Origin of the sequence: Saccharopolyspora phatthalungensis (genome assembly GCF_014203395.1) — a bacterium.
Lineage (GTDB): Bacteria > Actinomycetota > Actinomycetes > Mycobacteriales > Pseudonocardiaceae > Saccharopolyspora > Saccharopolyspora phatthalungensis.
This window is the reverse complement of sequence record NZ_JACHIW010000002.1, coordinates 1,950,855-2,131,380: the sequence shown is the minus strand read 5'-3', so window position 1 is coordinate 2,131,380 and position 180,526 is coordinate 1,950,855. Positions and strand designations below refer to the sequence as shown.

Here is a 180,526-nt window from a genome sequence, read left to right as displayed (position 1 = left end):
GGGCCCTCCATGGCTAATGATGCCGCGCGTGAACTGGCGGAATTGGACAGTGCGGCGACCGAGGCATTGACGCACGGGCGCCGTCTGTATGGGGATGCGGTTATCGACGGTTTGCTGGCGGAGGCGAAGGACCGCCTTGGCATTGTCCTTGGGGAATATCCCGCATATCAGCGTGTGATGGCGCATCAACTGTTGTGGGATCGGGACGATGTGGCGGCTATCGATGCCTTGCTCAACAAACTTTACGGGTTGATGACCGCGAACCTGAGTGTGCGTGCGGGTGCGGGGCGTGCTCTGGAGGAGGATGGGTTCCTGCCGGGGCCCGGCGATGCGGGTTCGGCGCGGCCGGATGGCGTGCGCGGCACGGCGGGTGAAGCCGAGCGGGCCGATGTCGATGGCGCCGTGTCGGAGGATGAGTGGGATCAGTTGCGGACGCGGCTCGATCGGTTGCGGGTGTCGGGCGACGACGATGCGGTCGGCGGTGCAAGTGCCCACTCCGACTCGGCCGAATCGCCGAGACTGGGCGCGAGACCGGCAGGTAGCGACTCCCGGCGCCGTCTGTCCTGGCCTAGTGCTACCCGCGCGAGGCAGAGCGGTTCTCCTACGGATGGTGGTGTCGCGAGCGGCGAGGTCCGGCGTCCGGCTCATATGCCCGTCGACGGCGATATCGATGACGTGGCTTCATCGGGTGGTCCATCCGGTGCCGCGACTCCGAACTCCGCTCAGTCTCGTCGCTCCGACGCGTCTGCGGCGCTCGCCGAATCCGTCCACTCGGCCGAGGGCGTAGCGCTGTCGTCGGCGGGTTCGGAGGGACCCGAATCGGGAAGTTCCGCAGTGGGGGATGAGACCAGCGATGGCGACGATCCGGCGGATGACGGCTCTGATGGCGCATCATCCTGGTTCAGTTCGGACGGACCGGCCCCGGAGGAGTACCCCGCGGAGCTCACCGACGGCGGTGCGGACGCCGAGGGCAGCGACGTGGCATCGGGCGCGGCTGATGACGACCGCGCGGCACACGCGCGTCGGTTGGTGGATTGGTACGCTTCCTTGGCCGGAGGTTCGTCGCGGCTGGCGGATCTCATCGGTGTGCACCACCAGGAGCGAGGCTCCCGGCGATTCGGATCGCGCTGGGTGCGTGACTACGAGCAGCGACTGGAGGGCGTCGCCCGGTTGGCCTTGGAATTGGCCGACCCGGGCACGCGGCCCATTCTCGGCGATCTGCGTAATGCTCGTCGGCTGGCTGACGCGCTTCGACGGCAGTATCCGGATATCGGCAACAACGTGACGGTGGACGACTTGCGGCGGATGCTGCGGGACTTCGCGCCAGACGACGAACGCCCGGTATCTGACGAAGACGTGCGGCACCTGGCGGATCTCGCCGAACGCGTGAAAACCTCTCGGCGTCCGGTTACCTTTGACGCCTTGCGCAGCGGTTGGCGCGCTGATGCGGCGGAGCTGCAACGTCGGGGGATCGTAGCGGCGCGCAGACTCGGGGTTTGCTTTGACCGAGTGGTCGCACACAGTGTGTGGCTTCGAGCGCGGCGTCCGGATTTTCTGGGCCGAGAAGGCGCGTTGCGCGCCGTCGTCACGGCGGAGCTCACGAATCCTTGGCGTCCGTCCGATCACCGCCGGGCGGAGCGGTTGGAAGATCTCGCCATCGATGGCCAGTGGTTGCTGGAGGAGATGAGGGACGCCCGGAATGAGACCGGTGGGCCGGGTCACGACGCGCTTCGGGCGTTGCTGCGGGAGCACGGCGGCGGGCGTGCCGTAGCCCGAGCGGTGGGGGTGGATTCGGGGGACGTGCATGCCGATTGGGCGCGGTTGACGAGCCTTGCGCCGTTGGCGGCGGCCATGTTCGGTGATCGGCCGACGCTGGATCAGTTGCGACAGGCTGCCAGCGACTCCGATCGGCGTTGGCCGGGACTGAGCCGATTGCGTGCGGACTTGGAAGACTCGCTTGATCTGGACATGCGTGGCATGGACGAAGCGGGGCTAGCCGAGGTTCTGCGTGCGTTGCTTCGTCGGTGGGCGGACCAGTTCGAGCCACCCGGCCAACATCCGGTGACCGAGGGCGATTTGCACCATTTTGCGCGGTTGGTGATGTCGGAGACGCACACGGGACAGGAGGTGACGTGGGAAGGACTGCGGCACGCATGGAACCTGGAGCGCTACGCGGTGGCTCGTCGCGCTTTGAGCGCGCTGGCGGAGTTGCGGGAAGCCGATGAACACGTGACGGCGGACCTCGCGCCGTTGCCGGACTGGTACCGGCAGGATCTTCGGGCACGGGCCGCCGACATCGCGAGGGTGGTCGAGGCACCCACCAGACCCTGGCGTCCGGCGGATGCGCCGCTGGCGGATCAGCTGGAACAACTCCGCGCGCCGGCTCGAACGCTGACAGAGGAGGTCCGGGCGGCGCACGTGACCTTCGAGGCCGTCGGTCCGCTGCTGCTGGCCGATGAGCTGGTGGAGCGGTTCGGGCGTGAGGCGGTCGGGGTGGATCGGCAGGGCGAGCTCAGCAACGCTGACCGACGTCGTGTCGTCCGTCTCAGTGCGCTGGCGGCGGTACTCGCAAACGTCTTGAGTCCCGCCGATCTGCAGGCGGAACACCTGCACTACGCCCGGCAGGTGACGGGTGCGTTGGCGGAGGCTGTTTCGGAATCGGGTGATACCAGCGGGGTGGCACTGGCGCAGTTGCGCGGCGTAGTGTGGGAGGCCCTTGACCTGAGGGAAGCCGCGAGCGTGTCCAATGAGGATGTTCGATCCCTTGCGGCATGGCTGGTCACGTTGCCGCACAGGTTTGTGACGTTGCGGGATCTTGGTCCGGAGTGGATGGCGGATCGGGTCAATTCGACGCTTACCGGGTTGTGGCACAGCTACGATCGAATCGCGGCACATTTGGCCGCTCAGCCGGACGCTTACCGACCTGAACTGCGGGTGGCGATGGGTGAGGCCACGCCCTATCGGGACTTCACCGGTATTCCTTGGGCCGTGCAGGACGGTCCGCTGGTGCGGCGGTTGGAAGAGATACGGGTGCGGCTGGATTCCCTCGCGGCCGAGGTGGCATCGGAGACGACTGACCACCGGCCGCGTCTGCGGAGTACGCGGGCTGGCCGCACCCGAATGTCAGAGCTTTTCGACGGCGTCCCCAGAGTGCCGAACAACTCTCCCGTGCGGGATATCGCCGATGATCTGGCGGACCGGACCGGTGCTGGGGGCGGTTCCGGCGTCGCTGCGCAAGATGATGCGGTCGATCTACACGGTCTCGCCGGCGCTTTCCTGAGCGTGGTGCGGCAGGAGCCGCGTGCGATCCCCGCGGGGTTGTTCGTGCGGTCGGGGCTTTCTGATGACGATCTCCTCTATGCCGCCGCGCGGCGAATTCCGCACCGGAGCGGGCGGCTCGTGGTGGTGGCGCGTGGCGATCACCGTGGTGGTGTGGTGTCCGATGGCAGGTCGGTGAACCCGCGGGTCTTGGCCGGCCTGATTCGACGGTCCCCAGGCTGGAAGGCGGATCGCGGGGCGTCGATCTGGTTGTTCAGTTGCGCGGTGTCGGCGGATTTCGCCCAAGAATTGGGGGAATTGCTGCGGGTTCGGGTGCGTCACGGGGAGAACGGGCTGACCTGGATCGGCCCGGGTACCGGCGGTGCCGCGGCGTTGGTGACCGCTGCCGCCGTCGTGGATGGCCGCTTGGTGCCGGTGATGCCGCCGACCGGGCGTTGGGTGGAGCGATTGCCCGGCGCGGATCAACCGGTGGTGCATGAGGCGTATGCGTTCGCGCTCCGGCAGGCAACGCCAGCTGGTTTGGGGCTGGCGACTCCGATGCATTTGCGCGCGCCGCGGCCGGAACCATCGTTGCCCGCAGGCGATTTCGACGATGATCGTCCGGTGCAGGAACGGGTTTTGGACGAGGTGGCGTTGACCACCCGGAGGGGAGCGGAGACCCTGCGTCACCTGGCTGATCCGCTCCTCGGCGATGGACTGGTGGAACGGCTTGCGCGAGGCTTCGCCCAGGACGGCGGTGACGGCTGGGAGGAATTGGCGCGGGCGGTCGGGTTGGGCGGCGATGACGGTTTACCGGACGATTTCCGGCAGACCCTGGTGAACGTGGCGGAACTGGCGCTGCTGACAACGGATGTGGGCGCCGACGGCCGGCGGTCGACGCCGGATGTGCCGCAGTTGCAACGGGTGCGGACCCTGATCGAGGCTGGATTCACCGGCGATCGCGACGGTGCTGACTTCTACCGGCGGACGGTCGGTGACGTTCGGCGTCTGCTTGCCGACCTGCCGGACCCGGGATTCAACACCCGGACGGGGCCACGGTCCTACGAAGAGGTGTCAGACGGCGAGGTTCGAGGCATCGTGCGGCTGATGGACTCGGTCATCGCCTTGGGCGGTTACCGTTCCGTCGTTGCTGAGATCGGCGCGGAATGGGTGGGCGGCGGCCGACTGCTCCCGGTCATGCGGCTGGCGCAGCAGTTGCATCCGGAAGGGCCTGACCTGGGGCAGGTGCGGGATTTGGCGTGGCTGGCTCACCAAATCGACAACCAGCATTCCCGCGTTGGGATGACGCAGCTGCGCCGCGTGATCCGGGACATCAACGGCTCGACCATCGTGTCTGCGGACAGTGTGGGTTACCTGGTGCGGTTGGTGGGGGAGACTCGGCGGTCGCGTGGTCTGGACTCCCTGACGCTGCACGATTTACGCGGCATTTGGGCGGTTGCGAGGCGTTGGGACGTGGCGGCTCACTGCCTGGAGGACATCACCGCGGACTCGAACCTCCAACAATTCAGCAGCCGCGCTCAGCGACTGCGGAGTGCGCTGCTGGAAACCAGATCCGCCGTGATCGGGGGGTCGGGCCCGGAAGCATCGCAACCGCTCGCGCGAATCGAAGCCGAGGTGTCGCGGCTGCAAGCGGAGATCGAGGAGCACGAGTGGGACGACCACCAGGACCTGGACGGCTGGTGGGAGCAAGGCTTGGAACAGGACCGGTGGTCCGACGAAGAGACGCGCGACGACGCGTTGCTGACCCAAGAAGAAGCGGATTCCGCTTCGCTAGGCTCATCACCGCTTCTCGGCCGCCAACGGCACGGCCGCGGCTGACGACCCGGGCGCTCCTCGGACCCGCAAGGCGCTCAGGCGCCGCGATGCCCCAATCTTAGGCAAAAAAGCCAAGCCAAAACGTTCTCAACCCCCGACACAATGGTCAGCGGTCGAAGCGGCCAGCCTGCACGGCGCCGATGAACGCGACCACGTCCACTTTCAGCGTCGGGCCATCCGGGTCTTTAGAGTCCCGAAGCTGATCTAACGTACTGGTCAGTTCGACGCAGTCTCCGTTAGGATTGCTGTAACTGCTTTTACGCCAACGTCGCCTGATCACCTGGTTTACTCCATTCATCTTCAATAATTTGTGTGATAAACCGTTTCGAATGGGCAGGACTTAGAGCATGCCGATTGATCATTTCGACTGTGGTTCGATACGCCTCGATGTCGTCGGAGTTTGTAACGAATGCGCCGGAACTGTAAGGGTGCCCCCGGTATGCCGTACGGGGGGCACCCTTGCGTCACTGATCGAAACGACCAGTCTTCACGGCACGAACGAAAGTGGCGACGTCTCCCCTCAGTGCTGGACCGTGCGGATCTTTGGAGTCCCGGATATGGTCAAGGGTGACTGCTAATTCGATACAATTACCGTTTACGTTGCTGTATGTGCTCTTAATCCAATATTTCCGGTCCATCTTTCTGATGCTCCTTAACTATAGCTTCCGCTATCAGCTCAATTGACTCATTCGGACTCAGTGCGTATTCGCCAATCATGTCAAGTGCCTTGCGGTACGCGCCGATATCGTCGGAATCAGTAACGAACGCGGCCGAACTATAGTGTTCGAAGTGCACGAAAGGCGGCGCGTCTGAGTACGGGCAGCATCACCCGTTTAGAGCAGTTGCGATGTCATTTCAACATCACCCAATCTTTTGCTTGGACTGATCAACCGTTACTGCAAAAGCGTACTTGGCGGGTCAACGCTCACCTGGGAGGCATCATGTTTTGCCACGACATCGTTGCTGGCGCACCGAAGGGACCGCCCAAACGGGCGCACGAGAGTAGCGACGTCCGATGCTTCCGGTACAAGGCGGGCGTCGTCGGAGAGTCGCTGCGTGTTCTGCACTACCAGCTATCGGCCGATGAGCACACGATCACGTCGCTGTGCCAACAGACCTTCAGGCGCAGTCAGATGGACGAGTGCTCGGAGGGCACCGGGGCCCCGTGCGAGGCATGCGTGTTGCGTGCCATCCGAAACGTCGATCAGGTCGCAGACATAGGCGCTTCCAAAGTGGACAATCAAGCCGAGTTGGTGCCGTGTCACCCATCAGCGGCCATCCGGCCTACTCGGCTCAGTCACACCTGACGTTCGTGCTCCAAAAGGCTGAGCAAGCGATCAGGTCAGTCCGCAACAAACTCGACCACAGTCCTTGCGCGGTAACAGAGCTGCACGAACTTGCCGCAGGTCTTGATGAAGTCGTGCGCGGTATCAGGGGCTACCTGGACCTCATGAAGTCCACGGGAGGCACGCAGTGAACGAAGCAGGTTCAAGGCTGGACCTCACTCCAGGCGAACGAGACGAACGCGACGGGAGGTTTCCCCATGAACATTGGGTCGTGCCTCTCCGCCGCAGAGATCACCGACATGTTCGAGCCCATTCCGTGTGCTGACTGCTTGAAGGGTCTCCACCGTTGGTCGGCCGTGCAAGCCGAGACGTATGCCGCAGTTCTCACACGGTGGCATTGCGCCTGCTCTGACTGCTACTGCGATGTCAGGAAAGTCAAGGTGGGCCTGAAAGAGCGTTCTCGTCGATGGCGGCTCCTCCGCCGTGTCCAACGCGGATTGGAGCGGCTCTAGACGCGGGCCGGTGCCGGGCACTCAGTTACCGGTGCCCCCCGACCTGGCACCGGCCCGTTCGCAACACCTCTCGCGTGGCCGATTGATCAGACCTGCGCTCTCGTAAGCCTCTGGATCGGCCAGGGTGCAGGTTTCAGCCCTGGCAATCACGTGCGGTGAGGGGAGGTGTTCAACTTCCGTGCCGACCCGAGGAGTAACATTCATGTTTCCTCCGCCACCCGGTGTCATGATCTGCCCCTGAGAAAAACCGTTGTACCAGCGCGTTCCGAGAACCGGCGGAGCCCCTACCGCAGCTGCGGGGCATCGGCAGGCAGATCGAACCAGCACAGATCTCCCATTTCAGGCTCGGTGCCGTTGGCGATCAGGTCGGCCACTTCTTGTTCAATGCGCTTGGCCGATTCGTCGGGACCGGTCGGCCAGGGTGTGAAGCCCTCCGCTTCCGTGAGGGTTCCTGGGAACACGGCGCGGTCCTTGACGAGTTGGGCCGCGGCTTCTCCGGCTTTTCTTAGCAGGTCGTCTGCCGAGCCTGTGATGTCGCGAATCATGGTCTTGAGTTCGGAGAAATAAACCCAGTCATCTTCGATCGCGTCGATAAGTTCTTTTCGTAGTTCCTCGATCACTGCGAAGTCCATTCTTCCCTGTTGATATGCACTTTAACTTTGTTTTCGTCTGGCGTCTTTATCTCGATTGTGGTTCGGTCGAGGTTCTTGATTTTAGTGGTGGTGAGTATCCGGCAGTTGGATTGCTGGGCTGGCTCGTGGGCCACTCCGCGGCTCTGACCTGCGGAGGGTTTCTCGGCTTGAAGGCGGGCGCGGGCGGGCACATCGTGGGGCGTATCCAGGCAAGCCGCTTTCACTCTTGGCGGCTGGGTCTCATACTAGTGTGGGCGATGGTGTCGTGAGAGTTGGGCGGTGGACGGGGCGTGATCGACCTCTTCGAGAGGGCTCACGCTTGGTTTCGTAACACCGACGGGGACCGTGTGATGCGCAGGGATGAGAACCCTGTTCTCGTGATCGAGCGATCGGTGTGTTGCGGTTGTCTGCTGCTCGCAGGGTGATTCCGGCTGCGCGTCCCGACTGTCGTGGGAAATCGCTGCTGACGAACTTGCGTGGAAGTTTGCCTGGTCAGGTGGTCAGCCGATGGCGGTCCGAGTCCACCACCCGGTGTGCTGAGGTGTGTAGGACACGTGGTTTTGTCATGGGCTCGTTGATGACGCTGGTGTGCGGGTTGGCTGGAGTCGTTCGGCCGCTGATCTTGGGTGTGTCACCGCGTTGGTGGGGTGCGGCGCGGGCGGCAGTGCGTGGGGTGGTTGGGTGGTTCATAAGTTTGCTGGGTTCCGACGTTTTCTGAGTGGGTGGTGTGGGTGTCGATTGTGGTGCCGGAGGAGGTGAGGCGGCTTTTTCAGGTGTTGACGGGTGAGGATATGACGGATGCGGATGAGGATGCGTTGTTCGTGGTGGCGGAGCGGTTGGAGTCGGGTGCGGCGACGGTGGAGACGTTAGGAGCTGTCGTGGGGGATGTGAAGGGTCGGGTGCGGGGTGGGTTTTCGGGGAAGGCGGCGGATCGGTTTGCGGAGCGGTTGGCGGGGTTTGTTCCGGTTTTGGAGGCGGGTGGTGTGGGGTTGCGGGAGTTGGCGGGGTTTGTTCGGAATTTGGCGTTGCAGGTGCAGTATTTGAAGTTTGTGACGGTGGGTGGGTTGTTGTTGCTGTTGGGGGAGGTGGCGTGGGCGGTGTCGATGGCGGGGTTGACGGCGGGGGCGAGTATGGCGTGGCTGGCGGCGCGGTTTGCGGTGATGCGGTTCCTGTTATCGCGGTGGTGGGGGCAGTTGTTCGTGCGGTTGGCGGTGGCTCAGGTGGTGGGGATCGGGTTGCAGGTGGCGGTGGAGATGGGGGCGCAGGGTGCGCAGTTCGCGTTGGGAACGCGGAAGAAGTGGGATGGGCAGTTGACGACGATGGCGGTGGGGGTGGGCTCGTTCAGTGCGTTGCTGGCGGTGCCGCTGTCGGCCTTGGGCAATGTGGTGGCCAACGCGATCACCAAGGTTCTAGTGCGTGGTTTGGGTGATGAGATCGATGCTGAGGTGTTGGCGGCGGCGGCGAAAAATGCTGTGGAGGAGCATGCGGATCAGTATCCGTTGTCGTCGATGGCGCGCTTTGCTGATGTGGTGTCGAAGAGCTTGGACGATTTCACGGGGATGTCGGTGCGGGCGATGTGGGCGGCCCGATTCGGTCACTGGCTAGGGGAGTCGCTGGAAGAGGGCTTGACCGAGATGTTCGGCGAGGCGGGGTATGGGGCGCTGAGTGGTCAGGGGGCGCAGTGGAATCCCTTCTCTTTCACCGCAGGGGTGTCGGAGTCGGTGGCCTCTGGCGCGGGGAGATTAACGGGTCTGGTGTTGCGGGGCCAGCTGATACCGCCGGGCACCCGCTATCGCGACCAGTCCGCCAGTGATGAAATGACTCTTTTGGTGGATGAGGATTCCGAGCTGAAAACCGTTGACGGGAACGGGTTCTCGGCTGCCGATGGTGTGTCTGGTGTGGGCTCTGTTCTCTCTGGTCCGGATTCGGTGGTTTCTCGTGTGGTTCAGGGCGGTTGGTCCGGTGGTTCTCGTGTTCGCGCGGTTGGGATGGCGGGTGGTAAGACCGGGGCGGCTGGAGACGTGGGCGGGGTGCCGGATGGCGAAAACGGGTCAGTCGAAGGCAAAAGCGAGAGGGCTGGAGGCGAGGGTGTGGTGCTGGGTGGGGAAGGCGAGGCTGCTGCGGGCAAGAATCTGGTGCGGGGTGGGGCAGGCGGAACGGCTGCGGGCAAGGATGGGGTGCCGGCCGCGGCAATGTCGCGTCCGGGTGTTGAGCTGGCAGATGGTTCGGGGAGCGAGCACCGGGACGGCTCCGGGGTGACGGGTGTCTCCATCGCGGCTATTGCCGGTCATCCGGCGCAGGGGGGCGTGGCGTCGGATTCTGGGGAACCGTCGCATGGTGCGGACGTGACTGGTCACCGGGACGTCCAGGACGAGTCGACGGCCGCCGATGCAACGGTGCACGGTGGTCTTCGAGTGGCCGAGGAAGACAAGACCGCGATCAGGGAGACATCCAAGGACTTCCTGCTGGCACGAAGGTTTGGGACCGTTGGCGCGGGGGTGATGCCGGGTGAAGACTTGCACGGTACACCGCCGCCGGCGTACTCGACCGCAACGCCTTATGCCGAGCTAGTCCGACCGGCTACACCACCACCGGCGTATTCGCCTGCGATGGCAGACGTTGAGCAGGTCGGGCACAGTACACCGCCACCGGCGTACGCGACCGAGAGTACGGATGGGCAGATCGGTGAGGGTACACCGCCGGTGGTCACTGCGGCTTCTCGCGACAGTCAAGGCGTCGCTCAATTGTCTGGTGTGGACAGTCTTGGTGCGTTCGTGGACCGCGCGCAACGAAATGAGCTTGCGCCAGCTGTGCGGGGCACCTTTGCCAGCACATCTCCCGCTGCTGGTGCATCGCCGGACCTCGCGTCCTCCGCGCCCAGCCATCCGCGCGGTCAGGTGAATCCGGACGGCATTCCGTTTGTGGGGAGGGAGCCGTGGGGCGCTCAAACGAGCGACCAATACGTGCCTCCTGGTGAGGCTTCCAGGCCGCAGGTGAGTGCGCCGGTTGTTGATTCGTCGGCGAGCGAGCCATCGGCGGCGTCTTCTGCGGCTTCTGGCGTGACCTCGGATTCCGCCTTGCCGACGAGCGGTCCCTCGACGACCATTGAGATTCCGCACCCTGTGGAAACAGACGGCCAGCCGCCTCTGGGGCGGGAGTCGTCGCGAGGCGAAACGATCGGCCACAGTGGATCTTCCGGTGTTGATGTGGCGGCCGGGTACGGGGATTCGCCTCGGCCGGGCGGTGCCGTGGCGGAGGCGTTGGATTCGTTGAAGTTGCCCTCGGATGCGGTGCGGGTGCAGGTTCCTCCGGGGGTGATTTCCGGTGGCGGGGTCGCGGATTTCCTGCGAAGTCGGGTGGCGGAATCGGCTGGGGGTCCGGTGGTTGTGGCGTCCGGAGATGGGTCGGGCTCTGGTGTGGTGGTGTTGTCGGGGCAGGCGTCTGGTGTGGCGCGGGATTTGGGTCGCGACGTTGTTGCGTTGGTGCCGGTGCGTGGTCGTGGTCTTCGGTGGATGCGGTTCGCTGCGGATGGGTCGCGTCCTCGGCCGGTGGACAGGTGGGGGCGGATCGAGGCACCGGAGCGTGTTGTCGAGGGGGGCGCGGGCCCAGGTGGCCCGGTCTCGGCGGAAGTGGCGGCGCGGGAGCTGCCGGATGCGGAGCCGGTGTCGGTGGTGGACACGGCTGTGGCCGAGGGAGGTGCGGCGGGGACGACCGTGCCGGTGAGTGTGGCGCAGTGGTCGGTGCGGGATTTGCGGCGGGAGGTCGACCGGGCGCGGGCGGTTGCTGGGCCGCGTGACCCGGCGTCGTTGCTGGTGCAGCACACGCATGATGTCACGAAACTGGCCGGTCACAAGATTGTTTCGGTTGCCGAGGTGGTCGAGCTGGTGGCGGCGAGGCGGCTGGCACACGGCTCTGTTCAGGCATACCAGTTCTCCCGGGAATTGGCGGCCTGGCTTGGTACGGAGGGCGACTCGCTGGCCGTGCACGCCGCGGCGGGGTCGGATTCACCGGATGGTGCCGAGAATTCCTATGCGGGCATAACTGATTCGCTGGCGCCTGGCGAGATGATGCATGGCTTGGTGAAGTTTGATCCGTTGGCGTCTGAGCCGGGCCGCGCTTTGCTGGAGTGGGCTGAATCGGCCGACGATCTCGGCTCGTGGTGGGCCGATCAGCCCGGGGTTGGGCAGACGTTTGGCTTTGGGGGACATGAGCTTCCGGACGGTCAACCCGATGATCTGCCCGAAGCGGACGTGCCGACCGGGGGTGCGGCGGGCGCGGGCGCGGATGGCGTTGCGGCTGAGTGGTTTGCGGATGATTCGGATGGGTTGTCGTCGTCTGCTGGGGATGTGAGTGGGTCGGCTGCGGTGGTCGAAAGTAGTGGGCGCAAGCGGAGTCGGGTTGCTGACTCGGGTGATGACGATGCGGAGTCCGGTACGCCCCGGGCTGATGTGATGAAGCGCAGGCGGAGGGTGGATTTGGAGCCGGTGTGGGCGGAGGTGCGTCGTGCTGGCGAGGAGGGTGAGCCCCACACCGCCGCGACGTTGGCGGAGGTGTTCGGGAAGAGTAAGTCGTGGGGTCACTGGCGGCTCAAGGAATTCAGGAAGCGGGAAGGGGGAGAGCGCCGGGTGGATGTGGCGAAGCGGAAGCGGGAGGTGGAGCTGGAGCCGGTGTGGGCGGAGGTGCGTCGTGCTGGCGAGGCGGGTGAGCCGCACACAGGTCGGTCGTTGGCGGCAGCGTTCGGCAAGAGCGCGGGATGGGGCACCAAGTCGCTTGGGGTGTTCAGGGAGCAGGAAGGGGGAGAGGGCCGGGCGACTGCGGCGAAGCGGAAACGGGAGGTGGAGCTGGAGCCGGTGTGGGCGGAGCTGCGTCGCGCCGAAGACGCGGGTGAGCCGCACACCGCCGCGACGTTGGCGGAAGTGTTCGAGAGGAACAAGGCGTGGGGTTATGCGCGGCTTGCGGAGTTCAGGAGGACGGTGGGCGTTATGACCCGGGCGCGGGATGTGGAGTTGGAGAAGGTGTGGGCCGAGGTGCGTCGCGCTGAGGAGGCGGGTGAGCCCCAGACCGGCCAGTCATTGGGGAAGAAGTTCGGAAAGGCTAAGTCGTGGGGCTGTATGCGGCTCGCGGAGTTCAGGAGGATGGAGAGTGCTGGTTCAGCCCTAGAGACGGCGGGGTCTGGGGAGGAGGTGCCGGCGGAGGGTGTGGATGTGGTTGAGGCTGAGCGGTTGGGGTTGGTTTCGGAGTTGGTGGGGTTGGTGGGTTCGTTGCGGGGGTTGTTGGTTGGTGCGCCGGAGGGGTATCGGCCTGGGTTGCGTGCGCGGGTTGAGGATTGGTGGGCGCGGTTGGAACGGGGTGAGTTGGAGGGTGTGGATGTGGTGGGCTTGCGTAGTCGGGTGGCGCAGGCTGCGGTGTTGGTGGAGCGGGTGCGGGCCGAGCGGCCGGGGCGGCATGTGGGTGGGAGTGCGGTCGGGGGTGAGCCGAGCGCAGGGGTGGATGCGGTTGAGTGGTCCGGGGCGGCTTCCGAGCTGTCCTCGGCGGATGTGGCTGTGGCTGGGTCGAGTGTCCAGGGGGAGCCTGCGAGGGGGGCGTTGGGTTGGCGTGATGTTGCGGTGGGGATTGTGGGGGGGACGCATGATGTGGTGCGGCTGGCGCGTGCGGGGTCTTTGGATGGGGTGGTGGACCGGGTTGCGGAGCGGGTTCGTGATTTCGGTCGTGTTGAGGCGTTGCGGTTTTCGCGGGAGTTGGCGGTCACGTTGGGTTCGCAGGGTTCGGGGTTGGCTATTCGCGCCGGAGCGGGGCCGGAGTCACCGGAAGGTGCCGAGAATTCCCCTGCTGGCATTGTTGATTCGCAGGAAGCTGCCGATGAGCAGGTGGGCGGTCTGGTGGAGGTTGATCCGTTGGAGTCTTGGCTGGAGCGTGCCTTGCTGGAATGGGCTGAGTCGGCGGTCGGTATGGGGTCGTGGTTGGGGGAATCGTCGAATGTTGGGCAGCCGTCGGGTTTTGGGTGGGATGAGTTTCCGGCTGGTCGAACGGATGATGTGCTGGCGGCGGACCTTCCGGTGACGGGCGCGGATGTGGTTGCGGCTGAATGGTTTGGGGATGATTCGGGTGGGTTGTCTTCGGTTGGGGGTGTGGGTGGTTCTGGGGTGGATGGCCGTAGTGGGGGCAAGCGGGCTCATGTTGATGGCTCGGGTGATGAGGGTGCCGAGTCGGGGAGGCCGTCCCGTCGTCGTGCGCGTCGGGCGGATGTGGCGAGGCGGGAGGCGGTGTTGGAGGAGGTGTGGGCGGAGTTGCGTCGTGCTGATGAGGAGAGTGAGTCGCACACCGGTGTGTCGTTGGGGACGGCGTTCGGGAAGGGCGCGGCCTCGGGTAGGCAACGGCTTGCGGAGTTCAGGGAGCGGGAGGGGGATGTGAGTCCGGCGGATCCGGCGAAGCGGCAGCGGGAGGCGGCCTGGGCGGAGGTGCGCCGCGCCGACGAGGCGGGTGAGCCCCACACCGGTGAGTCGCTGGCGAAAGCGTTCAGGAAGAGCGGGTCTTGGGGTTCGCGGCGGCTTGCGGAGCTTAGGGAACGGGAGCGGGTTATGAGTCGACCGGAGTTGGCGAGGCGGGAGCGGGAGGCGGAGTTGGAGCGGGTGTGGGCGGAGTTGCGTCGTGCTGATGAGGCGGGTGAGTCGCACACCGGTGTGTCGTTGGGGACGGCGTTCGGGAAGGGCGCGGCGTGGGGTAGGCAGCGGCTTTCGGTGTTCAGGGAGCAGGAGGGGGGTGTGAGTCGGGCGGATGTGGCGAGGCGGGAGCGGGAGGCGGCGTTGGCGGAGGTGCGCCGTGCTGATGAGGCCGGCGAGCCCCACACCGGTGAGTCGCTGGGGAAGAAGTTCGGGAAGGGGGTGAGGTGGGGTTGCGCGCGGCTTAAGGAGTTCAGCGTGAACGAGGGGATGACGAGCCGGGGTGATGTGCTGAGGCGGGAGCGGAAGGCGGCGTTGGCGGAGTTGCGTCGTGCTGATGAGGCCGGCGAGCCTCACAGCGCTGCGTCATTGGGGAAGAAGTTCGGGAAGAGTGCGTCGTGGGGTTATGAGCGGCTTGCGGAGTTGGGGAAGAGTGAGGGGGTTGTGAGTCCGGCGGATACGGCCAAGCCGCAACGGGCGCGGGTGCAGGCGGAGGTGGTGTGGGAGGAGGTGCGTCGTGCTCGTGACGCAGGTCAGCCCCACACCGACGTGTCGTTGGCGGAGAAGTTCGGAAAGAGTAAGTCGTGGGGCTATACGCGGCTTGCGGCGTTCAGAGCGGCCGAGGAGGACCTGAGTCGTACGGATGCGACGAAGCGGGAAGTGGGGTTGGAGGCGGTGTGGGCGGAGGTGCGTCGTGCTCGTGATGCGGGTGAGCCCCACACGGGCGTGTCGTTGGCGGAGAAGTTCGGCAAGAGTGGGACGTGGGGCAGTAGGCAGCTTCTGAGCTTCCAGGTGAGCGAAGGGGATGTGAATCGCACGAACGCGGCGGAGCGGGTGGTGGAGTCGGAGGAGGTGTGGGCGGAGGTGCGTCGTGCTGACGAGGCGGGTGAGCCCCACTCCGGTGCGTCGTTGGGGAAGAAGTTCGGAAAGGGTAAGTGGTGGGGTCATGCGCGGCTTAAGGAGTTCAGGGCGATGGAGGGGGGCGCGAGTCGGGCCGAGGTGGCGCAGCGGGAGGTCGAGGAAGTGTGGGCGGAACTGCGCCGTGCTCGTGATGCGGGTGAGTCCCACTCCGGTGCGTCGTTGGGGAGGGTGTTCGGAAAGAGCAGGTCTTGGGGTACGCAGCGGCTTGCGGAGTTCAGGTCGCATGAGGGCGGTGGTTCAACTCCGGAGGCGTTGGGGTTTGGGAGTGGTATGCAGGCCGGAGGCGTGTTGGCAGCGGATGTGGTTGCGGATGAGCGGTCTGGGATGCCTTCTGAGTTGTCCGGGGCAGATCCAGCCGTGGCTGAGTCGAGTGCTCAGGGGGAGGTCGGGAGGGGGGCGTTGGGTTGGCGTGACGTTGCGGTGGGGATTGTGCGGGGAACGCATGATGTAGTGCGGCTGGCGCGTGAGGGTGCGTTGGATGGGGTGGTGGAGCGGGTTGGGGAGAGGGTTCGCGAGTTCGGTCGTGCTGAGGCGTTGCGGTTTTCGCGGGAGTTGGCGGTCACGTTGGGTTCGAAGGGTTCGGGGTTGGCTATTCGCGCCGGAGCGGGGTCGCCGGATGGTGTCGAGAATTCTCCGTCGGGCGTTGCGGATTCGCGGTCGGCTGTTGATTCGGTGGGCGGTCTGGTGGAGGTTGATCCGTTCGAGTCTGGACTGGAGCGTGCCTTGCTGGAATGGGCTGAGTCGGCGGTCGGTATGGGGTCGTGGTTGGGGGAATCGTCGAATGTTGGGCAGCCGTCGGGTTTTGGGTGGGAGGAGTTTCCGGCTGGTCGAACGGATGATGTGCTGGCGGCGGGCCTTCCGGTGACGGGCGCGGATGTGGCTGCGGCTGAAGGGTTTGCGGACGATCTGGGTGGCTTGTCTTTCGTTGGCGATCCGGAGGCGTGGTCTTTTGACTCGTTGAGCGCCGGGCAGTCGTTGGGTCTTGGGTGGGATGAGGTTCGGGACGGTCGCGGGGATGATGTGCTAGCGGGGGGTTTGTCGGGGGCGGATGCGGATGTGGTTGTGGCTGAAGGATTTGGGGATGATTCGGGTGGGTTGTCTTCGGTTGGGGGTGTGGGTGGTTCTGGGGTGGATGGCCGTAGTGGGGGCAAGCGGGCGCGTGTTGATGGCTCGGGTGATGAGGGCGCTGAGTCTGGGAGGCCGTCCCGTCGTCGTGGTCGGGTGGATGTGGCGAGGCAGGAGGCGGTGTTGGAGCAGGTGCCGGCGGAGCTGCGTCGTGCTGATGAGGCCGGTGAGCCACACACCGGTGAGTCGTTGGGGGCCAAGTTCGGTATGAGCGCGGCCTGGGGTGCGCTGCGGCTTGCGGAGTTCAGGGAGAGCGAGGGGGGTGTGAGTCGGTCGGAGTCGGCGAGGCTGGAGTGGGAGGCGGCTTGGGCGGAGGTGCGCCGTGCTGATGAGGCCGGTGAGCCCCACAGCGGTGTGTCGTTGGCGGAGGCGTTCGGGAAGAGCTGGTCTTGGGGTTTGCGCCGGCTTGCGGAGTTCAGGGAGCGGGAGGGGGGTGTGGGTCGGGCGGAGTTGGCGAGGCGGGAGCGGGAGGCGGAGTTGGAGCGGGTGTGGGCGGAGTTGCGTCGTGCTGATGAGGCCGGTGAGCCCCACAGCGGTGTGTCGTTGGCGGAGGCGTTCGGGAAGAGCTGGTCTTGGGGTTTGCGCCGGCTTGCGGAGTTCAGGGAGCGGGAGGGGGGTGTGGGTCGGGCGGAGTTGGCGAGGCGGGAGCGGGAGGCGGAGTTGGAGCGGGTGTGGGCGGAGTTGCGTCGTGCTGATGAGGCCGGTGAGCCACACACCGGTGAGTCGTTGGGGAAGAAGTTCGGGAAGAGTCTGGCGTGGGGTTGCGTGCGGCTTAAGGAGTTCAGGGAGCGGGAGGGGGGTGTGAGTCGGGCGGAGTCGGCGAGGCGGGAGCGGGAGGAGGCTTGGGAGGAGGTGCGCCGTGCTGATGAGGCCGGTGAGCCACACACCGGTGTGTCGTTGGCGGAGGTGTTCGGGAAGGGCGCGTCGTGGGGTGTTGCGCGGCTTGCGGAGTTCAGGGAGCGGGAGGGGGGTGTGAGTCGGGCGGAGTCGGCGAGGCAGGAGCGGGAGGAGGCATGGGTAGAGGTGCGCCGTGCTGATGAGGCCGGTGAGCCACACACAGGTGAGTCGTTGGGGAAGAAGTTCGGGAAGAGTGCGTCGTGGGGTCAGGAACTGCTTGCGGAGTTGGGGAAGAACGAGGGGGTTGTGAGTCGGGCAGATGCGGCCAAGCCGAAACGCGAGCGGGCGCGGGCAGAGGTGGTGTGGGAGGAGATGCGTCGTGCTCGTGATGCGGGTGAACCTCACACCGACTTGTCGTTGGGGGCGAAGTTCGGAAAAAGTAGGTCGTGGGGCTATATGCAGCTTTTGGCGTTCAGGGCGGCTGAGGGGGATGTGAGTCGGGCGGATGCGGCGGGGCGGGATGAGGTGTGGGCGGAGGTGCGTCGCGCTGACGAGGCGGGTGAGCCCCACACCAGTCTGTCGTTGGGGAAGAAGTTCGGAAAAAGTAGGTCGTGGGGTCTTGCGCGGCTTAAGGAGTTCAGCGCGATGGATGGGGGCGCGAGTCGGGCCGAGGGGGCGCAGCGGGAGGTGGAGTTGGAGGAGGTGTGGGCGGAGGTGCGTCGCGCTGACGAGGCCGGTGAGCCCCACACCGGTGCGTCGTTGGGGAAGAAGTTCGCAAAGGGTAAGACGTGGGGTCGTATGCGGCTTAAGGAGTTCAGGGCGATGGATGGGGGCGTGAGTCGGGCCGAGGTGGCGCAGCGGGAGGTGGAGGAAGTGTGGGCGGAACTGCGCCGTGCTCGTGATGCGGGTGAGTCCCATTCTGGTGCGTCGTTGGGGAAGAAGTTCGGAAAGGGTAAGTCGTGGGGTGGTGCGCGGCTTAGGGAGTTCAGGTCGCGTGAGGGCGGTGGTTCAACTCCGGAGGCGTCGGCGTTTGAGAGCGCAGCTGGCTTTCGCTGATCTTGGCGATGAGCGCGTTCTTGGTGTCGCGGATTGCCTTGCAGTTCCTACGGTGCGGCGCTTCCCCACATCGCGGTGGCTTGGGGAAGCGCCGCAGCTCCTTGTTGGACGGCCGTGGTGGTCACGTCAGGCGTTGTCCGGTTCTTCGATGCGGGGGAAGAGTGGCGTCGGCTTGGCCAGTTCGTTGCTGCCGTTGCCGAGCTGGGCTGCGACTCGTTGTGCTGCTTCGGGCAGGAACGGGGTTAGCTCGTCCGCTACGACTCGCCCGGCGTGCACGAGGGTCGCGAGGACTTCGTCTAGGCGTGTGGTGGCGTCGGGGTCGTTGTGCTTTTCGGCTTTGGCCAGGTGCCAAGGGGCGTTTTCGACCACGTAGCGGTTGGCCTCGTCGACGATTTCCCAGATGGCTGCGGTAGCGCTGCGGAAGTCGAAGCGGTCCATCGCGGTATCGACCTTGTCTGCGACGTTGGCGCATGCCTTGGTCAGTGTGTTGTCCGGGACAGTGTCCACAGTGGGCACCGTGCTGCCCCGGTACTTCTGGATCATGCTGACGGTGCGGTTAACGAGGTTGCCGAGGCCGTTGGCGAGGTCTTCGTGGTAGCCCTTGATCATCCGTTCGAGGGTGAAGTCCGCATCGCCGACGCGGGGCACGTCGCGGATCAGCCACCAGCGCAGGGCATCGGCACCGTAGGTGTTGACCAGTGCCACGGGGTCTACGGCGTTGCCGAGACTCTTGCCGAGCTTCTTGCCGTCCACCGTGAGGTAGTCGTGCACGAAGATTGTGCGCGGCACGGGCTGTCCTGCCGACAGCAGCATGGCGGGCCAGTACACGGCGTGGAATCGCACGATGCCCTTGCCGATGACGTGGATGACCTCGTCCCCGTCGACCCACCATTGCCGGTAGTCGGCCGACTCCGGGTCGCCGAAGCCGAGGGCGGTGATGTAGTTGATCAGAGCGTCGAACCAGACGTAAATGACCTGCGTGGGGTCGTCGGGGACCGAGATGCCCCAGCCGCGTGCCCGTTCGACGGACCGGGATACGGAGAAGTCCTGGAGTCCCTGCCGGATGAAGCTCAGTACCTCGTTGCGGCGGGATTCCGGCTCGATCCGCAGGTTGCCGGACTCGATCAATTCCCGGAGTTGGTCTTCGTACCGGGAGAGTCTGAAGAACCAGTTTTCCTCGCTGACCAGTTGCGGCGGCTTCAGGTGCTCGGGGCAGTTGCCGTCGACCAGTTCCGCTTCGGTGTAGAACTGTTCGCAGCCGACGCAGTACAGGCCCTCGTAGTGTTGGCGGTACAGGTCTCCGTTGGCGTTGGCGGCCCGCCACAGGCGTGCCACGCCAGGCCGATGCCTGGGGTCTGAGCTGGTGCGGATGAAGTCGTCAAAGCTGATCTGCAAGGGGCCGCGCAGGTCGTGGAAAGCCTGTGAGTTGCGATCGACCAGCGCTTGTGTACTCACACCTTCGGCTTCGGCGGCCTGGACGTTCTTCAGCGAGTTGTCATCGGTGCCGGACAAGAACCGGACCTCGTTGCCCCGGTGGTGCCGGTGGCGGGCCATCACGTCCGTCTCCACCAGTTCCATCGCGAACCCCAGGTGTGGCTTGGAGTTGACGTACGGGATGGCGGTGGTGATGAACGTGCGCATAACGTTCGCTCTCCGTATCAGTTGACGTATGGGGCAGTAACAGGGTAGCGGCAACTACCGAGACGTCAGTGACGGCCAGCACCTTCATCGGTACTGACCGTCACACTGACCGCTTCAACACCCACCGTCCACATCGGAGCCCCGGCCAACACCCACCGCAACACGATCGCACCACGATGCCGCCGAATGACGCTCCTATCCGACGCCACGTCCGACGAGCCGGCTGGCGTACTTGGAAAGCGAGTAACGAGCTTCCTCGTGCGTCTTGACCCAATTGGGTGATGTATAAGGAAACCAGTCCGGGGTTGGCCGCCGGTGTTTAGTCTGTGGGGCGGTCGGATTGAACGAATCCAGGGAGGATCGGATGCTGTGGCAGACGGATTCCGCGTTGATCTTACGGCGCTGAAAGACGCGGCGGACGGGGTGTCCGGGACGTTGGAGCAGGTGAGCCGCCGAAAGGTCAGTGACATCGACTGCGACAAGGCGGCGATGGGCCACGGCCGGCTTGCTGACACGGTTGAGGACTTCCGTAATCGTTGGTCTCTGGGGGTCGAGAACCTTGCCAAAGACGCCCAGGAGATTTCTGGGCGTCTCACCGAGTGCGTCAAGTCGTACGAGGCGTTAGATCAAGGCGCGCGAGACCGCTTTGACGAGATCCTCCAGGGCAGCGGCGACGATCCGGCGGTCAGATGATGGCCGAGCTCGGTGAGACCAGTGACCCGAAGGCCTCGTACCGGGCAACACAGACAGCATCCATAAGACCGCCTGGTCGATGACGATCTACGGTGATCTTCTGCATGAGGCCGGGGCGGGACTTCAGCGCATCGACACAGCGGAGGGTTGGAGCAACCCTCGGAAATTGCATCAGATGGGCGACAAATCACTGGTCGCCTGGTGAGCGTGCTGACCTGAGGCTACCGCATCTCGCTGGGCGAGAGTGCTGTGACCTGCCAGTTTGCCTCGACGATCCCGTTTGATGCATGATCCGCTCATTAAGTGGGCGGATCGGAGGCTTGGTTTTGGGGCCGTCGAATCTCGCGGGTGCTGCGCATTTGGAGCTGGTTTCCGGCGTGGTGCACTTGCGACCGGAGGATGCGATGGTCGAGGCGATGCTGCGCGGGTTTCGGGCCCAGCAGGCCTCTCGCGGGCTGCGGGAAGAGACGATCGCTGCTCGTGAGTGGCTGGTTCGCCGTTTTCTGATCTATACCAATGAGTTCCCGTGGCGTTGGACGCCATCTCATGTGGATGAATGGTCGTCAACGCTGACCAGCGAACACCATCTGGCTCCCTCTACGATCCGCGGCTACCAATGTGACCTGCGCTTGTTCACCGAGTTCATCACCGACAACGCACGGTATGGCTGGGGCGATGCGTGCGAGAAGGCGTTCGGGCCGGGGGTGCATCCGATGCCGATCGTGCACGAGTGGAACTCGATCGCACACCTTAACGGCTACGAAGGCAACCCGGAGGCGCGTCCGTTTACGCGGGAGGAGTTGCAGAGGTTTCTGGATTACGCCGACGACCAGGTCGATCGGGCTGTTCGCGCGAGACGCAAGGGCGCGCTGGTGGCGTACCGGGACGCCACGCTGTTCAAGGTCATTTACGCCTGGGGCCTGCGGCGGACGGAGGCGTCGAAACTGGATGTGGTGGACTGGGGTCGCAATCCGGCAGCGCCGGAGTTCGGCCGGTTCGGGATGCTGCATGTCCGCTATGGCAAGGCCAAGCGCGGTCAGCCGCCGCGGCGGCGCAACGTGGCCTCAGTGATGAGTTGGGCGGTGGAGGCGGTGGCCGACTATGTGGAGAACATCCGGCCCCGCTTCGGCTGCGCCGATCACCCGGCGCTGTGGGTGACAGAGCGCGGTGGGCGGATCAAGCCAGCGGAGATCAACGCACGATTCGAATCTTATCGGGACGCGTTGAAACTGCCGAAAATCCTTACACCCCATAGTCTTCGCCACTCGTATGTAACGCATCTGACCGAGGAGGGGGTGGACCGCAGGTTCATCCAAGTCCAAGTAGGACACGAGTGTGACAGCTCGACGGCGATCTACACACACGTCAGCGATGACTTCATGAACACCGCACTGCGTAACGCTATCGCGCCAGCGCTGGAGCCAACCGCACCGTATGGGAAGGGGCGTTGATGGAGCAGAAATTGGACTACCGATGGCACCTGCGCCGGGTCATGGCAGATCGAGGCATGTTTTCCACCACCGATCTGATCCCGCTGCTGGCCGAATGCGGGATCACCCTGTCGTCGAGCCAGGTCTACCGGTTGGTCACCGAACGGCCCGAACGCCTGAGCCTGAAAGTTCTGATGGCCTTGCTGGACATCCTGGACTGCTCAATGGAGGACCTCATCGAGCCCGCCGCCACGGGCGAAACCGCAAGGAAACCTAGAAAGGCCGCTGCAGGCGGCACCTCGGCTGGTGAAGGTGTCGGCTTGTTGAGGCCGAAGAGGGCCCGGATCACTGCGGTGGACCAGTGACCAACACCGACCACGAGGTGCTGCCCGACCCCATCGGGCTGATCGTCGAGCTGATCAACACCATCGAACCCCGCATGGATGCGGCGGCTATCCGGCAAGCTGTGTGCTCCGTTGTTCGCGAGCGAACGAGTCAACGACGCCTGGCCCGGGCTCTCCGTGACGATCCATCGGTGTTGCGCACAGGCCGGCCACCGGCGCCCTACTGCGTGGCCAGGATGCTGGTAGCACTGCACGACGCTGGCGCCCAGGAGATTTCCCTTCCTCACTGCGGTGTATGCGGACAGACTCGTCGTCGAGTCAGCGGTCGGCAATGGAGATGTTCGTCCTGTTCGGACACACGCACCACCTGCGCAGGTTGCGGCCAGCGACGCCCCGTCGCCGGCCGGGATCGTCACGGCAGGCCTCGCTGCTCCCGCTGCCCTGACACTGCAGAGGACTCGCTGGCAGATCTCACCGAACTTGTCACCGAACTGGATCCAGCACTCGAGGCGGACATCGTTCGCGCGGCGCTCAGCGCCGCCGCGAAGCGCCCAGCCGAGCAACGACGAGTGGTCTGGGCCGTGCTCGCCCAGCCGACCCTGCTGACCGGGGCCGGTCACAACGCGCCCACTCCAGGGGTACTGCGGTTCGTCGACGAGCTCGTTCAAGCAGGCGCTACGAACGTGATCAAGCCAGCCTGTCCGCAATGCCAGCAGATCAAGCCACTCGTCAAGGTGCGCAACGGCCAGCGGCTCTGTCGCAGCTGCTTCGCCCGAACCACAGCACTGCCCTGCGCCCGCTGCGGCGCCGTGCGAACGCCTGCCGCCCGCGACGATCAAAACGCACCCCTGTGTCACACCTGCTGGGTCAAAGACCGTACCACCTGGGAAAATTGCGTCGAGTGCGGACGCCACAAGCCCGTCTCCGTCCGCCAACCCGACGGCCCGCGTTGCAGTGTCTGCCGGCCCAGGTCCGCAACCACGTGCGCGCTCTGCGGGCGCACAGCACCATGTGACATCTCCCGGGCCACCGGGCAACCATGGTGCCTGCGCTGCAAACAACGCTGGGCGACCTGCACCGGCTGCGGCAACACCGCGCCGGTGCGCGGAGGCACCATGCAGCAGCCGTTGTGCGCCCAATGCACCAACCCCGACCCCGAGTTCTGGGACCGCTGCCCGGTCTGCCGCACCACATGGCAGCTCAGCCAGCAACCCTGCCAACGATGCATCCTCGACCAGCGCCTACGCCATTTGCTCAGCAACGAAACCGGCACGATCCGTTCCGAGCTGACATCACTGCACAAGGCAATTGACCGGCGTTACACGCCCCGACAGCACCCTGACCTGGCTCTCCCGATCGAAAGTCCGCGAACTCCTCGCGCAGATCGCCGGGAACACCGGCCCGCTCACTCACGAGATCCTTGACCAACTACCCGACGGCAAGACACTCGCGCACCTCCGCAGCATCCTGGTCGCAACCAACGTCCTGCCCCCACGCGACGAACGCCTCACCGCGCTGGAACGCTGGATCACCACGACCGTCCAAAACCGCACCGACCCTGCCGAGCGCCGGATCCTGCACAACTACGCCGTCTGGCACCACCTACGCCGACTGCGGCAACGCCTCGGCGAAAACCACACCACCCGCCTCCAGGACCTGAACGTGCGCTGCCATGTCACCGCCGCGACGAACTTTCTCAACTGGCTCGGCGACAACGCACTGACACTCGACACCTGCACCCAGGCCGACCTCGACCGCTGGATCACCGCGTCCACCTCCAGCCACCGGGACGAAACCAGCCATTTCCTCCGCTGGGCCGTCAAATACCGGCACGCCCACGGACTGACCTACACCACTCCCTATTGGACAGCACCCCAAGGGACCCCGGACACCGAGAAACGCTGGACCGACGCTCGCCGACTGCTCCACGACGACACCCTCGCCACCTCCGACCGCGTCGCCGGGCTCTTACTTCTTCTTTACGCCCAACGCATCGCCACCATCACCCACCTCACCATCGACCACGTCCGCTTTCACGAAGACCGGGTCGAGATCACGCTGGGCACCTCCCCGATCCACCTCCCGGAACCACTGGGAGCAATGGTGCGCAGGCTGGTCAGCACCCGCCGCGGCCATGCCATGACCGGCGCCCCCGATCACGCCCCGTGGCTGTTCCCCGGCGGGCACCCTGGCCGGCCGATCAGCGACGAACGGCTCGGCCAACGTCTGCAGGACATCGGCCTCAATCCTCAACAAGACCGCTCCACCGCGCTGTTCACCCTCGCCGGCGAACTCCCGGCCGCGATGCTGGCCCGTATGCTCGGAATCAGCGTCAAAGTCGCCGTCGCATGGCAACGCGCCTCCAGCGGAGACTGGACCAACTACGCCGCCGACGTCGCCAGCCGCAAGCACCCGTGAGCCTCGCCTCATGCATTTGACCCGAGACCGCCATTGCTCTGGAGAAGCTGGCCGTTGATCCATCCGCCCTCCGCCGAGCAAAGGAACGTGACCAGATTCGCGCAGTCCTGCGGCACACCGAGACGTCCCAGGGGTGTGGAGCGAGTCATGTCTGCCTTTTGCTCTTCGGTCATCCACCCGGTATCGGTCGGCCCGGGATTGATCGCATTACAGGTCACTCCCAGATGAGCGAGCTCACGGGCAGAGGCCAGCGTGATCCGGTCCATCGCCCCCTTACTCGCCCCATAGGGCAAGTTGCCTGCGGTGTGGTCGCTGGTCAGACTGACGATACGCCCGCTTCCGTACTGCCCGCGGAATCGCAACCCGTACTCCCGGATCAGCAGCCACGTTGCCCGTGCATTGACTGCAAAGTGCAGATCGAAGCTCTCCACCGTGGTATCCAACAGACCAGAGTCGACCGACTCGCAGTGGCAGAGCACCAACGCGTTGACGTTTCCCAACTCGCGCTCAACACTGTCGAAGAGCCGAGCCGGCGCATCCGAGTCGCTCAGATCCGCCTCAACCGCAACTGTTCTCGCTCCGAGGGAAGCCACCTTCCTCTGCAACTCTCCAGGTGCGCCCGGCTCCATGCCCCACTGCATCCGCGCGTCATAAGGCGTCCAGTACGTGAAGGCCACGTCCCAGCCAGCCTGCGCCAGATTCAGTACTACGGACGCCGCGATCCCGGCCGAACGTCCCGCCCCCGTGACCAAGGCGAGCGGACGCCCCGCCTTCTCCACGTCCTGCTAACTCCCCACGCGCGTCCCGCCACTCATGATCCTCATACTGACGGGCCGCCCCTCACAAAGCACCCGATTTCTCAGACACGCCCACGTGTCAACTTTGAGGCGGCAACGGCCGAGCCACCACCACGCGGCACCGAGGGCTCGAATCAGGCAGGTATTCGGACCGTTCCAATAACCGACTCCACCATTAGGGGAAGCCGCCGAGCAGTTCCGTGACGCTTTCGACGGCGAGCCGACCAAGTGGCTGGAGGCCGGTGACTGTTTCCACGCAGCGAGCAAAGCGCTGGAGACTTACCCCGAGTCTTGGGACGAGGACCAGATCATCAACGCCGTTGAAGATGTTGCGAAAAACCCGGACCGCCCGCCCACTTTGGAGAAAAGTGGGAACTACAGGTTCACCGGAACCAGAGACGGCGTGGAGATCGAGGGCCTCGTGACGCCGGAGGGTCAGGTCAAAACCGGCTACCCGTTGCGCGGCGAAGGCGTCATGATGAACGACGAGTTCGGCAATCCGCACCCGGTACCCTGACGTAAGTGAGTGGAGACCACACGACGATGGATACAGCCCATGTGAACGAGGCGCTGCGCCGGTTGCTGGAGCGGTTGGCCGACCGGCTGCCCAAGCGTCGGCTGGCCGCGTACCGCGCCCTGGGCGAAGCAGGCGAGTCGGCATCTTTGCTCAACGAAATCTGCAAGATGCTAGTCAACCGCCGCACCGAAGTGACACCGGCGGAAAAGGAAACGCTGACCCGGCTGCTCGATGTGGTCCCCGCCGGCCACTACGACTACATCAACAATCGTGCGCAGACACTTGCCGCCATCCAGGTCGCCGATCAACCGCGAGTGGTGACCAACGCCGACCTGAACTGGCTCAACACGAAATCCCAGGAGCTGCTTGAGCGATTCGCCGGACGGCTGTCGCCACACGATCTCGACAGCAACCGCTCCCTAAGCTTCGCCGGGGAACAAGCGATCATGCTCGACAATCTGTGCGCCTGCCTAGTCAAGGATGAAATCCGAGTGACGTCGCATGAGCAGCAGGCTCTTGCCGAGCTGCTGAACTGGTTCCGCCCGGCCACGGTTACCGACCTCGTGTACATCCATGACCGGGAGAACACGCTCGCCTCGCTGAACGTCACCGAGCAGCCTTGACAAACGCAGCACGCACAAGTCCCCTGCCCGTCTCCGCTGTGGCACGACCACCCGCCGACGGCACGTAATCTGACGAATCCCTCCGCCTCAGGTCCGCAGGTTGGGCGGGCGCCGAAATGCCTCGAATTTGGGTAAGAAAGCCAAGTCGGCACATTCTCAACCGCTCGGCACAATGGTGCCCCGGTACGACGTACCGGGGCACCATCATGTTAGCGGTCGAAGCGTCCCTGCTTCACCGCATGAACGAAACTCGCCGCGTTTACGCGCAGCGTGGGGCCATTCGGATCTTTGGAATCGCGGATCCGGTCTAACGTTGTTGTCAGCTCGACACATTCGCCATTAACGTTACTATACGTGCTCTTGCGCCATTTGATCTCGGATGTCATTTTCTTGATACTCCTCTACGATAACCTGCGCGATGAAATTTGTTGAATCGGCAGGACTGTATGCGTATTGACCAATCGCGGCTACGGCTTTGCGGTACGCTTCGATGTCGTCAGAGTTCGTAACGAAAGCGCCCGAGCTGTAGTGCTCGAAATGGACAAACGGTGGCGAGTCCGGAAACTCGTAGAGCGCGAACGACCCAGCCGTTCCAGGGTGCCATCCCACACGCGTAGGTACCACACGGAGATTGACGTTAGGATATTCGACACTAGCTTTAATCAAGTACCGCAACTGTTCGATCATCATGTCTGGTGTTCCGATCGGCTGCCGTAGCGCAACCTCGCCGACAAGTACGTCGAACTTTGCTGGTTCACGGCGGGTAAGGACTTCACGCCTAGCGAGGCGAACCATCACACGTGATTCAACGTCGTGTTTCGGCTGTCCATCCGCTATAGCGATAGTCCGAACGTAATCAGCCGTCTGTAGCAAACCCGGCATAATCATGGGCGACCAATAAACGATGGCTGATGCTTCGCGTTCACTCTCGACAGCACCCGCTAGCTGTTGTGGTATTCCGGGCATGCCAACGGTGAGCCAGTTTGGCTCGCTTGCATTCTTTGCGAGGTCGAGAATCCGTTCGCGCTCGCTAGGTCCGGTACCCAGGACCGCCAAGATCATCGCGGTAGTTTCGACGCTAGGCACTCGCTTGCCAGTCTCTATCTTGGATAGATGAGACTGATCAAGTGACAGCTTCTTTGCCAGCTCGCGAAGGCTTATCCCGCGTACGTTCCGAGCGTCACGCAAAGCAGCCGACAGTGCCCTAGCTCGCGGTGACCCATTGGTAGCCATGCGATACATCCTTACGTGTCATCCGGGCGACATCACCCATTTAGAGCAATTGTGTGGTCATAGCCGCCTCACCCAATCTCTAGTCACCACGGATCAACCTTTGCATCAACAGCGTACTTGGCGAGTCAAACATTCAACCTGGGAGGCAGCATGGCGGGCATCGCTCCACAACCTGGCCATTCCGGAAAGACGCTCACGATTAGCGACGTGCAGTGTTTCCGGTACAAGGCGGGTGTCGTCGGAGAGTCGCTGCGTGTTCTGCACTACCAGGTATCGGCCGATGAGCACACGATCACATCGCTGTGCCAACAGACGTTCAGACGCAGTCAGATGGACGAGTGCTCGGAGGGCACCGGGGCCCCGTGCGAGGACTGCGTGTTGCGTGCCATCCGTAACGTCGATCGGGTCGCAGACACATGCGCGCCCAATGTGGACGATCAAGACCGGTCCTACTCGGCTCAGTCACATCTGACGTTCGTACTCCAAAAGGCTGAGCAAGCGATCAGGTCAGTCTGCAACAAACTCAACCACAGTCCCTGCGCGGCAACAGAACTGCACGAACTTGCCGCAGGTCTTGAGGAAGTCGTACGCGGTATCAGGGGCTACCTGGACCTCATGAAGTCCACGGGAGGCACGCAGTGAACGAAGCAGGTTCAAAGCTGGACCTTGCCGCAGGCGAACGAGACGAATGCGGCGGGAGGTGTCGTAATGAGCACCGAGTCACGCCTTGCCGCCGCAGAGATCACCACCACGTTCAAGCCCATTCCGTGTGCTGACTGTCTGAGGGGTCTCCACCGTTGGTCGGCCGTGCAAGCCGAGACGTACGCCGCAGTTCTCACACGGTGGCATTGCTCCTGCTCTCACTGCTACTGCGATGCCAGGAAAGTCAAGGTGGGCCGGAAAGAGCGTTCCCGTCGATGGCGGCTCCTTCGTCGTGTCCAACGCGGATTGGAGCTGATCTAGACGCGGGCCGGTGCCGGGCACTCAGTTACTGGTGCCCCCCGACCCGGCATCGGCCCGTTCGCGGCCGGTTGGCGTCCTTCCTCCTCGCCACGCCAACCGGCCGCAATCCATCGCAACACCCCTCACATGGCCGATTGATCAGACATGCGGCTCTCGGAAGCCTCTAGATCGGCCAGGGTGCAGGTTTCAGCCCTGGCAATCACGTAAGGTGAGGGGAGGTGTTCAACTGCCGTGCCGACCCGAGGAGTAAACCGATATGGCGCAAGTCCGCGTGCACCCGATCCAGCTTGAGTACAGCGTTGCGAAGGACGACAAGCAGACCTGCAACCTGTGCGGAGCTGAAGAGCGTTGGACGTCGAAGCAGCAGCCTACGGTGTTCGGAGACGCCTTGAAGCGGTCATTGCATCTGGTGCACCTGGTGAGGAACCACCTGCCGGACATTCAAGCCACCTTCAGCGCCGCTGAGCGGAAGAAGGAGAAGTGGGTTGATGCGGGCGACACGACTGCCACACGGCAAGCCTAAGGACGAGTTCGATCGGGACGTCGATCACTGGTCGCAGGGTGACGACAAGGTAGAAGACCTGGTGAACACCGACACCGACGACTGAGCCAACCCGATCACGACCGATGCTCCGCACCTATGGTGCGGGGCATCGTCGCATCAACACCCGTCCTCGCACCGGCCGCTAAGCGGTTATTGTCCGTACAGACGGATCCGGCGTTAATTTTGATCACGGCTATCGGGTGGCTGGTCCCGCGTGAAGGGCCACTGCGATAACCCCAACGTTCCTGGACGCTTGGGGTGTGGCGCACCTGGTCACCACACTTCCTACCGCTGTTCGGGCTTGTTGATTGGAACGCGAGGAGGCGCCACGAGCCTGCTTCGAGGACGTGCGCTTCGAGTGTCTGCGTATTCAGCCGAATGGTGTTGCCCGACACGGTTACCAGCGCGCTCATCTCGCCGACGACGACGGCGGTTGCGCCGTTGACGTGAATGGATGCCGGGCGGTGCTCAAGGGATGCGTAGCGCAGCTGGCCTTCGCTGATCTTGGCGATGAGCGCCTTCTTGGTGTCGCGGATTGCCGTGCAGTTCCTACGGTGCGGCGCTCCCCCACCTCGCGGTGTCTTGGGGAAGCGCCGCAGCTCCTTGTGTCGGTTATTGCCCTGGCGAGTCCGGGCCGCCCGAGGAAGGAAACTCGGTACCCCAGCGCTTTGCTTCCTCGACCAAGTCGAATACCACTGCTTCTACGGCCGCTTCGCCGATCAAACGCCAGTAATCGTCCGAGTCGCCGGAGAGGTCTTGTCCTCGCCGTGCGACATCTTCCCGGATCGCGGTGGCTACCGCTTCCTCATTGATATGCCCGGCAGCCCAGACAATGGTCTCAAAGGCTGGTCGCCAAGAGGGGTCCAGCGACATGACAACCACCTCGATCCGCTCCGAGTGACGCTCTTCAGGGCGTTGAAATAAACACTCGCAGGCTTCTTTGGGAGTTCATGTTTCCTCCGCCACCCGGTGTCACGATCTGCCCCTGAGAAAAACCGTCGTACCAGCCCGTTCCGAGAATCGGCGGAGCCCCTACTGTTTTTGCCGGTGTTTTCTGGACCCGTTGGTCCGGGTTGTTCAGGCTCCGGTGCCGGGTGTGTCCGGCGGGCTGGGCCGCCGGGGGCTGACGGTGTCCGGCGAGTTTTGGCCCCGCCCCTGGATGGGTGAAACTTCGCGGGTGCCGAGTGGTGTGCGCTCCGGTGAACGGGGTGGAGAGCTAGCGTTCTGCTCGCCGGGTGTTCATGGCTCCGCCTCCGACAAGGCTGGATCCGTGAGCAGTCGGCCCTTTTTCGTTTAGGGCCTTGGCTGAGCGGCGGCGGTGAGGGCCAGCTGGTCGAGGAACGCGGGCAGCCCGGCGATGGCGTGATCTCCGCGGGCGATGAGGAACACGCGCAGCTCGTGGTGCACCGCGGGGCTGGCGGTGCCGAGGAAGTCCGCGCAGACGCCGAGGAGCTCGAGCAGGTGCGACCGGCTCGGCCCCTCGGCCGGGTCAGCGACGGACAGGTCGTCGGGTGGTTCGTCGCCGATCCAGAGTTGCGGCATCAGCGGGTCAGCCGCGCGGGCGTTGCTGGGTGGCGCGCAGCCGGTAGGACTCGGCGCCGGTCTCGATGATGTTGCCGTTGAAGGTGAGCCGATCGACGATCGCGGAGCAGAGCCGTTTGTCGGTGAAGGTCTGGTCCCATTCGGAGAACGGGGCGTTGGAGGCGATGGCGATCGCGCTGCGTTCCTCTCGGTCGGTGAAGACCTGGAACAGCAGCTTCGCGCCGGCCTTGTCCAGGTCGAGGTAGCCGAATTCGTCCAAGCAGAGCAGGTCGACCTTGCTGTAGCGGTTGAGCACGCGGGTCAGCTGCCGGTCGTCGGCGGCCTCGGCGAGCTCGTTGACCAGGTTCGCTGTCGTGGTGTAGCGGACTTTCAGCCCGGATTCGGCGATCGCGGTGCCGATGCCGATCAGCAGATGCGACTTGCCGGTGCCGGACTGGCCGATCAGGCAGAGCGGCTGCCCGGCGTTGACCCAGCCTGGGGTGGTGAGGGTGTTGATGACCTCGGGAACGACGTTCGGGTTGGCGGCGAAGTCGAAGTCGTCGAGCCGCTTCGAGCGGGGGAAGTTCGCCTCGCGGACGCGGCGGATCTTGCGGCGTTCGTCGCGGTGCTCGCATTCGGCGTCGAGCAGGGTGAGCAGGAACGCCTTGTAGGACGCCTGTTCCCGCAATGCCGCGGCGGCGAGTTCCTCGAACCGGGAGCCGATGGTGGGCAACCGCAGCGTGCGGCAGGCCTGGTCGATCAGGGCGTCCATGCTGTCGACGCCGGGCGCGACGGCCGGAACGGTCGCCGCGGTGGCAGAGGTGGTGGGCGCGGGCAGGGTGGCGGTCATGCGGAGGTGCCTTTCGTGCGGCGAAGCAGCTGGTCGTAGATCGCCACCGAGGGCAGCGGGGTCGAGGTCGCGGGCAGTTCCCGGCGCGAACGCAGGGAGATCACCGGTGCAGCGGTGCTCACCGGCGTGGGTGGGGCGTGCTCGCGGGGATCAGGGGTGTCGTCGATGATCTTCGGGATCACCGTGGTGTCGATGCCGAGGTCGGACAGGTCGGCATCGTCGAGCAGCGGCTGGTCGCGGGCGGTGCTGGCGGCGGCCTTGCGGGCTTCGATCGCGACCAGCTCCGGGCTGGTCGACCCGGCGTCCAGCGCGGTGGTGATGCCGGTGATCACCGCCTCGGCGGGCAGGCGGCGGTGCAGCAGCAGGACCTCGATCAGCGCACGGGTCCCGTCGCCGTTGCCGTGCGCGGCGCGAGCGGCCGACCAGAACGCCTCGTGCGCCGAGGTGAAGGTGCCCTCGGCGCGGGCGGTGGCCAGCGCGGTGGACCCCGCCAGCGCGCCGGGCTTGCCGAGCAGGATCTCCAGGTAGTGATCCAGCTCGTCATGCGACTCGCCGCGGCGGGTGAGCCGGACGTGCCGGGCGATGATCGTGGTGCGGTCGAACACCAGCACCTCGTTGGCGCGCAACGAGACTCGCACTTTCCGGCCGATGAACCGCGCCGGCACCGAGTACTGCGACTGCCGCACGGTGATCCGCGAATCCCGGCCGACCTTCGGGGTCAGCGTGCTGCCGGTGTCGAACTCCTCGAACGGGACCGGCGCGAGCAGCTCGGCCTCGTGGGCGAAGTTGAACCCGATGCTGACCCGTTGTCCGTGCAGGATCCGCTCGTCCTCGGCCAGGTCGATCGCGGCGATCTTCTCATTCAGCTCGGTCAGGCTGGCGACCTCCGGGACCGGGACCAGATGCGTGCGGCGGAACCGGCCGCCTTCCTGCTCGACGCCGCCTTTTTCGTGCGCGCCGTCTTTGCCCGGGATGCAGTAGAAGGCATCGAAACCGAAGTGTGAACGGAATTTGACCCAGTTCTGGGACTCGACGCGAGAGCGGCCGAAGCAGACCCGCTGGACCGCGGGTCGCAGGTTGTCGTAGCGGATGTGGCGGGTCGGGATCCCGCCCAGCGCCCGGAACGCCTCGACGTGGCCTTCCATGAACGCCTCCTGCCCTTCGGACAGGAACACGCGGTGCACCGCGCGACCGCTGAAACTGAGCCGCAGCGTGAACAGGTGACACTTCAGCACCGTGCCCGCGACGCGGACCCACACGTCGGCGAAGTCGACCTCGGCTTCCTCGCCGGGCTGATGCTGCTGGGGCACCATGCCCTGCAGGTGCCGCTGTTCCTCGCGCAGCTCGGCCACCAGCTCCGGCCGCCGCCGGGCGACGTACTCGTAGACCACGGTCCGGCCCGCTGCGGTGAACCCATGCTCTGTGATCAGCCGCTGGTAGATCCGCGCGGTCGTGTGCTTCTGCTTGCGCGGCGCCGACAGATCCGCGCGCAGCATCTCGTCGATCAACCCATAAGCCGGCTCCAGCACCGAGCGGCGCGGCGGCGGCTTCTTCCGTTCCTTGGGCACCGCAGACTCCAGCGCTTCCCGCACCGTCCGGCGGTGCACCCCATACCGCTCGGCCAACGCCCGGACCGACAGGTCCGGCTCCAACCGCCGATCACGGCGTATGCGTGCGAACAACTCAACGCGCGACAACGACAACTCCGGCCTCCGACACGACCGCTTGGATTCAAGGCGCACATCGTTGCCCGTACCAACGGGGGAAGACCGGTCCTTCACACCATCGTGGGCGTGTCCACATCGGACACGGTGGGGCCAAAACCCACCGGACGAACTCAGCCGGGGCCAGAACTCACCGGACAACCGGGGCCGGAACTACCCGGCATAAACACCCCTACCACAGGCGTATAGAAGGGAACGTCTTTGTTGTTCGTCGGGACTCGGTGGGTCTGGTCGGAGCCCCCCACAACGACCGCAGGCAGGGCCTGGTCCGCGCCCAACCGCAGGTCGGTTTCGAAGTCACGCCGATCTCCGTCGAGGACCTGCTGCACGACCCGGCTGGTGCTCCAGGCCCAGGGCGCGGCGGAGAGGATGACGCTGCCAGCCACCGGAACCTGACCGCCGCCCCCGGACCTGTTTTGTAAGCGGCGTAAGCCGTTTGCGGGCACCGGCATACCGAAGGGATCTGGTTCTCGACCCTGATCCCATCACTCGGGCACCCAACCTCGCAGGCACGCTGACTAACACGCACGTCAGTGCCCCTGCGCGTGTCCCGTTCATCTGCCTGCTGGCCCCAGAACCCGGTAGATGTGGAGTCCGCGGCGTGAGGGACTTTTCGCGCGCCTTTTGAGCGGGTTGGGGCTGTGGGAGGTTCCGTGTTGGATGGGCCATCCCCGCGATCGGCACAGCCCCGGTTTGGCTTTGTATCGCGGGGATGGCCCCGGAGTGGGCTGGCACATCGGGCAGGTCGCGTTGCGGGGCGGCGGATTCGGCCGTGGCTGGGACTGATGCAGATCGGCTTGTGGTTGTTTCGTAAGGGGTTTTGATCGGTCGTGATGAGGGGCGCCTTCGGCGTGTGGTGGGGGTTTTTGTTGCGGGGTGGGGGTTTCGTGGTTTTTTTTGGGGGGGGGTGCCTCTATGTCTTTTGTCAAGCGGCGCGTGGGGCTCTGGGTTGGTAGTAGGCGCCGTCGCGGAGCATGGCGAACAGGACGCTGATGCGGTGGCGGGCGAGGCGGAGGAGGGCTTGGGTATGCGTCTTTCCGCGGGCCCGGCATTTGTCGTAGTAAGCGCGGGAGGCGGGATCGTGCAGGGCGGCGAAGGCGGAGAGGAACATCGCGCGTTTGAGCTGCCGGTTTCCGCTGCGGGGCGCGTGTTCGCCGTGGATGGAGGTCCCCGACGACTTGGTTGTCGGGGCGAGTCCGGCGTAGGAGGCGAGGTTTGCGGCGGTGGGGAAGCTTGTGCCGTCGCCGACGGTGACCAGCAGCACTGCGGCGGTCCTGACCGCGACCCCCGGCATCGAGGTCAGGACCGGGGAAAGAGGGTGCTGCTCCAGCAGGGTCTCGATCTGTGCTTCCAGGGCCCTGCGCTGTTCGTGGACGGCCGCCAGCGAGCGGGCCAGGGAGGGAATGACGATGTCGAGGGTGCCGGTGCCGGGGACGACGACGGTCTGTTCATCGAGTGCGGCGAAGATGTCGTCGATCAGGCGCTGGGCCATGCGCGGGGCCCTGGACCGGATCGCCTCAACAAGCTTGCTGCGTCCGGCTTTCCGCAGAGCGGCAGGGGAACCGTGGCGTTCCAGAAGCCAGGTGACGGCCCGATGGTCCAGGCGGGGCCCGAGGACGCGCTCCAGGCTGGGGTGAAACTGGGTGAGCAGGCCGCGTATCCGGTTGCTGGTGCGGGTGGCCTCAGCAGCGAGGTCCTGGTCGAAGCCGACGAGTACGCTCAGTTCAGCGGTGATCTCGTCGGTGAGATCCAGCGAGCGCAGGGTATGCGGCATAGTGCGGGCGGCATCGGCGATCACCGCGGCGTCTTTGGCGTCGGTCTTGGCCTCGCCTGGGTAGAGATCGGCGATCCGGCGCATCGCGAGCCCGGGCAGGTAGGCGACCTTGCAGCCGGTGTCACGGGCCACGGTCAGCGGCAGCGCGCCGATGGAAGCCGGCTGATCCACGATCACCAGCACGGTCCCGAACTTCGCGCGCAACTTGTCGAAAACGGCCCGCAGTTTCGGCTCGCTGTTGGGCAGCGGCTTGTCGAACACCTTCTTTCCTGCCGGGGTCAGCCCGTGCCCGTGATGGGCGGTCTTTCCGACGTCCAGGCCGAGGAAAACGCCCACGTCGTCGATGTCGTACAACCGGCCCTCCCGAATGGGGCTCTCGTCGGTGCCGGCCCGGTTCGGTGCCGTGTGCGCGCATCCACGTTATGCAGACCTGCCGCCCGCAAATCGGCCGGGCATTGCGCCTGGTCTGGGCGGTGGCCGGACCTCTCATCAGCGTCTCCAACGGCACCCCCGGGCCCGGCGACACCACCCCCCAGGTCATGCATACGACAGGGGGAAACAGTCATACCGGGCCCGCAGGCCAGCGGCCCTGTTGCAGGACCACGAAGAACATAACGGGGGGGTCACCTGATCAAGCGATGCTTGAATGCGTGCGAATGAGTGTTCGAATCTGGGAGAATTAGGGTATGGCACCGTTGATGGACACCCCGGATGCGAGCGTGGAGATGATGTCTTCGCGCTCGGCGGTGTCGTGCTCCGATGCCGAGCTCATCGCCCGGATTCAGCGCCTTGAGCAGAGCATGCGGGTGGTGATGATGGAGCAGTTGCAGGTTATCGCCGAGGCCGACCGGCGGGGGCTGCATGCCGAGCGTGGTGCGAGGTCGATGCAGGTGTGGTTGCGGGAGTTGCTCAACATCGACCACCGCGACGCCACAACGCGGGTGACGGTCGCCCGCAACGTCGAGGACCGGGCTTCGCTGTATGGCGAGACGATGCCCGCCGAGCTTCCCCAGACCGCCGCCGCCTTGTCGGAAGGCGCGATCAGTGTTGAGCATGGGCGGGTGATCGTGGCGGGCGTGCGCCGGCTGCCGGAGTACGCCCGTTGTCACCGGGTGGGTGAGGTCGAGGCGACCCTGGCCGGCTACGCCCGCCAGGTGCCGCCGCGTGAACTGGAGACAATCGCCGAACGGATCAGGTACCTGCTCGACCAGGACGGGGCCTACCAGGACGAAGCCGACCAGCACGAGGCTCGGGAGCTGCACTACGGGACCGCTCGGGACGGGATGACGGTCATCAAGGCCCGGCTGGACCGTGAGACCGGGGCGACATTCGTTGCGCTCATCGAGCCGCTGGCCGCGCCTCGTCCGGAAACCGGCGGGGAGAAGGATCCTCGCAGCGTCGGGCAGCGCAATGCCGACGGCTTCGCCGCGTTGCTCGATCTGGCCATCGACTCCGACGGGGTACCGCGTGCCGGTGGGCAACGGCCGCACCTGACGATCACCATCGACTTCGAAGATCTCAAGCGCGGGCTGGGCTTGCTCGATGAGCAGGGCATGCCCGGCACGCTGAACACCGGGCGTGCCATCACCGCCGAGAACGCGCGGCGGATCGCCTGCGACAGCGAGGTACTGCCCATGGTCCTCGACGGCGAGAGCCTGCCCCTGGACGTCGGCCGGGCCAAGCGGACCGCCCCGGCGCACATCCGTGCCGCGCTACTCCAGCGCGACGGCGTCTGTTCGTTCCCCGGCTGCGACCGGCCGCCGGGAACCCCCGACGCGCATCATCTCGTGAGCTGGATCGATGGTGGCCCCACCGAACTGGCCAACATGACGATGTTGTGTGGCCACCACCATCGCGCCGTGCACAGTCAGCGGTGGGAAATCGAGATGCGCGACGGGAGACCCGTCTTCATCCCACCACCCACAGTGGACATCGACCGAAGACCGCGACCAGGCGGCAAGGCGTTGCCTGCCCGGCATCGCGAACACCTCCGGGACCTCATCCCCTCGCAGCGGGACCCGGCGGGCGAAACGTGCTGCGCGCGTCCCGAAGCGGCAGTCAGCTGACCGGCGCGCTCGTCATACTGGGCATGGGCCGTGCGTGCCGCGCGGCACCAGTGAGACGGGAATCCTCCGCTCGGTCGTCATTGGGGCCGGCGTGTCCATCACCTGTTGCAGCAGCTCCACGGACGTGTGCGAACCCGCCGCATTGTCCACCGAGCACGCTCTGTGCGCCCCGATGCTGCGGCTTTACTGGTGCGCCGCAGGGCGCCAGATGCAGCGAGAAGCAATGCGGGGTCAGTTCATGCGATCGGCGCACCAGCGGCTCACGGAGCACGAGTGGCACGCGGTCGAAGGGCGGGTGGTGAAGGCCGTGTCGCGGCTCCATTCGCTTGCGGCTTGGGCCACCAGGGCACGCGCGTGGTCGACCAAGTGCGGGTCGGTGACGTCGTAGCTGTAGGTGCGGCTGTCGTCGTGGCCGAGAACTTCCAGTTCGACCGAGGGATTCGCAGGAGCTGTGATCGAGTGTCGTGCGGCGAGGGCGGCGAGAAGCACAATATGGACCGCCGCTGGAAGGAACCGCGAGAGCGCGTCGTCCTCGCTTGTCGGCAGGGGCCGCTGTGTCGTTTTGGTTTCGCGCCAGATCGGTGCTTGGCGGTGACCGTAGGTGAGGTCGGGAGTAGTGGCCAGCAGGACGTCGCAGGCGGAGTCGTGGGCGTAGTACGACGGTTCGACCTGGACTCGCCGGTCCCGATCCGCTTGGTGCAGTGGGCAATGGTGGAGGTGCTGGCGGAGGAACGGCCATGCTTCCCGGTATTCGTCCTCGGTGAGCACGTCCGCGCAGGCGGGTGGGGCTGTGCCGGGTTCGGGAAGGTCCGCGGGGGTGCAGGCCGGGTGAGCCGGCCTGCTGTGTGCCGCGGCCAACCAGGAATGGACCGCGAGACCGCGGGTTTGGGCGCTGGTTTGGTCGTTCTCGCCGGGGAGGTGGAGGACGCGGGTCGCGAAGTACTGGGCGGGGCAGACCGCGTAGCGATCGAGGTCCGAGGCGCTAACCGTGCGGGTGTGCGTGCCGGTTTCGGACAGCCCGAGCAGGCCCGGTGTGTCGGGGACACTGGGACAGATCGACAACCAACGGCATTGCCCGCAGTCCCAGCATGGTCGCAGGTCTGTTCCGGCGATGAGACGGCGGATTCGGGGCAGCGCCGCGTTCGCGTAGAGGTCCCGGGCTCCGGCGGCGTTGAGGTCGGCGAGGACGGTGCTGCCGGCGTCGGCGAGTCCGATCTCGGTGATGACGACCCGGTCGGGTTCTTGGTCCCCGTTCGTGCCGCCGTCACGGGTACCGTCGGCGGCGAGTTTCGCGGCGACCGCCGCCCAGGCGAGGTCGTCTTCGTGTGCACCGCGGACTTGGCCGAGCCGGAGCCGGCGCACTTCGCGAATGGCACCGTCGGGGCTTTGGTAGTACATCCCCCAGGCGGCCAATTCCTTGCCTGGGTGCTGGATGAGGCGTTCATTGCTCAACCCCAACGGGCCGAGATCGGCTTGCCGGTCCTCGTGCGCCTCCAGGTAGTTCCACACGGCGGAGGCGAGGTATTCCCGGGCGAGGGGGTGCAAGGAGATTCCCTGCCGCGACACCGTGGCGTTGGCCTTGCGGATGGCATCGGTCTCGTCGGCGCCGCGATGGACCGCGGTGACGGCCTGGATGACGGCACCCAGCAGGAACGGCCACGGGTCGCGGCGCAAGGACCATCCGGTGGGTGGGGCGATGCCGGGGCGGGCTTCCATGTTGGACCGGGCCGGACACGCCTGACTTTGTTGTCCCAGCAACGTCGCCTTGATCTTGATCGAGTTGGGGCGGCCGCGGTAGGGCAGCTGGGGCGGCAGGGTGTCGTTCACGGGCAGCTCCTGGCGGGCGGGTACGACGAGACGCTCCACCTGTGAACCAAGATAACCCGGACGGGGCGAAAGATCATCGAAGGGGTCACCACAGCCGGCTCGGGTGGTCGTCGACGATCTGCCGGGGGCCGTTCAGCCTCCTTGAGACCCGTCGCGGCTTCGTGGCCGCTGGTCACGCACGACGACCACCGGGCATGGCGCGTGGCTCACGCAGTACTGGCTGATAGAGCCCAGCAGGGCGGGCGAGAAACCGCCTTGACCACGGCGACCGACGACCAGGAGATCGGCGGATTCGGCGGCGCGCAGCAGGGCCTTGGCGGGGTGGCCGCGGGCGACCTGCGTGTGGATTCTGGCGAGGTCGTCTTCGTCGACGCTCTCCCGGACGACCTTCCGAAGCGTTTCGTCGGTGACGCGGTCGAGTTGTTCCGCGGTCTGCAAGGGCCAGTCGTAAAGAGCGGGTGTATCCCAGACCATCACCGCGGTGATTTCGCCGTCTGTGCGCCGGGCTTGGCCGACGGCCCAGCGCAGGGCGTCCTGGGAGGAAGGCGAGCCGTCGATCCCGACGATGATCGCGTATCTCTGCTGCTCGTTCATGCGGCCCTCCACGACGGAATGGGCGTCCTCCACCCGGGCGCAGCGGGCCGAGGCAAGCGCCCTAGTTCGGCGATTTGTGGCGGCGCAGTCGGTTGGCGTTGCCCACGACTGACAGCGAGGACAGGGCCATCGCGACGGCGGCGATCATCGGGGACAGCCGGATGCCCAGCAGCGGGTAGAGCGCTCCGGCGGCGACGGGGATGCCGATGGCGTTGTAGATCAGTGCGAAGAACAGGTTCTGCCGGATGTTGCGCATGGTGGCGCGGGAAAGCCGGATCGCGGTGACCACACCGGTCAGCGAACCGGAGATCAGGGTGATGTCGGCGGATTCGATGGCCACGTCGGTGCCGGTGCCGATGGCCAGGCCGACATCGGCCTGCGCCAGGGCGGGGGCGTCGTTGATGCCGTCGCCGACCATGCCGACCCGGCGGCCCGCGTCCTGCAGGCGACGGATTTCACCGGCCTTGTGCTCGGGTAGCACCTCGGCGCGCACCACATGCACGCCAACCTGCCTGGCGATGGCGGCGGCGGTGCGGGCGTTGTCGCCAGTGATCATCACGACCTCGGTGCCCAGCCGGCGCAGCGCGGCGATCGCCGCGGTGGAGTCGTCCTTGACGGTGTCGGCGACTGCCAGCACTCCGGCGGCTTTGTCGTCCACGGCAACCAGGACCGGGGTTTTGCCATCGGCGGAAAGTCGCTCGCTGATCGGGTCGAGCGGGCGCGTGTCGATCCCGGAGCTGGCGAGCAGCGAACCGGTACCGACAACCACCGCATGACCGTCCACAGTAGCGTGTACGCCTTTCCCCGTGATGGAATCGAAGTCGCTCGCTTTCGATAGGACGAGGCCGCGATCCCGGGCCCCAGCCACGATCGCCGCCGCCAAGGGATGCTCGCTGTCGGCCTCGGTCGCGGCGACCAGGGTCAGCAACTCGGCCTCGCAGACAGCTCCGGCCACCACGACGTCGGTGAGCACGGGCTTGCCCTCGGTGATGGTGCCGGTCTTGTCCAGCACGATCATGTCGAGCTTGTGTGCGGTCTCCAACGCTTCCGCGGAGCGGATGAGGATGCCGGCCTTGGCGCCCTTTCCGGTACCGACCATGATGGACAGTGGCGTGGCGAGGCCGAGCGCGCAGGGACACGCGATGATCAGCACCGCGACCGAGGACACCAGCGCGAGGGTCAGCGCGGGCGGCGGTCCGGCCACGAACCACACTGCGAACGTGATGATGGCGACGGCGATCACGGCCGGCACGAAATAGGCGGAAGTGGCGTCGGCCAGGCGTTGGATCGGGGCCTTGGATGCTTGCGCCTGCCGCACCAGCCGAATGATCTGGGCGAGCATCGTGTCCGCGCCGACCTTGGCCGCGCGGACCCGCAGCGCGCCGGTGCCGTTGATCGTCGCTCCGATCACGGTGTCGCCGGCCCGTTTGGTCACCGGCATCGGCTCGCCGGTGACCATCGATTCGTCCACGGCCGAGGATCCGGCCAGCACGGTCGCGTCGACGGGGATCTTCTCCCCGGGACGAATCACCACCTCATCACCCACGACGACGTCCTCGACGGGGATTTCGGTCTCGACGCCATCGCGAACGACGCGCGCGGCGCGCGCCTGCAGGCCGAGCAAGGCCTGGATCGCCTCACCGGTACCGGCTTTCGCGCGTGCCTCGAATAGCCGGCCGAGCATGATCAGCGTGAGAATCACCCCGACGGCCTCGAAGTAGACCTCCCGCACCTCTTCGGGCAACGCGCTCGGGAATACCGTGACCAGCACGCTGTAGCCGTAGGCGGCGGACGTGCCCAGGGTGATGAGGCTGTTCATGTCGGCGCTGCGGTGGACCAGCGTCATCCAGCCGGTGCGGTGGATCGGCCAGCCCGTGTAGCACATCACGGGCGTGATCAGGGCTAACTGCACCCAGTGGTTGAGCAGCACGGCCGGTATCCAGGCCACGCCGAACAACGGCTGAGCCATCACCGCGAACAGCACCGGCGCGGTGAGCACCACTCCCACCAGCACGCGACGGGTCAGATCGACGATCTCGGCACGGCGCTCTTCGGTTTCCACATCGCCGCTTGCCGGTTCGGGGGCGGTCGGCTCGGCTTGGCCGCTCGCCACCGGAGCGGTCTGCGAGGTCACATCACCGGGCGCGGCACCATCCCCTGGGTCGACCACCCCTGGGTCGACCACCCCTGGGTCGACCACCCCGGGATCGACCACCCCGGCATCGACCACCCCGGCATCGACCACCAGCGTGCCGTGGACCATGTTCATCCCGCACGCGAACCCGAACGAGCCGGGCTCGGCGGGCATCAGCCGGAGCGTGGTCCGCCGGTACGAGGGCAGTTCCGCGCTGAGCCGCAGATCGGGAAACACCACCCGGGCGGTGCAGTCTCCCGACTCCCGGCGGTCGAACACCATCTCCACCGGCACGCCCCGACGTACCCGGATGACATCTGGCCGGTACCCGCCGCGCACGATCACCTGCACTCGCTGCACCCCGTCGACGAGGCGAGCGGTGCTGGCCCGGCGCGGCCCGAAGAAGAACCAGCCCAGCATGGCGATGGCCACGCAGGCGACGACCACGACGACGATGTCAACCGCGCTCATGCCGGGCTCCGCGGAAGCGGTGGGCCGAGCCGACGGCCACGCGCCGAGTCGCGCATGCTCACGGAAAAGCAAATACGCACGGTCACCACGCCTAACGGCAACGCAGGTGAATCCCTGCCGATCGTGGCTTCAGGATTCGCACTGGATACCAGGTGGGGTAGAGACTTTGGGCGCTCATTGCGCGCTCATCGGGGCGCTTGTGGCGGACGAGTCAGAAGCGACGCGTGAGTTTCCGGCGGTATCGCCAATCGCCTCCGCAGGCCATGACGAAATGCCCTAATGTCCCCCCGGGGCATCGCCCAGCCTGGAAGTGACAACGCGCCCAGGAGCAGGTGATGAACCGCGGTTGTGTCCCAGCCGGCGCAGGCTGGCTCATTCACGCGTTGGGGCTGACGGCGAATCCGTTGCGGCGGCGGCTTGATCGGGTCGCGGCGGCGGCGGTGCTAGGCGTGCTCATCATGGCGTTGACCGCGGTCCCTTTGGTGGCGATCGCATGGGGCAACGCCGCATATCAAGCGGGCCAGCGCGCGGCCGCGGTTGCCGCCGCCACGCGGCACACCGTGGATGCCGTCGTGACCGGTCAACCCACCACCCAAGTGCTGGCGGTCAGCCCGGATGCCCAGGTCACCAGCCATCGGGCCGAGGTGCGGTGGACCGGTGCCGACGGGGCCCCGAGGGTGGAAACGGTCGAGGTTCCGCCGGGCAGTGTGGTGGGGAGCAAGATGCCGTTGTGGGTCGACACCAGTGAGCGAATTGTGGCGGCACCGCCGGGCGAGAGCCAGGCGCGCGGATCGGCCTTCGGCGTCGCTTTCGGGGCCATTCTCGCGGGTGAGGCGCTGTGCGTAGTGCTGATCGCAGGCGTCCTGGCGATCGCGAACGGGTGTGCGGAACGCGCGTGGCACCGGGAATGGGAAATCATCGAACCAAAGTGGACCCGGCAGGGTTGAGCACCCCGAGGGCGTTCAGCGGGAACTTATGCGGTATGGCCCGAGCGCCGAACTGACTTTGCCGGACGCCCAAGGCGATGGTGTTGTGCCGTAGCGCGGTTCATTCACCGCCCTTTTGGATGTACGAGCGCACGAACTCGGCGGCGTTTTCCTCCAGCACGTCGTCGATCTCGTCCAGAATGGCCTCGGTGGTGTCGTCGAGCTCGTCACGGCGATCCGCCCCCGATGGAGCAGGTTCGGCCAGTTCTTCCTCATGACGGGTGTGTCGGCGGGTCTTCTCCTGGCGCATTCGGCACCTCCTGCGGTCGATGCGTGCCCAGAGCATGCGCATTACCGGCGTCAGTGGTCGCGAGTCGCGCCCGCAACAGCAAGGGTCGCGAACGATGGCCGACCGGCGCTAGGGGACCTCGGTCCCATTCACCATGCGGAAAGGCGGCAGTCCGGACGTGAAGCAGCGCCCGCCCGGTGTTTTCCGGGCGGGCGCTGATGTGGTCGGTGGATGCTGTCAGGACGTACGGGAAGTCACGTTCTCCTCGATGCGCTCGAAGATGTCGGAGTCCGTGTTGCGCTGCCATTCGGGCATGGCTTCCCAGTCGGCCACGTATGCGGGTTTGGGGTCCTCGAAGTGCCGGAAGATCTGGCCGATCCAGCACAGCGCGACGAAACGTCCCTTCTGCTCGCGGGTGAGCTTGGCCGTGCTGCCCTCGGTCGCCACGATGAAGTCGTGTACCTGCCGGTATACGGCTGTCGCGCTGGCGCGCTCCCAATCGGGTGTGTCTTCCCACGGGGCGATGTAGCCGGGCTTCGGCTCGCCCGGGTAGTACTTGTTCACCCCGGCGATCCACGCCTCGCGGAAAATCCGTCCTTGCTCGTCCGACACTGGAACTCTCCTCACTGCCTCGGGGCGGATGTCGTCACAACGTCTCTGATCTGTGAGTCCAGGTAGCGCACGTGCCGGTCGCCGAGGTACGGCACCAGGTGTTCTCGCAGATCCCCAAGCTTGCGCCCAAGGTAACCTACCGACGCCGTCTGCCGGGCGCTGTCCATTGCTGCGGCGCCGTTCATAAGCAGCTGGTCGACATCGCCGCGCTGCGCGCCGACGGTGGCGAGGTCGGTGAGCACGCTCCCTCGGCGGCGGGCGGAAGTGGCTTGCAGCAATGCCTTGTTCAGCGCGGGCTCGGCCAGGTCCGGGCGGCGCAGCGTCACGTAGCACGCGCCGCGTTCCTCATCCAGCCGTGAGCCTTCGAATCGAAGCCAGCCGGTCGCGGGCGCTTTCGCGTCGAGGTCGGCGACTTGCTCGGCCTTGTCCAAGGCCCGTTGGCAGGCGGAGAGGTTCCCGAATCCCGCCTGGGTCTGTGCCTGGACGGCGGCAACCCAAAATCGAGTAGTCCGACTGGGGTTGCCGCGCACCGCGAGCTGCGTAGCCCCGTCGAGCAGCGAGGAGGCTTGTTTGTACTGCCGTTCGTAGATGCCGATGAACGAGTGCCGGGTCATCGCGCACGCCCAGAGATCGAACTCGCGCGCTTCCTTGCTGACGTGTGCGGCTTCCGCGTAGCAGCGCGCGGCATCCTCGTAGCTGTCGCCGTCGAAGAAAATTTCCCCGCAGAGCTGGAAAAGGTCACCGGTCAGTGCGCAAAGCCTGCGTCGCACGTCTGCCCCCTGGGGCTCGTGCAGGCTGGCGTGGAGGGTGGCGAGCTGCTCCCGTGCGGCCGGAAGGACATCGCGCTTGGATCGCGACTGGGCGAACTTCGTCCACAGCTCAGCGTTCAGACGCTCGTAGGTGTCCACGGTCACGGGGGCGAGGCGGCGGGGGTGCTCGGCGGCGTGCCGGATCCGGTCGATGTCAAGAGCGGGGATCGCGAGCAGACTGCCCGTGACCGTTACCAAGCGGAGTAGTTCACGGCGATTCACGTCGTCACGTTGCCAATCGTCGTCGTGCGGCGCGCCGGGGAACCGCGGTTGTGTTGCTGGGCCATTCCTTCCTACCCGGGCGCCTTGCAGTTCGGCAATCTTGACCCGCTTCGCTTCCGCGACGACACGGTCGAAGTGGGCGAGAAGCTCGCCGTTGGCTTCTAGCGCCTGATCGGCGGTTTGCCAGAAGACACGGCCTGGGAACTGGCGGCCGGCCTCGATGTGGGAGATCGACGTTCGCGAGTAGGCGGTGATCTTCCCGATGGCGGTTTGGTCAAGCGGTGAAGCCTCCCGGTATCTGCGGAGCGCGGCTCCCAGGGCACGACGAAGTTCTGTGATCGCTTCAGGAGCACGGGCCATGAACGTCTCCAGTCGTGTCCGCAGCACATGTCCGGTACGTGCATGGGCGTAGCTAGCTGCACGAACAGGAGGACAAGGCCAGCTAGGTGTGGGAGTTTCGCCCACATTATCCCCCACGTCAGTTCCACACGGTTACGTGGTGGATACGTAGAGCGACGGTTTCGCTACGGCGACTGGAACCGCAGGAGGGGTGACGATGAGCGGATTTACCACGGTGCTCGTCGTGATGGCCGTCTTTGCCTTCGGTTCGGCTGTGATCAGCGGGTTAGCCATCTTCGTCGATGAGATGTGGTTGCGGCGAGCAAGCGCGCCGCAACGCCGACCAGGACGACACAGAAGACGAGTTGCGGGAGGCGGCGGATCATGTGTTCATCCGAGATTGACCTCTTGCTGACCGAGCTGCGCCGCACTGTGTGGGGACTCTGGGTGTTCGGCCCGAAGCATGGCCCCGACGTCGTAGCTGCGGTGCACAGATGGCAGACGTGCGCAGACGTGGTGATCCTTCGCGGCGAGGACGATGCGACGGCCTACCGTACGCCGACCATGCTGGGCTCGGACGTGTTCGTACCCGATCTGGTGTCGTGGCAGTACCACTCATCGGCGGTATGGACCCTCCGGGCGGCGCTCGCACTGCCGCCCCCAGGGCATGCGCAAGCGCCGATCGCGGTGCTGAAACCCGACCTGCTGTGCTTCCTGCCCGCTGATCTCGGCCAACCGGTCACCATTCGCCCGCCGCAGCTCACCGGCCCCGCCGATTGGAAAGTCGGGAGGTGAGTCGGTGAATGAGGCTCGGGACAAGGTCATCGCCGTGAACCTGGCGTTGGCGGGCGTCCTTCAGCACGCCGAGCAACTGCACCGGATCTATGAGTGGCGCGTCTGGAGATAGCCACAGTGATGTGCGACGAGCCCGCCGCGAACACCGGGGCAGGCCATGTCCTGCTGGCACACCTCGATGCGGGTAGCCGCGCCGGACTGGAACTGTCGCGACTACGCTTCATGGCGTCTGCAACGCGCATTCGTCGCCGCATGGTGAGCCCGCGGAGTCCACTGTGGTGAACTTGTCGTCGTACCCTTACCGGTGGGGATACTGTTGGAATTGCTGGGGATTTCGACGAATGTGCGTACGTCGAGGCTGGAGGTGAGCGGGCATGTCCGGTGGCGGGGAGGGCGACGGGGTCGGGCTGCGGAAGCGGCTGCCGCGTCCGGTTTACGAACGTGAGCTGTTCCGGCTGCAGGGGGAGTTGGTCAAGCTCCAGGAGTGGGTTCGGGTCGCGGGTGCCCGCCTCGTAGTGGTGTTCGAGGGGCGCGATGCGGCCGGGAAGGGCAGCACGATCAAGCGGGTGGCCGAGTACCTCAACCCCAGGCAGGCGCGGATCGCGGCTCTCCCGGCGCCGTCGGAGCGGGAGCGTTCGCAATGGTACTTTCAGCGCTACGTCGAGCAGTTGCCGACGGCGGGCGAGATCGTGCTTTTCGACCGCAGCTGGTACAACCGCGCGGGAGTCGAGTGGGTGATGGGGTTCTGCACCGAGCAGGAGCACCGGCGGTTCCTGCGGCAGTGCCCGGTTTTTGAGCGCCTGCTCGTCGAGGACGGCTTGCTGCTGCGGAAGTACTGGTTCTCGATCAGCCAGGCGGAGCAGGAGCGGCGCCTGCGCAAGCGCGTCGATGATCCGATGCGTCGCTGGAAGCTCTCCGCCGTCGATCTGGAATCGGTGTCCCATTGGCAGCAGTACTCGCGGGCCCGCGATGAGATGCTTGCCGCGACCGACACCGCGGCGGCGCCTTGGTATCTCGTGGAATGCGAGGACAAGCGCCGGGGACGGATCAACATGATCGCGCACCTGCTGTCCAGCGTCCCGTACTACGAGGTGCCGGTCCCCAGGGCGGAGCTGCCGGTTCGGCCACCGCCCGGCGACTACGAGCGGCCGCCTCGGGAAAACTACACCTACGTGCCCGACCACGCTGCTTCGCTGTGACGAGGGCGAACCCGTGTCGTCGTGCTCAAGGTGGAAAGGCCGTGGGATCGCCGCCCCGGGGTGGGTGTTCCAGCGAGAACCGTGCGGTCTCGCCCGGCCCGAGGTGGACGGTTCGGGGGCCGCAGGCGCAGGTCACCCGGCGGTGGGCCGGTCCGAGTGCGCTTCGCACGGTGATGGTGCGTCCGGTGACCTTGATGGTGAGCGGCAGGCCGCGGTAGCGCAGGGATAGCTCCAGCGGGCCGAGCTCGGTCGGCCACAGCGGGTTGAACCGCAGCATGCCGTCGCGGACTTCGATGCCGGCGAAGCAGCGTTGCAGTAGGTCGACGCCGCCGGTCATGGCGGCGAGGTGGATGCCTTCGTTGGTGGTGCCGTGCTGGGTGTCGTGAATGTCGCTGGCCAGCACTTCGTCGAAGAACTCCAGCGCCCGGTGCCGGTGGCCGCGGGCGAGAACCCAGGCGTGCACCACCGCGCTGAGGGTGGATCCGTGGCTGGTGCGCCTGAGGTAGTAGTCGATGTTGTCGGGGATCGTCTCGGCGGGCATGGGGTAGCCGAGCCTGGTGAGGATGTCCTCCAGTTCTTCGGCCGACAGCAGGTAGAACAGCATCAGCACGTCGGCTTGCTTGGATGCCTGGTAGCGGTTCGGGTCGTCGTTTTCGGCTTCCAGGATGCGGTCCAGGCGTTGGATGTCCCCGTAACGGCCGCGGTAGGCGTCCCAGTCGAGTTCGGCGAGCCGGTCGTAGCCTTCGAACTGGCTGATGATGCCGTCGGCGTGGAACGGCACGAACATCCGTTGTGCGATGCGGTTCCACCGGTCGGTTTCGTGATGGCGGATGTCGAGGGCATCGGTGAGCTCATCGCGGCGCTCGGCGGGCAGTTCGTGCAGGAGGCGCACCGCGGTGCGGCACAGCCAGGCGGTCATGATGTTGGTGTAGGCGTTGTTGTCGATTCCCGGTCGGTCTCGGCCGGGGTAGGCGGTGTGATACTCATCCGGGCCGACGACGCCGCGGATGACGTAGCGGTCGCGGCTGTGGTCGTACTGGGCGAGCGAGGAGAAGAACCGCGCGATGTCGAGGATCATTTCCGCGCCGTAGTCGCTGAGGAACTCGTCGTCCCCGGTGGCCTGGTAGTAGTGCCAAATGTTGTGGGCCACGGCGATGCCGATGTGCCGTTGCAGGTGCGTGTGATCGGGCAGCCAGCGGCCGGAGCGGGGGTTGAGGTGCAGCAGCTGGCTTTCCTCCCGGCCGTTACTGCCGCTCTGCCACGGGAACATCGCCCCGGCGAATCCGGCATCGCGGGCGGCGTTGCGCGCTTGCCGCAGCCGGCGGTAGCGGTAGTGCAGCAGCAGGCGGGCCAACTGCGGCATGCGCAGGCTGAGGGTGGGCAGGATGAACAGCTCGTCCCAGAACACGTGGCCGCGATATGCCTCGCCGTGCAGGCCACGGGCGGGTAGGCCGACGTCGAGATCGGTGCTGTTGGGCGAAATGGTCTGCAGCAGGTGGAACAGGTGCAGGTGCACCGCTTGCCGAGCGGCCTCGCTCATTGACAGTCCATAGTGGAACGTTCTGTGCAGGCGTGCCCAGGCGAGGCTGTGCGATCGGCACAGGCCGTCGAAGCCGGCGGCGTCGCGCACCTGTTCCACGGACTCCGCAACGGGTTCGGTGGTGGCGAAGTCCCGCGAGGTGTGCAGGGAGACGATCTTCTCCACCCGCACCTCGGTGCCCCGTTGGACCTCGACGGTGAGATCGTGGGCGATGACGTTCGCGTGCCGCAGGAGTGACCGCTTCGCGTCGATCGGCTCGTCACCCAGGTAGATTCGGGCGCGCTCGGCCTCGGCTATGCGGATGTGCGACTGGGATGTTCGTGCCTGTAGCACAACGATATTCGGGGAGATTTCGGCGGTGTGGTAATCGACGAGGTGCCGGTCGCCCAGCGCGCGATAGCGGGCGACCCCGGTGTTGGCCACGTTCCCGTCGATTCCGCAGCGCAACGTCAGCGTGCCCGACCAGTCCTCCGCGACGAGCGTGGTTTCCAGCCCGGCGAGGTGCGGTGAGGCCATGTGCACGAAGCGGTGCTGCACGACCCTGGTGGTGCGGGCTTGCCGGTCGCGGAAACGCAGCCGGCGGACCAGAATGCCGCGTTCGAGGTCCAGTTCTTGCTCGTGGTCGAGCAGGTCGACCTGCGTCAGGTCGAACCAGGGGCCGTCGTTGAGGCGGAAGGTCAGCAGCAGCCAGTTCGGCATGTTGACCAGCGATTCGGTTTCCACCTCGTGGTCGGCCACCGTCGTGGTGAGCCGGTTGTAGCAGCCGGCGACGTAGGTGCCGGGGTAGTGCACGCCGTCGGCGCGGGACTCCGGTGCCGCTCCGCGCGTGGCGAAGTAGCCGTTGCCCAGCGTGCACAAGGCTTCCCGGCGGCCTTCGTCGTCCGGGTCGAAGTCGTGGAAGCCGAATTGCCAGGCGGTCATCGGAGGTCGTCGCGGAAGATGACGACTGCGGTCGCGTATTGGCGTTGGTTGCTCATGGCGGCCTCCCCGACATTGCCCGCACTCAGGATGTGACGGGGACGAACGGCTCGCACCGCGAGCCGGAACTTCGAACATTCGGACATCGAGCGCCAGATCGGTCGCGCGGGGCTGCGCAGGGACGATCGGCGGTTCAGGGGAACTGGCCCAGGCGCCGCAACAAATCCGTGCAAGCGGACAGTTGCCGGATCTCCGCGGCGGAGAAACCGGCTTCGAGGGCCCTGGCCAGCCAGTCCTCCTTGGCGCGCCGCCCGGTGCGGAACTGCTCGCGAGCGGCTTCGGTGAGACTCAGCAGCGTCTTGCGTCCATCGTTCGGGTCGGGCGATCCGGTGACCAAGCCCGCGTCCTGGAGAACCTGGATGATCTTGGCCATCGACTGTGGCCGCACACCCTCGGCGCGAGCCAGGGCCGTGGCCGTGGCCGCCCCGTCGCGTTCCAGGCGAAGCAGGACCGACGACTGCGATTTGGTCAGGTCGCTGCCCTCCGCCTGCTCGCGGAGCCTGCGCACGAGCTGGCCGAGGACGACTCGGATTTCGCCCGCCAGCAGGGAGGTGTCCACCGGTGACTCGGATCGCTGGTCGCTCACGCCCCGAGGCTAGCATTTATACAGTTAACTGCACAGATAGCTGTCGAATTTCTGAACATCACTACCCCATCCTCTTCGATATTTGATACAAATAAGGCCTGTCGAAGGCTAAGTCGGCCTGGCCGGGATGCCCAGGATGGGCCCGCAAGTCGGCGAAATAGCTGGCAAGGACCCGGTTTTTGGAAAGAGGAGGGTTGCGTGATCATATATCAAACTCGTACGGTCCTGATGTCCACCGAAGACCGCCGGAGGTTCTGATGCCCGCCGTTGCCGCGGCCCGCCCGTTCCGGGAGGGGCTGTTGAAGCTGACGCCACCGCGTCTGCTCGGTTCTCGCTGTGGCCGCTGCGCCACGGTCACCTTCCCGCCCCGGGAATTCTGCCCGGGTTGCCGAGCCGTCGAGCCGATCACCGAGACCGAGCTGTCGCCCGAAGGCACCGTGTACAGCTTCACGGTCGTCCGGCAGGCACCGCCCGGGATCGAGGTGCCCTACGTGCTGGCCTATATCGACCTCCCGGAGGGGGTCCGCGTGCTGGGTCAGGTCGTCGGGGTGGCTCCCGAAGCCGTCACCATCGGAGTGGGCGTGCGACTCGAACCAACGGCCTTCGGCCGGGACGGGGACGGCACGGAGCTCGTCGGCTACCGGTTCCGCGCCGCGAGCGAGGTGACGGCATGACACTCGCTCCTGCTCACGTGGCCGGCGCCGGGATGATCCGCTTCGGCAAGTACCCGGCCGACGTCACGCTCGAACGGATGGCGGTCGGCGCCGCCCGTGCGGCACTCCTCGACGCCGGCGCCGATCTCACCCAGATCGACGCGTGCTACGTCGGCCATGTATTCGGCGGACCCGTTGCCGGGCAACGAATCGCCGCGCAGCTCGGACTTGACGGGCTGCCGGTGTCCAACCACGAAAACTACTGCGCCAGCGGCGCGACCGCGCTGCGCGAAGCCTGGGTGGCGCTAGCCGCCGGACTGCACGATGTCGTGCTGATCGTGGGCGTGGAGAAAATGACCGACCGGGTCGCCGGTGGCGTCCGGCCCGACCCGGGCGATCTGGACGCGGCGGTCGGCTACGTCATGGCCGCCGGCCATGGCCTCAGCGCCCGGCGCTACATGGCCGATCACGGTGCGACGCGCGAACAGATCGCGGCGGTCGCGGTGAAGAACCACGCCCACTCGGTCCACAACCCCTTCGCGCAGTACCAGCGGCCGGTCAGCATCGAGGAAGTCCTCAACGCGCGCCCGATCGCCGAACCGCTGGGCCTGCTGGACTGCAGCCCGATCTCCGACGGAGCCGCCGCGATGGTGCTGTGCACCCCGGCCGGTCTGCGGCGTCTCGGCCTCGTCGCGCCGGGGCCCCGGATGCTGGGCTGCGCCCTGGTCAGCGGCAGCGTGCGGCCCGGCACCGGCGACGTCAACGAAGAGGACGTTTCCCGGCGGGCCGCCGAGGAAGCGTGGAAACTCACCGGGATCGGCCCGGAGGACATCGACCTGGTGGAGATGCACGACTGCTTCACCATCGCCGAAATCGTGCGGATGGAAGGGCTCGGCCTGATCCCGCGCGGTGCCGGGGCGGCCTGGACCGCGGCGGGCGAAACCTCGCTCGGCGGGCGCCTGCCGGTCAACCCCAGTGGCGGTCTGCTCTCTCGCGGGCATCCGGTCGGTGCCACCGGAGTCGCCCAAGCCTGTGAGCTGACCTGGCAGCTGCGAGGCACTGCCGGCGGCCGTCAGGTCGAGGGCGCTCGCGTCGGGCTGAGCTACTGCAAGGGCGGCACGGTCAACGGAACGGACGGAGGTTCGGTGACGACGCTGGTGATGTCGAAATGACCGCCGGGGTGAGCGCCGGACTGACCGTCTGGGGCGGCCGAACCGCACTCGTGGACGCTCTGTCCAAAGTGGATAGCGGCGTGCCGGCGGCCTGTCTGATCCCGGACCTGCCCGGTGACCGGGACCTCGAAGCGCTCTCCGACGAACTGCTCGACGCCGAGATCGGCGACGTGCTCGGGGACGTGCTGGCCGAGGTGCAACAGGTGCTGCCCGAGTTGAGCAGCCGGGGAGGACGTCTGGTTTTCCTACTGCCGCACGATGTCGCGCTGGGGAGACCGCACAGCACGGCGGCGAGTGCGGTCGCCGGCGGGGTGCTGTCCATGTCCAGAACCTTGGCGATCGAGCTTGGCCGCGACGGCGTGACGGTCAACACGCTGCTCTACGCCGACGGCAGCGAGCCCGCCGTCGCCCGGCAGGTCGCGGCGCTGGTAGCGCCCGAATCGGCGGCCATCACCGGTCAGGAGATCTATGTCACCGCGGGCAGCGGTCTGGGGAGGTTGCGGCCATGAGAACCGCACTCGTCACCGGCGGAGCCGGGGGCATCGGGCATGGCGTCTGCGAGCGGCTGGCCCGGGACGTGGACGTCGTGGTCGTCGCCGACCTCGATCCCCATGCGGCGGCGGCCGGCCTCGGGCCCAAGGCCCGGCCGATGGTTCTCGACGTCACCTCGCCGGCCTCACGCGAGGCCGTCGCGGCGGCCTGCGTCGAGGAGTTCGGGGCGATCGACGTCCTGGTGAATTGCGCCGGCGTGCTGGAAGACGCCCGCGTTGGCACCCTCGACCCCGCCCTGTTCCGCCGCCTGCTCGCGATCAATCTGCTCGGGCCGCTCGCCCTCACCCGGCTGCTGCTCGGGCCGATGGCGCAGCGCAATGGGGGAGCGGTGATCAACGTCGCCTCGCGCGCGTGGCTGGGCACCTTCGGTTCCACCGCCTACTCGACCGCCAAGGGCGGGCTTGTCGGCGCCACCCGGTCGCTTGCCCTCGAAGTCGCGCGCCAGGGCATCACCGTCAATTGCGTGGCGCCGGGATTCGTGGCGACGCGGATGACCGAAGGCCTGCCGGAGCGCATCCGGCAGCGCACCCTCGACGCCATCCCGGTCGGCCGCGCCGGGCGGCCCAGCGACGTCGCGGACGCGGTGGCCTATCTCAGCGGCGCTTCCTACGTCACCGGCCAGGTGCTCGTGGTCTGCGGCGGCCGCAGCATCGGCGATCCCTACCGGCCCCCGGCGTGAGAGGACAGAAGATCATGGGTCCCTTGCATGGACTGCGCGTCGTGGAGTTCGCCGGACTCGGCCCGGCCCCGTTCGCCGCGATGATGCTCGCCGACTGCGGCGCCGACATCGTGCGGATCGACCGGCCCGGGTCCGAATCCGACGGCGGCATCCTCGAACGCGGACGCCCCACCACCCGCCTCGATCTCAAGTCGGAGTCCGGGCGCGCCCGCGCGCACGAGCTCATTGCGGCGGCCGACGTGCTGCTCGAAGGCTTCCGTCCGGGGGTCATGGAGCGGCTCGGGCTGGGGCCCGACGCATGCCTGGAGATCAATCCGCGACTGATCTACGGGCGCATGACGGGTTGGGGACAGACCGGGCCGATGTCCGCCAAGGCCGGGCACGACATCAACTACCTCGCCCTTACCGGCGCGCTGCGTTCCATCGCCCGGAGGGGCGAAGCGCCGGTGCCGCCGCTGAACCTGGTCGGCGACTACGGCGGCGGTGGGATGCTGCTCGCCTTCGGTGTCCTGGCCGCCTTGCACGACCGCCACATCAACGGACGGGGCCAGGTCGTCGATGCCGCGATGGTCGATGGGATCAGCCTGCTGATGTCGGGAATCTGGAACCGGGTCGCGGCAGGGCGCTGGCAACCTGAGCCGGGAACCAACGACATCGACACCGGGGCCCCGTTCTACGACGTCTACCAGACCGCCGACGGCGGGTACCTGGCCGTGGGCAGCATGGAGCCCCAGTTCTACGACCGGCTGGTAGGTGCCCTCGGGCTGGATCCCGCGCAACTGCCCGAGCAATGGGACCGGGCTTCCTGGCCGGCCACCAAGAAACTGTTCGCCGAGGTCTTCGCCACCCGCACCCGGGCCGAGTGGACCGCCGTCTTCGAGCCACTCGACGCCTGCGTCACGCCGGTGCTGAGCATGGCCGAGGCGGCGGCCGACCCACACGTGGTGACACGCGGCACCCTGCGGGTCAACAAGGGCCGGGTGGAACCCGCCCCCGCGCCTCGCTTCGGCCGGATCACACCGGAGTAGACATTGTCCAACCGCAACCTGGCCGACCACGGCAAACGACAGTTCCGGTAGGACGACCTAGCCCCTGTCCTGCAACAGCCGAACAAGGGTGAGGTACGCCAGGGACATGAAGGCCGCCACCGCCAGCGCCCAGGCCAGGGTTTGGGTCGCGCGGGCCCGCCGCCGACCGACCACCGAGGGCGGGAATCCTCGCCGCAGAAGCCGACGCAGCAAGGGATGCCGGTGGAGTCCCACGCTGTAGCCGGTCAGGATCAGCGCCGCCAGCCCGAAGACCGCGGAGGCGACGGAGGCCAGTTTGTCGGCAACGTCAAGCACATGATCAGATTGCCAGCCGCCGGAGCTCCGGGCGTCGGCCACTGCCGCTTCAGGCCAGAAATCGCCATGCGAGGGGGACAAGTTGGGCCACGTTGACGCGGTTCCACCGCGCGTTGAACGGGCAAAATCGGCGTTATGAGCGCCGTGGAGAGCACTGAGCTGGCGAAGTTCCTGCGAACCTGCCGGGCCCGGGTGAGTCCGGAGGAGCTGGCGCTGGGCCGCGAATCCTCCCGCCGTCGGGTCCCCGGACTGAGGCGCGAAGAGCTCGCGCAGCTCGCTGGGGTGAGCGTGGACTACTACACGCGGCTGGAACAGGGCCGCAGCCGCAGCGCCTCGGCCGACGTGCTGGACGCGCTGGCCACCGCTCTGAGGCTCAACGAGGCCGAGCGCCAGCACCTGATGGACCTGGGTCGGCCGGAGCCGGCCCGGCGCAAGCGCCGCGCACGCCCCCAGCGCGTGGAACCCGCGACCCTGCGACTGATCGAAATGCTCGACGAGCTGCACTCCCCGGCGTTCGTCCTCGGACGGCGGCTCGATGTCTTGGCGCACAACCGGCTCGCCGGTGCGCTGATCACCGAGTTCCGGGCGCTGCCGGCGGCCGAGCGAAACCAGGCGCGGTTCGTGTTCTTCGATCCGCATGCTCGCGAGCTCTACCAGGACTGGGCGGCGGTCGCCGCCGACACGGTGGCGATGCTGCGACTCGACGCCGGCCGCTACCCGGACGATCCGCAGCTGTCGGCGCTGATCGGCGACCTGTTCATCCACTCGGCGGAGTTCCGGAAGTGGTGGTCCGACCACAAGGTGCACCGGCGCACCACCGGGTCGAAGGGCTACCACCATCCCCTCGTCGGCGACCTGACCGTGCAGTACCAGGCATTGCATCCGGCCGGGGATCCCGACCAGATCTTGTTCGTCTACACCACGGAACCCGGTTCGCCCTCGGACACCTCGATGCGCCTGCTGGCGAACTGGAACAGCACCGAAAACCAGGAACGCGAACCGAACGTGCGCTGATCTCATCACGCCGCTACGGCCCCCGGCCCGAGGCCGTAGCGTTCCGCAACGATTGAGGCGAACCGATTTGCGTCCGCGTTGGCGTAGCCCGCAACCTTCAGCTTGTACTGCTGTTCGCGCAAGGCCTCGGCGTCCTCGTCGCAGATGGCGACCAGTTCGACCGCGTCGGAATCGAGCAGCCCGGGCCCTGATGACCGTGTAGGGGTGAGCTGGTGAACGTCGATCAGGCGAAGCAGGCAATTCGTGAGCGGGTGTGGGCGCTGCTGGAGTCTGGTCTGGCCGCCCCCGCTGGCGTCCACGGCCGCATCCCGTCGTTCTTCGGAGCCGATCGAGCCGCCGAGCGGCTGGCCGAACTGCCCGAGTGGCAGGCCGCCAAGGTGGTGAAGGCCGTACCGGACAAGGCCCAGCAACCCGTCCGTGCCCGTGCTCTCCGAGAGGGCAAGCTCGTATACATGGCGGTGCCGAAGCTGGCCGAGCCGAAACCTTTCTCGCTGCTCGCCCCGGCTGAGCTGTCAGTGCCCGCCGACGAGGCCGCCAGTAAGAACGTCGCTGCGAAGATCGGCCGTAAAGTGGATGTGGACGAGATGAAACCGGTCGACCTGATTGTCTGCGGCAGCGTGGCCGTTAACCGGCGCGGGGTCCGGCTGGGCAAAGGCGCGGGTTACTCGGACATCGAGGTGGCCTTGCTTCAGGAGGCGGGGCTGATCGGGCCGGAGACGACGATCGTGACTACTGTGCACCCCCTTCAGGTCATTGAGGACGAGCTTCCCGAGACCGACCACGACTTCAGCGTGGATGTGATCGTGACGCCCGACTTCGTCATCCGCTGCCCGGATCCGAGGCGACCGCAGGGACTTCTGTGGGACGACCTGCCGCCCGAGAAGATCGCGAGAATCCCGGTGCTGGAAGCTCGCCACAAGAACATCAGATAGACGCTGCCTCTCCCGTGGTGATGGTGGTCCTTTTCGTCCCTGGATAAGGGTGACCATCTTCGGCGCTCTTTTCGTTGCTCCGGGCTGTTTCAGTGGGGGGTACGGAAAGCCATGCGGAAAGGGAGAAAAGTAGATGGCTACCTGGTTGATCACCGGCGCTTCTCGGGGCGCCGGTCGCGAACGGAAACTGCCTTGGAAGGGCTTATCCCGTTCGCGACCGCATGCCCCAGCCGGGCGGCCGGGTGGTCGGAGTGGGGGAGCGCGGGGTACGGCTTATGAGGTTTTCGCCAGTGGCGTCGGCATTCGGGGGGCCGACGCCACTGGCGTGCAGAGCCCAGGTCGGGGGTTGTCGGGGCTGGGCTCCTCAGCCAACGTGGCTTCTCAGCCGACTCCGTCGAGGAGAGGTTCGACTGTGTCTTCCGTGTTGGCTGCGGTGGTGGCTTGTCGCTGCGCGCCCGGGGGCGGCGGCCCGTCGGAGGCGAAGCGGTCGAGCACGTTCTTGGTGAGCTTGGAGATGTTGTTGTCGTAGTTGTTGTGGGAGAGCGAACCGCAGTAGGCGATCGAGCTCGCCGACCACACCGCGCCGCCGTTGGCGGTGGGGAAGTAGACGATGTCGCCGCGAACGCGACCGTTCTGCGTTCCGCCCGAGCCGGGGACGTTGAAGAAGAGCTCTTCGAGCACTTCGAGGTAGATGTCGGTGTGACCTTCCGAGTTCGCCGCGATCAGCGCCTCCGGCGGTGATCCGAGCGCCGCGTCATAGATGTCGAGTTCGAGTCCTGCCGCGCCGTCGCCGACGAGGCCGAAGTCTCCTAACTTTTCGTCGGGTGCGATCCCGTCGAACATCCAGTTCAGTTGGTCGCTGCGGCCATCTTCGGTGCGGCGGTAGTAGGACGAGACGTCAAAGCCTTCGGCACCGAAGCCGACCCCTGCCAGCCGTTGCGGCGCGCGGCCGCGATGGCGCCAAAGTGTGCCGTATTCCCCGGTGAAGGAGAGGTGGAATTCACCGGGGCGGCAGCGCCATGCGTTGGAGCCGTGGCCCTTGCGCACCTCAATGACGTTCTTGTTCTCCGGGTCGAAGTTGATGACCCAGTAGAAACCGTTGGCGCCCAGGTACATGAGCCGCCCGCCGCCTTCGGTGTAGGCGTGCAGGTGGTCGAGCATCTGCTCGGAGTAGTACTCGGGGTGCGAGCCGGTGAGCACCACGCGGTACGGCCGCAGCACGTCGACGCCCTCGTGGTGCAGGTCCTGGTCGGTGATCACGTCGAACTCGTAGCCCAGGGTCGTGAGCCAATCGATCAGGTGGAGGTCGGCGTTGAACTGCCACAGCGACGGCGACAGCCAGTGCCGGAAGCCCGGGCGCATGTTCAGAATCGGCCGCAGCCGCGAGGAGTACGCCACCCCGGATCCGTCGCTGTGCACGTCATAGGTGGAAAGGCCGAACTCGCGATGCTCGGACAGGACGATGTTGCCTTCTTGCAGCGCCGGTGCCCGCGCCACGAAAAGTTGTGCCAGCGGCGCCGTCAACGTCACATGATCATTGGCGTAGGCCAGGTAGCTGGCGGTCGGCACGAGGAAGCAGATGCGTTTTTCCCGCCCGGGGAGCGGGCGAACGTAGAACGGCACGTAGTCGGTGTCGGCGTCGGCGCGCAGCCGCGCGGCATACAGACCGGAGGGGAGATCGTCGGGGACCTTCAGCGTGAAGTCGACCGCCCAGCGCGCGTCGTCGAGATCGTCATCATGAAAGTGGATCGCGCCGTACTGGTCCGTGGCATGGATGAAGTTCTGCTCCTTGGCCCGCCAGTTGTAGCCGGTCACCGCCCGGGTCGGCACGTTGACCGTGCGGCCGTGCAGCTGGTTCGCCGACACATCGGTGATCCGGCGGGTCTCGCGGATGCCCTGCCGGGTGATCTCCTCCTGGAAGTTCCACGCGGCGACCAGCGCCGGACCGTGCGGATTGTCGATCTGTGAAACGATTTGCTCGCGCGGCAGCGCCGCCGCATGCACCCGCGGCCGGTCGAGCTTGCCGTTGTAGCCACCGGCTACCGCCACTCCGATCGGCTCGTCGGTCAACTGCTCGACATAACCGGCCATCACCAACGGCACGTCGACGTCGTTCGGCACGCGCACGGTGCTGTGCTCCATCACGAGCGCGGTAGTCGACTGCAAGGAGCTCGCCAGCGCGAAGCGCCCGTTCGTCGGCGTGACGATCGGCTCCTGGTTGAGCGTGACGGTGCCATTTTCCACGGACATCGAGGCGAGGTACCAACATCCGGCCAGCAACGGTTTTCCGGAGGAAATGCGGTGGACGTTTCCCGGCCCATCGCCCAGCCAGGCTTCGAGGCACCCGTCCTCCCCGATGAACAGGCCGTACCCCGCTTCCCTGGAAGCGTCCCACTTCGTCAGCAGCCCTTGCGGGCCCGGCCGCCAGTAGCCCTCGGTCTTCGTCGGCATCGTCGGGCAGATCAGCACCTGCAGCGTGAAAACGGGGAGACGCAGGCGCGGATGATCGTCGACGATCACATGGGAACCGGAGTAGACGCGCTGCACCCGGCCCTCGTAGTCGGTGTCGATGTCGGTGCGGACCGGTTCGACCTTGAAGCCCGGGCCGTCGGGGTTCGTGTCGCCGTGAATAAGCTTCACGATGTCGGCGTGATAGCTCTCCGCGTCACAGCTGACGAAGAAGTTCACGAGCTCGCCGGGGAACACGCTCAGCTCGTCGCTGTAGCCGATGACCTTCATGATCCTGACCTCCTCAGTACGCCGGCAACAGGTCGGCGTCCGCGAGCCGCTTCAGGAAGAGGCCGTGCTCGGCCTCGTATCGGTCGGGAAAGCTGTCGGGCAGGAGCTCGGGCGGGCGCCCGGGCGTGCCGATGATCGTCGCAATGCGCCATTCCTCGTGCGGTTTCGTGCACACGAGGATGTACTTGCCCGGCATTTTCAGGTGATGCTTTCGCAGGTAGATGAGCACCCGCTCCAGCTCGTCACTGTGCTTGCCGATCGGTCGCGTGCGGTGCTCGTCGATGATCGCCTGGGTAATGCGCGGTTTGACCTCGGTTTCCAGGATGTGCTGCTCGACCTGGAGATACGCGGCGTGCTCGCGCGCGAACTGCTCTTCCTGAGAGGGAAGCTCCACTGCCATCCCTGATCAACCTCCTTTGCCGGCCGAACCATCGGAACTCCGGGACTCCGGAACACCCGCGCTATTCAACGTAGCCCGCTGCCGACGCCGGTTCGATAAGTCAACTTGCGCATTTTTCGCCGGCACCGCTCTTGCCCGCTCCCCGGACCTCGCCCACAATTGCTGGACATAATGGTTGGCATAGGTCAAGGGCGAGGTCCGGGTCGCCGTAGCACTCACCGGAGTCCTGCCGGGGTTCTTCGCACCCACGGCCAGCACATCGCGCCGCGCGACATTGAGTGTTTGCTCGATATCGGACAAATCGCCGCGGCTACCACCGACCTGAGGGCCGGCGCCGCCGAGATCCTGGACCGTTTCCGGTCGATCGTGCCGTACGCGGCGGCCAGCATCAGCGCGTGGAATCCAATTACCGATCGACACGAAACGATCGCCAACGCGTCCTACCCGCCCGAGGTGGTGCGGCACCTCGACACCTGGTTCGTGCACCACGACGAGGTCTACGAACTCATGCGCAACGTCGACCCGGAGCCGCTGCGCTGGCGCGACATGCCGTTCGACTACCGCCGGCTGTACTCCGCGCGCGAGGTGTTCATGCCGGCGGGCTTCGACGAAGGCGTGACGACCTGCCTTTACACGCCGGACGGCCGCTACACCGGCAGCATGCACGTCAGCACCGACTCGCGGCGCCACCCCTCGGACTCCGCGGCGCATGCGCTGGTCATCATGCAGCAGATGCTGGCCGGCGTGACCGACATCCTTCGCCCGCCCACGTGGCTGGCTTCCTCGCTCGGCACCGAGGAAGGAGGGGCCATCGTGACCCCTGAGGCGAGGGTGGTCACGCTCGCGGGCCCCGCTCCCGGGCCCCACCTCATCTCCGACGGCGCGCTGCCCCGCGCCGTGGCCCAGACGCTGTGCTCCGGGCAGGTGGTCACCCGTTTCCTGTGGCAGGACGACGCCGGACATTGGCACGAGGTGCGGCTAGCACCCATCCCGGAGGGCGCCGTGGTCACCGTGGCTGCGAGCCGCCTCCCGCACGAGCTGACGCCTCGCGAGCTTGACGTGCTCACGCTCGTGACGGCCGGGTGCTCGAACCCGCAGATCGCTGCCACGTTGTTCCTCTCGACCAAGACCGTCGCCAAGCACGTCGAGCACCTGCTTGCCAAGCTCTGCTGCACGACGCGGGCCGAGGCCGCCTCCCGTGCCATCAACGAGGGGCTGCTTCGGCGCCCCGTGCCCTCCGCCCGCGCCTGACGCGCGGACTTCTCGACGCCTAAAGAATCGTTTCAAAAGTGGCGAAATCGGCATTTCCCCAGAAGCGTCGCCGGAAAACCGAGAATCTGAAATCACCTCACCGATAACGGAAGTCGCCGCACGCCGCAGTCGTCCCACGCCGCGCGAATAGAGCATCGCGAATAAAGCAGACAGCGGGGGCTGTTGCACCGATCGGACCGAAATTCCCATTCCGCCCAGCGGACATTAGGACGTTTCAATGCCGGAGCGCGTCGATCCATCGCGAAATCGCCTCGGCCGTCGTCGCGGCCCCCTCGCTCATCATCGTGAAGTGGTTCCCGCCAACATCCGCCGAATGGTGGGGCAGCGGCCACCCGGCCCGCCAGGCGACTTCTCGATGGTGTTCGCGAAGCGGGTCGCCCGGCCGCACGAACAGCTTCGGCGCGGAAACCGGATTCGGGTTCCAGTCGCCGAACATCCGGAAATACCGTCCCATCGCGGTGAGCCGGAGCTGTTCGAGGTGGGCGATTCCGTCTGGCGGCTCGAACATGTCCCCGATGAGCTCGGGCAGGATCGCCGCGATCTCGTCGCTGGTGGGCAGGTAGGTGTCGAGCAGGACGATTCCGGTCGGCGCCATCCTCGCCCGCTCCAGCCGCTCGGCGCCTCGACGAGGTCGCCGACCCGGGTGCCGGTGCCGTGGGCCTCGACCATGTCCACGTCCGCCGGCCCAGCCGAGCTGCCGAAAGCGCTTGGCGGAACATGCGTTCCCGCGCCGAACCATTGGGCACGGTAAGTCCGTTGCTCGCGCCGTCCTGATTGACCGCCGAGGAACGAATCACGGCCATGACGCGGTGCCCACCGCGCACCGCATCGGAGAGCCGCTCCAAACGAGGACACCGGCGCCCTCGGCCCAGGCTGTCCCGTCTGCGGTCGCGGAGAACGCCTTGCAGCGCCCATCCGGCGCCGGCGCCCGCTGCCTGCTGAATTCCACGAACACACCGGGGGTGGACAGCACCGAGACACCCCCGGCCAACGCCACCGTGCATTCGCGTGCTCGCAACGACCGGCAGGCCAGATGCAGTGCCACCAATGAGGATGACTGGGCCGTGTCGACCGTGATCGCCGGGCCTTCCGAACCGTAGAAGTAGGCGAGCCTGCCCGACGCGACGGCGGCGGAGGTACCGGTCAGCAGATGTCGGAAGCATCGAGGGGGAGACCTGCTACTTTCGTCCTCCAGCGGGCCTTTGGGTTCGTTGGTTCACGGAATGCTGCGGATGCCGCAGCCGATCAACGCCTGCGAAAACAAGGCGCCGATTACCCGAGCAATTGACGAGGATTACCGACCGGCACGATAGACAAGATTCAATTTCGGTCCGGGCCGTCACGCCGCGAGAGGCAGGTGTGGCGGACAATGGGCAGGGGGCGGTCTCAAGGTGATCCCCAGCGGGGCTGAAAGCAGCAATGAATCCATCCGCATGGGCGCAGCGTAGGAGCGTCATCGCGAGAGCCATGGAAGGTAGTCAGTTCGAGCATCGAAGCTGGCCCTTTAGTGCAAGTGCCAAGGAGGCGGACGCGCGGCGAACACCCGGTGCAGCGCCAAGTAGGCCCGTACGGTGCCAAAACTCGGTGCACGGTCGTGCCGGCGGGTGGTCGAGGCTCTGTTGTGGACGGTGGCGACGGGCAGACGGCGAAAGCCGCAATGTGGATGTTCTCGGGTCAATCGGATGGTCAGGCGGCGGATGACGGCGCGCGGGGTGACGGGACGTGTCGGAATGAACTCGGACCGAATACGTTGCCGGGCGCGAGTTTTCGGCGACCTGGGAAAATCGGGGTCGCGTCCGCCCTGAGGTCGGCGTCCTGGGTGCGTTCGGTCTCGGGGAGCGAGAGGTCCGTGTGTTGCCCGAATTTCCCGCTTTTGGCGGCTGAACGCGCATGATCGCTGTCGGGGCGGGGTGAACGGTTCGGTGCACGGGCTCGGCTGCCTCATAATACCTGCACGATGGCCGTTTAGGCCAAGTCCGAAGCGTGATCTGATTGGGTGTTTTTTCGTGTCCTTACTGGTGCCGGAGGAGGTGAGGCGGCTTTTTCAGGTATTGACCGGCGAGGACATGACGGATGCGGATGAGGATGCGTTGTTCGCGGTGGCGGAGCGGTTGGAGTCGGATGCGGCGACGGTGGAGACGTTGGGTCCGGTGGTGGGGGATGTGGTGGGGCGGGTGCGGGGTGAGTTTTCGGGGAAGGCGGCGGACCGGTTCGCGCAGCGGTTGGAGGCGTTTGGTCCAATGCTGGAATCCGGTGGCGCGGGGTTGCGGGAATTGGCGCAGTTTGTGCGGAATCTGGCGTTGCAGGTGCAGTATTTGAAGTTTGTGACAGTGGGGGGCCTGCTGCTGCTTTTGGCGGAGATCGCTTGGGCGGTGGCGATGGCGGGCCCTACTGCTGGGGCGAGTATGGCGTGGCTGGCGGCGCGGTTTGCGGTAATGCGGTTTTTGTTGTCGCGGTGGTGGGGTCAGTTGTTCATGCATTTGGCGATGGGTCAGATCGTGGGCGTCGGGCTGCAAGTGGTCATGGATGCTGGGGCACAGGGTTTGCAGTTCGCGCTGGGAACGCGCGATAAGTGGGATGCCGCGATGTCGGAAATGGCGGTGGGGGTCGGCTCGTTCAGCGGGCTGCTGGCGGCGCCCTTGTCGGCGCTGGGCAATGTGGTCGGCAACGCGATCACCAAGGTTTTGGTGCGGGGTCTGGGTGATGAGGTCGATGCCAAGCTGCTGGAGACGGCGGCGCGGCAGGTGGCCGAGGAGCATGCGGAGCAGTACCCGGTGGCCTCGATGGCGAAATTCGCCGATGTGGTCTCCAAGAACCTAGAGGATTACACGGGTATGTCGGTGCGGGCGATGTGGGTGGCCCGCTTCGGCCATGGCCTGGGCGAATCCCTGGAAGAGGGCCTGACCGAAATGCTCGGCGAGGCCGGGTACGGCGCGATCAGCGGCCAGGGAGCGCAGTGGAACCCGTTCTCCTTCACCGCCGGGCTGTCCGAAGCGGTGGGTTCAGGCGTCGGGAACCTGGCGGGCCTGGCGGTGCGGGGCGAGCTGACCCCGGCGGGCCGCGCCCGGGAGGCCGCCAACGAGGAAAAGAATTCCGGCAGCACCGACACCGGCACCGACACGTCGGAGGAGTTGACGACCGATTCCGGGTCGGAGAAGGGCGAGGGATCGCAGACGAGCGAGAAGCCAGGCTTCTCGTATACCCACAGCGAAAAGCCCGGCTCCCCGAATGGCCTGCCCGATGTGGAATCCGGGGTGCGTGCGCCTGGTGCCGGCGCAATCGCCACCGGCCAAGCACCGGGTTCGGCGGGGTCGGGCGTTACGGTGCCGTCGACTCTCCCGCCTGCTGGCTCCGGCACCGAAAAGGCGCCGCTTGGCGACGCGTCTGGTGCACCGGAACGCGGAGATGGTGCGGTGGCCAAGGAAAATGCCGCCGGCATGTCTCCGTCCTCGGGTGCTGCGACGCCGAGCCGCTCAGCTCATAACTCGGTACCGCATACCGGTATTGCTTCGCCCGCTGGCGGCGTGGCCACGCCGGGTGGTGGGCCCAGGGATGCGGATGCCGGTGCCGCATTGGGGCAGGACGCCAATGCCGGTGTATTTGAGACGCCGAGCGGGGTGGCGTCGTGGCGCGAGGCTGATGGAGCGGTGCCCGGTGCGCTGGCGGGTCAGGGCAGGCCGGGCACGCCGCCGCCACCCTACAGCCCACCCCAGGGGCACGACCTGGTCAGCAGCCATTCGCCGGGCTTGGAGGATGCGGCCGGGGTGGGCGGCTCCCACGCCGCCTCGCCGCCACCGGCCTTCAGCCCGAATGCCGATACCCACCACGGCGTTCCAGAATCGTCTGGTGTGGACAGTCGTGGCGATGCGGTCGGGCATTCGTCCGATTCGGTGGGGCATTCGGCGCCGGTGCCGGGGACGGGTTCGCCCGGCCGGGATGGTTCGCCGGTCGCTGACGATGGTGTGACGGCAGGTCATTCCCAAGGCGATTCGACGCAGCGTGGCGAGCTGGCCACTCGCGGCTCGTCGTCTATGGACAGTCCTGGCGGCTATCGGGATGGTTCGTCGGTTTCTGATGGTGGTGTGACGGCCGAGGGCTCTCGGGTGGGTGAATCGCCGGCGTATGGCGGAGCTGTTGGCAGTGATCACGCGGGTGTTGGCTCGTCGGGTGCGGATGGTGCGGCTGCGGCGACCGGGAATCCGGCGGTGGGGTCGGGTTCGTCGGGTCCGGGTGGTGCGGTGGGCTCTGCTGGTGGTGTGACGGTTGGCGATTCCCGTGTCGACTCGCCGAACGACCACACGGGCACTGGTCCCTCTGGTGTGGACAACCCGAATGCCCCGCTGGAGGGTGCGCAGGCGGCGGGGCCCGCCACTCAGGTGCCTGGCTCGGTGGTGGACAAGCCGTCGACGGGCGCCACTGATGTGCCTGGTGCGTCTTCGGATGCCGTGATGTCGGGGACGACGTCCACGGCGCCTGGTGCGGCCCCGAGTTCGGACAGCGGGGCCACGTTGCCGGGGCATGGGTCTGTGTGGGGTGGAACCGCCGTTCCGGCTGCGTCTGCGGGGCCGGGTTCTGGTGCGGGTTCGGTGGCGGGGAATGCGGATTCGGCTCGTGTGGGTGATGGTGGGCCGCAGTCGACGGTCTCGCCGGGCTCGTCGGTGTTGCCGGAGTCGTCTGGGGCTGTGGCGTCGGGTGGTGCGGTGTCGGGTGCGGGTGCGGGTGCGGGTGCGGGTGCGGGTGCGGTGCGGGTGTCGGTGCCGGTGGATGTGGCCTCCGGCGGTGGGGTTGTGGAATTCGTGCGTGGTCGTGTTGGCGATGCTGGCGCGGGTCCGGTGGTGTTGGAGTCGGGGGACGGTTCGAGTCCCGGTGTGATGTCGTCGGGCCAGGCGTCGGAGGTGGCGCGGGAATTGGGTCGTGATGTTGTTGTGTTGATGCCGGGGCGTGGCCGGCGTGGTCCGCGGTGGATGCGGTTCGCTGCCGATGGGTCTCGTCCCCGCCCGGTCGGCGGGCCGGGCCGGATTGAGGCGCCGGCCGGGCTGGATGCTTTGGCGAGTTCGTCGGCTGCTGTTCCGGACGGCGCGCAGGTCGAGGAACAACCGACTTCGACCGGCGTGGCGGAGTGGACGGACGCGGATCTGCGTCGGGAGGTCGAGCGGGCTCAGTCGGTCGGCGGGCCGCGTGATGTGGCGGAGCGGATCGTGCAGGGCACGCATGATGTAGTGGCTCTGGCGCGGGGCGATGCGGATGTGTCGCTGGACGACGTGGTGGCTTTGGTCGCGGCCAGGGCCGGCGACGTCAGCGTTGCCGATGCCGTGCGGTTCGCCCGGGAATTGGCGACCCGCCTCGGTAGCGGGGGAACAGGGTTCGGCATTCACGCCGGAGCAGGACCAGATCCGTTTGCGGGTATTCCCGGGTTTGGGGAATTTTCGGACGGCGGTCAGTTCGGTGGCATGAGCGGTGAGGCTGCGGATGAATCGATGACGTGGGGGCTTGATCCGGGCGTCGCTAACTGGGCGGATGACGGGGCGTGGTGGTTTGACCCGTCGGCCATTGAGCAATCGCACGGTGCCGGGTTGGACGTAGGAATGGCGGGGCTGTCGGTGTCTGCTGCGGACAGCGGCCGTGGTGTTGGCGAAACGGTTTCGGGTGGTGGCCGTAAGCGGCGGCGTGATGATGACGGTGCGGTCGATGAAGGTGCCGCGCGCCAGCCTGCGGGGCGCGATGGCACGGCCGAGGAGTCCCACGAAGCGGAGCAGTTGAGAGAGGCTGCCCGGGTCGAGGCGCGTCGTGCTCGGGATGAGGGTCGGCCCTACAACGGCAAGGCTTTGGGACGAAAGTTCGGGATGAGTGAAAGGTGGGGTCGAGGGCGGCTGGCGGAGATCAAGGAGGGCGGTGCTAGTCAGCGGCCGGTGGAAGACCCGGTGCAGGTGCGGGAGGCGGCGCGAGTGGAGGCGCGTCGTGCTCGTGATGCGGGTGAGCCCTACAGCAGCACGGAGTTGGCGGCGAAGTTCGGGAAGAGCGGAAGTTGGGCTAGGGACCGGCTTGCGGAGGTCAGAAAGGAAGACGGTGCGAGCCGTCAGATCAACGATGAGGTCGGCGCGGGTGATCTGGAGCAGGCGCGGGAGGCGGCGCGAGTGGAGGTGCGCCGTGCTCGCGATGCGGGTGAGCCCTACAGCACCACGGAGTTGGCGGCGAAGTTCGGGAAGGGCGGAAGTTGGGCTAGGGACCGGCTTGCGGAGGTGACGGCTGACGATGCTGCGAGCGGCCAGGCATCGAACGAGCCCAGGCAGCAATACGAGGCGGCGTGGGCGGAGGCGCGTCGTGCTCACGAGGCGGGAGAGCCTTACACCGGCGCGAAACTTGGAGAGGCGTTCGGGAAGAGCGAAAGCTGGGGGTTGCAGCGGCTTCGGGAGATCAGGGACGAGAGTGGCGGGATTGACGCCCACGAGCAGTTGAGGGAGGCGGGGCGTGCGGAGGCGCGTCGTGCTCGCGACGCGGGAGAGCCCTACTCCGTTGGGGCGTTGGCGCAGGAGTTCGGGAAGAGCCAAACGTGGGCCTTGACGCGCCTGGCGGAGATCGGGGATGGGAGCGGTCCGACCCGTCAGGAATTGGGCGAGCAGTTGCGGGAGACGGGGCGGGAGGCGGCGCGTCGTGCTCGTGATGCGGGCAAGCCGTACACCGGCAGGGCGTTGGGGGAGAAGTTCGGGAAGGGCGAATGGTGGGGTCGGCAGCGTCTTGCGGAGATCAGTGATGAGGGCGGTGCGAGCCGTCGGGAATTGGAGGAGCAGTTGCGGGAGGCGGGGCGTGCGGAGGCGCGTCGTGCACGTGATGCGGGTGAGCCCTACGAGTCCGGTATCGCGTTGGCCCAGCAGTTTGAGAAGAACGAAAGGTGGGGTCGGCAGCGACTTGCGGAGATCAGGGACGAGGGCGAGACGGTCAACGAGGGCTGGACATCGGGCGCGGCGGGGCGTGCGGAAATCGGGAGAGCCGACGATCCGTCGGATGCTCCGGACGGTGATGTGGCGGATGTGGCGTTGTCGGAGGCCGTGTCACCTGTAGATGTGATTGCGGCTGAGCGGTCGCGGTTGGTTTCTGAGTTGGCGGCGTCGGTGGATGCGTTGCGGGGGCTTTTGGTGGGTGCGCCGGAGAGCTTTATGCCTGGGTTGCGGGAGCGGGTTGCGGTGTGGTCGGGGATGTTGGGGAGGGGTGGGTTTGATGGTGCTGCGGTGGAGGATTTGCGCAAGCGGGCGGGAGATGCCCGGGCGTTGGTCGAGCGGGTGCAGAGCGCGGCGCAACAGTTCGTGGCTGTGTCTGAGGCGGGGGTGCGGGGCGGTAATGCCGACGAGTCCGCGGCCCGTCTAGGTACGGAGGGCAGGGGCCTGGGCGTTCGCGCCGGAGCGGGCCCGGATCCATTGGCGGAGATTCCGGGGTTTGGGGAAGTCCCGGAAAGCGGTCAGTTCGGTGGTATGAGCGCTGAGGCGACGGATATTCCGATGGCATGGGGGCTTGATCCGGGCGCTTCCGAGCTCGCGGGTGATCTGGGGACGTGGTCGTTTGATCCGGTGGCTTTGGAGCGGGAGTGGGGTGTGGGTGGGTCGGACCCATCGGTGTCTGGTGCGGACGGTGACGGCGGTGCTGGCGAAACGCTTTCCGCTGATGCTGGCCGCGAGCCGGGACATGTTGATGACGATTCGGTCGATGAAGATGCCGCGCGCCAGTCCGCAGGGCGCGATGGCACGCCCGATAGGCCCGATGATGCGGCGCAGCTGCAGGAGGCGGCGCGAGCGGAGGCGCGCCGTGCTCGTGATGCGGAGAAGCCGTACACCGGCAAGGAGTTGGGAAAGAAGTTCGGGAAGAGCCAAACCTGGGGTTTGAGAAGGCTTCAGGAGATCACGAACGAGCGTGATGCGAGCGGGAAGCGGTTAAAGGCTTCGGAGGTGGTGCGGGAGGAGGCGCGGGAGGAGGCGCGTCGTGCTCGTGATGCGGGTGAGCCGTACACCGGCGCGGCGCTGGGGGCGAAGTTCGGGAAGAGCGATTGGTGGGGTCTGGAGCGGCTTCGGGAGATCAAGGGTAACGAAGGCGAGAGCGTCGCGGCGGATCCGGATGAGTTGCGGGAGGAGGCGCGGGAGGAGGCGCGTCGTGCTCGTGATGCGGGTGAGCCGTACACCGGCGCGGCGCTGGGGGCGAAGTTCGGGAAGGGCGAATGGTGGGGCCATACCCGGCTCGGGGAGATCAAGGATGAGGCCGGCGCGAGTCGGCAGGATTTGGATGAGCAGGTGCGGGAGGCAGGGCGCGAGGAGTTCCGTCGTGCGCACGACGCGGGTAAGCCCTACACGGCCGAGACATTGGCGAAAAAGTTCGGACGGGGAGTGAAATGGGGCAAGGCGCGGCTTGCGGAGATCAGGGCCGAGGACGGTGTGAGTCGGCAGGATTTGGAGGAGCAGTTGCGGGAGGCGGGCCGGGCGGAGGCGCGTCGTGCGCGCGATGCGGGAAAGCCTTACACCGCCGTGAAATTGGGGGAGAATTTCGGGAAGAGCGAAACGTGGGGACGCGCGCGGCTTGCGGATATCAAGAATGAGGACGGTGCGAGTCGGCAGGAATTGGATGAGCAGCTGCGGGAGGCAGGGCGGGCCGAGGCGCGTCGTGCGCGCGATGCGGGTAAGCCCTACAAGACCAGGGAGTTGGGGGCGAAGTTTGGGAAGGGCGAAAGGTGGGGACGCGCGCGGCTTGCCGAGATCGCGAATGAGAATGATGTGCGCCAGCGGGAATTGCCCGAGCCGCATCGTGCTGTTGATGCGGGTGAGCCCTCCGCATCCGGCCACGCGTCGGGTTCTCGGGGCGGCCATGTGGCGGGCGTGGTGGCGCCGGAGGCCGCGTCGTCTGCGGATGTGATCACGGCTGAGCGGTCGCGGTTGGTTTCCGAGTTGACGGTGTCGGTGGATGCGTTGCAGGGGCTTTTGGCGGGTGCGCCGGAGAGTTTCATGCCTGGGTTGCGGGAGCGGGTCGATGTGTGGTCGGGGACGTTGCGGTGGGGTGGGTTTGATGGTGCTGCGGTAGAGGATTTCCGCAAACGGGTGGCGGATGCTCAGGCGCTGGTCGAGCGCGTGAGCGATGGGGTGCGGTCTCTGTTCGTGCCAGCGGCAGACGTGCCTGTGCCCGAGGCGGGAGTGCGGGGCGGTGATGAGGGTGAGTCCGCATCGGCCGGTGCGGCGGTCGCGGACAGCGGTGAGTTCGGTGGTATGACCGCTAACTCGGCGGATATTCAGATGACGTGGGGATTTGATCCGGATGCTGCCGAATTGATGGAAGGGCTGGAGACGTGGTCGTTTGATACGGGCGCTTTTGAGCGGGAGTGGGGTTCCGGGCCGAGCATGGATGCCGCGGAAGCGGTTGTGGGCTCGGTGGGTGAGTCGGCGGCGGATGCGTCTGAGCGGTCGCGGTTGGTCGCTGAGCTGGCGGCGTCGGTGGATGCGTTGCAGGGGCTTTTGGTGGGTGCGCCGGAGAGTTTCATGCCTGGGTTGCGGAATCGGGTTGAGGTGTGGTCGGCGACTTTGGAGCGGCGCGGGTTTGACGATGTGGAGTTGGGGGATTTGGGCAAGCGGGTGGCCGATGCCCGGGCGTTGGTGGAGCGGGTGCGCGGTGAGGCGGGGTCTTATCGTGTTGGCGGGCAGTTCCAGGGCGGCGGCCTCGACTCTGTGACGAGCGACGGAGAACATTCCGACTCGGATGCGGTGGGATTGGCGCTGTCTGATGAGGACAGTGACAGTGACAGTGGTAATGGAGTTGGTGAAACGGCTCCGATTGGTGGGAGTGCGGGCCGTAAGCGGGGGCGTGCCGATGAATCGGTCGATGAAGGTGCTGAACGTAGGCCGGCGGGGCCCGATGGCACGGCTGAGTCGTCTGATGCGCAGCGGGTGCGGGAGGCGGCGCGCGTGGAGGCGCGTCGTGGTCGTGATGCGCAGGAGCCTTACACGGGCAAGGCATTGGGAGGGAAGTTCGGGAAGAGCGCGGACTGGGGCTTGGCGCGGCTTGCGGAGATCAGGGATGCGGAGGATGTGCGCCGAAAGGTTGCTGACCAGCAAGAAAAGGCAGAGGCGCGGGCTGTGGCGCGTCGTGCACTGGAAGCGGGTACGCCCTACTCCGCCAAGGAATTGGGGGAGACGTTCGGAAGGGGCGTGAAGTGGGGTGCGTCGCGGCTTGTGGAGATCAGGAGCGAGGGCGCTTTGCGCCAGCACGATTCGGTTGAGCAGGAGGTGCAGGAGGCGGCGCGGGCGGAGGCACAGCGCGCACTGGGCGCGGGGAGGCCCTACTCCGCCGAGCAGCTGGGGAAGAAGTTCGGAAGGGGCGTGAAGTGGGGTTCGTCGCGGCTTACGGAGATCGGGAGCGAGGATAGTGCGAGTCGGCGGGATCTGGTCGAGCAGGAACTGGCGCAGGTACGGGAGCAGGCGCGGGCGGAGGCGCGTCGTGCTCGGGAAGCGGGTCAGCCCTACAGCGGAACGGAGCTGGGGAAAAAGTTCGGAAGGAGCCGTACCTGGGGTAAGGACCGGCTTGCGGAGATCAAGAAGGATGCTGGTGCGAGTCAGCAGGCACTGCGGGGCGCGGCGCCGGGTGGTGTGCCGGCGGCGGTGACCGGGGGCGCGTTGCCGGTTTCGGACTCGTCGGGTGTGGCGGGGTGGACTGGGTCGGATCTGCGTAGGGCGGTGGGGTTGGCTCATGCGGTGGGTGGGCCGCGTGATGTGGGGGCGCGGATTGTGCAGGGCACGCATGATGTGGTGGCGTTGGCGCGTGGTGATTTGGGTGTGTCGTTGGATGATGTGGTGGCTTTGGTGGCGGCGCGGGTTGGTGAGTTCGGTCGCGATGAGGCGGTGCGGTTCTCTCGGGAGTTGGCAGCGCGTCTTGGTTCCGGGGGGACCGGGTTCGGTGTCAGTGCTGGGGCGGGTCCGGATCCGTTGGCGGATCTTCCGGGTTTTGCGGAAGGTGCGGACGGTAGCCAGACCGGTGGAATGGCCGCGGAGTCGGCGGATGTTCCGATGACGTGGGGGCTTGATCCGGGGGCCGTTGAATGGGGGGGTGGCCGCCCGCTGTGGTCGACCGATCCGGCGAGCATTGAGCAGTCGCAGGCCGCCGGCTGGGATGCGGCGGGGTTGTTGGAGTTTGGTGCGGACAGTGACCGTGGTGTGGGCGAAACGGCTGCGGTTGGTGATTCCCGTAAGCGGGGACATGTCGAGGACGATGCGGTCGATGAAGGTGCCGCGCGTCGGCCTGCGAAGCCCGGTGGCAGGCGCACGCTGGTTGGCCCTGCGGAACAGCGAGAGTCGGGACGGGCGGAGGCGCGTCGTGCTCGTGATGCGGGTGAGCCGTACAACGGTAAGACTTTGGGGGAGAAGTTCGGGAAGAGTGAAAGGTGGGGTTGGTCGCGGCTAGCGGAGATCAAGGATGAGAGCGATGTGCTCCAGCAGGCATTGGACGAGCACGAACTGGAAGCGGCGCGGGAGGAGGCGCGTCGTGCTCGTGATGCGGGGATGCCTTACACCGGCGAGGAGTTGGGGACGAAGTTCGGGAAGAGCGGAGTGTGGGGCCGGAGGCGGCTAGCGGAGATCCGGGCTGAGGGTGGTGCGAGCCGACAAGATTTGGACGAGCAGCTGCGGGAGTCGGCGCGGGTTGAGGCGCGTCGTGCGCGGGACGCGGGTGAGCCTTACAGCGGCGGCACGTTGGGGGCCAAATTCGGGAAGAGCGAAAAGTGGGGTTCGACAAGGCTCCGGGAGATCAGGAATGAGCCCGGCGCGAGCGTGGCGGAGCCGGAGGCCCCGGGGCAGTTGCTGCGGGAGTCGGCGCGGGCGGAGGCGCGTCGTGCTCGTGATGCGGGTGAGCCGTACACCGGCGGTGCGTTGGGGAGGAAGTTCGGGAGGAACGAACGGTGGGGTTCTACAAGGCTCCGGGAGATCAGGAACGAGCCCGGCGCGAGCGTGGCGGAGCCGGATGACGTGGAGCAGATGCGTGCGGCGGCGCGGGTGGAGGCGCGTCGTGCTCGTGATGCGGGTGAGCCGTACACCGGCGGTGCGTTGGGGGCCAAATTTGGGAAGGGCGAATGGTGGGGTTTGTCGCGGCTTAGGGAGATCAGGGAAGAGGACGCTGAGAGTCAGCGGGAGGTAGCGGACTCCGAGCAGTTGCGCGAGGCGGCGCGGGTGGAGGTGCGTCGTGCTCGTGATACGGGGATGCCGAACACCGCCGAGACATTGGCGAACAAGTTCGGACGGGGTTTGCGGTGGGGCAATAAGCGGCTTGCGGAGATCAGGGATGAGGGCGATGTGCGCTCGCCGGATTCGAAGGAGCAGGAGCGGGAGGCGGCGCGCGTGGAGGCGCGTCGTGCGCGCGATGAGGGAAAGCCTTATACCGCCTTGGTGTTGGCGAGCAAGTACGGCAGGCACGAATCGTGGGGTCGTGCGCGGCTTGATGAAATCAAGGTTGAGGGCGGGGCGAGCCGGAAGGACTTGGAAGAGCAGTTGCGGGAGGCGGCGCGGGAGGAGGCGCGCCGTGCACGTGTGCGGCGTGAGCCTTACAGCGGTGTCGAGTTGGGTGCGAAATTCGGGAAGAGCGAGAGGTGGGGACGCCTTCGGCTGGCGGAGATCAGGGGAGTCGGCGATGCGTCGGGGTCGCAGCAAGGTGATGGGGCAGGCGCGGTGGCATCGGAGGCCATGTCTGCGATAAATGTGGTTGCGGCTGAGCGGTCGCGGTTGGTTTCCGAGTTGGCGGTGTCGGTGGAGGCGTTGCGGGGGCTTTTGGCGGGTGCGCCGGAGGGGTACATGCCTGGGTTGCGGGAACGGGTTGACGTGTGGTCGGAGATGGTGCCGCGGGGTGGGTTCGACCATGTGGCATTGGAGGATTTGCGCAAGCGCGTGAATGATGCTCGGGCGTTGGTGGAGCGGGTACGCGGTGAGTTGCCGTCCCAGGTCATGCCTGTGTCCGAGGTTCCTGCCGATCCGGATCCATTGGCAGGTCTTCCGGAGTTTGCGGAGGTCGCGGAGATCGCGGACCGCGGTGAGCTCGGCGATGCGACCGATGAGCTGGCGGATATTCCGATGACGTGGGGCTTCGACCCCACGGCCGTCGAGCTTGCGGAGGAAGGGTTGTCGACGGGGTCGTTCGATCCGGCGGATGTGGCGCGAGAGCGGGGTTCTAGCTCGGGTGTGGAGGAGGATGCGGCTGACGCTGCTGTGGAGTCTGCGGATGTGGATGCGGCCGAGCGGGAGCGGTTGGTTTCTGAGTTGGCGCTGTCGGTGGATGAATTGGGGAGGCTCTTGCCAGGTGCGCCGACGGGCTACCTGCCCGGGTTACGGGAGCGGGTTGAGATGTGGTCGGGGACATTGGCGCGGGGTGAGCTCAACGCTGTGGCATTGGGGGATTTGCGCAAGCGGATGGACGACGCTCGGGCATTGGTCGAGCGGGTGCGCGGCGAGGTGGGTTCTTACCGCGTTCCGGAGGTTTTCCAGGGCTCCGGTCCCGACTCTGCGACGTCCCGGCTTGCGGAGATCAATGATGAGGACGCTCCGGACTGGCAGGAACTGCGCGAGCAGGCGCGGGCGGAGGCGCGTCGAGCTCGGGACGCGAGGGAGCCCTACACAGGCTTGGCATTGGGGGAGAAATTCGGAAGGGGCGTGAAGTGGGGTGCGTCGCGGCTTGCCGAGATCAGGGATGAGGACGCTCTGACCTGGCGGGATGAGCGCGAGCAGGTGCGGGAGGCGGCGCGGGCGGAGGCGCGCCGAGCTCGGGACGCGGGTCAGTCCTACAGCGGCAAGGAGCTGGGGAAGAAGTTCGGAAAGGGCCATAGCTGGGGTAAGGACCGGCTTGCGGAGATCAAGAACGATGCTGGTGCGAGTCAGCAGGTGCTGGAGGGCCCGGCGCCGGGTGGTGTGCCGGCGGCGGTGACCGGGGGCGAGCTGCCGGTTTCGGGCTTGTCGGGTGTGGCGGCGTGGTCTGGGTCGGATCTGCGTAATGCGATGGAGCACGCTCATGCGGTCGGTGGGCCGCATGATGTGGGGGCGCGGATTGTGCAGGGCACGCATGATGTGGTGGCGTTGGCGCGTGGTGATTTGGGTGTGTCGTTGGATGATGTGGTGGCTTTGGTGGCGGCGCGGGTTGGTGAGTTCGGTCGCGATGAGGCGGTGCGGTTCTCTCGGGAGTTGGCAGCGCGTCTTGGTTCCGGGGGGACCGGGCTCGGTGTCAGTGCTGGGGCGGGGCCGGACCCGTTGGCGGATCTTCCTGGCTCTGCGGAAGTTGCTGACGGCGGCCAGACCGCCGGTATGACCGCCGAATCGGCCGATTTTGCGGATATTCCCATGACGTGGGGCTTTGATCCGGACGCTGACGAGCTGGCGATGGATCTGGGGACGTGGTCGATTGAGCCGATGGTTTTGCCGGAGTGGAATTTTGGGTCGGACGTGGGTGAGTCGAGGGCCGATGCGGCTGACCCGGCTGCGTCGTCTGCGGATGTGGATGCCGCCGAGCGGTCGCAGTTGGTTTCTGAGTTGACGGTATCGGTGGATACATTGCGGGAGCTTTTGGCCGGGGCGCCGGATGGCTTGATGCCTGGGTTGCGTGGGCGGATTGAGGTGTGGTCGGGGACGTTGGGGCGGAGCGGGTTTGATGGTGCTGCGGTGGAGGATCTGCGGAAGCGGGTAAACGATGCGCGGGCGTTGGTCGAGCGGGTGAGCCGCGAGTTGGAGCCGCACCGCCTTCCGCACCAGGACAGTGACGGTGGTGTGGGCGAGACGGCTCTGGTTGGCGGGAGCAGTGGCCGCAAGCGGCGGCGTGCCAATGATTCTGTCGATGAAGGCGCCGCACACAGGTCGGCCGGGCCTGGTGGCACGGGCGAGCAGTCCGAGGCGCAGCGGGTGCAGGAGGAGGCCCGCGAGGAGGCCCGTCGTGCCCGGGATGCGGGCAAGCCCTACAGCGGTAAGGAGTTGGCGAAGAAGTTCGGGAAGTCCGAAACGTGGGCCTTTGCGCGGCTTCGGGAGATCAAGGAGGAGGGCGGTGCGGACCGGCAGGATTTGGAGGAGCAGTTGCGGGAGGCGGCGCGGGTGGAGGCGCGTCGCGCTCGGGATGCGGGCGAGCCCTACCACAGCAAGGCATTGGGGGAGAAGTTCGGAAAGAGCCAATCGTGGGGTTGGATGCGGCTTTCGGAGATCACGGAGGAGGGTGAGGCGACCGGGCCGGTATGGGACGCGCGGGAACGGGAACGGGAGGCGGCGCGCCAGGAAGCGCGTCGCGCTCGGGATGCGGGTAACCCCGACAGCGGCGCGACGTTGGGAGCGAAGTTCGGGAAGAGCGGCGCGTGGGGTTTGGATCGGCTTCGGGAGATCAGGGATGAGGGCGGTGCGAGCCGGCAGGACTTGGACGAGCAGGAACGAGAGGCGGCGCGTGCGGAGGCGCGTCGTGCTTGGGACGCGGGCGAGCCCGTCACCGGCCCGCAGTTGGCCAACAGGTTCGACAAGAGCGTGAAATGGGCTGAGGCGCGGCTTCGGGAGGTCAGGAGCGAGGGCCGTGTGGGTGAGCCGAAGTCGCAGGCCCCGACGCAGCTGCGGTCACAGGCGCGCGTAGAGGCGCGTCGTGCCCAAGAGGCGGGTACGCCCTACAGCAGCACGACGTTGGCGCAGAAGTTCGGGAGGAGCCAGGCGTGGGGTTGGGCGCGGCTTGCGGAGATCAGGGATGACGATGCGGCGAACCGGCAGGGGGTTATCGAAGCGGCGCGGCAGGAGGCGCGTCGTGCTCGGGATGCGGGCAAGCCCCACACTGGACTGGAGTTGGCCGAGCAGTTCGGGATGAGCGAAAGGTGGGGTCATACGCGGCTTACCGAGATCAGGGATGCGGATGGTCTGAACCGGCAGGATGTGGACGAGCAGGAAAAGGAGGAGGCGCGTGCGGAGGCGCGTCGTGCTCGGGACGCGGGGCAGCCCTACACCGCCACGACTTTGGGGGAGAAGTACCAAAGGGGAGTGAAGTGGGGCAAGGCGCGGCTTGCGGAGGTCAAGGACGTCGACGGTGCTCAACCGGCAGCGGGCGAGCAGGAGCGCGAGGCGGCGCGGGTGGAGGCTCGTCGTGCGCTGGATGCGGGTGAGCGCTACACCGGCAAGGCGTTGGGGCAGAAGTTCGGGATGAGCGAACGGTGGGGGCAGGCGCGGCTTGCGGAGATCAAGGATGACAGTGGTGCGACTCGGCAGTATTCGCGCGAGCAGGAGCGCGAGGCGGCGCGGGCGGAGGCGCGTCGTGCCCGGGATGCCGGTGAGCCCTACAGCGGAGCGACGTTGGGGGTGAAGTTCGGCAAGAGCCACGGGTGGGGTCAGGCACGGCTTGCGGAGATCAAGGATGACGGCGTTGTGAGCCGGCAGGACTTGGACGAGCAGGAACGGGAGGAGGCGCGTGCGGAGGCGCGTCGTGCGCGGGATGCGGGCAAGCCCTACAGCAGCGGGGCGTTGGGGGAGAAGTTCGGGAGGAGCGATTCGTGGGGTTGGGCGCGGTTGGCGGAGATCAAGGATGAAGGTGAGTCGAGTCGGAAGGAATTGGACGCGCGGGATCGGGAGGAGGCGCGTGCGGAGGCGCGTCGCGCACGGGATGCCGGTGATCCCTACAACGCCCGAGCATTGGGGGAGAGGTTCCAAAGGGGCTGGAAATGGGGCGCGACACGGCTTGCGGAGATCGGGAATGTCGGTGATGCGGCGGGTTCTGGCAGCGGTTCTACGGCGGCGGGCGACCTGACGGTGGATGTGTCTGGGGGTGCGGCGACGGCTGAGCGGTCGCGGTTGGTTTCCGACTTGGCGGAATCGGTGGATGCCCTGCGCGGGATGTTGTCTGGTGCGCCGCAGGGGTATATGCCTCAGTTGCGCGGGCGGGTTGAGTTGTGGACGGAGACGTTGAGGCGAGGTGGGTTTGATGGTGCGGCGTTGGGGGATTTGCGCAAGCGGGTGGACGGTGCTCGGGCGTTGGTCGAGCGGGTGCGCGGCGAGGTGGGCTCTCAATTCGTGCCCCCGGCCGAGGCGGGGGTGCGGGGCAGTGCAGACGGTGCGTCCGTCGGTGTGACGGGGTGGACGGAGTCGGATCTGCGTCGGGAGATTGAGCGGGCTCGGTCGGTGGGTGCGCCGCATGCCGTGGCGATGCGGATTGTGCAGGGTACGCATGATGTCGTGGCGCTGGCGCGTGGCGATGCGGGCGTGTCATTGAACGATGTGGTGGCTTTGGTGGCGGCGAAGGCCGGTGGGGTTGGCCATGAGGATCCGGTGCGGTTTTCCCGGGAGTTGGCGGCCCGCCTTGGTACGGGAGGCACGGGGCTGGCCGTCCAGGCCGGGGCGGGGCCGGATCCGTTGGCGGATCTTCCCGGCTTCGATGACGGTGCGGACAGCGGTCAGGCCGCCAGCGCGGCTGCCGAAACGCCAGATATTCCGATGACGTGGGGGCTTGACCCGGGCGAAGCCGAGTACGCGGCGGATTGGTCGAATTGGACGATTGATTCGGCGTCGCTTGATCCGGCCGCCATTCTGGCGGATGACATCGCGACGTGGTCGTTTAATCCGATGAGTCCTGTATGGGATGCGGCCCCGGCAGGCAACGCTGCCGACGTGGTAATGGCGTCGACTGCCCCAGCGGCGTTCCAGGTCTCCGATGCCTCCGAGTCCAGTGGCGTCGACAGCTCGGGCCGGGATGCCGCGGTGGTGGAGGTGTCCGATGAGGACAGTAATCGGGATTTTTCCGAGGAGGACAATGACCAGGCCGTGTCGTCCGATGAGGACAGTGATCGAGATGTCGCCGAGACGGCTCCGATCGGTGAAAGCAGTGGCCGCAAGCGGGGGCGTGTTGCCGATTCGCCAGATGACGACACCGAACGTAGGCCGGCGAGGCGCCGTAGCACGGCCACGAGGCTTGCGGATGTAGATCGGTTGCGGGAGGAGGCGCGTGCGGAGGCGCGTCGCGCTGATGACGTGGATGAGCCCTACACGGGTGAGACGTTGGGGAGGAAGTTCGGAAAGGGTTCGACGTGGGGTAGACACCGGCTTGCCGAAGTCCGCGGAGACCGTGAGGTGACCCGGTCGGCTTGGCGGGACAAGGAGCTGCTGCGTGCGGAGGCGCGTGCGGAGGCGCGTCGTGCGCAGGATGCGGGTCGGCCGTACACGGGTGAGATCTTGGGATGGAAGTTCGGAAAGAGCTCGACGTGGGGTAAAGACCGGCTTGCGGAGCTCAATGAACAAATCGGCGCGACTCGTGCGACGTCGCGTGACCAGGAGCCGCGGGAGGAGGCGCGTGGGGAGACCAGGGACGAGGACGGCTTCTTGAGCCGCCCGGCGTTGCTGGAGATGCAGCGGGAGGAGGCGCGTGCGGAGGCGCGTCGTGCTTGGGATGCGGGTGAACCCTACGACGGCAAGGCGTTGGGGGAGAAGTTCGGGAGGGGCGAACAGTGGGGTTCGGCGCGGCTTCGGGAGATCAGGGACGAGGGCAGCTTGAGCCGCTCGGCGTTGCTGGAACAGGAGCGGGAGCGGGAGCGGGAGGAGGCGCGTGCGGAGGCGCGTCGTGCTTGGGATGCGGGTGAGCCCTACAACGGCAAGGCGTTGGGGGAGAAGTTCGGGAGGAGTGAAAAGTGGGGTTCGGCGCGGCTTCGGGAGATCAGGGAAGAGGGTGTGACTGTTTCGGCGTTGCAAAAGCGGGTGCAGGAGGAGGCGCGTGCGGAGGCGCGTCGTGCACGGGACGAGGGCAGGCCTTACTCCTCTGCGCGACTGGGGAAGGAGTTCGGAAAGAGCAAGGACTGGGCCGCGAAGCGTCTTAGGGAGATCCAGGACGAGGGTGCTTCTTTTTCGGCGTTGCGGGAGCGGGAGCGGGAGGAGGCGCGTGCGGAGGCGCGTCGTGCACGGGACGAGGGCAGGCCTTACAGCGGCGTGGAGTTGGGGAAGAAGTTCGGAAAAGGCCAGAGCTGGGGTTTGGAACGCCTTGGGGAAATCAGGAACGAGAGTGCTGCGGCCCGGCCGGAATCGGGTGCGGAGCGGGAGGAGCATACGCGCGCCGTGGGAACGGTTGTCCAGGCTGGAGCGGGATCGTCGTTGGGTGCTGCTGATTCGCCGGGCGTTGGGTCCTCGGAGGGCGTCGCGGCGAGGGGTGTCGATGGGGGCGAGCGGACACGGTTGGTTGCCGAGTTGTGGGAGTCGGTCGCATCGTTGCGACGGTCTTTGGTTGGTGCACCGGACGGTTACCTGCCTGGGTTGCGAGAGCGGGTTGAGTACTGGTGGGCGACGTTGGGTCGGCACGGGCTCGATGGTGTGGATGTGCCCGCATTGCGGAAGCGGGTGAGTGACGCCAGGGCGCTGGTGGAGCGGCTGCGCCGCGACGGGGTGGTTGATGTTTCGGGGCCGCGTGAGCGTGTTCCTGACGTGGGTGTGCAGGCGGACGACTCCGACGTCGAGCCGCGAGCGGATGCCGGGCATTCGGTTTCGGATGAGGATTCGGGGTCCTCGGATGAGGATTCGGCATCGTCGGATGATGAGTCGGCATCGTCGGATGAGGAGTCGGGTTCGTCGGATGATGAGTCGTCTGAGGACTCGTCGTCTGATGATGGTGCGGGAGAGAGTGATTCGGTTGGTGAGGGCCCGTCGCAGAGGTTTGCGGGGCTTGGCGGCGGCGCGGAACGATTTGGTGATAGGGGGTTGTCGGATGTTGAGGAAGAGTCGTCTGACGATGGTGCGGGAGACGGTGATTCGGTCAGTGAGGGGCCGTCGCAGACGTTTGCTGGGCCCGGCGGGCTTGATGACGCAGGGCCGGGAATGCCATTTCGGGAGTGGGCGGATGCGCGTGCTGAGGCGCTTCGTGCCCGTGAGGCGGGTCGGCCCTATACCGCTACGGACTTGGGGAAGAAGTTCGGGAAGGGCCGGAGCTGGGGTCGGATGCGGCTGGCGGAGATCGAGGGCGAGGGTGGTGCGACGACCCGGAAGCATCTGGACGACCGGTTGTCCGCGCAGGCGCGTGCGGAGGCGCGTCGTGCCGGTGACGCGGGTCGGCCTTATACCGCTACGGACTTGGGCAAGAGGTTCGGGAAGAGCCGGAACTGGGGTCGGGCGCGGCTGACGGAGATCGGCGAGCGTGGTGCGACGACCCGGCAGGATCTGGATGAGCAGGAGCGGGAGGCCGCGCGTGCGGAGGCGCGTCGTGCCGGTGACGCGGGTCGGCCTTATACCGCTACGGACTTGGGCAAGAGGTTCGGGAAGAGCCGGAACTGGGGTCGGGCGCGGCTGGCGGAGATCGAGGGCGAGGGCGGTGCGGCGACCTGGCAGGGTCTCGACGACCGGTTGCGTGCGGATGCGCGTGCGGAGGCGCGTCGTGCCCGTGACGAGGGCATGCCCTATACGGGTATGGAGTTGGGGAGGAAGTTCGGCAAGAGCCGCACCTGGGGCCTGAACCGGCTGACGGAGATTGAGAACGAGGCTGATGTTGCAGTAGCCGAGCCATCGGGTTTTGGGGATGGTGTGCGCTCGGTCGGTGGGCCGGAGCTTGCCGTTTCGAGGGCGTATAGGCAGGACCCGGGCGCGGCCGTGGAGTCAGACGATGCCGGGTATTCGGATCCGGAACAAGCGGCGCTGTCGGATTTTGCTGGGGGCATGTCTGATGATGGTGCGGGAGAAGGCGATTCGGTCGGTGAAGGTGCCGAGCAGGAGCGGGCGACGGTGCGTGCGGAGGCGCGTCGTCCTCTTGCCGAGGGCAGGCCCTACGCAGCAGCGGCGCCGGGAACCGAGCGCGGTAGGGGTGAGGATCGGGGACAGGCGAATCCGCGCGAGCAGTTGCGGGAGGCGGGGCGTGCGGAGGCGCGTCGTGCCCGAGATGCGGGTCGGCCCTATACCGGTACGGACTTGGGGAAGAAGTTCGGGAAGGGCCGGGACTGGGGTCGGGATCGGCTGGCGGAGATCGCGGGCGATGGTGGCGCGGCGACCTGGCAAGAGTTGGACGACCGGTTGCGGGAGGCGGGGCGTGCGGAGGCGCTTCGTGCCCGTGAGGCGGGTCGGCCCTATACCGCTACGGACTTGGGGAAGAAGTTCGGGAAGAGCCGGTTTTGGGGTCGGGATCGGCTGGCGGAGATCGGCGAGGATGGTTCGACTGCGCGGCAGGATCTGGACGAGCAGGTGCGGGCCGAAGCGCGTGCGGAGGCGCGTCGTGCCAGCGAAGCGGGTCGGCCCTACACCGGTGCGGTCTTGGGGGAGCGGTTCGGAAGAACGGGGGACTGGGGTCGGGCGCGGCTGGCGGAGATCGAGGACGAGGGTGGTGCGCCGACCCGGCACGATCTGGACGAGCAGGAGCGGGAGGCGGCGCGTGCGGAGGTGCGTCGTGCCCGCGAGGCCGGTAGGGACCACACCGGTGAGTCGTTGGCGGAGATGTTCGGGAAGGGCAAGAAATGGGGTTGGACTCGGCTGGCGGAGGTCAGGCGCGAGGGTGGTACGACGGTCCGGCAGGATCAGGGCGAGCAGGAGCGGGAGGCGGCGCGTGCGGAGGTGCGTCGTGCCCGCGACGCCGGTGAGCGCCTCAGCGGTGAGTCGTTGGCGGAGATGTTCGGGAAGGGCAAGAAATGGGGCCAGGCGCGGGTGGCGGAGGTCAACCGCGAGCCTCGTGGTCCGGCTGCCGGGCCATCGCGTTCGGGTGGCGGTGTGCCGACGGTTGCCGGGCCATCGCGTTCGGGTGGCGGTGTGCCGACGGTGGGTGCGGGTGAGCGGCAGCGGTTGGTTTCTGAGTTGACGGCATCGGTGGGCTCTCTGCGGCGGCTGCTGGTTGATGCTTCGGCGTCTTATGACCCCGAGTTGCGTGCGCGGGCGGAGTGGTGGTCGGACATCGCGCGGCAGGGGATGTCGGGTGAGGTGGATGTGCGGGCGTTGCGGAACGAGGCGCAGGCTGCGGCGGCTGCTATCGCGAGGGTGCGGCAGGTGCGGCATGACGCAGCGGTGCGGGAGATGCACGGGTTGATCGAGGCGGCTGATTTGGCGTTGCGGGAGTTGACGAATCGGCAGGGTGCCGGCGCGGTGGCGGGGTTGTTCGCTGCTGCCGATGCGGCGTTGGGTGGTCCGGCACCGGAGCCGGTGCGGTTGGTGATGGCGCATCAGGTGTTGCGTGCTCCGGGTGATCGGGCGGCTGCGGAGGCAATGCGGCAACACTTGCGGGCGTTGGGGGCTGCGAGCGCGAACGTGAGTGCGGGTGCCGACGCGGGTGGCGGTGGTGGTGGGTTCCTTCCGCGACCCAGTGATGAGTTGTCGGTCGTGGACCCGGTGCGGGAGGCGGCCAGTTTCGAAGCTGATGATGCGATGGAGCGCGAGCGACGTGATTTGCTGGCGCGGTTGTACCGGTTGGCTAGCTCGCGTAATGACGACCGGTCAAGCCCTGGTGCTCGGCGCAAGACCGCACCATCCAGGTTGGAACAGACTCCGGAGGACGGTTCGGCGGAGGATGCGCGCACGCCCACTGGCGGGGGCGGCACACAACGCCGCCTGTTCTGGCCTGGCGGCACGGAAAATCAGGCCGACTCGTCCGACTCGGCCCAGTCCGAGGAGTCGGCCGCGTGGTCTGAGCCGGCCGGACGGTCCGAGCCGGAGCGGTGGTCGGAGCCATCGGATATTCCCGACCGCGACGTCGGCGACGGTCGTGGCGATGCGTTGGCCGGAGCGGTTGGGGGCAAGGCTGGCGGCGGTGAACCCCGCGACGTTGCTCGGCCTCGGTTGCGGTTGCCGGGATATTTGCGGCGGGGTGCGTCGTTGGGTCCGGCGCGGCAAGTCAGCGCGACGGTGGGCGCGGACCGTGTGGTGGCGGCGGCCAAGGACCTGGTGCCGGCGGGCGAGGGCATGGACGCGGTGGAGCATGCGGTGCGCAACGAGGTCGGTTCTTTGCTGGGGGACGGCCGGGAGTTCCGGGTGGGGCATGCGGTGATCCGGGTGCGGGCGGAGTTCGACTGGGTGGGGCGGGCTGTCGTGCGGGGGCAGGGTGGTGCGCCCTCGGCTGCCGCGGGTCGTGACTTCGCGTCGGGGGAGGGGACTGCTTCGAGCTTCAAACCGCATTACCAGCAGGTGTTTTTCGTCCCTGCGGTGCCGGGTCTTTTCGGTTTGGGGATGGTGGATGTGCCGACGGGGACGGCGGTGAGCCGGGGCACGGATCGTGCCGAGACGCTGCGGGAGTCGGTGAATATCGCGTTGCCGGCGAAGCCGGCTCCCGGCGGTGATAGCGAGTACGCCGGTGCGACCGTGGTGCAGGTGCGGGTGACGTTCCACATGTCCCTAGTGGACAATAACGGAGACGCCGTCGGTCGCACTGCCATTGTGGGTGGGCATGATCATCCCGGCGCCGGCCCGGTCGGCGTCGAGTTGAGTGTGCCCACCGGGTTGCGGCCGGTGAAGCATGGTCGTGCGGTGCCGGTGCCGTCGGAGTTGCCTTCGTCGGTGCTGGAGGGGGCGCGTGTCCGCGAGACGGTGCGCGGTCACTACCAGGGCAAGCCCGTCCGGATGAAGATGAGGCCGGGCCGGTTGCCGAGCATCTATGACCAGGTGATCGCGCAGTTCGGTTCGCTGGGCGGCCATGCGCGCGCCGGTCTGCGGAGTTTCCTGAGCCAGCGGGGCATTGAGCACCATGTGCCGAGGATGGCGGTGAGCCCGCAGGAGGCGGCGGCGGGCCGGGGTTGGGTGTCCTCGGAGGCGTTGTTGCCGTTGGGTACTCCGCTGACCCGGTTGCTGCCGACCCGTATCCGCCGCGTGCAGATGCGCGCGGTGGCGCGGGAAGTGGCGTATCTGGAGACGATCGAGGGTGCGTCGGTGGTGTCCGCCGGTACGGAGGGCACGACGGTGACGAGTCATTTCGGTGCGTCCCGGCACGTCAGTGGCTCGGTGTCGGCGGGCCCGGGTGTGGATGTGGGCATGCTGACCGTCGCCGCCGGCCCATATGTCGCCGGCGGCGGCGGGAGTAGCCATGACCAGCAGTTCACCCACGCCTCGGGGCACCACGAGGCCGCGGCGGGCAACGCCACGGTGGTGCGGTACCGCACCGTTTACGATCTGCAGGTCCGGGCGCCCGGCCGGTCGCCGATCACGTTCCCCGAGGCCATCGATGCCGCTCATTGGACGCCGGCGGAGTTGGCGGGCAGGGCTGGTCTGGTCGATGGCGATAGCCAGCCGCATTCGGATCGGGCTGCCGGGATCACGGGGGCGGCGTTGGCCTCCAGTGGTGCGGGGGCGAAGCTGGCGCGGATTTTGCGGGATTCGGCGCGGACGATTCCGGGGCATCATCGGTGGGCGTGGCGGGATGCCGCGCTGGTGACCGATTTCGGTGATCCGAAGCTGGCCGGCGGCATCTCGGGTAGCGCGGGGCGGCAGTTGGCGCGGGGCGAGCGGATCGACGCGGCGACTTCGGATGACCGGTTGTCTTCGCCGCGGGTGGCCGAGGAGATGTTCACTGATCAGGCCACGATGGTGGAGTTGGTCGAGCATGGGCGGGGGCATGATTATCACGCCTCGCTGAAGGTGGCCGCGCAGGTGTTGGAGGTCGAGGATCTGGGGCCGGCCGCGTCGGTGGCGGCTACGCAGACCAGCACCGAGTCCGACAGTGTGCAGCACAGCCGGGCGGTGACCTGGACGGCCGGGACAGGGTTCGTGGCCCGGGTGTATTCGGTGCTGGCGGGCAAGACGTCGCTGTGCACCAGTTATCACAAGCTTGGGTTCACCCGGACCAAGTCCTCGGCCACGGGTGAGAACACCGAGGTGTCCTTCGGTGGGGCTCGCAGCACCGAGTTGACCGATGGGGGTGCGGTGGGGCAGGAGCCGCATAAGCGGCTGGCCTTCCGAGTGCGCTATACCGCGTCGGGGTCGCATTGGCAGGAGTGGAACACCTTGGTCAAGGGGGTGACTGTCGGCAAGCCGGGGGTGCATACCCCGGCGGTGCGGGATCTGCCGATCGTGGATGCCACGGCCGAGGCCGAGGGTCGCCGGCCCGGTGTGGTGGAGACCGATGTGGTGGTGGAGTTGCCCGCGTGGCAGGCCGATCAGCTCAAGACCGAGTTGGAGCTGCTGAAGAATTCGGCGGTGGAGCCGGTTGGGCGCTCGCAGGTTCCGGCGACCGATGGGTCGTTGCGGGCGGGGTTGTCGCGGGCGCTGGATGGGGTGCCGGTGGTGTCGTTGCATGGGTTGAAGCATCTGCGGGATTCGGCGTTCGCCCAGCTTAAGGCGCTTTCGGGGCATTCCAGTTGGGAGTTGGGCGATAACGGCCGCATGGTGGAGCGGGGTATGTCGTTGGGTGCGCTGCGGGGTAATCCGCGGAGTCTGAGCCGCAAGTTCCGGTTGGATGGGTTGTTCTCGCCGCGGCGTCGCCGGGACCAGCATGGCGCGGTGGAGTACTCGTTGATGCTGCGTGATCCGGAGCCGGTGCTCGGTGCCGATGGGAACCCGGTCAAGGTGTGGCAGCAGCCGACCCGGTCGGCGACCGGGGGTGCCAGCACCTACAGCGGCACCTCCAGCACCGTGACCTTCGGCAACGCCATCGAACCGGCGATGATCCTCACCAGCGACTTCGCCACGCACCAGGGTGAGCACACCATCAAATTGGGTGGGTTGGCCCTGGAGGAACTGACGGTGTGGGCGGGTAGTTCCTCGCGCAAGCAGGGCCACACGGTCAGTAGCAGCCAGACGCGGTCGGTCACGGGTGCGCCGCGCCAGTTGCATCTGGTGGAGGTGGACGTGGAGGCCACGGTCGCCGCCGAGGTCCGCACGGTGGGCAACCTCGACCGGTTCGGGATGTTCGGGTCGAAACCCGCCACTCGCTCGGCGGAGCGGTTCACGCTGCCTCGGGCCGGAACGGTCCTGGTCACCGACGAGCAGCTACAAGAGATCAGGACCAAACAGGCCGAGGTCGACGCCCAGCGTGCCCGCGAGGCGGAGAAATCCGACGAGCACACGTCGCCGCAGAACGGGGAATCGTCGTCGGAGGCCGCGCGCACATCGCCCAGCCAGGACGGGGACGTGGTGCCGGTCCCGGCCGGGCATAAGCTGGGGGTGCCGTCCTGGCGCGGTGGGGTGACCGAGACGGTGGATCTGACCGACCGGATTCCCATGCTGCACCAACAGCTTTCGCAGCGGCTGGGCGCCGAGCAGGCCGACCGGTTGCTGCCGCTTTCGGCGGGGGAAACCGCGCATGAGAATTACCGTGAGGCGGAGCGTTTCCTGTCCTCGGTGCAGGCCAAACTCGGCGACGCCGGCAATGGCGGGGTCAGCACGCCGCTGCGGCTGGAGGACAGGCTCAGCGGCCATACCTACGAGCTTCACGTGGGGGCGGAGCTGCTGGGGGAGCCGGTGGCCGAGGGGGTCACGCATGGCGAGGTGGCCACGGCGAGTTCGGCGTCCGTGGTGGCCAGCACGATGCGTCAGGCCAGCCGGGTCTTCATGGAAGCCTTCAGCGTGCTGATCCCCACGCTCTATGTGCTCGGTCCAAAGCCCACGGCGCCCTCGGACGGTGAGTCGGCGCCGCGCCATGGTTCTTCTTACAGCCACACGGGTGTTGGTCTCGTGCATATCGCGGAGTGGTTGAAGCAGGTCCGTACCCGGACGCGTGCTTCGTCGGAGAACCACACGAACTCGGAGCAGGTGTCGGGTGCATTGGCCGCTCATCGTGCCGAGGTGTTGTTCGACGTGCGTATCGAGCGGCATGGGCAGCGGATCGCGGCGGCCCCCGACGCGCGCAGTATCGGGGTGCGCACGGCGGTGGAAGACACGCTGCCGGCCGATGTCGCCGAGCGACCTCGCACGGCCACGATCACCGACCGCCCGGTGTCGGAGGCGGCGGACGAAAAGGTGCGGTACTGGCGGTCCGAGGACACGGAAACACTGCCGGATCCCGGGAATTTCCGGGCGGTCGAGTTCTCCGGCAGGGTTGAGGATCTGGTCACCGCGTCTGAGCGCGCCATCACGGCGGCCGGCGGCACGGTGAGCGCGGAAGCGCGGCGGGCGTTGCGGGCGTGGTTCTCCCCGCACCGGTTGGAGGCGTTGCTGGGCAGGCTGGCCGATCCGAACGCGCGGGCGTTGCTGGTCGATCTGCCGCCCGGGCTGGGGCTGGATGTGGCGGTGCACCTGCGGCTTCCCGACCCGGGCTCGCTCACCTCGGCCAGCGGGCGCATCACTATCGACGGGTCGACGGCACACCCGCGCACCGAGCATGAGGAATTCGGTTCGGGTAGCGGGCATGCCGTTTTCACCGCGCCGGTGGTCTCCGAAGGTGTCGGCCAGCCGCCCGGTTCGGAGACCTACCAGGCCGGGCGCAACGAGTTCGGCACCGCCGGTGGATGGAACATTGCGCTGTTCGCTCAGGGCGCGCGCGAATCCGAGATCGAGCAGGGCACCGGAAACGAGAGCGGCGGCAAAGCCCTTCGCGCCACGACCACCGATACCGCGCGCGAGGGTGTCACCAGCACCTGGATGCACCAGGCGGAGTTCCGCATCATCGCCAGCCCGGGCAAGTTCAGCATCGGCAAGCAGAAGGCCGTCGTCGACGCCGCCTTCGACGCCGGTTACGTCATCCGCCGCAACGACCGCGGCACCGAGCTGCCCGCGGCGCTGGTGACCGCCACGAAGGACTTCGCCGAGCGCGACACCGAGTGGACCACCGCGCTCGACCAGGAACGCGCCGCCCGCGCCACCCTCACCCAGGCCACCCAAGCCGCACAGGAGCGCCGTGCGGCAGCCGCGCAGAAGCAGGAAGCGGAACAGGTCTGGCGCGCGGCGGTTGCCCAGGAGCAGGCCGCGCAGCGGGCCTGGTGGCAGGCCAAGCAGACCTACGAGCTAGAACTCGCGCGCGCCCGCACCGAACCTGAATGCGCCGCCGGCCCCGCCGACGCCAGCATCACCATCAGCGACGACGCGCCAACCAGGATGCGTGCGCGCTACGCCCTCTACCCGCTGGTGAGTAAGGTCCTCGAAGCCAAACGGCAGGGTTACGAGCCCCGCGTCCGCTACGTCGTCCAGGGTGATCTCGACGCGGACGGAAAGATGGAATCACCGGCGAAACGAGACTTCTCCTACCTCGCAGGCGAACTCAAGGACAAGCTCCGCATCGCCCAGTGGCACATCCCCGAGCGCTTCCGCTTCACCCCCAGCGATGTGGGACTGCTCGCCACCCCGCAGTTCCTGCCCGCCACCGGACCCACCCGGATCGACATCTGGATCGACGTGCCCGAGGCACCAACCGACACGTCGACGGAAGATGAGACCTCGCCGGAAGACCCCGAAGGCCCGAAATGGGAAGCCAAAGCGGACGCATCCGAATGATCCGCGCCCGATACCCGCCATTGGCGTCGCGACGTGATCTTGCGAATATGGGTGCGCTCCCCGCCTGTGTCGTGCAGGCCCGTTCGTCGTCTCGCTAGCCTTTCCGACGTGGGCTTGCTTACCGAAACGGTTGTGTGGGCAGCGGTGCTCACCGGGATCGCCCTCAACGCTGGCTAACGATTGCCCCCGATGTGGAAGTCGATGATGGTGCCATCGGAGGCGAGGCGGAGCTGGCGGGCGAGCGGCCCGCGAATGCGCATGGCTTCGGCGGCATCGACCGAGCGCAGGTTGGCAAGCTCATAGGGCCCGCCGAGGACGAATAGTTGCACCGGCAGGAGTCGGTTCGAGTGGTCGAGGGCGCCGTGAATGTCCTGCCAGGCGGTGGCCAGAGGTCCCGCGGTGCGCACCTGCGGGTCGTCGAGCAACCACTGTGCCCACTCCTCCATTGACTCCCCCAGAGGTGTTCGCTGTGCGGTTTCGGGGTCGAAGGCTACGACCTGCTTGTTGTCGATGATGGCGAACTGCACCCCGAAGAGGTCCTGGGCGAAACAGAAAACCCCTTCCGCCTGCTTGCCGTAAGTTTCCTTCCAGGTATCGGGATGGTTCCATCTGGCCAGTTCGGGCCCCAGCCCCTCGTCGCCGGCACGGAAGACCTGGAGACCCGCGTTGAACAGGTAAAACCCGTTGCAGACGGCCAAGATTTGCCCCAGTTCTCGCAACGGTCCGATCTCGGTGCCCAGATCGACCCGAACCGGAGGACCCAGCGGGCCCCGAGCCGTTTCGAGAAGTCGTCCGAGCGCCCGCCCCGTCATAGCGCCGGCTCGCGGAAGGGGTCCCTGATCCCGGTTAGGTAGACAGCACGGACTTCGTCCGTCAATGCCCGACGCAGGTCGGGATCGGTCGGTGGCTCCGTCGGCAGCAACGACCACCAGGCATAGGAAAAGTAGGTTTGCGGTCCTGCGCGAAGGACTTCTGCGGCACGGTCGACCTGATTGTCATGGACCAGCCACTTCGCGAACCAGACCACGCAGGGCCACCTTGTTGGTGCTGCCTGCAGCGTTTCGGCGATGCGCTCGGCCAGCCCGAAGTCGTTGCTTCGCTGGGCAACGTCCCACAGCGCATCGCGGTCAAGGCCCGTAAGCGTGGTCCAATCTCGTTCGAGCAATTTACGGTCCTGGCGGCCGGGTGGACGTCCACTCTCATTCCAGGGCCGGGGCCACGACAAAAGCTCCAGCACAGAGGACGCACGTATTTCATCAGTCACTTGCCCGAAGTGAGCTCCTAGTTCGGTGTGGGACGGCAAGGAAGCCTTGGCCGCTTGCAAACGGGGCAGAGCCGGTTCCCCGGCATAGGCCTCTGCCGCTAGGAAAACCGTAGTGAACGGCATCAGCTGGAGATCGAGATCGGTGCCTTCCTGCCCGAGGTCGCGAAGAAGCTGTTCAGTCAGAGCTGCGGCACGGGAGAACTCATCACACCACAGCAAAATTTCCAGTGCACCAGTCGCGGCCTGCCACGCGGCCTCTAGATCGTCGCGCTGCTGCGCGCGGTGTTCCAGACTGGCAAGCACTGTCTTAGTGTGCTCGTCCACGTGTTCTTCTCACCTCACATTGATCGTCACTTCGGTCCCGTTGCTCAGCTCTGTCATCTGATGTCGCATCGACGATCCCGCCCCCTGATTGTCGGAAGCCGGGATGTATTTCACACTGGAACCAGCACCGCCTTCCTCAAATACCGCTGGTGGGTACTCGTCGCGATCAATCCCTTGCGCACGAGGAATGGCAGGGACGACCTTGACCGCTTGACGTCGCCGGCTTTCGGCGTTCTCCCGGTCGATCGTGACCTCGCTTGGGTGCTGGTGGCGTTTGCCGGGTACCAGCCGATCGCCACGCCAGGTTTTTCCGTTCTGCGCTTCTTCAGCGTGTTCCGCGGTCTTAGGGTAGCGCTCACGGCTGATCACCACGTGATGCCGAGGTTTCACCTTGCGCATCTTCTGAAACTCGTAAACCAGTTGGTACGGCAAAGTCACCCATCCCGCCGTCCGCAGTGCCGACTTTTCAGCCACCCGAGCGGGATTGCGAAGATCGATCAGATCGTCCTCGGACGCGTTCGCAGCCGCTTGCTCCACAGCCGCAGGAAGATTCTGAAAATCATCGAGAACTTCCCCGGGTTCGGCCCACAGCCGCGCAGGGTCGAGCTTCCACGCTACGTCCCCGAACTCGGCGAACTCATCGATGACGCCCTCACCAAAGTCGGTCACGCCATGCCACAACTGCCCCAGCCAACTCCGTGCCTCCACCAAGTCAGCCTTCGCATCAACGACCTTCACCCGCGCATCCTCACCCGCGGAGTACAACTGCTCGCGGGCCAAACGCAGCATCGACTCCGCATGCTCCCGCCCCTCGGCGCCCGGATCAACAAACGGCTCCAACGGGGAGCCGCCCGACGTCGCCCGGCCCGTTGCCTTCCGCTCGTACTCGGCTGCGGCTTTCGCCGTGGCGGCCTGAGCCTCCTCCCACACACGGATCGCCTCGGCGGCCTTCTTCTGTGCCCACTCCAGCACCTCCCGATGCACATCCAGCGCTTCGGCGGCGGCGGTGAAGGCATCGCCGGTGCGAATCCACTCCACGGGATAACCATCGAAAAAGTCGTGGAAGGCATCTGCGGCCTTGCCAACCCAGCCGCCATCGTCGATCCGACGCAAACCGTCGCCAGCCTCGACCAAGACCTGGCCATAACGGCGCAGCTGCTCGACGGTTCCTGCGACCGCACCCGAATCCCCCGGCACCAGTGCATGCGGGTCCCTGGTCTGACCCAACTCGGACATGCGCTACTCCCTTTGCGATGCTTCCTCAACCGCCACATCCCCCAGATGCGCTACACCGTTCTCATCCGCGGTCGCGTACTCGCCAGCAGAGTCAATCAGAAGCCGTGCCAGCAGCATCCCGTCCTCGGTCAGATACCCCGCAGCCTGCGCCGCCCGATCACAGAAATCGGCTATCTCGGTCGCCAAACCGGAATGGCCATAGACCTCCGGCGGGCCGTCGGCGCGCTCGATCTTGCCCGTCCTCACCTCATCAACGATCTCGGCAACTCCCAGACCAGCGTCCATCAAGGCGTCCAAATCCACCCGATAGCCCTGGCCACTGACAATGTCATCGGCCATGCAAACCCCCAGTTTCATCCCCTAATTGGCTCGCCAGGCTAGAACCATTCACGGCGTACACGGACCCGATCTAGATACGAACCCCCATTCGGAGTCCGTGCACCGACCGCAAGGGGCGCCCCTACCGGCGCACATTCCGGGGGAAGGCGAAGCGATGACGTTCACGATGGAACTCGACGACTCGACGCCGCTCGACGCGACTGACGTGCGGGCGGCGCTGACCTCCCAACAGGCCGATGATCGGGTGATCGTGGACCTCACCCACGACAACGGCGCCGAACGCCGCCCGGTCGCCGTCCGGAACCGGGGTGGTTAGCAACCCGGATCGGGGATGAACGGAGGTGATCCGTTCGACTACGGTAGGAAGCCACTCGATCACCAAGGAGAAGGCGATGAGTCGGACACTGAGCGATCGTTGGGCGGAGCTGGGGACCGCGTGGCACTGTACCGTCAACGGTGATCCGGTCGCTGTGCTCCACAGCCCCGCTGACGTGTTGACTTGGATGCGGACCCAGGCCATCAAGAACGGCCTTGATCGGTCACTGCTTTCTGATCCAACCCTGACCGGTGGTCGGCGTACCGCAATCAAGATCGTGGCTTCCCACGGTGAAACCGTTCAGATCAGCGGCAACGGCACAACCATTCGAGCGGAAGCGAGGCACGAGAATGGGGAGTCCGGCGAGCGACTGTCCGGCTAGCGCACAAGGTCACAACTACCAGCGGAATGACAAGGGCGAATGGCGCTGCGTCAACTGCGGCGCGGCGATGTGAGAGCGGAACCGCCCTCCACCTAACCGACCCGACACGGGCGCATCCGGGCGCTTGGCGCGACGGGCGTGTGTCACCTGGACGACCTATCACGACGCGATTTCCATGGAAATCGCACCGGATTTGATGGTGGCGACGTCGGTGAGGGGAAGGGCGTGTTCGGCGGCGAAGTCGGCTAGTTCCGACGCGGACGCGAGTGTTGTCGGGTCGCAGCGGCTGACCACGTGTGCATACGCGGCGACGGGTGTGGCCCCGGTACGTCGCACCAGCTCGCATGCCGCCTCGGGAATTGCCGCGCGGGCCAAGACCCCACCTTCCCTGGCGCGTACGGAGACGACATGTCCAGGCCGGGCAAGGTCATCAGGGCGGGTGGCGGGGCTTGCGAGCAGGCGGAGCACCCGAGCGCGATCAGCGGCGGAGATTCCCGTAGTGATGCCCGTCGCGGCATCGAATGAGACGCCGTAGTCATCGGCTGCGGGCGGCTGTCCCGGTGGTGCCAGGGACGGCACCCGCAGCCGTTCGTAGACCGCTGCGGGGGCCGCAGCGCAAATGAACCCCGAGGTGTGCTCGATGAGGAAGGCGACGTTGTGTGTCGTGCAGGCGGCGGCCGGCAGTACGAGCACACCCAGGTCGGCAGTCGCGTCGACCAGGACCGTCACACCATCGCTCATGCCAGCCACTCCTTTCGCACCTCGTCGTTGTGCTCGCCCAGGAGCGGCGAGGTTCGTACTTCGACTTCATGACCGCTGATCGAAACCGGGAAGGCGATCGTTTGGGTGGTCGCGCCGTTGGGCAGGTTCAGCGGGCGCACCAGACCCATCGCCTCGACGTGCGGATCGGCGAGGATCTCGGAAAAGGTGTTGATCGGCGCGCAGGGCACACCGGCCGCCTCGAACGCGGCCAGCCACGCGCCCGCGTCCTTCATGGCGAAAATGGGGCCGAGTAAGTCCGCGAGTTCATGCTGGTTTCGGGCACGCAGTTCTTGGCTTCGGAAGCGCGGATCGGCCGTCAGGTGCGATTGGCCGACGACTTCGCAGAAACGACGCCAGAGCTCGTTGTTGCCCGCGGCGACCACGAAGCTCTTGTCCGCCGCCCGGAAGGCGCGATACGGGGCGTTGCGCGGGTGCGCGGAGCCGAGACGCTTCGGGTCCCGCCCGGTGCCGAAGTACTCGCTGGTCTGGAGGGCGGAAATGCCCAGCAGTGTCCCCAGCATCGAGCAGTCGATCCGACCGCCCCGGCCGGTGTGTTTCGCCCGGTACACGGCGGCCGTCACCGTGTAGGCCGCATAAAGACCGGCGACGAAATCGCCTACCGGGACTCCGCACTTGACCGGTTCACGGTCTTCGTCTCCGGTGACGCTCATCAGCCCGCTGACCGCCTGGACGGTCACATCGAAGGCACCTCGCGTCGCATAGGGTCCAACCTGGCCGTAACCGGAGATCGAGCAATAGACCAGGCGAGGATTGAGCTCGCTGACCGCGCTATAGCCGAAGCCCAACCGTTCGAGTGTTCCCGGGCGGAAGTTCTCGATCAGCACGTCCGCGTTGCGGATGAGGTCGAGCACTATCTCCTTGTCCTCGCGGGATTTCAGGTCGACGGCGATGCTGCGCTTGCCGCGGTTGACCGAGGCGAAGTTACCGCTGTAGCGGTCTTCGCCGACCCCGTCCAGCAGCGGCGGCCACTGGCGCATGCCGTCGCCCTCGCCCGTGCGCTCGACCTTGACGACGTCGGCGCCGAGGTCGGCGAGAAGCGAGCCGGCGAACGGCCCGGCGGCGATCTGCCCGAATTCCAGGACGCGCAGGCCGGTCAGCGGTGCGCCGCTGGTCGAGCTGTCGGCGCGCATACCCATCAGCGGTTCCCCTTCCGCAGTCCGGCCTCGTGCATCAGCGGCACCACCTGCTCGCCGAAGAGTTGCAGGTCGGGCAAGTAGTCGAAGAAGTTGACCTGCATGCCGTCGCAGCCGGCATCGTGCAGCTTCGCGAACCACTCGACGATCTGCTCGGGGGTGCCGACGAGGTGGACGTTGCCGCCCACTACCCACTGCTCCCGGCTGTGGCCCCGCCAAGACTTGTTGTCTCCGCCGGTAAAGCCGGCGACGAAGTTGTCGGCGGCAACGGTGTCTTCGTTGTCCAGGATGCGGTGGTAGGCGGCCCAAGCCTCCTTCTCGCTCTCCCGGCAGATCACGTGCGGATTGATGACGGTGCGGACCTCGCGGCCGCGTGCGCGGGCCAGGTCCTTGATCTTCTTGTTGTGCGCCGGAAGCGTCTCGACCGCCTGGTGGGGATCGGCGCCACCGGGGCTGGTGATGAAGATCAGGTCGGAATAGGCGGCCGCGTACTCCAGTCCGGCCGGCGAAGACGCGGCGTTGACGAGCACCGGTCGGCCGCGCACCGGCTTGGGCAGGACGTGGGCGTCGCGCATCGACCAATGCTTTCCGTGCATGGTCACGTTTTCCTCGCTCGCCCACAAGACCTGCATCATCTCGGTGAATTCGGCGGCCATCGAGTAGCGCAGATCGTGCTCGATCGGCTCCAGCCCGAACATCCGGTATTCGCTGGGCTTGTAGCCGGTGACGACGTTGAGCCCCCACCGGCCGCCGCTGATGTGATCGATGCAAGCGCCGTATTTCGCCAGATGCACCGGATGCCACCCGTAGAGCACGTGGACGGTGCTGATCAGCAGCAGCTTTTCGGTTTGCGCCGCCAGGGCGGCCGAGCTGATCAGCGGGTCGAGCTCGTGCTCCCGGAAGTTCGTTTCTCCGCCGTAGCCGCCCTTGCCGAGCCATTGGCCGAGACCGAACGCGAGGTCAAAGCCGTATTTCTCGGCCTCTAGGGCGCACCGCGCGTTGTAGTCGTAGGTCCACGAAGTCCCCCGTGGTGCCGAAGACGGGCTCCACGCCCCCTCTTGCAGCGGAAGGAAAAGCCCGAGAATCAGCTTGTTCTGCAAGGCTTTTTCGAGCGGAGACACCTGGTCCGGTGCGAGAGTTTCCGACATTTCGATCCCTTCCTACGCGTGGGGCCGCCTATTTCTTCGCGGGAACAGCGGCGGATTTGGATTCGGCGCCCACCTTGCCGGGGTCATCGACGCTGGGCAGCAGCAGCAGCGCGACGAACGCGACAGCGCACATCACCATGAGGTAGATCGCAATGGGGACGGTGGAGTTGAAGGTGGCCATGAAGGCGGTCGCGACCAGCGCGGCGGGGCCGCCGGCCGTCACCGACGAAAGCTGGTACCCGAGCGAGGAACCGCTGTAGCGCACGTCCGGGGGGAAACTTTCCGCGATGAAGGAACTCTGCGGGCCGTATTGCATGTCGTGCACCACCAGCGAGAGGACGATGGCGATGACGATGAGCGGGAGACTGCCGGTCGTGAGCAGGCCGTAGTAGGGGATCGCGAAACAGAACATCACCACGAGCCCGATCTGCAGCATGCGCTTACGGCCGATTCGGTCCGAAACGGAGCCCCAGAACAACGTGGTTCCGAGCGAGATCGCGGCGGCCAGCATCACCGAAAGAAGCATTGTCGAACGCGGCTGGTGCAGGCTCGTGACCCCGAAGCTGAGCACGAACGTGGTGAACAGATAGAAACTCGCGTGCTGCCCGGCTCGCATCAGCGTCGTGCCCAGCACAGTCCGCCAGTGGTAGCGAAGGAGATGAGCCAGCGGTGCCTTCCGCAGGGCGCCGCTGTTCTTCGCCTGTTCGAACGAAGCCGTTTCCACCACCCGCAACCGCAGGTATAGCCCTATCGCGGTGAGGACGAGGCTGGCCAGGAACGGCAGGCGCCAACCCCAGGACTCGAATGCGTCGTTGGAGAGAAACCTGCTGCTTCCTTCGGTGACGATGGTGGCGATGATCAGCCCCAGTGGACTGCCGAATTGCGGGAGGCTGCCCATGAATCCGCGTTTGCCCTTGGCCGACTTCCATTCCGTGGCCAGCAGCACGGAACCACCCCAGTCGCCGCCAACACCGATGCCCTGGACTACCCGCAGAACCACGAGGATGACCGCGCCCCAGATGCCGATCACGGCGTGCGTGGGCGTGAGCCCCACGAAGAACGTGCCGGCGCCCATGAGAGTCATGGTCGCGATCAGCACTTTGCGCCTGCCCAGTCGGTCGCCGAAGTGTCCGAAGATCAGCGCGCCGATCGGCCGCACGGCGAACCCGGCGAAAAAGGTCGACAGCGCGAGCAGCGTCCCGGAGTAGGGGTTGTTGCCGGGGAAGAACAACTTGTTGAAGATCAGCGCGGCGGACAAGCCGTAAACGTAGAAGTCGTACCACTCGATGGCGCTGCCGACCGTCGATGCGAACGCGGCCTTACGCGCCTGGGACACATCGGAGTGCCGTGGGCCGTCGGTGGGGGAGCGGGTGTCGTCGTCGTGCATCCGAGACCTCCTTGTTTCGGAACGTGCACGCCTAACTTCAGCGCTTACGGGTGAGGCGGCGCTTCTCGCCTCGGAAAAACACAAGCGGCTCGCCCTCGGCGTGACCTGCCGCGATCACGCGGCCGACGAACAGCGTGTGATCACCGGCGGGGAAGGCGGAGTGGACAGCGCATTCGAACCAGCCCAACGCGTCCCGCAGCACCGGAGCGCCCAACGTGCCGGGATGGTGCGCGGCCTGCGCGAACTTGTCGTCGGAACGGCTGGCGAATTCGGCGCACAGCGCCGTGCCCTCGGGGTTGTCCGGAAGGACGTTGATGGCGAAGGTGCCCGAGCTTTCGATCGCTGCCCTTGTCCGGGACGACTCGGCCAGCGAGACGAGCATCAGCGGTGGGTCGAGGCTGACGCTGAGCACCGCGTTCGCGGCGCAGCCTTGGGGACGGTGTTCGGTGGTGCAAGTGATGATGGTGATGCCGGTGGCGAAGGTTCCGGCTACGGCCCGCAGCGTGGCGGCGTCGACCCCGGAGTGGGTGTTCTGCCGGTCCAGCAACATTGCTATCTCCTCGCGGTAGGCGAGTGACTGACTGCGTTCCGGGCGTCGTTCGCGCCCGTGAAAGCGTGTTAACCAGGATCGCAGCCTTCCCGGCGAGCGTCTTCGGGGACATTCACGATGGCGGCGGGCTTGTCTTGTGACGACGTGGCAAGTGCGGGCCTGAGTACTCAGGCTGCGGGAGCGGCGGAACCTGGCCTCAGTCCGCGAGGATCCCAGCGATACCTGACTTGTCGCCGAGCCAGCTGGTCTGCGTGCAGATCGGGAGGAGGCGGACGGCGAGCTGGAAGCGGAACGACTCCTCGGGCGAGGTCAGCGAAACGCCGGAGGCCCGCGTCGCTTGCTGGAGCCGGTAGTCGAGCGTGTTCGGATGGATGCCGAGGCGGTTCGCCGCGGCTTTCCGGTTCATGCCGAGGGTGAAATAGACGTAGAGCGTGCGGACCAGGTCGACCCGCCCCGTGCGGTCGGCGCCCAGGTGCTCCCCGAGCACGGTTTCGATGAACGTGTCGACCGGTTCGCCTTGCCGGAACAGATCGTAGAAAACGAGCGACTCGTAGGAGTGCACCCGCTGGCGGGGGAAAAGGATTTCACCGAGGGCACGGGCCCGCTCCGCCTCCCGCACCGCGTCAGCGAGGCCGGCCGCCGATGGCGTGGGCCGGCCAACGCCCGCGCTGATGACGCGGGTGTCGCCGAAGGAGCGGCCGACCGCGCCGCAGAGCAGGGCCTCCAGGCCGCCGGTCGCGGCAGTCGGCACGAGGATCACCGCGCCGCGCCGTAGCAGCCCCGCCGTGGCGGTGGGGATCAGGCGCCGGATCTCCTGCACGATTTCGAGCAGCGGGCCGTCGAGTGTGGACTCCGCGCGGCCGGTCGGCCCGACGACGGCGGCGACGTGGGGGATCGCGGGGTCGATACCCAGCGCGCGCAATGCCGCGTCTCGCTCGTCGGATGTCGCGAAATCGCCTTCGACGACCCGGGCGAGCAGTAGCTTCGTCGTTTCGAGGTGAGAGTTCAACATGCTGTCGCGTTCGGCCAGATACGCTTCCGCCGCTTCGCTGCTTACCCAGTCGATGTAGCGCAGCGTCCAGTCGGTGAGGACTCGGTGGTCCAGGTCGGGGCGGCTCTCGCTGAGCTTCTCCCACATCGCGCGTGCACCGATCCGGTAGGCCCGAAGCATGGCATCCAGCGCGATGCCCTGGTGCACCCGTCGGCGCGCGGCGTCGGCGAGCGATGCCAGGTCCCCGCTGCTGGGACGCCGCTGATGGACTACGGCGTGCACGTAGATCCGCGCGTTGGCCACGTTGGTCTGCACCACGTCGGCGAGCACGGCTTCGTCAAGATCCGCGTAGTCGGGGTTGGCGGCTCGGATCGCGTCGGTCACGTAGTGGCCGATCTCGCCGAAATCTTCTAACCGGGGTTGCGGCGTCGTCACGGCGGCGGCCCTCCAAGTAGTGCGATGTCTACGTTGACGCACCAGGCGGCAGACCTGAGGGCACACGCTAACACAGCGCCCGAACGCCGCCGCGAACTTGACCTTTTGGCGAGAGAGCCTGCCAGAGATCTTGGACCGCGAGGTCGCGGCGGCGTAGCGGGGGACGGACGAATCCCAGATCGATGACGTCTTCGTCGAGCGCGCGCAGCTGGTCATTGGATTCCATCTCGTGGACCGAAAGCCGCACCTGCGGTGCTTGTTCGCGTAACCGGCGGACTACCGCGGGTAGCACTCCGTACAACGCGGGAGCCGACGAAGGCGATCCGCACGTGCCCGGCCTCGCCGGAGCGGATTCGTTCCGCCGTCAGCCGAACCCGGTCCGGCTGCGCGATGGCCCGGCGGGTTTCGGCGAGCAGGGTGCGGCCGGCCTTGGTCAGCGCCACCTTGCGCCGGTTCCGTTCGAACAGGGCGAACCCGACCTGGTGTTCCAGGTGTCCGGATTCGCCGATGTGCGCTCCTACCGGGTGTGGGTGGAGCTGCGCGACGCCGAAGATCTGCGCGAGTCGGCCCAGCGCGGCGCGCACGCCCCGCGGCCCTCCCAGTACGACCGCCAGGAGCAGGACACGTTGCTGCGCTCGATTCTTGGCGATCGCGGCCTTCTCGATGGCCGCATCGGCACCGACCTGCGGTACGTGCTGCACGACACCGTCAGCAGGGTCGCGTCGTTCGCACCGGACCTGTCCTGGGCGGATATGACCGATGACCTGTACGAGCTTCGAAGCGTCAAGTACGACTTCGAAGTGGAACGGCTCCGCCGGGCAACCGAACTCTCCGAAGCGGGTACGTTGCACGCCGTATCCGGGTATGTACCCGGGATGACCGCTTTGGACATGCGGCACCGGTATGTGCAAGGCGTGCTCGACAAGGCGATGTCCTCGCCGCGTTACGCGGATTACACGGACCAGTGGGTGCTGCCCGCAGTCGGATCCGGAACCAAGATCGGAGTCGATTCCGAACAGGGGCACGGTCTCACCGACGGCGATCTGATCAAATTCGACTGCGGAGTCACGGTCGGCGGATATCGCGGCGACGGCGGCCGGACCTTCGCCTACCGCACGGCCCGCCCCGCGGCGCGCAAGCTTTACGACGTGCTGGCCGAAGCGCATGAAGGAACTGGCCCGCGACGCGGTTCGGCCGGGCGTGCCGGTGCACGAGATCTTCACCGCCGCACAGCAACACATTCGCAATCACGGCTACCCGCGGTTCAATCGTGGTCACTACGGCCACTCCGTGGGCATCGACACCTTCCACGAAGAGCCGCCGTACCTCTCGGCCACCGAGGAACGACTGCTCGTGCCCGGCATGGTGCTGGCCTTGGAGACACCCGCCTACTCGGCCGACACCGGCGCGATCAAGATCGAGGACCTGGTGCTGGTGACCACCGGTGGGCACGAACTCCTGCACGACCTGCCGCACCAGTTGACCGTGGTGGGCTGGCCGATGACCGACGCCATCGCTTTGGAGCGCCAGCACAGCGCCCACAACTACGATCCGCTTCCCGTCGTGGTCGCCGAGGCGGACGCCGCCTGGGTCACCGACGTTCTGCTCATCGCCAGCGAGATCCATAGTGGACTGCCGGTATCGACATCGACCCGAGCCTTGGTAGCGCGCGGCGTAGCTTAGTCGGCACGTCGATCGAGTGGTACGACTTTTTCCTTTACGGGTCCGCCGCCTTGGTGTTCAACAAAGTCTTCTTCCCGAACACCGATCCCCTGACTGGCACGCTGCTCGCGTTCGCGACCTACGTCGTCGCCTTCGTCGCCCGCCCGCTCGGCGGAATCCTATTCGGACATCTCGGCGACCGGTACGGACGCAAGTCCACATTGGTCGCCACCGTGCTGCTCATGGGAATTCGACCTTCCTGATGGGCGTCCTGCCCGGCTATCAGACGTTCGGCACCCTGGCTCCGGTCCTGCTGGTGCTGCTGCGGTTCTGCCAGGGGCTCGGTCTGGGCGGCGGGTGGGGAGGGGCAGTCGCGATGGTCGCGGAGCACGGCGAGGCAGCGGGCGGCGCCGGCCGCCGAGGCTTCTTCACCAGCTGGCCCGAGATCGGCGTGCCGGCAGGCAACCTGCTCGCCGTGGGTGCCCCTCGCGGTCAGCAGCGGTCTGCTTCCCGAGGATGCCTTCAACGCCTGGGGTTGGCGCCTGCCCTTCTTGTTCAGCGCCGTGCTGATCCTGGTAAGCATCTGAATCCGCAAGACGGTCAGCGAATCACCGATGTTCGAGCAGGCCGAGAGCCAGGAGGACAAGCGTCGGCCGCTGCGGGAGGTCTTCCGGCACCACCGTCGTCCACTGCTGATCAGATCGGGATTCGCATCGGCTCAGACGTCTCTTACTACACCTTTGCTCTCTTCTCCATCACGTATGTGACCCAGCGGCTCGGCCTGAGCAAGTCCTTGGTGCTCAACGGCGTCATGGTCGCGTCGGTCGTGCAACTGGTGGCGATCCCGTACTTCGGCGCGCTGTCGGACCGGGTCGGGCGCAGGCCGATCTACCTTGCGGGCGCGATCGGCGTGGCGGTCTGGGGCTTCGCCTTCTTCCCGCTGCTCGACACCGGTTCCGAGATCCTGGCCATCACCGCGGTGACCGTCGGCCTGCTGTTCCAGGCGGCCATGTTCGGGCCGATGGGCGCCTACATCTCCGAGCTCTTTCCCACCTCGGTCCGCTACAGCGGCTCCTCCATCGGCTACCAGCTCGCCGGGGTCGTCGGCGGCAGCGTCGCCCCGCTGATTGGCGTCGCACTGCTCACCGCTTTCGGCAGCGGGCAAGCCGTCGCGTACACCGCGATTGCGGCCACGATCACCATCGTGGTGGTCGACGAAACCTCCCGCAACTCGCTCGCCAACGGACCCGACGAGACCACGACGACACCACTTGCCGCCCCGCCGAATCCGAGCAGCCGGTGACACCGCAAGGTCTCTAGCGGTACTTCACCGCCCAGGGCCGACGCCGCTACTCACGCCCCGGTAGCTGAGTGACGGGTACCAGTCGTTCCGGCCCATCGGGGTCAGGTCGAGGACGTGCCAGACCGGGCTGAGCAGGTCGATACCGCGTTCGCCGATGTCGTCGGCCATCCGCGGGTGCGTCGTGTAGACGTGGCGCACCGAGCCGCTGTCGTCGCGCCGGAAGACCGACACCGTCGAATCCTGGTTACCTTCGGCGTCCTCGCTGGCGAGGTCGTATTTGAAGGCGTTCGAAGCCGCGCTGAGCAGCCGCAGGTTCGTCCACCGCCGGTTCCTGGCGTGTTGCCGCAGGGTGGGTAGGTCGGCCGCGGCGACGATGGCGAAGTCGATGTTCTGCGCGAGGTGCGGGGCGACTCCGTTGAACCCGTCGATCCACATGGTGCACATCGGGCACGGTTGGGTTTGTTGTTTCCCGTACATGAAGTGGTAGATGACGAGGTCCCGGCCGGGCTCGGTGAACAGTTCGCTCAGCCGTACCGTCCGCGTCGGAGTGTCACCGGCATCGAGATCCGCGGGCCCCTCCTCGAAGGTGTAGTCCTCAAGGAGGGGCCCGGACGGTAGCTCACGTCGCAGTTCGGCAACCCGTTCGCGATGCCGCATTAGGTCGATCTCGGCCTGACGCAAATCTTCGCGAGCTTCGTGGTACTCGGAGGACTCCGTGGTGAGATTGGTTTGACGCATTGCTTACCTCCGTGGGTGCTGTAGCCATCGTCTTCCCGCGCGCGGCAGCTCGCCAGTGCGGCCTCCTCGGCCGCGAGGACGCCAGTTTCGGCAACATGGTCGAATAACCGCTGAGTCGCGTGATCAACCTGTGCACCGAGTGACGTGTGGGACTGTCGTGAGCGGCGTCTCGGTCACCGCCGCTGCTTGCGGCGGCGCGACCGGCATCCCGCTTGTGCCGTGCCGGGGCGCCGGGCTCGACGGCGGGCGTGAACCAGTCGCCGGGTTGTTTGGAAAGATCTCGCCCGTCCACAAGACTCCGGCGGCGATGATTCCGGTGCGGCGGTGTCTGCCTGCCATGCCTAGGATTCCCCTTTCTTCGTGTTCGCGATCGCGTGGCATTCCTCGCACGACTCCCACCCTTCCGGCGGGTGCTCGTCGGGTCCCCAACCGATCTGGCCACAGAACCCGAGCACGACCTTTCTGCCCTCGTAATCTGCTTGCGTCGCATCGGAATACGCGAGGTGAACGACGCACTCCCGCCACGAAGGCGCGAACCGGATCGATCGTCGCGCCGCCGTGACCCCGAGGTCCTGCGCCGCCGGTTTCGCGAGCGACTGCGGTGCCGGAGGCATACCTTCGGCCTCCGCGCGGCTCTTCGACGGCACGTCGCTGGCGAGTACGGCGCTCATGAAGCACGTCATGCACGGAGCACCCGTGAACCGGCCGACGATTTCCGTGTCATCCCGAGTGATCCGGTCGCCACACACGGCGACCCACACGACCGGATCACCGCTGCCTGAGACTCGGTTTACTTCGCCGGGCGCATCCCCGCTGGCATCCACGGTCCGGGTCGTGGCCGAGGAAGTCTCGTCGGGCACACGGTAGGCATGGACCTGCGGCGGGCCGCCGAGCGCCGACGTGGCGTCCCGGCGGCGCGCCAGAACGACCCTGCGCCGCGCCAGCTTGCCGATACGAAGGCACGGTTGGAGGTCGCCCAGGGCGAGCGAGATCAGCTCGCTGCGGTCCTGCGCTCGGTCGCCGACCGGGCTAAACGCGGCGTTGAAGGCGCCATGCTCCGCCGGCAAGCTCAGTACCTTGTCGCAGAGCATGCCAAGTCGGCGGACTGGGTTTCACAGATGCGTGCAGCCGACGTGCGCGCAGCGCGAGACATCCGCGAGTGGTCGCCTGAGTGGGCAGTCACGAGATCGCGCGCCATCAGCGCCGCGGCTGCAGGCGACTTGGAGCCGCTGTCGCGGTTCATAGAGCAGGGCCTTGGAACCGAGGACGCGGTGAAGGCAAACCTTGCGTATTGGGCTTACTGGGTCGGCGAGATCCCGGAGCGGTGGATCAGCGATGCCGCCATGCTGACTAATGGTCAGCCCTGGTCCGGCGAGCTGCTTCTCGGCTCACTCCTAGACGGACTGGAGCACGCTCCATACCGCGACCTCTGCGCTCACGCGTTGAACGCACTAATTCCCTTCCGGCGTGGGCTGGACCGGCCAGATCTCCGTCGTCGCGTGCTCGACACAGTCGATCGGGCCACTGCCTCGAACGAGTTCGCCCGCAGTTCCCTTCGTAAACTTGACCAGCTCTCCTACGCACTGAGGAGCCCCCATGCCTGACCAGCGTTTCGCCGAGATCATCGCGTTCGCGTACGAAACTGGCCACCTGAAGCACACGCCCCGAACCGGCTGGCTCCTGGGAGGTGTGCGCAACGGGGAAAGCGTGGCTGAGCACTCCTACCGCGTCGGCGTGCTCGCCTACGTCATCGCCGCTTGCGAGGGCGCGAACGCGGAACGGGCAGCCACGCTTGGGCTCTTCCACGACCTGCCCGAGACCCGAATCGGTGACATCCCGAGCGTTGGCAAGAAGTACGTGACCACTGCCTCTGCCCACGAGCTCATCTCGGAGCAGACTTCGGGGCTACCCGAAAACCTCCGGGATCGGATCATTGCCGCCATAGATGAACACGAGTCGGCAAAGACGGGCGACGCCACGCTTGAGGCTCAGTGCAGCCGCGACGCCGACAAGCTGGAATGTCTGCTTCAAGCACGTGAGTACCAGCGCGAGGGCTACACCCAGCTCGATGAGTGGGTGCGCTCCAGCGCGGAAGCGATGACTACGATTACCGGTAAGGCGCTCGCCTCAGCTGCGATGGAGGTCTCCCCTGGAGAGTGGTGGGGCTCGTTTGCGAGCGCTGTTGGACGACCCTGAGGCGTCAACGAAGCCGAACACCTCGAAACAGAGATCAGGAAAGCCGGAAGGAAGTTCGGCAGGAGTCGCACGGCTGACCGCCTTCGGTAGTGGGCAAGCGGTCGCCTTGTACACCGCGACGCCTCGTCACCGGTGACTAGATCAGGCGGCTGGTGAAGCCCGCGTCGACCAGGCGCTGGTAGGCGGCATGGACGTGCTCGGGCACGTCTTGCTCGATGGCGAAGCCGCGGCGGGCGTACTCGGTGATCCGCTGGGTGTCGCCAACCAGCATGTTGATCACGCGGTTGACGTCGCCGATGCTGGCGATGTACTCGTCGAGCGACAACGGCCGGGCGGAGCACACGACGTCGACCTCGGGCCAGACCTTGCGGCAGGTCGCGTAGGCACGTCGCTGTTGGTAGGGCCGGGAGATCAGCATGACCGACGCGGGCTGGATACCCGCGTCGGCGAGGACCTGACGGCTGTTGGTGAGGTTCTGGCTGGTGTTGGTCGCCTCGGTCTCGATCAGGATCGCCTCGGCGGGCACGCCGAGGCTGATGGCGTGTTCGCGGTAGTGGACGGCCTCGCCGCGGGGGAACCGCTCGATCGTGGTCGGTGCGTTCGCGCCGGTGAACGCGATGTGCGGAAACATGCCCTGCTGGTACAGCTCGGCGGCGTGGATCGCGACGCCAAGGTCGTGGGAGCCGAGGCCAATGCCGACGTCGCAGCGGCGCGGCCGGTGGCCCATGTCGTGGTAGGCCCACAGGGTCTCGACGTCGGCGCGCAGGTCCTGGGCAAGCTCGCTGGTTTCCATGCCGAGGCACTTTACGGTCGGCGCGGGTCGGTGCCGTGCACGCCCATGCGGTAGGCGAGCTCGATGGCGTGGCCCGCGGGCCGCGGGAGTCTGATCATCTCCCGCACGAGGATGCGGGAGAGTCGGTGGTAGCGGACCTGTTCGGGGGCGTACTGCTCGGCGTCGAGCAGTAGCGTGAGGGCGTCGTTGGCACGGTTCCACCGGACGTAGGCGCGGGCGGTCTCGATGGCGTGGCGGACCCGGCGCTCGACAGGCAGAGCATGGGTGTCGATGCGGGGGCCGAGGTCGACGGCGACCTGGACGTCGCCCAGTTCCATCGCGGCGGTGACGCGGTGGACGTTGACGTTGGTGGGGCCGAATGCGGTCCACATGTGGTTGGCGTCGTGGCCGAGCCGGGTCGCGGCCTTGTCGGCTTCGGTGAGGAAAGTGGTGGTGTCGGCGCGATCCTCGCGGCGGGACGAGGCGACCGCGCCGACCAGGTGCAGCATCCCGTACACCGATAGGTACTCCGGAGTCGCGTCGCCGAGGCCAGGTTCGAGATGGTCGGCGGCGGCGCGGGCGAGCGCGACCGCCTGCTCGAACTCGCCGATCGACAGCAGGGCATGCGCCACCGACCGGTACAGCGACCCGATCATGAGGTCGTCGCCGCTGGTGTGGGCGGCGGCCAGGCCGCGGCTGGCCGAGATCGCCGCCAGGTCAGCCTCGCCGAGCTTGGTCAGGAACGCGGTGGCCAGCTGGTGGGCGCTGGCGGCCAGCGCATGCGCGCGCAGCCCGTCGTCACTGCCCCGCCCATGGTGCTGGCAGGCGGCCTGAGCGTCGGTGATCAGCAGCGGGAGGCGCTGGGTCAGGCGGGCGTAGCGGGAGTTCTGGTAGTCGCCCCACTGCGCGGCGATCTCGGCCGCCAGCGCGTCCAAACGGGGCGGTTCGCCTGGCTGCGGGCCGGAGAGGAACTGGCGGTGGTCCATCAGCGCCACCCGCAGCGCGGGCACGGTGCGGCGACCGGACTCGTCGGCCCAGGCCATCAGCACCGGCTCGCCGATCAGGTCCCCGAGGGAGATGTCCAAGGCGAACGCCAATCTGCGCAGCACGGACAGCCGGTCCAGTGGGAGCACCTCGTGCTCGACCTTGCGCAACCAGTCCTCGCTGCGGCCGACCAGTCCGGCCAGCACGGTCTGGGTCAGACCGCGCCGCTGCCGGTAGAACGCCACGCGCTCACCGATCGTCATGTCGTCGGTCATCCCTCGCACGGGGTTAACCTCCCAGCTCCGACGGCAACGGCCCCAGAGAATTCCTCCCGGTTCGCCACATCGGTCGCACCTAACGTGCGGAAATGACCACTCCGCGTGATCCCGGCTGTGACGCGGAGAGATCGTTCCAGCCCGCCAGCGAACGGGAGCGGCCATGACCGTGATCACGGACGCGCAAGAAGCGCGACCGGACCATCCGCGCGCGCCACGCACGCTGGCCATGTCGGAACGAGTCCAAGCCCCTGCCGTGCCGATCGTGCCCCGACCGGTCGGCACGGCATGCTCCAGCCTGCGCTTCCGAACGCCGGAGCGGGCGGCCAGAAGCAGTGCCTGGTGGGGTGAGCCTGATCGGAATGCAGCTGCTCAGTGCTGGCCATGTCCGGGCCTGTTCCACGCGTCCCACGTCGACGCGCCTCACCACCCCGGCAGCTCCCGCCACGAACTCGCGCGCACTACCCGCAGCCCGACATGAGACCGGTGCAGGGCGGCCTCGCCCAGGAGTTGATCAGCTCTTAGCCCGTCCCCAGCAACAACATCAGCGGAGGATCCGATGCGCGATCTGCGCCTGTCCCCACGTGATCGGCTCGTCCACGCCGTCGCGCACGTCACCGACACCATGCCCGCGGTCGACAGCCCCCTGTGGTCAGCGCCGCTGGCGCAATCGGACCGCGTCCAGGCCGCGCTCCGCGACTGTGTGAACGGGCGAATGGTGGTAGTGACCGGAACCCTGGATCGGCGGCTGGTGCTGATCGAACACGAGTTTGGCGGCGGCTTGGCCGGCGGCTGGACCGTTGCCGACCTTTCCGGGCAGCCGCACCGTACCCGCGAATGGCCGACCTGGGTGGGCGACTACATCACGATCAGCGACCCGGACAGCTGGCTCTCGGCTGCGGAGATCACCCTAGAAGGTCGACATCGGCTGCTGCGGCCACGGCTGCTGCTGGCCTCGCTGTACCACCCGGAGAACTTCCCGCTGCCGCGCTTTCCGTTGGCTATCTCCGATCTCGCACGGGCAGCCCGCGCCACGCTGCTTGGCCACGTCGAGCTGATGGACATGCAGCTCGGCGTATCCCTGGAGGACATCCTCGCCCGCATCGGAACCGGCGAGACCGACATCGTGGGGATCTCGGCGACCTTCGGCCAGCACGACCTGATGACCCGCCTGCTGGACGAGATCACCAGTGCGGAGCGACCGCCTCTGGTGGTGGCGGGCGGCAGCCTCACCGTCCGCAACGAGCGCATCCTGCTGGAGCGCTACCCGAACCTGATCATCGGCCGCGGTGCGGGGGAGCCCACCATCGCCGACGTGCTCTCGCACTGGCACGACGACATCGCGGTGCAGCACATCCGCGGCGCGGGCTACGCCGGTGCAGCCCGCGGCGAGGGCACGCTGTCCATCGGGCCACGGCGGCGCAGCGCCGTCGTGGCGAACCGGCTGCAAACCGACATGTGGCCCGAGCTGGACCTGCTGGACCGCACCTTCGTCCACAACGGAGTCGCCCAACTGGAAACGAGCCGGGGCTGCACCAACTACTGCTCGTTCTGCCCCCGTGACCACAAAGGACAGTGGGCAGGCACGGCACCGGAAGCTCTCCCGTGGATTCTGACCGAGATCGGCGCGATCGCCGACCAGCACCCGCACGTCAGCCGGACCCTGTACCTGGTGGACGAGGAGTTCATCGGCCGCGGCCCGGCCGCGGTATCGCGCACCCTCGCGGTCGCCGACACCCTCCACGAGGCCGGATTCCAGTGGGAGACCTCCTGCCGGGTCGACCAGGCCGTGCGGCTGGACCACGACCGGGCCTGGCACATCGAACGCGGCCACCTGTGGCGCGGCCTGGTCGAGCGCGGGCTGCGGCGTTGCCTGTTCGGCGTCGAATCCGGCGTGACCTCGATCCTGGAGCGGTTCAACAAGGAGACCACCGGCACCCAGAACGCGCTGGCCATCCGCACCCTCACCGCGCTCGGGGTGCCGCCCCGGTTCACCTACATCACCTTCGACCAGCTCATGACCCTCGACGAGCTCCAGCAGACCTACGCCTTCCAGGGCCGCACCGATCTGCTGCTGCGCCCGCAGCGCGATCTGGGCGTGGAGGAGATCGTCGACGGGGTCCGGGACGAGGACTGGGTGGCCGAGCGCACCACCGGCCGCCCGTTCTACACCGGCATCAGCTACATGCTCGTGTCGATGGAATGCTTGATCGGCGCCGCCTACACCCGCAAGGCCGAAGCCGCTGGCCTCACCGGGGATGTCGACCCGGCGTTGGGCCGGGTCCAGGCCCGGTTCGCCGACTGGCGCATCGGCGTGGCCTCGCACTGGGCGCAGCTGTGGATCGACCGCAACTTCGCCCTGGACTACACCCTCAAAAGCCTGGAGAAGGTCCTCGACAGCCGACCATACGCCCTGGTCCGCGAGGCGCGCCGCACCATCAAGGCCGTCGGCTACCGGCTGCTCGGCGCCATGATCGACGCCGCAACCCACACCGACACCCTCCCGGACCGGGCCGACGAGCTGAACAACCGGTGCGCGGCGCTGGCCGAGCGGCTCCTCGCCGAGCTGCGCGCCGAGCTCGACACCGCCCTGGCACGGGTGAGCGACAGCCTGCCCGGCAGGCACCGGGATCTACTGCAGCGCGAACATGACCGGTGGGCGGACTCCACGACCTGGCGGTTGATCAACGCCACCGACCCCTGCGGAACCTGACCACATCGCCAAAGAAGGATGCGCAGATGCCCGGTATGCAGCGCCGCTTCCTGCGCGGCCTGGACGCCGAAGTGTCCCTGCTCGGTGCGGGCTGTTGGACCGTCGGCGGCCCGGCCACCAACCGAGGCGTTCCGATCGGCTGGGACCACGTCGACCCGGAGCAGGCGTATGACGGGCTCGTCCGCGCCCGCGAGCTCGGTGTCACTCTGTTTGACACCGCCGACGTCTACGGATGCGTCCAGTCCGAACGGCTGCTCGGCCGCCTGCTGCGCGAGACCGGCCGCACCGGCCTGGTGATCTCCAGCAAGGTCGGCTACTTCGCCGGCACCGCGCGCCACCCCTACGCCCCTGACCAGATGCGCCGCCAGTTCGCCACCACCCTGGACAACCTCGGCACCGACCACCTCGACATCTACTTCTTGCACAGCAGCGACTTCGGCGAGAACGATCAGTACCTGGCCGGCGCGGTCGAGGTGATGGGCGAGCTGCGCGAGCAGGGCCTGATCCGCGCCATCGGGACGCGCGGTCCGCACGCCTTCGCCGAGCAATGGGCCACCGGCGACGATGCGCGGGCGGCCACGACCACCCGATGGTCGCACCTGTTCGACCAGATCCGGCCGAATGTCGTGACCGTGCGGTACAACCTGCTCAGCCCCCTCTACACCTCACGGGAGACCGACATCTTCGCCTTCGCCCGCCGCCACCTTGTCGGCGTGCTGATCAAACAGGCCCTCGGCCAGGGGCTGCTGCTGCGTGACCCCGCCAGCCCACCACCGGTGTTCAGCCCGGCCGATCACCGCTGTCGCGACCCCCGGTTCCAGCCCACAGTTCTGGCCGCGCTGGACCGTATGCTCGCGGCCCTGCGTGACTGGTTCGGCACCGATCCGACCGAACTCGCCCGGATCGCGCTGCGCTACGTCCTGCAGCACGCCCCTGACGCGGCCGTGCTGGCCGGTTTCCGTGACGCCAACCAGATCACCACCACCCTCACCTGCCTGGGCAACCCGCTCGGCCAGGATGAGATCGACCAGATCATCGAGCTTTTCCACCCCCGCACCGACGGCAACACCGACGAAAGGACGCCTGCTCGTGCAGTACATCGAGATTGAGAAGAAGTTCGCGCTGCCCGACCCTGCCGCGCTCAAGGCCAAGCTCGAACAGCTCGGTGCCAAGCCCAGCGAGCCGACCCGCCAGGTTGACGCCTACTACAACGCCCCGCACCGCGACTTCCTCGCCCCCGAAGCGATCTCCGAGTGGCTGCGCATCCGCACCGAGGACCGCGGCTCCTCGATCAATTTCAAACGTTGGCACCCCGTCGACGCCCTGATCAAAACCCACGCCGACGAGTACGAGACCAAGATCGACGATGTCGAGGCAATCCGCAGGCTGCTGGAAGCGCTCGACTTCCGGCCACTGGTCACCGTCGACAAGACCCGTGAGGAATACAAGCTCCCCGACATCGAGGTCGTATTCGACCACGTCGTCGACGCCGGTGACTTCGTCGAGTTCGAGTTCAAGGCCGACGCCGCCAACGTCGACGACGCCACCGAGCAACTAGAGCAGTTCATCGCCTCCCTGAACATCGAACTCGGCGAGCCGATCAACCGCGGCTACCCGCACATCCTGCTCGGCCGCGAACACTGAGCATCCACGACATCGCGCGGCGCACGGCCAGTCCTCCCGGTTGTGCGCCGCGCACCCCGTCACCCGTCCGGACCCCGCCAAGCAACCACCAGATGACCACCGTCAGCGACAGCCGCCCAGCACCGTTAGCCGAGCAACTGCGCTCCGACCTGATCGACCAGCTTCGCGCGGAGAACATCGTGAACAGCCCCAGCGTCGAGGCTGCGCTCCGACACGTTCCACGCCACATTGTTCGTCCACGACGTCTCGCTGGAGCGCGCGCCTACGTCGACGGTACCGTCCGGACAAAGTCCGATGTGGACGGCGCGGCGCTCAGCATGGCGTCCCAGCCGAGGATTGTCGCGATGATGGGGCAGGGCAAAGAAGGCAGGGCCCAGGTCTTCCGCTTCAGACCAGCCGGCTACCAAGGCTGACCCGCGGCGCAGGCCCCCCAGCGCCTGCGCCGCCCATCGCACGAAACTCAATGCCATACGGACCGGTGGGCACGAACTAGGGGCCCGGCGCAGATACGTCAAGAAAGAACAATGACGCGCAGCCTTCGCCCCAGACCTTGGGGACGTTTGCTGCCCTCGGGATCGATTGAATCGGACCCGAGGGCGGGGTGCTATCTGGTCGCGTGCCTGTCCCGAAGATAGGCCGCGGTGTCGGCGAGGGGTAGGCGGGTCTGCTCGCCGGTGTCCATGTCGCGCACGGTGACCTCGCCGGTTGCCTGCTCGTCGGGGCCGTAGATCAGCACGTGGCGGGCGTGCTGATCGTGGGCCCATTTCAGTTGTTTGGCCAGTTTGGTGGAGCTGCCGAGGTAGATGCCGGTCCGCAGGCCGTGTTCGCGGATGTGGGCTGCCAGTCGCATGATGTCGTCTTCGGCTCCCAGGACGGTCAGGGCGACATCCAGTCCGCGTGTTGTGGTGGCCTTGGTTTGCTGGGTCGCGAGGATGCGTTCGATGCCGATGGAGCCGCCGCAGGCGGGCAGGTCGGGGCCGCCGAGCTTGGCGACCAGTCCGTCGTAGCGTCCGCCGGAGGCGATCGATCCGGGGTAACCCTCGGCGAGGACTTCGAAGATCGGGCCGGTGTAGTAGTCCAGGCCCCGGACCATCCGGGGGGTGAAGACCACGCGTCCCTCGGGCAGGCCGGTGGTCAGGCTCAGCAGCCGGTCCACTTCGGAGAGTCCCCGCCTGCCGCTTTCGGTGGTGTCGAGCTGTTTGCGTACGCGATCGGTGTCGGGTGAGGTCACGTCGGTGACCAGGCTCTCGGCGGTGTCGCTGCTCAGGCCGCGGTCGGTGAGTTCGGCGGTCACCGCCTCCGGGGTGGTTTTGTCGAGCTTGTCCAGACTGCAGAGCACATCAAGACCGAGTTGGGGTGCGATGCCGTATGCCTCCAGCAACCCATGCAGCGCCTGGCGGCTGTTGACCAGGAACCGGAAGTCGCCGATGCCCAGTGCCTGGAGTGCTTCGTTGATCGCCCACAGGATCTCGGCATCGGCCAGACGGGATGAGGAGCCCACGGTGTCGATGTCGCATTGGGCGAATTCGCGGAAGCGTCCCTTGGCCGCGCGGTCGGCCCGCCAGACGTTGCCGATGGCATACCGCTTGAACGGGGAGGGCAAGCGGCTGCCGTAGGTGCCCACGACCCGGGCCAGCGGGACGGTGTGGTCGTAGCGCAGTGCCAGGTCGGCTTCGCCGCTTGCCTCGTGCACGCCGCGCTTGAGGATCTTGAAGATCAGCTTGGCTGCCTCGTCGCCGAGCTTGCCCGCGAAGACCTCCAGGCGTTCGAACGCCGGGGTCTGCACCGGGTCGAAGCCGTAATGCTCGAACACCGCGCTGATCGTGTCGAACGCCGCCCTGCGGCGGCGGACCTCGTCAGCCAGAAAGTCCCTGGTACCCGATGGCGGCTCGACGACCTGCGGCATGAATACATCCTCCTGGTAGCGGGTTAGATGCTCATTGTGACGGGTCGGGGTCGCTCCACGATCAGGTCAGTTGCCAGGAGGGAAAGAACCGGCGCAACATCGCCAGCACCTCGGCTTCGGACAGGTCTTCACCCTGGCCGGTGCGCAGCAGGGGCGTGCCGGCGATCGGGAACAGTGTTTGCCAGCCATCGAGGTCGTCCATCAATCGCGCGATGCCCTGCATTAGCGAGATGGAGAGCTGGGGCACGAGAGCGTCCACGCAGTGCGCGATGAAGTAGATCGAGGATCGCTGGGCAGTAGTGGTGTCCACGCGTTCGGCGTAATTGCTCTCGCTGTATTGCGGGTAGCAGGCGTCGAGAATCGCCTTGGGGACATCCCATACCGGCAGCACACAGTTGACCGCGTTCATGCGGCGCAGCGGGAAGGCCATCGGCCGACGCCCGTTGATCAGGCAGAACAGAAGTTCGGCCAGGACGTCTTCGCGGTTGTAGCCGAGCAGGAGGTGTTGGCTGTTGATCTGGTCGCAGATCCGTCGCCCGACCAGGTTGATCAGAAACGTTCCAAAGAAGTGCGAGGTATCTGGGCCGTGCTGGGCGGCGAACTCGTGCCATAGTTCGACCGGCGATCCGTTCATGCCAAGCAGTTCCGCGATGTCCTCGGCGTACATCACCCGGTGCTGAAAGCCGGCTTCGGCGCAGAGCTCGCCTGCCCGCTCGGCCGCTGACTCGGGCCAGATCGGGTCCATGACCAGTGTGAAGCACACGACCTGTTCGGCATGGCGAGAACCGGGCTCCAGATGCTGGCGGATGCCCTGCACGAGGGTGTTGCTGTCGCCGCCACCGGAGACCCCGGCGACGATCGGCGGGGCGATGTCGTGCTGGGAAAGGAATGCCGCGACCTTTGCGGAGACGACCTGACGAAGCGTGTGATCATCGACCAGGTGCACGCGGTTGGCGGCGTCGGCCTTGCCATACTGGAAATCGAACATCGCGGCGACCGGTAGCGGGTCACGTTCGTGCGTTTCGAAAGTGTTGGCCCGCAGGCTGTCTACGTCGGTGTTGCGGATGCACTGCAAGATCACCTTGTGCTCGTTGGGCACCGCGCTAAGGGTAGTGGTAATCGGGACCGGCCGGAGGCTGCCGTCGCCAGGTACCTCGTACGCTTGGAAGAGCGAGGGAGGCAGTCGGTTCGCCAATAGCAATTCGTCCAGCGACAGTTCGTCGGCCGCCTTGATCGGCCTCGAACCAGCAGAGAACAGCAGGTTGACGCGCCCCCAGGTAATCACAAGATCCTCCGTGCGGAGTCGCGGCCGGTCGCCTCAGATGTGCCCGGTTAGCGCCGGGACGGAGAGGATCTCCTCAACCTGTTTGTTCGTCATCCGGTCCATGCCGTCCTGCTGCAATGTCCGGGACACCACACCAGCAAGAGCGTCGATCGTCATTGGCTCGGCTGGCACTGCCGAGACACCGCCGGTTTGAGTTTTCGCTGGAGCGGACATGACATTCTCCTTCGACGCTTTCGATCGACCGTTCGGATTGCTAATCCACTTTATTGCACGCGCAGCCAGGCGTACACCGTGTGTAACCGAGTGGCCTAATCCCCAAGTGGGGGCCGAGACCGTACGAACCCGATGCGACAGCCTCAGATCAAGTCGGGGTCAGCAGCTTTAAGCACGTGATCGAGTCGGCGGTATGACCGTGGAGCGGGGCGGCGGCCCTCGTTTCCGATTTGTGATGCCTAAAGTCGGCCATATCGCGGCGTGATTTCGCGATCCCGCAGAGATGGCGCTTGAATCGGTGACCGATGTGGACCTTGGCAGATCCGGTTCAGCGCAGTAGTGAGGCTTCGGTGGTCTGCGTGAGGTAGTGCGCGATTTCCGGACTGATCCTGGTTGTCGGCGCCCGCTAATCACGGTGTGTTGAGGGCGTTTTGGCAGACTGTCACGCGGGTTTCGGACAGAGGGACGGCGACGTTCTGGGACTGTGCGAGGCTTAGTGCAGTGGTGATGTCTCGGAAGTCGCGTTGCGGGAACTGGGGGCGCGAACCCAGGCGGCCGAGAACGGCGCTGGCTGATCCGCGTCTCGGCGCGGGCCGGTTTCTCGTGAGCCTCCACTGATTTCCACAGAAGCATCCCGAAGACGCCATAGCGCGAGCCATCCACTACGACACTGTTCAGACCCAGTCGGCCCGGTACCGGTGACCGGTCCACCAACACGTCTCGGGCATCGGTCCAGAACCCCATGCGTCACATGGGACACGTTAGCCACCTCGTCGGGCAGTTCCCGCCATATGATCAGGTTCTGAGCACGATCCCCAAGCGTATCGGCGCGGTGCGCTTTCACCGTGCTGCGGGGTAAAATCGTCCTGTTCAGCTGGTCTGGTTTCGGCGGCTTGACGGCTGGCCATGTGGCATCAGATCTGTGCTGGGGAGGGGCGATGGCTACAAAGCAGCGGAAGCCGGCGAGTGTTGAGGGGACGACGGTGAATCTCCCCGGTGTCACGGCGGAGTTTCACCGACCCGACCACTACGTCCCCACTCGCGATGATCTTGCCGGCGTGGCGGAGACCGTTCGGGGGTACCTCCCGTCGCGCCAGATGATGCTTTTCTACGGCGGTCTTGGGGCGCTGGCCGCGTTGTCGGTGATCGAATGGCCGGTGGCGGCGGCGATCGGTGCGGGTGTCGCGCTCGCACAGCGTTCCGGCACGGCCTCGACGTAATCCGATCACACGTCCCGAATGCGTCGTGGAAGTACTCCGATCCACGCTGGCAAGAGTAGGCAAACACAGCGGCGCTCAGATCATCCCTAGGCCCATCCCTACGCTGACTGCCACGAGGACGACTCCGGCGGATAGTTCGCTGTGCTTGCAGAGACGTTCGCCGAAGCGCGAGCCGAGATGCGCACCGAGCTCCAGGCCGAGTAGCGACATGGCCACGCTTGCGGTTCCGATGATCACGGCAGCCAGCACGATAGCCGTGTGGTAAGTGCCCAGGGCGAAGCCGATGACCAGGTTGTCGATGCTGAGCGCGGCTCCGATGACACAAAGCTGAGGCAGCCGCCAAGTGTTGACCTCGGTCTTTCCGGGATTGGATCGGGAACGTAGCGCCGATACGACGGTGTAGCAGCCGGTGAGGCCCAGCAGGACTGCGCCGGCAGCGGTCGTGACACCGCCGAAGCGCAGTGCGGCCTGTTGCCCCAGCGCGAGACCCAGCAGTGGCATCGCGGTCTCGAAGGATCCGAACACACACGCGACCTTCAGCCGCAGTCGTACATCAACGCCCAATAGGCCAAGGGCGATCGAAGTCGCGAAGTTGCCCAGACCCGGCGATAAGGCGACAACGACGAGACCGGCCAGCGACAGCACCCGGCTGACGGTAGTGACGACAGCGTCCCAGCGCAGACCGTGACTACGGCAGTTCCATGACCCGCAACGGGAAACGCAGCCGACCGCACGTCGTAAGGACGTGTCGATGTTCAGGCCGAATTCCCATGGTGCAGCCAGCGTGATGTTGACGCTCGGTAGCTCGTTTGGGTGAGGCAGCGGTCGATTCGGGTGCCTGCGGAAGGCGGTGTGCCTGGCGTTGCCTGATGGGCAGGATGGGGCGTGCTTTCGAAGTTCGCTTGACGTTCACATGTCTTACGCTCGTGGTTTACCAGGGTGCTTGTGCGTCTGGGAGGCGAGTCGTGGCTAGAGCGATGGAGAACGCGGCGTCCGGCGCAGGCGCTCAGCCGTGGCGGCGTTCGGGTGTTGCGGAGGTCGGCGTGCCCGGTAGTCGGGAGGACGTGACCGGTTCGCTCCGGCCACGGGAATTGGCCTGCCCAGCGGCGAACGACTGAGGCCGTTCGATGCTGCGCACCTTGGGTACCTTGGCCGCACAGATCGTGGCGCCGGTCGCGGCCGCCGCGAGGAGCATCGCGCACTTGGACCGCGGTCGGCGGGCTTGGGAGTCGCAGGGGTGTGCGCACATCGACGTGCGCGGCGTGCACGAGCCGGGAACCGAGGACGCCGCGGCGGAGATCATCCGGCGGGTGGAGAAGGTCCCGGGTGTCGCCTGGGTCGAGATCAACGCCACCCTGGGGCGGATGGTCATCGGGCACGATCCGGACCGGGTCGAGGTCGCCGAGCTGGTCGACGCCGTGGCGGATGCGGAAGCGGAGGCGGGCCTGGACGCGGCGAGTTTCGCCGCGGTCAGCCCCGGCCACCCGGACAATCCGGTCAAGGTATTCGCCGAGGTGGCGATGCTGGGGGCGAACCTGGCCGGTGCCGCGATCACGATGGGAGCCGAACTGCTGCCACTGCCCGCGGTCCCGCCGTCGGTGCCGGCACTGGTGTCGACCGGGGAATCGGCGGCCAGGATTCGGGCTCCGCTGGAAGCGCGACTCGGTAAGACGGCCACCGATCTGATGTTCGGGATGAGCAGTGCGGTGGCGAACACGCTTGCGCAGCGCCGGGCGAGCTTGCTGGCGGAATCGGCGTATCGGTTCTGTCTGTTGCAGGAGACGCAGGCCGCGCGGCGGAGTTGGGCCCGCTGGGAGGCCGGCGCGGCTCCCGCCAGTCACCGCAGTACGCCGTTGCAGGTCCGGCCGCGTCCAGCGCCGTTGCCCGAGGGCCCCATCGAGCGCACGGTGAACACTTCGGCGCTGGCCGGGCCCGCGGCGTTGGCAGGAATGTTCGGGCTGACCCGAAGCTTTGAGCGTGCGCAAGCGATGTTGGTTGCCAGCGTGCCGCGAGCGGCACAGCTGGGGCGCGGGGCGTTCGCGGCTCAGCTCGGGTACGGCCTGTCGGAACGGACGACGCTCGTGTTCGACCCCGTTGCACTGCGCCGGTTGGACCGGGTCGACACGGTGGTGATCGACGCGGGGGTCCTGCGGACCGGTGCTCGGCTCGTGCACGACGTGATCCCCGCGGGCGTTACTCACGAGCCCGTCGAGCTGTGGGAACGCGCCCACGAACTTGTCGGCGTGACCAACGGGGACGGCGCGCGGCGCGCGGGTTGGTCGTTGTCGGCGGTCGATCGGTCATGGCTGGCCCCTGAGGTGCGTGACTTGGCCGGCCGGGGTACCGATGTGTTCGCGCTGCGCCACGACTCGCGCACCGTCGCGTGGGTGCTCGCGGCCGAGGAACTGGATCCCCTTGCCGACAAGCTGACCGCCGCAGCCCGCGAAGTCGGCTCGGTGGTCCTCGCCGGAGACGGCAGCGGGTTGGCGGCGCGACTCGACGTCGACCGCGTGGTGCCCGATGGTGCGCGGCTCGCGTCGGCTGTCCGGGAGATGCAACGGCAGGGCCGTGTGGTCGCTGTGGTGTCGGCGCGTGCGCGGGCCGCGTTGGCGGCCGCGGATGTCGGGCTCGGAGTTACGCGCGACGGTGAGGTCCCGTGGGGCGCACACCTGATCTCGGGTCCCACGCTGGGGGAGCCTTGCGCGTTGTTGAGCACAGTCCCGACCGCGCGTCTGGTCAGCACGCGCAGCGCACAGCTGGCGGTGATCGGCTCGGTGGGCGGCGCGGCGCTGGCCGCGCTCGGACCGTCCATGGGGAGCCAGATCCGTGCGGGAGTTCCGGTGGCCGCGTGTGCGGCGATCGCTCTCGGCGCTGGGACCTGGTGGGGGATGCAAGCCGCATGGCGTCCGGTTCCGCGCGCCGCGCCGCGTACTCCTTGGCACGCGATGGCCCCCGGCACGGTCGTGGAGTTGCTCGACAGTTCACCGGAGGGCCTGACCGATGACGCGGCGCAACGGCGGTCCCGGGATCGGGCAGACGAGCCGGAGCTGCGCCGGATGGGTGTGCTGCGGGCATCGCTGGATGAGCTGGCGAGCCCGCTGACGCCTGCGCTGGCCGGTGGAGCCGTGATCTCGGCGAGTATCGGTGCCGTCACGGACGCGACTATCATCCTGGGGGTTTTGGGGTTGAACGCGTTGATCGGCGGTGTGCAACGGGTCACCGCCGATCGCGCGTTGAACAGGCTGCTTGCGGCCAGCGTTCTTCGGATTCCGGTGCGCCGCAAGCAAAAACTGACCTCGTTGCCCGCCGAGAAGCTCGTCCCGGGCGATGTGGTCGAGTTGGTGGCCGGCGATTCGGTGCCCGCCGACTGCCGGCTTCTGGAAGCCGAAGGGCTTGAGGTCGATGAGTCGAGCCTGACCGGCGAGTCGCTGTTGGTCACCAAAGCGGTGGGGGCGACTCCCGCGGTGCCGGTGGCGGACCGGACCTGCATGATCTACCGAGGCACCGCGGTCGCCGCCGGGCGGGCCGTGGGTGTCGTGGTCGCGACCGGCGCGAACACCGAGGCGGGAAGCGTGGCGGGACCCGAAACGCGCCGCCGTGGCGATGGTGTCGCGGCTCGCCTTCAGACACTGGCCAAGGTGACAGTGCCGATCTGCCTGGGAGCGGGCGGGGTACTGCTCGTCACGGACATACTGCGCGGGCGTGTGTTCGGGACATCGCTGGGGCGGGCAGTGAGCTTGGCTGTGGCGGCCGTTCCCGAGGGATTGCCTTTCGTGGCAACCGTCGCCGAGCTTGCGGCGGCCCGGCGGTTGTCGAGACGCGGTGCGCTGGTACGCAATTCCGCGACGATCGAGACGCTGGGCCGGGCGCAGGTCTTGTGCTTCGACAAGACCGGCACCCTCACGGAGGGGCGTATCGCGCTGCGGCAGGTGTCGGACGGTGCGACGAGCCGGTGGCTCGAAGAAATATCCACAATGGAACGTCGGGTGCTTGCGGGCGCTTTGCGCGCGAGTCCGTTGGTGGAGAACGGGGAACTGCTCCCGCATCCCACCGATCGCGCGGTCGTCGACGGCGCACGAGGCGCCCAAGTGCGCCCGGATGAGGGCAAGGAGGGTTGGACGCCGATCGACGAGATGCCGTTCGAACCCTCCCGGGGTTACCACGCGGTGCTCGGTAATTGGCACGACGGCAACCTGCTGAGTGTGAAGGGGGCTCCGGAAATCGTGCTGGCCCAGTGCATCTGGTGGCGAAGGCAGGACGGTGACATTGCGCTGGACGACACCGCCCGCCGAGGCGTCGAGCACGTTGTGGAAGGTCTTGCCCGGCAGGGTTACCGGGTGCTGGCGGTCGCCGAGCGGGCCGCCTCGGACCGAAGTGATCTCGACGAATCCCGGATTCGGAATCTGCGGCTGATCGGGTTCGTCGCGCTGGCCGACCCGGTGCGTCCCACCGCGGCCGCCGCCGTGGCACAGCTGCAGCAGGCGGGCGTCGAGATCGTGATGGTCACCGGTGATCACCCCAGCACCGCCGAGGCGATCGCCGCCGAACTCAACGCGCTCAACGAACGCCGCGTCATGACCGGTACCGAGCTGGATTCCCTCGACGACGATCAGTTGGCGGCGGAGGTGACCGACGTCGCGGTGTTCGCGCGGTTGAGCCCGTCGCAGAAAGCGCGCATCGTGGAAGCATTGCAGCGCAACGATCGCGTGGTCGCGGTGACCGGGGACGGCGCCAACGACGCCCCGGCGATCCGGCTGGCCGACATCGGCATAGCGCTGGGGGAGCGCGCGACCCCGGCGGCCCGCGAGGCCGCCGACCTCGTCGTCACCGACGATCGCATCGAGACCATCGTCGATGCCATCGTGGAGGGCCGCGCCATGTGGGCGTCGGTCCGCGACTCGCTGGCCATCTTGCTCGGCGGCAATCTCGGCGAGATCGGCTTCACCGTCGTGACCGGGCTGATCAGCGCCGGAGGCAGTTTGAACGCCCGCCAGCTGCTGCTGGTCAACCTGCTCACCGACGTCCTCCCGGCGATGGCGATCGCGGTGCGGCCACCGCCGACGATCACCGCGGAGATGCTGCTGGCCGAAGGGCCCGAAGCGTCCCTGGGCGCGGCGTTGACCCGCGACATCTACCGGCGCGCGACGGTGACCGCCGGGGCCGCCATCGGCGCCTGGTTCTTGGGACGGGCGACCGGAACCCTACGTCAAGCCAACACCGTCGCACTCGTGACGTTGGTCGCCGCGCAGCTTGGCCAGACACTGGTAGTTCGCGGACGGACCCCGCTGGTCATGGCGTGCGCGCTCGGCTCGCTCGTGGCACTGGCCGCCGCCGTCCAGACTCCGGGCCTGAGCCGCTTTTTCGGGGCCAGTCCATTGCTGCCGCACGGCTGGATGATCGCGGCAGGCACCGCGACCGCCGCCACCGTCATCAGCCTGGTACTGCAGCAATGGTGAACCTCGTCGAATGAGCGCGGAACTCCTTTCCCCACAGCCGTGGCCGGGCCGGCTGACACGGAAACCCCCGAGCCGGCAAGACCTTGGCACAGAAGTATGTGGCCTACGGCAGACGGGCGGCTACCGCGTCACGACGAGTCAACCGAGCGCGGCGAGCAATGCCGTGAGCGCGCTCTGTTCGTTGTTCGAGTTCGGATTCGTTGCCCTGAGCTGGCGCAGCACCGTGTCGATCTTGCCGTCGATCTCGGTCCAGGCGGTCTTGTCCTTCGGCTTTAGCCGCGCTTCGGCGTTGTCCCACTCGATTTCGAGGTCATCGACGCGGGCCGTGGCACCGGACTGGTTGCCGGTGTTCAAGAGGTTCAGCGTGTCTTGGGTGATTGCCCGGAACTTCGAGAGGTCGCCGAGGGGCGAGGGCTTTGCCTGCTCGCTCAGGCTTGCGCCTGGGGTCGGTGGTTGCACGGCAGAAGCCTGATTCGGCGTGTCTTGTTGTAGTGCGGAAGTGCGCAAGGCGTATCCCGCTCCGCCGGCGATGAGGACGAGCGCGACGACGACGACCGTCTGCCACAAGCCTCCCCGCTCGGGCGCCGTCGCGGTGTCAACGGCTGAGGCGTTCGGGATGACATCGGCTTTCGTCACCGATAGATAGGTGACGATGGCGAGAATGCCGACCACGAAGATCAGGCTCGTCACCGTGGCACCCAGCCCCAGCCCGCCCTGGCTCGCCGGTTGCGAGAGGTAGTCACCGATCGACGCGCCAAGCGGCCGGGTCAGGGTGTAGCAGAACCAGAAGGCGAGAACCGAGTGGAGTCCGGCTCGCCACGCGACCGTGGTGATGGCGATCAGCGACGCCACGATGATTCCGGTCACCAGGTAGCCGAGGCCGAGCACCTCGGCCATGAGATCACCGGTCGCGGTACCGAGCGCGAAGGTGAAGAGAATGGCGAGCCAGTAGAACGCCTCTCGCCGCCTGGTGAAGATGGAATGGATGGAGAGCGTCCGCTCGCTCCGAAACCACATGAGGAAGGTGAGCCCGAGCAGAACGCCGAAGATCAGCGTGCTTGCCTCAAGCGGCAGGCCGATGTTGTCCGTGAGGTTGTCGGTCACCAATGTGCCGAAGACGCTTACGATCGCCACGGCCAGCCAGTACCTGCTCGCTAGGTACCGGTTCGCGCGGAACTGGAAGATCAGGCAGCCGACGAGCAGGACGGCGGTGATGATCGACACACCGGTCAGGCCGAGGTTCAGGTCAACGTTCAGGAAGTCGGCGGCCGACTCACCGACCGTCGTGCAGAGCACTTTGATGATCCAGAAGTAGAGGGTGACTTCCGGGACTTTGTTGAGCATTTGGCGATTCGGCCCGAGGGCATGTTGTGAAGTCATCGTGGCGAACACTAGCGAACGGCAGGTTTGCTGCCGGTCGGACAGAGGTGAGCGGACGGCAAACCCGGGAACGTGGCGATTTCCATTGAACTCACCGGGATCCGCGCGCAAAGCAAACTCTCGGTTAACCTTCCGTGCACCGTGCGCTTGCCGTACGTCTCCTAGCGTTGGTCGCGATCCTGTTGCCGGATGCGAAAGACGGGGGAGCTGGATGCACGTGCTGGCGGTGAATGTACTGGACTCGCGGTCGTTGGTGACCGGTCTCGGGGCCATCGGGGTGTTCCTGGTGTTATTCGCCGAGACGGGACTACTGATCGGCTTCTTCCTCCCGGGAGATTCACTGCTATTCACCGCTGGCGTTCTTGCGGCCACCAGTGTGGCGCAAGGGGGTTCGTCCCTGCTGCCGTTGATGATCACGGCAGTCGCAGGGGCGTTGGCGGGCGCGCAGGTCGGTTACCTGATCGGCAAGCGTGGCGGCGCCGCGATACTCCGGCGCGTCCGGAACCGGCGCTTGCACGAGGGCGTAAATCGCGCGGCGCGCATGCTGGACCGCTACGGGCATGGCAAGGCCATCGTGCTGGCCCGGTTCGTCCCGATCGTGCGGACCGTGCTGAACCCGATGGCAGGGATCTCCGGGGTGCCGTCCCGAGTGTTCGCGGTGTGGCAGGTCGTCGGTGGTCTGCTGTGGACGGTCGGGGTGATGCTCGCCGGGTACCTCCTGGGCACTTCGGTACCGAACATCGACAGTTACCTGCTGCCCGTGGTCGCCGTGATCGTCGTCCTGTCCCTGGTTCCGGTGGCGTGGGAGATCTACCGGTCCCGGCGGGCTTCGGAAGCGTCGTGAAGGAGGTGGCCGTCATGCCGGACAGCGGCGTTTATGTGGCGATGACCGAGTTCGCGGCGCGGACGCCGTGGCTTTGGACGCCCGTGAGCGTGTTCACGACCTACGGGGTGGTAGCCCTGATCGTGGCGGTTTTGTGGATGTTGTGGTGGGCACGCCGCGCCGACTCCGCCGCCGCGGCGAAGGTGCTCTGGGTGGGCGTTGCGGTGGTCCTGGCGTACGTGCTCGACAGTGCGCTGAAGAACGTGGTGGCCGAACAACGTCCGTGCCGGGCATTGCCCGATGTGGTCACCGTGCTGCCGTGCGATGGCGTCACCGATTACGCGTTTCCCAGCAACCACACGGTCATCTTCGCCGCTTTCGCGGTGGCCACGCTGATCGTCCGGCGGAGTTGGGGTTACCTCGCGGTGGTCGGTGCGCTGCTGATGGCGATTTCTCGCGTCTATGTCGGCGCGCACTACCCGCACGACGTGATCGCGGGCCTCGTCGTCGGCGGTGCCGTCGGCGGCGCATGGTTGGTGGTTCGTCGTCCCCTGACGGCCAGTGTCGAGCGACTACGAAGCAGCAAGCTGCGCGGCGTGGTCTGGGCCCAGCGCCGCTGAGGGCTAGGGTCTGTTTTATAACGAGGCGGTGGGAACGGTGGTGCGCGACCGAGTAGCAATGCGCCCCGCACCCTTAACCGGGTGCGGGGCACGTTCGCCGTTTCGAGCCTTATCGTGGCCGTTCAGCCAAGCCTGACACATCAATGATGACGTTCGATGGTTCGTCGAGCCACATGCGGTGTTTCCCGCTGTCGACGGTGAGGCCGAACCGTTGTCGTGCGGGGCTGCCGAGCACTTGCCAGCGTTCGTGGGCGTGCTCGATGGTTTCCCACAGTCGGGCGGGGCCGCCTTGGCGAACGATTTGCCGGCCGGGATCCGGGGTGGTGTGGCAGATCCATGATCCGTCGGCGCGGGTGAGCCACGTTTCCGGCGTTGGCCCGTCGGCGGGGGTGAACCCGGTCCTGCTGTACGGGCCGGTGTGCAGGGCGGCAAAGAACTCGAATTCCCGACTCGTGGCGACCTCGGCGGCGATGGTTGTGGGTTCGGGCTCGGTGGCAGCTGCGTCGCGGTGGGGAATCGTGGCGGTGGGCTGCTGTTGGTCGCGGGTGGGCATGAACATGCCCGCGTCCGGTAGAAATCTGCCCTCGGCGCGGCCCTGGTCATCGACGTTGAGCCGCGCGAGCAGCCCGCCGACCATGAGCGGGACGAGAATGACCGCGCCGGGGCGGGATTGCTCGATCCACGTGGCCGGGACGCGGTGCACGCCTACGGTCGCGATAATCCGATCGAACGGTGCCTGCTCCGGGCAGCCGTCGCGGCCGTCCACTGCGGCCAGGCGCGGGGCGTAGTCGAGTTTCGCGAGCCGGTCGCGGGCGCAGTCCACCAGCACAGGGTCAACGTCGACGCTAGTGACGTTCTCGCTGCCCAACCGGTGGCAGAGCAGGGCGACGTTGTAGCCACTGCCGGTGCCGATCTCCAGCACCCGGTGTCCGTCGTGCACGTCGAGGGCTTCGAGCATGAGCGCCATCAACGACGGCGCGGAGCTGGACGAGGTGGGCTGCCCGGTGACGGTTTCGCCGCGCCGAGCGGCCAGCACCCCATCTGGGTTGTTGTCGATCTGGGTGACGTGCGCGGTGTTGCGATACACGCCGTCGCGCCACTCGTCGGTGCGCTCAACGAGCCGCCACCCGGGCCGGTCGGTGCCCGCTTCGAAGTAGTACGGGACAAACAGTCCGCGGGGAGTGTCGGTGAACGCGACGATCCATGCCGGGTCGCGCAGGTAGCCGTCGTGGGTTAGTTGGGCTTCCCCGGAATGCCTTGTAGAGCACCGGTTTCGCGCGCTCGGCGAATTCCGCGGCCTTCTCCGGGTTGTTGGTGATCAACATGTCCGGGACGGGTAGACCCGCGTCGGCCGCCTGGGCGAGTTGGTAGGGCTTGTGCTCGGCGGCATGCACCGCCGGGGGCCAGTTCACCCACGTGGTGCGGGGAAGGGCTGCGAGAAGACCTCGCAGCCCCCACCGCTGTTCGGTTTGGATCCACTTGGCGGCATCCCCGCTCACGCCTTCCGGCGCGGTCGGATTGGTGGGCCGCCGGTAGTAGATGCCCGTCACGTCGTCGAGCTTCACCGTGTGGTGCCGGGTGGCGAAAACCCCGCTCCAGCGGGCGCCGTCGAGTTCGGCGGAAACGATGAGGTCACCGAGGTCGGCGCGCACCAGCGGCACGCCGCGCCGGTTGAGCTCGTCGATCACCACGTCCGCGGTGGCGTCGAAACGCTGCGTCAGCACCAGAACCGCCACGGGGTCAGTCCTCGGTCCAATCCGTGTCGGTCTCGGTACCGCCATGCCCATCGGTGTTCGAGTTGGTCGTGGTCTGCCCGTCCGAGTGCTTGCACCACGGTGTGTTCACGCCGTCCTCGCCCGGGGTGAGCATGATCTGCCGCTGCGGGTCGAAGACCAGCCGGGACAGGTCGACCTCGCTGACCGGAATCGGCTTGCGGGCTGCGACGTCGAGGCCGAACGCGGTGATAGGTGTATTCATGCTGTCGTCCCTTCTCTTGCGTCATTCCTTGGCGATCATCGGTGCAGGTTCCCCGGTGTGGTGGGGCCGGTTGCGGCGCCGTTGCCGCGCATCGACCCCACCACGTTCATCGAGTCGAGCCGAGTCGTGCCCCGCGCGGTGGGGCTTTGATTACAGTTGCGGTCCGACTGAGCGCGTTCGCGGAGCCGGCCACCGCTGGCTTCCGCAGACGTTCGGTGTCCAGCAGATCGTCATCGATCGCTCGTCCAATGAGGACGGAAGTGGCCAGGCTGTTTAGCGCGGCAGCCGCCCTGGTCATCAGCGCGGCGAGTTTGACTGCCCGGTCGGCTTCCGTCGCGTTCACCTCGCACTCGCGGCGGGTGGTGTCGGGGGCTTGGCGAGTTCGTGAGCCTTGTCGTCGCAAGTCCGGCACGTCTCCCAAGACCACGCCAGATCGGTGTTTTCCGCTGCCAGCTGGTGACCGCACAGGGTGCCCACCACGAATCCGTTGGGGTAGCCCTCGTGAGGTCTGGTGTCGGTGCTGGCGTGCCGCAGGCCACCGGAAGGCACCCAGCCGAACGGATGGGGACGGTATGTCGCGCCACTGCTGGTCATGGCAATGACTGTGACGACTAATAGAGCAACTAATCAAGCAATTCGAGAAATTTTGAAGCAATAACCCTCGTCTGGGGTAGTACTGCTGCACCTCATGGAGGTGTAGCGCCGATCGGCACTCGAATGGCGTTGACTGTTGCTCATATTGCTTGCAGGATGCTCGATATTTCGACGACCTGGAGGGGCTACGAAGCTCACGTTCTTGGGAACTACCAGCATCAGCGGCTCGTGCCCAAACCTGTACGCCACCGACCGGGGCACCTACCTCGTGCAGGGCTACAAGATCGACGATCCGGAAGCCCTCGCGACACTCCACGACCGAGGGATGCCCGAGACGGAAACCGCCGTTGAGATCCCCGCCGGGCTGCTGTCGTTCGCGCCTGGACACGTGATGACCCGACTGGTGCGCGGCGAGGACTTCGGGCGCTTGTTCAAGACTTTCACACGCTCGGCCTGGCGCTGGGAATGCCAGGCCGAGTACCGGGAGCCGCACGAGGCCGAGGCGTTTCGGCAGTTCCTCGCAGGCGAAACGCCCGACATGTCGTTCACCACGGAATGGCTGGCCAACGTCCGGCAGGCAACCGGAGCGGGGCGGCATTTCGAACGGGTTCGGGTGCTCACCGAGCCGCTGACCGACTACCTGCGGTTTGAGATGTTCGCGGCACCGGGCAACGCTGCGGCGGGCGAAGTCATCCGCGTCATGTCGACCACCGCCGCCGTCGAGCACAACCTGCCCGATCACGACTTCTGGTTGTTCGACGACGAGTTGGTCGCGATCATGCACTTCGACAGCCACGGCATGATCGCCGCTGAACTCGTCGACGACGCCGACACCGTTGCAAAGCACAGGAGGTGGCGCGAGATCGCCTGGGGTCATGCGGCACCCTGTGAAACGGTCCTGACACCCTGACCCGATGAGATGAACCTGTGAGCACACCCGAACGGCACAAGCTCGAATTCGGCGATCGACTTCGCGAACTCCGCGAGAATGCCGGCTACTCCGGCAGGGAGTTCGCCAGCGCCGCCGGTTGGCAGCCGTCAAAGATCTCCAAGATCGAGAATGGCAAGCAGCTCGCGACCGACGCCGATCTGCTGACCTGGGTGCGGCTCGCCAAGGTTCCAGAACCGGCGGCGACCGAGCTCCGCGACGAGTTGCGGACGATCAGGCTGGAGTCGTCCAGCTGGAAACGGCAGCTGCGGACCGGGCACCGGCGACGGCAAGAGCACAGCCGCGGTATCGAGGCCGAAGCAAGCACGATTCGCGCGTTCGAACTCGTCGTCGTGCCCGGTCTTGTCCAGACCGCCGACTACGCCCGCCACGTGCTCGGCTCGGCTGCCGCCCTGCAGCAGGTGCCGAACGACACCGATGCCGCCGTGCAGGTACGCCTGGAACGACAGCACGCGCTCTACGACTCGGCCAAGCACGTCGAACTGCTCATCGCTGAGTCTGCGCTGCGGTACTTCGCCTGCCCGCCGCAGACGATGGTGGCGCAGATCGACCGCTTGATCGCGCTGTGCGGGTTGGCGACCGTCCGGTTCGGCATCATTGCGCTCAACACCCGGTTGCCGCACATCCCGGCAAGCGGGTTTTGGATCATTGGCGACACCGTGTTCGTCGAGACCGTCAACACCGAGATCAACACCGACGACCCTGACGACGTCGCCCTCTACAACCAGCTCGCCGACAGCCTGTGGCAGACCGCGGTCGAAGGCGACGACGCGCGGCGTCTGCTCGTGCAGATCTCCACCGAAATCGCCCGGCTACCCGATTCACCGACGACGAAGGACTGACCGTGTTCACCAACTGGCGCAAGTCGACCAAGAGCCTGCACAACCCCGAACAGTGCGTCGAGGTTGGCACCGCCCCCAACATGACTGGCGTGCGCGATACCAAGGACCGCGACGGTGGCCTGCTCACTTTCACCAACGAGCGCTGGTCGGAGTTTCTCACCGCGGTGAAGTGCGACAAGTTAGGAGCCTGACCCTCTGCACAGCGAAGCGCCCCGTCGCTTCGAAGGCACTCAGAGGTGGCGTCGAGTCGTGGGCCACGGTCAACGTTCGGACTCCCTGCGCGCAAACCACTTTTGAAGCCCTCGCTAGGGGACGGTCGAGTCGGCGGAAAGCTCGGCGATCGGGAGCAGCAGGGTGAAGGTCGGCGGAACCGGCTTCCTCAGCCACAGCCGTCCCCCTTCGGCCTCGGCGAGGCCACGTGCCAGCGCCAGTCCGATCCCGTGCCCGCCTCCTTCCCGTCGCTGGGTGAACGGGTCCCTGCCGGGGTCGATACCGGGCCCCTCGTCGGAAACATCTATGGCCAGAGCATCCCCGGCGTCCCGTGCGCGAACCGTCACGGTGCCCTCGCCGTGCATCGTGGCGTTGTCCAGCAGGACCGCGAGTACCTGCCGGATGGCTGCGGCGGATGCGTTCGGCCTCGCGCCCCCGGCCGTCGACACCCGTAATGTCCTGCCCTTCGCCGCCAGCAGACCGTGCCAGCCCTCCCGCACCTCGGTGAGCAGTTCGTCCAGGTCTGCGGGCGTGGCCGCCGACCCGCTGGTGCGTGCCAGGAGAAGCAGATCGTCGATCGTGCGTTCCAGCCGGTCCGCGGCGTCGACGCTCGCCCGGATCGCCGGCCGGGGGTCGGCTTCGCCCGAGTCGAGCGCGGCCTCCAGTTGCAGCCGCAACCCCGTCAGCGGGGTCCGGAGCTGGTGCGAGGCGTTCGCGGAGAACGCGCGTTCGCGGGCGAGGATTTCGCCCAGCCGGTGTGCGGTGCTCTCCATCGCCGAAGCCACGGAGTCGATCTCGGGGATTCCGGCACGGTTGGTACGCACGGTGAAGTCTCCCTCGCCGAGCTGCTGGGCGGCGCGGGAAAGTTCGTCGAGGGGCCGGGTTAGTCGCCGGGCCATGCCGTGCGCCATCAACCAGGCCGCAGTCACCGCCAGCACCGCCAAACCAGCCATGACGATCCAGGTCAGGGCGGTACGCAAATAGACCTCGCGATGCGGGGTGGCCGCGCGGACCACGCCCGCCACGGTGCCGCCGTTGGCGACCGGGACCGCCACGACCAGGTCATCGCCCGCCGAGCCGGTGATCACTTCACCCCGACTGGCGGCGGTGACCACCTCATCGGCGACCCCGGGGCCGTCGCCGACCTCCAGCCGTCCGGTCGGCGAATACAGGCTGAGTCGCGTCTCCGGATTGGTCTGGGGCAGCCGGAGTGGCCGCTGGTCGCGGATCAGCTCGTCGGCGGCGGACAGCGCAGCGGCGTCGGCGGTGCGTTCCAGTTCCGCGCGCTCGTCGTTGAGGTAGTAGCGCGCGACGGCTACGGCGAGCGGCAGACCGAATAGGCCGGTCGCCAGCACGGCGGCCATCACCGTGAGTGTCACGATGCGCCTGCGCACGGTCGCGCCCTCCTTGCCCCGCCCGGTTCGAACCTTTCCCGGCTGCCTACACCGTCGCACACGGACTTCTGGGCCCCCAGGTGTCTGGACCAGTGCCCGACTGCCGCGTACTTCGTCTGCCGCGCTCCTACTGATTCGCGCCGGAGGTGTTCGCAGTGGTCTCCAGCCGGTACCCGTGCCCGCGGAGCGTCGCGATCCTCGGCACCTGCTCGGGTGAGGTCGCGGCGGCGGTGAGCTTTCGGCGCAGCGCGGCGATGTGCACGTCGAGGGTCTTGCTGGACCCGTACCAGTGCTCGTCCCACACCTCGGTCATCAGCGTGTCCCGGCTCAGGGCCACGCCTGGTTCCGCGGCCAACCGGGCCAGCAGATCGAACTCCTTTGCCCGGAGCGACACTTCGCGGCCGTCGAGGCTCGCGCGCCTCGCTGCCGTGTCGATGCGCAGGCGGCCCACCGTGACGACGGTTTGGTAGCCGGATGCCGGGCCCCGCCGGAGATGGGCCCGGATGCGGGCCAGCAGCTCACCGAGACGGACGGGCTTGGTCAGATAGTCGTCGGCGCCCGCTTCCAGGCCCACCACCACGTCCATCTCGTCGTGGCGGGCGGTCAAGATCACCAGCACGCATTGCGCCTGCGCCTCGCGCAGCAGACGGCACACCTCCACGCCGTCCAGGTCCGGCAGGCCGAGATCCAGCAGCACGAGGTCGAACTCCCGGCGGCCGGCCTGCTCCACCGCGTCCCGACCGGTGCACAGCCAGGACACCTCGTAGCCGTGCGACCGCAGGCTCGACTCCAGAGCTTGGCCGATCGTGTGGTCGTCCTCCACCACCAGCACTCGGAACATGGCCGCAAGGATATCCACCGCGCGTCCGCGTTCGCCCCGGTGCGCAACCCAACGCGGAAGCGGGCAGGACGGGGGTGCCGTCCTGCCCGCTTAGGGTGGGATCAGTGCTGGGCGTTGTAGCCGTTTGTGCCGGAACGCGGCAGGTTAGGACCGTCGGCGTAGCCGAGTCGGGGCGGCTTGAGAGGCGGCTCGGCTACACGCGGTCCGCGGCGATGAGCAGGTACTGGAAACTGCCGGAGGTGTATGCCTCGATGAACGCCTCCTCGATCCCCGTCGCGAGGGGGGATTTGGCCCGCAGGCGCCAGTAGGGCAGGGTCGCATTGGTCAGGTCCACCACGGCGCAGGGCACCAGCCGGTTCGCGGCCATCGCGCGGAAGTAGCCGGAACGGGGATGGATGTCGCAAATGTAGTGCGCGTTGATCGTGGACACCGCGCGGGAGGGCAGGCCGTAGACGTCGTTGTAGCAGCCGGTGATCGTCACGTACCGTCCCCCGCGCGAGAGTAGGCGGGCATGTTCGGCGAACAGGTCGTGCAGGTTGGTGTACATGGTGGATTCGTTGTTCCAGATCGCTTGCATGCTCCCGGTTTCGAACCCGGTGTCGAGCATGTTGGTCTGGTGAAACGTGACCTTGCCGGTGACTTCGCGTTGGCGGGCCTGCTCATTGGCGAAGTCGACCTGTTTGCGTGAGATCGAGATGCCGTCCACCGTGCAGCCGAACCGCTCGTGGGCCATGAAGCTGGAGCCGCCGCGTCCGCATCCGGCATCCATGATCCGCTGTCCGGGATCGATTTTCCCCAGATGACCAAGCAGGAATTCGGCTTGCCGGGTTTCCAGGCGGTGGAGTTCCTTGGTGGTGCGTTCGTGGGCGGTTTCGGGGTCGCCTTCGGTGACGGACCAGTCGGGGTCGCCGATGCCGTAGTGGTGGTGGAAATAGCCGTCGACTTCGCCGAGTTCGAGGTTGACGGGGTTGGCCTCGTGGTTCCAGTAGTCCGCGACGCTGCCCTGATACACGCTGCTCACGGATTCGGTCGGATAGGTTGACTGGGTCATTGTCCTGCTCCCTTCAGTGGATTTGCCGTGCGGTGGTGAAGTGCCAGTGGCGGCTACCCGCGAGCCATGACCACAGTCCGGTCAGGTAGCGGGCAACCGTCGGGTCCGGGAGTGCGGCCGCGGCGTGTTCGGTGTCCGCTTCGAACGCTTGGATCAGCTCGTTGTGGACCTCGCACGCTTTGATGAACGCCGCATCGAGCGGGATGTGCTCCTCGGCGGCGATCACGGCCGGGAGGTTGAACGGCAGGCCGTGTTCGCGGATCTCCCGCTCGCAGCCGGCCAGGTCGTTGTAGAGGGTGCCGATAATTGCTGCCCGCGCGGTGCAGTCCTGCACCAGCGGGTGGGCGTAGAGCTCCGCCGGGATTTCGTAGCCATCGAGTACGTCGACGAGGTTGATGCAGGGGCGAAACGAGTTCATCTGCCGGTTGGCGAGGTATTGCCAGACGGGGGGAAGCCGATTGATCAGGCGCCACCCGTTTTCGGCGTTGTAGCCCAGGTAGAGCTGGGCGATGTCGTGCCGGATGCGCTGGGCCTGCGCCGGGCTGCTGACCTGCTTGAGATCGTTGAACGCCTCGTGCTGGGCGCGCAGCACCGGGTCGTTGTCGCGGCGCTTGTCCCACACCGCTTGGTAGGCGGGAGTCAGGCACGGTGCGTCGATCGCGGATTGCGCCAGTGACAGGTTCGGCCCGATCGTCTGATCGTTGGCGTCGCGGTAGGTGTTGGTTTCGCAGAAGTAGTCATCCACCGCCGTCTCGGCCACGATCATCTTCGCCGCGGCCGTCATGCGCTCGATGTCCTGACTACCGGGGTGGCACAACGTGATGCCACGACCCGGGTCGTGCTTGTAGACACCGGCGATGTTCTCTTCGCTGCCCAGGCCGATCTCCGTCATCCACGCGACGACACGGCGGTTGATCTCCGCCGCGATGTCGGCACGCTCGGGCGGCGGCGGCGGACAGTACAGAACTGTCGTTTTCCGCTGCCCTCCTGGCGGATTGCACGCGCTTGTGCCCCAGACACTGCCGGTGTGTGGTTGCTGGACGGGTACGGGGGTGTCGTGCCCGATGAGCTCGATCATGCGGATTCCTCTTTGCCGATCGCCACGTGCTCCAACAACCCGACCGCATCCGGAACCAGGGGAGCGACGCTGTAGTAAGAGGTCACCAGGTAGCGCAGGATGGCTTGGTCGGTGATGCCCATGAAGCGCACGTTCAAACCGGGCTGCACCTGATCCGGCAGTTCGGCCGGCCGCAGGCCCACGACGCCCTGCCGGTCATCGCCGCGGCGCATGGCGATGATCGATGTGGTGTTGTGCTCGGTGATCCCGATCTTGCCTAGTGGGAAGATCGGAATGCCACGCCAGGCGAGGGCCTTCGAACCGTCTTCCAGCGAGGTCCCGTCCACCGCCAGACCGCGCCGGTTGCATTCCCGCAGGAACGACGCGATCGCCTTCGGATGCGCGAAGAACGCATCTGTCGATCGCCGCATCGAGAGCAGATCATCCATGTCGTCGGGCGTCGGTGGCCCGGTGCGGGTAGAGATCCGCTGGTCGTAAGAGGTGTTGTGCAGCAACCCGAAATCCGGGTTGTGAACTAGCTCGTGCTCCTGGGTCTCGCGGATCTCCTCGATCGTGAGACGGAGTTGTTGCTCGACCTGGTTCATCGGGTCGTTGTAGAGGTCGGCGACGCGGGTGTGGATGCGCAAAATCGTCTGTGTCACCGATAGCTCGTATTCGCGCGGAGAGAGCTCGTAGTCGACGAAGGATCCGGGAATCTGGGCTTCGCCTTCGTGGCCCGCGGAGAGGGCGATTTCGGCCTCGCCCTTGCGGTTCTGCGGCAGCGCCCGACGCCGCGCGAATTCCGCAAAGTGGGTGCGCAGGCCCTCTTCGCGGTCGAGGAATTCGAGCAGGGTATCCCAGTTCAGGACCATGATCGTCCCGGCCGTGGAGCACCGCAGCGTCGCCGACCACGTGGGGTTATCGGATCCGAGGGCCTCATCGCCGACCTGGTCCCCATCGGTGATCACCCCGTGGTGATCGACGGTGCCGTACTCGCCGGTCGCGAGGCGTTCGATCCGGCCGTGGGCGACGAGGAACGCTTCCCGGATCGGGCTGCCTTCTTCCGCCAGGATCTCTCCTGGCGTGACCTGACGGACCGTGAACAAGCCCGCGAGGCGTTCCAAGACGCTGGTATCGGTGTAGCCCCGGAGCGCGGACAGCTCGGTGAGCGTCTGCGGGATGATTCGGACGTCAGTGCCTTCCTGGATGAAGGACACGCGTCCTCGCCCGACCTTGATCTGAAGACGCCGGTTCACCCGGTATGTGCCGCTGGTGAGGGTGACCCACGGAAGCTGCTTGAGCAGGTTCCGGGAACTGATGGACTGCATCTGCGGCGGCGTCTTTGTCGTGGTCGCGAGCAGACGCGCCGCTTGGGTTTGCAGGGACAAAAACGGTTCGGCAGCGGGTGACGACACGTCACGAACCTCCCAATTAGTGAACTCGCTTGTGGTCGATGAGTTTCCGGGCTTCCGCCGGCAGCCGAATAAACCATCCGGGATTCCCGAACTGTGCTATTCCCCGTCCGCTCGCGGGCCTTCGGCCTCGCATCGGCCAAGGACAAGACGGTACTGACACGGAAGTACCCGATCACTTCGGGCGATGACTCCGCGCACACGGAACCGGAAAAGCCCTAGGGTTGGCGCGGGGTGGCGAAGGCTTCGGCGTGGCCGATAGGCGTCTTTGTGCTAATACGCCTGATACCCAATATCAAGGTGCCGCCGTCGGCATGGGCGCAATCGATGACGAAGTTTCTGGTCTCTTTTCGTGAATACTGAAGTTGCTGCCGTGTGCTGCGGGCTCAGCAAGGGTGAGCTGTCCTGCGGGATCATGACTGTTTGCCCGCCCATTCGTGGGATATGAACCGGATCGGTGCCCGAGTCTAGGAGCCCGTTCTCCCCGCCAATACAGATAAAAGGGTGCTGCCACCTGGGGGTGAACATCACCCGGAGTGGCGGCGTCCAAGACGGTGACCATTGGCGAGATATGCGTTCAACGGCGGACCCACGGTCACTCTTCGACATGAATGAAGTTGTTACTGCATAAGAGACCTGATATCAGTACTCGTGATTTTTCTTGATCGGATCATGGTGTGTTCGCCCGGACCGGCGCTCGACTCTAGGGGCGCGTTACCCCTGTCAATACGGATAAATGGGTGATCACCCATTCCGGTTGGGCCTCACCTGAATAGCGTCACCCAGATGGCGGTGTTCGGCACACGTCGAGACTGAGCAACCATTACGGATGTCGGCCGGAGGCCCTACGTCGTCTGGTCGAGTTAGGTGAGCTTCCTAACGGGACATCCACGGTCGACGGCGATCCGGTGACTTTTTGCCGCGACGGCAAGGGAATCGGACGCGTCCATCCATACTGATCGGACAGGCAACACCCGGTGTCCGCTTGGGACGCGAGTGCCTCGTCCGGGAACCTTGGTTGCGGTATAGATCACCTCGGGCGCGCAATCCACCGCACTGTCCAGGTTGCTCTGGGAAAATCGCCCACCTTGCCGCGCGGACCCCTCGATCGAACTGGCGTACGAGCGTGTGTCCAGTCCAAAGGCGAGGTTCCAGTCCCGGTCAAGATCGCGAGCACCGTTGGCTATCGGGTTGCTTCTTCACCAACCGTCGCCTGAGGGGCATCCTGTCGGGCGTGGTTGGGAATGCTGACGACCGGGACCCGGTCCTCCCGGTGCCGCAGGTCGTGGAGTTGCTGGACGCTGCGGCAGCGGATTCCGGGGATGCTGCCGCCGACGCGCTTGAGAAGCTGGGTGCCCAGTTGCCGGCTGAGCAAGCAGCGGCCTTGACGAACCGTGTCCGCAACCTGCGTGCCGTGCTGGCCCGGTGGCGCCGTCGCGGCCAGGAGCTCTCGGCGCTGTTCTCCAGCGCACGCGAGCTTGCTGAGCTGCGTGACACCGACGCGTTGCTGCATCGCCTCGTCGAACGTGCGCATGATCTGATGGGCACGGACATCACGTATCTGTCCGAGTTCCATGAGGGCAGCGACGAGTTGCACGTTCGCTCGACGTTGGGGACCGTTGCGCCGTCGTTTCGGGCCTTGCGGGTGCCCCCTGGAATGGGCTTGGCCAGCAAGGTGGTGCGCACGCGATGCCCGCAGTGGGCGTCGGTTTACCAGGCCACCGATTCGATTCCCCACGAGCCGGGGATCGATGCGGCGGTGGCCGCGGAGGGGTTGGTTTCCCTGCTCGGCGTGCCGCTGGTGGCGGGCGAGCGAGTCCTGGGAGTGTTGTTCGCCGCGAACCGCAGCAAGCACGAATTCGTTCCGGAAGAGATCGCGCTGTTGAGCGCATTCGCCGATCACGCCGCCGTGGTTTTGCAGACCACGCGGTTGCTGGAACAGGCGCGCGTCGCGGCGCAGGAAGCCGAGCGGGCGAATTCCGTACTGGCCAGCAATGTCACCGCGATGGAACGTGCCAGCGCCGTCCACGAAGACCTCACGGCCGTCGTGTTGCAAGGTGGCCATGCCAACGGGGTGGCCGAGACGCTGAGCAAGGCGCTGGACCGCCCCGTGGTGATCCTCGACCGGGAACTCGTGCCCGTGACGCAGGAACCCGTTGCGGGCGGGGTGCGGTATTCCGCGCCGGACGGCGCCCTGCTGCCCGAAGTGCGGGACGCAATCGAGGCGAGTCGGCAGTCAGGGCGGTGCGTCTTCGTCGACGGTAGCTCGCCAAGCCCGGAAGTCGCGGTGGCCGTCGTGGCGTCCGAGACGCTTCTGGGTGCGGTCCTCGTCGGATACGGCGACCTCGAACTCCGAGAAGTCGAACAACGCACGATCGAACGCGCCGCGCAGATCACCGCCCTCGTGGCGGTCAAGCAGGAGGCGGTCGCGGCGGCGGAGGACCGGGTCCGAGGGGAACTCGTCTCGGACATCCTGCGCGGCGATGCATCCCGGTGGCAAGAACTGCTGCTGAGGGCGCGGGCGCGCGAGGTGCGGCTGGAAGAGCTGCGTTCGGTGGTCATCGTGGCCGTCTCCCCGGACAGGCGAGGACCCGCCTTCGAGGCATTACGCAGAGCGGTCGCGGGCGGTCTGGTCGGGGAACGGGACGGCATGCTGACGGTCCTCGCGCCCTCCCCGGACCCCATGACCGCCGCACGCGAGGTGTGGCAAGCGGTGCGCCGGGCGCAGCGAGAACCGGTCTTGGTCGTGGCCGGCCCGCCCGCCCGCTCGGCGGCGGAGCTGGGGCAGTGCTTTGAATCCGCGCGCCGGTGCGTTCAGCTTTTGAGCAACCTGAACACGGTTGAGGGGACCGTGGACGCGCAGGCATACGAGCCGTACATGGCGATGTTCGGCCCAGGCGGAAAGGAACTGTCCGGCTTCATCGCCGCAACCATCGGGCCGGTGCTGCGGTGGGATCAGGAGCGTGGCACACAACTGTTCGAGACGTTGCGCGTCTTCGCCGACTCCTACGCCAGCCCGACCCGCACCGCACGTGTTCTCCATGTCCACATCAACACGGTCACGCAACGGCTCGAACGAATCAGTGCGCTGTTGGACGCGAACTGGCGTGAGCCGGAACCGCTGTTCCGCATTTCGGTAGCCGCGCGCCTGCACGCCCTGGCGCGGGACACGGCGGCGGGATGAACGGGACGACGCGCGGGGCCGGGGTTGATCGATGGATGCTGATCCGGCACGAAAACACGTTCCCGAGTCGACAAGTATGTGTGGTTCGGCCATGTTGTTGGAATCACTGTCTCCCTACCGTTGCAGCTAACCGACGTCGGTAGCGCGGGTCGCTGCCCCGGCCGCCGCCGCGACGGCACAGCCGGGCAAGGCCGCCCGGCCCAATGTGGGAGGTATCTGTGACAAGCAGGATTCCGGGTTTCCGGGATGAATCTCCGGCCGATCGGCGCGCCTTGGTCGCCAAGAGCACCGGCGTCCCTCTCGAATGCCTCGATGTCCTGGCGTCGGGCGGGCTGACCGTCGAGCAGGCCGACCACATGATCGAAAACGTCGTCGGGCTGCTGGGGGTGCCGATGGGGGTTGCCACCAACTTCCGGGTCAATGGCGCGGACGTATTGGTCCCGATGGCCACGGAGGAGCCCTCGGTGGTCGCGGCGGCCAGCAACGCCGCACGGATCGCGCGCGAACGGGGCGGCTTCCACACCAGCAGCTCCGAGCCGATCATGCAAGCGCAGGTCCAGGTGCTGGATGTGGCAGACCCCGACGGCGCGCGGTTGCGGCTGCTAGAGGCCGGCGAGGAGCTGATCCGCCTGGCCAATGATCAGGACCCCATGCTCGTCTCCTTCGGGGGCGGCGTGCGTGACCTGAAGGTGCGCGTGGTCGATGCGTCTCCCGGCCGTTACGTCGTCGTTCACCTGATGGTCGACGTGCGCGACGCGATGGGGGCCAACGCGGTGAACACCATGGCGGAGGCGCTGGCGGACCGGATCGGGGAGATCGCTGGCGGCCGTGTGCTGTTACGGATCCTGACCAACAAAGCCGACATGAGACTGGCCCGCGCGCGGGCGGTGTTCGAGGCCGACGCCTTGGGCGGCGCCGAACTCGTTGGCAACATCGTGCACGCGGCCGCGCTGGCCGAAGCCGATCCGTATCGTGCGGCAACGCACAACAAGGGGATCATGAACGGGATCACCGCCGTTGTGCTCGCAACGGGTAACGACACCCGGGCGGTCGAAGCGGGCGCACACTCGCACGCCGTCGGAGCCGGTGGCCGGTACACGGCCCTGTCGCATTTCGAGGTCAACGCCGACGGTGATCTCGTCGGCACGCTCGAAGTTCCGATGCCGGTGGGTCTGGTCGGTGGGGCGACCAAGGTCCATCCAGCAGCCGGAACCGCCGTGCGCTTGCTCGGCGTGGCCACCGCATCCGAACTGGCCGAGATCATTACCGCCGTGGGCCTGGCGCAAAACCTCGCCGCCTTACGCGCGCTGGCTACCGAAGGAATCCAGCGCGGCCACATGTCACTGCATGCCCGCAACATCGCGGTCGCGGCCGGCGCCACCGCTGCGGAGATCCCAAAGGTGGTGCGCCGCTTGATCGCCGACCGGGCCGTCCGGGCCGACCGCGCCGAGCAGGTACTCGCCGAACTTCGGTCACAGAACGGCTGAGAGCCTCAGACCACCAAACGTCAAAGGAGACGCAGCAACCATGACACTGCACGTGGGCATCGATGTGGGGGGAACGTTCACCGACGCGGTCGCCGTTCACGACGGACGCGCCGTCCGTGGCAAGGCTTTTTCCACTCCAGACGTCACTACGGGCATCCTCAATGCTCTCGCCGTCCTGGAAGACCGGCTCGGCGTGGCCAACCACGATTTCTACCCGCGGATCGAGCGTTTCGTGCTCGGGAACACGATCGTGACCAATGCCGTCGACGAGCAGAAGTACTCGGCCGTCGGCTTGCTGACCACGCGGGGATTCCGCGACACGCTGCGCATCGCCCGCTCGGCACGCGACGACGAGCGCGACCCGCACAAGATGACCCCACCGCCCGAGATCGTTGACCGCAACCGCATTGTCGAGGTTCCCGAACGCATCGATGCCCACGGCAACATCCTTGTTCCGCTGGGCGAGGACGACTTGGCCGCGGCCATCGAGCGAGTCGTGGCGGCGGGGGCGGAAGCGGTCGCGGTGTGCCTGCTCTGGTCGTTCCGCAATCCCCAGCACGAGCAGGAAATCGGCAAGTACCTCGAAACCCACTACCCGGACCTGCCGTACACGTTGTCCAGTTCGCTCACCCCGGTGTATCGCGAATACGAGCGGATGGTGACCACCACGCTGGATGCGGCCGTCAAGCCGATCGTGGCGCGGCATTTCGACGAGCTCGCCGCCGAGCTGGCCAAGCGGGGGCTGCGGACTCGCGTGCAGATCATGCAGGTACACGGCGGCTTCCTGTCCGCGCAGGAGACCAGCAAGGCGCCGATCGCCATGTTCAACTCCGGCCCGGTGGGCGGCGTGACCGGCGCCCGACTGGTCGGCCAGCACCTGGGGCGGCACCGGGTGCTCACCGCGGACATGGGCGGCACGAGCCTGGACGCGGCCGCGATCATCGACGACGAGTTCCGCGTGTTGCCCAGGGCCGAGATCGGCGGGCTCCCGACCAGCCTGACCGCGGTCGACATCGAGACGATCGGCGCGGGCGGCGGCAGTCTGGCCTGGGTCGACGGTCGCGGTGTGATGCGGGTGGGGCCGCACAGCGCCGGCTCGGTACCGGGTCCGGCCTGCTACGGCAAGGGCGGTGACCGGCCGGCCGTCACCGACGCGGCGCTCGTGATGGGTCTGCTCAACCCGGACTACTACCTGGGCGGCACCGTGACCCTCTACGAGGACCAGGCCCGGGACGCGGTGCGCCGGCACCTCGCCGAACCCCTGGGGCTGTCCATCGACGTCGCCGCCCACGGGGTGTATCGCCTCGCCGTGTCGCAGATGGCCAACGCCGTCCGCAAGATCACCGTGAACCGGGGTCACGACCCCCGGGAGTTCACCCTGATCGGTTTCGGCGGCGCCTGCGGGCTCTTCGCGGCGGCGATCGCCGCGGAGATCGGTGTCGGCGAAGTGATCATCCCGCGCAATGCCGCGGTGTTCTCCGCCTACGGACTCATGCACGCCGACTCCGTGTTATCCGCGGTGCAAACCACGCCCTGGACGTTCGCGGAACCGGCCGCGGACTTGGAAAAGGAGTTCTCCGCCCTGCAGGCGCGCGCCCAGGAGTGGTTCGAGTCCGAGGGCATTCCCGAAGACCGGCGCGAGTTGTACCGCGAGGCGGATATGAAGTTCATGGGCCAGATCTTCGAGGTCACCACGCGATTGCCGAACAAGAGCTTCGGCGAACAGGACAAGGACCTGCTGCGACAGCGCTTCATCGAGGACTACGAAGCGGAGTTCGGCACCGGCACGGCCTGGACCGAAGCCGAGGTCCTGTTGGTCAACTCCCGCGTCAAAGCGATCGGGCGCACCGAGGCGCAACGGATCATCGACAACGGGGGCGGCGGCGAACAACACCTCGCCAGCACACGCGAATGCGTAGATCCCGCCACCGGAGGGCGCCGTCGTGTCGATGTGCACCGCGGATTCAGCGCCCTGGGCCAAGCCCACGGCCCCTGCCTGCTGGAAGAGCCCGACACCACCGTGTACGTGCCGGCCGGGGCAGTCGTGGAACTGGTCGGCGGAGGCCACTTCTCGATCCGCCTGACCGCCGCGTGAGCCGACGCGATACCCGCCCGCGAGCCCGCCTTATCGCCCCAGGGAGACGGCCATGACCATGAACTCCACCTATGTCCCGGCCGGATACGATCCGGTCACCCTCGAAGTGCTTCGGATGCGCCTGGACTCGATCGTCGAGGAGATGGGCAGCGCGATGATCCGGTCCTCCGGATCACCGGTGATCACCGAGTCCGGCGACTTCAACACCGCCCTGTTCGACCCAGAAGGCAAGATCTACTCCTACTCGGATTTCGTCCAGTTCCACATCGGATCGGGCAGCGTGGCGGTGCAGAACCTCGTCGCGGAGATCAAGGGCGAGCCGCTTTATCCCGGCGACGCGTTCATCTGCAACGATCCGCACACCGCCGGCTCGGCGCACCCGCCGGACACCAACGTCATCTCGCCGATCTTCTACGGGGACGAACTCATCGGCTGGGCGCAGTCGCAGGCGCACCTGGTGGACGTCGGCGGCATGACCCCGGGAGGCTTCGCCCCGGGCGCCTACGATTGCTTCAGCGAGGCACTGCGGCTGCCGCCGGGGGTGAAGGTCTTCGAGCGGGGCCAGCCCGTCGAGTGGGTACGTCGCGTGCTGCTGAACAACGTTCGGGTCCCGACGCTGTTCTGGAACGATGTGCGCAGCTTGGTCGCCAGTAACAACACGGGAATCCGCAGGCTTTGCGGCACTGTCGAGGAATTCGGTCTTACGGAGTTCCGCGACTACACGCGTGTCAATTTCGAGATCGCGGAGCGCGTGGTGCGCGAGCGGATCGCCTTGCTCGCCGATGGTGTCTACGAAGACGACGAGTGGACCGAGCACAACGGGCACGTCAACGAGCTCTACCGGGTGCATTGCACGATGACCAAGTCCGGTGACCAGATCACGTTGGACTTCACCGGGTCCAGCCCGCAGACCGACGGCTTCATCAACCTCAGCTACGGGACCCTGGTGGGCAGTGTGGCCAGCGCGCTGGTGCCGATCCTGGCTTGGGACGTCCCGTTCAACGAGGGCGTGATGACCGCGTGCGACGTGGTGGCCGAACGCGGTTCCTTGGTCAATCCCGTGCCGCCGGCACCGATCAGCAACGGTCACCTCACGACCGGCGCCCGGGTCAGCCGACTGGTCACCAAGCTGCTCAACGAGGCCGCCCGCGCCAGCGGCAGCGAGCTGATCCGCGCCCGTACCCAAGGCGTGTGGGCGGACTCCTGGACCGGGGGCATCTCCGCCGGCACGCGTGACGATGGCGAGTATTTCGTGCTGTTCAACATGGACGGCGGCGGGATGGGCACCGGCGCGCAGCCGGTGACCGATGGGCTTGACTGCGGCGGGATGATGACGCAGGTCAACAATGCGCTGCCGGATGTCGAGATGAACGAAATGCTCTACCCGGTGCTGTACCTGTGGAAGCGGCTCAACACCGCCAGCGCCGGCCACGGCGCCTACCGCGGCGGGCTGGGGCACGAGTTCGCCTGGAGGTTGCACGGCGCCCCGGAGGTGACCCAGACGGTGTTCGCGCCCAACGCGCAGGTGGTCGCCGATGGCTTCGGTGGCGGCTTTCCCGGTGGCGGCAGCGGACACTCGGTGTGGCGCGCCACCAACATCAACGACCTGTTGACCGAAGGGATCGTCCCGACGGACGCCACGCTGACCGCCGGCGCAAAAGACCTGCTGGAGATCAACCAGCAGGACGTCGCGATCGGCTCCGGCGATGTGTTCGTGCAGTGGGTGGCCGGTGGCGGCGGCTACGGCGACCCACTGTTGCGCGATCCGGAGCTGGTCGCGCGGGATGTGTCCGACGGATACGTCACCGAAACCGTTGCCGCACAAGTGTATGGAGTGGTGCTCGTCGGAGGCGAAGTCGACACCACCGCGACGGAAAGGCTGCGCGCCGCGCTGCGCGCCGAGCGCCTCGATGGCCACCCGCCCGCCCAGCGGATCGCGCCGAATGCGAGCCCCGACAGTTCGGCCCCACGGCGCGACAGCGAAGGCTGGTACTGCCCTGCCAGCGGTGCTCGGCTGAGCAGCGGCGCGGGTTGGCGGGCTGACGTGCTCACCCGCACCAGTGTGGCCGCGCAGCGCCTGGCCGAACTCGGTGTGCGGGTCCGTCCGCGGGATGCCGAGCCCGCGGTGCTGATCGATGAGCTGATCAGCCCCGCATGCGGCACCCTGCTGGAAACCCGCATCCGAGTGGCATCGCGCGAGAAGGAGGACGAGACCCGATGACCGCGCCGCCGCAATTCCCCGAGGCATCCCCGCGCGGGCCACTGGCCGGGGTGGTCGTCCTCGACGTCACCCGCGTGGTGGCGGGGCCGTTCTGTTCGATGATCTTGGCCGATCTCGGCGCGACCGTCATCAAGATCGAGCGCCCCACCGACCCCGACTACGCGCGGGACTTCCCGCCTTTCCTCGAATCCGATGACGGGGACCGGTTCAGCGCCTTCTTCGCCCAGTACAACCGCAACAAGCTCGGGCTCACGCTCGATCTCGCCGTCCCCGAAGGCAAGAAACTGCTGAAGCAACTCGCCGAGCGAGCCGACGTGCTCGTCGAGAACTTCCGTCCCGGCACGATGGACAAGCTCGGCCTTGGGCACACCGTCCTGCGGGAGGTCAACCCGAGGCTCGTCTACACCGCGATCTCGGGCTTCGGGCAGACCGGGCCGTACCGGCGGCGCCCCGCCTTCGACAACAGCGCCCAGGCCGCGGGCGGCCTGTGGTCGATGAACGGCTACCCGGACCGGCCACCGACGCGGGTCGGCACGATCATCGGCGACCTGGCGGCGACCATGTATGCCGTGATCGGGACGCTGGCCGCGCTCCGGCACGCCGAACGAACCGGCGAAGGTCAACTCGTCGACGTCGCCCAGCAGGACTCCGTGCTCTCGCTGACCGAGAGCGCCGTCGTGTCCTACACCGTCGACGGCACTGTCGCCAAGCCGTTGGGCAACGCCCACTCGTTCGTCCGGCCTTACGAGCTCTACCCCTGCAAAGACGGATATGTGTTTTTCGGCGGCTACACGGACAAGCTCTGGCGGTTGACCTGCGCCATGTTCGGCGAGCCCGAGCTGGCCGATGATCCCGAGATCGACACCATGACCAAACGGTTCGACCCCGAGGTTTACGAGCGGCGGATCCGGCCGCTGCTGAACCGGTGGATGGCATCACGCACGCGCGCCGAGCTGGAGGAGCTGGCCGGTGAGCAGGTTCCCCTTACGGCGATCAAAGATATCGGCGACGTGGTCAACGATCCCCACATCAAAGCGCGCGACATGATCGTCGATGTCGAGTACCCCGACTTCGGCAGGCTTGAGATGTTCGGGCAACCAATTCACCTCGACGCCACCCCGGCCCAACCTCGGGGACTTGCCCCCAAGGTCGGCGAGCACACCGACACCCTGCTGCGGGGCTTGGTGGGCCTGTCCGACGACAAGATCGCAGCCCTGCGCAGGTCCGGGGTGGTGTGAATGGGGATCACCCTGGAACGAGACGGCCCGGTGGCGATCATCCGGTTCAATCGCCCGGATAAGCTCAACGCGCTGACACTCGCGATGTATGACGAGTTGGCGGCTGCGTTCGCCGAAGTCCGCGACGACGCCGCTATCGCCGCGGCCGTGCTGACCGGCAGTGGCGATCGTGCCTTCTGCGTCGGGGCGGACCTGACCGAGTCCATTCCGGCGCTGGCCGAGGGACGGTTCGACATCTCGCACTGGGACGGCGCGCACCAGAAGCACACCGATCTCTTCAAGCCGGTGATCGGTGCCGTCAACGGCCTGTGCCTGGGGGGCGGGTTCGAGATCCTGCTCTCCACCGATCTGCGCATCGCCAGTGAACAAGCCGAATTCCAGTTTCCTGAGCCGGGAGTCGGCGTGGTGCCCGCAGGAGGAACGCTCGTCCGGCTCACGCGCCAGATCCCTTACGCGTGGGCGATGCAACTCCTGCTGCTCGCCGATCGCATCACGGCCCAGGAAGCGCTTCGGTACGGCCTGCTGAATGCCGTGGTGCCCGCCGAAGAAGTGCTGCCCACCGCCATGGAGTGGGCCGAACGCCTCACAAGGCTGAGCGGCACGGCAATCGCCACGATCAAGGAAGCGGTGCTGCGGCTGAGCAACCTACCGCCAGAGGAGGCATTCCACAGCGAAGCCATGTACGGACAACGGGCCTTCGGCTCGGCAGACGCCCACGAGGGGATAGCAGCGTTCAGCCAACGACGCGAGCCGAACTTCCCCTCACGAAGCCCCGCAACAAACAACAAAAACCCCAAGCCCTGACCCAAAATTCGCACCCCCGCCCAGCGAGGGCTCGCGGCGATTTCGCGCGAAATCGCAACCACCCCCAGGGCCGCCGACGCCGCATCCGCAAGCGCTGAGACACAGCGGTGCCCCCGGTAGGTACGACGTACCGGGGGCACCGCTACGTCACCGATCGAAACGACCCACCTTCACGGCCTTAATGAATGCGGGCACGTCCACTCGCAAGGTCGGCCCATCTGGATCCTTCGAATCGCGAAGTCGATCTAAGGTGCTGGCAAGCTCAACGCAAGCACCATTTTGGTGTGAATAACTGGATTTTCGCCACTCATATTCGATCAATGTGAGACCTCCCATATTTCCGCTATTTTAGCGATTTGCTCAACCGATTTTGCAGGATCGAGCGCGATTTCGCGCATCCATTGGATGGCTTTATCGTATTCTTCGATGTCGTAGTCTTGGCTTACCCACGCCCCTGAACTGTGGTGCTCAAAGTAGACAAGTGGTGGCGCATCAGAATATGTGAAGAAGACGAATGGTCCCGAGAGTCCGGGGTGCCATGAGATCTTTTCAGGCATGACGCGAACCGCGACGTTTGATCGTTCTGCATCGCAGATAATGCGGCGAAGCTGACTCGCCATAGCAGCACTGGACGCAATTGGTGCAAGCAACGCTGATTCGCCGATAATCGCTTCATAGTCGGCGGGCTTGGACACCGTTGTGATGACGTCGCGCCGTCCAGCGTTCACGATCAAGCGAACACCAATTTCATCATGTCGCAATCCGCCCGCTTCCTTGATCGCGCGGGTGTAGTCGGGAGTTTGCAACAGTCCGGGGATTACCAACGGTTCCCAGTGAGTTATGCCCGCGGCTGATCTTTCGTGTTCCGTAAGTATGTCCAACTGTTGCGGCACGCCGTTAACGCCAACGGTCAGCCAGTTTGGCTCTTTTGCGGCTCGCACCAGTTCCAGAATTCGTCTTTGTTCGGTTGCCGATACCCTGAGTGCGCCGAGTATTACACCCGTTCGTACTTCTGTCGGTATACGCTCTCCGCGTTCATACTGGGAAATCTGCACTGGTGACAGGTCAACCGCTCGCGCTAGCTCGCGCACACCGAGCTTGCTTGCCTCGCGCGCCGTTCGCAAGGCCGAGCAAAGTGCCCTTGCACACGGTCTACCTGCGTTAACAGACATGGCACACATCCTAACGTTGCTTGTCGCCGTTTAGATCACCCGTTAAGGCGAGTGGTGTAACCGCCCTGTTCACAGACATGGTGTGAACAATCAGCTTCATCGTTAACGTTTACAGCGGGAAGGTGTCATGACACTACCTCCGATCGACCCACTGAAGGACGCCTCCGGGGCCGATGGAGAGCCGGTTGTGTCGTGCCGTCCGTACGCGGCTGTCCGGCCCTGCACGGCGCAGCAACACCTTACGTTGGTGCTCCGGCAGACCGAGCACGCTATCAGGGCAGTCTGCGACAACCTCAACCACAACCGTTGCACGGCAACAGAATTACACGAACTTGCTGACGGCCTTGATGGCGTCGTACGCGGCGTCAGGGGCTACCTGGATCTCACGACTTCCACGGGAGGCACGCAGTGATCGACACCCGTTCGAAGCGGGACCTTGCCGCTGGCGAACGAGACGAATGCGACGGGAGGTTTCGCAATGAACACCCGATCGGGCCTCTCCGCCGCAGAGATCACCGACACGTTCCCGCCCGTTCCGTGTGCTGACTGCCTGGCAGGTCTCCACCGCTGGTCGTCCGTGCAAGCCGAGACGCATGCCGCAGTTCTCACACGGTGGTATTGCGCCTGTTCCCACTGCTACTGCGAGGCCAGGAAAGTCACGGTGGGCCGCAAAGAGCGGTTCCCGTAGCTGGCGGCTGCTCCGCAGTGTCCAAAGCGGACTGGAGCGGCTCTAGACGCGGGCCGGTGTCGGTCTCCTCCTCCCCCGACCCGGCATCGGCCCGTTCGCGGCCGGTTGGCGTACCTTCTCCCGCATCACGCCAACCGGCCGCTTCCAATGCAATCGTGCGACGCGGAGATGGCGGCGCGGTGTCTGGTGGTCTTGCGGACCTAACCAAGGTTCCTGGACGAGGCATACTAGGTGAAATGATGAATCTTGACACCCGCCGACATGCCGTCAGCGACCTAGTGCTCCTGCGTAAGCCGGTGCACGAGGCGATCGCGGAACTGCGCACCTTCCCCTGGGACTGCGATGAGGAACTCGTCACGCTGGGCCCCTCGGAGCTGCGCACGGCCATCGAGAAGTTCCTCGTCGGAAACCTGTCCGCACAAGAACTCGAAGACTGGGCCAACGCCGTCGAAGGACGCGACGACATCGACTTCGCTCCGGAGGAGATGACCGATCTCGTGGCGGAGATCGCAAATCCCTTGCTGTTTGAGGCCATCACACCCGAGTCGATGACGAATCTGGCCAACCGGCTCAGTGTCCTGGCCACCGCATGTCGACACCTGACCATTGAAGAAGGACAGCAAGCTCTCGCGGCTGCCACTCAGGGCAGCGGACAGGAGGAAGTCCAACAGGCTCAGGGTTTGCTCGGTGAAGCCATGCAAACGCTTTCGGGGGTCCAGGGGACCATCAACGCCAGTACGCACGCAGCAGAAGCCCATGCAAGCTGGCTGTGAAGGGGCTCATGAGCGTTGAAGAGGTAGCCGACGGACTAGACAATGCATCGGAACTTCTACCGATACAAACACTCCAAACAGTGCAGAGCTTGCTAACGGAAGCGACCCAAGCGCTTTACGCCGTTGCCGCAGAAAGTGATGACCTTGAATTAGCAGAGGTTCTCGAGAGCTGGCAGCACTCCACCATGGAGATAGAAAAAGCAGTCCAGCTCTGCGCTGAGGTAAAGACAAGGATCGCCGCTTACCGAGCCGAGATCGTAGGCGGCGGCAGCCCTAGTTCCGGCACGACGCCGGGCGGAAAAACCACCGGCGGCAAGCCGGCGAACAGAGCGGAAATTGACCCGAACAAGTTTAAATATTTCTTCGGCAAAGTCACTTCAAGCAAGCATAGTAAAGATCGGTCCAAACAGAACGTCGATGAGCTGAGTCGCATTCGCATTTTCGACACCCCGGAAGGTCGCGAGACCGTACGGCGTCACCTTGAAGGAGTGGTAAGCTCTGATAGCAACATCATCGAGAGGTACTCAGACAAGTATGGTAGCTATCAGATTCGTGATTCATTGCTAGCCGGTCCAGGTGGTTTTATCCAACTGAACACGACTTGGCAAGAGACAGGCCAGGGGCTACGGCTGACCACGATGATTCCCAAAAGGGGTAAGAAGTGATGGAAACTCTGACTGTTCCCGATGAACAAGAGTTCCTTGATCAGTTCGGCACAGCTCCTGAAACGCTGGAAGAGCCCTGGATCCAGCGGGCAGAGTTTGAGACCGAAAACGGCACCCTAGAGCTCAGCTTCGATCAGCACGAGAAGTCCATTCGGTTCGAGTGGCGTCAAGGTGACGAGGTTCTCTGGTACTTCTTCCGCGAGTGCGCAACCACCCTGAGCATCCGTGCGGAGAACCAAGAAACACGCTTCATTGCAGAGTTCGATTCCGAGGAATTGTCCGGCGAGGTTGACGTCAGGGTCTACCCTCGGATCTCAATCAAAGACTCCGCACTCCGAAACTAAAACACGTGGCCTCACCGGGATCGTTGAACAGCAGCTCGACAGCGGGTGTACCTAGCGGTTCCTGCTAGCGGGCATTCTCGGTGGCATGGGCGTGTTCGGCCTTGGCCTGGCTGGTCGCGGCCTGGCCTTCGGGTTGGCGATTTCAATGGAAATCAACGCGCCGATTTCCATTGAAATCGCCACCTCACGCCGACACTTGGGCGAGAGCGTGGCGGACATTTGTTTCGATATGCCGTGCCACCGACCGGCATCCGGGCCGCGCGGGCGGGAGATGCCCTGCCCCTCGGGGCATCCCCGCCCGCCAACCACCTTCCCGTTTTCAGGCTCATGGGAGCGCGTCTTGTCAGACCATCAGTCCACTCAGGACATTCCCGCCGGGTACTGGGCCGCGTTCGGCTACCAGAACCACGTCATCCCCACCGATGCCCCGCCCCGCAAAGACCGCAAACTCTCCGGCCTGTGCGGAGTTCTGACCCCGCCGCAGGAGGTGTCCGACAAGGACGATCGCCCGACGTGCGCATGGTGCGCCGAGCAGGTCCGTACTGGACAAGTTCGAATTCTGCCCAAGCCCGAGACTGCATGAAAAAGTAACTGGCCGCGTGCTTCCCGCAGGGGGCAGCGGGAGGGGGTACGCACGCGGACAGCAGCCCATCACTCAGCGCTCAGCGGCTACTGTTCCTCTGGTGGCCGGGGCGGCTTGCCTTCCTGGGCCTGCGCCGTCCAGTCACCGAACACCGGCGGCGCGACCTTCGGCAACCCCAGTTCCTTCCACGCCTCATCAGTGGGGTTGGCGTACTTGTTGGTGTGTTCCTTGTCCTCGTCGGAACGCTGACCACGTCCCGCCGCACCGGCGGCGCCCGCAGCACCACCAGCGCCACCACGCGCCGCCGTACCGCTCGCGCCAGCGGTGCCTCCGGGCGCCGAACCGCCGACACCGGCCCGACCGCCGCCCAGGTTTCCCGTGCCGCCACGAACACCGGTTCCGGGACCGACACCACGGCCGGTACCCGTCCCGCCACCGACCCGGCCGCCGGTACCCGGCGCAGGGGTTCCGCCGCCAGTGCTGCCAGGCGGGATCACCGCGCCGCCGATGAAACCGCCACCGCCAGGCCCGGGCGCGGGCACACCCAAATTCGGCATCGGAGTCGGGCCGGCCGCAGGCGGAGTTGCCCATGCCGAACCGGACTCGGCCGGGACTTGCGCCGCCCGGTCCGCCGACGACTGCCCGCCCGGCGGCGTCGATGCCGAAGGGGTGGGGTTGTAGGAAGTGCGGGCGGTCGACGGTTGACCTGCGTTCGTGTCGCTGGTGCTGGTGTAGCCGGTGCTCGGGTCGACCTTGTTCACCGGTGCGGTCTGGGCCGCGGTCACATCGCCGGTGAACGTCGGCGGCGGCGCGAACTGCTGAATACCGTGGACACGGTCATTGGTGGCCTGGGTGTAAGACTCGTACTGCTGCCGGGCCTGCGCCTCGACCTGGTCGTGCTGTTCCTCGTGCGCGGCGCGAATGCCAGACTTGACGCCGTAGGAGATCGGGTTGACGTAGTCGCCCCATCCGATGTTGTCCGGCGGCACCTGGTACGGCGCCGGAAAGGCGTTCTTAAAGTCCGCCGACCCCTGCGCCTGCTGCTGCGCCGCCGCCCCCGCCTGCGCTGCAACCTCGATCGCTTCCCGAGTCGCCTGAGACAACGGAGTCACGGCATCGCGCGACTGGTCACCCGCAGCGCCCTGCATCAGGATCTCGGAATCCTTGAGGACTCGATCCAGCGCGGCGTCCGCGTCGGCGAACGCGGCACTTACTCGGTCCCGCCAGTTAGCCGCCGCCTGCGACGCCGCGGTCACGCCAGGCCCCGACTCCACCTCGCCGTAGACCTTCGGGTGATCAAACGCCATCTGCGCTTGACCCGGAATCTCCTGCTTGCCGAACAACCAGTCAAAGGCCCCCATAACCCCTCATCTCTCAACTACGTACCGAAACCAGGCTCACGCAGAAGGAAGGTTCGAGATCACCATTCCGGCAATTCTGTCCGCCGCTGCACACGGTTCAGCAATCTCCGGCTTGTTCCGCCCCTCAGAACCCGTCTGAAAGTAAACCAGGAACAGTTCCTTGTCTGAGGTGCCCACGTAGGTTCCACACGATCCACTACTGATGCCGTAGTGAACCGCTGGATACCCGGCGACCTCGGCGGTCGGCTTACCGTCCGCGACAATTTTCGAGGTGTATCGCAGCCCTTGCCCCTGGACCGTGTCCGGTGCCACATTTACTCGCAAAAGCTGGTTTCGCCAAGTGCATTGGTCCTGGCCCCATTGCGATTTGCCCGGCTCGGAGTTACTTGCGCCAAGTTCTTGAAGTTGCTGTGGGTTCAGCAGTTGGCAGGGGTCGCTGATGGCCTTGAGGTTCTTGGGCTGGTCAATTCGGAACGGGTCGTTCGCGGCCGAGGTCGTCTCGCCGCCGGTGGTAGGTTCTGGTGCTCCCGGCGTTGGGCTGGAGCAGCCAGCCAGGCCGAGGACGAGCAGGCTTGCCGTGGCGGTGAGAGTGGCACGTGTGGTGTTCAAGGTCAGGCCATCCGGTTTTCTTCGTCGATGCGCTGGTGGTCCTCAATCGCCTTCTGAACAGCGGCCTTGAACCCGTTCACCCAGTCGATCATCCCTTGCGCTGTGTCGTACAGGCAGCCCTCGCCGCCCTGAGCCCGTTCGCTGATCTTCTTGAAAGCAGCGACAGTCACGTCATCACCGAACGGCGGTGTGACGTTTGCTAGCTGAGCTGCTTGTTCTCGTGCCAACTCGTACTTAGCGAGGACTTCGTCGAGTCCTGCGAGAACGCGGGGCAGCTGGTCGGGCTGGATGTGAAAGGTCTGGTGGCCGCTGACGGTTCCGGCCGCGATCATCGCGGCACCGGTGACTGGGTTGAACGGCGTCATCGCCATCCCGGCGGCCTGCATCGCTGCGCCCTGTTCCGGCGATATGGGCTCGCTCACACCTGCTGTCCTCCTGCATCCGATCTTCCGCTCGCGCGTGATCCTGGCATAGCTGTCTGCATCCGTGGGCAAAGTCGGGTAGAAGTACCCAAACCGCTGAGCCGCGCACCTCGATCTGTGAGTCGACGGGCTATCGCTGGTCGCGGACGTGCCGCCGGAGCTCGTCGCGGTACGAACGCAGCGCCCCGGCGATGACTGCGGCAGTGCCCGGCTCGACACGGGTCTGTTCACCGCGGGGCGGTTGCGGGATCTGCACGACACGCCCAGAGGGGCAGTGATGGGTCACGATCGCCCACGGCGCGAGGTGGCTACGGCCGTCGGGCTCTCGGATTCCGACGTTGAACTGCCCGATCACGCGATCAGCCAGCTTCGCGAGTTTGCCGACGGCGCGGGCGTCTTCAGTACGGATGCCGGCCTGGCCGAGTTCGTAGGCAATCCAGTCGCCCTGGTCGGCCTTGTGGTTCTCGGCCTCGGTCCCGGCTGTGGCCAGGATCTTCGTCGAAACCTTGACGCCCCGGCCTACTGCAGGGGAGACGTCGGGCAGGGACGCCACGAGCGACTGTTCAGCCGCGCTCGGGGCGACTTCGTCGATCCACACCCGGTCGCCGCGCAGGACGAACCGGTACGCGAGGTGGTTCACCGCCACCATTGCCCGCGTCTGCGGCTTGTCCGGCTCAGTGAGGTAGAGGTAAGCGAAAAACTGGCCGAAGACCAGGGTCGAGACGATCTCGTCCCACCGATCGTTCAGCCTGCCGCTGCGCTCGATCCAACCCTTGGCCCGCACGCTGTCCTCGGCGGCTTCGAGCGTCGCTCGCGGGTCGTCCGGCTGGTCAAGCCCGCTACGGCCAGAGGCCACGAATGGCGGCGTGTCGAACTTGCGCACCGCTTCCGCAGGCGAAACCTCCCCGGCATCGTGCCGTGCTTTTTCGTGGCGCACGATCGCGCCGAACTCCCAGAAACTGCACTCCATTCCAGGCCCCGAACGTCTTGTGATGATCTCTTTTGTCCAGCGAGGGAGGATACTGTGCAACGCTCGCCGGCCTGGACAGGTCGAATTCATTCCGGCGCTGTGTCACCCATCTAGCCGTGTCGCAGAACACATTCCGGAGTCCGCTGCCAGGGCGAGCGGTTCGGGCAGCAGACTGACGCGTGTGTGTCGCCGCCACTGGGGAAGGGATGCCGATGAGCTTTACCGTCTCGCCCGACGGGCTGAACCGCTACGCGGATCTCGTCGGCGGTCAGAACCGGCACGTGGTCGCAATGCGTGCTCCGTTTCGGCTCGGCTCCAGTACGCGCACACCTTAAACAAGCCTCGGCAATCGTGGGGCCCAGATCGTCAATCCTTCCCCCAGGCGGAGGCAGCCCCATGCCGTGGTGTGGACTGATGTCATGCCGACACTTCGGCGAGCGCTTGGCGGACATCTGTTTCGATTGCTTCGGCCGCGTGGCGGAGTTCGGCTGTGAACCGGTCGTGGCCGGCGAGGCCGAAACCGGCCAGGAACGTCGACGCCAGTGCTCTTTCCGGGGCGGGGGCGAGAAGCAGACGGCGGTCGGGCGGGGTCAGGTTGGGCTCGGCCGCGGCCAGCGTTTCATCGCCTTGGGCGGCGAGCTGCCGCACGTACTTGCGATAGGACGCTAGAAACAAGGCGATTCTGCGGGTGTCGGCATCGTTTTGGCGCACGAGAGCGGCGGTAGGCGGGCTGATGTAGGTCGGCAGTTTCGCCGCGCCGTCTCCCGCGATGCGCGTGAGCTGGTCGCCGATCGCCGCGTTCCTGAACCGGCGTAGCACTTCATCGGCGTAGTCAGTGACGGAGACGCCGGCTGGGGCCGCCAGCTGCGGCTGCACGTCGCGCGCGAGGAACGTGGTGATGTAGCGGGCAAGATCCGGGTCCCGGATCGCCTCGTCGACGAGGCTGTATCCCAGCAGCAATGCCGGGTAACACAGCATGACGTGGCTGGCATTGAGAATTCTCGATTTGAGCTCCTCGAACTCCCAGACATCGTCGCGAAAGCTCACCCCTACGCGTTCGAGCTCGGGCCTGCCGGCCATGAACCGGTCCTCGATCACCCATTGCAGGTGGGTCTCGGCCAGCACGGGCAGCCGGTCGGGAAGGCCCCAGGTTCGCGCGACGTCATCGACCAATTCGGGCGTTGCGGCGGGCACGATTCGGTCGACCATGCTGTTCGGGAAGGACACGTTCTCCCGGATCCAGTCGGCGAGTCCGGGATCGACGGCGTGGGCATGGCTGGTCAGTGCCAGCTCGGCGGTTTCGCCGTTGTGGCGCAGGTTGTCGCAACTGACCACGCTCACCCCGCCGATACCCCGGTCGCGACGCCGCCTCATCGCCTCGGTCAGCACACCGAAAACCGTTCGTGGAGCGCGCGGATCGGCGAGATCTTTCGCGATCATCGCATCGCCGAGGTCGTACTGACCCGTCTCTTCAGCAATGCGGTATCCGCCCTCGGTGATCGTCATTGACACGATACCGATGCTCGGTTCGGCAAGGCGCTCCAGCACCTCCTCGGCGTCCTCGCCGAGTTGGACATAGTCGACGATGGAACCGATGATGCGGGCGCTACGCGGCTCGTCCGCCGATGATTCCACCAGTGTGTAGAGATAATCCTGGTCGGCACGGCGCCGGGCCTTTTCCCGCGCCGCTTCGGTGTTCCGCAGACCGATTCCGACGATTCCCCACCGGGGCGACCCGCCGGCCGCGAGATAGTCGTCGATGTAGCGGGCCAGATGCGCGCGGGCGAAGTTCCCGACTCCGATATGGGCGATGCCGGCCCGGACGGACGCCCTGTCGTAGTGCGGAACCGAGACGGCTCCACCATCCGGCAAGTCCGCGACGATCTCGGAAAAACTTCGAACGTCCGCTCCGGGCACGGCCTCCACCCTTCTCAATCAATCGTCGACGCGGTCACCACGCGCCAGCGCGGTTCGCCGGTGATTTACTTCGTGCTGGCACTGCTCGTCGCTCCACTTGCGTCGGGATTTCCCACGCTGGCGTCCGAAGCGTCACGTGCCCGAGGCACCTCGACATGTGCCTCGTCCGACGCTTGGGCGGTGAGGCAGTCAGGCTGAACGTCGAGTAGGTCGGACATCTGCGCGGCGGCTCTCTTGATCTCCGAATACGTCAGGTCGTTGACGAAGATCGTGCTTCCGATGCCGTTCATGAGCGTCAGGTGCTGATCGCTGTTGCGGTGCCGCACGGAGTCGGTCAGTGCCTGATGGAGCAGATCGGCGTCGCAGAACATCGGATGCGACGGTGCCAGCCCGATGCCGCAGGTGGCTGAGACGACCCGGCCTAGCTCGTCATCGGACAACATCCCACGATTCGCGGCGAGAACAGCGCTGAAAACGCAGTCCATCGCCACCGCCTCGCCGTGCAGCAGTTCGGGCAGCGCCCGCATCTCGATGATCGGCGAGAAGGTGTGACCGTAGTCGACGATGCGGCGAAGCTCGGTCTCCCAGAGATTGTTCTCCAGCTCTTCGGCCATGCCCGCGATGGCCCGGTGCGTCACGATGCGCCCCGGCTGGTCCACCGATGTTTCCGGGGACGAGTCCTGCAAGCGCTCGGCGACCAGGCTTTTGCCGTACCGCTCGATGACCTCGAAAAGGACGGGGTCCTTGATGAGCGCCATCTTCAGCGCCTCGCCCAGCCCGCTGCGCACCTGTCGCTCGGGCAGCGTGGCGATCAGCCTGCGGTCGATCAGCGTGCGTGGCGGCGGGGCGTAGGTGCCCAGCCGGTTGCGGAACCCGTCGTGGTTGACGCCGGTCTTGGCGGCCACACCGCCGTCGATCTGGGAAAGCAGTGTGGTCGGCACCCTGATGTACGGAATCCCCCGCCGGTAGAGGCTGGCGGCCATGCCGACGACGTCCTGGAGCACCCCGCCGCCAATGCCGATCGGCGGCGTGCCCACTCGGTAGGTGCCGATCTCGTTGAGCCGGCGCGCGATCAGCTCTACTTGCGCCAGCGTCTTGTGCTCGTCGCCTGCGGGCAAGGTCAGGTAGTCGACGGCAATGTCGTTGGCCGTGAAGTAGGTCCTGATCTGCTCGCCGAAAAGCCGGTCGACAGCATGGTCGAGAACGACCAGCCGCTTGCCTTTGCTTTCTTGGCCGTCGTGTAATCGCCCGAGCTCCGGGTTTTCCGGAGCGAGCAACCCTGTCGTTTCGACGATCTCGTACCGGACTTCTCGGCTCGTCTTGATGACCCAGCTTCCCGCGGTGTCCATCTGGAGGCCATTGGTAAGCATATCGTCCCCCGAATCTGTCGCACGTTGAACTCGGTTCGGTTTCAGGCGCCGTTGCCTCGGAATACGTCAAGGCGGTACGCGGGAAAGAAGGGATCTCGGTACCGCTCGTTGCCGATCGATTCGCCAACCCATGAAGGCGCCGGAAAATTCGCCACTTGCTGCCGGGTAAGGGTGAAGCTAGCGAGCCAGCAGACGGGGGATGAGGCGTTCTTGCCCGAAACCGAGGGCGTCGCCCTCAGGCAGAGCGTCGCGCGAGAACCACTTGAAGTCGATGGCTTTTCCGCGTGGCTCGGGCTGACCGGACACGACACACGTGTAGGTGAGCGCGACGGCATGCTTGCGCGGGTCGAAGAACTCGCCGACGCCCTGTTCCGGGAGATACTCCACGATCTCCTTCAGCTGGAGGGTGGCCGGATCGATCCTGACTTGGTCCCCCAGCGCCCAGGTGAAGGCCCGCTGGACGGCAGTCACCAGCGGCTCGCCGTGCTGAACACCGATGCCCACGAGACACCATCCGCGGCGGCCCCAGTAGGTCTCGCGGTATATCAAGCCCACCGAATCGGGTTCGCTTGCGCTGATCGGCAGTACGTCGATGCACAGGATCGGAATCTTCTTGGTGATTTCGTCATATTCCTCCGGGGGAATCCAGTTTCCTTTGTCGAACGAACCGTCGGTCACGAATTCACTCCTTTGCGGTCGCCGCCATGTTCCACGCGGCGGGTACACCCACATCCACCGAAGACACTCGGACCAGGGTCGCCGGGCCCTGTTGGTTGAGCAGCGGCCCGATCGGGACTTCCCGACCCGGCTCGGCCCCTGCCGGGGTCCTCCTGATCCAGTCCTCGATGGCTGCCTGGATGTCCTGGGTCCGTAACTTCAACGGCCCGACCCAGCAGGGCAGGTCCGCTTCCTCGGCTGTCTGCGGACGAGGAAGTTTTTCCACCCAGACGTTCTCCGGGGCCAGATACGTGAAACGCTCGGCCTCGGCGGGAGGCAGCGGCACGACGCCGACTGCCGGGGAGGCGGCCTGTGCGACGTTTTTCGCGTCTTGCCGGGAAACCACGTTGTCCCCGAGGAGAACGTAGACGTCCGGTGACGTCACCAGGCGGAGGCCCGTGAGAAGCGCGTCTCCGGGGCCTCGTGGGCGGCGCTGGATGACGATCTCGGCCGGAATGTCGCCCAGCACCTGGCAGAGGGGCAGCGCGTTCTCCGGTGCGGCAACGACCACGATCCGGCCCCCCGCGACATCCTTCGCCGTCCGGATGAGCCGGCGGATCAGGGGCTCGCCGTCGACGATGAGCAGCGGCTTGAAGTAGGGGGGCGCGAGGCCCTCCAGACGGCTGCCGCGTCCAGCGGCAAGAATCACCGTGTCCATTGCTCGACGATTTCCGTGGTCAGTTCTTCTTCTGTTTGGCCCCGGAAATGCACCAGATTCCAGGCGCTGTCTTCGGTGATCGCGACCCCGAGGTCGCGGTTGTCGTCGACGTACACGCCGCCGCCGGCCGAAATCTCCCCGAGCATCTGCCGTTTTCCCGCGGAGGTCAGGTCGGTTCCCGCCAGCCGACCGAGCCAGGACGGATTGACCGCATGGAAGGTCTGGTGCACGACTTGGCGAGTACCGGCGGTGAGGAACTTTACGGTCCACCCGCGAGAGTGCAAGCTATCGGCGACCTGAGCTCCGGCGAGCGTGTTGACCGTGGTTCTGGTCAACAAGTCGAGATGCGCCTCGGTCTTCTGGTCGTGGAGGACGCGGGCACGGTCGAGATCGTTATCGCAATACTCCGGAAGCCAGGTTTGCCAGGCAACCCCCCAGCGCTGGTCGTGCAGATCGACGCCGACCTCGGCGTAGGCCCGGCGCACGATTTCAAAGGTATCGATCAGGACTCCGTCGACGTCGAACACCACTACACGTGACATGCAGCCTCTCCAATCAGACGCCCCATGCACTCCTCCAGCAGGATCTTCGCCGTCTCGGGTGAGACGTAGACCATGGCACGGAGCACGCACATGACTGCGAAATACAACGACGCGATCAGGTCCTCGGGCGTTAGGGCCGCCATCGACGCGATCGAGTCGAGGGGAATGTTGCCTGGCCCCGGCAGTCGGTAGGTCAATCGCTCATATCCCACGCAGGACAGGAAGATGTGTGCGACATCCACCGCGATCACATCCGGCAGCGCCGGCGTCGACAAGATCGGATCACACAAGACCATCGAGCAGTCGGGCGCGAAAAGGACATTCTGGAACACCGGATCTCCATGCGTGAGACCCGTGGTGAGCTTGTCCCACTCGACCCGGTCGTATAGTTGCTGAAATATTGTCCTATCTTTCCCGGTCAGGGGTTGCACGATAGGGGCCAGTCGCTCGGCGTGCGCCGCTTCGTCGAATTCAACCTCTGCCGGCTTGCACCAGAAGTGGTCTTGCAGCAGTTGAACCATGACCGCGGCGAGCTTGCGGCCATCGAGTAGTTCGAGGGGGACCGTGTCAAGTCGCTCCATGGTGTATCCCCACCCCGAACCGTCCTGAAAGACATCGTGCACCCGGGGTAGCGCCGGATTGCTGTGTTGCAGAATCCATTGCCCCTGCGAGACCACGCGTGCACCTACCACGGTGTCCGGCTGGCCCGTCTTCCGCACGAGGCCATCGGACATCAACGTGATAAGCGCACCAGAATTGCCGCGCTTTTCCAGCGCGTGCGAGAGATAATCCGGTCCCAAGTCGGATAGATTCGCGGCCCCGTAGAGATCAAGAATGGATCGTTCCAATTCTGATTCGAGCGCAAAAGCCGCCATTCGGTTACTCCAGACTGACGCGAACGTAAACCGTCATGCACGGACATGTCTTGAGGTCAACGGAGTTGAGTGAGCCGCCGCTAGAATGCGATTTCGGTGGTGGTCGACGCTGACGGATCAACCATAGTCACATGCGATGGAGTATTTCCAAGTCCGTGCCCAAATAGACTTTTAGGGTTGCCCAAAGGGGCATTTTTGCATGTCGTGCGCAGGGTCGATTGGGGGAGGGCATTGATTCATGCGCTGGATCAAGTCCTTGCGAGATCATCCATTAGGGTGAACTTATAGTCAAGTCATTGCGCTTCTTTTTCATATATGAGAGAGCGCGGTTGTCGTACTGCTCGCGCGTGTGACTCGGCGGCCGTTGGTGCCGAAGCGGCACGCGCAAGGTTCGCCCGGCGCGGCAGCACGGCTCTCGGCGGACGTATTCGAGACCGGCCCTGGACTCTCAAGGGTGTCGCGCTGGATCGCGCCTAACAAGGTTGCCCATGTCTTGGGTCGACAACACCGTCCTGGTGGAGGCCGTTATTTCGCTGGAATTACCTTACCCTACTTTCGGTCTTTGGGCCGAAATGTCCGGCCGGCGATAGCTGGGCTTCGCCAGCCTCTGGACTCAGTGCCTGGTATAGCTCCGACCACTGCGCGCATTTATCTGATTCCGTTCCGCTTCCACCGATTTCCCGTGCGGGTGGGTGTTCGAACACCGGACACCGATCAGCCCTTTTGTACCTCTGTGGGCAAGCCGCGGTGCTCCAATGGGCAGACAAACGGGACACCGGTTACTGCAACGGGGTGACGTCGTGTGAGATGGGCGCACAAGGCTCGGCCCCCAATATGTGGTTCGTAGGTTCTGATGCTGCTCGTGGTTCTGGACGTCGCGATCGTCGCGTGCTCAGTGAGCGAGACCTGGAAGGACTGGGCCGGCAACCCGCCCGAGCCCCTTCGAGCTGGACGCACTGCTGCAACGTTGATCCCTCGGAGGAATCGGCATGGAGAGGAAACCGCTGCGGTTACTGAAGACCGGCACAGTTCTCTGTGGACTATTAGTGTGCTTGTCGCTCATCGCCGGCGCGGCGCCCGCCATCGACGCGGCAGGTCCGGGCACCTACTCGAATCCCGTGTCGGCCGGCGCGATCGACACGTTCCCGGATCCCTCTGTCATTCGGGGCAAGGACGGGCTCTGGTATGCCTACGGCACACAGAGTAAGGTCCCGCAATCCCAGGGCAAGGACGGCCAGCGCATCCTTCCGATCCTGCGCTCCAGAGACATGATCAACTGGCAGTACGCGGGGCAGGTCTTCACGCCGAAGACGCGGCCTGCCTGGCAGGGCGGATCCGGGCTTTGGGCCCCGGATATCCGATACGTGAACGGTCTCTACCATTTGTACTATTCCGTGCCGGGCCGCCAGACCGTCGGCCTGGCCACCTCGCCGACGCCCACGGGTCCGTGGGCCGACGATGGTGCGGTCCTGCCGCGCCCGACCGGTTGCCCGACCTCCAACATCGACCAGTCGCTGTTCACCGACACCGATGGCACTCGCTGGTTGTACTGGGGAAGCTACGACACCGTTTGTGTGGCACGGATGAACGCCGATGCCACCCGAACTGTGGGCGAGGCTCGTCAGATCGCACAGGGCCGCCGAATGGAGGGCGGTTTCGTTGTCAAACGAGGCGGCTACTACTACCTCTTCTACTCGGACGGCGGCTGCTGCGACGGTGCGTACAGCGGCTACCAGGTGAAGGTTGGGCGCTCGGCCAGCCCCACCGGGCCGTTCGTCGACGATGAGGGCGTCGACCTGCGGTCGCCCACCAGCAAGGGCGGCATAGTCGTCGGTGCGAACGGCAACAAGTGGATCGGGCCCGGCCACAACGCTTTGCAGACCGATCTCGCCGGGCAGGACTGGCTCGTCTATCACAGCGTTCCCGCGGACGACCGGGACCCGCGGTCGGCAGGCGACGGCGCGATCAAGGCAACCCGGAGGCCGATGCTGATAGACAGGCTGGACTGGATCGACGGCTGGCCGGTGGTGCGCGCCGGCGCCGGTCCATCCGACGGCCCCCAGCCCGCCCCGGTGACCTCCCCAAGCGCCGGCAGCAACTTCAACGGCGGCTCGCTCAAGGGAATGCGAGCCGACGGAGCCGAACCTGCCGGCTGGGCTCTCGAACGGGCGACCGACGCCGGGGGGTACGCGAACCACACCGGCGGCCAAGCGGGCGCGTACCTCGTCACCGATGCTGATGTTCCAGCCGATGTACGGGCCGAGGCGGATCTGCGGGTGGCGTCGGGCGCTGGCGCGGCCGGTCTGACCGTTGCGTATCGCAACCAGAACAACCACATCGTCGCCTGGCTCGATCGGGGGCGGCACGCGCTGGTGACCGAGGTGGTCGGTGGGCATGGCGGCGGCGACCAGGTGACGCCGCTGCCGGCCGATTTCCGGTTCGATACCTGGCACAACGTGGCCGTCGAATTACGCGGCGGGCACATGACTGTCGAGGTGAGTGAAGACCGGCTGCGCGATCCGGCGGCCGTCCAGGAGCGCGACGTGCCCTCGACGGCTACCCACTCGGGAGCCGTCGGGGTGGCCGCGCGTGGCAATGGCGTGTCGGCTGACAATCTCAGCGCCGCGCCGTTGTACCAGCCGGTCACCCAACGGCTACCCCAAGCCGAGCCCGGAAAGCTCCTTCGCGCGTACAGCGACGAGTTCAACGGCATGGCGCTGCCCGGCACGACTCCTGGCTCGCCGTGGCGATGGGTGCGTGGTCCAGCGGCAGGGGCGACCATGACAGGCGGGGCGCTCTCCTTGCCGACTCAGAACGCTGCACTCGCTGGTGGCGATAAGGGCGTGCCGGTGTTGCTGCGCGACGCGCCGCCCGGCGACTTCACGGTCGAGACGAAGATCCAGTTCGCCCCGGATCAGGTCGGCCAACAGGCTGGAATCCTGCTGTACGACAACGACGACCGCTATTTCAAACTGGTGCACTCGGTGCTGCCGCTCGCCAGGGCCGATGGCACGCCGCTCCAGGTCAGCGAGTTCAACAAGGTCGGTGAGCGACCGGCAACGGCCCCGGCGCGTCCGATCGTCACGGGCCCGATGTTCGGCGGCCCGACGGCGGATACCATGTGGCTGCGCATGACCGAGCACACGGACACCGAGGATGGCAAAACCGAGGTCCGGGCCGCGACCAGCCGCGATGGCAGCCATTGGGTGCAGACCGGCGTGTGGACACTCCCGACCCGGGATGCCTTCAAGATCGGCCTAGTCTCGATGGGCGGCGCCGGCGCCACTGCCAGATTTGACTACCTGCGGGTATCAGGGCCCGGCAATGTTCCTTTCTGGGCGCTTCCGCCGCTTTGGTAGGTGCCATGCTCGGCCCCCTCTGCGAGCCTTGGTCCCCTGAGCGCTGCTGGGCGTGGGAGGTCGCCTGGATTGTCCTTAGTGGACTTTCTTGGCCGCGGATCGGCTGGGCTGCGCCTCGACACCGGTAGACCGGCCGATATCCGTCACAAATTTCGCACGCCGTTCGTTTGGTTGTGCGGCCATTCGGGTTATTCTTGGCGTTACGGCGTCCCGAATTGGGCGCGCGCGTTCCGCTTGCACAACAGACATACCAGGACGATTTTTGGCCAGCACGGCCGATCGCGTAGCAAGCCTTGCACCGGCGTGCTACCAATTTTCCGCGCGGGCGAGTGCGGTGCCCGATCCACCACCCGCGCGATCACGAGGGAGCACGCATCCGACGCGTCGGCTCAGGGATGACTGACGGAGCGGGAGAATCCCGCGTCGATCAGGGCATTGCGCTTATCTTGGCCGGGCAATTGGGCGAATACGTGGTAGTCCGGTTTTGCCCGTCAGACCCGCTATCGACTCGCCGTCACGCCTGGTCCTGCTTGTTCGGGTAGATGTCCAAGTCCTCCGGGCATGGCGGGCGTAGGAGGCTGGTCTTTGGGGCAATGCGGCCTCAGGCTTACCGTTCATGATGATCACCGTTTCCCGACGGGCGGGGAAGAGTCCCAGGACAGTTCTTCCTGCGTCCGGAAAGGCTCCAGCGCCGCCCCGACAAGCGGGCAGGACCATCCCGATTTCCTGCTGACGGACGCGCCCGGTAATTCCCCGGCAGTAGGCGAACCGCCGGCGGCGCTACGGCAGCGCTCGACGCTATTCATCGTCTGATTACGAGCCGCGATCAGCGTTGGTTGCGCGGTATAAGACGAATGTCCTATCCGTTCCCTCTCAAGTCTTTCCGTGGGCATTCGGACAATTGTCGAGAGATGGAGGAAGACTTGATCACCAGTCGCCCTGTGGTAAGCGAACGCGGAATCAGCTGCGACTTTCGGTCGATGCCCGACGCTGCTCCGAGTGGCCGACACGTCCTGGGTCGGGTGATCTATCAGCACACCAGCGAACCGCCCGTGCTCCGCGACGGTGCTCCGCAGGTCGGGGTGCACATGGTGGACGCCGGTGCCGAACCGTTTGCCGAGGTGTGGTTAACGGACAAACCCGCCCGCTCCGGAACGCTGGACGCTCTGGTGTGGGCGGAAGATGGCGAGTACTTATTCTGTGCGTTCCGCGTCGAAAAGCAAGCAGTCTACCGGCAACCGGTTCGCGCCGCCTACGAGGCGGCGTTCGAGCTGGCCGACCGGCTCGGCTATACGAAGATCTTCCGAATGTGGAACCTGGTCGGTCACATCACCCGTGACAACGCCGAAGGAATGGAGAACTACCGGGACTTCTGCATCGGCCGCGCCGAGGCGTTCGAACGTTGGTCATCCCGGATCGGGAGCATGCCGGCGGCCACCGGGATCGGCGCGCTCAGCGATGGCATCGACTGCTACTTCCTGGCCTGCCGCGAGGGCAAAGCCACATTCTTGGAGAACCCCCTCCAGACCCCGGCGTACAAGTACCCGGATCAATACGGGCCGAAGTCGCCCAGCTTTGCTCGGGCCACCTATCTGACGCAGGTCGAAGAACACGCCACGAACATCGTCTACGTCTCCGGCACGGCGAGCATCATAGGCGACGAGACGGTGTGCCTTGAGGACATCGACGGCCAGCTCGACCTCACCATCGGCAACATCGAGACGCTCATCAGCCGAGGTAATCTCTGGCTCCACGGAATCGGCGATGGCTACCGCATAGCGGATCTTGACTTCATCAAGGTCTACGTTCGCGATGCCGAGCACCTGCCGGTCGTTCGCGCGAAATGTGCCGAGGTGTTCGCCGCGCACGCCAATGTGGTTTACCTCAACGTCGACGTGTGCCGGCCGGACCTGCTCGTCGAAATCGAAGGAATCTGCCGACAGGAGATCGCTGACCGATGAAGCGCGCGCAGACCCCCGGAATTCCAGATCAGTCCGACTCCGTCAACGGAAACCTGGTCGCGCGGCTGGCCCGGGTCGCAAGCGAGAACGGCTGGCTGGACCGGCCCGCCTACATCGTGCACGGTAAGACCTACCGATACCAGGACGTTTACGAGGGTGCCGGTCGGGCGGCGGCGGCGTTCGTCAACCGAGGCCTTGGCGTGGGGGACAGGGTCCTGCTCGCGTTACCCGACGGCATCGACCTTGTCTGGTCATTTCTTGGCGCATTGCGCGCCGGCATCGTTGCCATCCCGGTCAACTCGGACCTGCATCCCGACGAGTTGCGGCGCGCCGCGGAGATCGCCGAGCCCGACGCCGTCGTGTGTGAGCTCGAACTCGCTGCGTGCTTCCCCTACCCGTTGATCACACCGGGCCGCCTGCGGTCGGAAACCACGGTGCTGCCCCACGCCGAATGCACACCGGATACCCCAGGGTTCGCGCTGTTCACCTCTGGCACGACGGGCGATCCGAAGTTGTGCTTCCATACTCACGGCGACCCAGACGTCTACGATCAGTCCATCGGTTCGGTCGTCGAAGTGACGCCGGATGACGTCTGCCTATCGGTGTCGCGGTTGTACTTCTCCTACGGTTTGGGGAATTCGATCTTCCTGCCGCTCTTGCGCGGCGGTACCACCGTGCTCAGCCCGAAGCGCGCGACGGAAGAGACGGCACTCTCCCTAATCCGAGACCACGGCGTGACCGTGTTCTACGGGCAGCCGAGCTTTTTCGCGAGATTGCTGAGCCATCCAGATCACGGCCTGCTCTCCGGACTGCGGCTGGCGGTCTGCGCGGGCGAGGTGCTGCCGGACGCCTTGGAACGCAAATTGCGGCGGGTTCTCGGCCACCGGCTGCTCAACGTGTTCGGCACGACAGAGATTGGGCACGCGATCGTCGCGAACAGCACGACGGACCACCGGGATTTCACCGTCGGGCGGCTGCTGGCGCCGTACCGCATGCAAATCCTGAACGAACTCGGCGAGGTGGTCCCGCCGGGCGTTGAAGGGCTTCTGGAGGTCGCCGGGCCGACCATCGGACTGGGGGTCGCACGCGGCAGCGATTCGCCGCTGCGGACGGGAGATTCCTGGTACCGCACCGGCGATGTGGCCACCGTCGACGAGGACGGGTTCCTCCGCATCCACGGCCGTGCCGACGATATCGAGATCGTCGCGGGCGCCAACGTGCATCCGACCGAAATCGAAGATCTGCTTATGACACATCCTGCGGTCGTGGAGGCGGCGGTCTGCTCGGCTCGCAACGACGCAGGTGTCTCTGCACTGCGCGCATTCGTCGTGTTGGGCGGCGACGCGGATCCCGACGCCGTCCGCACGGAGCTGACCACGACGGCGGAACAGGCTCTCACCTGGTACAAGGTGCCGGCGGACATCGTTTTCGTTTGTGCGCTGCCCCGTAATCCAACGGGCAAACTACTGCGCCGAGAAGTACGAGCCATGGTGGCGAAATCAGAACAGGATGGTCTTTGATAATGGAGCAAGCGGCGGTCGAAAGCCGGAAGACCGGTACGAAAGCAGCCGTTGCGGTCGTGATCACGATGCTGCTGTGGGCTTCGGCGTTTGTCGGAATCCGTTACGCCGGAGCCTATTTCACGCCCGGCGCGTTGGCGCTGGGTCGGCTGTTGACCGGCGCGGCGGGCCTGGGCGTGATCATGGTAATTCGTGGTGAAGGGCTGCCGCCGCGGGCGGCGTGGCCGGGCATCATCGGCGTGGGCGTCTTCTGGTTCGGGCTTTACACCGTGGCCTTGAACTGGGGAGAAAAGCATGCCGATGCGGGAACAGCGGCCTTGATCGTGGGCATGGGACCGATCCTGCTGGCCTTGCTGAGCGGCTGGGTGCTGAAGGAAGGTTTTCCTCGTCAGCTGCTGACCGGCCTCGCGGTCGCGTTCGCCGGCGCTGCCGTGGTGGGACTGTCCACTGGCAACGGGGCCACCACCATCCTCGGCGTCGTGCTATGTCTGGTTGCCGCCATCGGATACGCAATCGGCGTCGTGACGCAGAAAATTGCTCTACTCAAGCATGCCTCTGCGCTGCAGGTTACGACGTTCGGCTGCACCGTTGGCGCCGTGGCCTGCCTGCCGTTCGCGGGTCAGCTCGCGGACGATTTGGCCATCGCTCCCCTCGGCTCCACGCTCGCGATGGTCTACCTGGGCCTGCTGCCCACCGCTCTTGCGTTCTACACCTGGGCGTATGCGCTGACGCGGTCGCCGGCCGGGCGTCTTGGAGCTACGACGTACATGGTGCCGGTGCTGGTCGTGTTGCTGTCGTGGCTGCTGCTTGGTGAGGTGCCGACCCCGATCGCGTTGCTCGGCGGCGCGCTCACGTTGGTCGGCGTTGCGGTGTCCCGGATGAAGCGGAAGAGCTGAGGATTCCGCGCCGGCACACGGCGAGCGTGAGTGGCGGGATCGGGTCCATCACCTTGGCAATGGAGGTTGCCGCATCGGCAGCTCGCCTCTGGGCTGCCGATGCCGGTCGGCTGCGAGAACTCGGTCGACGGTGATGTCGGGACGGCGATCGAATCCTGCATTGGTTGCCAAGACACGCTCGCCGTGCTCGACACGCTTGCTGCGGCGGTGCGTCAGCGGCGGGACCTTGGCGATTTCAATGGAAATCGGCACGTCGATTTCCATTGAAATCACCCAACAGGGCGGGCGAAAGCCGAAGGGGTCGGGTGCGAGCGGGCAGATTTTGGTGATATTCGGGGAAAACTCTTGAGTGCGGGAGTGCCGGCTCCCAATACTCGATTGTCCGGCGCATCTCGGGTGAGGCGCGAAACGGTGCTGTCGTGGGAACGTTGATGCCCCTGCCGACTACCACTGTTCCCGCCCCGCGTTGGTTGGAGTGTGGCGCTCCCGATATTACGCGGCGTGGGTGGGGCGGCTGCTGGGCGGGGCGTCGGTGTCCTGGGATCCGACGTTTCTGGTTGGGTGGTTTGGGTGTCGATTGTGGTGCCGGAGGAGGTGCGGCGGCTTTTTCAGGTGTTGACGGGTGAGGATATGACAGATGCGGATGAGGATGCGTTGTTGCGGGTGGGCGAAGCGTTGATGTCGGGTGCGGGTGCGGTGGAGGGTTTGACGGATGGTGTGGCGGAGGCGGTGGCGCGGGCGCGGGGGGAGTTTTCGGGCAAGGCAGCGGACCGGTTTTCCGCGCGGGTGGGGGACTTTGCGGATGTGCTGGAGACTTCGGGAGGGGTGTTGCGGGAGTTAGGGGTGTTTGTGCGGGATGTGGGGTGGCAGGTGAAATACCTGAAGTATGTGACGGTGGGCGGGTTGTTGTTGCTGTTGGCGGAGATCGCGTGGGCGGTGGCGATGGCGGGGGCAACGGGTGGGGCTTCGATGGCGTGGTTGGCGGCGCGGATGGCGGTGATGCGGTTCTTGTTGTCGCAGTGGTGGGGCCAGTTGTTCATGCGGTTGGCGGTGAGCGCGGGCGTGGGGGTGGGGGTGAACTTGCTGCCGGACGTGGTGGCGCAGGGTGTCCTGGTGGGGGAGGGCAAGCAGGGCTGGTCGACGGGATGGACGAAGAATGCGGCGGGGGTGGGGGCGGTCTCGGCCGGGGTGGGTTTGCCGTTGTCGGCGTTGGGAAATGTGGTGGGCAAGACCGTGGCGCGGGTGTTGGTGGCGGGGTTGGGGGATCAGGTGGATCGGGCGGTGTTGGAGGCGGCGGCGCGGCGGGCGGCCGAGGAGCATGCGGAGTTCTATCCAATATCGGGGTTGGCGAAGTTCGCGGATGTGGTGGCCAAGACGGTCGATGGGTATGCGGGGATGTCGTTGAGTGGGATGTGGGCGGCGCGGTTTGGTCGGGGGTTGGGGGAGTCGCTGGAGGAGGGTTTGACGGAAATGGTGGGCGAGTTGACGTATGGGGTGTTGAGCGGTCAGGGGGTGCAGCTCAACCCGTTTTCCTTCACGGCCGGGGTGTCGGAGTCGGTGGCCTCGGGCTCGGGGAAGATGGCGGGGCTGTTTTTGCGGGGTCACTTGGTGCCACCGGGCATCCGTGATCGAGACCAGTCCGCCAGTGGGGCAACGACTTCCCCGGTGGACTCGGGATCCGAGCCGAAAACCGGTGACGGGCCGGATTTGTTGGGTACCGGTGAAATGTCTGATGTGGACTCCTCGTTCTCCGGTGCGGGTTCGGCGGTCAACTCCGATCCAGGTTTCGTTGGTTTGCGGAAAGGCGCGGCCTGGGTAGCGGGAGGGGAGACCGAGGCGGCCGAAAGCAAGACCGGGACGGCCGAAAGTAAGACCGGGACGGCCGAAGACAAGGCTGCGATGCCAGGTGGCGAAAGTGGGGCGGCTGGCGGCAAGGGTGGGTCGGTGGGTGCTGGGGGCCCGCCGTCGGCTGGTGTTCCGGGTTCGTCGCGTCCGGGTATTGCTCCGGCCGATGGTAAGTCCTTGGCCCGGAGTTTCGACGGTGGCCGGGCTAGTGCTTCGGCCGGTGATGGCCCGGGAATTCCGAGTGCGGCGCGCGTCGGGGCTGAGATCCCCGGCCGCAGCGGTGAATCGTCCGACTCTGGCGGCCAGGCTTCCTCGGGCGGGGTACCGGATGGTTCGGAGAGCATCGGCAGAGACGTTGCAGGCGTGTCGGGTCCCTCCAGCGCGACTCCTGCCGATCATCCGGCGCCGGGGGCCGCCCTACCGAATTCTGGCGAGCCGCCGCATGGTCGGGACGTGACTGGCGACCGGCAAGTCGGGGGCGAGTTCACGGCCGCTGATGCAACGGTGCACGGCGCAGTCCGGGGGGCCGAGGACGACGAGACCTCGATCACGGAGCGACCCGAGGACTTCACGCCAGCACCGCAGCCCGGGACGGTCGCCACGGACATGCCGGAACTGCCGGATAAAGGCGCGCCCGGTGCACCGCCACCGCCATACTCGTCCGCAACGCCGGATGTCGAGCAGGCTCGGCCCGATTCGCTGCCACCGGCGTATTCGGCTCCGGCGGTGGATGTCGAGCAGGCCCGACCGGATTCGTTGCCACCGGCGTATTCGCCGGGCGGCGCGGTTGGCCGAGTCTTGCCGGGTACGCCGCCACCGGCGTACTCAGCAGGGGATGCGGTGGGGCAGACCAGTCGGGTTACGCCACCGTTGTTCGGCGAAATCTCTGGAGACAATCGCGGCACCATTGATTTGTCCGGAGTGGACGATGCCGGTGCGTTCCTGGATGCTTCGCAAGCAAGTTGGCCGGGAGCAGATGCGCGGGTCTCGGCTGCTGGCACACCTCATGCTTCCGGCTCATTGCCGGACCCCGCGCCGTCGACGACCAGCCATCCCTCGGAAACCCTCCATGTGGACCCGGGCAGTTCCCCGCTTGGGGGGCAGGAGCTGTCGCGGGTTCAGCCGAGCGACCACGACCCGCTTCCCGGTGAAACCGCAGGCCAGCAGCCAGTACAGCCTGCGGCACGGATGCCTGATTCGTCGCCGGACGAGCCGTCGACAGCCGCTCCTGAGGCATCGGGTGTGGCTGCGGATCCCGTCGTGTCGATGAGCGGTCCGGCTGTGAGCGGCGAGGTACCGAATGGCCAGGCGGATTCGGCTGGTCAACCGGTTGTGGAGCAGGAACCGTCGCGCGACCACGCTGCGTCTTCGGGTGTTGATGTGACGGCCGGGCAAGAGGATTCGCTTCGGCCGGACGATGAGGTGGCGGGGGTATTGGCCTCGTTGGGGTGGCCCTCGGATGCGGTGCGGGTGCAGGTTCCCGCGGAGGTGGATTCCGGTGGTGTAGTCGCGGAGTTCCTGCGGAGCCGGGTGGGGGAATCGGCTGGGGGGCCGGTGGTGGTGGCGTCGGAGGAACGTTCGGGGACTGGTGTGGTGCTGCCGCCGAATCAGGTCGCGGAGGTGGCGCGGAGTCTGGGGCGTGATGTTGTTGCCTTGACCCCAGGTCACGGTCGGCGTGGTCCGCGGTGGATGCGGTTCGGCGCGGACGGGTCCCGTCCTCGGCCGGTGGGCGGGCCGGGACGGATCCCGGCGCCGCGCCGGGCTGTCGAGGGTCTAGGTGTGCGTTCGGCCGCAGGTGTTCCGGTTTCGGCGGAGGCGGTGGTGCCCGAGGGCGCAGCGGTGGAGTCGGCGTCGGTGGGGGCGGAGACGGTGGCGGCCTGGTCGGGCGTTCGGGGGGAGGGTTCGCCGAGGCGGGTGTCAAGGGGCGCTGATCGGGTCAACCTCGGCCGCGAGAATGGGCTCACGCTCGGTCCCGGCACTACGCGGCGGTTTGGCGATACCGGCGGACCGCCCCACGGCGACCGGGCGCGAGGACTATCGGAGATCACCCACTATGAGCCGGGTTCTGCCACGGATCTTCGGGGCGAGCCCGGCTTGCCGGTGAGCCTGCGGGTGCAGGGGGCGAGGGAACGTGCCGAGTACGCCGGGTGGACCCGGTCGCCGGATCATGCCGCCGCCGTCCCGCAGGGCACTCGGCCGCTGCTGGTGCTCGGCTATGGCGAGATGGTTGTTTCCGGTGCTGCGCTGGCCGAGGTGCAGGGCGTCGGCGCGGATGTGTTGGCGCGGGTTGACCCTGGTCGAGGACCGGCGTGGTTGCTGTACGGGGCGGATGGGAGTCGGCCTCGGCTGGTCGATCCGCCCGCCGAGATGGCCAGTCGGCCGAGGCCGGAGCCGTTGTTGTTCGCGGGGCCTGGTGATTCCGGCTGGTTGATGGATCGTGCGGCGCGGTTGGCGCCTGTTTTGCCGGATATCCAGGTTGTGGGTGTGCATGTGACGGCGCGGGGGAGTGCGGTGCTGGCGGATGGGCGGCGGGTCGGGCCGGAGGATTTCGTGGCGGAGGTGCGGCGGGATCGGCGGTTTGTGCCGGGGTTGAAGGTCGCGTTGCTGGGGTGTGGTGCGTATCGGCGTCCGGGTCCGGGTGCGTTGTCGTTCGCTGAGCGGTTTGCTCGTGCGTTGCGCGGTTCGGCTTGGGTGGCCGATACCGATGTGGTTCAGACGGTGGACGGCGGTGTGCATGCCACCGAGGTGTCGGTGGCCTCGGATGGCAGGTTGTTGCCGAGGTTCGTGGATGGTGTGGGCACCGGTCGTTGGTCGTTGTTGGGGTCGGAGGGTGAGCTGCTGGGTTCCTCGGGCCCGGAATTGCGGGCGGCGGCAGGCCATGCGGTTCCGTCGCGGTATCCGGATGGTGCGCGGATAGAGGCTGTCGTGCGCTGGCCCGGGCAGGGGGAGCGCGAATCGGTCGACGAGCTGTTGAGCAGGTGGGGGTTCACCACTGCGCCGGAGGACGTGCGGAGCCTGGCCACAGCGGTGGAACTGCGCCACACCGAGGGCGTGGATGAGCCGGGCACGCGCAGCTGGAAGCAGTTGTGGGGCGGTCTTTTCCATGTTCTTGAGCTGGCCGCGGAGCTCGGCGGGCGGTCTTCCATCACCGACGCGCGGGATGTTCGGCTTGTGGCGGACTGGATTCGGGATGCCGGCCGGATGCAGGGGCCGACGGTGACCGCCGCGGACGTGCACCGCCTCGTCGAGGAGCTGACCGGCAGCACCAAGGACGTTCGCCTCCACGAGGTGCGCTACCTGGCCGATGTTCTCCGGCGCGTGGAGCAGGGGCGTGAGCAACGGCGGGCGACTTTGGCAGCGTTGCGAGTGCAGTGGCGGCGCGGGGCAGCGCGCGCCGTGACGGTGCGGCTGGGCGGAGGAACCGAGAACACCGTGGTGTACTCGGTAGACGAGGCGTCATCGCGGTGGTGGCAAGGTTTCCACGGCAGCCGGGTCGAGCTCGATCGGGTGCGCCGTGAGATGGGCGTCGACGACGACCGGGAGCCGATCGTCGTCGTGGTCCAGGCCAGACGGCGGACTCCGGGCGGTGCGGAGAAGTTCTTCCTGATCGGTGATGCGGTTCGGGGTACGACCCTGCAGCATGAGACACCGCGGGAGCTCGGGCAGCACGTGGCCATCACCGAGCAGTACCGACAGATCTGCGCCGCGAACCAGGACGGCCCGGTCGTCTTGGTTGTCCTGGGCGGCAATGCCGGGCTGGGGGTGCACCTGAGCCGCGACGCTCTCACGCGGCGATTCGCCGAGGGACTCAGCGAGGGCGGGGACGGTGCCCGACAGGTCCTGCTGGCCGACGGCTACATCTCGCACGATCCTTCCGGGTTCGGGCTGGTAGCCGTGGAATCACGGACTGGCCAGCCGCGGGATGGCGGGCTTGTGCTGGCCTCCGGCAGGCGAGCGAACGTGCTGGCGCTGCGGCTGGATTCCGCCCGGGAGAACACGCTCGCCTATCCCCAGCACCCCGAGAACGCGGAGCAGTTCCAGCGGCTGTCCGACTCGAATCTGCGGATGGCAACGGTGCGGCATGCTGTCGCCGATGATTCGCCGACCTTCGTGCTGGCGTGGATCACCCCGGGGGGCCGGTTCGTCATCGCCAGCGGGGACACGTGGGAAAGGCAGGAGTTGACCCCACGCGAATTCGCTCGCCGGGTGGTCGAGGACGCGCGAACTTACGGGATCGCCGGTCACGACGATAACCGCGCCATCGTTGTCTACACATACTTCGGGCGGCGCGGGCACGCGATGACGGAGCCTTCCCGGCAGGAGCTGGCCGCGAGCTTCCGCGACGCGGGCCATCACGGGCCCATTCACGCGAGCATGCCCGTCCTGCGGTACGGCTCCCGCTCCAATCACGTGAACGATCCGATCCGGAATCAGTCCTTCCGCCGCGTGATCCCGTGGTCGCCGCGACTGCGGCTGACGATACCGGTGGGTTCAAGCGTCATCAACGCGGTCGCGTATCCGCGAAACAGCCACGAGGAGGCCGATTGGAGGCGGTGGGCGGAATCGGGACCCGCCGCGCAACTGGACTGGCTGCTGGCAGAGGTGGGTGATGATTCACCGATCCTCGCGCTGGCGTGGTGTCAGAACGGTGAGACATTCCCCTGCATTGACCCAAGAATCCGGCAAACCAGACATATGAGTGCCGGAGAGTTCGGTCTGGAAGTGGCATCTTCCTTACGTGAGGTAGCGGAATTGGACCCTGGCAAGGCCGTCGTCGTGCTTGCTGTGCGGTCGGACGACGGGTTGGCCCTGGTAGAGAGCGTGCGCCGGGAACTCGCGAGGGGGGTACGGCGATACGGCCACGACGGGCCGGTTTACATTGCTACCGCTGTCGAATCGGATACGGGCGGAATTACCCGGTTTGCCGTGCAGGACATCAGTCTCGGCGGAGGACGTCCGCGCGCCGCCGAACTGTCGGTGCAGGAGCTGCGTTTCGCCGCCCCGTCGCATCTCTTGCTGGCGGCGGGTGGAACCTCGGCGGATGTGGACTGGTGGAGCCAGTGGTCGTCGAGTGGTTTCCGGGTGAGCGCTGCGCAACGGGTCGGGCTGCGTTCGTCGATCATTGTGCTCGCGCGGTTGTGGGGCGACGAGTTCGTTACTCCCTCGGGCACCCTGTCCGCCTTCGAATTCGGTCGCCAGGTAGCGAGCAGCGTGTCATATCAGACGTCGATCGCCGCGAAACCAGACACTCCTGTCCTGCTAGCGACCGTGGGAGCCGAGACCGGGCTCAGTGAGCACGCCGCACGTGAGTTCGCCCGCGGGGCGCGCAGCAACGACCCGGATCGTGCGGTTCTCGTCTCGGACCGGGACTTCAGGTTGGGGCGCGATGCGAACGGCGTGGCCGTTCTCGGTTTCGACACCGATCCGCCGCGGTTCGTGCCGCCGCGGAACTGGCTGCCCGCGACTGAGGCGAGCCGACCAGCGGAAGGCGGGCCAGTGCTGGTGTATCCGTCCCAACCGGGACCGGTGCAACCGGTCACCATGGACGCGAACTGGATCATTTCGGAAACCGGCCACCGAAACCCGGTCGTCGTGGTGGCATCGCCGGTGCACGGACGCTTCCACGTGCTTGATCCATCGAATCGCAAGACGAGGGTTCTCGGGCCTTCGGAATTCGGCATGAGCGTGGTCGGTAACGCGGACTTCCGGCGATCGGTCGCCGATGATCCGGCCCGCCCTGTCGTGGTGGTGTTCGCCAAGTGGCCCGCTGGCCTGACTGAGCAGGACGCGCGGTCGTTGGCGGAGGGATTGCGCAGCGACGGGATCCGGCGGCCCGTTTTCCTGTCGATGGGTAACTTCGACGTTCTCCCGACCGGGTGGCGGTCCTATGCCCTGGTTGAGGCGCCGTCGGCGCAGTCAGCGCTGCCCGCGCATCCGGCCGGTGCGGTCGGTGCGCAGCGGCCGTGGCTCATCTCCCTTTTGGGCAGTGCCCACGCGGACGTTGCCGACCAGATCCGTTCATTCGGGGTTTCCCGGCTGGTGTCGGAGTTGGGGTATCGCGGCCGCCAACAGCCGATCGTCATCCTGACGAGCAGGGTGGGCGAATACTTCATCACCCCAGGCGGGAATAGGAAGGTGCTTCCGGAACGGTTGGCGTCCATACTGGCGCGGGACCTGAAATACCTGGAGGCAACGCGGGGGGACTGGCGGCGGCCCGTCATGATCGTCCCGGTAGGACAGCCGCACGATGCCGATGCGATGACGGACCTCACCCCCTTCACCTCGCACCTGCTGGGCACCCCCGATGCGGACCGGCCCGTCTACATCGCGGACGACAACGTTCGGGCCGACCGGCTCGCCATGCCGGACGGCGTGCTTATCGTGACGTCCGGCCTGCGACTGTTGACGCCCGACCGAATGCAACCTCCTTCTCCGCAGGAGGAACTGATTACCCAAACCTTGTGGGTTGGCGTTGACTGGGAGTCGCCATCAAACGGCGCGTGTTTCCCGGTGCGGCCCGAAGACGAGGAAGCCTGGGAAAGATGGGGTTCGTTGAACTACGACGGGCACGGGCCCATGTTGCGGCGCGCGGTGGCCGAGTTCGATCCGGACCCGCTGTTCGTTCTGGTGCGAGTGCAGGACGAAGGAATAGTCGTGCGCAATGCGCAAAACGAGACCGTCTCCCCGGATCCTGTTGAGCTGGGCGCATTCATCCAGCGCTGCCTGGAATTCGAACTTGTGGATGCCGGGCAGCTCGGGCGAACGGTCGTGCTCGTGGCTATTTCGGAGGATGCGCCGCTTGCGGACTGGTACGCCAGAGCACTTGCCGAAGGCTTGCGCCGAGTTGGTGGGCCGCCGCGGCCCGTGTACGTCTACGACGGCTACTACGAGGAGGCTGTCGATACCGATGAGGTCTTGGACCGGCTGCGAAGCGTGACACCTGAGTTGCATTGGCGCCGCGCCGGGGATGTCCGTGACGTGGAGGCGCCCCGGGAGTTCGTGCCGCGCTATGAGCGGGAATCGCCGCTGAGTTACGACGGCGCGGGGGAGGTCGCGGCCGTGATCGCGGCAGTCGACAGGCAGCGTGCGGCAGCCGTGTCCGGTGCCGCCCGGCCCGCCGAGGTCACGGAAACCGAGATCGCGACCATATATCAGCGGTGGCGCGCGGACTTCGAGGAAGCCGAGCGGGCACTGAGCGCCCTGCCGGCAGATTGGCTGGCGGACCTGCAAGCAACAGCCAGGACAATCCTGGACAGCGTGTGGCAACGCCCGAGGCAGGGCGACACATCCTCGGCGATGGCCATGCAGAATTTGTGGGAGCGGATGGCGCATCGGGTCGCTTTCCGGCTGTACGGCGACGGGACGTCGGAGACGGGTGCGTGGGCGGATGCCGCGGCGATGGTGGCCAGCATTCCGTCCTTACCGGTTGTGCTCGCGGTGCGAGGGTCGGGGGAGTCGTTTATCTATCCGAAGTGGACCAGATCGCCGGGCTTCGCGGCGAATTCCCCGGACCACGGCCGGCTGGTGGTACTGGGCAGTGACCGCGTGGTTGTGCACGGCGAATCGGTTGCCGAGGCGCGGCTATCGGGCGCGGATGTGCTGGCGCGGACGGATGACGGAAATGGTCCACAGTGGATGTTGTTCCGGGCGGGCGAGAGTCAGGCGCTGCCGGTGCAGCCGCCGGCGGAGGTGGCGCGTTCGGTGCGTCCGGAGCCGATGATGTTCTTTGGCCCCGGCGAGGATGCGGTGGCGGTTGAGGCGGTGGCGTTGGCTTCGGACTTGCCGGACGTGCAGGTGGTGGGTGTGCACGTGACACCGCATGGGCGTGCGCGGTGGCCGGACGGAGAGCTGGGACCGCAGGAATCGGCCGAGCGGGTGTGGCGGGACAGGCGTTTTGTCGCCGGGTTGCCGGTGGTGTTGTTCGGATGCGGAGCCGGACGGCGACCGGAGTCGGGCGAGGCGTCATTCGCGCAGCGGTTCGCGACGAGCTTGCGGGCACATCTCTGGACGACGGATGCCAGCGATGTGTGGCAAACCAACGATGGTGCCGTGCACGCGACCGACACGGTGATGACCGTCGATGGGCAGCTGCTGCCGATGTTCGTCGAGGGCAGGGGAACCGGTCGGTGGTCGCTGCTGGGACCCGACGGGCGGGAGTTGCGCTCGCATGGTCCGGAGCTGCGGGCGGCGCTGACCGGCTCGGCTCCGCCGCGCTACGCGGAACAAGCGGACCCGGAGCCGTTGATCAGTTGGGCGGGCGGCGGTACCCGGTCCGGCAGCGCGGGGTCGTCCGGCAAGCCGTCGGGGATCGACTGGGATCGCGTCGTGGACAGCGACAAGGCCAGCATTGTGGAGACATCGCCTCGACGCGTGTACCGGGCTTCGGCCCGCGAACCCGACGACGTCCTGCGGAATGGCTTTGTCGCGCCCACTAGCCGGCGAAATTCTATTGACGACCACACCCGAACGGCGGTCCAAGACCAGTATGTTTCCACCACGGAGGATCCAAAATACCATCATGATAATCGGCTCTTCCGTTATGCGATAGACCCTTCGGTCACCGGGATCAATGTGGCCGAAACGCTGAAAGCGCAGAATCGGGCGTACTGGACCCCTTGGGAGCGTGAAGTCCTTTATAGTCACATTCCGGGCGAAGATATCATCGGGTATTGGCGATATGAGCGGAATCCGAATGCGCTGCGGGGAGTTTCCCTGGAAGGATTCCATCGCAATCCGTATTATCGCGGACGTCCGGATGATTCCCCGGAGTGAGGTTTGGCGACGAGTCTACTGCCTGGTCCTGCGATCAAGCAGCGGGTATTGATCAAAGCCGCACGCGTAGTTGTCGGCGGGCATTGGCCGCTCGCGGAGATCCACAGTTCGGTTATCGGGCTGTCCGCATGCTGGGGCGCTACCCTGTTTTGCCATGACCGCACCGTCCGTGCCGCGGCTTCCGAATCAGTGGCCGACCGATGTTACGAGCTTCGTCGGGCGCCGAAGGGAGCTGCGCGAGCTCCGGCGCGCTTTGTCGTCCTCGCGCCTGGTGAATCTGACGGGTGTTGGTGGGGTGGGTAAGACAAGATTGGCTTTGCGTGTCGCCTGGGACTTGCGGCGTGCATTCCAGGACGGTGTCCGGTTGGTCGAGTTGGCCGGCTTGGAAGACGAGGGCTTGGTACCGCAGGCGGTGGTAACGGCCCTGGGTATTTATGATCAATCGACGCGCTGGACTCCGGAGACGGTGGCCGACCGCCTGGGGGATCAGCAGCTGTTGTTGGTGATCGACAACTGCGAGCACGTACTGCAGAGCTGTGCCGTCATGGTCGCGACCTTGCTGAGGGACTGCCCGAATTTGCGGGTTCTCGCGACGAGCAGGCAAGCGCTGGGAATAGCCGGGGAGCGCGTCTGGCCGCTGGCCGCCCTCGCAGTTCCGGAGGCTGACGCGGAGATCCCCGCTCAGCGGTTGACGGAATTCGAAGCGGTGTCCTTGTTCGTGGACCGGGCAACGGCGGTCGTGCCCGAATTCGACCTTGACGAGCGAACCGGTCCCGTGGTGGCTCGTATTTGCCGGAGGCTGGACGGGATTCCCTTGGCAATCGAGTTGGCGGCCGTGAGTCTGCGTATTCTGGCCCCCGACGACATCCTCCGGCGACTCGACGACCGATTCGGCTTCCTGACTTCGGGAAACCGGGCCTCGTTTCCCCGCCATCAGACCTTACGCGCGCTGATCGACTGGAGCTTCGACCTATGCTCCGACGAGGAAAGAGCACTCTGGGCGCGGTCGTCGGTCTTTGCCGAGGACTTCGATCTCGAAGGTGCGGAAATTGTCTGTGCCGGGGGAGAGCTGACCACCGCACACGTGCTCGACGCGGTCACCGGCCTGGTGGACAAGTCGATTCTCATCAGAACCGAGCACGGCGGCCGGGTACGTTACCGGCTGCTGGAAACGATTCGGCAGTACGGACTCGATGCGCTGAACCGTTCGGCTCAAGTCGCACTCGTGCGAGGTCGGCATCGGGATCGGTATTCGGACTTGGTCGAACAGTTCGCGCACGGTTGGTTCGGGCCCGATCAAGTGTCCTGGTTTTCTCGCATGAAAACCGAGCACGCCAATACCCGTACCGCGCTCGAACACTGTCTCGCCGAGTCCGGTGACATCTCCGTGGCAATGCGCATTGTTGATTCCTTGCTCGACTACTGGCGAACCGGCGGGCTCATCAGCGAAGGACGGCGCTGGTGCGACCGCATCCTGGAACGTGATAGTGCCGCAAGCGCACCCCGGCTGCGCCTCGTGATCACGGCAAGCCACCTGGCCCTTCTCCAGGGCGACCTTTCGGCTGCCGACGCGCTGCTCGAAGAAGGGCGGCGCCTGTCCCGCGTTCTTGGCGACGAGACCGGGCGGCTGCTGTTGAAGGGGCCAGAAGGTCTGGCAGCGGCGTTGCGGCGGGATTTCCCGCGTGCTATCGCGACCTATGAATCGGCGCTCGATCAACTCCGCGAGAAGGAGGAGTTGCGTTCGCTCCTCGCGGTGCTCTTCGGGGTGGGCATGTGCTACTCGCTGCTCGGCGACTCGACGAGTGCGGCGGCCTACTACGAAGAACTTCTCGGGCGTTCCCAGTCGCAAGGGGAGAAGTGGCGCCGATCCTACGCGCTTTGGGGGCTTGGCGTGGAGGCTTGGCGAGCGGGGGAGTTGCAGCACGCCGCGGAACTCATCCATGAGAGTCTGGAACTCCAGCGGAAGTTCAACGATCACCACACCGTCGGCCAGTGCGTCGAGGTGCTGGCCTGGATCGCGATGAGCCAGGGGGAA

General features: G+C 66.2%; 121 protein-coding genes and 6 pseudogenes (1 of these 127 running past the window's edge). 56 read left to right on the top strand and 71 right to left on the bottom strand.

The window, feature by feature from the left end:
- Positions 1 to 177 precede the first annotated feature (177 nt).
- Positions 178 to 5,097, top strand: coding sequence for a DUF8616 domain-containing protein (locus BJ970_RS35325; protein WP_184732268.1), 4,920 nt, complete (start codon positions 178 to 180; stop codon positions 5,095 to 5,097).
- 103 nt (positions 5,098 to 5,200) lie between these two features.
- Here the strand turns inward: BJ970_RS35325 and BJ970_RS35320 are convergent, their stop codons facing one another.
- From BJ970_RS35320 to BJ970_RS35310, 5 genes and pseudogenes are all read right to left on the bottom strand, one after another.
- Positions 5,201 to 5,392 (bottom strand): DUF397 domain-containing protein, encoded by a 192-nt coding sequence (locus BJ970_RS35320; protein ID WP_221468398.1) that lies wholly within the window; start codon positions 5,390 to 5,392, stop codon positions 5,201 to 5,203.
- Positions 5,352 to 5,537: pseudogene (locus BJ970_RS37440) on the bottom strand (transcriptional regulator); the annotation flags it as partial. The gene BJ970_RS35320 and the pseudogene BJ970_RS37440, both read right to left, overlap by 41 nt.
- Before the next feature lie 21 nt (positions 5,538 to 5,558).
- Positions 5,559 to 5,732, bottom strand: coding sequence for a DUF397 domain-containing protein (locus tag BJ970_RS35315; protein WP_184732264.1), 174 nt, complete (start codon positions 5,730 to 5,732; stop codon positions 5,559 to 5,561).
- Positions 5,710 to 5,898, bottom strand: a pseudogene (locus BJ970_RS37435) (Scr1 family TA system antitoxin-like transcriptional regulator); the annotation flags it as partial. The pseudogene BJ970_RS37435 and the gene BJ970_RS35315, both read right to left, overlap by 23 nt.
- 1,278 nt (positions 5,899 to 7,176) lie before the next feature.
- On the bottom strand, positions 7,177 to 7,524 hold the full coding sequence (locus BJ970_RS35310; protein ID WP_221468397.1) for a hypothetical protein: 348 nt from the start codon (positions 7,522 to 7,524) through the stop codon (positions 7,177 to 7,179).
- 731 nt (positions 7,525 to 8,255) lie between these two features.
- Here BJ970_RS35310 and BJ970_RS35305 point away from each other — a divergent pair.
- Positions 8,256 to 18,122: a WXG100-like domain-containing protein gene (locus BJ970_RS35305; RefSeq protein WP_184732263.1), complete on the top strand. Its 9,867-nt coding sequence runs from the start codon at positions 8,256 to 8,258 to the stop codon at positions 18,120 to 18,122.
- Between the two features lie 126 nt (positions 18,123 to 18,248).
- On the opposite strand, the gene metG is transcribed toward BJ970_RS35305, so the two are convergent.
- Complete coding sequence (metG, locus tag BJ970_RS35300; RefSeq protein WP_184732262.1) at positions 18,249 to 19,763, bottom strand: methionine--tRNA ligase; 1,515 nt, start codon at positions 19,761 to 19,763, stop codon at positions 18,249 to 18,251.
- Between the two features lie 369 nt (positions 19,764 to 20,132).
- Between metG and BJ970_RS35295 the strand changes: the two genes are divergently transcribed.
- The 4 genes from BJ970_RS35295 (at position 20,133) to BJ970_RS37430 (ending at position 24,648) form a co-directional block, all read left to right on the top strand.
- The gene (locus BJ970_RS35295; protein ID WP_184732260.1) at positions 20,133 to 20,456 is read left to right on the top strand and encodes a hypothetical protein; all 324 of its coding nucleotides are present in this window, start codon (positions 20,133 to 20,135) and stop codon (positions 20,454 to 20,456) included.
- 404 nt (positions 20,457 to 20,860) lie between these two features.
- Positions 20,861 to 21,907 (top strand): tyrosine-type recombinase/integrase, encoded by a 1,047-nt coding sequence (locus BJ970_RS35290; RefSeq protein WP_221466988.1) that lies wholly within the window; start codon positions 20,861 to 20,863, stop codon positions 21,905 to 21,907.
- The gene (locus BJ970_RS35285; RefSeq protein WP_184722017.1) at positions 21,907 to 22,251 is read left to right on the top strand and encodes a helix-turn-helix domain-containing protein; all 345 of its coding nucleotides are present in this window, start codon (positions 21,907 to 21,909) and stop codon (positions 22,249 to 22,251) included. Before BJ970_RS35290 ends, BJ970_RS35285 begins: the two co-directional genes overlap by 1 nt.
- 1,287 nt (positions 22,252 to 23,538) lie before the next feature.
- The gene (locus tag BJ970_RS37430; protein WP_221466987.1) at positions 23,539 to 24,648 is read left to right on the top strand and encodes a hypothetical protein; all 1,110 of its coding nucleotides are present in this window, start codon (positions 23,539 to 23,541) and stop codon (positions 24,646 to 24,648) included.
- Positions 24,649 to 24,656: 8 nt separating this feature from the next.
- Here BJ970_RS37430 and BJ970_RS35275 read toward each other — a convergent pair whose 3' ends face one another.
- On the bottom strand, positions 24,657 to 25,427 hold the full coding sequence (locus BJ970_RS35275; RefSeq protein WP_184727599.1) for an SDR family oxidoreductase: 771 nt from the start codon (positions 25,425 to 25,427) through the stop codon (positions 24,657 to 24,659).
- 208 nt (positions 25,428 to 25,635) lie between these two features.
- On the opposite strand from BJ970_RS35275, the pseudogene BJ970_RS39295 reads away from it, so the two are divergent.
- Both BJ970_RS39295 and BJ970_RS35265 read left to right on the top strand, forming a co-directional pair.
- Positions 25,636 to 25,962, top strand: a pseudogene (locus BJ970_RS39295) (EndoU domain-containing protein); the annotation flags it as partial.
- Positions 25,963 to 26,003: 41 nt separating this feature from the next.
- Positions 26,004 to 26,585 carry a hypothetical protein gene (locus BJ970_RS35265; protein ID WP_184732258.1) on the top strand — a complete coding sequence of 194 codons (582 nt, stop codon included), beginning with the start codon at positions 26,004 to 26,006 and terminating at the stop codon, positions 26,583 to 26,585.
- Between the two features lie 209 nt (positions 26,586 to 26,794).
- On the opposite strand, the gene BJ970_RS35260 is transcribed toward BJ970_RS35265, so the two are convergent.
- Positions 26,795 to 26,971 (bottom strand): DUF397 domain-containing protein, encoded by a 177-nt coding sequence (locus BJ970_RS35260; RefSeq protein WP_184732256.1) that lies wholly within the window; start codon positions 26,969 to 26,971, stop codon positions 26,795 to 26,797.
- Positions 26,934 to 27,818: a helix-turn-helix domain-containing protein gene (locus BJ970_RS35255; RefSeq protein WP_184732254.1), complete on the bottom strand. Its 885-nt coding sequence runs from the start codon at positions 27,816 to 27,818 to the stop codon at positions 26,934 to 26,936. Before BJ970_RS35255 ends, BJ970_RS35260 begins: the two co-directional genes overlap by 38 nt.
- A 150-nt stretch (positions 27,819 to 27,968) precedes the next feature.
- Here BJ970_RS35255 and BJ970_RS35250 point away from each other — a divergent pair, with 150 nt between their 5' ends.
- Positions 27,969 to 28,460, top strand: a complete 492-nt coding sequence (locus tag BJ970_RS35250) for a hypothetical protein (protein ID WP_184732252.1) — start codon at positions 27,969 to 27,971, stop codon at positions 28,458 to 28,460.
- A gap of 1,477 nt (positions 28,461 to 29,937) precedes the next feature.
- Here the strand turns inward: BJ970_RS35250 and BJ970_RS35245 are convergent.
- The 6 genes from BJ970_RS35245 to BJ970_RS35220 form a co-directional block, all read right to left on the bottom strand.
- Positions 29,938 to 30,198: a hypothetical protein gene (locus BJ970_RS35245; protein WP_184732250.1), complete on the bottom strand. Its 261-nt coding sequence runs from the start codon at positions 30,196 to 30,198 to the stop codon at positions 29,938 to 29,940.
- Between the two features lie 420 nt (positions 30,199 to 30,618).
- A complete protein-coding gene (locus BJ970_RS35240) occupies positions 30,619 to 30,867 on the bottom strand; it encodes a hypothetical protein (RefSeq protein WP_184727211.1) in 249 nt (82 codons plus the stop codon).
- A 7-nt stretch (positions 30,868 to 30,874) separates the two neighbouring features.
- Positions 30,875 to 31,696: an IS21-like element helper ATPase IstB gene (gene istB / locus BJ970_RS35235; protein WP_184727212.1), complete on the bottom strand. Its 822-nt coding sequence runs from the start codon at positions 31,694 to 31,696 to the stop codon at positions 30,875 to 30,877.
- Positions 31,693 to 33,393, bottom strand: coding sequence for an IS21 family transposase (gene istA, locus BJ970_RS35230; RefSeq protein ID WP_184727213.1), 1,701 nt, complete (start codon positions 33,391 to 33,393; stop codon positions 31,693 to 31,695). Before istA ends, istB begins: the two co-directional genes overlap by 4 nt.
- 140 nt (positions 33,394 to 33,533) lie before the next feature.
- The gene (locus BJ970_RS35225) at positions 33,534 to 33,806 is read right to left on the bottom strand and encodes a hypothetical protein (protein WP_184732248.1); all 273 of its coding nucleotides are present in this window, start codon (positions 33,804 to 33,806) and stop codon (positions 33,534 to 33,536) included.
- A 539-nt stretch (positions 33,807 to 34,345) separates the two neighbouring features.
- The gene (locus BJ970_RS35220; RefSeq protein WP_184732246.1) at positions 34,346 to 35,548 is read right to left on the bottom strand and encodes an IS110 family RNA-guided transposase; all 1,203 of its coding nucleotides are present in this window, start codon (positions 35,546 to 35,548) and stop codon (positions 34,346 to 34,348) included.
- Between the two features lie 332 nt (positions 35,549 to 35,880).
- Between BJ970_RS35220 and BJ970_RS35215 the strand changes: the two genes are divergently transcribed.
- Positions 35,881 to 37,260: an HNH endonuclease signature motif containing protein gene (locus BJ970_RS35215; RefSeq protein ID WP_184732244.1), complete on the top strand. Its 1,380-nt coding sequence runs from the start codon at positions 35,881 to 35,883 to the stop codon at positions 37,258 to 37,260.
- Positions 37,261 to 37,491: 231 nt separating this feature from the next.
- Here the strand turns inward: BJ970_RS35215 and BJ970_RS35210 are convergent, their stop codons facing one another.
- The 3 genes from BJ970_RS35210 to BJ970_RS35200 form a co-directional block, all read right to left on the bottom strand.
- Positions 37,492 to 39,087 carry a PD-(D/E)XK nuclease family protein gene (locus tag BJ970_RS35210; RefSeq protein ID WP_184732242.1) on the bottom strand — a complete coding sequence of 532 codons (1,596 nt, stop codon included), beginning with the start codon at positions 39,085 to 39,087 and terminating at the stop codon, positions 37,492 to 37,494.
- A 132-nt stretch (positions 39,088 to 39,219) separates the two neighbouring features.
- Positions 39,220 to 39,681: a universal stress protein gene (locus BJ970_RS35205; RefSeq protein WP_184732240.1), complete on the bottom strand. Its 462-nt coding sequence runs from the start codon at positions 39,679 to 39,681 to the stop codon at positions 39,220 to 39,222.
- A 61-nt stretch (positions 39,682 to 39,742) separates the two neighbouring features.
- Positions 39,743 to 42,286 carry a heavy metal translocating P-type ATPase gene (locus BJ970_RS35200; protein WP_184732238.1) on the bottom strand — a complete coding sequence of 848 codons (2,544 nt, stop codon included), beginning with the start codon at positions 42,284 to 42,286 and terminating at the stop codon, positions 39,743 to 39,745.
- Positions 42,287 to 42,621: 335 nt separating this feature from the next.
- Between BJ970_RS35200 and BJ970_RS35195 the strand changes: the two genes are divergently transcribed.
- Complete coding sequence (locus BJ970_RS35195) at positions 42,622 to 43,233, top strand: Rv1733c family protein (RefSeq protein WP_184732236.1); 612 nt, start codon at positions 42,622 to 42,624, stop codon at positions 43,231 to 43,233.
- Between the two features lie 100 nt (positions 43,234 to 43,333).
- On the opposite strand, the gene BJ970_RS35190 is transcribed toward BJ970_RS35195, so the two are convergent.
- The 3 genes from BJ970_RS35190 to BJ970_RS35180 form a co-directional block, all read right to left on the bottom strand.
- Complete coding sequence (locus BJ970_RS35190) at positions 43,334 to 43,522, bottom strand: ubiquitin-like protein Pup (RefSeq protein WP_184732234.1); 189 nt, start codon at positions 43,520 to 43,522, stop codon at positions 43,334 to 43,336.
- A 216-nt stretch (positions 43,523 to 43,738) separates the two neighbouring features.
- Positions 43,739 to 44,113, bottom strand: a complete 375-nt coding sequence (locus tag BJ970_RS35185; RefSeq protein ID WP_184732232.1) for a hypothetical protein — start codon at positions 44,111 to 44,113, stop codon at positions 43,739 to 43,741.
- An 11-nt stretch (positions 44,114 to 44,124) separates the two neighbouring features.
- On the bottom strand, positions 44,125 to 45,504 hold the full coding sequence (locus BJ970_RS35180; RefSeq protein WP_184732230.1) for a helix-turn-helix domain-containing protein: 1,380 nt from the start codon (positions 45,502 to 45,504) through the stop codon (positions 44,125 to 44,127).
- A 363-nt stretch (positions 45,505 to 45,867) separates the two neighbouring features.
- Between BJ970_RS35180 and BJ970_RS35175 the strand changes: the two genes are divergently transcribed.
- On the top strand, positions 45,868 to 46,278 hold the full coding sequence (locus BJ970_RS35175) for a hypothetical protein (RefSeq protein WP_184732228.1): 411 nt from the start codon (positions 45,868 to 45,870) through the stop codon (positions 46,276 to 46,278).
- Between the two features lie 374 nt (positions 46,279 to 46,652).
- The gene (gene ppk2, locus BJ970_RS35170; protein WP_184732226.1) at positions 46,653 to 47,477 is read left to right on the top strand and encodes a polyphosphate kinase 2; all 825 of its coding nucleotides are present in this window, start codon (positions 46,653 to 46,655) and stop codon (positions 47,475 to 47,477) included.
- A 25-nt stretch (positions 47,478 to 47,502) separates the two neighbouring features.
- On the opposite strand, the gene BJ970_RS35165 is transcribed toward ppk2, so the two are convergent.
- Complete coding sequence (locus BJ970_RS35165; RefSeq protein WP_184732224.1) at positions 47,503 to 49,938, bottom strand: glycoside hydrolase family 65 protein; 2,436 nt, start codon at positions 49,936 to 49,938, stop codon at positions 47,503 to 47,505.
- A gap of 190 nt (positions 49,939 to 50,128) precedes the next feature.
- Positions 50,129 to 50,581, bottom strand: coding sequence for a MarR family winged helix-turn-helix transcriptional regulator (locus tag BJ970_RS35160; RefSeq protein ID WP_184732222.1), 453 nt, complete (start codon positions 50,579 to 50,581; stop codon positions 50,129 to 50,131).
- A 257-nt stretch (positions 50,582 to 50,838) separates the two neighbouring features.
- Between BJ970_RS35160 and BJ970_RS35155 the strand changes: the two genes are divergently transcribed.
- Genes BJ970_RS35155 through BJ970_RS35135 form a run of 5 tightly spaced genes read left to right on the top strand, consistent with a single transcriptional unit; the run spans position 50,839 to position 54,665 of the window.
- The gene (locus BJ970_RS35155; RefSeq protein WP_184732220.1) at positions 50,839 to 51,255 is read left to right on the top strand and encodes a Zn-ribbon domain-containing OB-fold protein; all 417 of its coding nucleotides are present in this window, start codon (positions 50,839 to 50,841) and stop codon (positions 51,253 to 51,255) included.
- Positions 51,252 to 52,406, top strand: coding sequence for a thiolase family protein (locus tag BJ970_RS35150; protein ID WP_184732218.1), 1,155 nt, complete (start codon positions 51,252 to 51,254; stop codon positions 52,404 to 52,406). Before BJ970_RS35155 ends, BJ970_RS35150 begins: the two co-directional genes overlap by 4 nt.
- On the top strand, positions 52,403 to 52,915 hold the full coding sequence (locus BJ970_RS35145) for a Rossmann-fold NAD(P)-binding domain-containing protein (protein WP_184732216.1): 513 nt from the start codon (positions 52,403 to 52,405) through the stop codon (positions 52,913 to 52,915). The genes BJ970_RS35150 and BJ970_RS35145 overlap by 4 nt, the downstream gene beginning before the upstream one ends.
- Complete coding sequence (locus BJ970_RS35140; protein ID WP_184732214.1) at positions 52,912 to 53,637, top strand: SDR family NAD(P)-dependent oxidoreductase; 726 nt, start codon at positions 52,912 to 52,914, stop codon at positions 53,635 to 53,637. Before BJ970_RS35145 ends, BJ970_RS35140 begins: the two co-directional genes overlap by 4 nt.
- 14 nt (positions 53,638 to 53,651) lie before the next feature.
- Positions 53,652 to 54,665, top strand: coding sequence for a CaiB/BaiF CoA transferase family protein (locus BJ970_RS35135; RefSeq protein ID WP_184732212.1), 1,014 nt, complete (start codon positions 53,652 to 53,654; stop codon positions 54,663 to 54,665).
- Between the two features lie 57 nt (positions 54,666 to 54,722).
- Here the strand turns inward: BJ970_RS35135 and BJ970_RS35130 are convergent, their stop codons facing one another.
- Positions 54,723 to 54,980, bottom strand: coding sequence for a hypothetical protein (locus tag BJ970_RS35130; RefSeq protein ID WP_184732210.1), 258 nt, complete (start codon positions 54,978 to 54,980; stop codon positions 54,723 to 54,725).
- Positions 54,981 to 55,115: 135 nt separating this feature from the next.
- Between BJ970_RS35130 and BJ970_RS35125 the strand changes: the two genes are divergently transcribed.
- On the top strand, positions 55,116 to 55,994 hold the full coding sequence (locus tag BJ970_RS35125; protein ID WP_184732208.1) for a helix-turn-helix transcriptional regulator: 879 nt from the start codon (positions 55,116 to 55,118) through the stop codon (positions 55,992 to 55,994).
- A gap of 212 nt (positions 55,995 to 56,206) precedes the next feature.
- Positions 56,207 to 56,926, top strand: a complete 720-nt coding sequence (locus tag BJ970_RS35120) for a 5-formyltetrahydrofolate cyclo-ligase (RefSeq protein WP_184732207.1) — start codon at positions 56,207 to 56,209, stop codon at positions 56,924 to 56,926.
- 381 nt (positions 56,927 to 57,307) lie between these two features.
- Here BJ970_RS35120 and BJ970_RS35115 read toward each other — a convergent pair whose 3' ends face one another.
- Together BJ970_RS35115 and BJ970_RS35110 are read right to left on the bottom strand one after the other, a co-directional pair.
- Positions 57,308 to 59,665 carry a N,N-dimethylformamidase beta subunit family domain-containing protein gene (locus tag BJ970_RS35115; protein WP_184732204.1) on the bottom strand — a complete coding sequence of 786 codons (2,358 nt, stop codon included), beginning with the start codon at positions 59,663 to 59,665 and terminating at the stop codon, positions 57,308 to 57,310.
- Positions 59,666 to 59,678: 13 nt separating this feature from the next.
- Positions 59,679 to 60,065 (bottom strand): N,N-dimethylformamidase alpha subunit family protein, encoded by a 387-nt coding sequence (locus BJ970_RS35110; RefSeq protein ID WP_184732202.1) that lies wholly within the window; start codon positions 60,063 to 60,065, stop codon positions 59,679 to 59,681.
- A 282-nt stretch (positions 60,066 to 60,347) separates the two neighbouring features.
- On the opposite strand from BJ970_RS35110, the gene BJ970_RS35105 reads away from it, so the two are divergent.
- The gene (locus BJ970_RS35105; protein WP_184732200.1) at positions 60,348 to 61,316 is read left to right on the top strand and encodes a helix-turn-helix transcriptional regulator; all 969 of its coding nucleotides are present in this window, start codon (positions 60,348 to 60,350) and stop codon (positions 61,314 to 61,316) included.
- A gap of 235 nt (positions 61,317 to 61,551) precedes the next feature.
- On the opposite strand, the gene BJ970_RS38625 is transcribed toward BJ970_RS35105, so the two are convergent.
- Together BJ970_RS38625 and BJ970_RS38620 are read right to left on the bottom strand one after the other, a co-directional pair.
- The gene (locus tag BJ970_RS38625; RefSeq protein ID WP_246471964.1) at positions 61,552 to 61,932 is read right to left on the bottom strand and encodes an alpha/beta hydrolase family protein; all 381 of its coding nucleotides are present in this window, start codon (positions 61,930 to 61,932) and stop codon (positions 61,552 to 61,554) included.
- Positions 61,933 to 61,955: 23 nt separating this feature from the next.
- A pseudogene (locus tag BJ970_RS38620) lies at positions 61,956 to 62,490 on the bottom strand (beta-ketoacyl [acyl carrier protein] synthase domain-containing protein); the annotation flags it as partial.
- Positions 62,491 to 63,343: 853 nt separating this feature from the next.
- On the opposite strand from BJ970_RS38620, the gene BJ970_RS35095 reads away from it, so the two are divergent.
- A complete protein-coding gene (locus tag BJ970_RS35095; RefSeq protein ID WP_184732198.1) occupies positions 63,344 to 89,638 on the top strand; it encodes a WXG100-like domain-containing protein in 26,295 nt (8,764 codons plus the stop codon).
- A gap of 173 nt (positions 89,639 to 89,811) precedes the next feature.
- Here BJ970_RS35095 and BJ970_RS35090 read toward each other — a convergent pair whose 3' ends face one another.
- The 4 genes from BJ970_RS35090 to BJ970_RS35075 are packed head-to-tail and all read right to left on the bottom strand — an operon-like array spanning position 89,812 to position 92,801.
- The gene (locus BJ970_RS35090) at positions 89,812 to 90,450 is read right to left on the bottom strand and encodes an SMI1/KNR4 family protein (RefSeq protein ID WP_184732196.1); all 639 of its coding nucleotides are present in this window, start codon (positions 90,448 to 90,450) and stop codon (positions 89,812 to 89,814) included.
- Positions 90,447 to 91,226, bottom strand: a complete 780-nt coding sequence (locus BJ970_RS35085) for a hypothetical protein (RefSeq protein WP_184732194.1) — start codon at positions 91,224 to 91,226, stop codon at positions 90,447 to 90,449. The genes BJ970_RS35090 and BJ970_RS35085 overlap by 4 nt, the downstream gene beginning before the upstream one ends.
- A gap of 9 nt (positions 91,227 to 91,235) precedes the next feature.
- Positions 91,236 to 92,462: a putative T7SS-secreted protein gene (locus tag BJ970_RS35080; RefSeq protein WP_184732192.1), complete on the bottom strand. Its 1,227-nt coding sequence runs from the start codon at positions 92,460 to 92,462 to the stop codon at positions 91,236 to 91,238.
- Positions 92,463 to 92,465: 3 nt separating this feature from the next.
- The gene (locus BJ970_RS35075) at positions 92,466 to 92,801 is read right to left on the bottom strand and encodes a hypothetical protein (protein WP_184732190.1); all 336 of its coding nucleotides are present in this window, start codon (positions 92,799 to 92,801) and stop codon (positions 92,466 to 92,468) included.
- Between the two features lie 154 nt (positions 92,802 to 92,955).
- Between BJ970_RS35075 and BJ970_RS35070 the strand changes: the two genes are divergently transcribed.
- Complete coding sequence (locus BJ970_RS35070) at positions 92,956 to 93,117, top strand: hypothetical protein (RefSeq protein ID WP_184732188.1); 162 nt, start codon at positions 92,956 to 92,958, stop codon at positions 93,115 to 93,117.
- A gap of 541 nt (positions 93,118 to 93,658) precedes the next feature.
- On the opposite strand, the gene BJ970_RS35065 is transcribed toward BJ970_RS35070, so the two are convergent.
- The 8 genes from BJ970_RS35065 to BJ970_RS35030 form a co-directional block, all read right to left on the bottom strand.
- Positions 93,659 to 94,240: a 3,4-dihydroxy-2-butanone-4-phosphate synthase gene (locus tag BJ970_RS35065; RefSeq protein WP_184732186.1), complete on the bottom strand. Its 582-nt coding sequence runs from the start codon at positions 94,238 to 94,240 to the stop codon at positions 93,659 to 93,661.
- Positions 94,237 to 95,418 (bottom strand): CaiB/BaiF CoA transferase family protein, encoded by a 1,182-nt coding sequence (locus BJ970_RS35060; RefSeq protein WP_246471963.1) that lies wholly within the window; start codon positions 95,416 to 95,418, stop codon positions 94,237 to 94,239. Before BJ970_RS35060 ends, BJ970_RS35065 begins: the two co-directional genes overlap by 4 nt.
- Complete coding sequence (locus BJ970_RS35055; RefSeq protein ID WP_184732184.1) at positions 95,418 to 96,563, bottom strand: LLM class flavin-dependent oxidoreductase; 1,146 nt, start codon at positions 96,561 to 96,563, stop codon at positions 95,418 to 95,420. The genes BJ970_RS35060 and BJ970_RS35055 overlap by 1 nt, the downstream gene beginning before the upstream one ends.
- Before the next feature lie 28 nt (positions 96,564 to 96,591).
- Positions 96,592 to 97,950, bottom strand: coding sequence for an MFS transporter (locus tag BJ970_RS35050; protein ID WP_184732182.1), 1,359 nt, complete (start codon positions 97,948 to 97,950; stop codon positions 96,592 to 96,594).
- 37 nt (positions 97,951 to 97,987) lie between these two features.
- On the bottom strand, positions 97,988 to 98,500 hold the full coding sequence (locus tag BJ970_RS35045) for a flavin reductase family protein (protein WP_184732180.1): 513 nt from the start codon (positions 98,498 to 98,500) through the stop codon (positions 97,988 to 97,990).
- 196 nt (positions 98,501 to 98,696) lie between these two features.
- Positions 98,697 to 99,926 carry a PucR family transcriptional regulator gene (locus tag BJ970_RS35040; RefSeq protein WP_184732178.1) on the bottom strand — a complete coding sequence of 410 codons (1,230 nt, stop codon included), beginning with the start codon at positions 99,924 to 99,926 and terminating at the stop codon, positions 98,697 to 98,699.
- Between the two features lie 67 nt (positions 99,927 to 99,993).
- Positions 99,994 to 100,173, bottom strand: a complete 180-nt coding sequence (locus BJ970_RS40305) for a type 2 periplasmic-binding domain-containing protein (protein WP_376775175.1) — start codon at positions 100,171 to 100,173, stop codon at positions 99,994 to 99,996.
- Positions 100,139 to 100,777 (bottom strand): type 2 periplasmic-binding domain-containing protein, encoded by a 639-nt coding sequence (locus BJ970_RS35030; protein WP_184732649.1) that lies wholly within the window; start codon positions 100,775 to 100,777, stop codon positions 100,139 to 100,141. Before BJ970_RS35030 ends, BJ970_RS40305 begins: the two co-directional genes overlap by 35 nt.
- On the opposite strand from BJ970_RS35030, the pseudogene BJ970_RS40300 reads away from it, so the two are divergent.
- The 3 genes and pseudogenes from BJ970_RS40300 to BJ970_RS35020 all read left to right on the top strand — a co-directional run.
- Positions 100,679 to 101,035, top strand: a pseudogene (locus BJ970_RS40300) (M24 family metallopeptidase); the annotation flags it as partial. The gene BJ970_RS35030 and the pseudogene BJ970_RS40300 sit on opposite strands and share 99 nt — an antisense overlap.
- A gap of 55 nt (positions 101,036 to 101,090) precedes the next feature.
- Positions 101,091 to 101,609 carry a M24 family metallopeptidase gene (locus BJ970_RS40295; protein WP_376775174.1) on the top strand — a complete coding sequence of 173 codons (519 nt, stop codon included), beginning with the start codon at positions 101,091 to 101,093 and terminating at the stop codon, positions 101,607 to 101,609.
- A pseudogene (locus BJ970_RS35020) lies at positions 101,567 to 102,891 on the top strand (MFS transporter). The gene BJ970_RS40295 and the pseudogene BJ970_RS35020 overlap by 43 nt, the downstream one beginning before the upstream one ends.
- A gap of 24 nt (positions 102,892 to 102,915) precedes the next feature.
- Here the strand turns inward: BJ970_RS35020 and BJ970_RS35015 are convergent.
- Both BJ970_RS35015 and BJ970_RS35010 read right to left on the bottom strand, forming a co-directional pair.
- Positions 102,916 to 103,629 (bottom strand): DUF899 family protein, encoded by a 714-nt coding sequence (locus tag BJ970_RS35015; protein WP_184732174.1) that lies wholly within the window; start codon positions 103,627 to 103,629, stop codon positions 102,916 to 102,918.
- Between the two features lie 341 nt (positions 103,630 to 103,970).
- Positions 103,971 to 104,696 carry a hypothetical protein gene (locus BJ970_RS35010; protein WP_184732172.1) on the bottom strand — a complete coding sequence of 242 codons (726 nt, stop codon included), beginning with the start codon at positions 104,694 to 104,696 and terminating at the stop codon, positions 103,971 to 103,973.
- Between the two features lie 51 nt (positions 104,697 to 104,747).
- Here BJ970_RS35010 and BJ970_RS35005 point away from each other — a divergent pair, with 51 nt between their 5' ends.
- Together BJ970_RS35005 and BJ970_RS35000 are read left to right on the top strand one after the other, a co-directional pair.
- On the top strand, positions 104,748 to 105,233 hold the full coding sequence (locus BJ970_RS35005) for a hypothetical protein (RefSeq protein WP_184732170.1): 486 nt from the start codon (positions 104,748 to 104,750) through the stop codon (positions 105,231 to 105,233).
- Entirely contained in the window at positions 105,226 to 105,825 is a 600-nt protein-coding gene (locus tag BJ970_RS35000; protein WP_184732168.1) for an HD domain-containing protein, read from the top strand. The genes BJ970_RS35005 and BJ970_RS35000 overlap by 8 nt, the downstream gene beginning before the upstream one ends.
- 136 nt (positions 105,826 to 105,961) lie before the next feature.
- Here BJ970_RS35000 and BJ970_RS34995 read toward each other — a convergent pair whose 3' ends face one another.
- Together BJ970_RS34995 and BJ970_RS34990 are read right to left on the bottom strand one after the other, a co-directional pair.
- Positions 105,962 to 106,618, bottom strand: a complete 657-nt coding sequence (locus BJ970_RS34995; protein WP_184732166.1) for a YdcF family protein — start codon at positions 106,616 to 106,618, stop codon at positions 105,962 to 105,964.
- Between the two features lie 11 nt (positions 106,619 to 106,629).
- A complete protein-coding gene (locus BJ970_RS34990; RefSeq protein ID WP_184732164.1) occupies positions 106,630 to 107,856 on the bottom strand; it encodes a helix-turn-helix domain-containing protein in 1,227 nt (408 codons plus the stop codon).
- A gap of 559 nt (positions 107,857 to 108,415) precedes the next feature.
- Between BJ970_RS34990 and BJ970_RS34985 the strand changes: the two genes are divergently transcribed.
- The 4 genes from BJ970_RS34985 (at position 108,416) to BJ970_RS34970 (ending at position 112,626) form a co-directional block, all read left to right on the top strand.
- A complete protein-coding gene (locus BJ970_RS34985) occupies positions 108,416 to 110,569 on the top strand; it encodes a B12-binding domain-containing radical SAM protein (RefSeq protein ID WP_184732162.1) in 2,154 nt (717 codons plus the stop codon).
- A gap of 26 nt (positions 110,570 to 110,595) precedes the next feature.
- On the top strand, positions 110,596 to 111,678 hold the full coding sequence (locus BJ970_RS34980; RefSeq protein ID WP_184732160.1) for an aldo/keto reductase: 1,083 nt from the start codon (positions 110,596 to 110,598) through the stop codon (positions 111,676 to 111,678).
- A complete protein-coding gene (cyaB, locus tag BJ970_RS34975) occupies positions 111,659 to 112,213 on the top strand; it encodes a class IV adenylate cyclase (RefSeq protein ID WP_184732158.1) in 555 nt (184 codons plus the stop codon). Before BJ970_RS34980 ends, cyaB begins: the two co-directional genes overlap by 20 nt.
- Before the next feature lie 92 nt (positions 112,214 to 112,305).
- Positions 112,306 to 112,626, top strand: coding sequence for a hypothetical protein (locus BJ970_RS34970; protein WP_184732156.1), 321 nt, complete (start codon positions 112,306 to 112,308; stop codon positions 112,624 to 112,626).
- A 191-nt stretch (positions 112,627 to 112,817) separates the two neighbouring features.
- Here BJ970_RS34970 and hisS read toward each other — a convergent pair whose 3' ends face one another.
- The 3 genes from hisS to BJ970_RS34955 form a co-directional block, all read right to left on the bottom strand.
- Positions 112,818 to 114,119 carry a histidine--tRNA ligase gene (gene hisS / locus BJ970_RS34965; RefSeq protein ID WP_184732154.1) on the bottom strand — a complete coding sequence of 434 codons (1,302 nt, stop codon included), beginning with the start codon at positions 114,117 to 114,119 and terminating at the stop codon, positions 112,818 to 112,820.
- A gap of 61 nt (positions 114,120 to 114,180) precedes the next feature.
- Positions 114,181 to 115,404, bottom strand: coding sequence for a hypothetical protein (locus BJ970_RS34960; protein WP_184732152.1), 1,224 nt, complete (start codon positions 115,402 to 115,404; stop codon positions 114,181 to 114,183).
- Positions 115,405 to 115,437: 33 nt separating this feature from the next.
- Positions 115,438 to 115,617: a hypothetical protein gene (locus BJ970_RS34955; protein ID WP_184732150.1), complete on the bottom strand. Its 180-nt coding sequence runs from the start codon at positions 115,615 to 115,617 to the stop codon at positions 115,438 to 115,440.
- 938 nt (positions 115,618 to 116,555) lie between these two features.
- Here BJ970_RS34955 and BJ970_RS34950 point away from each other — a divergent pair.
- On the top strand, positions 116,556 to 116,837 hold the full coding sequence (locus BJ970_RS34950; protein WP_184732148.1) for a hypothetical protein: 282 nt from the start codon (positions 116,556 to 116,558) through the stop codon (positions 116,835 to 116,837).
- Between the two features lie 75 nt (positions 116,838 to 116,912).
- On the opposite strand, the gene BJ970_RS34945 is transcribed toward BJ970_RS34950, so the two are convergent.
- A complete protein-coding gene (locus tag BJ970_RS34945; protein ID WP_184732146.1) occupies positions 116,913 to 117,482 on the bottom strand; it encodes a manganese efflux pump MntP in 570 nt (189 codons plus the stop codon).
- Positions 117,483 to 117,802: 320 nt separating this feature from the next.
- Between BJ970_RS34945 and BJ970_RS34940 the strand changes: the two genes are divergently transcribed.
- Both BJ970_RS34940 and BJ970_RS34935 read left to right on the top strand, forming a co-directional pair.
- On the top strand, positions 117,803 to 117,955 hold the full coding sequence (locus BJ970_RS34940; RefSeq protein WP_184732144.1) for a hypothetical protein: 153 nt from the start codon (positions 117,803 to 117,805) through the stop codon (positions 117,953 to 117,955).
- Between the two features lie 9 nt (positions 117,956 to 117,964).
- Positions 117,965 to 122,293 (top strand): cation-translocating P-type ATPase, encoded by a 4,329-nt coding sequence (locus tag BJ970_RS34935; RefSeq protein WP_184732142.1) that lies wholly within the window; start codon positions 117,965 to 117,967, stop codon positions 122,291 to 122,293.
- A gap of 138 nt (positions 122,294 to 122,431) precedes the next feature.
- Here BJ970_RS34935 and BJ970_RS34930 read toward each other — a convergent pair whose 3' ends face one another.
- Positions 122,432 to 124,090 carry a COG4705 family protein gene (locus BJ970_RS34930; RefSeq protein WP_312864616.1) on the bottom strand — a complete coding sequence of 553 codons (1,659 nt, stop codon included), beginning with the start codon at positions 124,088 to 124,090 and terminating at the stop codon, positions 122,432 to 122,434.
- On the opposite strand from BJ970_RS34930, the gene BJ970_RS34925 reads away from it, so the two are divergent.
- Positions 124,050 to 124,517, top strand: a complete 468-nt coding sequence (locus BJ970_RS34925; protein ID WP_312864615.1) for a DedA family protein — start codon at positions 124,050 to 124,052, stop codon at positions 124,515 to 124,517. The genes BJ970_RS34930 and BJ970_RS34925 overlap by 41 nt on opposite strands.
- A gap of 14 nt (positions 124,518 to 124,531) precedes the next feature.
- On the top strand, positions 124,532 to 125,116 hold the full coding sequence (locus BJ970_RS34920) for a phosphatase PAP2 family protein (RefSeq protein ID WP_221468395.1): 585 nt from the start codon (positions 124,532 to 124,534) through the stop codon (positions 125,114 to 125,116).
- A 109-nt stretch (positions 125,117 to 125,225) separates the two neighbouring features.
- Here the strand turns inward: BJ970_RS34920 and BJ970_RS34915 are convergent, their stop codons facing one another.
- The 4 genes from BJ970_RS34915 to BJ970_RS34900 form a co-directional block, all read right to left on the bottom strand.
- The gene (locus tag BJ970_RS34915) at positions 125,226 to 126,317 is read right to left on the bottom strand and encodes a methyltransferase domain-containing protein (RefSeq protein ID WP_312864635.1); all 1,092 of its coding nucleotides are present in this window, start codon (positions 126,315 to 126,317) and stop codon (positions 125,226 to 125,228) included.
- A complete protein-coding gene (locus BJ970_RS34910; protein WP_184732134.1) occupies positions 126,229 to 126,852 on the bottom strand; it encodes an MvdC/MvdD family ATP grasp protein in 624 nt (207 codons plus the stop codon). Before BJ970_RS34910 ends, BJ970_RS34915 begins: the two co-directional genes overlap by 89 nt.
- Positions 126,853 to 126,856: 4 nt before the next feature.
- Positions 126,857 to 127,093 (bottom strand): putative ATP-grasp-modified RiPP, encoded by a 237-nt coding sequence (locus BJ970_RS34905; RefSeq protein WP_184732132.1) that lies wholly within the window; start codon positions 127,091 to 127,093, stop codon positions 126,857 to 126,859.
- Between the two features lie 339 nt (positions 127,094 to 127,432).
- On the bottom strand, positions 127,433 to 127,687 hold the full coding sequence (locus BJ970_RS34900) for an HC3 family zinc finger protein (RefSeq protein ID WP_184732130.1): 255 nt from the start codon (positions 127,685 to 127,687) through the stop codon (positions 127,433 to 127,435).
- A 202-nt stretch (positions 127,688 to 127,889) separates the two neighbouring features.
- On the opposite strand from BJ970_RS34900, the gene BJ970_RS38610 reads away from it, so the two are divergent.
- The 3 genes from BJ970_RS38610 to BJ970_RS34885 are packed head-to-tail and all read left to right on the top strand — an operon-like array spanning position 127,890 to position 129,669.
- Positions 127,890 to 128,597 (top strand): DUF6879 family protein, encoded by a 708-nt coding sequence (locus tag BJ970_RS38610; RefSeq protein ID WP_184732128.1) that lies wholly within the window; start codon positions 127,890 to 127,892, stop codon positions 128,595 to 128,597.
- A gap of 17 nt (positions 128,598 to 128,614) precedes the next feature.
- Positions 128,615 to 129,478 carry a helix-turn-helix domain-containing protein gene (locus BJ970_RS34890; RefSeq protein ID WP_184732126.1) on the top strand — a complete coding sequence of 288 codons (864 nt, stop codon included), beginning with the start codon at positions 128,615 to 128,617 and terminating at the stop codon, positions 129,476 to 129,478.
- Between the two features lie 2 nt (positions 129,479 to 129,480).
- Entirely contained in the window at positions 129,481 to 129,669 is a 189-nt protein-coding gene (locus BJ970_RS34885) for a DUF397 domain-containing protein (protein WP_312864614.1), read from the top strand.
- Between the two features lie 114 nt (positions 129,670 to 129,783).
- On the opposite strand, the gene BJ970_RS34880 is transcribed toward BJ970_RS34885, so the two are convergent.
- The 5 genes from BJ970_RS34880 to BJ970_RS34860 form a co-directional block, all read right to left on the bottom strand.
- On the bottom strand, positions 129,784 to 131,082 hold the full coding sequence (locus BJ970_RS34880) for a HAMP domain-containing sensor histidine kinase (RefSeq protein WP_184732124.1): 1,299 nt from the start codon (positions 131,080 to 131,082) through the stop codon (positions 129,784 to 129,786).
- Positions 131,083 to 131,209: 127 nt separating this feature from the next.
- Positions 131,210 to 131,923, bottom strand: a complete 714-nt coding sequence (locus BJ970_RS34875) for a response regulator transcription factor (RefSeq protein WP_184732122.1) — start codon at positions 131,921 to 131,923, stop codon at positions 131,210 to 131,212.
- 193 nt (positions 131,924 to 132,116) lie between these two features.
- Entirely contained in the window at positions 132,117 to 132,974 is an 858-nt protein-coding gene (locus BJ970_RS34870; protein ID WP_184732119.1) for a geranyl diphosphate 2-C-methyltransferase, read from the bottom strand.
- A gap of 13 nt (positions 132,975 to 132,987) precedes the next feature.
- The gene (locus tag BJ970_RS34865; RefSeq protein ID WP_184732118.1) at positions 132,988 to 134,052 is read right to left on the bottom strand and encodes a family 2 encapsulin nanocompartment cargo protein terpene cyclase; all 1,065 of its coding nucleotides are present in this window, start codon (positions 134,050 to 134,052) and stop codon (positions 132,988 to 132,990) included.
- On the bottom strand, positions 134,049 to 135,446 hold the full coding sequence (locus BJ970_RS34860; protein WP_312864613.1) for a family 2B encapsulin nanocompartment shell protein: 1,398 nt from the start codon (positions 135,444 to 135,446) through the stop codon (positions 134,049 to 134,051). Before BJ970_RS34860 ends, BJ970_RS34865 begins: the two co-directional genes overlap by 4 nt.
- Before the next feature lie 1,231 nt (positions 135,447 to 136,677).
- On the opposite strand from BJ970_RS34860, the gene BJ970_RS34855 reads away from it, so the two are divergent.
- From BJ970_RS34855 to BJ970_RS34830, 6 genes are all read left to right on the top strand, one after another.
- The gene (locus BJ970_RS34855; RefSeq protein ID WP_184732117.1) at positions 136,678 to 138,627 is read left to right on the top strand and encodes a helix-turn-helix domain-containing protein; all 1,950 of its coding nucleotides are present in this window, start codon (positions 136,678 to 136,680) and stop codon (positions 138,625 to 138,627) included.
- Positions 138,628 to 138,845: 218 nt separating this feature from the next.
- Entirely contained in the window at positions 138,846 to 140,114 is a 1,269-nt protein-coding gene (locus BJ970_RS34850; protein ID WP_312864612.1) for a hydroxymethylglutaryl-CoA reductase, degradative, read from the top strand.
- A gap of 40 nt (positions 140,115 to 140,154) precedes the next feature.
- Positions 140,155 to 142,209 (top strand): hydantoinase/oxoprolinase family protein, encoded by a 2,055-nt coding sequence (locus BJ970_RS34845; protein ID WP_184732113.1) that lies wholly within the window; start codon positions 140,155 to 140,157, stop codon positions 142,207 to 142,209.
- Between the two features lie 52 nt (positions 142,210 to 142,261).
- The gene (locus tag BJ970_RS34840; RefSeq protein ID WP_184732112.1) at positions 142,262 to 144,430 is read left to right on the top strand and encodes a hydantoinase B/oxoprolinase family protein; all 2,169 of its coding nucleotides are present in this window, start codon (positions 142,262 to 142,264) and stop codon (positions 144,428 to 144,430) included.
- Positions 144,427 to 145,668 carry a CaiB/BaiF CoA transferase family protein gene (locus BJ970_RS34835; protein ID WP_184732110.1) on the top strand — a complete coding sequence of 414 codons (1,242 nt, stop codon included), beginning with the start codon at positions 144,427 to 144,429 and terminating at the stop codon, positions 145,666 to 145,668. The genes BJ970_RS34840 and BJ970_RS34835 overlap by 4 nt, the downstream gene beginning before the upstream one ends.
- Before the next feature lie 30 nt (positions 145,669 to 145,698).
- On the top strand, positions 145,699 to 146,472 hold the full coding sequence (locus BJ970_RS34830) for an enoyl-CoA hydratase/isomerase family protein (protein ID WP_312864611.1): 774 nt from the start codon (positions 145,699 to 145,701) through the stop codon (positions 146,470 to 146,472).
- A gap of 147 nt (positions 146,473 to 146,619) precedes the next feature.
- On the opposite strand, the gene BJ970_RS34825 is transcribed toward BJ970_RS34830, so the two are convergent.
- Both BJ970_RS34825 and BJ970_RS34820 read right to left on the bottom strand, forming a co-directional pair.
- On the bottom strand, positions 146,620 to 146,808 hold the full coding sequence (locus BJ970_RS34825) for a DUF397 domain-containing protein (protein WP_376775173.1): 189 nt from the start codon (positions 146,806 to 146,808) through the stop codon (positions 146,620 to 146,622).
- Positions 146,790 to 147,644: a helix-turn-helix domain-containing protein gene (locus BJ970_RS34820; protein WP_184732105.1), complete on the bottom strand. Its 855-nt coding sequence runs from the start codon at positions 147,642 to 147,644 to the stop codon at positions 146,790 to 146,792. Before BJ970_RS34820 ends, BJ970_RS34825 begins: the two co-directional genes overlap by 19 nt.
- A 984-nt stretch (positions 147,645 to 148,628) precedes the next feature.
- On the opposite strand from BJ970_RS34820, the gene BJ970_RS34815 reads away from it, so the two are divergent.
- From BJ970_RS34815 to BJ970_RS34800, 4 genes are all read left to right on the top strand, one after another.
- Entirely contained in the window at positions 148,629 to 149,105 is a 477-nt protein-coding gene (locus BJ970_RS34815; protein ID WP_184732103.1) for a hypothetical protein, read from the top strand.
- Positions 149,106 to 149,113: 8 nt separating this feature from the next.
- A complete protein-coding gene (locus BJ970_RS34810) occupies positions 149,114 to 149,770 on the top strand; it encodes a hypothetical protein (protein ID WP_184732101.1) in 657 nt (218 codons plus the stop codon).
- The gene (locus BJ970_RS34805) at positions 149,767 to 150,114 is read left to right on the top strand and encodes a hypothetical protein (protein ID WP_184732099.1); all 348 of its coding nucleotides are present in this window, start codon (positions 149,767 to 149,769) and stop codon (positions 150,112 to 150,114) included. Before BJ970_RS34810 ends, BJ970_RS34805 begins: the two co-directional genes overlap by 4 nt.
- Before the next feature lie 85 nt (positions 150,115 to 150,199).
- Positions 150,200 to 150,697 carry a hypothetical protein gene (locus BJ970_RS34800; RefSeq protein WP_184732097.1) on the top strand — a complete coding sequence of 166 codons (498 nt, stop codon included), beginning with the start codon at positions 150,200 to 150,202 and terminating at the stop codon, positions 150,695 to 150,697.
- An 86-nt stretch (positions 150,698 to 150,783) separates the two neighbouring features.
- On the opposite strand, the gene BJ970_RS34795 is transcribed toward BJ970_RS34800, so the two are convergent.
- The 10 genes from BJ970_RS34795 to BJ970_RS34750 form a co-directional block, all read right to left on the bottom strand.
- Positions 150,784 to 152,058: a hypothetical protein gene (locus BJ970_RS34795; protein WP_184732095.1), complete on the bottom strand. Its 1,275-nt coding sequence runs from the start codon at positions 152,056 to 152,058 to the stop codon at positions 150,784 to 150,786.
- Positions 152,059 to 152,094: 36 nt separating this feature from the next.
- Positions 152,095 to 152,667, bottom strand: a complete 573-nt coding sequence (locus BJ970_RS34790) for a DUF3558 domain-containing protein (protein ID WP_184732092.1) — start codon at positions 152,665 to 152,667, stop codon at positions 152,095 to 152,097.
- A 2-nt stretch (positions 152,668 to 152,669) separates the two neighbouring features.
- A complete protein-coding gene (locus BJ970_RS34785; RefSeq protein WP_246471958.1) occupies positions 152,670 to 153,053 on the bottom strand; it encodes a hypothetical protein in 384 nt (127 codons plus the stop codon).
- A 166-nt stretch (positions 153,054 to 153,219) separates the two neighbouring features.
- Positions 153,220 to 154,059, bottom strand: coding sequence for an ESX secretion-associated protein EspG (locus BJ970_RS34780; protein ID WP_184732090.1), 840 nt, complete (start codon positions 154,057 to 154,059; stop codon positions 153,220 to 153,222).
- Between the two features lie 417 nt (positions 154,060 to 154,476).
- Positions 154,477 to 155,976, bottom strand: coding sequence for a mannitol dehydrogenase family protein (locus BJ970_RS34775; RefSeq protein WP_184732087.1), 1,500 nt, complete (start codon positions 155,974 to 155,976; stop codon positions 154,477 to 154,479).
- Positions 155,977 to 156,041: 65 nt separating this feature from the next.
- Entirely contained in the window at positions 156,042 to 157,346 is a 1,305-nt protein-coding gene (locus BJ970_RS34770) for a sedoheptulose 7-phosphate cyclase (RefSeq protein WP_184732085.1), read from the bottom strand.
- Positions 157,347 to 157,523: 177 nt separating this feature from the next.
- Entirely contained in the window at positions 157,524 to 158,024 is a 501-nt protein-coding gene (locus BJ970_RS34765) for a DUF4916 domain-containing protein (protein WP_184732083.1), read from the bottom strand.
- A 4-nt stretch (positions 158,025 to 158,028) separates the two neighbouring features.
- On the bottom strand, positions 158,029 to 158,721 hold the full coding sequence (locus BJ970_RS34760) for a nucleotidyltransferase family protein (RefSeq protein ID WP_184732081.1): 693 nt from the start codon (positions 158,719 to 158,721) through the stop codon (positions 158,029 to 158,031).
- Positions 158,709 to 159,248 (bottom strand): HAD family hydrolase, encoded by a 540-nt coding sequence (locus BJ970_RS34755; RefSeq protein WP_184732079.1) that lies wholly within the window; start codon positions 159,246 to 159,248, stop codon positions 158,709 to 158,711. The genes BJ970_RS34760 and BJ970_RS34755 overlap by 13 nt, the downstream gene beginning before the upstream one ends.
- Positions 159,249 to 159,250: 2 nt before the next feature.
- Positions 159,251 to 160,138: a hypothetical protein gene (locus tag BJ970_RS34750; RefSeq protein ID WP_184732077.1), complete on the bottom strand. Its 888-nt coding sequence runs from the start codon at positions 160,136 to 160,138 to the stop codon at positions 159,251 to 159,253.
- A 1,046-nt stretch (positions 160,139 to 161,184) separates the two neighbouring features.
- On the opposite strand from BJ970_RS34750, the gene BJ970_RS34745 reads away from it, so the two are divergent.
- The 4 genes from BJ970_RS34745 to BJ970_RS34730 all read left to right on the top strand — a co-directional run bounded on the left by BJ970_RS34745 (position 161,185) and on the right by BJ970_RS34730 (position 167,874).
- Entirely contained in the window at positions 161,185 to 163,497 is a 2,313-nt protein-coding gene (locus tag BJ970_RS34745) for a glycoside hydrolase family 43 protein (RefSeq protein WP_376775186.1), read from the top strand.
- A 980-nt stretch (positions 163,498 to 164,477) separates the two neighbouring features.
- Positions 164,478 to 165,458 (top strand): FkbO/Hyg5 family chorismatase, encoded by a 981-nt coding sequence (locus BJ970_RS34740; RefSeq protein ID WP_184732073.1) that lies wholly within the window; start codon positions 164,478 to 164,480, stop codon positions 165,456 to 165,458.
- A complete protein-coding gene (locus BJ970_RS34735) occupies positions 165,455 to 166,978 on the top strand; it encodes a class I adenylate-forming enzyme family protein (RefSeq protein WP_184732071.1) in 1,524 nt (507 codons plus the stop codon). The genes BJ970_RS34740 and BJ970_RS34735 overlap by 4 nt, the downstream gene beginning before the upstream one ends.
- A gap of 2 nt (positions 166,979 to 166,980) precedes the next feature.
- On the top strand, positions 166,981 to 167,874 hold the full coding sequence (locus BJ970_RS34730; RefSeq protein WP_184732069.1) for a DMT family transporter: 894 nt from the start codon (positions 166,981 to 166,983) through the stop codon (positions 167,872 to 167,874).
- Positions 167,875 to 167,922: 48 nt separating this feature from the next.
- Here BJ970_RS34730 and BJ970_RS34725 read toward each other — a convergent pair whose 3' ends face one another.
- Positions 167,923 to 168,138, bottom strand: a complete 216-nt coding sequence (locus BJ970_RS34725; RefSeq protein ID WP_184732067.1) for a hypothetical protein — start codon at positions 168,136 to 168,138, stop codon at positions 167,923 to 167,925.
- Between the two features lie 306 nt (positions 168,139 to 168,444).
- Here BJ970_RS34725 and BJ970_RS34720 point away from each other — a divergent pair, with 306 nt between their 5' ends.
- Entirely contained in the window at positions 168,445 to 178,491 is a 10,047-nt protein-coding gene (locus BJ970_RS34720; RefSeq protein WP_184732065.1) for a DUF8616 domain-containing protein, read from the top strand.
- Positions 178,492 to 178,645: 154 nt separating this feature from the next.
- On the top strand, positions 178,646 to 180,526 hold the 5' portion of the coding sequence (locus BJ970_RS34715; protein WP_246471956.1) for an ATP-binding protein. The gene runs 441 nt beyond the window's last position; only the first 1,881 of its 2,322 coding nucleotides appear in the window; the start codon lies at positions 178,646 to 178,648; its stop codon lies beyond the right edge, outside the window.

Bases quoted from the DNA above. Each gene is read 5' to 3' on its own strand.
- BJ970_RS35245 (WP_184732250.1), bottom strand. From the start codon at position 30,198: ATGTCGCTGGACCCCTCTTGGCGACCAGCCTTTGAGACCATTGTCTGG.
- BJ970_RS34740 (WP_184732073.1), top strand. From the start codon at position 164,478: ATGCCCGACGCTGCTCCGAGTGGCCGACACGTCCTGGGTCGGGTGATC.
- metG (WP_184732262.1), bottom strand. From the start codon at position 19,763: ATGCGCACGTTCATCACCACCGCCATCCCGTACGTCAACTCCAAGCCA.
- BJ970_RS34985 (WP_184732162.1), top strand. From the start codon at position 108,416: ATGCGCGATCTGCGCCTGTCCCCACGTGATCGGCTCGTCCACGCCGTC.
- BJ970_RS35075 (WP_184732190.1), bottom strand. From the start codon at position 92,801: ATGGCCGATGACATTGTCAGTGGCCAGGGCTATCGGGTGGATTTGGAC.
- BJ970_RS35065 (WP_184732186.1), bottom strand. From the start codon at position 94,240: ATGAGCGATGGTGTGACGGTCCTGGTCGACGCGACTGCCGACCTGGGT.
- BJ970_RS35070 (WP_184732188.1), top strand. From the start codon at position 92,956: ATGACGTTCACGATGGAACTCGACGACTCGACGCCGCTCGACGCGACT.
- BJ970_RS35060 (WP_246471963.1), bottom strand. From the start codon at position 95,418: ATGGGTATGCGCGCCGACAGCTCGACCAGCGGCGCACCGCTGACCGGC.
- ppk2 (WP_184732226.1), top strand. From the start codon at position 46,653: ATGTCCGGTGGCGGGGAGGGCGACGGGGTCGGGCTGCGGAAGCGGCTG.
- BJ970_RS34835 (WP_184732110.1), top strand. From the start codon at position 144,427: ATGACCGCGCCGCCGCAATTCCCCGAGGCATCCCCGCGCGGGCCACTG.
- BJ970_RS35195 (WP_184732236.1), top strand. From the start codon at position 42,622: ATGAACCGCGGTTGTGTCCCAGCCGGCGCAGGCTGGCTCATTCACGCG.
- BJ970_RS34725 (WP_184732067.1), bottom strand. From the start codon at position 168,138: ATGGAAATCGACGTGCCGATTTCCATTGAAATCGCCAAGGTCCCGCCG.
- BJ970_RS35055 (WP_184732184.1), bottom strand. From the start codon at position 96,563: ATGTCGGAAACTCTCGCACCGGACCAGGTGTCTCCGCTCGAAAAAGCC.
- BJ970_RS34735 (WP_184732071.1), top strand. From the start codon at position 165,455: ATGAAGCGCGCGCAGACCCCCGGAATTCCAGATCAGTCCGACTCCGTC.
- BJ970_RS35150 (WP_184732218.1), top strand. From the start codon at position 51,252: ATGACACTCGCTCCTGCTCACGTGGCCGGCGCCGGGATGATCCGCTTC.
- BJ970_RS34995 (WP_184732166.1), bottom strand. From the start codon at position 106,618: ATGGAAACCAGCGAGCTTGCCCAGGACCTGCGCGCCGACGTCGAGACC.
- BJ970_RS35320 (WP_221468398.1), bottom strand. From the start codon at position 5,392: ATGAATGGAGTAAACCAGGTGATCAGGCGACGTTGGCGTAAAAGCAGT.
- BJ970_RS35285 (WP_184722017.1), top strand. From the start codon at position 21,907: ATGGAGCAGAAATTGGACTACCGATGGCACCTGCGCCGGGTCATGGCA.
- BJ970_RS34955 (WP_184732150.1), bottom strand. From the start codon at position 115,617: ATGTCCGCTCCAGCGAAAACTCAAACCGGCGGTGTCTCGGCAGTGCCA.
- BJ970_RS34950 (WP_184732148.1), top strand. From the start codon at position 116,556: ATGGCTACAAAGCAGCGGAAGCCGGCGAGTGTTGAGGGGACGACGGTG.
- BJ970_RS35215 (WP_184732244.1), top strand. From the start codon at position 35,881: ATGGCACCGTTGATGGACACCCCGGATGCGAGCGTGGAGATGATGTCT.
- BJ970_RS34845 (WP_184732113.1), top strand. From the start codon at position 140,155: ATGACACTGCACGTGGGCATCGATGTGGGGGGAACGTTCACCGACGCG.
- BJ970_RS35080 (WP_184732192.1), bottom strand. From the start codon at position 92,462: ATGTCCGAGTTGGGTCAGACCAGGGACCCGCATGCACTGGTGCCGGGG.
- BJ970_RS35200 (WP_184732238.1), bottom strand. From the start codon at position 42,286: ATGAGCGCGGTTGACATCGTCGTCGTGGTCGTCGCCTGCGTGGCCATC.
- BJ970_RS35050 (WP_184732182.1), bottom strand. From the start codon at position 97,950: ATGCACGACGACGACACCCGCTCCCCCACCGACGGCCCACGGCACTCC.
- BJ970_RS35005 (WP_184732170.1), top strand. From the start codon at position 104,748: ATGCGTGCAGCCGACGTGCGCGCAGCGCGAGACATCCGCGAGTGGTCG.
- BJ970_RS35135 (WP_184732212.1), top strand. From the start codon at position 53,652: ATGGGTCCCTTGCATGGACTGCGCGTCGTGGAGTTCGCCGGACTCGGC.
- BJ970_RS34920 (WP_221468395.1), top strand. From the start codon at position 124,532: ATGCCGGACAGCGGCGTTTATGTGGCGATGACCGAGTTCGCGGCGCGG.
- BJ970_RS35180 (WP_184732230.1), bottom strand. From the start codon at position 45,504: ATGGCCCGTGCTCCTGAAGCGATCACAGAACTTCGTCGTGCCCTGGGA.
- istB (WP_184727212.1), bottom strand. From the start codon at position 31,696: ATGACCGCCACCCTGCCCGCGCCCACCACCTCTGCCACCGCGGCGACC.
- BJ970_RS35145 (WP_184732216.1), top strand. From the start codon at position 52,403: ATGACCGCCGGGGTGAGCGCCGGACTGACCGTCTGGGGCGGCCGAACC.
- BJ970_RS35325 (WP_184732268.1), top strand. From the start codon at position 178: ATGGCGCATCAACTGTTGTGGGATCGGGACGATGTGGCGGCTATCGAT.
- BJ970_RS35000 (WP_184732168.1), top strand. From the start codon at position 105,226: ATGCCTGACCAGCGTTTCGCCGAGATCATCGCGTTCGCGTACGAAACT.
- BJ970_RS35190 (WP_184732234.1), bottom strand. From the start codon at position 43,522: ATGCGCCAGGAGAAGACCCGCCGACACACCCGTCATGAGGAAGAACTG.
- BJ970_RS34770 (WP_184732085.1), bottom strand. From the start codon at position 157,346: ATGCTTACCAATGGCCTCCAGATGGACACCGCGGGAAGCTGGGTCATC.
- BJ970_RS34780 (WP_184732090.1), bottom strand. From the start codon at position 154,059: ATGGAGTGCAGTTTCTGGGAGTTCGGCGCGATCGTGCGCCACGAAAAA.
- BJ970_RS35240 (WP_184727211.1), bottom strand. From the start codon at position 30,867: ATGCCGCAACTCTGGATCGGCGACGAACCACCCGACGACCTGTCCGTC.
- BJ970_RS34900 (WP_184732130.1), bottom strand. From the start codon at position 127,687: ATGACCAGCAGTGGCGCGACATACCGTCCCCATCCGTTCGGCTGGGTG.
- BJ970_RS34840 (WP_184732112.1), top strand. From the start codon at position 142,262: ATGACCATGAACTCCACCTATGTCCCGGCCGGATACGATCCGGTCACC.
- BJ970_RS38625 (WP_246471964.1), bottom strand. From the start codon at position 61,932: ATGGCGCCGACCGGAATCGTCCTGCTCGACACCTACCTGCCCACCAGC.
- hisS (WP_184732154.1), bottom strand. From the start codon at position 114,119: ATGCCGCAGGTCGTCGAGCCGCCATCGGGTACCAGGGACTTTCTGGCT.
- BJ970_RS35310 (WP_221468397.1), bottom strand. From the start codon at position 7,524: ATGGACTTCGCAGTGATCGAGGAACTACGAAAAGAACTTATCGACGCG.
- BJ970_RS34990 (WP_184732164.1), bottom strand. From the start codon at position 107,856: ATGACCGACGACATGACGATCGGTGAGCGCGTGGCGTTCTACCGGCAG.
- BJ970_RS34905 (WP_184732132.1), bottom strand. From the start codon at position 127,093: ATGAATACACCTATCACCGCGTTCGGCCTCGACGTCGCAGCCCGCAAG.
- BJ970_RS35045 (WP_184732180.1), bottom strand. From the start codon at position 98,500: ATGTTGCTGGACCGGCAGAACACCCACTCCGGGGTCGACGCCGCCACG.
- BJ970_RS34875 (WP_184732122.1), bottom strand. From the start codon at position 131,923: ATGTTCCGAGTGCTGGTGGTGGAGGACGACCACACGATCGGCCAAGCT.
- BJ970_RS34730 (WP_184732069.1), top strand. From the start codon at position 166,981: ATGGAGCAAGCGGCGGTCGAAAGCCGGAAGACCGGTACGAAAGCAGCC.
- BJ970_RS35110 (WP_184732202.1), bottom strand. From the start codon at position 60,065: ATGGCAGTGGAGCTTCCCTCTCAGGAAGAGCAGTTCGCGCGCGAGCAC.
- BJ970_RS34810 (WP_184732101.1), top strand. From the start codon at position 149,114: ATGAGCGTTGAAGAGGTAGCCGACGGACTAGACAATGCATCGGAACTT.
- BJ970_RS35260 (WP_184732256.1), bottom strand. From the start codon at position 26,971: ATGACATCCGAGATCAAATGGCGCAAGAGCACGTATAGTAACGTTAAT.
- BJ970_RS35140 (WP_184732214.1), top strand. From the start codon at position 52,912: ATGAGAACCGCACTCGTCACCGGCGGAGCCGGGGGCATCGGGCATGGC.
- BJ970_RS34980 (WP_184732160.1), top strand. From the start codon at position 110,596: ATGCCCGGTATGCAGCGCCGCTTCCTGCGCGGCCTGGACGCCGAAGTG.
- BJ970_RS35155 (WP_184732220.1), top strand. From the start codon at position 50,839: ATGCCCGCCGTTGCCGCGGCCCGCCCGTTCCGGGAGGGGCTGTTGAAG.
- BJ970_RS35205 (WP_184732240.1), bottom strand. From the start codon at position 39,681: ATGAACGAGCAGCAGAGATACGCGATCATCGTCGGGATCGACGGCTCG.
- BJ970_RS34870 (WP_184732119.1), bottom strand. From the start codon at position 132,974: ATGACCCAGTCAACCTATCCGACCGAATCCGTGAGCAGCGTGTATCAG.
- BJ970_RS40295 (WP_376775174.1), top strand. From the start codon at position 101,091: ATGAAGGAACTGGCCCGCGACGCGGTTCGGCCGGGCGTGCCGGTGCAC.
- BJ970_RS34800 (WP_184732097.1), top strand. From the start codon at position 150,200: ATGGGCGTGTTCGGCCTTGGCCTGGCTGGTCGCGGCCTGGCCTTCGGG.
- BJ970_RS35115 (WP_184732204.1), bottom strand. From the start codon at position 59,665: ATGAAGGTCATCGGCTACAGCGACGAGCTGAGCGTGTTCCCCGGCGAG.
- BJ970_RS35165 (WP_184732224.1), bottom strand. From the start codon at position 49,938: ATGACCGCCTGGCAATTCGGCTTCCACGACTTCGACCCGGACGACGAA.
- BJ970_RS35255 (WP_184732254.1), bottom strand. From the start codon at position 27,818: ATGGCTACCAATGGGTCACCGCGAGCTAGGGCACTGTCGGCTGCTTTG.
- BJ970_RS35315 (WP_184732264.1), bottom strand. From the start codon at position 5,732: ATGGACCGGAAATATTGGATTAAGAGCACATACAGCAACGTAAACGGT.
- BJ970_RS35290 (WP_221466988.1), top strand. From the start codon at position 20,861: ATGGTCGAGGCGATGCTGCGCGGGTTTCGGGCCCAGCAGGCCTCTCGC.
- BJ970_RS35090 (WP_184732196.1), bottom strand. From the start codon at position 90,450: ATGACGGGGCGGGCGCTCGGACGACTTCTCGAAACGGCTCGGGGCCCG.
- BJ970_RS35175 (WP_184732228.1), top strand. From the start codon at position 45,868: ATGTGTTCATCCGAGATTGACCTCTTGCTGACCGAGCTGCGCCGCACT.
- BJ970_RS35015 (WP_184732174.1), bottom strand. From the start codon at position 103,629: ATGCGTCAAACCAATCTCACCACGGAGTCCTCCGAGTACCACGAAGCT.
- BJ970_RS34970 (WP_184732156.1), top strand. From the start codon at position 112,306: ATGACCACCGTCAGCGACAGCCGCCCAGCACCGTTAGCCGAGCAACTG.
- BJ970_RS34820 (WP_184732105.1), bottom strand. From the start codon at position 147,644: ATGTCTGTTAACGCAGGTAGACCGTGTGCAAGGGCACTTTGCTCGGCC.
- BJ970_RS34795 (WP_184732095.1), bottom strand. From the start codon at position 152,058: ATGGGGGCCTTTGACTGGTTGTTCGGCAAGCAGGAGATTCCGGGTCAA.
- BJ970_RS34785 (WP_246471958.1), bottom strand. From the start codon at position 153,053: ATGCAGGCCGCCGGGATGGCGATGACGCCGTTCAACCCAGTCACCGGT.
- BJ970_RS34750 (WP_184732077.1), bottom strand. From the start codon at position 160,138: ATGGCGGCTTTTGCGCTCGAATCAGAATTGGAACGATCCATTCTTGAT.
- BJ970_RS34825 (WP_376775173.1), bottom strand. From the start codon at position 146,808: ATGGGAGGTCTCACATTGATCGAATATGAGTGGCGAAAATCCAGTTAT.
- BJ970_RS34865 (WP_184732118.1), bottom strand. From the start codon at position 134,052: ATGATCGAGCTCATCGGGCACGACACCCCCGTACCCGTCCAGCAACCA.
- BJ970_RS35125 (WP_184732208.1), top strand. From the start codon at position 55,116: ATGAGCGCCGTGGAGAGCACTGAGCTGGCGAAGTTCCTGCGAACCTGC.
- BJ970_RS34935 (WP_184732142.1), top strand. From the start codon at position 117,965: ATGCTGCGCACCTTGGGTACCTTGGCCGCACAGATCGTGGCGCCGGTC.
- BJ970_RS35250 (WP_184732252.1), top strand. From the start codon at position 27,969: ATGGCGGGCATCGCTCCACAACCTGGCCATTCCGGAAAGACGCTCACG.
- BJ970_RS34760 (WP_184732081.1), bottom strand. From the start codon at position 158,721: ATGGACACGGTGATTCTTGCCGCTGGACGCGGCAGCCGTCTGGAGGGC.